Raw genomic sequence first — 230,686 nt, forward strand, 5'->3', positions numbered from 1 at the left:
GATGAGTGAGCAGCCGGAAGATATCCTGCGCAATCTGTTCCAGCGGGCTGTCGAGGTGGCCGATCCGATGAAAAGCCTTGCCGCCTTCCTGCCCGAAAAGCCGGAAGGGCGGGTCACCGTGATCGGTGCCGGCAAGGCATCGGCGCGCATGGCCGAGGCCGTCGAGGCGGCATGGGGTCCGTGCAGCGGTCTTGTCATCACACGCTACGGGTATGGACGTCCGTGCCAGGGGATCGAGATCGTCGAGGCGGCACATCCCGTGCCGGACGAAGCGGGTCTCACCGCAACGCGCCGCATGCTCGACCTCGTTCAAGGGCTCGGCGAAGACGACTTCGTGCTGGCGCTGATATCGGGCGGTGCCTCCGCCCTGCTGACTGCACCGGCAGGCGACATCAGCCTTTCCGAAAAGCAAGAGGTCAACCAGGCGCTGCTGAGTTCCGGCGCGCCGATCGGCCAGATGAACAAGGTGCGCAAGCACCTGAGCGCGGTCAAGGGTGGCCAACTCGCGGCTGCGGCCCATCCGGCGCGGATGCTGGCGCTGCTGCTGTCGGACGTTCCCGGCGACGATCCCGCCGAGATCGGCTCGGGGCCAACCGTCGGCGATGACAGTTCGTCCGCGGACGCAGCGGCGATCCTGGAGCGCTGGCAGATCGATGTGCCCTCTTCCGTCACAGCGGTTCTGTCCGAAACGTCGGGCGTTCTGCCGCCTGTCCATGACAGACTGTCCCTTGTGACCAACACGATCTTTGCCGCGCCGTCCCAGTCCCTTGAGGCCGCAAAGGACCTTGCAGAAGGGCTCGGATGTGACGTGGAAATCCTCGGGGACGCACTGGAAGGGGAGGCCAGAGAGGTCGCCCGTGCCCATGCGCAACTTGCCTTGGACCATCAAAAGCAGCGCCAGGGCTCCGGCCGGCCCTTGCTGCTTCTGTCGGGCGGCGAGCTGACGGTAACCCGCAACGGCGACGGTATCGGTGGACCGAATGCGGAATATGCGCTCGCCCTCGCTCTCGCGCTGCAAGGCGCATCCGGCATTCACGCCATCGCCTGCGATACGGATGGTGTTGACGGGGCCGCTGAGGTTGCCGGTGCCGTTGTCGGCCCGGAAACCCTTGCAAAGGCCGCTGCGTGCGGCGTTTCCGCTTCGGATGCACTGGCGGACAACGACGCTCACAGCTTCTTCGAAAAGATCGGCGACCAGGTCGTGACCGGGCCGACATTGACAAATGTGAACGATTTCCGTGCGATATGGATCGGGGAATGACCTGATCCGACTCTGAGGCCTGACGCAAAAATGCCCGAGGTGACCATCACGCGCGCCGTGCGCATGCCGGATCCGTTCCGTATCGAACGGTTTCTGTCCAACCCGAAGCTCGGGCCGCGTCTTCTGTTTTTCAGTGGCGGGTCCGCGCTGAACGGCGTGTCGCAGTGCTTGAAACGCTACACACACAATTCCATCCATCTGGTGACACCGTTCGACTCCGGCGGCAGTTCGCAAGGATTGCGCGTTGCCTTCGACATGCCGGCCATCGGCGATCTCAGAAGCCGGATGATGGCGCTTGCCGACGAGACCGTGCTCGGTCACCCGGACGTTTTCCGCCTGTTCACGCACCGGTTCGCCAAGTCGGCCAATGACGCCGATCTGCAGGGCGAACTGGACAGCATGATCGGTGGAACGCACACGCTGGTCGAGGCCATCGAGCAGCCGATGCGCACGCTGATCCAGAACCAGCTGGGCATGTTCCGCGCCGCCTGCCCGAAGACGTTCGACCTGCGCGGGGCAAGCATCGGCAATCTCATTCTGGCGGGCGGTTATCTCAACCAGAACCAGCATCTGGAGCCGATCATCTTTCTCGTGTCCAAGCTTGTGGGCGTGCAGGGGACGGTGCGCGCGGTCACCGACGACAATCTGCATCTCGGCGCTGACCTCGCCAACGGACACACCGTCATCGGGCAGCACCTGATGACGGGCAAGGAACACCCGGAACTGAAATCTCCGATCCGGGACCTGTTCCTGAACCACGGTCTTGCGGACAGGGTGCCGGCAGAAAGCCGTTTTCCGGACCGCAACCACACGCTCGTGCAGTCCGCGGATCTGATCTGCTTCGCGCCCGGGAGCTTTTACACCAGCCTTGTAGCCAATCTCCTGCCGAAGGGTGTCGGCAGGGCCGTGGCGTCACGAACGGTTCCGAAAGTTTATGTGCCAAGCCTTGGCAGGGACCCGGAAACGGCTGAACTGACCCTCGCCGACAAGGTTCACACGCTTCTAAGTTATCTTCACAGGGATGCCGGTGCGGACTGTCCTGCGCACAAGCTGCTCAATTTCGTGATCGTCGACAGCAGCGTGCCGGAAAGCGAAACGGCCGAAGTCCGCGCGCGGGGCATTTCAGTCCTGAGACTTGACCTTGTGAGCAAGACTTCGGCACCTTTTTACGACCCGGCGCCGCTCTGTGAGGCTTTGGTCTCCCTGGCGTGAGGACTGAAGGAGGATCGGGGATGGTTCAATCAGCGAAAGTCGACGGCATCGGAGGCGTCTTCTTCAAGAGCGAAGACCCGGACCGGCAGGCCGCGTTCTACAAGAAACACTTCGACATCAACATGGGGACCTGGCTGCACCAGAATGCAGGCCCCTCCGTGTTTGCGGCGTTCAAGGAGGACACGTCCTATTTCGGGCCTGCCGAGAACCGGTTCATGATCAATCTGCGGGTCAATGACATCGATGTCCTGATGACGAGCCTGCGTGCCGACGGCGTCACCGAACTCGGCTACGACGACGAGGAATACGGCCGCTTCTTCCGCTTTCTGGACCCGGAAGGCAATGCGGTCGAACTCTGGCAACCGCCGGAAGGTGACCTGCCTGAGGAGTAGGTCAGGGCCGTCTCAGGAAATTCTGCACAACCGGCAACTATCTGATTGTCGCAGATGACCTGAACAAAAGACCCGCTTGTGCTCTGACATGAAAACCTTCCTTTCCATAGCTGCTGTGTTTTTGTTTGCATGGACCATATGGAAACTGGCGCAATACGAAGAGCGATTGACCTTCGTGCCGAGAGCATTGGTTGGATGGTGGGTGCTCTATGTTTCTGAGGGAAGCTCGGGGATCGGCCCCGGCGCGCACCAGGCTGGCATCATTGTCTATGACATGCCCGACGACGCCAAGAAGCGATTGATGAGAGAGGGTGCGGAATGGCTGGGAGGGCTGCCGCCAAACAGATTTCGTGGCCGGAAGTATGAATTTCGAAACTGGCGATCGTCCCCCATTCCCGCCAGGCAAAGATGGACTGACCCTGAACGTTGTCGCGATAGCGCTGAATCAATGGGGTATCACTACAGGTGCCCCAGCATTACGCACTACTTCAATTTTCCAATTCACGTGGATCGCGAAGTTGTTGATATGGTCGATCAAGCTGTTTTCTCGTCAGGTGCCTATTACACATATAAGCGCCGGAGCATGGTCATTCTGATCCCGGGCCTGTCTCGTGTTGTGTATGTCTACGCCAGGTGAGTGAAACGGCTCTGCTTTGCTGATCTCTTTTTGTCTTTCTCTTCAAGTGTCATCAATTCATTTGAACACGGTTGAGCTCGTCGTCGGAATGAGCCCAGTTGGGCTGTCGTTGTCAGTCGTTATCCACTGCTGTTCAGCCCAGGACCTGACGGTGTTCGCATGCTGGGCGACGGTGCATTCCCCCGCCGTCATTCCGGACAAGTGCAGCGCAAGCTGCGCGCCGATCCGGAAACCAGACTTGTTTCGCGACGAAGGCGCGGCTTATTGAGGGTATCGAAAAGAGTGTTCGCTTTGCTCACGCTGATTTCTGGATTCCAGATCAGCGTTCGGCGTCGCCTCACTTGTCCGGAATGACGGTGGGGGAACGTCACTCTCTTCGTCGTCACCCCGGGCGAACAACGTGAGACCCGGGGCCGGGGAGCCAGCGTGTATCGGCGCTGCCAATCTCTTTCAGTGTCATCCCGGACGCAGCGGAGTGGAGGTCCGGAATCCACGCGTTTCCAGAGGCTTCCGTGCATATGCTCGCGGGTGTTGCACAAACCGAGCTTTTGCCGGTCCGTCGTTCGGCGCCGTGGATTGGATCCCGGATCAGGTCCGGGATGACACAGTGAAGACCGTCGATGCCCTGACACAACGCACCCGGTCTTCCCGGGATGGCGGGGTCCTGAAACAGACTTCCCGTGCGCCGTAACACCTGGTCACACAGGATGCGTGCGTGTCATGCCGCATCTTCTCCGAAACCAATTTGAGCGGTGTTTTGCTTTAACGCCAACGTGTTCCCGCATTGCGGAATAAATCTTTTCGGTTTCCGAAACCGATTTTGTTGACTTCCGAAACCGGTTTTGGAACACTTTCCGTCAATAAATCGCGCCATTCGCAAGTGGCAGCGAACAAGTCTGGGGCCGGGTGCCCCGTGGGAGGAATGATGTCGCGACTTCGTGGTTCCGTGACCATTGACGACGTGGCCCGCCACGTTGGCGTTGCCAAGGGAACCGTCTCGCGCGTCCTCAACAACTACACCGATATTTCCGCCGACACCCGCAAACGCATCCTGAAGGCGGTTCAGGATCTCGGCTATCAGCCCTCGGCAACGGCGCGGAACCTGAAGCGCGGGCGGCAGGACACGCTCGGGATCATCATTCCGGTCGGCCACGGCAATGGTGCGGACCCGTTCCTGGCGGAATTCATCGACGGCATCGCGCGCGCGCTCGACGAACTGGGGCTCGATCTTCTGGTGACCACCGCCCATTCCCGTGATCACGTCATTGCAACGCTCAAGCGGCTGATCGCACGGCGCAAGGTCGACGGCTTCATCGTCACGCGGACGGAGGTCGAAGACCCGCGCATCGCCTATCTTCAGGAACAGAACTTTCCCTTCGTGGCGCACGGGCGCACGCGCGATCCGTCCGGCTATGCCTGGTTCGACATCGACAACGAAGAGACTTTTGCAACGGGTGCACGGCACCTTTACAGCCTCGGTCACGAGCGGATCGGTTTCATCGGCGGGCCGCTTGAGCTGAATTTCGCGCGGCAGCGGCTGGAAGGATACCGGCAGGGCCTCGAGGCGCTGGGCGTTGCCCATGACAGCGAACTGGAAACCCTGCAGCCAGTCGGCGAAAAGGGCGGCATTGCGGGGGCCAGGGCTCTGCTGTCGGCAAAGGCACCGCCGACGGCCATCCTGTGCGCCACGGATGCGCTGGCGATCGGCGCCATTCAGTGCTGCAGAACGCTTGGGCTGAAGCCGGGCGCAGACGTGACGGTTATCGGATATGACGGCCTGCCCGCGGGCGAATATGTCGACCCGCCGCTGACGACTTTCACACAGAGTGCACAGGAAGCAGGCGGTCGCGTGGCCCGCATGCTGATCGATGTTCTCGACGGCAAGGCGCCGCATGAATTGCAGGCGCTGGCCAAGGCAAAACTCATCCGGCGCGCCTCGGACGGCGCGCCGACCATGACGTCGGAGGCGCTGGCAGGCGTGCTCCGTGACCGGCTGAACGAACAGCCACTTTCCGGCAGTAAGGGAGAATGAAATGCTTGGGAGGAGTAAATTCCTGGCCTCGACCATTGCGGGCGTACTCGCACTCGGTCTGACCACGGCACAGGCAGACACGCTGCGTTTCTGGACAACGGAAGAGCAGCCGGAGCGCCTGGCCAAACAAGAAGAAATGGCCGCCGCCTTCAAGGACAAGACCGGCATCGAGGTCGAAGTCATACCGGTGTCTGAATCGGATCTCGGCACGCGCGCAACCGCCGCATTTGCTGCCGGCGATCTGCCGGACGTGATCTATCACACGCTGCAGTACGCGCTGCCGTGGGCCGAAGCCGGTATCCTGGATACGGAAGCCGCCACGGAAGTGGTCGACAATCTCGGCAAGGACACGTTCGCGCCGGGTGCTGTCGCGATGGCTGCCGTTGACGGTGGTATCGCTTCCGTTCCGGTCGATGGCTGGACTCAGATGGTCGTCTACCGGAAAGACCTGTTCGACGCGAACGGGCTGGCCGCGCCGGACAGCTACGCGAATATCCTGGCCGCCGTTGAAAAGCTGCACAATCCGCCGGAAATGTTCGCATTCGTCGCTGCGACGAAGATCGACGAGAACTTCATGAGCCAGGTGCTTGAGCACGTGCTTCTGGCCAATGGCATCACGCCGGTCGACGGCGAAGGCTTCAAGGCGCTTGACGAAAAGAAAACCATCGAGGCCCTGGAGTTCTACAAGGCCATCGCCAAGGCATCTCCTCCGGGCGACCTCTTCTGGAAGCAGTCGCGCGAACTTTACTTTGCCGGCAAAGCAGCGATGATCATCTGGTCGCCGTTCATTCTGGACGAGCTTGCAGGTCTGCGTGACAGTGCGCCCCCGACGATCACCGACGATCCGACCTCGAAGGAACTGGCGTCCAAGACCGGTGTCGTGACCACCCTGAGCGGTCCGTCGAACCCGGACGGCGCTGCCTGGGGTGATGTGCGCTACTTCGGCATCACCAACGACGCCGATACGGAAGCGGCCATGCAGTTCGTGGAGTTCTCCATGGATGACGGCTACATGTCGACCCTGTCGATCGCGCCGGAAGGCAAGTTCCCGATCCGCCGCGGCAATGCCGACAACCCGACCGCCTTCGTTGACGGCTGGTCGAAACTGCCGGTCGGCGTCGATCGCAAGGCCCCGCTGACCGATCTCTATGACCCGGACACGATCAACACGATTGTTGCCGGTCTGGATACCGCCAGCCGCTGGGGCGTGACGGAAGGCCAGCTGTCGCTTGCCTCCAAGATCATCAACAGCCAGGTGATCAACCGTCTGGTGCGTGAATACATCGACGACGAGCGCGATGCGGCCGCGACGGTTGCAAAGCTCAACGAAGAACTGGCCAAAGTTCAGTAAAGACTGACGCACGTGGTTCCATCGGCTGACCGGTGGAACCCCACCCCTGCAGGACATCCGGACCGGACGCAGGCTCGCCGAGCGCCCGGTCCCCACCAACCGCTTCTTCCCGCACGTTCCGCGGGAGGGTAGGGACCGCTTGTCCTTTCGCACCTCGACAGAGACGCTGCCAAAGGGCCGAAACACAGAGCTGGAACCATGAGCGCACAGAACCAAAATTCGGAGTCCCTCGGCCCGCCCAAAGGGGTCGGACCCATGCAGCGCCGCGAGATGTGGCTCGCCTATCTCATGCTCGCGCCGACATTCGCCATCATCCTGATGATCGTCGCCGGGCCGCTCCTGGCCAACTTCTGGATCAGCGTGAAACCCGTGCAGCTTGCGGATCTGCGTCCGCCGACCGTGCTGGTCAACGAACGTGTGCGCGGAGGTCCCAAGGCGGCGGGTGACAGCGCCCAGCTGGAGTACCGCCTGCGCAACTCCTCGCAAGAAGAGGAAGTCCGCGATGTCGTCCTGACCGACGCTATCCCGGCAGGCTTCGACGTTACGGCGCTGCCGGACGTCTGCGCGCTGAACGGCAGTGCACTGACCTGCACCATTGGCACGGTGGAGCCCGGTTGGCGCGAGCGGCTCAGGATCGAGGGCACGGTCACCGACGCCTTTCTTTCGGCCAACAGGCCGGAACGCGCCAGCGAGCCGGTCATTACCGGCGACGCAAACAACATCCTGACGAGTTTCGATTTCACCCTGGAGAACTTTCAGAGGATCTTCAGCGCGGACGAGTTCTGGTCGGTTCTCAGGGTCACCTTCTACTATACGATCTTCGGAACGGGCGGGGCGCTGGTTCTCGGCCTCTTTGCCGCGCAATTGCTCAACACGGTCTTCAAGGGACGCGGCTTCGTGCGCGGGCTGTTCCTGTTCCCCTATGTCTCGCCGGTGATTGCGGTCGCCTTCACCTGGGTCGTGCTGTTCGATCCGTTTTCGGGGACGGTCAATGCGCTCCTGACGAAAATGGGGGTGGTGTCCGACCCGATCAACTTCTTCGGGCAGCGGGCCATCGAATACTCCCTGTTCGGGATACCGATGGAGTTTCCGTTGGCGCTGACGACCGTTATCGCGTTCGAGGCCTGGCGCTATTTCCCACTCTCGTTCCTGTTCATTCTGGCGCGTATGCAGTCCATCAATACGGACATGTATGAGGCCGCAGAAATGGACGGGGCGACACCGTTGCAGCAGTTCTGGTACCTGTCGCTGCCCCAGCTCATGGGCATCCTGTCGGTTCTGTTCCTGCTCAGGTTCATCTGGACGTTCAACAAGTTCGACGACATCTTCCTGCTGACCGGCGGCAATGCCGGGACACGGACGCTCACCGTCGACGTCTATGAACAGGGTTTTGCGCTTTCCAATCTCGGAGCCGGTGCCGCGGTCGCGGTGGTCGTCTTCGTCGTGCTGGTCACGTTCGCCACCCTGTTCATCCGCTTCTCACCGAAGGAGGAAGGGCTATGAGACCGGGAAGCATCCTGCTTGCAGCCGTCACGGGCCTTGTCTGGGGCGTGACCTCAATCGTCGTCGTCGCCGTAACACTGACGCTGATTACGGGCGAAGTGGCCCTGCCGCAGGCAACGGCTGCAGGCATTGCCGGGCTCGTCAGCGCGCTCGTCTTCGTGTGGCGGCAATCCTCCGGCGCCGAGGGCGGTCTGCCCGCCTGGGCGCTTGCCGCGATTACCATGTTCGTACTCCTGATGATCGGCTCGTTCGCGGCGCCCTTCAACCTGTCGCTCGGCACCGTGCCGGTCTGGCAGGGGCTGGCACTCATCGTGACCGTTCTGGGCGCCACCTGGGCAACCACCGTATGCCTCAACGGTGCCCGGCTCGGTGCCATGAGCCGCTACGAGCGCGAGGTGATCTACATCCGCATCGCCAAGGGCGTCGGCTTCGTGATCTTCACGATCATCGTGGCGCTGCCGTTCTACGTCATGGTCATGACGTCGCTGAAGAGCCAGCAGACCCTCCTGGCGAATCCGCTGGACCTGTCCATCGACCTGTCGCAAGGGTTGGACGGGCTGTTCCGCTCCTATGTCGAACTGTTCACCCAGTTCAACTTCGGGCGCTACCTGCTGGTTTCGGCCTATGTCAGTGTAGCGACCGTGGTGCTGACGCTGCTGTTCTCCGTGCCCGGGGCATATGCGGTCTCACGGCTGCGCTTTCCGGGGCAGGCGTTCCTGTCGCGATCGGTTCTCCTGATCTACATGGTGCCCGCGATCGTGCTGGTGATCCCGCTCTATGCCGTGTTCTCGCAGCTCGGACTGCGCAACACGCTGACGGGGCTTCTGATCGTCTATCCGGCAACAACGATACCGGTCGCACTCTACATGCTTCAGGGCTATTTCCGCGGCATCCCGTCCGAACTGGAAGAGGCCGGGCTGATGGACGGCCTGACGCGCATCGGCGTCATCCTGAAGATAACGCTGCCGCTGTCACTTCCGGCGCTCGCATCGGTGTCGCTCTATGTCTTCATGATCGCCTGGAACGAATTCCTGTTCGCCTTCATGTTCCTTGACAATCCGGACATCTTCACGCTGTCGCGCGGTGTCGTGTCCCTGAATTCCTCCGAGGTGCCTCGTCAGCATCTCATGGCGGGCGCGGTGATTGCGACCGTGCCCGTCCTCGTCATTTTCCTCTGGTTCGAACGCTTCCTTGTGCAGGGCCTGACGGCCGGCAGCGTCAAGGGCTAGGGCAACGCATGAAACGGCCACAACGGCCAAGGAGACTTCTGTGTCAAACGCAGACTTGGATAACACAGCCAGAACCATCCTGATCGAGAACGATCAGGGTGGGTACACGGTGCCGACAAAAGGACTCTATCCCTATCAGTGGAACTGGGATTCGGTGTTTGTCGCGCTCGGCTTCGCAACCTTCGACCAGGATCGTGCCTGGCGGGAGATCGAAATGCTGTTCGAGGGGCAGTGGTGGGACGGCATGGTGCCGCACATCCTCTTCAGAAAGGACGACCCGAGTTACTTTCCGGGTCCGAAGGTCTGGGGAACGGATGGCGGCCCGATCCCGAGTTCCGGCCATTCCCAGCCACCCGTGGCTGCGACGGTCATCCGGGATCTTGTCGACACCGACACGAGCGGCCGCGCGCTCGAACGGGCCGGTGCGCTGTTCCCGCAACTGATGAACTGGCACCGCTGGTATCTGGCCTACAGGGACCCGGACAATCTCGGCGTGCTGGCCATCATCCATCCCTGGGAATCGGGACGGGACAATCTGCCCGACTGGGATGACGCGCTCCGGGCCGTCGAGGTCAAGGATATCGAACCTTACGAGCGCAAGGACACCTCGCATGTCGACCCGGCGATGCGGCCGCACAAGGAAGACTACGACCGGTATCTCAGCATCATGGCAGCCTGCCGGGGTGTCGGATGGGATCCGGCGGAAGTCGCCAGGACCTGCCCGTTCTTCGTTGCCGATCCGGGGGTCACGTTCATATTCCTGCGGGCGTCGCGGGACCTTCTCGTTCTCGCAGACAAGCTCGGCAAGACAGCGGAAGCGGACGAGATCAGGGGCTGGATCGCGCTCATGGAAAAGGGTGCGAAAAATCTCTGGAGCGAAGACCTGAAGGCACATGTCGCGCTTGACCGCAGATCCGGAAAACACACGGACGGTATCTCGAGCATGTCGTTCCTGGCCCCCTATGCAGGACTGGCGGACGAGACGACGCTGACCTCGCTGCAAGGTCACTTCGACCGCATCGCTGCCAAGGTGCGCTACACGATGCCGTCCTATGATCCGGACCACCGCAGCTTCGAACCGCTGCGTTACTGGCGCGGACCCGTCTGGGCGATGGTCAATTACATGATCGCCCGGGGCTTTGCGGAGGCGGGCGACACCGTTCGCGCCGAGAAACTGAGAAGCGACACGGCGCAGCTGGTCGAGACCAGCGGTTTCGCCGAATATTTCAGCCCGGAGACCGCGGCAGGTGCAGGTGGCGGCACCTTCTCGTGGACCGCAGCCATCTGGCTGACCTGGGCATCCCCAACACATGTGAAACAAGCAGCGTAGAAAGCCGGAGGACTGAGGACATGGGAGCAATTCAGCTCAACAAAGTCGAGAAATGGTTCGGCGAACTCCAGGTGATCAAGGGCATCGATCTGGATATTCAGGACGGTGAATTCGTCATCTTTGTCGGACCTTCCGGCTGCGGAAAATCGACCCTGCTGCGATTGATTTCGGGGCTTGAGGAGACAAGCCGCGGCTCGATCGAGATCGATGCCAAGGACGTGACTGCGCTGCCGCCTTCCGGGCGTGGCCTGTCGATGGTGTTCCAGTCCTATGCGCTCTATCCGCACATGTCCGTGCGCGAGAATGTCGGGTTCGGACTGAAGACCGCAGGCGTTCCCAAGCCTGAAATCGAGAGCAAGGTGAACGCGGCGGCCGAAGTGCTGAAGCTGGACGACTACCTGGACCGCAGGCCGAAAGCCCTGTCGGGCGGCCAGCGCCAGCGCGTGGCCATCGGTCGTGCGATCGTGCGCGAACCGAGCGCGTTCCTGTTCGATGAACCGCTTTCGAACCTCGACGCGGCGCTCCGCGTGGAGATGCGTTTCGAAGTCGCGCGGCTGCACAAGAGCCTCGGGACCACCATGATCTACGTGACCCACGACCAGGTCGAGGCGATGACGCTTGCCGACAAGATCGTGGTGCTGCAGGCCGGACAGATCGAGCAGGTCGGATCCCCGCGCGAACTTTACGAACGCCCTGACAATCTCTTCGTCGCGCAGTTCATCGGTTCACCGAAAATGAACGTGCTGCCCTGTTCCGTCGAGGGGGACCAGTTCTCGCTCCAGGGGCATGGCGGCGGCCACTATCCGCATGCGGATCAGCCGCAGAAGCCGCACAAGCTCGGCATCCGGCCCGAACACATGACGATCGTGGGTGAAGGCGAAGGCCATTGCAGCGGAACGGTCGAGGTCGCCGAATATCTCGGCGCCGACATCTTCCTCTATGTGGCGCTGGACGGTCTTGAAACCATTCTCGTCCGGATCAGCGGCAGCGATTCAATCGAGGAAGGCGCGCGGATCGGCTTGACGTTCGACGAGACACGGATGCACTTTTTCGACGGCGAAGACAAGGCGATCCGCTAAGCGGTCTTGCCGCGCACGCGGCAAACCGGGAGGCTTTTGCCTTGGTCGAACGGGCTCTTTGGTCGCCGGCTGACGGTTACCTCTCCCGCCGGGAGAGGTCGGCGCGACTGCGCCGGGTGAGGGGACGAGCCCCGGTGAGACACGCAAGCGTTTCATCCCTCACCCTGGCCCTCTCCCGGCGGGAGAGGGAACTTTCGCTTCGGCTCGTGCGCTCCGGCTCTGCGCGCTCCTCAGGATGTGGTTTTTGCCTTTCGACCTTGTCCGTCATTGCCAGACCTGATCTGGCAATCCATGCCCTTGCTTCCTGGCGATTGACCATTCGCCTTCTATTGACCTTCGGCCACAGGGAATACGAGTTCCGATCGTGTGGCTTGGGCGGCAAACCAGGATGCCAAACCGGGAGAAAATTCCGGACCCTGGACTTTCGATCCGCTGACCGGTCTTACCTTGGAATGACGTCGACCTTGTGACCCGTGGTCTGGGTGCCGGCGGTGCGCAGGACGCCCTTAACGGGCGCCGTATCGCCGTAGTCCCGGCCGCGGGCCACGACAATGTGGTCCTGGCCGACACGCAGTGCGTTGGTCGGATCATACTCGATCCAGCCGCTCTCAATGCCGCACCAGGCGCGCACCCAGGCGTGCATGGCATCGGCGCCCTCCAGACGCTGCTGGCCTTCCGGCGGGATCGTCCTAAGGAAGCCGCTGACATATCCGGCAGGAATACCGATGCTTCTGAGGCAGGCGATCATGATATGCGAGAAGTCCTGGCAAACGCCGTGCCGGCGCTCGAATGCATCGAGCGCCGGCGTGTCGACCGTGGTGGCATCCGCATCGAAATCCATGTCCTGATTCAAGGCCCTGCCGATCGCCTCGACTGCGGCCACCGCGCTCATCTCCGGGCTGGTGTGCTCCTGCGCGTAGACCGCGAAGGCCGGCGCCAGCGGCAGGCGCGGCGACGCGGTCAGAAAATGAACCGGTTCGTCGGGCCCGAGGGACTGGATGCCGACGAGTTCCCTTTTCAGAAGGGACAGGGGAGGAGAGATGTCGAGCTCGTGCGGAACGGACGTGCGGTCGATCCGGGCCGTAAGCCTGAAGGCGAGTTCGCTGTGGGCACGGCGGAAGACCACATCGGTGACGGCATTGCCGAAAAAATCCGTTCTGTTGCGCCGTTCCGTCGGTCCGGGCGAGAGCCTGACGCTTGACGACACGAGTCGTTGTTCACCGGGGATCGATGCGGGAACGAGGCGCAGCGAATGCCGGCCCGAATTCGCGGGGCTGGCATAGTCATAGGTGATTTCGAGGTTCACGTCGTAAAGCACGGCAGCTCCTCCCGCATTTGATCCTGTCCGGTCCGGCGGACCCTAGCGGATATAGGCATCTGACAGCTCGACCGACAGGAATGCAATCTGGTCCCTGAGTTCTCCCAGGGTGTCCTGGGTCAGCGTCTCGGGGGTGGCGACGGCAAGGCTGGTGTGGATCTGCAGCACCGCGCGGGCCAGGTCGGACAGGTAGCCGTTTTCCGATGCACCCGGCAAGACATCGATGTGCTCTTTCATGTCGGTGAGCTGATACATTACCGAACGCGGGTTCTTCGGGTCCATGGCAAGCAGGTCAAGCACCGTTGCGTGGCTCAGCGACACCGCGTAGCGCCGGCTCATGGACATGGCGCTGTCCCCGACTTCCAAGAGAAGTTCCAGCGCGCCGTCGGGCGCATCCGGTCCGGTGAAGACGGAAAGCAGATCCGCCATTCTGTTGGCCCGCTCCAGCGCGCGGCCGATGCTGAGGAAACGCCAGCCGGTGAAGCGGTACATGTTTTCGTGAACCAGTCCCGAAAAGCCGGTGATCTTGCGGAGCAGAAGGCTCATCGCCTGGGGAACGTCCGCATCGTCCTTCATGACGCGCCGTGCCCCGTTCGCCGTCTGGGCAAGGTCATTGAGTGCCAGCCAGCCGTCGACGGAAAAACGGTCCCGAACCTTGCCGGCGCTGTTCACGGCCGATTGCAGCATGGAACAGAGGCCCTCGGGGATCGGACTTTCCGGAGCGACGCCGATGTCGTCGAGATATTCCGCGGTGCGTGCGACCAGCGGCGCTTCGGGGTCCGCTGTCTCCAGCAGCCGGGCGTGATAGGCACGCAGGAGACGCACCGCGCCCTCGGCGCGCTCGACATAACGGCCGAGCCAGAAGAGATTGTCCGCGGCGCGCGAGGGCAGGGCTCCCGATTGCGACTTGAAGAAGGGCGACTCGCTCTGATGTAGCAGGGTGTCCATTGCCAGCTTGCGCGTGCCCACGATCCAGACATCGGCGGCCGACCCGCCAGACTGCATGGCGATCGCGCTTGCGCTCGGCTCCTTGCCGATCCGGGCGAAGCCGCCGGACATGACTTCCCAGCCGTTGTGCGTGCGTGCGAGGAAGACGCGCAGGCTCATCGGGCGCGGCACGAGCGAACCTTCGTGATAGGCCGGCGTGGTCGACAGCGTCACGGCTTCCTGCGCGACGAGCCGGCCTTTTTCGGTGTCGATCCAGTTTTCCAGAATGCCCTTGTGGAACTTGTCGGAATCCTTGCCGATGAAATCGGTATGTCCGGACGTGAAGGGAAGCGCAGTCGACAGCGCCGGACTGAACATCATCGCCGCGGCGTTGTCCTTGACGTAGGCGCGGGTCGCCTCTTCGCCGCACCACCAGGTGGCCACGTTGGGCAGCTTCAGGGAGGTTCCGAGCAAATGCTCGCTAATGCGCGGCAGGAAAGCGAGCAGCGCCCGGGTTTCCAGGATGCCGGTGCCGAGCGCGTTGACCATTGTGACGGTCCCCTCGCGGACCGCTTCCACCATGCCGGGCGTTCCGATACGCGATTCCTCGTTCAGCTCCACCGGGTCGGTCCAGGCCGAGTCGAGCCGCCGCCACAGGACGCTGATCGGCTTCAGACCCGCCACCGTCCGCACCATCAAACGACCGTTTTCGACCGTCAGATCCTCTCCTTCGAGCAACATGAAACCCAGATAGCGGGCAATATAGGCATGCTCGAAATAGGTGTCGTTGAGGGGGCCCGGGGTCAGGATGGAGACGCGGCTATCCTGCTCACCGCGCAGATCCAGAAGATGGTCGCGAAACCGTCGGAAGAAGCCGGCGAGCCGGTGGACGTTGGCCCTGGCGAAGAACTCGTTGAAGATGCGTCCCGTCGCCACCCGGTTCTCCAGGGCGAAACCGGCACCGGACGGCGCCTGCGCCCTGTCGGACAGCACCCACCAGGTGCCGTCCGGTCCCCGGCCGATTTCAAAGGCGAGGAAATGCAGGAAGTAGCCCGATCGTGGTGTGACGCCGACCAGAGGCCGCTGCCATTCGGGGCTTTCGGCGATCAGGCTGGCGGGCAGATAGCCGTCGGACACGAGGCGGTTCTCGCCGTAGATGTCTCCCACCACCTTTTCCAGGAGCTCCGCCCGCTGCACCAGCCCGTCCGCGATCGCCTGCCAGTCCCCTTCGCCAATGACGACGGGAATGTGGCTGAGCGGCCATTCCCGCTCCATGGCACCGTCCTGGCCGTATTGGCGGAAATAGACACCGGCGTCGTTGAGATACTGGTTGCCGCGCGCGAAGCGGTCGTTGATGTCTTCGGTGCTGAGCGAGGACAGGTGGTCCAGAAACGGCCGCCACACCGGGCGGACGTTGCCGGCCGGATCAAGGAGTTCGTCCGAAACGCCCGGAAACGGCCGGTAGGATTTCAACAAACCGTATCCCTGACCGCCGCTTTCTGCCGTTTCGTCCAAACTCATTCCATGATTCCCGTGCCGGGCCTTTCAAAGCCGAAAGAGCCTTATACACCCACAGGGCGTCTGAGGTCCAAGGTCAAAGGAAACTCCGGGTGCGGGTGCTCGGTCTGCGGCGTGTAGAGCCCGGGCGTGTGCCCGTGCGGCTCGAAGCGCGAAAGCCGGCGGGCTTCGGCTTCGTTGCCGTTGACGGGGAAGGTGTCGTAGTTGCGCCCTCCCGGGTGCGCCACGTGATAGACGCAGCCGCCGATGGCCCGGCCGCTCCAGCGATCGAAAATATCGAATGTCAGCGGTGCATCCACCGGATGAACAGGATGGAGCGCCATGGACGGCTGCCAGGCCTTGTAGCGGACGCCGCCAACCGCAATGCCGTTGGTCTCTGTTTTCTTAAGCGGGATCAGCCGGCGATTGCAGGTCACGGCATAGCGTTCCTGATCGGCGGCCGACAGCTTGACCTGCAGGCGCTCGGTGGAACTGTCGGTGTAGCGGACAGTGCCACCGATTGCGCCGGTTTCGCCAAGCACGTGCCAGGGCTCCAGGGCCTGACGCAGTTCCAGTTGCACACCTTCAACCTCGATTTCCCCGCAGAAGGGAAAGCGGAATTCGCATTGGGCCTCGAACCATTCCGGACGCATCGCAAAGCCATGGTGCTCCAGATCGCGGAGTACGTCCATGAAATCCGCCCAGACGAAATGCGGCAGCATGAACCGGTCGTGTAGCGTTGTGCCCCAGCGTGTGAGATTGCCCGACAGAGGATGCTGCCAGAGCCGGGCGACAAGCGCGCGCAGAAGCAATTGTTGCGCAAGGCTCATGCGCGGGTCTGGCGGCATTTCGAACCCTCTGAACTCGACGAGACCGAGGCGGCCCGTCGGACCGTCCGGGGAGTAGAGCTTGTCGATGCAGATTTCGGCCCGGTGCGTGTTGCCGGTGACATCGACCAGAAGATTGCGCAGCAGCCTGTCGAGCAGCCACGGGAACGGCGCGGCACCCTCGCCGGGACGGTGGATCTGGGAAAGGGCGACTTCCAGTTCGTAAAGCCCGTCGTGGCGGGCTTCGTCCACGCGCGGGGCCTGGGATGTCGGGCCGATGAAGAGACCGGAGAAGAGATAGGACAGGCTCGGATGGCGCTGCCAGTGGAGCACGAGGCTTCTGAGCAGGTCCGGGCGCCTCAGGAACGGGCTGTCGAGCGGTGTTGCGCCCCCGATGACCACGTGGTTGCCGCCGCCGGTTCCGGTGTGCTTGCCGTCAATCATGAACTTGTCGGCGCCGAGACGGCTTTGCCTGGCTTCCTCGTAGACGCCTTCGGTGATGTCGACGCAATCTTTCCAGCTGCCGGCCGGATGGATGTTGACCTCGATGACACCGGGGTCCGGCGCGACACGAATAACGTTCATGCGCGGATCCGGCGGGGGCGGATAGCCCTCGATGTGCACGGGGAGGTTCAAATCCGCCGCAGCCGCTTCGGCAACGGCGATCAGCTCCAGATAGTCCTCGAGACGCTCGACCGGCGGCATGAACACGCAAAGCCGCCCGTCGCGGGGTTCGACGGACAGGGCCGTCCTGACGTCCGCGTCGCCGAGTTCACCTTCCCCCTGACCCTGCTCGCGCCTGTCCTGCGTCGGTCCGCCGGCGGTAAAACTGGCGACACCCTGGCGCCTTGCCGGACGCGGCTCGGCGGAAAATTCGGGAAGCGGTTCGCGGGGAACGGTCGGATCGGCGATATTGGTATAAGGGTACTGGGCCGGCGGGACATAAGGCAGGGATTCCAGAGGCAGGCGATAGCCGACGGGGCTGTCGCCGGGCACGAGGAACAGCGCATCGCGGCGCAGCTTCCAGTGCTCGGACCGCCACCTTTTTCCGGTCGATTTCGATTGCCAGCGCTGCACGGGCAAAATGTAGCCTGCCGGTTTCGTCAGGCCGCGATCAAAGACGCGCGCAATGCGATGCCTTGCCTCGGCGTCTTCCAGCTCCGAATTGTCAGGTGTCACATTCTCGGGGAGATTGGCTTCCTTGATCAGCCAGACCGACGGGTCCTCGTATGCCGGTACGACGTAGTCGGGTTCGAGTTCCAGGCGCTCGGCAATTTGCTGCAGCAGCGCTTCGGCCTGGCCGGCATCGGCTCCGGTTTCTGTACCCTCGGCGGCGATCAGCGCGGGATCGGACCAGATCGGTTTTTCATCCTGCCGCCAGTAGAGCGAAAACGTCCAGCGCGGCAGCGTTTCGCCCGGGTACCACTTGCCCTGGCCATAATGGAGAAAGCCGCCCGGCGCGAACCGCGAGCGGAGGCGGCGGATCAGCTTGTCGGCCAGGTCCCGCTTCGTCGGCCCCACTGCGTCGGTGTTCCACTCCGCGGCTTCGAAGTCGTCAATGGAGACAAATGTGGGTTCGCCGCCCATGGTCAGCCGGACGTCTTCCTGCTTCAGGATCCGGTCGACCTCCTCGCCGAGCCGGTTGAGATCTGTCCAGGCTTCTTCGGAAAACGGTTTGGTGATACGCGGGTGCTCGGCAATCCTGGAGACCTGCATGTCGAAGGAAAAGTCGACATCGGCCGCACTCGCCATGCCGACGATCGGTGCCGCGTTGCTGTAGTGCGGCGTCGCGGCCAGCGGAATATGGCTCTCACCGGTCAGGAGGCCCGAGGTTGGGTCGAGCCCGATCCAGCCCGCGCCGGGGAGATAGACTTCGGCCCAGGCATGCAGATCGGTGAAATCATGATCCGTACCCGATGGTCCGTCGAGGGCTTCCAGGTCCGGTTTCAGCTGGATCAGGTAACCGGACACGAAGCGCGCTGCGAAGCCGAGATGCCTGAGGGCCTGGACGAGCAGCCAGCTCGAGTCGCGGCAGGAACCGGTTCCCCTTTCGAAGGTTTCTTCCGGCGTCTGCACGCCCGGTTCCATGCGGATGACATAGCCGACTTCGCTGGAAACGCGCGCATTGAGGGCAACGATGAAATCGATGGTCTTCTGTTTTTCCCTCGGCACGGCGTCCAGGAACTGCTGGAGATGCGGTCCCGGGGTTTCGACGCGCCGGTAGATCAAGAGATCGTCGCGGAGCTCCTCCGGATATTCGAACGGCCAATATTCCGCGGTTTCTTCGACGAAGAAGTCGAAGGGATTGTAGACGGACATGTCCGCGGTGAGGTCGACTTCGATCTTGAATTCACGCACCGGCTCGGGAAAGACGAACCGGGCAAGCCAGTTGCCGTAGGGGTCTTGCTGATGATTGACGAAATGGCCGCCGGGCGAGACCTTGAGCGAGTGCGAAAGGACACGTGTCCGGCTGTGCGGAGCCGGTCTCAGCCTGATGATCTGCGGCCCGAGCGTAACCGGACGGTCGTAGCGGTAGTGCGTGAGATGATAGATACTTGCTTTTATGGACATTGGAGGGCCGTGATCACCGTGGGCTGGAAAAACGGGGTGTAGCGTTTCATACTTTGACGCACCGCACCACGTGTTTCTTTGCCAACACAGACATATGGTTGCGACGGCCTGCCTTCGGCCGGAAAACCGGTGCACCCTTTCGTGATGGCCCTCTTGCCGCTATGAGTTTTCCACCCGGCCGCGTTTGCGTTTGACCGAAACGGTCCGGCCGGCTGGCGCGAATCCCCGGCGCTGTCTTGAGTGAGATGTCCCGATGACCGACAAAAAAGAACCCGACACGGCCTACAACCCGGCAGATGATGGTGCGGAAATGGCCTTCGCCGACAAGATGTCGTATGGCGACTATCTCGGCCTTGCAAAAATTCTGACGGCGCAAAAGGCACTCTCCGATGCACCGGACGAACTACTTTTCATCATTCAGCACCAGACTTCGGAACTCTGGATGAAGCTCATGCTGCATGAACTTCATGCAGCGCGCGATGCGATCGACAATGACCGGATGCCGGAGGCGATGAAGCTGCTGGCCAGGGTCAGCCGGATCATGGAACAGCTCAACTCGGCCTGGGACGTGCTGCGAACCATGACGCCGAGCGACTACACCCGGTTCCGTGACGCGCTCGGCCAGTCTTCTGGCTTCCAGTCGCTCCAGTACAGGCTGATCGAATATGTCCTGGGCAACCGCAACATCGCAATGACCAAGCCGCATGCCCATGATCCGGACGGGACCGCTCTGCTGGAATGCGAACTTGAGAAACCGACCCTCTACCAGGTTGTTCTGAAGTTCGCCTGCCGCCAGGGCTTCACGCTGCCGGAGGACTGCCTCAGCGTGCCGTCGTCTGCACCGCACGCGGCCGTCGATGCGGTTAAAGAGCTTTGGCAAACCGTCTACCGGGATCCGTCCCGGTACTGGGCCCTTTATGAGGTCGGTGAAAAGCTGGTCGACCTGGAGGACTATTTCCGTCGCTGGCGCTTCAATCACGTAACCACCGTCGAACGGGTGATCGGCTTCAAGCGCGGAACCGGCGGAACGGGCGGCGTCTCCTATCTGAAACGCATGCTCGAGGTCGAACTCTTTCCCGAGCTCTGGCACGTCAGAACCGTGCTCTGACAGGTTCATCAATTCTCAGACCCGCCGTCCCGGGGACCGGTCTGCCGACCGCGCCGTCCGTGTCCATTGAAATGCGCCGCCGGTTTCGTAACGCGCCGATCTAAACGGCATGCCGCGTTGCGAAATCCGGTTCGCTTTTTTCGTTTGCACTGCAAAATGAAGCTTGAATGAAGCTATTTCGATGCTGAAGCGAAAGAAGCGAAAACGAAATTTGCGCTATGTGAAATGTCAAAATTGTGCCACACTGCGTTGATCGGAGGCTGAAAACAGCTGCTGAAACGCGTTTTATGGGCAAGACTACGTCAAAAATAAGTTATTATATTCAATATCTTAATTTTTTACGCTCCCGAAAAAAATACCTACTAAATATTTAGTTTGACATCGTGGCAACGGTGTGACCAAGTATGACGAGCCGGTTACAAACGGCTTTCATACTCACATGGGAGGAGATGAAGATGCGCAAGTATCTACTCTCCGCAGTTGCAGCCGGTGCTGTACTTGCGGGAGCAGGATCTGCTTATGCCGATGAAGCAGCGGCACAGAAGTGGATCGACCAGGAATTCCAGCCGTCCGTTCTAAACAAGGACGAGCAGCTTGCCGAGATGCAGTGGTTCATCAAGGCGGCCGAACCGTTCAACGGCATGGAAATCAACGTCCTGTCCGAAGGCATTCCGACACACTCTTACGAGTCGGAAGTTCTCGCAAAGGCATTCGAGGAAATCACCGGCATCAAGGTCAATCACCAGATCCTTGGTGAGGGCGAGGTCGTTCAGGCCGTTCAGACCCAGATGCAGACCGGCCGGAACCTCTATGACGCCTATGTCAACGATTCCGACCTGATCGGAACGCACTCCCGCCTGCAGCTCGCCTATAACCTGACCGACTGGATGGCCGGAGACGGCAAGGACGTGACCAACCCCGGGCTCGACCTCGAGGACTTCATGGGAACCCAGTTCACCACGGGTCCCGACGGCGATCTCTACCAGCTGCCCGACCAGCAGTTCGCGAACCTCTACTGGTTCCGCAAGGACTGGTTCGACCGCGAAGACCTCAAGACGGCCTTCAAGGACAAGTACGGCTACGATCTCGGTGTGCCGGTCAACTGGTCGGCCTATGAGGACATTGCGGAGTTCTTCTCCAAGGATGTCAAGGAAATCGACGGCGTCACAATCTATGGTCACATGGATTACGGCAAGCGTGCTCCGGACCTCGGCTGGCGCATGACCGATGCCTGGCTTTCCATGGCCGGCGCGGGCGACAAGGGTGAGCCGAACGGCATCCCGGTCGATGAATGGGGTATCCGCATGGAAGCGGGCACCTGTAATCCTGTCGGTGCGTCCGTGTCGCGCGGCGGTGCAGCCAACGGCCCTGCGGCCGTCTACGCGATCCGCAAGTGGGACGAGTGGCTGCGCAACTATGCGCCTCCTGGTGCTGCCAGCTTCGACTTCTACCAGTCCCTGCCGGCGCTCAGCCAGGGCAACGTCGCCCAGCAGATCTTCTGGTATACCGCGTTCACAGCCGACATGGTGAAGCCGAAGTCGGAAGGCAACAACACGGTTGACGATGAAGGCACGCCGCTGTGGCGCATGGCGCCGAGCCCGCATGGTCCCTACTGGGAAGAAGGCCAGAAGGTCGGTTACCAGGACGTGGGTTCCTGGACCATCCTGAAGTCCACCCCGGAAGACCGTGCCAAGGCAGCCTGGCTCTACGCACAGTTCGTCGTGTCCAAGACCGTCGACACCAAGAAGAGCCACGTGGGTCTGACGTTCATCCGCGACAGCACCATCAACCACGAATCCTTCACCGAGCGTGCACCTAAGCTGGGTGGTCTGGTTGAATTCTACCGTTCGCCCGACCGTGTGGCCTGGTCGCCGACCGGCGTCAACGTTCCGGATTATCCGAAACTGGCGCAGATCTGGTGGCAGCAGATCGGTGACGTGAACTCCGGCGCCTTCACGCCGCAGGAAGCGATGGATCGTCTCGCCGAGGAAATGGACATCGTCATGGCCCGCATGCAGCAGGCCGACGAGCGCGCCAACGTCTACGGCGGTTGCGGACCACGTCTCAACGAGCCGCAGGACCCGCAGGTCTGGCTGTCCAAGCCGGGTGCCCCGAAGGCCAAGCTCGATAACGAGAAGCCGCAGGGTGTCACCGTCAACTATGACGAGCTTGTTGCCCGCTGGGGTCAATAAGCAAAAGTGTAACACTTGACTCGTCTGGGCCGGGGCTCGTCCCCGGTCCATCACCGATCCGACTGTGACGGGCACGAAGCACAACGCTTCCATGGACTGCCCTGTCCGGACGCGGGCTAGAATACATGTCTCTTGAACTCAAAAACGTCACCAAGCAGGTCCAGGGTATCACCCATATCAAGGACACGAGCCTGACGCTTCAGCCCGGCCAATTCAACGTTCTCCTTGGTGAGACCGGCGCCGGCAAAACATCGCTCATCAAGCTCATGGCCGGACTGGATGGCCTTGCATCGGGACAGATCATTCTGAACGGCAAGGACGTGTCTAAGCTGTCGGCGCAAAAGCGCAATATCAGCCTTGTGCACCAGTTCTTCGTCAACTATCCGCACATGTCGGTCTATGACAACATCGCCTCGCCGCTGAAAGTGGCCGGTGTCGCCAAATCGGAGATCCAGGGCCGGGTGGAAGAAGCCGCGGATCTGCTCCGGCTGAAACCCTATCTGAACCGCAAGCCGCATGAGCTTTCCGGCGGTCAGCAGCAGCGCACGGCGCTCGCGCGCGCCATCGTCAAGACAAGCGACGCAGTGTTTCTCGACGAACCGCTTGCCAACCTCGACTACAAGCTGCGCGAGGAACTGCGCGATCAGCTGCCTGATCTGTTCGCAGGCCGCGGCGCGGTGGTGGTCTACGCGACGTCCGAACCGGAAGAGGCGCTTTTGCTGGGCGGCAAGACCGCCCTGATGACGGACGGAAACGTGGTCCAGTTCGGGCCGACCTCCGAGATCTACCGCAAGCCCAAGGATCTCGATGCCGCCAAGGTATTTTCAAACCCGCCGATCAACACCGCACCGGTCACCAAACAGGGCGACATGGTCGTGCTGACGGAAGACATCCGCTGGCAAGCTCCGGCGAATGTCGCTGCTCTCAAGGACGGACCCTACACGCTGGCGATCCGGCCGAACCATGTCATGCCAGTGGAAAGCCCCGCGCATTCGGTCCGCCTGGAAGGCCACGTCCAGGTCACGGAACTGAGCGGCTCGGAAAGCAGCGCCCACTTCGATCTCCAGGGGCAATCCTGGGTGTCGCTGTCGCCGGGCGTTCATCCCTATTTCGTTGGCGAGGTCCATGCGTTCTACCTGGACCCGAGCCACTGTTTCTTCTTTGCGCCCGACGGCGCACTGGTGGCCTGAGGAGAGAACGCCATGGCACAAATAAAGCTCTCCAACCTGCGGCACAGCTATCATCCGAATCCGTCGGGTGATGCGGACTATGCCCTGAAGAAAATCGACCTGACCTGGGATGACGGCGGTGCCTATGCCCTGCTCGGACCCTCCGGGTGCGGCAAGTCCACGCTCCTGAACATCATCTCCGGACTGCTGGTGCCGTCCGAAGGCAAGATCCTGTTCGACGATCAGGACGTGACGTCGCTGCCTCCGGCGAAGCGCAACATCGCGCAGGTGTTCCAGTTCCCGGTCATCTACGACACGATGACGGTCTACGACAATCTGGCATTCCCGCTGCGCAACCGCGGCCGGGACGAGGCAACCGTCAGGGAGCGTGTGACCGCGATCGCAGAGATGCTCGAGGTCACCGACATGCTGACCACGCGTGCCGCGAACCTCTCACCAGACAACAAGCAGAAGATCTCCATGGGCCGCGGCCTGGTGCGCCAGGACGTCAACGTGGTGATGTTCGATGAACCGCTCACGGTGATCGATCCGCATCTGAAGTGGAAGCTGCGGTCGAAGCTCAAGGAACTGCACCAGCGGGTCAAGGCGACCATGATCTACGTCACCCACGACCAGACCGAGGCCCTGACCTTTGCCGACCAGGTCGTCGTCATGCAGGACGGCGAGATCGTGCAGATCGGAACGCCGGTCGAACTGTTCGAGCGGCCCGCGCACACGTTTGTCGGCCATTTCATCGGTTCGCCGGGCATGAACGTGCTGCCGTGCAACGTGCGTGACGGAGGGGCGTTCTTCGGTGACGAACTGATCAACCTCGAGGGACCGCTGGAAGGAACCGCCAATGGTGCGGCCGAAATCGGCATTCGTCCGGAATTCGTCTCCGTGTCCGGCAACGGATCTGGCCTTGATGCCAAGGTGCGCAAGGTCGCCGATGTCGGCCGCCACAAGGTGGTCGAGGCCATGGCCGGCGACAGCCGTGTTCACGCGATCCTTGAAGGTGACGCGCCGAATGCCGGCGATTCCATCAAACTCGCGTTCAAGCAATCCCAGACCCGGCTTTACAAAGACGGATGGCTGGCAAGCACGCCTGGGGAGGGTGTCCAGTGAAAACCCAGAATCAACGCGCCTGGTGGTTCGTGACGCCAGTGCTCCTGCTGGTCGCGTTCAATGCGCTCATTCCGATGATGACGGTGGTCAACTACTCCGTCCAGGAGACCTTCGGCGACAACCTGTTCTTCTGGCAGGGACTGGACTGGTTCGAACAGGTGCTGACCTCGGAGCGTTTTCACAATGCGCTCGGGCGCCAGTTCCTGTTCACCTTCCTGATCCTGATCATCGAGGTGCCGCTCGGTATCGCGATCGCGCTTTCCATGCCGAAAAAGGGTCCATGGGTGCCGTTCTGTCTCGTGACCATGGCTCTGCCCATGCTGATCCCGTGGAACGTCGTCGGCGCAATGTGGAACATCTTCACGCTGCCCGATATCGGCCTGCTCGGCTACTTCATGAACCACACGCTCGGCCTGTCCTACGACATGACGCAGGATCCCTTTGCGGCCTGGGTCACCATCATCGTCATGGATGTCTGGCACTGGACGTCTCTCGTCGTGCTGCTCGCCTATGCGGGGCTGGTGTCGATCCCCAACGCCTATTACCAGGCCGCGGAAATCGACGGGGCGTCCAACTGGGCCGTGTTCCGGTTCATCCAGCTGCCAAAGATGAAGACGGTCCTGACCATCGCGATCCTGTTGCGGTTCATGGACAGCTTCAACATCTACACCGAGCCGTTCGTCCTGACCGGTGGCGGACCGGGCAATTCCACCACGTTGCTCTCCATCGACCTGGTGAAGATTGCTCTCGGTCAGTTCGACCTCGGACCGGCAGCTGCCATGTCGCTCATCTACTTTGCCATCACGCTGTTCGTCTCCTGGCTGTTCTACACGCTGATGACACTGAACGATAACAAGAACTGAGGAGACAGATCATGCGTCTGAAAAGCCTGGTTCCCGCGCTCTACATTCTCTTCCTGATGCTGCCGATCTACTGGCTCGTCGCGATGAGTTTCAAGACCACCAACGAAATCCTGGCCGGCTTCTCGCTGTTCCCGCAAACCTGGACGTTTGCCAACTACATCGAGATCCTGACCGACCCGACCTGGTACTGGGGCTACATCAACTCGATCATCTACGTGACCCTGAACACCGTGATCTCGGTGATGGTCGCGCTGCCGGCAGCCTATGCCTTTTCCAGGTATTCGTTCGTCGGCGACAAGCAGCTCTTCTTCTGGCTGCTGACAAACAGGATGGCACCTGCCGCCGTATTCGCGCTGCCGTTCTTCCAGCTGTACTCGGCGGTGGGACTGTTCGACACGCACCTGGCCGTTGCGCTCGCGCACTGCCTGTTCAACATCCCGCTCGCCGTCTGGATCCTCGAAGGTTTCATGAGCGGCGTGCCGAAGGAACTGGACGAGACCGCCTATGTGGACGGGTACTCGTTCCCGCGGTTCTTCGTGACCATCTTCCTGCCTGCCATCAAGTCGGGCGTCGGGGTGGCGGCTTTCTTCTGCTTCATGTTCTCATGGGTGGAGATGCTGCTGTCGAAGACGCTGACCGCCGTCGAGGCCAAACCCATTGCCGCCGTGATGACCCGGACCGCTTCCTCCGCGGGCTATGAACTCGGGCTGCTGGCGGCCGCCGGGACCCTGACTATCATTCCCGGCGCCATCGTCATCTACTTTGTTCGCAACTACATAGCCAAGGGCTTTGCCCTGGGGAGGGTCTGATGCTCGGCTGGATGGCGTGGACCTGGCCGACGGCGCTGCTGTTCGTCGGCATATTTTCCGCAATCGGTCTTCTGACCGTGCTCGAAATCAAGTACCCCGGCGGCGATGCCCGCCGCGGCGTCCTTGGCCTGACGACGACGCGGGGCGACCGTCTCTTCATCACCCTGCTCGGAACAGCCTACATCTTCCTGGCCTGGCTGGGGCTGATGGGTCATCCGCTGTGGTGGCCGCTCGCACTCAGCATCGGCTGGGGGGCGTTCTGTTTCTGGAAGGTGTGACGTGCAAGCGGAGGCGTGGCCTTTGCCAGCAGAAGAAAACGGGCGGAAATGGCCAAAGCGATAGTAATTTCGAAGCAATCGTGCATGAATAGGTTCCGGGGCATGCAATCAAATCATCGCAAAGATCTTTTGGGGCATGGCCTGAGCCACATCCAATCCTCAATCGGCACAGGGCTGTAATGAGAAAGCGTAAAAGCAACGAGTTTCTGACCGAAGTCGAACTGGAGTTCATGACCGAACTCTGGAAGCTCGGCGAAGGCTCCGTGCGGGATATCCTCGCATCGCTGCCGTCGGACAGACAGCTTGCCTACACGTCCTGTGCAACCATCATGCGGATCCTGGATGAGAAAGGCTTCGTGGACAGCCGGAAAGAAGGCAAAACATTCATCTATACCCCCCGGCTGACCAAGGACACCTACCAGTCCCGTTCCCTGAGAAATCTATCTGAAAAACTGTTCGACGGCACACCTGCGTCCCTCGTGGCGAGGCTCGTCGACGAATACGAACTCTCGAACGACGATCTGGAGGAAATGAGAGCGTTACTGGACAGGAGGAGGACAGATGACGCTACTTAACCAGGTATTCGACATTTACGTCGATCTGAACATTACGCTGGCCCTCACGGCCATCATCTGGCTCGCCGCGAAACTGGCGTTGAACCGGTTCGGAAGAAAACTGGCCTTCAACTATCAACTGGCCATCCTGAATGGCCTGTTCGCGGTCATGGTGCTGTCGCCGCTTGCGGTGGCGGTCTATCAATACATGCAGGTCGCAAAGGTCGTCCCGGTCGCGGGGGCGCTCAATCTTGCCGACTACGCCGTCTCGCAATATCTGCGCGGCGGCATCGCCATTCCTGCGGAGGACTTTCAATCGCTGCTCGGTCTTCGAAGCCGTGTGACGGAAGGCATTGTGTCCTTCGCACCCGGTTTTGGCATGGCAATCGGCGCGTTCCTGCTGGCGGGTTTCGCGTTTTTCGCTGCGCGGCTGGGCCTCAACGTCGTGCGTCTCAAACGGATGCTGTCCGGATGTCATTCATGGCGACGGTCCGGGCGTCTGCACCTGCTCTTGTCCGATCATGCACTTGTGCCGTTTTCCGCAAGAGGGCTGACACGCAACTACGTGGTGATCCCGTCGGAGCTTCTGGCAAAGCCGGATGACCTGAAATTCGTCCTGAAGCACGAATTTCAGCACCTGCGCCAAGGCGATGTCAGCTGGGAAATCGGTCTGGAACTTCTGCGGCCGTTCTTCTTCTGGAACCCGTTCTTCTACGTCTGGAAGTCCGAGGTCGAGCGCCTGCGCGAGCTTGCCTGCGACCAGAAGGTGACCGACGCGTCGGATGTCGATCTGAGATCCTATTGCATGTGCCTGCTGCGCGCGGCGCAGGCCGGCCTTAGGCGCCGGCAGCACCTTGCCGCCAAGGACAAGGTCGGCAATGTCGCGGCCGTTGCGCTGATCGAGGTGCAGGACCGGTTCCTGCGCCGGTCGCCTGCGCAAAAACTCCGCCGACGGGTCGAGGCCCTTCTGGAAAAAGACCGGATGCGGCCGCATTGGGGTTTTGTCTGGCTTGCCGTTCTGCCGATGGTTGCGATCATCTTCCTGTCCGCCCTGTCCATCCAGAAGCCGGCCGACTGGAGCCAGGACCGGATCATGCTGTCGACCATCATCAACCTGGACCGCATGGACAGATCGACACCGTCCTTCGGCCAGCGGCCCCTGAGGTAGGAAATGTCGGGCGGGTGAAACTACCCGCCCTTCACCTTCAGCTTGCCGACATCCTTGTTTTCCTGGCTGTCATTTGTCCAACTGATGCGCATGTCGAGCCGGGACTGTCCGTCCTCGTTGGTGGCGGTGACCCTGAGGTTCATCAATCCGTGTGGCTCCAGGGTGATGTCGCCGGTATCGTCGCCAAACTCGATCTCACCCTTTGAGATCCCGCGTTTCAGCGCGTCCAGCATTTTCAGAATGGACTTCTTGTCCTGCAGGGATTGATGCCGGAACCGGCCCTTGCGCTCCATCATCAGGTCAATCCGTGTTGCTTGAGGAACCGATGCGGATCGAACAGCTTGGCGTGCGGGTAGTCGCGGCTGATACCGATAATGTTGCCGTCCGGATGAATGATGGTTGCTCCCGTTCCGATACCGTCCAGACCTTCCGACCTTCTGGAATGCCGGTCAAGCGTAATGTCGGCTTCCAGGTGCAGCAGCCCGTGTTTGGTCTTGAGTTCCTGGCCCCGATGCCGGTTGACGTGTCCGTGAACCAGCATCTTGATCCCGGCCAGATGCAGGTCTTCAACACCCCGTTCCGTCAGCGGGTGATCGACATCCCGGTATTTGGTGCGCATCAGGTTGGCGACCGTTCCGGAATAGAAAACAAAGGGATCCTTTCTGCTTTCCTTGCGAAAGCGCCTGTTCACATGCGCGATGCCCCTTGCTGAGATCAGGGCAGCCATGCTGTCGTCCACACCGGCGTGAACGAAGAGCAGGGACCCGCTCTGGTGAACGGCTTTCATGCTCTTGAAGAACCACGCATAGCGACCGGCGGGTTCAACGAAGAGGTCGCGGCATGCCAGCGCTGCGGCATAGAGCTGACGGACCGACAGGCCGGTTTCCCTAGCGTGATCGGCAAACTTCTCGGTCTTTTTCTTCAGGCGGCGCATTTCCTTGCGGACCGCCGCTTCGTTCAGGTGCCGGGAGGCCATTTTCGGGAAGGTCCGTGTCCATTTCCTGCCCGGGATCATCAGGCGAAGACAGGTCTCCTCGTCCGGCATCTCCCGCTTTTCCCGATCCCAGTCGACATGCCTGTCGAAGACCTCGCGCAGAAGCGGCAGCACCTTCTTGCCCATGCGCACGAACATGTGTGCGTTGAGCGACCCCCGTTTGACGGTCAGAGATTGCAGGCCGAGATAAAGGCGGAGATCGTGATTGCCCGCAAGCAGAACGATGTCCGGTCCGGACTGCATCAGCGCCGCGAGACAGTCCAGCAAATCGAGATTGCTCGGACCCTTGTCGAGGCAGTCCCCGCCGATGATGATCTGACAGCTCTTGCCGAACGTGGTCAGCTTATAGTCGGTCAGGCCTTGACCTGTGCGCAGGATCACGCGCGCCGCGACGAGGGACCGAAGCAGGCTTTCCGCGTCGGCGTGCAGGTCCGAGATGAAGACGACCGGCCTGACCGGCCAGCCCCAGGGACCGAGCGCGTTCACTCGGGACAGGCTCGTGAAGAGATCCGGGGCCGGAGGTTCGGTAATCTTGGTGTCCGGCTCCGCGTCCAGAGGCCACGGGACGAAACTTTCCGGTATGCCGAGATCATTGGCAGCGGCGGGATCGATCGGCGGAAGAAGCGGTATCAATGGACTGTTGGTCATATTTGGGGTCCGTCAGTCGAGTGATGTTTCGAAAGGCCGGCGGTGTTTCCAGCTGCCGCAGTGGTGATGCCAGGTTCCGTCCCGTGTGCGTTTCAGCACCACGGGCCTGGCGTGATGCATGCTGAGGCGGCGGATGTCTTCAAGGTCAAGGACGCCAAGGTGATGTGCGGCATGCCGCAGCGATGCGCCATGGCCGACGAAGATCCGTGCATGCGGGCCCTCGGCGTCGGACAGCCTGTCCACGTGGGAGGACAGGCAATCGGCGACACGCGCGCCTGCTTCCATCAGGCTTTCCGCACACTGGGCCGGGAGCCTGTAATGGCTGTCGGACTTCCAGTTTTTCGGCGGTCTCGCATATCTGGGGTCCTGCGCAAGAATGTCCTCGATTTCGGCAGTTGTCAGGTTGGCAAACGCACCGACGCTGCGCTCGGCGAGCGCTTCGTCCTCGAGAACGTGCACTGGTTCGCCGCTTCGCGCGGTCAGTTCGGCTGCCAGCGTCGCCGCCGTCTGCCAGGCCCGCTGCTGTCGCGAGCAGACGATCTCCGGATCGATCTGCCAGCCACCGGTTTCAGCCAGCTCCGAGATTTCAACGGCGGCTGCCCTTGCCTGTTCCTGTCCGGACGCCGTCAGGCCATACGGCTGCAGGGCGCTCGGAGCGCCGGGCTTTTGATGATAGGCGCCGTGGCGCAGCAGGATGGCAAACCGGGCGCTCATCGCGTGTCACCCAGAAGGGCCGTGCCGGCGTCGAAAAGCACGTCGAAATCGATCTGCCCCGTTATTTCCCAGGTCTGGATCCCTTCCAGGGCGGTAAGATAAGCGCCTGCATCCAAGGGCGTTCTGTCCGTCCAGAACGGGCCTTCCTTCGTCTGGTAGAACGGTCCCGGACTTTTCATGATCGCGGGTAGAAGATCCGTTCGTTCCCGGAGTTCGACCTTTGTCACCGCGGTCGGCGCGCGGCTGTCACGCGCCCAGTTCAGGACCCAGAAATCTGTGAGCTGCGCTTCGTGGGAAATGCGTCCCGGACCATAGATGTCATCGATGAAGAGGTCGTACTTCTCTTCTAGATGCCAGAGTTCGTCCCGCTCCATGTTCCTGAGCTCTTCTTCCCGCTCCTCGTCGATCAGGCCGGCCAGGCGGGAATTGGTGACGATCGTTCCCGGATTGATGCGCGGCAGCTTCGGGATGCCGAGGGCTTGCGTGCCGGTGTCCGTCCTGCGCACAAGCAGCCGGTCGTTGGTTACGTACCGTGTGCCCGCGACTTCCATCAGGCGCAGCATTGCCGTCGACTTGCCGCCGCCTGAGAGACCGGAAATGGCTAGGCCCCTGGCTGCCGTCCGGACGGCTGCAGCGTGGCAGGCAACCCAGTCCTCGCGCTGAAACCTGTTGAGGATCTGCGTGTTGATGAAGTTGATGACCTGGTTGGGATGGTCCTCGGTCGGTCCGAAGGCGACGGCCCAGCCGGGCGACTGCAGAAACTGCAAACCGGTGCGGACTTTCAGGACCATCCGCCCGCCGGCAAGGTCGGCAATCGCGTCCTTTCGGCCGGTCTTTCCGGGCTCCCGAATCCAGTCGGCAAAGTCGATATCGAACGGGAGTTTCACCTCGCCGAGTACATGGACCGTCAGATCCGGCTCCGCCGGCGCGGAGATGACATGCTGAAAATACCGGAGCAGTTCGGCCAGCAGTGCAGGTGAGGTGCACCGGACTTCGATCACATAGCCGCCGACGCTGAGGCACACGGGATCGGACGACCTGGTCGCGCGCACCGGATCGAGCGCTCCAATGACGTCCTGGACCGAAGCTTCTCTCATCCGCGCACCTTTGCGATGACATGATCGGCATAGAGGCCCGCCGCATCGATCGATGCGCCTTCAAGTGCTCCCCTGAAGCCGCCGAATGCAGAGACTTCGAAGACGATCGGCCCCGTGTCCGTCAGGCCGATGTCGACGGTCGTGAAGTCGAGACCGAAAGGTGCCTGGGCCCGCCGGGCAAGGTCGATCAGGTCTTCGTCCGCGTCGAAGGGCTCGTATTTTCCGCCGTGATGGATGGTCGTGTTCCAGCTGTCCGTCTGGGCGACCCGGGCATAGGTGCCGAGGTATCGGCCGCCCAGGAACACCATGCCGAGGTCCCGCCCGGACAGGTTCACCTTCTGCTGGAGATACATGACCGGATTGTCGGCCTTGAAGGCGGCAATGCCTTGCTTGAGCGCAGGCGTTCCCGCTGCGGCGTCGAGCAGCATCATGCCGCGTGCCTTTGTCGAGAACAGCGGTTTGAACACGGCGCTGCCGTAGCGCTCTACCGCCGCGAGTGCTTCTGCTTCGTTTTCCGTCACGCAGGTGGCCGGCATCGGAATGCCTGCGTTCGACAGCGTGACCGTGCAGCTCAGGCGATTGACCAGCCCGAGGATCGCCGATGTCCTGGAGAAAATCCTGACGCCCGCGCTTTCGGCAACACGGAGCATTTCGAGCCGGTCAAGCGTCGCCTGGCTGTATTCCTCGCTGATCTTCTTGATCACCAGTCCATCAAGATCGCAGAGGTTCAGGTTTCCAGCTGTCAGGCTCCGCGTCTCAAGATCGAGCGCGACGTCCGCCATGCCGATCACGGCCCCGAAGCCGGTCCGTTGCTCAATTGCATCCGCGAGCACTTCAGTCGACCACTTGCCGGGGATTCCGATGACGCCGATTTTCAGGTCAGTCAATGAAGATCTCCTTCACGGGCAGCCGGAACCTGGCTTCCTCGCCGGGTGGGCATGCGATGGTGCGTTCGATCAGATACCTGGCTTTCAGCCACATGCGCCGCGCGAGCTGCTTGTCGAAAATGAAGCGGGTGGAGCTGGCAAAGGAGCGCGCCAGCCCGAGCGAAAGGCGAAACTCGAACGTGTCGTCACCCTGCTTGCGGGCGAAGGCCTTGGCCGCCTTGTAGAGGGTAAGCGATGCCAGCATGATGCGATGGCGGGTTTCGCGGTCGACGACCTGAAGCCGGTAATTCGACACCATGAAAACCGAGACGTCCTGAACGTAGTCCATATAGCGCGACCGGTGCAGGTCGATGAAGTGGACGCGATTCTCGTCCCGATCGTAGATGATGTTGTCGACATTGAAGTCGCCGTGGATATAGACCGAAAAGGGTGAGGAGACCGCTGCTTCCCGCCGGGTTGCTTCCCGGATAATGCTGTCCAGAGAGTTCAGTTTCTGGCCTGCAAAGCGAATGGACGTGTCCCTGAATTCCGGATGGACCCGACGAACCTCTTCCAGGCGTCTGGCCAGTTGCTGCATGCTGCCGAGTTCTGCGGGCTTTTTCGTCCTGGTCTGTTTCCAGACATCCTTCAGCGTCCTGGAAAGACAGGCCAGCGCCTTTTCACAATGATCGGCGGGTTCATTCAGGACGATGTGCTCGAAGGTCATGCCCGGAAGATGCTCGATCAACAGAGCAGCCGACTGGTCGCGTTTTTCATAGGACAGGATCTTGGGAGCAAGGCCGGGATAGATCGCGTGCCAGCTTTTCACGCCTTCGCGTTCTTCCTTGAGCTTGTTTTTTTCGCCGTCCTTGAAAACGGCGGCAACGGCTTCCGTTTTTCTGTCCTTGATCGCGGAAATGGAACTGCCCGACCGGGTTTCGGCTATCGTTTCGACTTTCAGCCCGGCACCGTTGGTGTCGAGATCCGACATGAGGCTTTGCAGCGCAAAATAACGTTCCAGATTGACGGCCTGCCCGATATTGGCGGAAATCACCGCCTCGCCGATCGTCTTGAGGGATTCGCCCATTCTCTGGAACTCGTTCGCCACCAGGAGGCTGTTTGCGATATCCGCGGGCCGCAGCTTCGGGTCGCGCATGCCGCGCGTGTAGATCTTGAACAGTTTCCTGTACTCGGTCTCGATCTTCTTCTGCAGTTCGCCGATCTCGATTGCCTGTTCGGTGTCGTTGCCCAAAAACGCCTCTTCGATCTTGCACACGCCTCTGCGGACGAGCCGGATCACTGCCGGATAGCGGGCGGGCTCGAGCGTTTCAAACGTGTCGATCCGTTCGACGTGACGAAGGGACAGCCGGGCAAGATTGGCAATTCTGAGGAGATCGGTCGCTATGAATTCCACGCTGCGCAGCGTCAGGTGCTTGCGGTTCCCCGTATTGGTGTTCGCCAGATGCTGGATGCAGGCGGCATGAATGCGCGACTTGAGATTATGGGCGTAGCCGGCGCGATCCAGAATGCGCCTGGCATGCGCAATCGTCGGCGTCTTGAAGAAGGCTTCGAGCTGAAGCAACTGGCCATCGATCTCCGAGCACAGAAAATGGAGATTTTCCCGGATGGTCTTTGGAATGTTAGTCATTGAATGATCCGAGATAGACTTCGGCGTCCCGCCTACAGCCAAGTGAAAACAGTTTTGTGACATAAAGCGGACGCAGATGCAGGGCGTCCTCAGTCGTAATCCAGCATGTGGCGACCTGGTGCGGGTCGGGTTCGGGACCGAGCCGGGGCGTGTAGGTGTCGGGGACACTGCATTCGAAGATGAAATCGAGTTGATGCTGGCATTCCGCTCCACCGGACTTTTCCCGATAGACTTCAGCGACATGCACCAGTTTCGAGACGGAGATGTCGACACCGATTTCTTCGCGGCATTCCCGTTTCAGGGCGGCAACGAGATCCTCGCCCGGTTCCTGCTTCCCACCGGGCAACGTGAAGTACCGGCCTTTCACAGGGTGCTGTTTTTCCTGAACCAATAAATTTCGCCCGCTCAGGATAAAGGCCCGGGGCGTCGACCGGATGCCCGGTCTGAAGACAGGGTGATTCGGAGGGTCACTCACAGAAATCGCTCCAGCCCCTTCCTGCCGCATCCAGATCCAGGGAGCGTCGAAGCGGCGGTTCGATGTCGCAGCCGGCGTCGATCGCCAAGCGCTTGCCAAGTATAGATGAGTCTCGCCTGAAAGGTCGCCGCAGCTTGTCGAATGTTGTGAAAAACCGATGCCGGACGAAGCGTTTTTCCGACTATGGCGTCCGCTCGGTGCGTCAGATATCCGGTCCCGACGACCGGCTTTCCGTTGTCGGATCGACCTCGTTTCTCAAGCTCTCCAATGCCCGCATGCGTTCCTGCGCGCGCTGCTGGTTCTCGCGGGTAACGCCGGCGATCAGGATTTCGGATATCGCCATGAGGGCAAGGGAGGAATCCCAGGGGGAGGGCACGGCAACCCGCGCGGGCAGCACGAAGCTGGCGATGCGGCCGACGGGCGACATCCAGCTGTCCGTCACCAGGGCAACGGTCGCTCCTTGCCTGGCGGCGGCCTCGGCAAACTGGATGATCTCGGTCTGGTAGCGGCGGATGTCGAAAATCAGGACCACGTCCCGAGGTCCCATACCCAGCAGCTGATCCAGCCAGTTGCCCTGCTGGCCGGCGATGTGATTGACGCCCGAGCGCACGATCCTCAGATGCGCCGCCGTGTAACGGGCGAGCCCGTCGGTAAACCGGCCGCCGATCAGGTGCAACGTGCGTTTCTCGTCCGACAGGAGACGGATCAGTCCGTCCATCTCGCCCCTGGGGAGATTCTCGAAGGTTTCCCTGACATTTTCCAGCAGCTGTGAGACGTGGGGGTCGCCGCCCTGTTCCGTCTCGAGCGTGGCGCTGCGGGCGAGCGGTGAATTCAGCTGGCTTTCCAACTCGCTTCTGAGCTTCTTCTGGAACTCCGAGAAACCCGGAAATCCGAGACGGCCGATGAAACGGAGGATGGTCGGCGAACTGACGCCGGCGGCTTCCGCGAACTGGGCAACGGTCCCCAGGCCCTGGACGGGATAGTTTGCCATCAGCGCGTGCGCGGCCTTTTTTTCCGTGGCCGTGAATTCGTCGAGACGGTCTCGAATGTCTTCCAGGAGTGGGCGTTCCATAGGTGTGGCCTGCTTTTGTCCGCGGATCGCTATTTTCATTTGACAGCGGCACCAATCTTCGTATCAAATATTACAGAATTTGGATCATGCGGCAATCCTGTAATAAACATTACAAAATCACGGTCGTGGATTTTCAAGGGGAACGGGGAATGGGTGAAAGCCCTGATAACGGCGTGACATCAGGGGCCGTGGCGATCGAGAACGCCGCCGGCGAAGGCGCGTTCGTTTTCGTCTGCGACCATGCCTCGAACTATTTTCCGCCGCCCTATGATCAATGCCTCGGCGTGTCCGAAACGGAAAAATCCGCCCATATTTCGTGGGATCCGGGCGCACTGGGTGTTGCGAAGGGGCTTTCGGACCGGCTCGACTCGCCGCTGGTGCACACCACGATTTCTCGGCTGATCATCGATTGCAACCGGGACGAGGACCGGGACGATCTCATTCCGAGCTTGAGCGAGACCACGGAGATCTCCGGAAACAGGGATCTGCCCGAAGCCGAGAAGTCCTTCCGGCTGGATCTTGTTCACCGCCCGTTCCACAAGGCGATCGACGAGGTCATCGAAGCGCGGCGGGAGCGCGGGCTCGCCACCGCCGTGGTCTCGGTTCATTCCTTCACGCCCGTCTACAAGGGCCGGAGCCGGCCCTGGGAGATCGGACTGATCTCGGACAAGGATCGCAGTCTTGCAGAGCCTGTTCTCGCCGGCCTCGAAACCCGCGGCGGCCTGACGGTGGGCGACAACGAGCCTTACGCGCCTTCCGACGGCGTCTATTACACGATCCACCGGCATGGCGAAGACCGGCAGCTGCCCTGCCTGATGATCGAGATCCGGAACGACGAGATCACGACACCGGACCAGGAAACGCACTGGGCGGAGCTTTTGGCACCCCTGCTGGCACAGGCGATGCATACGGGATTGCCCGCAGACGGTTCCGTTGCCGCGGGAGGTGCCGATGCTTAGGGCGGCTCGTGTCTATGTCCGCGTCGTCGACGGGTTCAATCGCGGCCTCGGCAAGGTGATCATGTGGGGCGTCTTCGCGATGGCCGCCATCCTGCTGTGGTCGTCGATCTCCAAGACATTCTTCAACCCGTCACTCTGGACGCTTGAAGTGGCGCAGTTCGCGATGGTCGCTTACTACGTTCTCGGCGGTCCCTACTCGATCCAGCTGGGATCAAACGTGCGGATGGACCTCTTCTATGCGGAATGGAGCCTGAAGAAGAAGGCTTGGTTCGACGCGTTTACGGTGCTGTTGCTCATCTTCTATCTGTGCGTGCTGCTCTATGGCGCGTTGAATTCCTTTGCCTATTCCCTCGGGTACTTCGGCAAGGAGCCGTTTGCGTTTTACGCCGACCTGATCGGAACCTTCCTGACGGGCGGGCCGGAAGCGGCCCGTGAAAAGCTCGGCTATATCGAACGCAGCCCGACCGCCTGGCGGCCCTATCTGTGGCCCGTCAAGCTGATCATGATCCTTGGTTTCTTTCTCATGCTCCTGCAGGTCGTTGCCGAATTGATCAAAGACATTGCCCGTATCAAGGGAGAGACGATCTGATGTCGTATGAGATGATCGCTCTTCTCATGTTCTCGTCGATGATGCTGATGCTTCTGACGGGTCAGCGGGTGTTCGGCGCGATCGGCGGAATTGCCTCGATTGCCGCGCTTCTCCTATGGGGAACGGGTGGCGGGGACATTCCCTTTTCCGCGGCCATGAAGCTCATGAAGTGGTATCCGCTGCTGACGCTGCCGATGTTTATCTTCATGGGCTACGTGCTGTCGGAAACCAAGATCGCCGACGATCTCTACAAGATGTTCCACGTCTGGATGGGGCCGGTGAACGGGGGGCTGGCGATCGGGACGATCCTGCTGATGGTGCTGATTTCGGCCATGAACGGCCTTTCTGTTGCCGGGATGGCCATCGGCGCGACCATCGCGCTGCCGGAACTGCTCAAACGGAAATACGACAAGCGCATGGTCACGGGGGTGATCCAGGCCGGGTCCTCGCTGGGGATTCTCGTGCCGCCATCCGTCGTCCTGGTGCTCTATGCCATGATCGCGCGGGCGCCCGTCGGGCAGCTCTGGCTTGCCGGCGCCGTGCCCGGACTGATGATGGCAGCGATGTTCGTGATCTATATCGCGGTCCGGTGCCGGCTTCAGCCGGAACTCGGACCGGCGCTGACGAAGGATGAACGGGCGGCTTCGCAGGACGAAAAGTACCGCCTGTTGCTGGCCGGCATTCTGCCGATCGTCATCTTCGCGTCGATGATGGTTCCGTTCGTGATGGGCAAGACCAGTCTGGTCGAAGCCTCGGCGATCGGAGCGCTGACGGCGCTGCTCGCCGCGATCGTGCGCCGCCGGATGACATGGGACATCCTGATCCTGTGCCTCAAGAACACGCTCGGCATTTCCTGCATGTTCATGTGGATCATCCTGGCGGCTCTCGGGTTCGGTGCGGTCTTCGACGGTCTGGGTGCCGTCAAGGCCATCGAGAACCTCTTTACCGATCAGCTCGGCCTGTCACCCTGGATGATCCTGATCCTGATGCAGCTGTCGTTCCTGGTCATGGGGACCTTTCTGGACGACACGGCGATGCTGGTGATCGTGGCGCCGCTCTACGTGCCGCTGGTCGGCACGCTGGATCTCGGCATGCCGCGGACGGACGTGCTGATCTGGTACGGTGTGCTCTACACGATCACGACGCAGATTGCCTACATGACGCCGCCGTTCGGCTACAATCTCTTCCTGATGCGGGCGATGGCGCCCAAGGACATCACCATGCGGGACATCTACGGTTCGATCACGCCGTTCGTGCTCGTGATGGTCCTCGCGCTGGCGCTCGTGATGGCATTCCCGCAGATCGCCCTTTGGCTGCCTGACCTTGTCTATGGAAGGTGACCGAACGATGCGGGACAATAAAAAGACTGTCCGGGGGAAACGGACTTTTACTGTGGCAACGAAAGAACCGGCAACGGTCAGGCCGCTTGGAACTTGATCAACAACCAGGGGAACTAGATATGACCAACAGACGTGATTTTCTGAAAAAAGCAGGTGTCGGCACAGTCGCCGCCGCCGGAGCAACGACACTGGCGGCACCTGCCGTCCACGGCCAGTCGCCGATCAAGTGGCGCCTGCAGACCTATGCCGGTCCGGCTCTGGCCGAGCATGTCATCAAGCCGCATATCGATGCCTTCAACAAGGCCGCCAACGGCGAGATGGAAATCGAGCTGTTCACCGCCGACCAGCTGGTGCCGACCGGCGAACTCTTCCGCGCGATGCAGCAGGGCACAATCGATGCGGTGCAGTCGGATGATGATTCCATGGCGTCGCCGACGGAAGTCACCGTGTTCGGCGGATATTTCCCGTTTGCGTCCCGCTACTCGCTCGACGTGCCGGTGCTGTTCAACCAGTACGGCCTGAAGGAGATCTGGGAAGAGGAATATTCCAAGGTCGGCGTCAAGCATATCTCCGCTGGCGCGTGGGATCCCTGCCATTTCGCAACCAAGGACCCGATCCGCTCCCTTGAAGACCTGCAGGGCAAGCGCGTCTTCACCTTCCCGACAGCGGGCCGCTTCATGAGCCAGTTCGGCGTGGTTCCGGTAACCCTTCCCTGGGAAGACATCGAGGTCGCGGTTCAGACCGGCGAACTCGACGGCATCGCCTGGTCCGGCATCACGGAAGACTACACCGTCGGCTGGGCGGACGTGACCAACTACTTCCTGACGAACAACATCTCCGGCGCATGGGCCGGATCGTTCTTCGCCAACATGGAGCGCTGGAACGAGCTTCCCGACCACCTGAAGACCATGCTTCAGCTGGCCATGGACGCATCGCACTACTATCGCCAGTGGTGGTACTGGGGCGGCGAAGCGGCCCTGCGCGTCAACGGCACCAAGATGGAACTCACGTCGATCCCCGATGCCCAGTGGGCAACGGTTGAAGAAGCCGCACTGGCCTTCTGGGACGAGATCGCGTCCGAGTCTCCCGTCAAGGCGAAGGTCGTCGACATCTTCAAGAAGTACAACGCCGACATGCAGAAGGCCGGACGGCCTTACCGTTACAGCTAAATTCGGCTAAGCAACCAACGCCCTGGTCCCGGCGCATTCGTTGGGACCAGGGCAACATCCGACACTCAATCCTGTCCTGAAACCGGAAACCCTAAAATGCCAGGCAACCTGACCTTTGACGCACTGAAGACGCTGGTCTCATCCGGCGAGATCGATACGGTGCTTGCGTGTATTGTCGATATGCAGGGGCGGTTGATGGGCAAGCGCTTCCATGCGCAGCATTTCGTTGACACGGCCTATGACGAGACCCATTGCTGCAATTACCTGCTGGCGACCGATATCGAGATGTACACGGTCGAGGGCTACGCGGCGACGAGCTGGTCCGGAGGCTATGGCGACTACGTGATGAAGCCGGACCTTTCCAGCATCCGCAGGGTTCCCTGGCTCGAGGCCACGGCCATGGTGATGTGCGACGTGCAGGATCATCACACCCACGCGGACGTTCCGCATTCACCGCGCGCGATGCTCAAGGCGCAGGTTGCCCGGCTCGCCGACATGGGGCTGACGCCGATCATGGCGACCGAACTGGAGTTCTTCCTGTTCGAGAAAAGTTTCGACGAGATCCGCAAGGAGGGCTTCCGCGATCTCGAGCCGATTTCCGGCTATAACGAGGACTATCATATCCTGCAGACGACCAAGGAAGAGGACGTCTTGCGTCCGGTCCGCAACGGTCTTTTCGGCGCAGGCATCCCGGTGGAGAACACCAAGGGCGAAGCGGAGACCGGGCAGGAAGAGCTCAATATCAAGTATGCACCGGCGCTTGATACGGCCGAGTATCACACGATTGCCAAACATGCGGTCAAGGAGATCGCCTGGGCGAAGGGACGGTCGGTGTCCTTCCTTGCCAAGTGGCGCAGCGACAAGGTCGGCTCGTCATCGCATGTGCACCATTCGCTGTTCGATCAGCAGGGCAACAACGTCTTCTGCGACGACAAGGCAGAACTCGGCATGTCGGACATGATGCGTCATTACCTTGCCGGCCTGATCAAATATGCGCCGGACTACACCTATTTCCTGGCGCCCTACATCAACAGCTACAAGCGGTTCCAGAAAGGCACGTTCGCGCCGACCAAGACGGTCTGGTCGGTGGACAACCGGACCGCCGGCTTCCGCCTGTGCGGGGAAGGCACCAAGGCACTGCGGGTGGAATGCCGGATCGGCGGATCGGACCTTAATCCCTATCTGGCTCTTGCCGCGCTGATTGCCGCCGGCATCAAGGGACTGGAAGAGAAGCTGCCGCTCGATCCGCCGACGACCGGCGATGTCTATGAAAACCGCAGGGCCAGGGAAATCCCGCACACCCTGCGCGATGCACGCGAAACGCTGCGCAAGTCGAAGTTCCTGCGCGAAGCTTTCTCCGACGCGGTGATCGATCATTATGCGCGTGCAGCAGAATGGGAAATCGAGGAATTCGACCGGGCGGTTACGGACTACGAAATCGCCCGGGGTTTCGAACGGGCCTAGGACGATGACACATTCATAGGGATGTTCCTGTCCGAGCCTCATCCTGAGGAGGGCCGAAGTGCCCGTCTCGAAGGATGGGTGGCAGGTGCCGGACAAGCGGCCCATCCTTCGAGACAGCGCCCGCGCGCTTCCTCAGGATGAGGAATACGGGAAGTCAGGGCAAAGAATACGAAAGCCAACCACTTTCAAAACACCGCACGGAAAGATGCGGCACGAGAGGTTTCAAATGTCAGATGTGATCAAACTGGTCTCGCCCGTTGACGGGTCGGTTTATGCGGAGCGTCCCGCACTGGACGAGGCTGCGGTCGAAAAGGTCGTGTCGGCTGCCAGGAGCGCGCAGGCTGGGTGGGCGGCCACCCCGATTGCCGAGCGCGTTGCCCTGTGCATGAAGGCGCTGGAAGCACTGAAGGCGATGAACGACGAGGTCGTGCCGGAACTTGCATGGCAAATGGGCCGTCCCGTGCGCTATGGCGGTGAGCTTGGCGGCACGATCGAACGCACCGAATATTGCGCCTCGATTGCCGCCGATGCGCTGGCCGATATAGAGCGCACCGACAAGCCGGGCTTCAAGCGCTACCTCCGGCGCGTGCCGCTCGGCATCGTCATGGTGATCGCACCCTGGAACTACCCGTTCATGACGGCGATCAACACGATCATGCCTGCCCTTATGGCGGGGAACGTCGTGGTGCTCAAGCATGCTGCACAGACCCTGCTTGTGGGTGAGCGTCTCGCACAGGCCTTTGAAACGGCGGGGCTGCCGAAGGGTGTATTCCAGAACATCGTGCTGACGCACTCGGGCACCGAGAAGCTGCTCGGCTCCGGCCTGATCGATCATGTCAATTTCACCGGGTCCGTCGCCGGGGGGCGGGCCATCGAGACGGCGCTGGCGGGCACGTTCGCAACGCTCGGTCTCGAACTCGGCGGCAAGGACCCGGCCTATGTGCGCGCCGATGCCGATCTGGATTATGCCATCGGCAATCTCGTCGACGGTGCCTTCTACAATGCTGGTCAGTGCTGTTGCGGCATCGAACGCGTTTACGTGCATGAGAGCCAGTTCGACAGGTTCGTGGACGGCTTTGTCGATCTGACAAAGCAGTATCAGCTGGGCAACCCGCTGGATGAGGCAACCACGCTTGGCCCGATGGCGCAGGCCCGGTTCGCGGCCTGGGTGCGCGAGCAGACCGAAGAGGCGCTGCGCAAGGGCGCGAAGGCCCATGTCGACATGTCGGCGTTTTCGGAGAACAAGGACGGCACGCCGTATCTGGCACCGCAGGTCCTGACCGACGTGAACCACCAGATGTCCGTGATGCGCGAAGAGAGTTTCGGACCGGTTGTCGGCATCATGAAGGTGAAGGACGACGAGGAAGCGCTGCAGTTCATGAACGACAGCCCGTACGGCCTGACCGCGTCGATCTGGACCGAAGATGTCGAAGCGGCGGCGCTGATCGGCGACAGGATCGAAACAGGCACGGTCTTCATGAACCGCTGCGATTATCTCGATCCGGCGCTGGTGTGGACCGGCGTCAAGGAAACCGGCAAGGGTGCCGCGCTTTCCGAGATCGGCTTCCACAACCTGACACGGCCGAAATCGTTCCACTTCCGCGTGGAACATTGAGCCAGGAGAAAAGGCACAAACACGCTGTCGACCCTCTGAATTGCCATCCCGGCCGCTCCACAGCGGGCAGCCGGGATCCAGTGGCCGGAAACGGCTCCTCAAGCGGTGATCGCTTGCACCGTGGCGCACTGGACCCCTGCTTGCGCAGGGATGACAAATCGGAGGATCGGGAACTGCCGCACGCAAGCGCGCGAACAACTGTTTTGATGAACGTCATTCAATTTGAACACACGAGATCGCCATGAGCACACTTCCCAACGTCAACTGGTCCTATCCAACGTCCGTCCGTTTCGGCGCCGGCCGCATCAAGGAGCTGCCGGATGCCGTGAAGGCGGTCGGTATGACCAATCCCCTCCTGGTAACCGACCCGGGCCTTGCCGGATTGCCGATGGTCGCCGATGCCATTGCAAGCCTCGAGTCGGCGGGGCTCTCGGCTGCAGTCTTCTCAGATGTCAAGCCGAACCCGGTTGACAGCAACATCTCAGCCGGTGTCGCGGCATTCACGGCCGGCGGGCATGACGGGGTCATTGCCTTCGGTGGCGGCTCGGGCCTCGATGCCGGAAAGCTGATTGCCTTCATGTCCGGCCAGACGCGGCCGATCTGGGATTTCGAGGATATCGGCGACTGGTGGACCCGGGCGGATGCCGACGGGATCGCTCCGATCATCGCGGTTCCGACAACGGCCGGAACCGGATCCGAAGTCGGACGGGCAGGCGTCGTCACCAACGAGGCAACCCATACGAAGAAGGTGATTTTCCATCCGAAGATGCTGCCGGAAATCGTGATCTGCGATCCGGAACTCACGGTCGGCATGCCGCGCTTCATCACGATCGGAACCGGCATGGATGCCCTCGCGCATTGCCTGGAAGCCTATTCGGCGCCGATGTACCATCCGATGTCGGAAGGCATTGCGCTTGAAGGCATGCGCCTGGTGTTCGAGAACCTGCCCAAGGTGGCTGCCGACGGAGCGGACCTGGAGGCGCGCGGCCATCTGATGAGTGCTGCCGCCATGGGGGCCGTCGCGTTCCAGAAGGGGCTCGGTGCGATCCATTCGCTGTCCCATCCGGTCGGTGCGCTCTACGACACCCACCACGGCATGACCAATGCCGTTTTCATGCCCTACGTGTTGCAGTTCAACAGGCCGGCGATCGAACAGAAATTCGAGCGGCTTGCCGGGTTCCTCGGGATCGCGGGCGGCTACCAGGGGGTGCTCGATGCCGTGCTCAAATTGCGCGATGACCTTGACGTGCCGCACACGCTGTCCGGTCTCAATGTCGATGACAGCAAGCGTGATCTGATCGCCGAGATGGCCATTGTCGATCCCACGGCGGGCGGCAACCCGGTCGCACTCACGAAAGACGGTGCGTTTGAGATCTTTGACAAGGCTCAGAGCGGTACCGTCTGACCGCTTGATGCGAGCAAGTGGAAAAGTCCTCTTCCTTGGCGCAATTGCGCACATAAGATCGCCGATCACTTATGCGGAACATTGCATTGAGCCGACGTCGCTGTAAGACTAACGTAACGAATACGCCCTTAGGGTAGCGCCGACGCCAGATTGAAGTGAGGGGACCTGATCATGACGGTTGCGCGGGTTGTTCTGTCATTCCTGTGTGTCGCCTGTCTTGTGTTCTCTTCGCAGACGGCGACAGCGCAGGGCAGCATTTTCGAACCGGGCTGGACATTGCAGCCGGACGCGTCGACCGTTCGCTTCCAGTCCGTGAAGAACCTGACGAAGGTCGAAAGCAGCGGCTTCGTCCAGTTCCAGGGAAAGATCGATCCGGACGGGGCTGCCGAAATTCGAATCTTCCTTGATTCCGTCGACACCAAGATCGATCTCAGAAATGTGCGCATGCGTTTCCTTTTCTTCGAAACCTTCGAGTTTCCGGAAGCCGTGATCTCCACGAAAATTGATCCGGCTGCGCTTGCCGATCTTTCCAAGCTGAGGCGGAAGATCATTCCGCTCACCTTCGACCTCAAGCTGCACGGTGTGACCAAGTCGCTTGAGACCGAAGTCGCGGTCACACTTGTCGGCGAGGATATCGTCGCGGTTTCATCCACGGCACCGATTTCAATCGCAACCAGCGACTTCAATTTGGACGGCGGCATCAAGAAGCTTGAAGAAGCTGCGAATGTCGCCATCGTTCCGTCCGCGACCGTGACTTTCGATTTCCTGTTCTCCAAGAACGCCGGCGAGCAGATCGTGGCGGAAGCGAAGCCCGAGGTGACCGAGGCCGCGGCCACGGCGATCGAGCCGGAAGGAAACCTGGACGAGGAAGCCTGCAAGGGACGTTTCGAAATCCTTTCCCGCACGGACAACATCTATTTTGCCAGCGGCAGCGCCCGGCTCGATGCCAGGAGCGCTCCGCTGCTCGACAGCCTGGTCGACATCATTCAGCGCTGCCCGGATCTCAGGATCGAGGTCGGCGGCCACACGGACAGCGACGGCAGTGCTGCCGGAAACCAACGTTTGTCCGAAAGGCGTGCCGCAGCGGTTGAAGATTATATCTCCGCGAAGAACGTGTCCGCGCTGCGCATCTCCAGCGTCGGATATGGCGAGACCAGACCGGTTGCCTCCAACGACACACCTGACGGCAAGCGCCGCAACCGCCGTATCGAGTTCACCGTTGTCGAATAAGACCAGATTTCACCGGGCCCTGCTGTTTCTTCTGCCTGTCCTGTTGCTGTTTTCGCAGGCTCAGCAGGCATGGGCAGACGACGATGATACCGAAGATCCGCGTCTGGCGCTGGTCGTCGGCAACTCGGCCTATACGCATGTGACGCCGCTCGACAACCCGAAGAACGATGCCGCACTGATGGCGGAGTCCCTGGAGGCGGTCGGTTTCGACGTCATGCTGGTAACGGATGCAACCCGTGACGAGCTGACCCGCGCGATTGCCGATTTCGGACGAAAACTGCGCGATGCGGACGATGACGCAACGGGCCTCTTCTACTATGCAGGGCACGGCGTTCAGTCCTTCGGCGCAAACTTTCTGCTCCCGGTTGATGTCAATCTGTCCGATGCCGCCGATCTCAGTCTGGTTGCCGTACCGGCACAGGCGCTGCTGCGGCAGATGTTCTCCGCAAGGAACCAGACGAACATCGTGATCCTCGATGCCTGCCGCGACAATCCCTTTGAATCCATTCCCGATCTCAACGAGAACGGCCTTGCGGAGATGAAGGCGCCGCGCGGCACGTTCCTGGCCTACTCGACGGGGCCGGGAGAAGTCGCTCTTGACGGCGTTGGCGCAAACAGCCCTTTCACCGGGTCGCTTGCACGCCGGATGTCGACCCCCGGTATTCCCATCGAAACGCTGTTCAAGAATGTGCGCCTCGATGTTCTGGAAGCAACCAACGGGGTTCAGACCCCCTGGGACACGTCCTCGATGACCGCGAACTTCCAGTTCGTGCCGGCCGTCATGCCATCACCTGCGGAGATCCAGGAGCGTCAGCTCTGGGAAACGGTGAAACTGAGCAAGGATCCGATCCAGGTCATGCTCTACCTGCGCGCCAATCCCGACAGCCGGTTCGCCGGCGAGGCACGTTCGCTGCTGCAGGACCTCGTTTCCAGCGAAATGAAGGAAACCGCGTCCACCAGCGAGCCCGAGGTGCCCGCACAGGCGCCGGTTTCCGTCGACCCCAGCGACGCGGAGCGTGAACTGATCGAGGCGGCACGGCAGGCCGGAACAGCCGAGGCCTACAAGAATTACCTGGATACCTTTCCGGACGGACATTTTTCCGAACTGGCGCGCCTTGAACTGCAGACGATCGAGCAGAACGAGCCGCGGACGGATCCGATTTCGGAGCCTGTCGTCCCGGTCGCGCCGGAACCCGAAGTGGCGGCGGGAGAGACCGATGGCGGGCTCCCGGATGTCGTCGCCTTCAACACGCCGCTTGGGGCCGGTGATCCGGAACTTGCGACGCGAAGCATTTCCGATCTGATTTCCGCGAGCCCGCGTTTTCCACCGATCGACGGGCTGCCCGAGGCGGCCTGGAAAGACAAGACATGTGCGTCCTGCCATCAGTGGGAACAGGCGAATCTTTGCACCCAGGCACAGACCTACATGAACGACCAGACCCGGGCCCTGACGAAGGAACATCCCTTCGGCGGCGTCTTCAAGCAATTGCTCCGGATCTGGGCCGAAGGCGGATGCCAATAGGGCATTGAGTTTGCTTCAGCTGCTGCGAATGTCCGCGAGCCTTCGTGGAGCGCTGATCTCGCCGGCGCGTCCGGTCTTTACGTCATAAAGCAAGGCGGAGACCGTGAGTCCGCCGGGGATCACCGGCGCGTCGCGCAGCCGGTCGATGTCACGTTTCAGGTCCGTCTCCTGATCCAGGATCGCGGACTGGGAGACGTCGATCCCCAATGCGCTGTGAAGCGCGTCTTGAAAGTCTGGGCTGGCAAAATTCTGGGCGCCGCATTGCGTGTGCTGCATCAGGACAACATTGAATTCAGGTGCCGGATTCCCGGTCATTTTGCCCACCATGAAGGCGAGGGTCGCGATTTCGTCGATGATTGCCGGCGTGACCCGTCCGCCATTGTTGCGCAGGACAACGGCATCCCCCAGGTCGAGACCGAGAACATGGGCGGGATCAACCCTGGCGTCGATGCAGGTGAGGATCAGCGTGCCGAGTTTCGGCAATACGGGAAGATCTGCGGCTGCGAACGTGTCCGCGAAGCGGCTGTTCCGTGTGAGCAAGGCCGTGTTGTCGGTCATGGTTCCGTATTCCTCCGGTTTCAGAAAATCAGGCGACTTTTGCGGGTGTTGAAAGCGGTGCCGCCGGCGCATGGGTTTCGGTCCACTCCGGTGCATCCTGGCTGTATCTCGGGGCTGCAATCCGGACATAGTCCCGCTGCGACTGGATGCGGTCGAGATCAAGGGCTGGTGTCAGCAGGATCTTCAGGAACCCGGCCAGTGCACGCGCCGAGGCCGGCAGGCTTTGCTTCAGGTCCGGCTGCACGGCGACCGTCCGGCGCACGATGGTCTCGAAGGGTTCTGGAGCCCGGCCTGTAAGACGCTGGACGTCGCCGGTCGGTGCGTTGACCGCAAAACTGCCGCGCCGGTATTCCTCCGCATAAATAGCGAGCTGAGAGACGGCGGCTTCCGAATAGTTCGACGGCGGCAGGGCGCGCAGGGCCTTGGTCATCATCTTTTCGGAGATGTCCATGTACCGGACGCGGCGACCGAGCGCGCGTCCCATGGCTGCGGCAATGTCGTTCGGCGACAGCAGTTCCGGTCCGGTCGGGCGGTAGCTCCCGCCCGCGTGCGTCTCTGGGTCGGTCAGCGCCTCAACGGCGACACGGGCGATATCCTCGTTGGATGGCGGCGCGTTTTTCTTTTCGTCCCCCGGTCCGAGCGGCATGGTGAAAAGTCCCAGATGCGCGGCCATGCCGATGACCATGAGATAGTTGTCGGCAAACCATCCCGGGTCGACCGAGGTCACGCTCATGGCTGGAGACAGCCGGATCATGGCGTCGGAGAGATAGACTTCCCTGGTGAACAGCGACGGGTGATCGGCAGAGCTGAGCCATTGCCCCAGCGTCACCACGTGTTCCAGTTTCGCCTCGTTCGCGGCAACCGTGAAGACCGCGTTGAAATGCAGACCGTTGGGGGCCGTCGGCGCACACTGATAGGCACGCTTCACACCGTCCATCGCGGCGCGCATGTCGGTCAATGCGTATTGATTGCCGACGAAGATATCCGCGCCGGCGCGTTCAAGCTGTGCCGAGCGGCTATCGCGCCGTCTGACAAACGCCCTCACCGGAAAGTCTTTTTCGCGCAGTTGCAGAACGGTTGGCAGGCCGGTCTTTCCGGCTGCGCTGGTCACGAGGATCTTGGGTTTCACGATCAGGCGTCCTTTATAGATGATGATTGTAATCTAAAAATATAGATGATAGATGAAATCTATAATGTCAAGCCCCGGGGAGAGCCGCGCCCATGCCGCGAATGTCGGAAGCCGAAAAACGGAAATCACACAACAGGATATTGGAGAAAGCCGGCGAGATTTTCCGCGAACGCGGTGTCGAGACGACCAGTGTCTCGGACGTCATGCAGGCTGCGGGCCTGACCCATGGCGGCTTTTACCGGCATTTCAAATCGAAGGACGAACTCGTTGCCGCCGCGTTCAGGACGGCCGTGGATGGGGTCCTTGCCGACATGGAGGCCGCCGACACTGGTGACGCGAAAGCGGCAGCGCGGCGTGACTACATCGACACCTACCTGTCGCTGTGCCATGTCGGCAGCCGGGGAGACGGATGTCCTTTGGCAGCGCTTGCCGGAGAGCTCAACAGAGGGGCACCTGATGCCCGCCGAGAAGGATATGACGCCCTTCAGAGGACTTCGGCGCAGCTCACGTCCGGGGACGACCCGGCCCAGGGACTTGCGACGCTCGCCCTGATGCTCGGCACCGTCACGCTGGCGCGCCTGGCCGACAACGACGCGGCGGCGGAGACCATGCTGGACGCCGGGCGCAAGGGTGTCGGTCTTATCCAGGACGACTGGCCGGTGTGAGTGGCGAGGTGACGATTGAGGACGGAGATACGCTTGCTCCTGGCGTTCCTCACCTGACCGGGCGCCAAGCCTCGCCTCGACCTCATCCTGAGAAAGCGCGCAAGCACCGCCCCGAAGGATGGGCGGCAATCGTTGAACGATCCCGGATCATGGCCCTGAACGAAAAAGCGCGCCACGAGGTGGCGCGTTCTTTTCAGGTGGGCGTAGGCCGCCCTTATAGTTGGACTTCCTCTTCTTGTTATTCAGGCGTTCTGCTGCTTTTCGATCACGTGCAGCATGGCGACCATGACGATGCCGTAGAGAACGTGGCCGATCAGGGCGACCCAGACGATTCCGGTGAAGTTCAGGAAGAAGGGCAGGCCTGCAAGGGAGGTGATGCCGCCGATGGCAAAGACCCAGAGCCCGAAGCCGTAGATCGCGGACGGGATGAACCAGTGGGTGTTGCCGACCACGCGCTGCCACAGCGGTGCGAAAATGAACATCCAGCCGATCGGGTAGCCGATCAGTCCGACGACGTAGAAGTGAACGAAGTATCCGGCGAATGCATTGTTGGGAAGTCCGAGGCTGCCGAGCAGGCTCTGGGCCAGGCCATGGGGGGAGAGCTTGGCGAAACCGAGCGCCGGGCTGATCACCTGGCCCCAGAGGTCGAAGGCGACCGTTGCGAAGAAGCCGGAGACGAACATCAGCCCGAGTGTTGCGAAGTTGATCGTGGGCAGTGCGCCGACCAACCTGTTTTCAGAAGTAAGTGTCATCATGTTCATTAGCCTTCCAGGTTACAGATCTTGTTGCGCCCTTGATTTAGGAAGGCCGTCGGTAACTTGCATTCAACTGGGTGTTCCCGGTTCTGACGTTTATTTCAACGCGTGCTCGCGGGTTTTCACGCGGACGCGATAGCGCTGTTATGAGTCCTGAAGGCATTGAAACGGGGAGGGGCAGCCGGTCGCTGCCTCAGCTCTCGTCTGCCGTGATGGCGGCCCAGTTCAGGCTGAACCGGTCGAGATATTTCTTGAGGCGGTCGGCGTCGTTGCGGCTTGTTCGTGTTGCGCGCGAGGCCGCAAACAGGGATCTGCCGGCAGCGCTCAGGGATGGGCTCTTGCGGCAGACACGGATGACATAGGCCAGTTGAACCCTGTCGAAGGCGTCGATTTCCGTGACCCTGTCGCCAAGGAGATCCTGCAGCAGAACGTCATCGGGGTTCACTTCCGCACTTGTCCACTGGCGTTCAAGCGCTTCGACTTCCTGCTGCACGAGCGACAGGGTGATGCGTCCGCGCGGTGCCAGCGTGCACAGGCGCTGAACCGATGCACCAAGGTCGCGAAAGTTGCCGGGCCATGGCGTTGCCGGGGAGGCGGCGAAATCCAGATACCGGGTGCGCGCATCCGCGTTGAAGCCGACCCGGTTGCCGAGCAGCTTTTCCGACCTGTCGAGTTCAAACTCGATATTGGGCTCGATGTCCTCGCGCCGTTCGGTGAGGGATGGTAACCGAAACGTCCAGAGATTCAGCCTTGCGTAAAGATCCGGCCGGAAGCGTCCTTCCGAGACGAGTTGCCCGAGATTGCGGTTGGTACCCGCGATCAGCTGGAAGCGGCTGGTGATCTCGTGATCGGAGCCGACCGGCAGGAAGCGGCCGGTTTCGACCGCGTGCAGGATCATCGCCTGTTCGTCGAGGCCGAGTTCGTTGATCTCATCCAAGAACAGGACGCCGCCATCGGCTTCCCGCAGCAAGCCGCGGCGGTCCGGGCTGCCGGTGCCCATCGATCCCCGGCGATGACCGAACAGGCTGGACATGGCGCGCTCGCCCTTAAGTGTCGCGCAGTTCACGTGAACCAGGCGGCCCTTGACCCGGCGCCGTTGGAGTTTCAGTTCGTAGATGCGTTCGGCCAGTTCGCTCTTGCCCGTGCCGGTATCGCCGAGCAGCAGGAGAGGGGCATCGGTGTTGGTGGCGACCAGTTCGATCCGTTCGATGAGGCTGTTGAAGGCCGCGTTGCGCGTTTCTATGCCCGCCTTCAAGAGCGCGTTGTATTCCTCGGCGACGAGATCGAACCGCTGCTGCAGGGCGTCGTAGCGCGACAAGTCGAGATCGACGATGTTGTACTGACCGGCGATGTCGCTGTCCTCGCCGCGCGGCGGGGAGGTCTGCACCAGCTTGGCCGGAACGTGGCGGGATTCGGTCAGCAGAAACCAGCAGATCTGGGCGACGTGCGTTCCCGTCGTCAGGTGGACGAAATAGTCCTCCCGATCCTCGTCGAAGCCGTAGTCCCGCGCGAAGTCGAAGAGGGCGCCATAGACTTCCTGAAAGTCCCAGGGATCGCGCAGATCGACCTGCTGCAGCCACACCTCGGTTGCAGGGCTGGCGTCCTCGATCTCGCGTTTCACGTTCTGGGCCAGGCGATGATGGGCCCTGTCGTAGAGCAGTTCCAGGCGGTGCACCGGAAAGAGGCCATGCTGGGTCACGGCAATCGATGGCCGCCACCGGCGCTTCTTGCCCGCGTCCAGTTGGGTGCCGAGAAAGCCGATGACAACGTTCTTTTTCACAGATGCATATCCAATTTTATAATTTGCTATATTTTTTTATAGGATTATATCCTTGCCGAAATGTCAATTTGGCAAAAAGAATATATATTTCATGCATTTATCCTGGTTCTGTTTTTTTGTTTTGCGTTGCGCCGGGTGCGGGCATTCTCCTTCTCAACACGGACATCAACCCCAACGCTTTCGGGGCGCGGATTTGAGGAGAGAGAAAATGGCGAACAAAACCCTGTTTGCATCCCAGCGCGGGCGCTTTTCCGGCAAAGCCGACGCCAGGAACCTGGCGGGTGGCAAGGCCTATGCCTACGAGGACCGTGACAAGCTGGCCCAGCTGGCGGCGACCGGGTCCATCGGCAACACGTTCTACCAGTCCGCAGAGCTGGAACTGGAGGCGGTTCTGAAGGCCGCCGACATGGTTCCGGATGCGTTTCTGGCAAAAACGGCGGTCTACGCCCGTCAGAAAGGCAGGATGAAGGATCTGCCTGCGCTGTTGCTGGCGGTTCTGGCATCGCGTGACGCGGGTCTGCTCGCCAGGGCGTTTCCGCATGTGATCACTGACGGCAGGATGCTGCGCAACTTCGTGCAGATCATGCGTTCCGGGCAGACGGGGCGCAAGTCGCTCGGCACCCGGCCGAAGGCGCTCGTTCGCGGTTGGCTGAACGCGGCAACGGAGTATCAGCTGCTGCAGGCTTCGATCGGCAACGATCCGTCGCTGGCAGACGTCATCAAGATGGTGCACCCGAAACCGCGCGATGCAGAGCGAGATGCCCTGTTCGCCTGGCTGATCGGCAAGCCCTGTGACGTTGAAAAGCTGCCGGAACAGGTCCGTGCCTATGTGGCGTTCAAGGAGAACCCGAAAGGCCGGGCACTGCCCGATGTCCCGTTCCAGATGCTGACGCATCTGCCGCTTTCGACGGAAGACTGGACGAAGCTGGCGGAGCGCGGGACCTGGAACATGGTGCGCATGAACCTGAACACCTTCCTGCGCCACGGCGTCTTTGAAGGTGCAAGGTTCGAAAAGACGCCGGCCGTGCGTCTGGTGGCGGATATCCTGAAGGATCCGAAGCGGATCAGGAAGGCGCGTGCCTTCCCGTATCAGCTGCTGACGGGTTTTCAGGCCCTGTCGGACGAGATGCCGGCGGAGATCCGCGAGGCGATGCATGAAGCCATGGAGATCTCGGTCGCCAATGTCCCGGCCCTCAAGGGCCAGGTGGTGGTGTGCCCGGATGTCTCCGGTTCCATGGCCTCGCCGGTGACCGGGTACCGAAAGGGGGCGACGACGGCAACGCGCTGCGTTGATGTTGCGGCCCTGGTCGCTGCAGCCGTTCTGCGCCGAAACCGCGGGGCCACGGTTCTGCCGTTCGAGGTCAAGGTGCGGCCGGTCAAGCTGACCGGGCGAGACACGGTGATGACCAATGCCCGCAAGCTCACCGAGCAGTGGGGCGGCGGAACGAACTGTGCGGCACCGCTGGCGTGGCTGAATGCCAAGCGGCGTGCTCCGGATCTGGTCATCCTGGTTTCGGATAACCAGTCCTGGGCCGGGATCCAGTCGGGTCACCAGACCGGTGTGATGCGTGAATGGGAAACGCTGAAAAGGCGCAACCCGGACGCAAAGATGGTGTGCATCGATATCGCGCCTTACGGGTCGACCCAGGCCAAGCCGCGGCCGGATATCCTCAACATCGGGGGCTTCTCCGATGCGGTGTTCGACCAGGTCGCGGCCTTCGCCAAGGGCACCATGACTGCCGACCAGTGGGTCGGCGAGGTCGAGGCAATCGATCTCGAATGACACTTGAAGGCGCGGCGGGTGATTGCCCGCCGTGCCGACAAAGAGATTTGGCGGATGCCGAAGGAACTACATTGCTCCAGGATCGGAACAGCCCGAGCGGGTTCGACTCCCCTCCGGATCAGCTTGTCTGCGCCCTTTTGAGCACAGGTTGATCGTGCACGCGCTCTCAGGCTTGAGCGGGGCTCTCCGGGTTTCTTCACTCTTGCCGCCGCATCTCAACAGGGAATTGAACCGGTCAGGGCGAATGCCTGCAGAACTACATCGACTGTGGATCGCCAGGTTGCGGGTTCGAATCCCGCCGCTGCAACCAACTGATGCAGCGTAGCTCAACGGATAGAGCAGGAGTGTTTTGCACCCACCTTGTCGCCCTGACCGGCCTGACCTTTAGGCCGGACACGGACCGGCCCGGACACGAAACGGAGACCAGACGATAAATCGCGGCGGATGCCGGCAGGACTACATTCTTGACCATGAGTGTCCTGTCATTCGTTGCCGCCGCACCCGAAAACACGGTCAGGGCGAATGCCCGCAGAACTACATCGACTCATAATCGCCAGGTTGCGGGTTCGAGTCCCGCCGCTGCAACCAAGTGAGGCAGCGTAGCTCAACCGGTAGAGCAGGAACGTTTTGCACCCATTTGTTGCCCTGACCGCAAATGAATTTGAATGAGGTATCTGAATGCGGCACTGCCGCGATATCGGGGATGCCGGCAGGATTACAGGCAGACGCCTCCCGGCAGGGCCGGGAGGGGAGGCGCGAAAGCGCTTCCCGTGCCAGTTCAAGTCTGACCCGGAGCAATCCGGTGGCGGAAAAGATCTTGCCCGACCTTGCCCCGCATAGCCTGGCGGATGCCGGCAGAAGTGTTGTTCAATGCAACGCGTCCTGCCGCCGCTTGCCGCCAGGCGGGTATGAAGGAAAAAGACGATGACGAATGAAACGGAAACGATGACGCTGACCAGCACGATGCTGGCTGCCTGGGGCCACGAAGAAGGCAAGGCCTTCGGTACCGCCCTCAGGGACGGCCAGGCCGCGCTTGATGAAGGCACACCGCTGGAGGCCGTGCGCCAGATGCTGGAAAGCTACAAGCCGGACCCGGTTCTGCCGCTGGCCGCCTCGGGAGCAAAGCCGTTTCACGTCAACCTGGACGCGGAAGGCGAAGACGAAGAGGTGAACCTGAAGGCGGTCAAGCATCACATGACGGAGCTGATGCGCACACCGACGGTCGAAGCCGGGGCCATCATGCCGGACGCCTGTCCGGCCGGTCCGCTCGGAACCATTCCTGTCGGCGGTGTGGTGGCGGCGCGCGGTGCGATCCATCCGGGGATGCACAGTGCCGATATCTGCTGCTCGGTGATGATGACCGAGTTCGAGGATGCCGACCCGAAGGGGGCTCTGGATGCGGCGCATTCGGTGACCCATTTCGGCGGCGGCGGGCGTGCCAACGGCAAGCGCTTCACCATGTCGATGGACCTTTACGACCAGTTCCGCGAGAACCGGTTCCTGAACAACCCGAAGATCCTGCGTTCGGCGCAGGAGCATCTGGGAACCCAGGGCGACGGCAACCATTTCCTGTTTGTCGGCGTCTCCAGGAAAACCGGCAAGACCGCGATGGTGACCCATCACGGATCGCGCGGACCGGGCGCACTGCTCTACAGGATCGGCATGAGCGTTGCGGAGAAATACCGCAGGAAGCTATCGCCAAAGACCTTGAAGCAGAATGCCTGGATCCCGTCCGAGAGCGAGGAAGGGAAAGCCTATTGGGACGCGTTGCAGCTGATCCGCAAGTGGACCAAGGCCAACCACAACGCTTTGCATCAGGCGACGGTCGAGGCGAGCGGTGCGAGCCACTCGAACCGTTTCTGGAACGAGCATAACTTCGTGTTCGAACGCGACGGGCTCTTCTACCACGGCAAGGGGGCAACGCCTGCCTGGGACGGCTATGCGTCGGACGCGACCGGCCTGACCCTGATCCCGCTGAATATGGCGGAGCCGGTTCTGGTCGTGCGCGGCAAGGACGCCGGTCATGCGCTCGGATTCTCACCGCATGGTGCGGGGCGCAACTTCTCGCGTTCCGAGCACAAGCGCCGTTCGCTCGGCAAGACACCGGAAGAGATGCTCCGCGCAGAAACGGAAGGGCTCGACATCCGCTTCTTCGAGGAGAAGATCGACGTCTCCGAACTGCCGTCCGGCTACAAGAAGGCGGACGCGGTCGTCGCCCAGATCAAGAAATACGGTCTGGCCGAGATCGAGGACTATATCGATCCGTTCGGCTGCATCATGGCCGGCGATATCGAGCCGTTCTGGAAAAAGAAGAAAGGGGCAAGGCGGTAATCCGCCTTGCTTCGCCATTCCTGACGAAACGCTCAAGGCGTGGCCAGCGGCCTTGCTCTGGCGCGCCGCTCGAGAAGCAGGGCGGCTAAGGCGGCCGCCAGTCCGATGGCGGAACTGGCGAGCATGAGCGCAAGCACGGTGACCGGCTGATCGCCTGATCCGATCGCGATACCGGTCAGGCTTGTCAGTGCCGCGCCGCCGGCAAGCGCCATCGAACCGGTCAGTCCCGCGGCGCTCCCGGCGAGATCGGGTCTCACCGACATTGCGCCGGTGTTGCTGCCCGGCATGGTGATGCCATTGCCGATGCCGACAAAGATCGTGCCGGCGAAAAAGGCGTAGGGCGACGCACCGCCCAGAAGAAACACCAGCAAGCCAACCGAAAGACCGATGCAGGCCGTGAGCCGCCCGACCAGCATCATTGCGGGCAGCGGCAGTCGTGACGACAGTTTGCCCGCCAGAAAGCCGCCGGCGGAAAACCCGACGGTGATGCTGCCGATCAGAAACCCGAGTTCCGCGGTGGTCACACCGAAAGAAATTGTCGCGATCAGCGGTGCGCCGGCGAGAAAGATGAAGAAGGCGCCCACCGTGAAGGTCGAGCAGAGTGCATAGGCGGCAAAGCGGGGATCCCTGACGAGTTCAACGATCGCGCGTGCCAGCGGCGGGGCGCCGTCCTGCCTCTCCGGTCTCGTTTCCCCCAGATCGAACCAGCAGAGCGCCAGGATCAGAAGTCCACAGGTCGTGTAGAGATAAAAGCTGGAACGCCAGCCGAACGCGGTGTCCAGAAGCCCACCCAGAACAGGACCAAGCATGGGAACGACGGCCATGCACATGCTGATGTAACCGATCAGTCCCGCGGCCTGTTGCGGCGGGTTCGTGTCACGCACGATGGCGAGCGACAACGTGTTCCCGGCGACGATGCTCCCCTGCAGCATCCGGAACAGCAGAAACACCCAGATATTCTCCGCCAGCGCGCAGACAAATGATGCAGCGCTGAAGAGCACCAGCGCGGCGAGGAGGACAGGACGCCGGCCGTAGCGGTCCGCCAGCGGGCCGACGATCAGTTGTATCACTGCTGTTGCGGCCAGATAGCCCGCAATCGCGATACTCACCAGGGCATAGTCCGTCTGAAGATCCACGGCGATCGTGCCGAGGGACGGCAGGAACATGTTCAGCGACAGCGGTGAAAACGCGGTCAGCAGAATGATCGTGATGAGATGTGGCGGTGTGCGGGCCAAGGGTTTCTCTAATCAGGTCAAGTCAAAAAAAATGCCCCCGTTCGAGGCCGGGGGCACATGGAAAACGGCACGGACCGCCGCTATCGCTCCATGTGCTCGTGTCTCACCACAGTCTGAAAATGACGTGTCATCGGTTGCCTCCGAAGCAAGAGACTAGTCGGCCTCTGCGCCGGCGGCAAGGCACTCGTTCAGGCCGGTCGGGAGTTCAGTCTTGGTTGTCGAGATTCATGGCGTTTATTGCATGTCCCCGTGCATCGCGACGAGATCCAGTTCCGCGGCGGGGGCCTCGATGGCGCTGTAGCTTTCCTTCACGCCTTCATCAGTGAGTTCACGGTGAACGGCAAGCAGCATGTTCTCGTCGTGCTCGGTGCAAAGCTCGGCCATGTAACGGAGTTCGTCCTCGGCGACGCCTCTGGCCGCATCGACCGATGGCGCGCCATAGACTTCGACGAAATGGCGGGCCAGATTGTCGACCAGGGCGGAGAACTCGTCCTCGCTGACCGGCGTGATCGCGACGAAGGTGACACGGCCGAACGTCTCCAGACCGAGCCAGCCGTTTGAAAACGCCTGCCGGGCCTTGCCCACAAGGTCGGCCTCCGTCCAGTCGGAAAACTCGAAGCCTCCCGACAGGCACCATTCACCGGTTCGCGCCGGCGAGAAATAGACATTGCGGTCGCTGTCATCCATGTGGATCGCACGGGCCAGTTTCATGAGTTCAGGTCTCCAGTCGGCTCGAAAGCGGGATCAGGGTCGTCTCGTCCCCGGTTCTGAGCAGCATTCCGAAATTCTCGTCCACCCCGACGAAGGTTCCGGACTTGCCATCGATGTCTATCGGCTCCCCGAGCGTGGGGACAAGGCCGCGCCAGTCGGCGTGAACGGGCCGCAGCCCCTCGTCGAGCCAGCGGTTGATCCAGTAAAGGCTATGGCGCACCCAGGCTTCAAGAAGGCCATCCGGCGTGATTTCGGCGCAGCCTTCCTCGGAGAGATAGGTCGTGTCGGCGTCGGTGCCCGGATTTTCCGTCGAACTGGTCATGTTGAGCTCCAGGCCGAGAACCAGCCAGTCCGGTGTTTCCGCCGGATCCGACGTTGACGCCTTGAGGCGCATCTTTCCGCAGACAGCGCCGTTCACGCGGATCGTGCCGTCCCATTCCAGATGGACGGCGACCTCCGGCGGGGCAAGAGCGCCGAGAGCGGCCTGAAACCCGAGGCCGCAGACGGGCAAGGTCGCCATGGCTTCTTCCAGCGGCACTTCCGGGGTGAAGATCAGGCTGGCTTTCAGGGTGTCGCCTGAGAAATTGTAGACGACCGTACCCGCGTCCGTGCCGGTGATTGCAAGCGCCAGGGCCCGATCGAACGGATCGGCGGGGCCGGTCAGGCCTTCTCCCTGGAACATCGGCGGGAACTGCAGATCGCTCACGCCTGTCCCTCCGCAACGAGTGTTTTCGCGAGTTTTCTGAACACGGCCGCCTCGGGCGCGTCCGGGTTCTCGACCGCGATCGGTGTACCACCGTCACCGGCCAGGCGGATGTTCAGATGCAGCGGGACTTCCGCGAGAAGCGGAACGCCCAGCTTTTCCGCTTCCGCGGCGACGCCGCCATGTCCGAAGACATGTTCCTCGTGACCGCATTTGGAACAGATATGCGTCGACATGTTTTCGATCATTCCGATAATCGGTACCTGCATCTGCTGGAACATGTCGATGCCCTTGCGGGCGTCCAGAAGCGCAACATCCTGCGGCGTCGACACGATGATCGCGCCGTCGACGATGAATTTCTGCGACAGCGTCATCTGGACGTCGCCGGTTCCAGGCGGCAGGTCGACGATGAGAATGTCGAGCGCGCCCCACTGCACCTGGCTCATCATCTGCTGCAGTGCGCCCATCAGCATCGGACCGCGCCAGACAACAGCCTGGTCCCCGGAGGTCATCAGTCCGATGGAGATCAGCGTGACGCCATGGTTGCGCAGCGGCAGGATCATCTGGCCGTCCGGCGATGTCGGGCGTCCGGAGATGCCGAGCATTTTCGGTTGCGACGGACCGTAGACATCCGCGTCGAGCAGACCGACCTTGCGGCCCTCTGCTGCCAGCGCGCAGGCAAGGTTGGCCGCGACCGTCGATTTGCCAACGCCGCCCTTGCCGGAGGCAACGGCAACGACCCTGTCGATCCCGGGGACCCGCTGCGGTCCGGAGGTTCCAGGAGGCGCGGGACGGGGTTTGATCGGCGTGGGTTCGCTCGGCTTGGCCGGTTTGGACGGCTCGGCCGCTTTTTCCGAATGGGCCGTCATGATGATCTGAACGTTTCCGGCCCCGTCGAGCTGCGACAGGCATGATTCGGCCTCGCTCTTCAGCGCTTCCATCTCGTTCATGCGGCTGGCGTCGATTTCCATCACGAAGCGGATGGTGCCTTCGCCGATCTGAAGCGCACGCACCATGCCCATGGCGACGATGTCGTCACCGGTTGCCGGATCCTTGACGGACTTGAGTGAATTTAGAACCGTTTCCCGCGTCAGTGACACGACGTGTTTACCCCTCGATCTCGCCGTTTACCTCATGTTCAAGGCCGATTTCCTCAATCGTCACGACTGCCTTGACCTTGTATTTCCTGCCCTCCGAGGCACCGGCCTTCCTGACCGCTTCCTCGATCGCCTGCTGGGATGTCACGCCGACCTGTTTCAGGAACTTGCGCATGGACATGTTGAATTCGTCGCTCATCTTAACCTCTCTATAAGCAGCGTGTGAATTGACGGCTGAATGATTTCCCCCCTAACCTAACGTGTTCTGTCAGCAACGTGAGGGAGGAGCGCGTGTGCTGCCGTTTTATATTTGCAGTCTTGATCGGACTGTTTTTTGTCGCAGGGCCGGGCGTGACGGGCGAGGCCTTCGCCAAGACATTCCGCCTGAGTGCGCCGGACGACCTTGTCGCGTCCGGCTTCCTGAAGCACCTGTTGCCGCGGTTCTCGCTCAAGACCGGTGTGCGGATTGAAATCGTGCCGGAGACCGGGACCGCCGAGGCGGTCTTTTCGACGTCGAATGCCGGGACTCCGGCCTTTTCGGGTATCGGCAAGGACTGGTATCTGGGCATTGCGGATGCAGGCAATGAACATGTCGCACGCTTCGAGGACTGGCTTGTCAGCGATGTCGGCAAGAACACCATCGCGTCGTTCAAGCCGGACAGCGGGCAGGTGTTCACGGCCGCGGTTGCCAAGCCGAAGGAAGCTGTTTCGGAGGCGATTGCCGGCGACGTCGTTTCCGGAGAGAAACTGGCCGTCGTCCATTGCGGACGCTGCCACATGGTGAACGAGGCGACCCGGCTGACGACAATCGGGTCGTCGCCGTCCTTTGCGGTGATGCGGAGTTTTTCCGACTGGCGCGCGCGCTTCGAAGCGTTCTTCGCCCTGAACCCGCACCCCTCGTTCACGCAGGTGGACGGGGTGACCGAACCCTTCGACATCAGCCGGCCGTCGCCGATCGCACCGGTCGAGATCACGCTGGACGAACTCGATGCCATCCTGGCCTTCGTTTCCAGGATACCGCCGGCCGATCTCGGAGCACCGATCCAGTACCAGTGAACACGTTCCGCCGTTATCAATGGTCGCGCCGTTTGCTGATGTAGTCGTCGGTGGTGCGTACCTTCGGACGTTCTCCCATGGCAAAGGGATTGTTTTCCGAATGGTAGACCGCGTTCACGCGGCAGTCGTCGCACATCTGGATGAGTGACGCGGCCTTGTTGTCCTTGAACATGCCGTGCTTGCCGGCGAGCTTCTCGGTCATGCGTTCCACCATCGAGCGCACGCCGAACGGCTTGCCGCATTCGATGCATTCAAAAGGCTCTTCTTCCTTGAGAACGATGGGTGTCAGGGCTTCGTCGGCAAGGTTCAGGCGCGGATCCAGCGACAGCGCGCTCTCCGGGCAGATGTTGGTGCAGATGCCGCATTGAAGACACGCATCCTCCTGAAAGCGGAGCTGCGGCTTGTCCGGGTTCTCTTTCAAGGCCCCCGAAGGACAAAGGGAAACGCAAGACAGGCAGAGCGTGCAACTGTCCAGCTTGATGTCGAGGGCGCCGTAGGGCGCGCCGGCGGGTAGCGTGATCGGTTCGTCGCCGGAATTCAGCGCCTTTGCGGCAAGCCGCGTAACCTGCCTGCGCGAGCCGACGGGCAGGATGGGCTGCACGGGAAGGGCGCCAGGCGTCTCAACGCGCAGCAGGTCGTCGAGCTGATCCGGATCCGCCGGCTCGATCAGGCTGATCCGGTCATCACCGGCGAGTGTCGCGGTCAGTTCGGCCTGGAAGGGAAGTCCGTCCTTTTCGGTACCCGGCGACAGGAGCAGGGTCACGGACATGAAACCACTCGCGAGGGCGGCCAGCATTTCGGCATGGCCAAAGCCCGCCAAGGCTGCAATCTCGAGCGGAATGACGTCGCTCGGTAGACCCTTGCCGTAACGCGCGCTCAGCCGGATCATGTCAAGCCCGTGGCTTGCGTCGTGAACCAGCAGGCGCGGGCTGCCCGTCCCGAGTTTCCGCCATGTCGATGCGAGTGTCTGAATGCGCTTGAACACATGGTCCACCGGCGGCGCGTCATAGGAGATCGCCCCGGAGGGGCAAACGGCCGAACAGCTGCCGCATCCGGCGCAGGTCATGGGGTCCACAGCGACATGATCGCCAGCAGGCGTGATCGCGCCCGTCGGGCACAGGTTCAGACAGCGGGAGCATCCAGGTTTTTGCGCGCGCGAATGCGCACAGAGCTCTTCGTTCAGCTTGATGTAGATCGGCTTTTCAAAGGTTCCGATCAGCTGCGAGGCATCCATGAGCACCTTGGTGCGCGCCGCCGCGTTGCCGGGATCCGTGCGCAGATAACCTTCGCGTTTTTCGGGAGCGGGGAACAGCGGCTGGGCTCCCCGGCGCAGATCGACGATGATGTCGCAGCCGGTCCGACCGCCATCGCGGGGCTCCGTCCAGTTGAAGGCACCGCGGCCTCCGGGAATGCGTTCCTGGAGGGCATCGAAGGAGAGCTTGAAGCCGCCAAGTGCGCCGGTCGCGCCCTTCAGGCGTCCGCGGACGATGTCGTAGCGCCGGTCGTCGGAGACAGGCAGTTCCGCGTCGGGAGCAAGCAGCACGGTGACGCTCAAGGTCTCGCACAAGAGGTCTGCCGCTTCGCTCGCATCCTCCGTATCGCCGAGAATGATGCATGTTCCGGCTGAAGAGACATCAACGACCTTCTCGCCCGGACGCGGCAGGAGCGCGTCGGCAATCAGCGCTGCCATCTTCGCGCCGGCATCGCCGCTGCCGTCGTTCCATCCGGCGCGGTCACGCAGATCGACGAACAGCGGTTCCTCGGCCTCGATGTCCGCGGCGATTTCCTGAAAGATGCTTTGTTCCTGCCCGCAGGCAATCATCGCATTGCCCGAGCGGATCGCGTCTTCGGCAATGCCGGCCTCGGCCCTGCAGAGTTCAGAGTAGACCCTTGAACAGGAGACGCCGCACGCCTCCTCCAACCGTTCTGCGTCGATCGCCTGGCTTTTGCGGCAATCGCACAGCAGAAGCTTCAAATCTGTCATTCTTGTTGCGTCCTCTCCCGGGACCGCCGGTTCCGGATTCTCCCCACCGGATTCGCGCATGTCCGGCTACCATATCAAGGGCGTATGTCGCATCAGGTCAAGTTCGACTTCCGCCGGACTTGAAATTTCTGCAACTTGCTACAGCATGTAGGGAAGAAAAAGCGGTTGATGATCCGCGGGTGGGAGGAAGTCCGCAGTGACAATTGAAAGAACGCGCTCGATGCCGGTCGGCGTCGTCGTCAGAAGATTGCCCGGCGTGACCAGGTGGCAGAAATGGAGCTGGCGGCCGGTCTCCCTGCTTCCGGGCGCGAAAGCCGCCGACTGGGAAGTGATGCGGCAGGAAGGCGATGCTGTCGAATATCACGCGGCAACGCTGAACCTGGAACTCTACCGGACGGATACCGAAGCCTATCTCACCGCGCTTTCGGACAAGGTCCCGTCCATTTACGTGATCATGCGCCCGGCCGACGAGGTGGATCGCGATGTGCCCATGGACGTCATGCTGCTCACGGCATCCGCCTATGAGGGGCAGGACTATGCCGACACGAGCGACGTCATGGTGGAAAAGGTGCCTATGCCTCCGGGGCTGATTGCCTGGATCCGCGATTTCGTCGAACTGCATCACGAGGACGAGATCTTCATCAAGCGCAAGCGTGACAAGAAGCGGATCGACCTGAAAGAGGACGGCATCGGGGACGCCCGCATCCGGCAGATCAGCGACGTCTACCGTGCGCCCGGCCGCAAGCCCAAGGACACCCTGCAATGAGCGGCGGCGGTCAGGACGAGACCGGCGGCGATTTCTGGTCGCGCCGGAAGGCGGCGGTCCGCAAGGCGGAAGAAGCCGAACAGGTAAAGGAGCAGGCCGCCCTGGCGGCGGAAGAACGGGCGGCGCTGGAAGAAAAGAGCGATGAGGACGTGCTGGAGGAACTCGGTCTGCCCGATCCGGAGACCCTGACGAAGGAAGACGACTTTTCCGGGTTCCTGTCTGCGGCCGTGCCGGAACGGATCCGGCGGCGCGCGCTCCGCAGGCTCTGGGGCCTCAATCCCGTGCTGGCGAATCTCGACGGGCTCGTCGACTATGCAGAAGACTATACCGACGCCGCGACGGTCGTGAACAATCTGCAGACCGTCTACAAGATCGGGAAAGGCATGCTGGAGCAATTCGCGGAGGCTGAAGACGCTGCCGAGGCAGTGCCCGATTTGAATCCGGATAAAACCGGAGAAGAAAACATTTCAAAAGAAAATGAAGCCGTCGAAGATGATGCTGCGGCGCACAATGATTATGTTGAAAATGAACAAGCATCTGTGCAATTGACGCAAGCAGACGATATCCTGCAATCTCAAGAAAAGCAGGAGAACCGGGCGGAGTCGCAAGAATCGGAAGCCGAAAAAGTTGAGTTCGACTTTCAGGTAACACGGCGGCGCTTGCGGTTCGACTACAGTTGATACTAAAGTTGAATGTAAGAGGCGCGCCAAAAAGGTGAAACTGGTCAGCGCACGAGGGAGGACGATCGCGGATGTCCGCAGCGGTCACGGAATATGTCATCGATCCTGAAGATCAGGCTCGATCAGAACTCTATGATTTTATTGGACTGTTGCTGGTCAAGCCGGCAGACGCCGCCCTGTTGAAGCAAGTCTCGGGACTTTCAGCTGACGACACAACGCTCGGAAACGCGCTGGGCGTGCTTGCCAAAGTCGCCTCGGTAACATCGGCCGAAACCGCAGAGCGCGAGTTCAATGCCCTGTTCGTCGGGCTGGGGCGCGGTGAACTTCTTCCCTATGCAAGTCACTATCTCACCGGGTTTCTGAATGAGAAGCCGTTAGCAAACCTGCGCGCCGACATGGCAAGACGCGGGATCGGACGCGCCGACGGCACCCATGAACCGGAAGACAACATCGCCTCGCTCATGGAAATGATGGCAGGCATGATCGTCGGCCGCTTCGGCACCGTTACGTCGGTGGCTGAACAGAAGCAGTTCTTCCAGGATCATGTCGAGCCTTGGGCAATACACTTTTTCTCGGATCTTGAAGCATCGAAAACCTCCGTCTTCTACGGGGCGGTCGGTGCTTTGGGGCGGCAGTTTATGGAGATTGAGGCCGAGGCCTTCGGTATGCTGCCGAATTGAAGTTCACGTTGGCAATTTAAGTGGCCGCGGGCCGCTGCAAGGAGAGGAGGATTGCAACGATGAAAAAGCCCGATCAAGCGGTGCCCCGTGAGGGTTCTGGCCGCCGGGATTTCCTGAAACTGGCGGCCCTGTCGGCCCCTGTAGCCGTGGCCGCGACAGCGGTTTCCGGCACCGCTCAAGCAGCGGAAGTGGATCTTACATCCGACAAGATGCAGGACACAGCGCACACCCGCGCCTACTTCGACAGCGCCCGGTTCTAACCGGACCCTGACTTCACACCCGGCCTATGGTTGCGTGACGCCCGCTGGCCGGTTCGCTGAAAACCAACCCAGCAGTATCGGACCCGATACAAGCAAGGTAGGGCAATATGCTTAGGAAAAAGACCAATGGGGTTGCGCGACGCCCCCAGGGTGCAAGTATCCTTAGAGACGCTGCACACAAATCGGTAGACCGCCGGACATTCCTGAAGGGATCCGGAGTTGCCGCAGGTGGCCTGGCCGCCATTACCGCAACAGGCGGTACCGTTACACAGGCACAGGCCCAGTCGTCCGACGAGGCCGTCAATCTCGTAAAATCCGTCTGCACACACTGCTCCGTCGGCTGCACCGTCATCGCCGAAGTGAAGAACGGCGTGTGGACCGGCCAGGAGCCGGGATGGGACAGCCCCTTCAACCTCGGTGCGCACTGCGCCAAGGGCGCTGCGGTCCGCGAGCACGCACATGGCGAGCGTCGGCTGAAGTACCCGATGAAAAAAGAAGGCGGCGAATGGAAACGTGTCAGCTGGGACGAGGCGATCAACGCCATCGGCGACCAGATGATGCAGATTCGCGAGGAAAGCGGACCGGACAGTGTTTATTGGCTCGGCTCGGCGAAGCACAACAACGAGCAGGCCTACCTGTTCCGCAAGTTCGCAGCCTACTGGGGCACGAACAACGTCGACCACCAGGCCCGTATCTGCCACTCGACGACGGTTGCCGGCGTAGCCAATACATGGGGCTACGGCGCCATGACCAACAGCTACAACGACATCCACAATTCCAAGGCCATCTTCATCATCGGCGGCAACCCGGCTGAAGCTCACCCGGTTTCCCTGCTGCACGTGCTGCGCGCCAAGGAACAGAACAACGCTCCGGTGATCGTGTGCGATCCGCGCTTCACGCGCACCGCCGCCCACGCCGACGAATATGTGCGCTTCCGTCCGGGTACGGACGTGGCCCTGATCTGGGGTATTCTCTGGCACATCTTCGACAATGGCTGGGAAGACAAGGAGTTCATCCGGACGCGTGTCTGGGGCATGGACCAGATCCGCGAAGAAGTCGCCAGGTGGTCACCTGACGAAGTCGAGCGTGTCACCGGTACCCCGGAAAGCCAGCTGAAGCGCGTCGCGCGGACGCTTGCCAACAACCGTCCGGGCACCGTGATCTGGTGCATGGGCGGCACCCAGCACACCAACGGCAACAACAACACGCGTGCCTACTGCGTGCTGCAGCTTGCCCTCGGCAACATGGGCACCACCGGTGGCGGAACCAACATCTTCCGCGGCCACGACAACGTTCAGGGCGCAACGGACCTTGGCGTTCTCAGCCACACGCTGCCGGGCTACTACGGCCTGAGCGCAGGTGCCTGGGGCCACTGGGCACGCGTCTGGGACGAGGATCCGGACTGGCTGAAAGCGCAGTTCGCGACCGTGAAAGGCTCTGACGGCAAGGAAAAGAGCCTTCAGAACCTCACCGGTATCCCGGTCAGCCGCTGGATCGACGGCGTCCTCGAGGACCCGGCAAACACCGACCAGCCGAATGCGGTTCGCGCGATGGTTCTCTGGGGCCACGCCCCGAACTCGCAGACCCGCATGACGGAAATGAAGACCGCCATGGAAAAGCTGGATATGCTGGTCGTGATCGACCCCTATCCGACGGTTTCCGCCGTGCTTCATGACCGCACCGACGGCGTCTACTTGCTGCCGGCCTGTACGCAGTTCGAGACCCGCGGGTCCGTGACCGCGTCGAACCGCTCGCTGCAGTGGCGCGACAAGGTGGTCGAGCCGCTCTTCGAGAGCCTTCCGGACGAAGTCATCATGGCCAAGTTCGCGAACAAGTTCGGCTGGGGAGACAGGCTGTTCCGCAACATCGAAATGGACGATCCGGAAACACCGAACGTGGAAAGCATCACCCGCGAGTTCAACAGCGGGCTGTGGACGATCGGTTATACCGGGCAGTCGCCGGAGCGCATCAAGTCGCACATGGCGAACCAGCATACGTTCGACCGCACCACGCTTCAGGCCGTGGGCGGACCGAATGACGGCGAATACTACGGTATGCCGTGGCCATGCTGGGGCACCGCCGACATGAAGCACCCGGGCACACCGAACCTTTACGACATGTCCAAGCCTGTCGCTGAAGGCGGTCTGTGTTTCCGCGCACGCTTCGGCGTCGAGCGGGACGGCGACAACCTGCTCGCCGACGGTGTTTCGAACCCCGGTTCGGAAATCCAGGACGGCTATCCCGAGTTCACGATGCAGATGCTCATGGACCTTGGATGGGATGGCGACCTGACCGACGAGGAACGTGCGTCGATCGAAGCGGTCGCAGGACCGAAGACGAACTGGAAGACCGACCTTTCCGGCGGCATCCAGCGCGTTGCGATCAAGCATGGCTGCGCACCCTTCGGTAACGCGAAGGCCCGCGCCGTCGTCTGGACGTTCCCGGATCCGGTGCCGCTGCACCGCGAGCCGCTCTACACCAACCGCCGCGACCTGGTGGCAGACTATCCGACCTATGAGGACCGGAAATTCTACCGCCTGCCAACGCTCTATGCCTCTATCCAGAAGCAGGACTTCTCGAAGGATTATCCAATCATCCTGACGTCCGGCCGCCTGGTGGAATACGAGGGCGGTGGTGACGAGACCCGGTCCAACCCGTGGCTTGCCGAACTTCAGCAGGACATGTTCGTTGAGATCAATCCTCGTGATGCCAACAACCTGGGTGTGCGCGACGGTGCGCAGGTCTGGGTCGAAGGCCCTGAGGGCGGCAAGGTGAAAGTCATGGCAATGGTGACCGAGCGGGTCGGGGAAGGCGTCGCCTTCATGCCGTTCCACTTCGGTGGTCATTACCAGGGCGAGGATCTCAGGTCGAAGTATCCGAAAGGTGCCGACCCCTATGTCCTCGGCGAAAGCTGTAACACCGCTCAGACGTATGGCTACGACTCAGTGACCCAGATGCAGGAGACGAAAGCGACTCTCTGCAAGATCTCGGCCGCGTAAGGAGGAGACGCAATGGCTGCAAGAGCAAAATTCCTTTGTGACGCTGAGCGATGCATTGAGTGCAATGCCTGTGTCACGGCTTGCAAAAACGAAAATGAAGTGCCGTGGGGGATCAATCGCCGCCGGGTCGTGACCATCAATGATGGCAGCCCGGGTGAACGGTCGATCTCCGTGGCCTGCATGCACTGTTCGGACGCGCCCTGCATGGCGGTGTGCCCGGTCGATTGTTTCTACCAGAACGAAGAAGGTGTGGTTCTTCACTCGAAGGACCTGTGCATTGGCTGCGGCTACTGCTTCTACGCCTGTCCGTTCGGCGCCCCGCAGTTCCCGCAGGCCGGGAACTTCGGATCGCGCGGCAAGATGGACAAGTGCACCTTCTGTGCAGGTGGTCCGGAAGAAAACAATTCGACCGCCGAACGCGCGAAATACGGTGCCAACCGTATCGCGGAAGGCAAGCTGCCGCTTTGTGCGGAAATGTGCTCCACCAAGGCCCTGCTTGCCGGTGATGGCGACGTCGTGTCGGCCATCTACCGTGAGCGTGTGGTTGCCCGCGGCTTCGGCTCCGGCGCTTGGGGCTGGGGCTCCGCCTACGGTCAAAGAGGCGGGTAAACCGGACTGCGTCCGGCGGTGGCAGAGGGGCTCTGCCGCCGGACCTTCCCGGTCCCTCTCTAAATCTGAACGGGGCGGCAAACTTGCCGCCCTCTTCATCTCTGGTAGGCTTTAAACGCTGCACAAGGAATGAGGATCCGGCTATGAAACGCTTGGTTTTGGCTGTTGTTGTTCTTCTGGCATTTCTGTCTCCGGCACTTGCCCAGGAGCAGCCCCAGGAGCCACCGCAGGCCGATCGGAGCGCGACCGGCGGTGCGCAGACGCTCGAAGACATCATGAAGCGCCAGCGCGGTGAAAAGGTCGATAACGATTTCAGGCGCAATGCCACCGGGGATCCCGACTCGGCAGCCGGAATGACAAATCAGCTGGGAACGCTCGGAGGGGTGTCCGATCCCGAATTGTGGCGCGCCCTGCGTTTCGGATCCGCCGATATTACGGTCTCGTCCGGCGGCAAGGAAGCCACTGTCCTGATGCAGGACGGCGGCATGCGCTGGCTTGAAATCCGAAACGGGCCGTTGAAAACCTACGGTGCCTATCTGCTCGCCGGCACGCTTGCCTTCCTTGCCCTGTTCTACCTGCTTCGCGGCCGGATCCGGATCGACGGCGAAAAGACCGGCCGGACCATCACGCGTTTCAAGATGATCGAAAGATTCGGGCACTGGCTGCTCGCCGGCAGTTTCATTTTGCTTGCCGTTACAGGTCTGATCGTTCTCTTCGGGCGGGTCGCCATCATCCCGCTGCTCGGAAAGGATGCCTATGCGCCCATCGCGCTGGCGTCCAAATGGGTCCACAACAACGTGTCCTGGGCCTTCATGCTCGGCCTTGTGATGATTTTCGTCATGTGGGTTGTGCACAACATCCCGAACAAGACGGATCTGAAATGGATCGCGGTCGGGGGCGGCCTCCTGAAAAAAGGCGTGCACCCTCCGGCGAAGAAATTCAACTTCGGGCAGAAGATGATTTTCTGGGGCGTGATCGTCCTTGGGGCCTCGATTTCCGCCTCGGGCATTTCACTGCTGTTTCCGTTCGATTTCCCGATGTTCGCCAAGACCTTCGAAATCCTGAACAATCTCGGTCTGCCGCAACTTGTCGGGCTCGGCACCCTGCCGACCGAACTCGCGCCGCACGAGGAAATGCAGTACGCCCAGCTCTGGCATACGATCGTTGCGTTCCTGATGATCGCCATGATCCTCGCTCACATCTACATCGGTTCCGTGGGCATGGAAGGTGCTTACGATGCCATGGGGTCCGGCGAGGTCGAGCTGCAGTGGGCGCGTGAGCACCACGGCCTGTGGGTCAAGGAAGTCGAAGAGGCGCAGCGCAAGTCCGAAGCGCCCGACAAGAACGCGGTTCCTGCTGAGTAGGGCAGAAACGGTGGTGTTGGGTTTGAAATCCGTCTCGGTGTCTTCCCGGCCAAGCGACAGGCAGAGCCGGGACCCATTCTCTTGGTTTGGCGTTGCGATTTCCAGGTGGATGCGCGGTCTTCATGGCTCATGCTCTCCGGGTCAGAGCAAGCGGGGCCCCCGGATCGCCCCGAGAGCGTCTGCGGTGACGGTATTGTTCCTGTCTTTGTCCGCCTTCGGCCCGTCATTTGCCGCCGATTTCGAGACACTGAAGGGGCATGGCGGTCCTGTCATGGACATCACCGTCTCCCGGGACAGCGGGCGTGTTGCGACGGCAAGCTTCGACAATGCGGTCGGGATCTGGTCCGGGCGCAAACCGGACTGGCTGGACGGGCACGAGGCCGCTGTCAAGGTGGTGCGCTTCGTCACTGATGATCTCGTTGTCTCGGCCGGTGATGACAACGCCCTGATCCTCTGGAACCTTGAGAACGGCTCCCAGGAAAAACGCGAAGGCCACACGGCCAAGGTCATGGGCCTGGCGGTGTCCCCTGACGGCAGGACGATCGCCAGCGCAAGCTGGGACGCGAAAATCGGCCTCTGGCCGGTGGATGGCGGCGCGCCGACATTCCTGAGCGGTCACAGCGCAGGCGTGAACAAGGTCGCGTTTTCGGCGGATGGGGCCTGGCTTTATTCAGCCTCCGTCGACGGGTCCATCATACTCTGGGATGTCGCGGCCAAGGCCGAAAAGCGCGTCATAGTCCGAAACGGCTTCGGCGTGAACGTGCTGGCGCTCGGCGGCCGCAACAGCAATGAGACCTGGGTGGCCTACGGATCGCAGGACGGTGTCACGCGGATCGTCGACATTGAAAGCGGCGAGCGGCTCCACGACTTCACGCTGGAACGGCGGCCCATTCTCGCCATGTCCTTGAGCGAAGACGGCAAGCGGCTCGCGACCGGTGACGGCCACGGCTACATCACCGTTTTCGATACCGAAACATGGACGATCGAATCCGATTTCAAGGCAGCATTGAAGGGACCGATCTGGGCGCTGGCCTTTTCGAAGGATGGCGAGGTTCTGCATGCGGGCGGGATCGAGGATATCGTCTATTCCTGGCCGGTTGCCGGCCTTGGAAAGTTCGATCCGATGGCGAAGGAAACGCCGCAATTCCTGCGCCAGCCGGAGCAGATGTCGAACGGCGAACGGCAGTTCGCGCGCAAGTGTTCCATCTGCCACGCCCTGACCGAGGGCAGTGCGCGCAAGGCAGGGCCGAGCCTTTACGAGGTCTTCGGACGACGCGCCGGTACGCTGCCGGACTACCCCTATTCGAAAACCCTGACCGGGTCTGATATCATCTGGACGGAAGAGACGATCGATCAGCTGTTTCTGGATGGCCCGGATCACTTCATCCCCGGCTCGAAAATGCCGATGCAGGTGATCGCCAAGCCCGAGGACCGGACCGACCTGGTCAACTATCTGAAAACGGCGGCTGGCTCGCAGAACAAGAACGGAGAAACACAATGAGAGCTATGTTCGCGGCCTTTGCCGCAATCGTGGTCATTTCGATCGGTGCGAGCCAGGTTCTCGATCGCGCGGGCTTCTCAAGCGCCGAGCAGGGCAGCAGTTCCTCTGTCAGGCTGGGAGAGTAAGCCTGTCCACCAAGGCCCCACTGCCTGGCCGTATCACGGTGCACTTTACATCATCGCGCCGAGCGACTTTTCAGTGAAGACCCGGATATAGTCGCCGGGCGATGACCCCGCCCAGAACACCCACAGGCGATTGGGGTTCCGGCTGTCGACCCAGACCCGGTCGCCCGGTTCCAGTCCGCGCAATTCGGTGCCGATGTAGTTCACATCATTGTTCGCGAGAAAGTCGGTTGCCGCCATCGTGTCCTGAAACGCGGCGATGCCGAGGACGGGGGCATCGAAGTCAACGTAGCCGTAGTGAACACCTGCAAAACTGTCGAAGAAGACATAGTGGCTTGCGATGGTTTCGCCCTGCCGGATGATGCCGTTGTCGCCTCCGAAATCGACCCGGATCGGCTCCGTCAGAACGATGTTCTGGTCCTCGTCAAATGCGTAAAGGTTGTCGGTGTTGAAGTTGTCGGCACCGACGCTGAAAGGCGTGCTCGTATCCAGCAGGACGAATTTGCCGTTGCCGCGCTGGTCGACAATCTCACCGCCAAGCACCACGGCCATCGCCGGGCTTGCGACGGCCAATGCCAGAACTGACGGGATGAGCCTTTTCAGCATGATGTCTCCAACCGCGTTGGCAGACACCATGCCGTATCAGCGCGGCCGCCAACAATCACAGACCGGTCACAGTCTCGTGTGCGGCACCTTCGCTGTCCGGGATGGTTCAATCGCGGTCAGCTGGAACCGTCATTGGCGTTTGGAAAAAACAGCTGCTGACCGTCGACCGTGTAGTCGGCGATCGCGGCCTGGCCTTCCTTGGACAGCAGCCAGTCGATGAACTCCTGGCCCATTTCGGCTTTCACATGCGGATGCACCTCGGGGTTTACCAGGATCACGCCGTACTGATTGAACATGCGCGGGTCACCTTCGACCATGATTTCGTGCGTGCCCTTGTTGCCGAAGGCGATCCATGTTGCCCGGTCCGTCATGGCATAGGCGTCCATGCCGATGGCCGTGTTCAAGGTGGAGCCCATGCCCGAACCTGTTTCCCGGTACCATGTCCCGGACGACGCGGCTGCATCGATGTCCGCGGCTTTCCAGAGGCGGCGTTCCGCCTTGTGCGTGCCGCTGTCGTCACCGCGCGAGGCGAAGGGTACCTCGGCTTCCGCGATCTTCGGCAGAGCGGCCACCACGTCGCGGCTGCCCTTGATCCCTGCAGGGTCGGAAGTGGGGCCGACGATCACGAAGTCATTGTACATGACGTCGGCGCGGGAGAGGCCGAACCCGTCGGCAACGAACTTTTCCTCGGACGGTTTCGAATGCACCAGGAGCACGTCGCCGTCGCCATTGACGGCGTTGCGGATCGCCTGACCCGTACCGACGGCGACAACGCGTACCTCGATCCCCGTCTTGTCCCGGAAGGTGGGAAGAATTTGGTCGAACAGGCCCGAATTCTGGGTTGAGGTGGTCGATTGCACGATGATGAATTTCTCGTCGTCGGCATGGGCAACAGAAACAGCCACCGCGCCTGCAACAAGCGTTGCAATCGCGAGCCTCAACAGGTGTCTGATCAAGGTGTCCTCCTGGATCGGTCCGCAATGGACCGGGTATCGGGGCCAAGGTAAAGCCTGCCGTCGTGCCACGCGCGGGCCGGTTCGCTTTGCGGCGCATTCAGGACCTGGTGCGCGGATCCTGTTTCGGCAACTACGCCATCCTGAAGGAAGATGACGTCCTCGCCGAGACGGTGGGCCTGACCGGAATCGTGGGTGACGAGGACGATCGTGACACCGCGGGCATTGGCTTCCAGCACGAGGTTCTCGATCGCGGCGGTAGAGGCGGGGTCGAGATTCGCCGTTGGTTCGTCCAGAAACAGGAGGTCGGGATCGCACGCAAGCGCCCGGACAACTGCCAGTCGCTGCTGTTCGCCGCCGGAGAGAACGCGCGCCGGCCGTTTGGCAAGATGATCGAGACCGGCGGAGGCGAGGGCGGCGTTGATCTTGCGCGCACGCTCCGAACCGCGAAGGCCGCGTACCGACAGGGCAAATTTGAGATTGGCGAGAACGGACCGCCGCAACAGGACCGGGCGCTGGAACACCATCGCCTGCGAGCGCAGATCCTGTTTCGTGAGCGTGTGACCCTGCCAGGAGATCGTGCCCTGCTGTGGCTTGATCAACCCGTGGAGCAACCGCAGCAGCAGGCTCTTGCCTGCGCCGTTGGGTCCCATGACAAGGGTCCGCGATCCTTTTCGGATCGCCACATCGACACCGTTCAGAAGCCGCTGGCCGCCTGCTTCGAAGACAAGGCCACGCGCTTCCAGAAGCGGCTCAGGTGCAAGCGACTCTCGTGAGGCGGATGCCGCGGCAGGCATATCGAAACCGGCGTCACGCATAGGCGGCCCTCACGGCAGAGGCTTTCAGGGCCATGACGCAGGCGGTCACCGAGAAGGCAATCGCCAGAAGAACGACACCGAGAGCGAGCGCGAGCTGGAGGTTTCCCTTCGAGGTTTCCAGTGCGATCGTCGTGGTCATCACGCGCGTCACGTGGTTGATGTTGCCACCGACGATCAGGACGGCACCGACCTCGGCAACCGCCCGTCCGAAACCGGCGAGCGCGACGGTGAGCAGGCTGTAGCGGGCGTCCCACAGCAGGGACAGCATCCGGTCCAACGCGCCGACGCCAAGGGAGGCAAACTGTTCGGCATATTCGCGGTTCAGGTCTTCGACCACCTGGCGTGTCAGCGCGGCTACGATGGGTGTGACGATGATCATCTGGGCGATGATCATCGCGCTCGGTGTATAGAGAAGGCGCAACGGGCCGAACGGACCGGATGCCGACAGCATCAGGTAGACAACGAGACCGACCACGACCGGCGGCAGTCCCATCAGGGCGTTCAGTGTAACGGAGAGGAACGTGCGTCCGGGAAAGCGGAAGACGCCGACGGCAGCCCCGAGCGGCAATCCGATCAGGCAGGCAAAAAAGACGGCCGTGAGCGTGACCCGCATCGACAGGCCGATGATCTCCAGAAGATCCGGATCAAGTGCAAAGACGAGGGCAAATGCCCCGCCCAGGACGCTCCAGAATCCGTCCATTTACGCGTTTCCTCCCAAGCTTCGGGAAAAAATAGCGTAAAATGCATAAAAATCCAACTCAAACCTTGTGCGAAGGCCATGTTCCCGCCGGATGCCCCGCACGCTGTGCAGCCGTGGTCCGATGGCGTTATGCGACGCCCTGTTCTTCAAGCACCTTCCGGGCAACCCGGAAGCACTCCAGCGCCTGTGGAACGCCGCAATAAATGCCGACCACATGGATGATGGCCTGGATTTCCTTCTTGGTAACGCCGTTGTTGATGGCGCCCCTGCAGTGGATTTCCCACTCGGTCATCTTTCCGAGCGCACCGATCATCGCCAGGTTCATCATGGACCGGGTCTTGGCATCGATGACCTCGTCGCCCCAGCCGAATCCCCAGCACCACGCCGTCATTGCTTCCTGAAACGGACGGGTGAAGTCATCCGCCTTGGCCAGATTGTTTTCGACATACTCGGCGCCAAGCGTCGCCTTGCGCTGTTCCAGTCCTTTTTCGAACAGATCCTGATCCATCTCTTACCTCAGTTTGATCGCGACATTCTTCGTTTGAACGTAGTTGAGCAGCGCTTCGCGGCCCTTTTCGCGACCGTAGCCGGATTTGCCGAAACCGCCAAAGGGGGTCTCGACACCGCCGGCATACCATTCGTTGACGAAGACCTGACCGGCTCTGAGACCCCTGGTCGCGCGCATGGCCCGGTCGATGTCGGGTGTGAACACGCCGGCGACCAGACCATAAGGCGTACCGTTGGCGATCCGGATCGCCTCTTCCTCGGTGCTGAATTTCAGGACGGACAGGACCGGTCCGAAGACCTCGTCATGGGCGATCGTCATGTCGGGTGTCACGCCCGTCATCACGGTCGGTTCAAGGAAGTAGCCGGGGCGGTTCATCCGCCGCCCTCCGGTGGGGGTGCGAGCTCCGTCGCGTTCGGCCTGCGAGACCATGCCGGCCGCGCGCTGACACTGGGTTTCGGAGATCATCGGACCCATGTTCGCCCCGAATTCGGGAAAGCCGAGCCCGTCGCCGACATCGAGATCCTCCGCCATGGCAACGATGCCGTCGACCAGCCTGTCGTGGATCTTTTCGTGGGCGACGACACGGGACATGGCGGAACAGACTTGCCCTGCATTGAAATAGATACCCCAGCGGACATCGGACAAAAACGCATCGAGATCGGCATCGTCATGGACGATGGCGGCGGACTTGCCGCCGAGTTCGAGGACGCAGGGCACGACATTGCGGGCCGCGGCAGTGGCGATAGCCGATCCCGTCTGTACCGAACCGGTGAAGACGATCTGGTTGACACCGGGATGGGCGGTCAGGGCCGCGCCGGTGTCCTTGCCGATCCCGCAAAGGATGTTGAGCGCTCCATCGGGCAGGCCGCAGGCAAGCGCCGCGTCGGCAAAATAGCGGTTGGTGAGCGGATCGAGCTCCGGTGTCTTCACGACAACGGAACAGCCCACGGCAAGTGCGGCCGACAACGAGCGGGCCGTCATTTCCATTGGGTAGTTCCACGGAATGATCTGGGCGGAGACACCGAAAGGTTCGTGGGTGGTAAAATCGAAATAGCCGCCGCCAAGGGGAATGGAGCGGCCTTCCATGGTCTCGGCCTGGTTACCGTAATATTCGAAGTAGCGTGCGGCGCCTTCCAGTTCGAGCCTTGCTTCCCAGAGCGGTTTGCCGGCTTCCCGGGTCAGGATCGGAGCGATTTCGTCGATCCGCTCGAGGATGTACTCTCCCATCTTCCGGACGATACGGCCGCGCTCCACGGGCCGCAGGCCCGACCAGTCACCGCTGGCACTCAACGCCCCGGCCGCCGAGACCGCGCGATCGACATCGCTTTCGTCCGCAATCGCCTGGTCGGCAACGCGTTCGCCGGTTGAAGGATCGAGAACCTCGATATGCCCGGCGCCCCCCTCGCAGTAGTCGCCGTCGATGAAATTATGCCAATAGGCGGGGAGATCCGTCATCAGGCCCTGATCCTGTAAGAATGAAGTCTGTCGTAGTGGGGTTTCATGCGCCGGTGGACGTGGCGCACGCGTTCGGGTGCGTCATCAAGTTCGACATAGCGCCGCTGTTGCGGCCGGAGCCCGGTCGAGTTCTTGAGATTGGCGTGGAACGAACCGCCGTCCCACCAGCTGTATTGTGCCGTGTCGGCCCCCGGCGCCCAGGTGAGCGCATCGGCAATGAAGGGTATCCCGACCGCCTCGCAAAACGCTGTCGCCATGCCTTCGGGGTTTTCCAGAAGGTCATCGCTGTCGATCACGGGCGGTGCCGTGCCGTGCAGGGCATGCAGGAGATCGAACAGGGCGCGCTGTTCCGGGAAACCGACTTCGGCGCTGTCGAAGTCGGGCCATTTGTCATAGATCGACGTGATCGTGAGCGCGGGATCGCGGATCAGGAATGCATGGGTGAAATGAGACAGAAAGTCCTGATCCCACATGTGGCTGATGTAATGCGGAAAGTCCTTGATGAAGACCGGCCCCGCTTCGGCCCGCGCCCGGATGTCCTCCCAGACGCTTTCCAGGGTCAGGCCGGGAGTCGTCCTGTCTCCGGGTTGCCACCTTGGCCAGAGGGGCTCAGCGCCCTGGTACCACGCCTCGCCGAAAGGTTCATGCAGGCAGTCCAGATCCCCGCGCTGGCGCATCATCCACTCAAACGCGGTGGACGTTGACCGGGGCACCGCCCAGAGCGCAACGATCTTATGCATGGAGCGTCTCCAGCAGTCGTCCGTGCCTGCCTTCCGGTGCCAATTTGAGCGAGCGGAAAATGCGCCAGTAGAGCGCGGTGTCGTGCGCGATCACCGGTTTGCCCAGCTGGTTTTCCAGCTGCGGGGTCAGGTGCAGCATGCGCTGCGGCTGGCCATTTTGTCCGCTGCGGAAATTGACCATGCCGTTGGCGAGGTAGGCATCGGCGTCTGGGGCTTTTTCAGCAACATACTCGAAGCTGCGCCGGGCCAGATCGCCGTCGAAGATCCATCTCTTCCGGTTCACATCGTCCTGGCTTTCGAACCAGCCCTGGTCGACAAAGTTTCCGGCCCACAGGACGTCGAACCCGGCTTCCTTCAGGAAACCGACTGTGCCCTGCCACCATTCAGGCCAGTGATAGACAGCGTTGAGGGCGACCTTTTCAACGTTCATCTCGCGCAATGCCTCGACCATCGTGTAACCGGCCATGTGAAAGGCAAGTCCGTGGGTGTTGCTGAGCCGCGCACAGAAATCGGCAATTCCCTGAACACCCATGCCCGAAGCGTGTACCCAGTTGGATCCGACCTGCGCGCAGACATCCGCGCCGTTGTCGGCCATGACAGACGCGAACTCTTCGAGCATGCCGAAATTCCGGGTCCGCTGGTCGAGACGATGGCGGTAATCTGGAACATGAAGCATCCAGCCGTGCACGCCTACGGTTTGAGGGGCAATGCGCAGAAAGTCGCTCGGCGCGGCGTCCCAGTCATGCGGCGGGCAGGTGAACCCGACCTGGTGCGGAAACAGTTTCTGGTCCGCAGTCCATTCCAGCGGCATGCCCTGTGCTTGGGACCCGGCCGTGGACATCAGGCTTCCCGCATCCAGTTCTGCAAGGCCTTGACCGAATGTTCCGAATTCACGCCGCAGGCGGGGTCGAGCACCAGGGGGCCGGGCTTGTAGCCGCGGCTGCGCAGTCCCTTCTGAACTGCCTCCACAAGGTAGATGTCCTCTTCGACGGTTGTCGAGCGGTCCTGGACTGCAAGGCGCCGGATGGTTTCGCTGTCGACGCCGTCCACGGTGTACCAGCCGCGCCAGACGACGACGTGATCAACGTCGACCGCGCGCCAGTGGTAGGTGTTCAGAATATTGCCCGGATAGACCTGGAAGGAGAACAGCGGCCAGAGGAACCAGGAGGAATAGTCGCCTGCATGCGCGTTGGCATCCAGGTCGATCTCGTAAGTCATCCTATCGAGGTTCTGGCATTCGGTCGTGTGACGGAGACAGTATCCTTGTGGCTGGATGTCATAGGTCTCCGGCTTGACCACACCGGTTGCGAATGTGGGGTGGTTGATGGGGCAGTGATAGCATTCCGAATAGTTTTCAACCGAGACCTTCCAATTGCAGTTCTCGGCAATTTCGACCCATTCGAGAGGCTTCAGACGATCGATCTGCGGAACGAATGCGCGCAGTTCCTCGCGCACATTCGGAAACCACGCGTCCATCGGTTTGGCATCCGGGTCGAGATTGACGAACAGGAATCCGCAGAAGTCTTCGATCCGCACGGAGGTGAGGCAGATCTTGCTACGGTCAAAACCGGGAACCGCGCGGACATTCGGACCGGACCGGAGGCCGCCGGTCAATTCATATGTCCAGCTGTGATAGGGGCAGACAAGAAGCTTGGTGTTGCCCTCGCCCTGCACCAGCTGGTGCGCCCGGTGCTGGCAGACATTGTAGTAGGCCCGGAGCACGCCGTCCCTGTCGCGCAGGCAGATGATGCTTTCGTCCGCGATATCGACCGTGAAATAGTCGCCGGGTTTCTCCAGCTGGGAAACGTGTCCCGCGAATTGCCACGTTCGTGCCAGCAGCCCGTCTTTTTCCCGTTTGAAATGATCCGGGTCCGTGTAGTAGCGGGCTTCAAGCGAATGGGTCAGCTGGCTGTGAACGTTCATGAGCGGTCCTTCCACTCTTCCTGATAGAGCCCCATCTTGTGGCGGCGTGTGTGAAAGCGCTCGATGCTGGAAATGACGTCCTCGGGCGCATCGGCGATGACGAAGGCCAGCAGTGTTTCCAGGAGCGCGATGGTCGAGACGGACGAGGGAAAGAACTGCGGCGTCTCCGCATCGACGACAAAGGCATGATCACTGCCAACGACGATGGGCGAGGCCGGGCTGTCCGAGATGGCGACGATCGTCAGTCCCTGCTCGCGCGCCGTTTCCACGGCCGCGATGACATCGGTTCGATAGGGTTTGCAGGTCATCGCGACGAGCACGTCCCGCTCATCCGCCCGCGCGAGATCATCCGTTGCAACAGACCCCATCCTCGGAATGGTCCAGATCGTGTCGACCGCCATGTCCGCGAGATAGGAGAAATTGCGTGCGTTGGAATTGTTGACGCCGACGCCGAGCACATAGGTGTGGCGCGCCATCACGATGGCATCGGCGGCCGCTTTCATCGCATTGGCATCGGTCGCGGCGAAGGTGTTCTCGATATTCGAGATCGCGCAGGCGGCCATTTCCGCGAACAGTGCGCCGAGCTGGCCGCCCTTGGCCAGCGACTGCAGCCAGCGTGCCCGGTCCGGAAAATCCGTCCCACGGCTTCGGATCGCTTCGCGGAACGGATGACGGAAATCCTCGTATCCATCGAAGCCGACCGAGCGTGCCATGCGCACGAACGTGTTCGGTTTGACGCCCGCCGCGTCGGCGATCTCACGGATCGAACTCACGCCGACATCGTTCGGATTTTCAAGCACATAGCTTGCGGCCTTGCGCAGCTCCGGCGTCAGGTCCTCGAGTTCGGATGCGAGGTCGTCCAGCACCGCCTGCGGGGCTTTCAATCCGGTTTTTGGTACATTCATATCATTCATGATTGACGAGAGTACATTTGTACAATTACGATGTCCATCGAAAAATCACCGGCCTGGGAGATCACACGTGTCGGAAACCGGAACCTCCAAACTGCCGTCCTCCGCCCGCGTCGTCATCGTCGGCGGCGGCATCATGGGCTGCGGCCTCGCCTATCATCTGGCCCACGAGGGCTGTTCGGATGTCGTTCTCCTGGAAAAGGCGGAACTCACCTCCGGGTCCACCTGGCATGCGGCCGGGCAGATCACACATTCCACGTCCAGTTTCGGGCTCGGAAAATGCGTCGGCTACAACATCGATCTCTATTCCGGGCTGCTGGAGGAAGAGACCGGCCAGTCTGTCACCTGGCACGGTTGCGGGTCATTCCGCCTGGCCTATACGGAAGACGAGATGGACTGGCTCCGCCACACGATGAGTGTCGGGCGTGCGCTGCAGTTTCCGATGGAACTGGTCGGGCCGGAGCGGATCCGCGAGTTGCACCCGTTCTACAATCTCGATGGCGTTCTTGGCGCGCTGCATACACCCGATGACGGCCACGCGGACCCGTCCGGCGTCACGCAGGCTCTGGCGATCGGTGCACGCAAGCTGGGCGTCAAGATCATCCGCCGCTGCCGCGCGACCGACATCAAGCAGCAGGCGAACGGCGAGTGGAAGGTCTCGACAGAACTGGGCGACATCACCTGCGAGCACGTGGTCAATGCCGGCGGGACCTACGCGCGGCAGATGGGCGAATGGAGCGGGCTGCAATTGCCGATGACGTCGATGACGCACCATTACATCGTTACCGACACGGTTCCCGAGTTCAAGGAACTGGATAAGGAACTGCCTGTCATCCGCGACGACAAGCTGGTCTCCGGCTACATCCGCATGGAGCAGAAGTCGGGGCTGATCGGGATCTACGAGAAAGAAAATCCGAACACGGTTTGGGAAGACTTCTGTCCCTGGGAAGCGGAAAACGAGCTGTTCGAAGCGGACTATGACCGGATCATGCCGTGGCTGGAAAACGCGATGGACCGCATGCCGATCTTCGCGGAACTCGGCATCAAGCGCGAAGTGCATGGTGCGATTTCGCATCCGCCGGACGGCAATCCGCTGATCGGTCCGGCGCCGGGCGTGAAGAATTACTGGTGCTGCTGCGGCACCCAGATCGGCATTGGCTGGGGACCGGGCCTGACGCGTGAACTCGCCCGCTGGATCGTGCACGGCTCGGCGGACATCTCGATGCGCGAATTCGACCCGCGCCGGTTCGGCGGTTATGCCGACCAGGAGTGGCAGGTCGTGAAGGCCAAGGAGGACTATTGCCTTCGCCACGAGATACCGTTCCCGCATTTCAACCGGCTGGAAGGGCGGCCGATCAAGCCGAGTCCGCTCTATGAGCGCCTGAAGGACAAGGGTGCCGTCTACGAAGAGGTCTACGGACACGAACGTCCGCGCTGGTTTACCACCGGCGATCTGGAGCAGCGGGACTACTACTCGTTCCGGCGCGCGGCCTGGCATGAGGCCGTTGCAAAGGAAATGCAGGCCGTCAGGACGACGGCGGGGATCATGGATATTTCGGCCTTCACCAAGATCGAACTGTCCGGCCCGGATGCGGAAAGCTATCTGGACCGGCTGGTGTCCAACCGGTTGCCGAAGAAGGTCGGCGGTATCGCCCTGACACACATGCTCAACCGGCGTGGACGGATCGAAATGGAACTCACGGTGGTCCGGCTTGCGGAAGACCGCTTCTACCTGGTCTGCGCCGCCTTTTTCGAACAACGGCTTCTGGATCACCTTGCGCAGAACCTTCAGGGTGAAGACGCGACGGTTACGAACCGTTCCAATGAATGGGGCGCAATGACGCTCAACGGTCCGCTGGCGCGCGATATTCTTGCCCCCAATACATCGGCGGCGCTGGACAATGCGTCGTTCCGCTGGCTGACGGCGCAGGAAATCGAAGTGGCCGGGTACAAGGTCTGGGCATTCCGGATGTCCTATGCCGGAGAACTCGGCTGGGAGTTCCACATTCCGCGCGCGCATATGCTTGAGGTCTATGACGCTCTCTGGAAGACCGGCCAGCCGCTCGGGCTTGCGGACTACGGCTCGTTCGCGATGAATGCGCTGCGCCTTGAAAAAGGCTTCAAGGGGGCCGGGGAACTGACCAACGAAGTCACGTTGCCGGAAGCGGACGTCATGCGGTTCGTGAAGCTCGACAAGGGAGACTTCCTCGGCAGGGAAGAGACCGCAGCGAGTGCCGCGTCTGCCAAACTGCCGTGGGTGTGCATCTACCTTCAGATCGAGCCGGACGGCGTCGAAGACGGACACGGCGGCGAAGCCGTGCTTCTCAACGGGGAGCCGGTGGGTGCGACCAGCTCGGTTGCCTATGCGCATACGGTGGGCAAGATCCTCGCCTTCGCCTATGTCAAACCGGAAGCGGCCGCACCGGGTCAGGAACTGGACGTCGTCATCATGAACGGGGTCCGAAAGGCCCGGGTGCTGGACGCTCCCGCCTACGATCCTGACAGCCTGCTGCCGAGAACGGACGCTCCGGTCGGAGTGGCGGCGGAATGACGATACCGGCAACCATGAAGGCCATCGTCCTGGAAGGCCATGGCGGGCTCGACAAGCTGGTCTGGCACGAGAACTGGCCGACACCGCGACCCGGTCCCGGAGAGGTCCTGATCAAGGTCGGCGCCTGCGGGCTGAACAACACGGACGTGAACACGAGATCCGGCTGGTACTCCAAGACCGTTTCCGATGCCACCACCGGCGGTGCCTATGAAGAGGTGGGCGAAGAAGATCCGACCTGGGGCGGCGCGCCAATCACGTTTCCACGCATCCAGGGCGCGGACGCGGTCGGCGAGGTTGTCGCGCTTGGCGACGGTGCGCCGGAAACGCTCCTGGGCAAGCGCGTGATGGTCGACGGCTGGCTCCGGGACTGGTCCGATCCGTTCAACAAGAACAAGGCCGGCTATTTCGGTTCCGAGTGCGACGGCGGCTATGCCGAGTACACGGTTGCCAATGCAAACAATGTCGGCGCGGTGCAGTCGGATCTGAGCGATGCGGAACTCGCGACGTTCTCGTGTTCCTATACGACGGCGGAAGGCATGCTCAGCCGTGCGCAGGTGGGCGAGCGCGACACGGTTCTTGTAACGGGCGCTTCGGGCGGTGTCGGTTCTGCAGTTGTGCAGCTTGCCAGGCGGCGCGGTGCGACCATCGTCGCGCTTGCCTCCGCCTCCAAGCATGAGGCCGTGAAAGCGCTCGGCGCTGACGTGCTGCTGGATCGTGCTCCGGAAGATCTGGCTGCAGCCCTGAAAGACGCGACCGGCCGGGAAACCGTGTCTGTTGTCGCCGATATTGTCGGCGGACCCTATTGGGGCAATCTCATCTCGGTTCTGGAGCGGGGTGGGCGATATACATGTTCCGGCGCCATCGCGGGCCCGATCGTCGAATTCGATCTCAGGACCTTTTATCTGAACGATCTGACCCTGATCGGGTCCACCGTCGTCGAGCCGCACATATTCAAGGATCTGGTCGGTTACATCGAGCGCGGCGAGGTCAAGCCGGCGCTCGCGGCAACCTACCCATTGAAGGAATTTCACGCGGCGCAGACGGCTTTCATCGAGAAGAAGCATACGGGAAACATCGTGGTGATCCCATGAAGATAACCCGTATCCGGATCTTCAAGACGGATCTGCCCTATGTCGACGGTGCCTATGGCTGGGGCGCGGGGAACGCGATCACCACGGCGCGCGCGTCCGTGGTGGTCATCGACACGGATGCGGGCCTATCGGGATGCGGGGAATTCACGCCTTGCGGCGAGAACTACATGGTGGCCCACTCCGAAGGTGTCGAGGCGCTGGCCCGTCTTGTTGCGCCCGCGCTTCTGGGAGAAGACCCGCGTCAGGTAGCGCGGATCGAGCAGCTTCTGGATCACCTCGTTCAGGGGCATGGCTATGCCAAGGCCCCCTTCGACGCGGCCTGCTGGGATATCGCCGGCAAGGCCCTTGGCGCGCCGGTCTGGATGCTGCTCGGCGGCAAACTGACCGACGGCGCGCCGATGTACCGGGTAGCCCCGCATCGCTCCACTGAGGAAACGGTTGCCGAACTGGAACGCCACCGCGCGAACGGCTACCGGCAATTCCAGATCAAGGTCGGAGCGGACTGGGTGCAGGATATCGACCGGATCCGCGCGACCGTGCCGCTGCTCAAACAGGGCGAAAAGGCAATGGCGGATGCCAACCAGGGCTGGCGCGTCGACAATGCGCTCCGCGTCGGGCGGGCAACACGGGACCTCGATTTCATCTTCGAGCAGCCCTGCCGCACCTATGAGGAATGCCTGCAGGTCCGCCAGCGGATCGATCTGCCGATGAAGCTGGACGAGTGCGTCACCGGCCTCGCAGCGGCGCAGCGGATCGTGGCCGACCGGGCGGCCGATCTCGTCTGCCTGAAAATCTCCAACCTCGGCGGTCTGTCCAAGGCGCGCCGGGTGCGGGACTTTTTCGTCGAAAACCGCATTCCCGTCGTCGCGGAAGATACCTGGGGCGGGGAGATCGCAACGGCGACACTCGCCCATTTTGCCGCCTCGACGCCGGAGGAGTTCCTTCAGAACACCACGGATCTCCATAATTACAACACGCGATCCACCGGGTCTCCGGCCCCAAGAACCGCAGGTGGCAAGCTCTATGCGTCCGATGCACCCGGCCTTGGGGTGGAGCCGGACCTCGACAGCCTTGGCGCACCGGCCGCCGTCTATGGAGAGGCGGCATGAGGATCTCGCGGATCAGCGTCTGGCAGATCGATCTTCCGCTTGCCAAACCCTACTGGCTGTCCGGCGGCCGGCTCAAGTTCGAAAAACTGGATTCGACCTTCGTGCGGATCGAGACTGATGAAGGCGTGTCCGGCTGGGGGGAGGGGTGCCCGTGGGGGCACACCTATCTGCCCGCACACGGGGTCGGACTGAGATCGGCGCTTGAGCTTCTCGCACCTGCTCTTCTCGGCCGTGACCCGCGTGCACACGACGAGATCAACCGGATCATGGACATCCGGCTCCCCGGGCATCCTTACGCCAAGTCGCCGCTCGACATCGCCTGCTGGGATCTGACGGGAAAAGCGACAGGTCAGCCGCTCTGGCGGATGCTGGGGGCGGAGGAACCCGCGCCGGTTGCCATCAATTCCTCGATCTCGACCGGAACCCCGGACGAGATGATCGCGCTGATCCGGGACGCGAGTTCAAAAGGGTATCGCACCCATTCCGCAAAGGTTGGCGGTCAGGACGCAGCCGCCGATATTGCGCGGATCGAAGCCATTTCGAACGCGCTGCCGAAGGGCGAGCAGGTGACCTTCGATGTCAACCGGGCGTGGACGCCAGGCGTTGCGCTCCAGGTGCTGAATGCGGTTTCGGCGCGAGACTGGATCGAGCAGCCCTGCGAGACCCTCGACCAGTGCGCGTTCGTTGCAGCAAAAGTGCAGCAGCCGATCATGCTGGATGAATGCCTTGCCACCTTTCAGGATCACCTGGACGCCTGGAAGCAGGGCGCTTGCCAGGGCGTAAAGGTGAAACCGAACCGCGTCGGCGGGCTGACCCGGGCACGGCAGATCCGCGATTTCGGCCTCGCCGTCGGCTGGCAGATGCATATCGAAGACACCGGCGGCAGCGCGTTTGCGGACACGGCCGCTCTTCATCTGGCCGCCTCGACCCCCGATGCCAACCGGCTCGCCAGCTGGCTGTGCCATGCGCACCTGTCCGTTGATCCGGTCTCCGGTCAGGGAGGCCGCAACCAGGCTGGATCCGTGCGGTTTGACGCCTCACCCGGCGTCGGTATCGCCCCCGACCCTGATGCGCTTGGAGAGCCGGTCGCGGTTTACGAGGACCCCCTATGAGCAATTATCCCGCTTACAAGATTACAGGCCTGACCCTCTGGAAAGTGCCGCTCACGAGCCACGAAACCTACTACATGGCGGAAGGCAAGACCTGTGCGACCGTCGACAGCATGGTGCTCCGGATCGATACCGATCAGGATGTCAGCGGCTGGGGCGAGGTTTGCCCGATCCCGCACTACCTGCCGTCCTATGCCAGGGGTGTCGCACCGGCGATCGAGGAGTTGGCGCCTGTCCTCATCGGGGCGGACCCGATCGGTGTTGATGCGATTGCCCGCAAGTGCCGGTCGTGGCTGCTGGGGCACCCTTATGTGCAATCGGTGATCGATATCGCGCTCTGGGACCTGACCGGCAAGGCCTGCGGGCTGCCGGTCTACACGCTGCTCGGCGGCCGCCAATCGGTCGATTTTCCGCTTTATCATTCCATCACCTGTATTGCGCCGGAAGACATGGCGGCTATCGCAACGGATGCGGTGGCCGGTGGCATGCGCCAGATCCAGGTGAAGCTGGGTGCCGACGCCAACTGGGAAGCCGATGTTGCGCGTCTAAGACTTGTCCGGGAAGCCGTCGGGCCGGGACCGGTTGTCTATGGCGACTGGAATTGCGGCGCCAGCCGGCTGGACGCGACGCGGGTCGGCCGGGCCGTTCGCGATCTCGACATCATGCTCGAACAGCCCTGCGCGACGCTCGAGGAATGTGCAGCCGTCCGCTCGGCGACCGGGTTGCCAATGAAACTGGATGAAACCGCGCATGATACGGCCAGCCTCATGAAAGCCTATGAACTCGGCTGCATGGATGCCGTCGCGCTGAAGCTGTCGAAATTCGGCGGCATTTCCGATCTGAGGCGCGCGCGCGACCTGTGCCTTCATTTCGGTGCCAAGATGTGCATCGAAGATACCTGGGGGTCGGATATTGCCACGGCGGCAGCCCTCCATGTTGCCGCGTCGACACCGCCGCAGGCGATCCTTAACGTGTGTGATCTGTCCGGCTATGTTTACCCGCGACTTGATCCGGACGCCCCGATCCGGGTCAACGGCCGGATACAGCCTCCCGAAGGACCGGGCCTCGGCGTTGCACCGGATCCGAACGTCCTGGGCGAGCCCGTCCTTTCTCTCGCTGCTTGAAGGAGCTTGCAGATGAAAACATCCATTTCACAAGGCGACTGGAAAGCACGCGCGGCCGCCGTGCTGCCGGCTGCCGGGTTCGGGAATTTCGATCCAGGCGTCGTGATCCGCAACGGCAAGGGATCGCGGGTCTGGGACGAGGACGGCAATGAGTTCATCGACTACCTGATCGGCTCCGGGCCGATGGTCCTCGGGCACGGCCACCCGGAAGTTCTGGAAGCCGTGCAGGAACAGCTTGCCGATGGCATGACATTCTTCGCCAACAATGCGCGCGGGATCGAACTTGCCGAAGTGCTGGTCGAGGCGGTGCCCTGCGCGGACCAGGTGCGCTACGTGTCGACCGGGGGCGAGGCGGATATGTACGCGATGCGCCTCGCCAGGGCCTTTACCGGGCGCGACAAGATCCTGAAATTCGAAGGCGGCTACCACGGCATGTCCGGCGAAGCGCTGATGAGCCTGTCGCCAACCAGGCTGATCAACTTTCCGCAGGCCGTTCCCGACTCGGCAGGCATACCGGAAAGCGTGCGCGACAACATGCTGATCGCGCCCTTCAACGATGCGGAGTTCGTCAGTTCGCTGATCGAAGAGCATGCAAATGAGATCGCTTGTGTGATCGTCGAACCGCTGCAGCGTCTGATCCCGCCGGAGCCGGGTTTCCTGCAGGCGCTCAGGGACCTGACCAGCAAGCACGGCATCGTGCTGATCTTCGACGAGGTCGTGACCGGCTTCCGCTTCGCCTATGGCGGCGCGCAGGAATATTACGGCGTCACGCCGGACCTGTGCACGCTCGGCAAGATCATCGGCGGCGGTTTCCCGCTGGCCGCGATCGCCGGCAAGAAAGAGATCATGGACCATTTCGACAAGTCCATTGCCGGTGCCGACGGCTTCACGTTCCAGATCGGTACCTTGAGCGGAAATCCGATTGCCAGTGTTGCCGGCCTCAAGACCCTGGAAATCCTCAGGCGTCCGGGTGCCTATGAAACCATCCGCAAGAATGGCGAACGCCTGATGGTGGCGTACCGGACCCATCTGGATGCTGCAGGCATTGCCCACCAGATCGTTGGCGAACCCTTCCTGTTCGACGTCGTTTTCACGGATCAGCCTGTGAAGAACTACCGCGATATGTTCAGGAACGATGCCGACAGGGCCAAGACACTCAATCGCAGCCTGCGCAAAAGCGGTATCCTGAAACCGGACAGCAAGCTTTATGCGCATCTGGCACTGACGGAAGCCGATCTGGCCCAGACCGAGGCGGCCCTGGAAGCGGGGGCAATGGAACTGGTGAGGTGAAGCCGGGAAATTTGACGTGAAAAGCTGGGTGAACGCCATATCTTAGGAGATACATTGTCGAAGGCCCGGAGACCGGCATGAGGGCACCCTACAGGAACGCAGCCGCCGCCGTTCTGGCGAGCCTGTCCATCCTAGCTGCGCAGCTCCCCGCGCGGTCCGAGATTGCGGTTGAAGCCCCAGAGCGGACCACCGCGACCGCCGAAGAGATCCCGATCAGGCAGAAGATCGGCCAGATGATCCTGGTCGGGTTCGTCGGAATGACGCCCTCCCGTGCCGGCGTCAGAACCGTCCTGGAGCAGTTGGAGGCCGGCGAAATCGGCGGCGTGCTCTATCTCGGCCGGAACCTGAAAAACAGGAAGACCGTCCAGCGCATGAATGCGGCTTTCCGCGCGGCCGCGCCGACCGCATTGCCGCCGCTGATCGCGATCGATCAGGAGGGTGGGCGGGTGCAACGGCTGAGAAGCCGGGACGGGTTTCCGGAGACGCCATCGGCAAAACGACTTGCACGCAAGGGCAGCTCGATCGATGCTGAGCGTATCTACCAGGTGCTTGCCGAAAATCTTGCCGACTGGGGGTTCACCCTCAATCTGGGGCCGGTCGTGGATGTCGATGCAAATCCGCGCAATCCGATCATCGGCAGGCTGGGCCGGTCCTACTCGTCCGATCCGGAACGGGTGGCCGCATACGGTGCAGCCTTTGTCGCCGCCCACAGGGCGCATGGCGTTCTGACCGCGCTGAAGCATTTTCCGGGTCACGGGTCGAGCCTGCGGGACAGCCACAAGGGCGCTGTCGACATCACGCGGACATGGTCGGACGGCGAACTGATCCCGTTCCGGCAACTCATCGCCGAGGGCATGGCCGACCTTGTCATGACGGCACATGTCATCAACCGGACCATCGGGGGAGCGGACAGGTCCGTCCCCATGTCTCTCTCGAAAGATGCGTTGACCGGCGTGCTGCGCGGAGACCTGGGTTTTACCGGCGTCATCATTTCAGACGACATACAGATGGACGCCATCCGGTGGAATTTCACCCTCAAGGAGGCCGTTCTGAAGGCGGTCACGGCGGGCACCGACATTCTGCTCTTTGCCAATGATAAGCGTCCGGATCCGGCGATCCCGGCAAAAGTCGCCGACATTCTCGAGGCGGCAGCGGCGACCGATCCGGACCTGGCGCGCAAGATCGATGCCGCCTATGACCGGATCGTGACTCTCAAGGGCCGTCTGCGGGGTGCCGGAGATGGCGCCGCGGACGCGTCGATGGCTCAATAAAGCGTGCGGGGCAGCCAGGTCGCGAGGATCGGGAACAGCCACAGGATGGCGACCGCAACCGCCTGCAGGGCGATGAAGGGCACGACGCCGCGATAGATCTGGCCGGTCGTGATTTCCTTCGGGGCGGCACCTCTCAAGTAGAACAGGGAGAAACCGAAGGGGGGCGTCAGGAACGATGTCTGCAGGTTGATCGCTATCAGGACGGTCAGCCAGATGGGATCGATGCCCATCAGGATGAGCGGCGGGATCAGAACCGGCAGCAGAATGACGGAAATTTCCACGAAGTCGAGAAAGAAGCCGAGCACGAACACGAACAGCATCGCGAAAATCAGCGCTCCGGCCGGGCCACCGGGCATCTCGTTGAGGATCTCATGCACCCTGTCCTCGCCGCCGAGGCCGACAAAAACCAGGGAGAAGAAACTGGCCATCAGGATCGTTGCAAAGATCATCGAGGTGACGGTCAGGGTCGACAGCAGCGAGGCTTTGAGAAGCCCGTCGCGGAAGGCGGCCCAGAGGATGCGGAAGACGACAGCGAGCGCGAAGATGGCGAGCCCTGCATAGACTGCGGCGAGCAGATAACCGGCGGCAGTGACATCGGAGCGCTGCAGGCGCACCGGCAACAGGGTGGCGGCGACCGCGAGGATCAGAAGGGCCAGGGTCGCGGCCACGATCAGCCTTGTCGAAACACCCAGGCGGCGGCCGGCGAGAAGGATTGCCCCGACCGCGCCGACGGCAGCTGCTTCGTTCGGCGAGGCGATGCCGCCGAGGATCGAGCCGAGAACCGCAAAGATCAGGAGAATGGGCGGAACGATTGCAGCGAGGATTTCCCCGGCCGAGGGTTGGTCGACCTCTTCGTGCATCGCCGGAGCGTCGCTCGGAAACACCCTGGCGCGGGCCAGAATGTAGACGCAGTAAACCACGACCAGCAGCAAACCGGGGACCATGGCAGCGGCAAATGTCTGACCGACGGAAATGGTTTCGATCGTGAACTTGCCCTGCGCATATTGCGCCTGCTGGAAAGCGTTCGACATGACGTCGGCCAGGATGATCAGCAGCGTCGAGGGCGGTATGATCTGGCCGAGCGTTCCGGCCGTGCAGACCATGCCGGAGGCGAGCTTGGGGTCGTAGCCGTTGCGCAGCATGGTCGGCAGCGCGATGAGACCCATCGCAACCACCGTCGCGCCGACAATGCCTGTTGAGGCCGCCAGCAGCGCACCGACAAGCACCACCGAGACGCCGAGCCCTCCGTTCATGCGGCCGAACAGACGTCCCATGGTCTCCAGGAGCTCTTCGGCGATTCGGCTTTTCTCCAGGATGACACCCATCAGGACAAACAGCGGGATCGCCGTCAGGACCGGGTTGATCAGAACTCCGAAAAACCGCTGCCCCATCGCTCCCATGAGCTGAATGTTGAAGTCGCCCAGCATCCAGCCGAGAAGCGCAAAACCCGTCGCGACCCCGGCAATGGTGAAAGCAACCGGGTAACCGAGCAGGATGAAGCCGATCAGCGCGCCGAACATGATGAGGTCGAGCGGCAGGCTCATGCGCCGGCTCCCTTCAGTCTGACGACATCGCGGATGAACGCCGCGATGCCCTGAATGAGCAGCAACACACAGTAGGCCGGGATCAGTGTTTTCAGGAGATAGGACGCCGGAATGCCGCCGACCGAAATCGGGCCTTCCATGATCGCCCAACTGCCGCGCACATAGGGCCAGGAAAACCAGATCAGCAGGATGAGGGCCGGTGTCAGCAGGAACAGGTGCCCGAAGAGATCAATCCACGCCTGTGTCCGTTCGGTGCACTTGGCGTAGAAGATGTCGACACGCACATGGGCGTTGACAAGGAAGGTGTATCCCGCACCCAGCATGAACAGGCTGGCATGCAGATAGAGCACGCCCTCGTCCAGAAAGATGTAGCTGTAACCGAAGACATAGCGCAAGAGAACGATCACGAACTGCAGAAGCAGCATGGCAAGCGCCGCCCAGCACAAGATGTTGCCTATCAATGAATTGACGCGCTCCAGCGCGCCCGCCAGTCGTTCCATTGCGGATGATCCTGCCTTCTTTGCCTGATCTACTTTTGTTTTGTCATTGCAGGGCCCGAGCCTGCGATCCACGTCGCCACCATGCCGCGATTCTGAAGCGGTGTGAAAGCGGAATGGGTCCCATGGTCAGGCCACGCGATAACCGCGTGAGAGGGCTGTTTCCGACCCTGACTTCGCACGGCGTGTCGTGCCAGCTCTACGGCCAAACCAACATCCGAAACCGTTTCTTCCGAGTGTCATCCCGGACAGAGCGCAGCGATGATCCGGGATCGAGTATTCCGCAGAACTCGTTGCGCTTGTGCCGCCCGCGTCTACTGGATCCCTGCCTGCGCAGGGATGACAAAAGATGAAGCGAGGGGCCCTTCGGGTCCCTCGTCGCTCTGAAAACGCATCGTTTGAACAGCAACCTAGTCGTACTTGTAATCGAGCAGACGTGCGTTCATCTGGCCATTGTCGGCGTAGGGCATGTATTCATGCATGAGCTTGCGATAAGCGAGGAAGCTCTCGGTGATGCGCTTGATCAACTCGTCATCGCTGGCGCGCAGGTCGGCAATGACTTCGCCGGCCGCGTTGCCCATTGCGACGATGACTTCGTCCGGCAATTTGCGCACCATCACGTCATGCTCGTTGACGAGCTGGGTAAGCGCCTGCGCATGCTTGGTGTTGTACTCGGTGAGGACGTCGTTGTAGAGGCTCGCACACGCTTGGGCGACCGCTGCCTTGAGATCGTCCGGCAGGTCGTTATAGGCGTCCAGATTGACGGCGCATTCTTCTGCAGAAGACGGTTCGCCGACACCCGGCCAGTAATAGTTCTTGGCGATCTGGTAGTAGCCGAGCGCACTGTCCGTCCAGGGACCGATGAACTCACCTGCGTCGAGCGCGCCGGACTGCAGTGCCTGGAACATCGCCGGACCGCTCATCGCCTGAACCGCCATGCCGAGCTTGGAGCACATTTCCGATGCAAGGCCGGTCGAGCGGAACTTCAGGCCTTTCAGGTCATCGACGCTGTTGATCTCGGTGCGGAACCAGCCTGCCCATTGCGGGCCGGAGTTGCCGCAAAGGAACGGCTTGAGATTGAAACCGCCGTAGATCTCGTCGTACAGCGCCTGGCCGCCGCCATGGATCAGCCAGCCGGCCTGTTCCGGTGCAGTCAGGCCGAATGGCTGCGAGCCGAACAAGAGGATGCCCTTGGACTTCGATCCCCAATAGGCCGGGACCGCATGATAAAGCTCCGCGGTTCCCTGACCGACCGCGTCGAAAACACCGTTGCCCGGAACGATTTCGCCCGCCGCAAACAGCTTGACCTCGATCCGTCCACCGGAAAGCGCCGTGATGCGGTCGGCAAGCATCTGTGCGGCGACGCCCGGTCCCGGCAGGTTTTTCGGCCAGGCGGTGACCATGCGCCACTGGCGGATGTCCTGCGCGATGGCAGGTGCTGCCAGGGTCGTGGCCGCGACGGCGGCGGTGCCGGTTGCACCGGCTTTCAGAAAGTCACGTCTTTTCATCGTTCTACCCCTCGATTCGAATTTGGGTTCGGAGTGTCCTGCCGTGGTTTTTATTCCTCCAAGATTCCCGGCAGGTTAAGCCCCTGTTCTTTCGCGCAGTCGAGCGCGATCTCGTATCCGGCATCGGCGTGACGCATCACACCGGTGGCCGGGTCGTTCCAAAGCACGCGTTCAATCCGCCGTGCCGCATCTTCACTGCCGTCACAGCAGATGACCATGCCTGAATGTTGCGAAAAACCCATGCCGACACCGCCGCCATGATGCAGCGACACCCAGGTCGCGCCCGAGGCGGTGTTGAGCAGCGCATTCAGAAGCGGCCAGTCGGAAACGGCGTCCGAACCGTCCTTCATTGCTTCCGTCTCGCGGTTGGGTGAAGCGACAGAACCTGAGTCGAGATGGTCGCGGCCAATCACGACGGGCGCTTTCAGTTCCCCTGTCCTGACCATCTCGTTGAACGCGAGGCCGAGCCGGTGGCGCTGGCCGAGACCAACCCAGCAGATACGTGCGGGCAGGCCCTGAAAGGCAATGCGGTCCCTGGCCATGTCCAGCCAGTTGTGCAGATGCGGATCGTCGGGGATGAGTTCCTTGACCTTGGCATCCGTGCGGTAGATGTCCTCCGGGTCGCCGGACAGGGCACACCAGCGGAAGGGGCCGATGCCTCGGCAGAACAGCGGGCGGATATAGGCCGGCACGAAGCCGGGGAAGGCAAAGGCGTTTTCAAGGCCTTCCTCCAGCGCGACCTGGCGGATGTTGTTGCCGTAATCCAGCGTCGGCACGCCCTGGTTCCAGAACTCGACCATGGCGGCAACATGAACCTTCATTGAGGCCCGTGCAGCTTTTTCCACGGCTTTGGGATCCGTTTCCGCCCTTGCACGCCATTCGGCCACGGTCCAGCCCTGCGGCAGGTAACCGTTGACCGGGTCATGTGCGGAGGTCTGGTCGGTCACGATATCCGGCTTGACGCCGCGCCTGACCAATTCCGGAAAGACGTCCGCCGCATTGCCGATCAGGGCGACGGACTTGGCCTCTCCGGCCTTCGTCCATTTCTCGATCAGCGCCAGGGCCTCGTCGAGGGAATGGGTCTTTTCATCGACGTAGCGTGTGCGCAGGCGGAAATCCGCGCTCTTTTCGTCGCATTCGACGGCGAGGCAGCAGGCGCCTGCCATGACCGCGGCCAGAGGCTGTGCGCCGCCCATGCCGCCGAGCCCTCCGGTCAGGATCCAGCGGCCTTTGAGATCACCGTCATAGTGCTGACGGCCTGCCTCCATGAAGGTTTCATAAGTGCCCTGAACGATGCCCTGCGTGCCGATATAGATCCAGGACCCGGCCGTCATCTGGCCGTACATCGCGAGTCCCTTCTTGTCGAGCTCGTGGAAGTGGTCCCAGTTGGCCCAGTTCGGCACCAGGTTCGAATTGGCGATCAGCACACGCGGGGCGTCCTTGTGGGTCCGGAACACGCCGACCGGCTTGCCGGACTGGACCAGAAGGGTTTCGTCCTCGTCGAGCTGCTTGAGGCTCGCGACGATCCGGTCGAAATCGTCCCATGTCCGGGCCGCGCGGCCGATGCCGCCATAGACCACCAGCTCGTGCGGATTTTCCGCGACATCGGGATGGAGGTTGTTCATCAGCATGCGGAGCGGGGCTTCCGTCAGCCAGGATCTGGCGTTCAACTCCGTCCCCGTCGGCGGATAGACGTCGCGGGCATTGTGTCGGCGATCGGTCATGATGCGCTCCCTGGATCTTGTCTGGCTTTTCGGGCAAGCGTCGGCGCAAGGGCTGCAAGCGCTTCGAGGATGTCCCTGAGATGGGATCGAAGCCTATGCGCCTTGTTTGCGTCGTAGTCGAACGGCGTGTCTTCGCTTGCCAGATGTGTCTTTTGGGCAAGTTCCATCTGAATGGCGTGAAACCCCTCTTCAGGCCTGCCGTAGTGGCGGGTGGTCCAGCCGCCCTTGAAGCGTCCGTTCAACACTGCGGTTAAGCCGCTTGCGCTTTCGGTCCGCTCAAAAACAGCGCGTTCGATCTCCGGAGCGCAGGTGGTCCCGCCATTGGTTCCGGTGTTGAAATCGGGCAGCGTTCCTTCGAAGAGATACGGCACAGCTGAACGGATGGAATGGCAGTCGTAGAGGATTGCGACGCCATGGCGCTCTCTAGCCCGTTCGAGCTCGGACCGCAGCGCGGCATGGTAGGGCGCGTGCCAGGCAAGCCGCCGGGCCTCGATTTCCCCGTCGTCGGGAGCTTCGCCTTCGAGGTAGATCGGCCTGCCGTCGAAATCCGTTGTCGGGCAGAGCGTCGTCGTGTTCTGGCCGGGGTAGAGACTGACGCCCTCGGGATCGCGGTTGGCGTCAATGACATAGCGATGGAAATTGGCGCGCACCATTGTCACGCCCGAAAGCAGGCCCGTGTAGAGCCGGTCCACGTGCCAGTCGGTGTCGGCCAGCTTTCGTCCGATGGGTGTGAGGCGCTTCCAGATGTCTTCGGGCACGAAGGTGCCTGAATGCGGCACACCCAGCACGACCGGCCCGTCGCCCCTTGTTACCTCAAACGGGGTCATTAGCCGCCCCCAGTCTGATGATGTGATCGTCTGAAACGGCGGCGACCAGGCTGCGTGTGCGCACAAGGTCGGCTGCCGTTTCCAGATCGGGCGCAAGATAGCGGTCCTCATCGAGACGCGGAACCTCGGCGCGCAGTTTGCCGATGATGGACTGCAGGGCGGGGCTGGTTTTCAGCGGTGCCCGGTGTTCGATCCCCTCGACCGCGCACAGGAGTTCCACGCCCAGAATATGCGCCAGGTTCGCGTTCATGCGGCCGAGCCGGCGTGCGCCGTGGGCAGCCATGGAGACGTGGTCCTCCTGGTTCGCGCTTGTGGGGGTGGAGTCGGTCGAACAGGGATTGGCGAGATGCTTGTTTTCGCTCATCAGCGCCGCCGTCGTCACCTCCGCGATCATCAGGCCGGAATTGAGGCCCGGATCCTTTGCGAGGAACGGCGGCAGGTCGAACGACAGCGTCGGATCAACCATCAGGGCAACCCTGCGCTGGGCAATTGCCCCCAGTTCTGCTACGGCGAGCGCGATCTGGTCGGCGGCAAAGGCGACCGGTTCCGCATGGAAATTGCCGCCCGACACGATCCGGTCGGCGTCGATCAGGACCAGCGGGTTGTCCGTTGCCGCGTTGGCCTCGATTTCCAGGGTCGAGGCTGCCATGCGCAACAGGTCGACGCAGGCGCCCGCGACCTGTGGCTGGCACCTTATGCAGTAAGGGTCCTGCACGCGGGTATCGCCGTCACGGTGGCTCTCCCTGATTTCCGACCCTGTCATGATCTGCCGCATCGCTTGAGCCACTTCGATCTGGCCGCGATGACCGCGCAGCGCATGGATTTCCGGCAGCAAGGGTGCTGTCGATCCCATGATGGCGTCGGTGGAGAGGCTTGCGGTGATCAGCGTCGCTTCCGCAAGACGCCAGCTGTCGAAGAGGGCGACAAGTGCGCAGGCAGTGGAAAACTGGGTGCCGTTGATCAGGCCGAGGCCTTCCTTGGGGCCAAGGACGACGGGTGCAAGCTCCGCCCTTTCAAGCGCATCCCGGCCCGGCAACCGTTCGCCCGCAAACGTGGCTTCGCCTTCACCGATGAGAACGGCGGTCATGTGCGCGAGCGGGGCAAGGTCACCCGAGGCTCCGACCGACCCTTGAGACGGTACGACGGGCGTGACGCCCCTTGCGAGGCAATTCTCGATCAGCTCCAGGACTTCGAAGCGGACACCCGAAGCCCCGCGCCCGAGGGACAGCAGCTTGAGCGCCATCATCAGGCGGGTGGTGGTCTCGTCCAGCGGCTCACCGACGCCACAGCAGTGGGACAGGATCAGGTTGCGCTGGAGTGTTGCCGTGTCGCCTGCCGCGATCTTGACACTGGCCAGTTTTCCGAAGCCGGTGTTGACGCCATAGACGGCCGCATCACCACGGGCTGCCTGCGCAACCCGCTCCGATGCCTTGCGAATGGCGGCTTCCGAAGCCCGGCTGATACGGACCGGAAGACGGTCTCTATAGACACGCTCAAGTTCTGCGAGCGTGACACGGCCGGGATCAAGTGTGAGGCCGGTCATTGTGAGCCTCCGAAAACGCGTTCTTTCAACGGGTTGAAGCCGATGCGGTAACTGAGTTCCGCCGGATGAGCGACGTTCCAGATGGCCAGGTCAGCGCGCTTTCCGGCTGAGAGCGTGCCACGATCGGACAGGCCGAGAGCCCTGGCGGCCTCTCTGGTTACCCCGGCCAGGGCTTCTTCCGGGGTCATGCGGAACAGCGTGCAGCCCATGTTGAGTGTCAGAAGCAGCGAGGCGAGCGGCGAGGAGCCGGGATTGCAATCCGTCGCGAGCGCGATCGGAACCTTGTGCGCACGCAGCAGATCGACCGGCGGCAGTTGCGTTTCCCGCAGCGTATAGAACGCGCCGGGCAGAAGCACGGCCACGCTGCCGCTTTTTGCGAGCGCTTCGACGCCCTTTTCGGACAGGTATTCCAGATGATCCGCCGAGAGCGCGCCATAGGACGCCGCCAGTTCGGTGCCACCGAGATCCGAAAGCTGCTCGGCATGGAGTTTGACAGGCAGGTTCAGGTCCCGCGCCCTGTCAAAGACGCGGGCAATCTGATCGGGCGCGAACGCGATGCCTTCACAGAACCCGTCGACGGCGTCCACAAGTCCGGCATCATGCGCTGCCTCCAGCGCCGGCAGGCAGATCTCGTCAAGATAGGCGTCCGCGCGGCCCCTGTATTCCGCTGGCACCGCGTGGGCGCCCAGGAAAGTCGTGCGTATGTCGACAGGTCTGACCTTGCCGATTTCCCGGGCGACGCGCAGCATGCGCAGTTCGGTGTCCAGATCGAGCCCGTATCCCGACTTGATTTCGAGCGTTGTGGTGCCCTCGGCAAGAAGCGCGTCGACGCGCGGAAGGGCCTGTTCCAGAAGGGCCTCTTCACTCGCAGCACGTGTAGACCTGACCGTCGACACGATCCCGCCGCCGGCGCGCGCAACCTCTTCATAGGTCGCGCCTTCGAGCCTCATCTCGAACTCGCGGGCGCGGTTGCCGCCGAAGACGACATGCGTGTGGCAGTCGATCAGGCCGGGCGTCACAAGGCAGCCACCAAGGTCTTCCCTCGGCCAGTCCGCAAATTCCGGCAGAAGGTCCGCTTCCGGTCCCGCCCAGGCGATCATGCCGTCTTCAAGCGCCAGCGCACCGTCCTCGACCAGGCCGTAGGGCGCTGCAATGTCGGCAAATGTTGCCAGGCCGGCATTGGTCAGGAGGCGTCGGGACAAGAATGATCTCCGGCTTGATTAGATTGCGTTATAAGATAATATGCATGCACATATTAACGTGTCAACGAGGGAAACGCGGTATGTCGACACGCTCCGGTGCCACTGTTTTTGCGGAGAAGGCTCTCCTGCCCGACGGATGGGCGCAGAATGTCCTCGTTTCGATCTCCGAAAACGGGTCGATCTCTGCGGTCGAGCAAGGACAGGCTCCTGCAGGTGTGCGCACCGGCATTCTTCTCCCGGCGCCTGTCAACCTGCACAGCCATGCCTTTCAGCGGGCCATGGCAGGCATGAGCGAGCGGCGCGGGGAGGGCGGGCGCGACAGTTTCTGGACCTGGCGCCAGATCATGTTCCGCTTTCTGGATGCGCTCGGCCCGGACGATGTCGAGGCAATAGCGGCCTTCGTGCAGATGGAGATGCTCGAGGCCGGTTATGCAGCGGTCGGCGAGTTCCACTACCTGCACCACCAGCCAGGCGGCGTGCCTTACGACAATCTTGCCGAACTGTCCGTGCGGATCATCGCCGCGGCTTCGGAAACCGGGATCGGCCTGACCCATCTCCCGGTTCTTTATCAATATGGCGGCGTTGACAAGCGGGCGCTTGCTCCAGGCCAGATCCGGTTCGGGAATGATCCCGACCGGTTCGCGCAGCTTCATGAGCAGGCAGGGACTGCCCTGAAGGCGCTGGCGGCCGATGCGGTTCTCGGTGTTGCACCCCATTCGCTTCGGGCCGTGTGCGAGCAGGGACTTGCCGATGCAGTCGCCTTGGCAGGCGAACGCCCTGTCCACATGCATCTGGCCGAACAGGTCGGTGAAGTGGAGGAACTGCTCGATGCAAGAGGAAGCCGTCCGGTCGCGTGGTTGCTGGACAATCACCGGGTGTCTTCAAACTGGTGTCTGATCCACTGTACCCAGATGGTACCGGAAGAGACGCTCGGCCTTGCACAATCCGGAGCGGTTGCTGGGCTTTGCCCGATCACGGAATCGAGCCTGGGCGACGGTATCTTTGACGGCGTCCGCTATCTGCAGGCGGGTGGCCGGTTCGGCGTGGGGTCGGACTCGAACATCCGTATTTCGCTCTCAGAAGAACTGAGAACACTGGAATATTCGCAGCGGCTCCGGGACAAAAGCCGCGCCACCATCGCGACATCTCGAAAATCGACGGGACGTGTGCTCTTCGACGGAGCTGTATCGGGCGGTGCGCAGGCTGCGGGACGCAATGCCGGCGGGATCGCAAAGGGATGTTTCGCGGATCTGCTTGCACTGGATGCAACGGCGATCGATCTGGAAGGGCGCGAAGGGGACGAAATCCTCGACGCCTACATCTTTGCAGGCGATGACCGGATGGTGCGTGATGTCTGGTCCGCGGGCAGGCATGTTGTTCGCGGTGGAAAACATGTAAAAGGCGACGCGATCCGTGCGGCGTACCGCGCGACCATGAATAGGCTTCGAAACAGACTTTAGGACCGTGACTTGACGCTGACCGACACCAATTCCTGGACAGGTATCCGAGCGGTGCTCTTGCGCCGGATACACGACCGGATCTGGCAACCGGGGGAACAGATTCCCCACGAGGCCGATCTGGCGGAGGAATTCGGCTGTGCCCGCACCACCGTCAACCGTGCGCTTCGCGATCTCGCCGAAAGCGGCCTCGTGGTGCGCAAACGCCGGGCAGGGACACGCGTTGCCGTCAATCCCCCGCAAAGGGCCACGCTGACCATCCCTATCCTGCGCGAGGAGGTGGAGTCGCTCGGACAGCCCTATCGCCACCTGATCCTGGAGCGGGACCTGAGGCCGTTGCCGCCCAGGCTGCATGGCGCGTTTCAGGTGTCGCTGGGCGATAATGTCCTCTTTCTGAAGACGCTCCACTTCGCGAATGAACGCCCCTATGCGTTCGAGGAGCGCTACATCAATCTGGAGGCGGCTCCCGAGGCCCGCGACATGTCATTCAACGACATCAGCGCCAATGAATGGCTGGTCCACAACGCACCCTACAGCCACGGCGATCTGTCGTTTTTCGCGGTCAGTGCCGATCAAACCCTCTCCGGCAAGCTGGATACAGAGGCTGGCACGGCCCTCTTTGCGATGGAACGGATCACCTGGGCCGGAGAGCAGCCGATCACCCATGTCCGTCTGATCTTCGCACCCGGATACCGGATGCGGACGGAAATCTAAAACGGTTGATTGCGCGGATGACCAACGCCGCGCTCAAGAGGCCAGGTCGACCGATCTGATCCCAGCAATCATTTCAGGCGAATCCCAGACGCGCTCGCCGATGGCGCCGAGGGCGACCTTGCCGTTCGCGTCGACAATATAGGTCACCGGCAATCCGCGCAGGAACCATTTCGACGGCATGTCCTTCTTGTTGTCCAGAAGGATCGCCATGCCTTCATGGTCGATCTGATCCAGGAAGGCCTCAATCTTGTCCTGCCTGTCGCCGACATTGACGGCAAGCACCGCGTAGTCGTCGGTGCCGAGTTGGCGCCCGAGGCGCGCCAGTGTCGGCATTTCCTTGCGGCAGGGCGGGCACCAGGTCGCCCAGAACGAGACCACGACCGTCTTGCCGCGATAATCCTCGAGTTGATGGATCGCCCCCGTCAGGTCCGGAATATTGAGTTCCGCGTCCACGTTGAAAGCAGGTTCGGCGAGGCCGAGCGCTCCCAGGTCCACGTCCTGGGCAAAAGACGGTGTGCCCGAGACCGCGAGGGCGGCGCTCCCAGCCAGAATTTCACGACGGCTCAACCTGATCATCTTTGTACCCTGCTTCAAATCTGCATGAATGCCGGGCAGCGCGCCCGCCGGACAACAGGTAATGCGTCGCCGCGCAGACGTCGCTACACGGTTCTTCAACTTCCGGCGATCAGGTACAGGAGCTTACCGAGGCGGCCAAGTCAGGCAGAAAGCGGATGCGAACCGGATGCCGTTTCATTCGACGGAGCTACATAGTCCGACAGGGTTCCGGCAACCCCCAGGGTACGAAGCCGTTCGGCTGCGGTGTTGAACTCGGCAAGAAAGACCGGGTCGTCGCCGAGCGGTCCGAAAAGATCGGGCATTTTTGCCGACGTGGCTCCGGAAAATACATCCTGTGCCCAGGCCTGCAAGACGTCGGCATGTTCGTCTTCGATCGCGATGCTTTTTCCGGCCTCGTTGTATCCAAGACAGTAGCGGCACCAAAGCGCCGTCTCCAGCGCCAGTCCCCTGACCGGCCTGTTTTGCCGAAGCCTGTCCTGGATCGACGGCAGGATGAATTTCGGCTGGCGGTTCGATCCGTCCAGGCATAGCCGCGGGATGGTGTCGCCGACGGCCGAATTCGAGAAGCGCTCCATCACCGTGTCGAGATAGGCATGAAAGCTGACGCCTGGGATCTCCGGTACGGTCGGGACAATCTCCTCGATTTCCAGTTTCTTGAGATAGCTGCGGATGAGCGGATCGGCCATGGCGTCATGGACGAAATGATGCCCCAGCAACGCACCGGGGTAGGCGATTGCCGCGTGGCCGCCATTCAGGATGCGTAGTTTCATGAGTTCGTAAGGCGCAACGTCGGCGACGAACTCGACACCAACCTTCTCGAGCGCGGGCCGGCCCGAGGGGAACTTGTCCTCCAGAACCCACTGCCGGAAGGGTTCGCAGACGACCGGGGCGGCGTCTTCCACATCGAACGTCTCGCGGATGAGCGTGCGTTCGCGGTCCCCGGTCGCGGGGGTTATGCAGTCGACCATGCCATTCGGGAAGGCGACGTTCTGTTCGATCCAGCCGGCGACCTCCGACGACATGGCCCGGGCATAGCCGACGACGGTCTGCTTGGCCATGTGGCCGTTCTCCGGCAGGTTGTCACAGGACATGACGGTGAAGGGCGCAACGCCTGCCGCTCTTCTTTTCATGAGTGCGGCGACCAGCACGCCGAAGACGGTTGATGGAGCCTCGGGGTTCTCCAGGTCTGCCAGGATCTCCGGGTGCGAGACGTCGAAGCCGCCTGAATTGGGATCGACGAAATAGCCTCCCTCCGTGATGGTGAGGGAAACGATCCTGATATCCTGTTGGCACAGCCGGTTGATCAGTACAGTGGGATCTACATCGATGAAGTCGATCATCGAGGCACATACATGTGCGCTCAATCCGTCCGGATCGAGTTCAACGATCGTGGTGAGCCAGTCCTGTGTCTGCAGGCGATCCCGCATTGCCTTGTCGTAGGGCATGAGGCCTGCCCCCACGATCGCCCAATCATGACCTTCGCCCTGTTCGAACAGCCTGTTCAGATAGACCGCCTGGTGCGCCCGGTGGAAGTTGCCGACGCCGATGTGAAGGATCCCGGCGGAAAGTGAAGACCTGTCGAAAGCCGGTTTCGCGATGGCGTCCGGAAGCAAGGAAAGCGCAGTCATGTTCAGCTTTGTTGTCATGGGTCAACTCATCCAGTTGCCACCGTCCACGTTGTAGGTCTGGGCCACGATGTATTCGGCATCCGCGGATGCGAGAAAAACGGCCATGCCGGTCAGATCCTCCGCCGTACCCATCCGGCCGAAGGGCACGGAGTTGCCGACGGCGGCCTTTTTCTCGCCGGGCGCGAGGCCTTCGTGTTTTGCAAAGAGCGCGTCGACACCGTCCCAGTGTTCCCCGTCGACGACACCCGGGGCGATGGCGTTAACGTTGATGCCGTGGCTGATCAGGTTCAGGCCCGCCGACTGGGTGAGGCTGATGACAGCGGCCTTGGTTGCGCAGTAGACGCCGACAAGGGGCTCTCCCCTGCGTCCGGCCTGGCTTGCCATGTTGATGATCTTGCCGCCCTTGCCACGCCGGATCATGGACCTTGCGGCCGCCTGCATGGTGAAGAGCGTGCCGGCGACATTGATATTGAAAAGCCGGTTGTAGCTGTCCCGTGTGATCTCGACGATGGGGGCAAGATCGAACAGGGCGGCATTGTTGACGAGAATATCGAGCCCGCCCGATTTCTCCTCGACAGCGGCAACCGCCTTTTCGATGGAATTCTGGTCCGTGACATCGAGGTAGACGGCATAGGCGGCAGGACCGATTTCAGCGGCGCTTTCCTGCGCCCGGTCCATGTCGATGTCCCCGATCGCGACCGTTGCGCCCTCGCGGACATAGCGCTCCGCGAAGGCCTTGCCGATGCCGCGTGCGGCACCGGTGATCAGGGCCGATTTGCCTTCAAGTCGCATCACGCGATCCTCAGCCCCTGATTGTCGAAGCGATGGATCTTGTCGGCATCGGGCGTCAGGTGAACCGTATCGCCGTGACGGAAGGCGATTTCGCCGGTGGAGCGGACGGTGACCGGATCGTCCAGGCCGTCCACATCGACGTAGAGGAACGTGTCGGAGCCCAGATGTTCCGAAACGCCGACCTTGCCCGACCATTTGCCTTCGGTATGGGAGACGGAGATGTGTTCGGGACGGATGCCGATCGTTGCCGCGTCGTATTCGGCGGAAAAACTTCCCATCATGAAGTTCATCTTCGGAGAGCCGATGAAGCCGGCAACAAATCGGTTGCGCGGTGTGTGATAGAGCTCGAGGGGGGATCCCACCTGCTCGATCACGCCGGCCTGAAGCACTACGATCTTGTCGGCCATGGTCATGGCCTCGACCTGGTCGTGGGTGACGTAGATCATCGTCGTCTTCAGGGTCTGGTGAAGTTCGGAGATTTCCAGACGCATGTTGACGCGCAGGGCCGCATCGAGGTTCGAGAGCGGTTCATCGAACAGGAAGGCGGCGGGTTCGCGCACGATCGCCCTGCCGATGGCAACGCGCTGACGCTGACCGCCCGACAGCTGTCCCGGACGCCTTTCCAGATAGTCCGTCAGGTTCAGCACCTTGGCGGCCGCATTCACCTTCTTGTCCTGTTCGGCCTTGTCTAGGCCTGCCATCCTGAGCGGAAAGGCGATGTTCTTGCGCACCGACATATGCGGATAGAGCGCATAGGACTGGAACACCATGGCAAGGCCGCGCTTGGCCGGGGGGACCTCGGTGGCATCCTGGCCGTCGATGTCGATGACACCGCTGGTGATGTCCTCAAGGCCGGCGATCAGGCGCAGCAAGGTGGACTTGCCGCATCCCGAAGGTCCGACGAAGACAACGAACTCGCCATCATCGATACGCAGGTCCAGCGGCGGGATCACCTGTACGTCGCCGAAGCTCTTGGTGATCTGATTGAGAGTGATCTGACCCATGTCGGGAACTCCTATTTGACCGCGCCGAATGTCAGGCCGCGTACGAGTTGTTTCTGGCTGAACCAACCAAGGATGAGGATGGGGGCGATCGCCATTGTCGAGGCGGCGCTCAGTTTTGCGTAGAACAGGCCTTCCGGACTGGAGTAGCTGGCGATGAAGGCCGTGAGCGGTGCTGCCTTTGCCGCCGTCAGGTTCAACGTCCAGAAGGCTTCGTTCCATGCCAGGATGACGTTGAGCAGCAGCGTGGAGGCGATGCCGGGAATGGCCATCGGCGTCAGGATGTAGAGAATCTCTTCCTTCAGCGTTGCGCCATCCATGCGGGCCGCTTCGAGGATCTCACCGGGGATCTCCTTGAAGTAGGTGTAGAGCATCCAGACGATGATCGGCAGATTGATCAGCATGAGCACGATCGTCAGGCCGATGCGCGTGTCCAGCAGACCCAGCTCGATGAAGAGCAGGTAAATCGGATAGAGCACGCCGACTGCCGGCAGCATCTTCGTGGACAGCATCCACATCAGGATGTCCTTGGTGCGCTTGGAGGGCACGAAGGCCATGGACCATGCGGCGGGAACGGCAATGATGAGGCCGAGGATCGTGGATCCGCCGGCGATGATCACCGAGTTCCACAGGAACCGCATGTAGTCGGAGCGCTCCTGCACGACCGCGTAGTTTTCCAGTGTCCAGTCGAAGAACAGGAACAGGGGCGGGTCGTTGATCGCCTGGGCCTCGGTCTTGAAGCTCGTCAGGATGGTCCAGAGGATCGGGAAGAAGATCAGCAAACCGATTGCCCATGCGGCGACCGTGTTTATCGTCTTCCGGCGGGTGGTTACAGCACGTGCCATGTCGTTCCCTCCTCAGGTGTCCAGGTTCTTGCCGACGATGCGCATCAGGAAGATGGCAACGATGTTGGCCAGGATGATTGCGTAGACGCCGCCAGCGGATCCGAGACCGACATTCTGGCTTTCCAGAACGCGCTGGTAGATCAGGTATGTCAGCGTTCGCGTACCGAACGCGCCACTGGTGGTCACGAAGATTTCCGCAAAGATCGCGAGCAGAAAGATCGTCTGGATGAGAAGCACGATCGTGATGGCGCGTGAGAGATGCGGGAGGGTGATATAGGCGAAGCGGGAGAGCGGCGGTGCACCGTCCATTTCGGCCGCCTCAAGCTGTTCGCTGTCGAGTGACTGGATTGCCGTCAGCAGGATCAGCGTCGCAAAGGGCAGCCACTGCCACGAGACGATCAGGATGATCGAGAAGAGCGAGGCATCGCTCAGCCATTCAATCGGCTGCGCCCCGAAAGCTTTCCAGAGATGCGCGAACAGCCCGTTCACCGGATCCATGAACATGTTCTTCCAGACGAGGGCGGAAACCGTCGGCATGACGAAGAACGGTGCGATCACGAGTATCCGGACGACACCCTGGCCCCACATCGGCTGGTCCAGAAGAATGGACAGCAGAATTCCGAAAACGATGGTGATCGCGAGGACGCCGCCCACAATGATCAAAGTGGTCTGCACGCTCGGCCAGAAGGCACTCGACGAAACGAAGCGTACATAGTTTTCGAAACCGACCCATCCGAGATCGCCACCACGGAGCGGCAGGTATCTCTTGAATGAAAAGACCAGGGTCATGGTGAGGGGGATGAGCATCCAGCCGAGCAATAGGATGACCGCGGGAGCCATCATAATGCGAGCGGCGGAGCGTGAATGCTGCGTAGCCATGGACACACCTTCTCTGTTGACGGCAGCAGTGTACCGTTGCGAGCGGAGCGAGGGGATGTAGGGGCTTAATAAAAAAGGGAGGGCGGAATGGTCTTCCGCCCTCCCAAGTGGGGAGGAAAGACTTAGTAGCCGGCGGCTTCCATTTCCTCGGCGGTGTTCGCCTGAGCTTTCGACAGGGCTTCCTCGACGGTCTGCTGACCAGCGACCATTGCGGAGAATTCCTGTCCGGCAGCCGTGCCGATACCTGCCCATTCCGGGATCGCCACATACTGGATGCCGACATAGGGGACCGGCTGGACGGTCGGGCTGTCAGGGTTGGCGGCGTTGATGCTTTCCAGCGTCATCGCGGCAAACGGAACCTTCTGGTACTCAGGATTCTGGTAGAGAGAGGTCCGGGCGCCCGGAGGCACGTTTGCCCAGCCTTCCTTGGAAGCCACCAGTTCGATGTACTCCTTGGAGGTTGCCCATTCGATGAACTGCTTGGCAGCCGCTTCCTTCTGGGTACCGGCCGGAATTGCGAGCGCCCAGGCCCAGAGCCAGTTTGCGCGCTTGTCGACACCTTCCTTGTTCGGCGCCAGCGCGAAACCGACGCTGTCGGCAACGGTGGAGTCGTTGGGGTTGGTCACGAAGGATGCCGCGACCGTTGCGTCGATCCACATGCCGCACTTGCCCTGCTGGAACAGTGCGAGGTTTTCATTGAAGCCGTTGGTCGATGCGCCCGGAGGGCCATAGTTGTTCAGAAGGTCGTTGTAGAACGTGACCGCAGCCTTCCACTCCGGCGTGTCGAGCTGGGGCTTCCAGTTTTCATCGAACCAGCGTGCGCCGAAGGAGTTGGCAACGGTGGTGATGAACGCCATGTTCTCACCCCAGCCGGCCTTGCCGCGCAGACAAACGCCGTAGATCTCGTTGTCCTTGTCGGTCATTGCCTTGGCTGCGGCTTCAACGTCGCTCCAGGTCGGTGCGTCCGGCATCGTCAGGCCGGCTTTTTCCATCAGGTCCGTGCGATACATGATCATCGAGGACTCGCCGTAGAACGGAGCCGCATAGAGCGTACCGTCATGGCTCAGACCGGCGCGCATGGCCGGCAGGATGTCATCGGCGTCGTAGCTTGCCGGCAGATCGGCGAGAGACACGAGCCACTCGTTGGCAGCCCAGATCGGCGTTTCGTACATGCCGATGGTCATGATGTCGAACTGACCGCCCTTGGCGGCAACGTCCTGGGTGACGCGCTGGCGCAGCACGTTCTCTTCGAGTGTAACCCACTCGACCTCATGTCCGGTTTTCTTGGTGAAATCGTCCGTCAGGCCCTGCATGCGGATCATGTCACCGTTGTTCACGGTGGCAATGGTGATCGTGTCAGCAAAGGCGCTGGTGGCAGTAATCAAAGTAAGTGCGGTGACCGCACGTAATGCGTTCTTCAACGACATCCTATGTCCTCCCTGGCTTGGATGTTGAAGAGAGCCTGAGGCATAAATTGGCTGGCGTCAAGAAAAAATTTGCGCGCGTAAAATTTTAGGCGGACGCGCGTAGTATAAGTCTTGCTGCGAAAAGGGTTTCCTGGCGATCGCTGAATGTCCCGCCGGCCTCGATCAGCTCCATCAGAGTGCTGAATGCATGGTTCGCGACCGAGTCATAATCATGTGCGGCTGTGGTCAAAGAAGGGCAGGTGAAACGGGAAAACGGATGGTCGTCATGCGAGGCAACGCGCAGGGCGCAGCCTTCACCACGGCCGACCCGGAGCCCCTTTTCGTAACACGCCGACAAAAGCCCGATCGCCAGGCGGTCGTTGCTGCACAGGACGGTGTCGGTCGGGAAGCCGTGGACTTCCAGAATGCGCATGGCGCCCTCATGGCCGATTTCCTCAAACGCCCAGCCTTCGCCCTCAACCCGCACGACATGGGGTTCAAGACCCAGCCGTTCCATGACCTCGATGTAGGCTATGCGGCGTTTGTTGGCGTTCGGGTTGGCCGGTGTCTTCATCTCGAAAAAGCACGGCGGCTCGCCGGACCGCGTCAGGTATTCCACCGTCTGCGACACAAAACTGAAGTTATCCGAGCCGACAAAGGCCTCGCCGATGCCATCGAGATTACTGTCGAACAGGACGGTCGGAACATCCCTGCAGAACTTTTCGATGGAACTTCGGTCCGAGGCGCGGCCAAGCGGCGCCAGCAGCACGCCGGCCGGCTTCAGGGAGCGCAGGCTGTTCAGGATGTCGTTTTCCAGCGTCTGCTGACCGTGGGCGCTGAACAGAATGGGCCAGTAGCCGGCGTCCAGGCAGCGGTGTTCGATGTTCCGCGCGATTTCCGCGAAGAACGGATCGGCCAGGTAGGGCACGACGATACCGACGTTCTTGGTCAGGCGGCGATTCTGGTTGATTGCGAATATGTTGGGGCGGAAGTCGTAGCGCTCGAGGGCCTGCTCGATCCGTTCTCTGGTCGACTGCCTCACACTTTCCGGGTCGTTGAAATATTTCGAAACCGTCGGCCTTGAGATGCCGCTGACGGAAGCAAATTCTTCCATATTCCTGATTTTGCGTTCCGTCATGTGTTTGCCCTGACACTCCGCCCTAGATATCCGGTTCCAGGTTGCTGCCGATTGCAGGTTCAGCGACTGAAACTTTCCGCGTGTAAAATTTTTTATTAACAGTGAAACTTTCCACCGGATTGGTCAAGTCACATCACCCGGAAGCAGCGAATTCGCCCCGGTTGCCCACGTGAAACGGTGCCTTGTTCGGGTCAGGTGCATTGGTTGGGAGCGCCACAGTCCGGGTTTGTCCGACATGGATCTTGTGAGGCGATGCCCTTGTATGAGTTTCTCATCAACTCATTCGCGCACAATTGAGCACGTTGTCGGATTGAGCCCAAATGGCGCGTCTTTGTCAGGCGTGATCCACAGCTGTTTAGCTCATTTTCTTACGATGTTCGTACGGTGCGGCAACGGAGGGTGTGACGTTCCCCGACCGTCATTCCAGACAAGTGAGGCAATGCCGAACGCTGATCTGGAATCCAGAAATCTGCGTGAGCGAAGCGAACACTCTTGTTGATACGGCCAGAATAAGCCGCGCCTTCGGCGCGAAATACATCTGGTTTCCGGATCGGCGCGCAACTGGTGCTGCGCTTGTCCGGAATGACGGTTTCTTCCAGCTTTTTGCCATCACGGTCTTGCCGCTGCGCAGCAAACCGGGAAGACAAGTCCGGGAAACGTTTCCGTATTCCGAATTTGCACCGGACCGACTTGTGCTGGCTTCTCAGCAGCATCTTTTTGGCAGTGTATTCCAGAAAGGACTGCGATGGACTGCGCCAGAAAACGCGCACTCGGCAGACGGCGCGAAAGGCGGTCAGCCGAACCAGCGTTTGAACCAGCGGCGGAAGCCTGATGTGGCCGCCGTCGCGTGTTTTTCCGCCTTGGCGCGTGCCTGTTCCGCGTTTTCGCCGACATCATCCATGAAGCCGTCGATGTTTTCGACAACCGGGTCGATACGCCTGCGCTTGAAGGCCTGGACAACGCGGAAGACCATGTAGGCGATGGCCGCCAGGACAAGGAAGAAGATGATGTTGAACCAGGGGATCAGGAACGCGTTCGGTCCCGACACTTCCTGAATGCTGATGATGTTCGGAAAGATCGTGAACAGCTGGATCCGCCAGCCGTAGTGGGTGACCGCGACCCAGACTTCGCCGTCCTTCTTCGCAAGATCCTGTGCCTGAGCGGTGACGTTGGAACTGTTGAACTTCAGGTAGGGCGGCCAGCGCCATTCGGTGTCCTCGTTGCGATAGACCCTGGGCTCACCGTTCGGCCAGACGGCGTTTATGAACCGGACGTCGCGGGTCCAGTTCGGATTTGTTCCCGCATCCGGCGCGGCCCAGAAGAGCGACGACGACCCGATATCCATGCGCTTGACGTCCGTGCCGACAATGCGCACGACGTCCCGTCCCGGAAGCGTGTAATGCGCGAACAGGACAATAACGAGCACCAGGGGAATGCCGACGATCCATTTAACGTATTTCATCAGTCGTCGTCGTCCTCGTCGTCATCATCATCGTCGTCGTCATCGTCGCGATACCGCGGGATGGCACCCCAGGGGCCCATGTTCTTGCCGAAGCCGTAATCCTCGGGATCGGTGTCCTCGTTCATGCCGGGTTCCGGGCCGAACAGTTCGGTTCGCGTTCCGACCTTGTCGACGACATATTCCTCGGCAAGGAACTGTGCCGCGTAGGTTTTCTTTGCATCGCTCCAGCCCTGGTAGTGAGCATAGAACGCATCCTTGTGGCAGATAAAGAGCTGGCGGAAGTCGAGCGGCGTGAGCTGCGCCAGCAGCATGTTGACCAGTTGCTTGTCGCGATGGTTCGCGGACCGCAGCAAGTAGAAATAGGCAGGATCGTCATAGCTGAGGCGCGGTGGCCTGCCGCCTTTCGACAGGGCGCGGACGTAGCGCTCAAGCGCGTGATAGGCGTCGGGCAGGTCCCTGTGATAGCGGCGTTTGAGGGCGCGCAGGTCGCGCCGCGACACGTCGGACAGGTCCTCGTTGTTGTTGGCCGCCGTATCGATGACGATAAAATCGAGCTTTTGCCTCAGGATGCTTTCGGCATGCGCCTTGCCCGCACCGGCGATGGGTTCGGCAAGCTTGTTCCGGGACAGGAAAGAGGCGATCTCGCGCCTGTCTTCGAGGGTCAGAACGTGCTTTACCGGCAGGTCGGCAACGATGTCGAGTTGTCTTGCCGAGATGCATGCCGTTCGCTTGACGGAGCGGAAAATGTAGAGCCCGCCATAGTGCGACGTGTAGAAGTTGCCTTGCTCGAAGCTTTGCGGTTCGAGCGCAATCGGTGTCCGGATGATATCGCCCGTGTGCCTGGAAAGCTCCACCATCTCGGCGATCAGGACATCATCCCACCATCCGTCCGGTTCGCTCATGAACCGGTCGATCTTCTCCGTGAGTTCGTCGCCAGCCTCGACATGTCCGCCAACCGTGTCCGCTTCCACGTCGATCGAGCGGATGTCGAACAGATCGAGCGGAGAGCTGATCGAGAACACCGTGTTGACGAGTTCGCCGACGACCGCATCGCGAATGGACAGCGCGAACAGCTGCTCTTCATTCTCGTCGATGAACCGTCTGAGGATCGACCGGGATGTCGAGAAATGGGCATTGAGAAGCGGGGCGGTCTTCTGGGCGACATTCAGGAGAATGAACTGGCGATTGCATCCGTTCGGATTGAGATACAGATTGTCGCCGAGTTCTTCGCCGATCTCCGGCGAAAAGCCCGATATGTCGACATGGAATTCCTGCAAGGCCGTTCGCTTGCCGGTCAGATGCTCCAGCGCGCGATTGTAGCGGTTCACCATGGAGGGGGACGTCACCTCCACGAGATTGCCGTACATCAGCCCGTGTTTGACCAGCCTCATCATGTGCGTGACTGTTCCATGTAACGGCGCTTGGCTTCTTCCATGCGCTGCATGTCGCGGACCGCATTGTCGATGGCGACCTCGTCCGACTTGTCGGCGTAACGGAACTCGCTGTCGGCGTAGCGGTTGATTTCCTGGATCACCATGTCGACCGTGATCGGCTGCGCCAGGTCGGCGATCATGTTCTTCTTTGTCTCGTAGTTCTTCAAGAGGAACAGGTCGGGGTTTTCCATCCATTCGTCGGGCAGTTCGAAATCCATGGCCCGCACCTTGACGGCGTCGGTGATGTTCTTGATTGCTCGTCCGGTGAAGCGTTCGTCGGCTTCCTGGATCGCCTTCAGGTAGGCACCGATCTTCGCGATCGTGTCGAGGTCTCCGATGCCGCCGCTGACCCGTTCGAAGACCTTGATCAGCGCATCTTCCTTCGGCCTCGCGTGGCTTTCGTAGGAGGCGGCGACGGCCTTCTGGATCACCTGCGCCTCGAAGAGATCGTGATCACCAACGGGAATGGAGTGGTTCTTGCCCATCAGCAGGTAAAGTATGTCGATATAGTCCTCGCGGGTCTGCGGACCATCGACGAGGAAACGGGCGCCTGCCCGCTGGCGCAGGGCATCGTCGACATTCTCCGGGTAATTGGAAAACATGCCGAAGGTGCAGTTGCCGCGCACCACGGTGTTGGCGCCTGCAAAACTCTCCATCAGGACCGCGGTGATCTCCAGTTGCCCCGCCGAGGACTGCCGGTCACCGCGCTTGCCCGCGAGCTGATCGATATCGTCGATCGTGCCGAAGCCGATGACATTGGGATCCGTCACGTTCCTGATGAAGGATTTCGCGTTCTGCGCGGACTTGCCCTGATAGCTGTCGATGCTGTCCGTCGACAGATTCTGATAGCGGAAGACATAACCGGCATTGGCGCAGTAGTCGTTGATCAGGCCCGCCATCATCTGGATGAGCGTGGTCTTGCCGGTTCCGGGTTTGCCGTCGCCCATGAAGGTGAAGATGAACCCGCCGAGCTCTGCGAACGGGTTGAGCTTGCGGTCGAAGTCGTAGGCCATCAGCATCTTGGCGAGCTTCATGGCCTGGTACTTGGCAATGTGGTTGCCGACGACTTCTTCCGGCCTCTTGAAGGCCATCGCCAGTGTTGTCGAGCGGGCACGGGCGGCGGGTGTGAACCCGGTGATTTCGAAATTGTCGGCCTCGACCCGGTAGCGGGCGTCGGAAAACGATTGCAGCAGCTCCACACCTTCGGCCCGGAGTGTGACCTTTTCCATCAGCTGTTCACAGTAGGACATGATCAGGCTGACCAGCTGCGCGTCGGTGTCGATGGAGGCAGACGCGATCTCCTGGTCGAGTTCCCAGAGCGCGCCGTGCAGCGCGAGTTGGTCGTTGTCGAGCAGAATTTCCTCGACCTCGCCGCACTGGATTTCACTCTCTTCCGTGTCGGCGGCGATGCCGGACAGCAGGAAGTCCATCATGTTGGCAAAGACGTGCAGTGAAATCAGGGCCGACGCCGAAAGCAGCTGCTGGAACCTGTCTTTCTGGGACGCGTCCAGCGTGCCGGCCAGATTGGCCCGCTTCAGATCGGAGAGCCCGGTCTGTTCCCCGTACTGATCCGACATCACCTGGGCGACGGACAGGGACCGGCGCAGGGCCCGCAGGACGCTTGCCTGCAAGGGTGTGGTCAGCGCGTCGTCGTCACTTTCCAGGACACGTTCGGCCAGTTGCACACCTTCAGGCCGGGCCGTGGATCGGGTGACGAGGCCGGGCGTGGTCGACCGGAAACGCCGCCGTGTGCCGAGACCCGGCGAGCGCTCCCTGACGACATCCGGTTCGCGCTTCGCGGCAATGCGCGGCGTGTGGTCGAAACCCGAGATCAGCGCTTCTGCAGCGGCATATTTCTCGAGGATCTTGTCTTCCTTCAGTTCCATAAGGTCGTTGGAAACGGTCACGATGGAAACCTATTTGTAGCTGAGAATCTTGCCGCTTGGACTGACGGCATATTTGCGAATCTGGCTGAAACCCGGCGGGTTCAGTTCCTCCAGTACCTGATAGGGGCGCTGGGGGAGAATGAGTGAGCGGCGTCTGCTGGTGTGTCCGGCCGCATCCTGGGCGCCATCTCCAGTGGCCGAAAACGGATCCAGGTCGTAGACCTGCCGTTCAACGGAAGAAAAGAACCCCGTGGATTCCATCTCGGTGCCGGAGGCGATCAGCGTTTCGGTGGTCCAGGCCAGCGCCCAGTCCTCGCCCGGTGTCTGTCCCGCCTGTGCCAGAACGTCCCGGAGCGGGCCGGACTGCTGCGTGAACGTGTGGCTGTACATCGGTCCGACGTAGAAGCGGCGCAGTCTTTTGGGATGCAGATCATCGAAGTCGTGATCGAAGCCACGCGCGATCGTCAGGAGTTTCAGGCCGGCCGACGATTGCGACGTCAGATGCCCCTGAACGCGCGGCCACCGCCGTTCGTCCTTGGCCAGCGGACGCCTGCCACTGTCTTCCAGGTCCATGACGTAGATCAGCGGTATGTTCTGCTGACTGTCGTAAACCCCCCAGTGCACGCGGTACCTCCGGCGCTTCTCACTGACATTCCCTGTCCAGGTGATCCGCGGGTCGTTGCGCGCCCAGAACAGCGGAGCACCGGTCAGCTGCTCGTAGTACTGGCGTTCCGAGGCGGCGAACTGCAGATTAACGGGCGACGACTGCTCGCGCAGAATATGGTTCACCATCGCGATCTTGATATCGCGCATCGCGGGCAGGGACCTGAGATGGTTGTCCGCCTGCATGGCGTCGTTGGCCATCTCCAGCAGTTCCTGGTAGATCGGAAAGCCGCTGTCCTGGCGGTCGATGCTCAGCAGATTGGGCATCTTGTCCGAAACGCGCCCTGCGAGAAGGTACTTGTAGGACAGCGCCGTGAAGGTGCCCGCAAGCGCCTGCAGATACTCCTGCAGGATCGGGATTTCGGTGTAGAGCGCCGTGTCTTCCGACACGATGCTGTCCGCGACGCCCTGCACGTGCGAGATGATGCGCTCGAACTTGGCGAAGTAGCGCCGTGTTTCATGCGCTTCTTCCAGGGTTCTGTGATCGAGGGTCAGATCCAACGTTCAGCCCTCAGGCTCCGTAGGCGTTCTTGTCGTGCTTGTCGACGATCTGCTGGAAGCGGCGGGCGAAGCGCTCATCCGATTTCGCCTTCTCTTCCAGAACCTTGCGCGCGAAGACCATGTGATCCTCGTGGGCTTCCATCATGTCGGCCATCCGCTGGTTCGTCGCCGAACCGATGGCAGCCATCGCGGACTGCGCTTCCTTGTCCGTGGCAACGCCGATCTCGTTGATCTTGTGCGCGACGTCCTGCTGCTGCGCGGTCTTCAGCGATTTCACCAGGGCGTCATACAGCACGACGCGCTGCTTGGTGTCCGTCTGAAGCTTGTTGATCAGCACCATCTGGGTTGCCGCCTGGTTCTGGAGGCTGTCGACCCAGGTCTTGCCTTTTTCGATATAGCGCTCGAGGGTCTGGCTTTCGGCAAGCTTGACCTGCTCTTCCTGTGCGAGCCGGTTGTATTCCGAATTCAGCTCCGCAAGTTCCGATTCCAGCTTGGTACGCGTTGCAGCATCCGTTTCGACCGAAATCTTGTTCTCAAGGGCGATGATCTTCGGATCCATCGCCACGAGTTCCTTCTTGATGCTTTCCAGTCCGGCGACGGTCTGTTCGCGCTGACCGAGCGTTTCGCTGAGATTGCCTTCAACGCGTTTGCTGTGCTCGTTCAGCGTGTTGAGCTGATCCTGCAGAAGCTGGCCGATGACATTCGACTTGGAAATCAGATCCTGCAGCTTGTCGTCGATGCTGGCGCTGCGCATGCGTTCCTGGCGAATGCTGTCGGAGCGCGCCTTGGAGAAGATACCGATGAAACTCTCCCAGCCGGTCTTCGAGCGCATGGCGTCGAAATCCTTGGAAAAGTTCGCTGTCACATCGTCAAGACCCATGATGAGTTCGGCGATATTGGCACCCATGAGCTCGGTATGAGAGTGCACGTCGTCCAGCGTCGCGTTTTCGATGTCGATTGAAATATCCTCGCCGGATTCCAGCTTGGATCTCGCCGTCTCGATCTTCGATGTCAGTTCGCTGATCTTTGCCTGTGCCGCAGCGACTTCCTGTTTGGATTTTTCAATTTGCGCGCTGAAATCCGCCATGTGCCCCTTCCCGAATATCAATCAATGTAGCGATACTTATGTAGCGATTGTTTATAGAAATACAATTACAAAGCACGGTGTAAAGGCAAGTACACGCGGAAGATATCGTTTACCAAATCTGCCGTTTTCCGGCAGAAATCCGCGGCAACCGGGCCGACCGGCCCTTTTCGGCGTCTCTCGCGAAAAATAACAGGTGCCAATGGGCCGGATCACCGGTTACGGCCAATATGGGGTATTGACCCCATACCGCATGAAATCGGCTTCCGTCATCTTTGCCGCGTCGAACGCCCGGCGCAAACCTGCGGGCAATACGAAGCACTGGAAAGAAAGGTCCGACACAAAGCCTGATCAAGACGCATCTCGCTCATCCGGGGCCCCGTCGGCGCCGGTAAGCGGCTTGCAGTGAGCAACGGCACATGAGCTGTGCCGGTATCGCCAAATCCATGGTGTTCATGGGCTGGGGGGCGGTGCATCCGTCAATTTCGTTTTCTCTCTTCAACCGGCGGCAGGACTGCGCGTTTCGCAGCCTCTTCGGCCGCCCGAGGAACTGCTCCCATGACACGTAACAGACATCTCCCCAAGGCCGTCCTGATCGGTTCGGCATCGATCGTGACGCTGGCTCTCGTCGCGCTGGCCGCACAATCCGTCAATGTGACCGAGTTTTTCGCCGAGCGCACCAAACCGGTCGTGACCGGGCTGAACCCGGCTGAAACGGTTGAGCCGGGCCGCGAACGGTCCGAAGCACCGGCGCACTTGACCGACGGCGAAAACAGGTTACCCGAACCCGCGCTCGCACCGGCGCCCAAGCCTGCCGAAATCAGGACGCTCACCGCTCAATCAAACGGGCAGCTGTCGACCCAGGGCTACTCCAGTCAGGGCAAGCGCCGCTTGAGCCAACAGGCCGACGTGGCGCATGAAGCTCTCGGTCAACAGGCCCTCATGTCCCATGACAGATCCCGCCCCGTCCTTCAGCAGCCTGACCGGGAACGGTTTGCAAGCGCGGAAACGAACCCGTTGAAACAGGTTGCCGATGACCCGGTTTCGACGTTTTCGATCGACGTGGACACGGCGTCCTATTCCTTCGTCAGAGCCAGTCTGAACGGTGGCCGCCTGCCGGTCCAGGATGCGGTTCGTGTCGAGGAAATGATCAACTACTTCAGTTACGACTACGCGGTGCCGGAAAGCCGGGAGGTTCCCTTCCGGACGAGCGTCTCCGTCGTTGAGACGCCGTGGAACGAACATACCAGGCTGATGCAGATCGGCATCCAGGGATACAAGGTTCCGCTGACCGATCTGCCTCCGCAGAACCTGGTTTTTCTGATCGACACATCCGGGTCGATGGCCGATGCCAACAAGCTGCCGCTGCTGCAACAGTCCTTCCGTCTGCTGCTGTCGTCCCTGCGGGATGAGGACGAGGTTGCGATCGTGACCTATGCGGGAAGCGCCGGCGTGCTGCTGGAGCCCACCAAGGCCTCGAACAAGTCGCTGATCCTGCGAAAGATCAACGCGTTGACCTCGCGCGGCTCGACCGCCGGTCATGAGGGCTTGAAGGGTGCCTATGCGCTTGCGGAACAGATGAGCGGGGAGGGGGAGCAGACACGCGTCATTCTTGTCACTGATGGCGATTTCAATGTCGGGCTTGCCGATACGCAGAGCCTGAAGCGCTACATTTCCAAGCAGCGCAAGAAGGGAACGGCGCTCTCGGTGCTCGGCTTCGGCCGCGGCAACTACAATGACGAGCTGATGCAGGCCCTTGCGCAGAACGGCCAGGGCGTTGCCGCCTATATCGACACGCTGTCGGAAGCCCGCAAGGTGCTCGTGGACCAGGTGGTCAGTTCCATCTCGATGATTGCGCAGGACGTGAAGATCCAGGTCGAGTTCAATCCGGCGACCGTGAGCGAATACCGGCTGATCGGATATGAAACCCGCGCTTTGCGGACCGAGGATTTCAGGAACGACAAGGTGGATGCCGGCGATATCGGAGCCGGGCATCGTGTCACCGCGCTTTACGAGGTCACGCCGGTCGGTTCGCCCGCGCGCAAGTTTGCAGACCGGCGCTATGGCAACGAGGTGCCGTCCGCGAAGCCCATTTCCCAGTCCTTCGAAGGTGAGCTCGCTTTCGTGAAGCTGCGCTACAAGGCTCCTGGAGCAGAGAAAAGCAAGCTGGTGACAACCCCCGTAACGGTCAGCACGAAAGACATCCCGGAAGCGGAGACGCTTTTTGCCGCCTCTGTTGCCGGCTTCGGCCAGTTGCTCAAGGGCAGCGACTATCTGGAAGACTGGAGCTTCAAGGACGTCGAAGCGCTCGCCCGGGCCAATCGCGGAGCCGACCCGTTCGGCTACCGGTCTGAATTCCTGAGCCTTGTCCGGCTTGCGGAGGTAGCGCAACGCTGACCCCTGATATCAACCCCTTCGTCCGGCGGATCACCAGGTCCGCCGGTTTTCTTTTTGGGGACTTACTGGTCCCGCAGCCAGTCCAGGGTCACCTGGGTGCCGTCTTCGCCGTTCAGGTCCAGTCTGTTCGAGACGATCAGCGACAAAGCGCCGATGTCGTTCGTCTTCCACAGATACAGCGTGTGCCGTGTCGGTTCGAACCGTGCGCAGGTGGACGCGCCGACATCGGCCACGTAGCGTGGAGGCCCCTCCCGACGGATATCGAAGGCCTTGGCTCCATTGGCATCATCCGGGTTGTTCAGGCATATGGTGACGAGGCGCGCATTGACCGCATCGGACAGCACCGGTTGCGGTTCGGCAACTTCCTGAGGTGCCGCGCGGACCGTGTTCGCAAAGGCCCGGCTCTCCGCTTCCCGGTCGCTCGCAGGTGCCAGCCCCGAACCATCCGGTGCAGCACTGTCGAACAGGGTGGCGGACGATCCCACCTCGACGGAGTTCTGCCGGGTCCGGGCGGGCGCGGGACGCGGCTTTGATTTCGGCGCGGCCGGCTGGCCTGCTTCAACAGGCGCGGCTGAAAGACGGGTGGGTGGCGCCGGAACCAGGGTCCTTACCGGTTCTGCGGATGCCCTGTCTGCGCGTTTGGCCAATTCGGCGCGTCGCTGCACCAGGGCAGCACTTTCCATTTCGGCAACGCCCTCCTCTTTCAGGGCCTCCGGCGCGGTCGCCGGGCTGATCACCGGGACGGCTTCGCTGACGCTATTGACGCTGCCGGACAGCGCGCGCGCTCCGGCGACCGGTCCTGTCGGCACGCCGCCCATCTGGAACCGGATGAGATCATTGTCGCCGCTTTCCAGGAATGTCGGTTTGGGCGCGTCTTGCGCGAAGGCCAGACATGCGGAAACGAACACCACAAGGCTTCCGGCCAGAAGACCTGGAGAAAAGAAACCGGTCGATTGGAAGCCTCGTTCGGACATCGGGCAGACTGTCGTTTCCGTCACGTAGAATTCAGATAAGGTTCGGCGTCACCATAAACTAGTCAGCAGCGCCAAGATAACGGGTATTTGTCCAGCCGGACACCTGGCCCCACCGCACCTGGCACCAGCTGCCCTCGCAGATGTCGAAAAGCTCAACCCGGCAGTTGCCGCTTGCAAGCGCGCCGACGACGCGGTGGCGGGTTCCGGGTCCGGCCCGCAGATTGAGCGTGTCATCGCTGGCAACGTTCACGCACATTTTTGGTCCGACCGGGGCGACGTCGGGCGCCAGGATGCGTTCATTGGCGGGCGTGCTGCCGCAATATCCGTCAATGATCTGGCCGCGGGCGCAAAGCGGCTTCACGGATATGCCCGCAAGTTCCCAACGGTCATCCGGGAGCGGGATGATGAACCCGCGATAATGTTCGCCATAGAGGCTGTCATCTAGATAACCCGTCAGCACGATATTGACGAGATAACCGCCGTCCTCCTTGCGGATGCCGAGTTGCATGCCACCGTTGCCCTCGTCCCGTTCCGGATGTCCTTTTAGAAAAGGCAGGACAACATCGATCATGTCGTCGGCAACGGCAACGCCGGGCGCGACACGGATGTCGCGAAAGCCGTCGCCCTCATCTGCCAAAGCCTCTCCCGTCAAATCGAAAGCAAGGAAATGCGCGATGAGCGCTGCACATCCTGCAATCGACAGGGTCTTCAGGGTTCTGCGCGTCATGGCGATTGTCCTTCGTGCGGTTGTTTCGGCAATGATCCCGCTTTCCAGGTTCCGGAACCATGGGGTCGATGCCCCAGTCTCCAGCGCGGGATTACAGTTCCCTTGAGGGGTCAATCAGCCCTTCCTTGAGCGCACGGGCAATGAGCTGCGGAACGGAGTGGACCTTCAGTTTCTGCATCAGGCTCGTGCGGTGCTTGTCGACGGTCTTGATGCTGATGCCGAAACCTTCGGCGATTTCCTTGTTGGACCTGCCGGCAAGGATCATGTTCAGCGTCTGGCGCTCCCGGTCCGTCAGGACCGGCGGCTTGGGTGTTTCCTGGAGCACTTGCAGGAAATATTCCGAGATGTGCCGTTGACCGCGCAAGATGCCCGGGAGTTTCTCGTAAAACTCCGTGTTGTCGGAGGCCTTGGAAAACAGGCCGTCGACACCGGCTTCCACAAGATCGGAGACCAGCCCGACAGCCGAGATGCCGGTCAGCACGACGACCCGTGTTTCTTTCGACCAGCGCCGTGCTTCCACCAGGACCTCCACGCCCCCGGCCATGGGCATGGATACGTCCAGCAGCAGCAGGTCGGGCCTGTGCTTGCGGACTTCCGCAATCGCGCTGAGTCCGTCCCCAGCTTCTGCGACGACATGAATTCCGTCCGGTTCGATCAATCCCGGTTTTTCAAGAGCATCTTTAAGTCCAGCCCGAACAATTGCATGATCATCGGCAATGATGGCGTTATATTTTTGTTCGTTCACGGCCCAAGATCCTTTTAGAAACACGGATAACCCTGACATGCCTTTCGGGAAATGACCAGTTCGCTCCGCATTGTTTTGTCTTTGTTTTTTGCTCTTGCCGCCCTGGGTCTTGCGCGGGCGGAGACCGTTTTTCTCGCGCCGGGGCAAGGTGTTGCGGATCTCAAGAGCCAACTCACCTACCACAGCGATCCGTCCAAATCGCTCGGCGATGTCCTGAAGCTGTACCGCGCGGGGGCGTTCGGCCCTGATCTGCAGACAACCATGCTGGAATGGAATTATGCGCCGGAGGCATGGGCCGGGACGGAGATTTTCAACGATACGATCGACGATGGCCGCGGGGCAGACCCGTTCGTGCTCGTGGTCGATCTTCCGCTCGTCAGCGAAGTGGATGTCTACCTGATCCGGGAGAGCGGATTTACCGAAGCGCTGATCGACTATTCCATCTTCGAACCGTTCAGGGCCGATGATCACTCCGTGACACGGTTGCGAACGCCGGTCTTCGAAATCGCGCCACAGGAGCAGGTGACCCTGCTGGTGAACTTCAAGTTCGGCCCGTTCCAGTCGTTCCGGATGGCACTTGAAACCCCGTCGGAGCTGGAAGCGTCCGCCTTTGCCTCCGGGATCACGCATACGGCGTTTTATGCCTTCTGCATTTCCAGCCTGGTTTTCTTTTTCGGCTTTCACCTGGCGATGAAGAACGGGATCGGCATGCTCTACGCCATCCAGTTCACCGTCGGCCTTGCCCTGATCGCCTATATCGACGGGCTGTGGTTCCGTTTCTTCTATCCCGATCGGCCCGATCTCCAGTCCGCGATCGGCTTCTTCCTGCTGTTCGCGCTCTCGGGAACGGGTTTCCTGATTTCGGGACGGTCCGTTAGGGGAGAAGACGGCGAGACCCGCTTGTCGGTGGCACTGTCCGCCCTGAGCCTCCTGTCGGTGGCGGGCTTCATCATTTCGCTCTATTCGCCGGGCCCCTATTCGGCGCTGTTCAGCTATGTGCTTCTGGTCCTGATGTTCGTCGCGATGGTCGTTTCCAGCGGTGTCTGGCGAAGAAAGCAGGGAGAGATCCATCTGGCCGGTACTCTTATCGCCCTTACCGGGTTTGTGCTGGGCGCCGGGCTTGTCGCTTTGCTGGTGGCCGGCAGCCGGGCGGAGATCATTCCGGTCTCCACGGCCGTGAAGGGGGTTTTCTCCGTTCTGCTGGTCGCGACCATGACCGGTCTCACCGCGCATATCATCAATCTTCGCAGGCAGCATTCCACGGCGGTGCAGGCGGAGCTCTCCGCGCTGGAAGCAGAAGCCCGGCGCAGCCAGGAACTGCTGGTCGCCGAGCGCAACTACACGCGGGCGCGCGAGCTGGCCAGCCTGCGGCAAAGACAGCTCGCCACCGCGTCCCATGATCTGAAACAGCCGATCATGTCCCTGCGGATGAATGTCGACAGTCTGGCCGCCGACCTGGAGCCCGAGATCCGGAGCCGCCTGAAGGAGGCCTTCGACTATATCGAGGCGCTCTCCAACGATTATCTCCGCCAGACGACCCCGGTTGAGGTGTCAGAGCCGTCGGGGGATGATCCGGAGAACGTCCCGGATACCGAAGAGGGAAGGGGCGATCCGGTCGCCGAAAGCGAGGCGGAAATCTACGAATTGTCGCTTGTGCTCGACACGGTTTATCAGATGTTCCGCGAAGAGGCGGTGTCCAAGGGCATCGAACTCAGGCGGGTCCTGTCGAGCAAATGCGTTTCCGTTCCGCCTCTGATCATCATGCGCATCGTCAGCAATCTTGTTTCCAACGCGGTGAAGTACACCGACGAAGGCAAGGTGCTCTTCGGCGTCCTGTCACGCGGGGACGAATTGAAACTGTGTGTGCTTGACACGGGAGCGGGCATGAGCGCGGAGGAAATCGGCGACTTTGCCGAAGCCTATCGCAAAGGTGCGCAATCCGATGGTCACGGTCTCGGACTGTCCGTCTGTTACGAGCTTGCCCGGGAGAACGGCTTGGAGCTTTCCTGCGCGTCGGAAAGGGGGGAGGGTACGGTGTTCATCCTGACCATCCCTGTCCAGGAACACCAAAAAGCTGCGTGAAATCTGTCCTATCAGCGTGGACGCCGGATGCGCGCTTGCTTCGGGCAGCGCGCATCCGGGAGGGTTTGCTAGACGGTTCCTCCGAGGGATCCTTCGAGTTGTGCCATTTCCTGTCCGCCGGCCATGAGATCCTGGAGCTGTTCGGGTGTGATCTCGCCGCGTTTTGCGGTTCCGAGTGTCTTGCCGCGGTTGAGGACGGTGAAGCGGTCGCCGACGGCGAGGGCGTGGCGGACGTTGTGGCTGATGAAGACGACGCCGACGCCCTGCTTGCGGACCTTGTCGATGGTGGCCAGCACGTTGGAGGTCTGGCGCACACCGAGGGCGGAGGTGGGCTCGTCGAGGATGAGGACCCTTGCGCCGAAATAGACCGCGCGGGCAATGGCGACCGTCTGGCGTTCACCGCCCGACAGGGTGCCGACCGCCTGGTCCGGACCGCGCAGGTTGATGCCCATCTTGCGCATCTCCTCCATGGTGATCTCGTTGGCGCGGGTCACGTCGAAGCGCTTGGCCAGGCCGCGCCCCTTGGTGGGCTCGCGGCCCATGAAGAAGTTGCGGGTCACGCTCATCAGCGGGATCATGGCCAGATCCTGGAACACGGTGGCAATGCCGGCCTCCATGGCATCGCGCGGGGTGGCGAAGCTGAGCGGCTTGCCTTCGAAGAAGATCTCACCTTTCGTGGGCCTGTGCACGCCGGACATGGTCTTGATGAAGGTCGACTTGCCGGCGCCGTTGTCGCCGAGCAGGCAGTGGCACTCGCCGGGCCTGACGTCGAAACTGACGCCGGCCAGGGCAATGATGTTGCCGAAGTGCTTCTCGATGTCGACCATGTGGATGATGGGTTCGAACTCCGGCGCATCGCCGTGATGGAACTTGCTGTCCTGGGTCATGTCAGCGCTCCCCCGTGACGCGCTTGCGGATCGCGTTGTTGAACAGAACGGCGATGAGCAGCATGGAGCCGAGGAAGACCTGGAACCAGTCCTGGTCGAAGTTGGTGTAGGTCAGGCCGATGACGACCATGCCGAAAATGATGGAGCCGAAGAAGGCGCCGATGGCCGAGCCATAGCCGCCGGTCAGCAGACAGCCGCCGATGACGGCCGCGATGATGGCCTCGAACTCCTTCTGGAAGCCGCGGCGGGCATCGGTGGAGCCGGCGTCCATGACGGTGATGATGGCCACCATGGCGGCGCAGCAGGCGGTCAGCATGAACAGGGAGATCTTGACCCGGTTGACCGGAACACCGGAATTGGAGGCGGCGGTCTTGTCGCCGCCGGCGGCGAAGATCCAGTTGCCGACGGGCGTGCGCAAGAGGATGTAGGTCGCGATCAGGGCAATGAGAATGAACCAGAGGATCTCGACCGGAATGCCGGGAACCTTGGGCGCGCCGCTCTTGAAGGTGTCGACGAAGCCGTTGGTGGCCAGCCAGTTGAAGAGACCGCCGAAGGCATCGCCGGAAAAGAACGGGGCGAGCCAGTCGCCCTCGACCGCATCGCGGACACCGCGCAGCTGGGTGGCACCGCCGGTGGCCCACTTCAGGCCGACGAGGGACAGCCCGCGCAGGATGAACAGGAAGGCGAGGGTGACGATGAAGGAGGGCAGGCCCGAGCGGATCACGATGGTGCCGTTGATGGCGCCGACACAGGCGGAAAAGACGAAGGTGAGGGGAATGGCCAGCACCAGGGGCAGGCCCCAGGTGACGACGCAGGCGGCGAAGAACAGGCCGGCAAAGGCGACCATGGAACCGATCGACAGGTCGAACTCGCCGCCGATCATCAGCATGGCGGCGCCGATGGCCAGAATGCCGAGCTGGGCCGCAGGGGTCATGAAGTTCATGATGCCGGACAGGCTGAACATGGCCTCGTCGGCGGTTGCCAGGAAAAACAGGGTGACAAGGATCACGCCCGCAATCGCGCCGAGTTCCGGCTTCTTCATGAGTTTGGAGAAGAACGATTCCTTCTTGACCCGTTCGTCTGCATCTGTCGGAGCGGCGTCGCTCATTGTTGCCTCCCTTTTATGGAAGGACGGCGCGCGGGCGCGCCGCCCCCTTGTTCCGTTTGTTAGTGCGCGTGCGGCACGCGCTTAGCGGATGCCCTTGGCGGACAGATCGATCACCTGGGCCGCCTTGTCCTTGGTGACGAGGTTCGGACCGGAGGGAACGTTGCCGCCCGGCATCAGGCCGTAGGCTGCGTTGTTGGCCAGGAACACGACCGGGAGATAGCCTTGCAGGAACTGCTGCTGGTCGATCGCGAAGGCGGCATCGCCGTCAACGATGGACTGCAGGAAGTTCGCGGACAGGTCGAAGGACGCCACGTTGAGATCCCGGCCGGAGGCCTTGGCAGCGGCAACGGTCGGCTCACCGGCGGTGCTGGCACCCAGCGCCATGACCGTGTCGACGTCTTCATCGGACGACAGGGCCGCAGCCACCTTGGCTTCGATCTCGGCCGGATCGTTGGAGGTCGGCAGAACCGTCACCTCACCGCCGAAGCCCTTGGTGAAGCCTTCGCAGCGCAGGTCAAGCGCAACGTTGCCCACCTCGTGGTTCACACACACGGCCTTCTTGCCGCCCATCTCGGCGAGCTTCTTGCCGGCAGCCTCGCCCGCGTCATACTCGGACTGGCCGACGTGAAGCGTCACGCCGAGACCCGGGGCAACATCAGAGCCGGAGTTCATCGAGATCACCGGAATGCCGGCCTCGACCGCACGCTGGATCGACGGCCCGAGCGCATCCCCATCGGGAATGGACACGACAAGCCCGTCCGGCTCCTGGTTCACGGCCGCGTCGATCAGCTGGCTCATGGCCACCATGTCGAACGTCTCCGGAGCCCGGTAGTCCACATTCGCACCCGTGTGCTCGGCCGCAAGCGATACACCGTTCTTCACAACAGACCAGAACGCATCATTCGCCTGACCATGCGACACAACAATGATGTCCGTCGCAAATGCGGGCGAAGACACGGCAAGGGCACCTGCCACGAGGACACTTTTCACGATATTCTTCATGTATTTCCTCCCAAGTTCACGGCTCGACGCCGCACTTTGTGCAAAGTGAGACGTGCCTGATCTCAAACAATCACAATCTCAAAAACTTTGCAACCGGTTGCAAAAAAATTGACGCGTCAGGACATTCGTGTAGGTTCGATGCCCAGATGAACGATCTGGTTGGACAAAGGGCTTGGCGGTAACACTCAAGGAAGTCGCGGAACTGGCGGGTGTTTCCCGTTCGGCCGTATCCCGAACCTTTACCGATGGCGCCAGCGTGTCGGCGCGAACGCGGGAAAAGGTGGAGAAGGCGGCCAAGACGCTCGGTTACAAACCGTCCCTGATTGCCCGCAGCCTTGCGACCAACAGAACCAAACTGATCGGTCTTGTTGCGAACAATTTCCAGAACCCCGCGTTTCTCGACGTGTTCGACCTGTTCACCAGCGAATTGCAGAAGCGCGAGCTCAGGCCGCTCCTCGTCAACCTGTCCGCGGAGACCTCGCCTAAGAAGGTCGTCGAACTGTTGCGTCAATACAGCGTTGACGGTGTCATCGTGGCAACGTCCACCCTGCCGACGAGCTTTGCGATCGCCTTCCAGATGGCCGGTATTCCGGTCATCCATACCTTCGGCAAGTTCCAGGCGAACGCCAATGTCCATGTCGTCGGCATCGATAACGACTATTGCGGCGCCATGGCGGCGCGGACATTTTCAGAGCGCGGGTATCGAACCGTCGCCCTGCTCGGCGGGCCGGAGACGGCAACGTCGACGCAGGACCGGGCCGCCGGGTTTCAACGCACGGCGGGTGAACTCGGCCTGAAGGTCGCCAAGGTCTGCTTTGCGGAAAACTATACCTACAAGGCGGGCCGGGACGCGATGCGGAACGTTCTTGAAGATCCGGATATCGAGGCGGTCTTCTGCGGCGACGATCTCATCTGCATGGGCGCCATGGATGCCGCCCGCGATGCCGGCAGATCCATCCCGGACGATATCGGTTTCCTGGGGTTCAACGATATCGGCATGGCGAGTTGGGACGCCTACGCGCTCACCACCATCAGACAGCCCATCCGGGACATCATCATGAGCTCTGTCGAGCTGGTCGTCGGCATGGTGGAGAATCCGGACCGGAGCCCGGAGATCCGCCTGTTTCCCTGCTCGGTCGTCGAGCGCGGCTCGCTGCGTCCCATTCCTGAAACCAGCTAACCGCACCTCGAACGGACCTTCAGAGCCCGACCCAGGCTCCTCTGGACCTGGCTGAGTGCGCTGCGGCTTCGATCGCGCGCATCGACCACAATCCGTCCGTTGCCGATGGGAAATCCATTGCAAGCGGATCGGGCTGCTCGCCGCGTTTTTCCGCCCGCAGCACATCGGCGAGATCGTGATAGATATTGGCGAATGCCACCGGCATGCCCTCCGCATGCCCGATCGGAATCCGGGAGGCACGGACGGCCTGGGGCGAAAGGGAGGCGTCTCCGCGTTCCAGAACCTGTGTCCGTCCGTTGAGCGGGGTCCAGTGCAACTGCTCGGGATGTTGCTGTTGCCAGGAAAGCCCGCCCTTTTCGCCAAACACCTGAAGGGTCAGGCCGTGCATTCGGCCGACCGCAATGGCGCTTGTCCAGAGCCGGCAAAGGGCGCCGCCGGACAGGCGGATGTTGATCATGGCGTCGTCTTCCAGCTGTCTGTCGCCGACCATGGACGCAAAATCCGCCGACAGCTCGGCCGGCGTCTGTCCGGAGACGAAGCAGGCCATGTGGAAAGCATGAATGCCGGCGTCGGCGAACACGGCCGACGTCCCGGCCTGCTCAGGATCGTAACGCCAGCGGATCCTCGGATTGTCGGCCTCGTCCGCATCCGCATGAAAGCCGTGGGCGAATTCCGCCTTGATGAGACGAATGCTTCCAAGTTCGCCAGCGGCAATCATCGCCTTCATCTGGCGCACCAGCGGATAGCCGCTATAGCCGTAATTGACCGCGCAGATCCTGCCGGTATCTTTTGCAACGGCAACGATATGTTCCGCCTCTTCGGCTGTCATCGTGAGCGGTTTTTCACACAATACGTGAAATCCGGCTTCCAGAAAGGCCCGCGAGATTTCGTAGTGCGTGGCATTGGGCGTGGCGACCGTGACCAGATCGAGCCGATCCGGCCGTGCGCGCTCGGCTTCGAGCATTTCCTGCCAGTTGCCGTAGGCACGATCTTCGGCGATGCCCAGCTCTGCGGCAAAGGCCCTGCCGCGTGCCGGATCGATGTCCAGAGCACCGGCCGTCAGGTGAAAATGGCCATCGAGTGCTGCGCTGATGCGGTGTGCCGGGCCGATTTGCGAGCCCTGGCCGCCGCCGATCATGCCCCATCTGAGTTTGCTCATGCTGCGACCTCAAATCCAATGGAATGCAGAAATGACCGGTTTTCACGGGCGTCGTCCAGCGGCGACTGCGCCTTTTCCGGGTCGCAGTCCTGCTCCACCGTACACCAGCCTTCGAACCCGGCTGCCTCCAACTTCGCCTTGACGGCTGGAAAATCGACCGAGCCCTTGCCGAGATTGCAGAAGATCCCGTCGCCGCATGCCTCGTAGAAATCCGTGCGGTTGGCGACGGTCCGGGCGCGGACTTCAGGATCTATATCCTTGAAATGCATATAGGAAATCCGCTCCATGTGGCGCTCCATGAAGGCCAGCGGATCGAAGTCGGCATACAGGCTGTGGCCGGTGTCGAGGCAGATCTTCAAGAGGCTCTCATCGATTTCGTTCAACAGGCGCTCGACCTCGTCCTCGAAGTCCATGAAGCCGCCGGCATGCGGGTGGATCGCCGTGATCAGGCCATATTCCTCCGTGCCCATCTTCGCAATGTCACGGATCTTGGCGCAGTAGCCGCTCCATTCGGAAGCGGACATCTGTTCGGCTTCGGCCGGACGGCCCGCGGTCGGTGCGCGGCGCGGCGAAATGCTGTCGATCAGCACCAGGTGCCTGGCGCCATGGGCTTTCAGCGCCGCGCAGGTGCGGACAGATCCGTCCTTCACATCGTCCCACGCGGCGGGGTCGTGGAACGGACGGAAAACCACGCCGCCGATCAATTCCAGATCCCGCTCGGCGAGCGCGTCTCCCAGCTCGGCAGGGTCTTCCGGCATGAAGCCGACCGGGCCGAGCTCGATGCCCTTGTATCCCGCGTCCCGGCACTGATCGAGCACCGTCAGCCAGGACGGATTGCGTGGATCGTCTGCGAATTCAACACCCCAGGAACAGGGCGCGTTTCCGATCTTGATTGTCATGTGATGCATCCAGAATAGACAGCCTGGCTTTTAGGGTATGGGGTCAAAAATGACTCCGTACCCTAGACCTAGACGTCGTCGAGTTTGATCCAGCTTTTGGATTCGTGCGATTGCCAGGCCGCTTCCACGACCTGGTTTACATAAAGGCCGTCTTCGAAGGCGGGCCAGATGTTCTGTCCTGTTTCAATGGCCGTCAGAAAGTCCTTGGCCTCGATGATGATCTGGTCCTGATAACCAGTTCCGTGTCCCGCACCCAGACAGAAATTGACATAGTCGGGATGATGCGGACCGGTCAGGATCTTGCGGAACCCTTCCCGCGACGGCTTCTGGCCGCCTTCATAGAGCCAGAGCGCATTCTGATCTTCCTGGTCGAAACGGATTGCGCCACTTGTTCCGAAGATCTCGTAGGCATAGCCCATCTTCCGTCCCCAGGCGGTGCGGCTGATGTAAAGGGAGCCAAGCGCTCCGGACGCGAAGCGGCACATGAGTTGCGCCTGATCGTCATTGGTGACCGGCACCATGCCACCTTCGGAGGGGCGCTCCTTCACGACAGTGTCGATCTCGGCGAGCACACGATCAATCGGACCGGCAAGCGCCTGGGAGCCGTTGATGATGTGGGGTGCGAGGTCGCCCATGTTGCCGTTGGCGCGTCCCTGCGCGCGCCAGGTTCCCGGGAGGTTCGGATCGGCGAAGAAGTCTTCCGTGTGTTCGCCGCGAAGATAGGTGACGTCGCCGATCTCGCCGGCTTCGATGATCTCGCGCGCAAGCTGGGAGGCCGGTGTTCTGATGTAGTTGAAGCCGACCATGTTGATGCAGCCGGAGACTCGCGCGGCCGCCGTCATGTCGCGGCTCTGCTGCAGGTTCTCGCCGAGCGGCTTTTCGCAGAAGACCGGCTTGCCGAGTTCGAACGCGGCGGTTGCGATTTCCAGGTGGGTTTTCTGCGGGGAGGCAATCACGATCGCCTCGACCTTCGGGTCGCGCACCAGCGCGCGCCAGTCTGCGGTCGAGCGTTTGAAGCCGAGTTCGCGCGCCTTCTTTGCAGCGCCGTCCGGCGTGGTCGTGCAGACCATTTCAAGGACGGGACGCAGCCGCGTGTCGAACACGGCGCCGACGGCATGCATGGCAACGGCATGGGCTTTCCCCATGTAACCGCCCCCGATGATGCCGATGCCAATCTCGCGCGTTTCCATTCGTTTTTGATCCATTTTTGCAACCGCTTGCAAAACAGCTAAACACCCATTAGCTTTCACAGTCAAGAGCCCCTCGGGGCGCAGACAAAAAATCCGTTTCGGGAGGTTAAAGAGGCCCATGGTCCAGAAAACGGTGCGCCTGACAATGGCGCAGGCTCTTGTTCGCTATCTGGCAGCCCAATATGTCGAAATCGATGGGCAAAGGCAGCGGTTCTGTGCCGGTGGATTCGGCATTTTCGGGCACGGCAACGTGACCTGCCTCGGCGAAGCGCTTTACGAACACAGGCAAGAGCTGCCGCTGTGGCGCGGCCAGAACGAGCAGTCCATGGCGATGGCTGCGGTCGGCTATGCCAAGCAGCAGCTGCGCCGCCGGTTCATGTTCGCAACCTCCTCGGCCGGACCTGGAACCACCAACCTTCTGACCTCGGCCGGGATCGCGCACACCAATCGCCTGCCGCTCTTGATGCTGGCCGGCGATGCATTTGTCACTCGCCTGCCGGACCCGGTGCTGCAGCAGGTGGAGCACCCGTCCAATCCGGGCCTTTCGGTCAACGATGCCTTCAAGAGCGTGACCCGCTTCTGGGACCGGATCACACATCCGGCGCAGCTGTTGCAGTCGCTGCCTGCCGCGATCAACACGCTCATCGATCCGGCGGATTGCGGTCCGGTTTTCCTCGGGCTGCCGCAGGACGTGCAGGGATGGGCGTATGACTATCCGGAAAAGTTCTTCGAGGAAAAGACACACCATCTCAGGCGGCAACTGCCCGACACGCGCGAACTGACCGCCGCAGCGGAGGTACTCAAGACTGCCGAGCGTCCGCTGATCATCGCCGGTGGCGGCGTGCAATATTCACTGGCAACCGCCGAAATGCAGGACTTTGCGCGCAAGCACAACATCCCGGTGGTGGAGACCATTGCCGGACGGGCCAACTTCGTTCATGACGATGCCCTGAACTGCGGCCCGGTCGGGGTCACGGGATCGAATTCCGCCAACAATCTGGCCAAGGAGGCCGACGTCATTCTTGCCGTCGGCACGCGCCTTCAGGATTTCACCACCGGTTCGTGGACGGCGTTCGCGGCAGATGCCCGGATCATAGCGGTCAATGTTGGACGGCACGACGCGGCCAAACACATGTCGCTGCCTGTCGTGGGTGACGCGAAACTGTCGCTTCCGGTCCTCTCCGAGGCGCTCGGTTCCTTTGCAGCGCCGGGCGCATGGGTCGAGCAGGCCGCTAGGGAGCGGGCTGACTGGGCGGCCTATGTCGACGAGAATACCTCGCCGGTGACGAAGGACGGCAGCAATCGTCCGATGTCCTATGCCCAGGTGATCGGCGCGGTCAATGACGTCTGTGACCCGGACGACCGCGTCGTTGCGGCGGCCGGCGGGCTGCCGGCGGAAGTGACCGCCAACTGGCGCACGAAATCCATCGGCAGCGTCGACGTCGAATTCGGCTTTTCCTGCATGGGCTACGAGATTTCCGGAGGCTGGGGTGCACGGCTCGGCCACATGGAAGACCACCCGGACAAGGACACGATCATCTTTGTCGGCGACGGCTCCTACATGCTGCTGAACTCCGACATTTATTCTTCGGTTCTGTCCGGTGCGAAGATGATCGTTGTCGTGTGTGACAACGGCGGCTTCGCGGTAATCAACAAGCTGCAGAACAACACCGGCAACGAATCCTACAACAATCTCATTGCCGACTGCAGACTGGCCGTCGACCCATTTGCCGTCGACTTCGAGGCGCATGCGCGCTCCATGGGAGCGAATGCGGAAACGGTCCACTCGATCGGCGAGCTCAAAGAGGCATACGCACGTGCCAAGCAGTCTGACCGGACCTATGTCATTTCGCTGAAGGTCGATGCCTTCGATGGCTGGACGCAGGAAGGCCATACGTGGTGGGAAGTCGGCACGCCCGAAGTCTCCAACAGTGAACGGGTCCGGCAGGCACATGCGGACTGGGAAGCGGGACGCGCGCCGCAGAGAAAAGGCGTCTGACCGTGTCCGCCTACCTGAATTCGAAATCAAGGTTTCTGGTGGTCGGGCGCGCGGGCATGGATTTTTATGCCGATCCGCCGGGCACGGAAGCCGAGCATGCCGCGCAATTCACCACTGCGCTTGGCGGGTCATCCGGCAACATTGCCGCCGGGATCGCGCGGCATGGTCTTTCGGTCGATCTTCTGACCTGTGTGTCCGATGATTCCATCGGCCGGTTCGTTCTGAACCAGCTGGCGCATTACGGTATCGGAACCGATCACGTGCGCGTCCTGGGTGGCGAGTCGCGGACCTCGCTTGCGGTCACCGAAACCCGGATCGAAAACACCCAGAACACGCTTTACCGCAACAATGCTTCCGACCTTCTGATGAGTGTCGATCAGGTGCTTGCGGTCCCCTTCGCCGATTATGAAGCGCTGATCGTGACAGGTACGGCACTTGCCGGAAATCCGTCGCGCGAGGCGACCTTGCGGGCGATGGAACATGCGCGCAGAGCCGGCGCGCTTGTCGTGATCGACCTGGACTACAGGCCCTATTCCTGGCCGAGCGCGCTCGAGGCCGCCGAAATCTATCGCGCCGCGATCGAAACCGCGGATTTCGTCGTCGGAAACGATGACGAGTTCGCGGTCGTCGCCAACGGTACCCATGCAGACGGTCAGAAGCTCGCGCGCGAACTCGGATCAGGCGACAAGGTGATCATCTACAAACTCGGCGAGCGCGGCTCCGTCGTCTACTCAGCCGAAGGGAGCTTCGAAACGGGCATTTTCGCCGTGGAGGCCCTCAAGCCGATGGGCGCGGGCGATGCCTTCATGGCGTCGCTCATGGCTTCGCTTGCCAACAGGCATTCGCTGCAGGACGCCGTCCTGAGAGGTTCGGCCGCTGCGGCAATGGTGGTGTCGAAATTCGGCTGTGCACCTGCCATGCCGACCCCGCCGGAACTCGAAACCTTTCTTTCCAATCACTCAGCCCCACAGTCCTGAGGAGATAACTCCATGCACTTTCCTCCCTATGACAATGAGAACAAGGCCATTATCGATGTCGAGGACAGCCGGGTTCCGCTCAATTATTTCAACATCGTCAAACTGAGCCGGGGGCAGGCCTTCGAATATGCCGTGCCCGGCTACGAGACGGCGATCGTGCCGGCAACCGGCAGTGTCGATGTGGATGTCGAGGGGGTGGCGTTTGCCGCACTCGGAAACCGTGGCGAAGACGTCTGGGACGGAGAGCCGGAAGGTGCCTATGTGCCGAGCGGTGCAAAGGCACGCATGGTGTGCGTGAGCGATGCCGCGGAGGTGTTCATCGCCGGTGCGAAATACGACAAGGTGCTCGATCCGTTCGATGTGCGCGCAAATGATATCGATCTGGTCCAGTACGGATCGGACGACACCAAGACACACCGCAAGATCAAGCATATCCTCGGTACCAAATATCACGACAAGGTCGGACGCCTGCTCGTATCGGAACTGTTCACGGTCGGGCAGGGCGGATGGTCCGGCTTTCCGCCGCACAAGCACGACACGGACCGGATCCCGGAAGAGAGCCGGCATGACGAGACCTACAATTTCCGCTTTCGGCCGAAAAAAGGCTTCGGCATGCAACTCGTCCAGCGCGAGGACGGCGAGGTGGGCGACGCCTACCACATCGTCGACGGCTCGACGATCGTGCTGGACAAGGGCTACCACCCTTGCGTGGTCGCGCCGGGCTACGAGATGTACTACTTTACCATTCTGGGTGGGCTTTCGCAGCGTTCGCTTGTGCAGTTTTTCCAGCCCGACCACGCCTGGCAGATCGAGACCATTCCCGGCATCAAGGACATGATCGCGAAGTTCAAATGACAGCCGCAACGCTTGCCCGGGTCCTCGAACCTGCGCTCAGCGACGGCTATGCGCTGGCCGGGCTCGTGGTGCTTGGATGGGAAGATGCGGTCGCGTTCGTCGAAGCCGCCGAAGAGGCCGGCTGCCCGGTTATTCTGCAGGCCGGTCCCGGATGCCGCGCGCATACGCCGGTTCCGGTGATCGGCAAGATGATGCGCCACCTTGCCGACCAGGCGAATGTGCCGGTGGTCTGCCATCTCGATCACGGCTACACCGTGGACGAATGCCGGGCGGGGATCGACCACGGGTTTACCTCCGTGATGTTCGACGGGTCCAAGCTGCCGATTTCAGAGAATATCGAGCTGACGGCAGGGCTCGTGCGCGAAGCCCATGCGGCCGATGTCTCGGTCGAAGGCGAGGTCGGCTATGTGGGGTATGCGCAAGGTGCAGCGTCGGCTTTCACCGATCCGGAGGAAGCGGCACGGTTCGATCGTGAAAGCGGCGCCGATGCGATCGCGGTGTCGGTCGGCAACGTGCATTTGCAAACAGAGAAGACCGACGGGATCGACTTCGATGCCCTGAGGGCGATCGAGGCGGTGACGTCGAAGCCGCTCGTCCTGCACGGCGGCAGCGGGATCCCGGCAGAGGTCCGCCAGCGGCTGGCGCGCGAGACACGGGTGTGCAAGTTCAATCTGGGAACCGAGTTGCGGCAAACCTTCGGTCGGACACTCCGGCAAACGCTTGCAGAGCAACCCGAGGTGTTCGACCGGCTGGCGATCCTGAAATCGACCATGCCGGCAATGCGCGAGAGTGTTTCCGACATCCTGAAAACGATCACGCTCAGGGATTGAGCGTCGGTCCTGTTCAGTCGAGCTGGGCGGTCGCCTCAATCTCGATCAGGGCCTCATCCTCGATCAAACCGGCGACCACCACGACGGACATAGCCGGAAAGTGCCGGCCGAAGACGCGCCTGTAGGCCTGGCCGACCTCCTTCTGGCGCGCCAGGTATTCGCGCTTGTCCGTGATGAACCAGGTCAGCCGCACGATGTCCGTCACCTCGCCGCCGGCCTCGGCGACGATCTCGGCAATGTTCTGGAGCGTCTGTTCCATCTGGCCGATGAAATCATGCGATTCGAACACCTGGTTCCTGTTCCAGCCGATCTGACCGCCGATATGCAACGTCCGGCCCTTGGTCAGCATACCATTTGCGTATCCCTTTGCAGGTGCCCAACCCTCTGGCTGAATGTGTTTCGATGGCATGGCTTCAGACTTTCCTTGGATGTTTCAGACGCCGATATAGGTGGTTGTTATGTCGTCGGTGAGTTCGCTGATCGTGCCGGCCCAGACGGACTTGCCCCGTTCCAGGATGGTGGCGCTGTCGCAGACCTCGCGGAGCTCGCGGATCGACTTGTCGATGACGAGGATCGACAGACCGGTTTCCGCCTTCAACTTGCGGATCACGGACCAGATTTCCTGCCGGATGATCGGGGCCAGGCCCTCCGTGGCCTCGTCAAGTATCAAAAGGCGCGGATTGGTCATCAGCGCCCGGCCGATCGCTAGCATCTGCTGTTCGCCGCCCGACAGCGAAGACGCATTCTGGTTGCGCCGCTCACCGAGCCTCGGGAACATCTCCACGACCCGCTCAAAGGTCCAGTCGCCCGGCCGGGCCGCCGCGATCAGGTTTTCATGAACCGTCAGATTGCCGAAACAGCGGCGCCCTTCGGGAACAAGACCGAGACCCAGGCGCGCCGCACGATGGCTCGGCAGCCGTGTCAGATCCGTGCCGTTGAAGGTGAGCGTGCCGCCTGAGGCAAGCATGCGGCAAATGCACTTCACCGTGGTGCTCTTGCCCATGCCGTTCCGGCCGAGAAGGGCACGCACTTCGCCTTCGCCGATGGTGAGGTCGACGCCGAACAGGGCCTGGCTGGCGCCATAGGAGGCAGTGACGTTGGAGGCTGTCAAAAGGCTCATGCGTCTTCTCCGAGATAGGCTTCCCGAACGGCGGCATCCGCGCGGATCTCGTCGACGGTCCCCGTTGCGATAACCTCGCCATAGACGAGAACGCTGATCCTGTCGGCAAGGGCAAAGACCGCATCCATGTCGTGTTCGACCAGCAGGATCGGCGCTTCGGCCCGCAGTTCGTCGAGAAAGCCGGTCAGGCGCTTGGAGCCTTCCGAGCCCATGCCCGCCATCGGTTCGTCCATGACGAAGGCGCGGGGCTGTTTCGTCAACGCGACGGCGACTTCGAGCTGCCTGCGCTGGCCGTGACTGAGCTCGGCGGTTCGGGTGAGGGCGTGATCCTGCAGGCCGACGCGTTCAAGCGCCTCCTCGGCCCTGGTGCGAAGGTTCTGGTCCTTCAGGACATCGCCGAAGAACCGCCACGGATTTCCGGTTGCGCCAAGCGCGCCGAGAACCGCGTTCTGGAGGACCGTGTCTTCCATGGCCAGCGAGGAAATCTGGAACGTCCGGCCGAGACCTTTTTGCGCGCGTTCCCGGGTTGCCAGCCCGGTGACATCCTCGCCCAGCAGACGAACCGCGCCGGAATCCGGTTTCAGTGTTCCGCAGATCTGACCGATCAGCGTGGTCTTGCCGGCGCCGTTCGGTCCGATAATGGCGTGGATTTCCCCCGCCTTCAGGTCGAGCGAGATGTTGCGGCTTGCGCGCAGGGCGCCGAAGCTCTTGGAGATGTCGCGTGTTTCAAGAACGAGATCAGTCATGAACGGCCTCCTTGCCGGAGGCGAGCCCGATCAGACCACCCCTGCCGAAGAGCACAATGAGCAGAAGCAGGATGCCGAGATAGATGTGCCAGTAGTCGCTGAGGCCGCCAAGCCAATGTTCGAGCGCCACGAAGGCAAGCGCCCCGACGACAGGCCCGTAGAGACGGCCGACACCGCCCAGGATCAGGAAGATCATGATCTCGCCGCTGGTCTGCCAGCTGAACATGGTCGGGCTGACAAACCGGTTGAGATCGGCGAACAGGGCACCGGCCAGGCCGGTGATGGCACCTGAAATCACGAAGGCGACGAGCTTCAGCCGGGTCGGATCGAGACCGACCGTTTCGACGCGGACGGGGGCTTGCCGTGCAGCATTGAGCGCGAGCCCGAACGGAGATTTCGACAGTCTCCAGGTAAACAGCAGGACGAGGCACAGGATGACGAAGCAAAGGCCGTAGAACTGGATCGGCGCGAGTGTGTTCAGGCCGGGGAATCCGTTGCGCACATAGATGGACAAGCCGTCCTCACCGCCATATTCCGCCCAGGAAATCGTGAAGAAAAAGAACATCTGCCCGAAGGCCAGCGTTATCATGATGAAATAGACGCCGGCCGTCCGCAGCGACAGGGCGCCGATCACCAGGGCCGCAAGCGAGGACACGAGAACGGCGACCAGCCAGATGATCGGCATCGACTTCGTGCCGTCGATCAGGAACGGCCATTCGCTCAAGGGCGTATAGGTCTGCGCGTGGTAGGCGAGAATGCCCATCGCGTAGCCGCCAATGCCGAAGAAAACAGCATGGCCCAGACTGACGAGGCCACCGATGCCGAGGGCGATGTTGAGTCCGATCGCCGCGATAGCGAAAATCGCGGCGCGGGTCATCAACGTTATGGTGAAAGGTTCGTCCGCAAAAAGTGCCCAGGCCGGAATGAGAACGAAGAGCCCGAGCGTCAGGGCGTTCAGATAGGTTTCCCGGATCATGCGCGCGCTCCGAACAGGCCTGCGGGGCGCAGGATCAGGACCGCCGCCATGAGAATGTAGATCGCCATGGAGGCAAGCGACGATCCGACCGATGTCGCCGTCGACGGATCGAGAAAAAGTTTCAGCGCTTCGGGCAGGAAGATGCCGCCGAGCGTATCGGTCAGCCCGACAAGGATTGCCCCGACAAGCGCACCCTTGATCGAGCCGATGCCGCCGATGACGATGACGACGAAGGCCAGGATGAGCACCGGTTCGCCCATGCCGACCTGGACCGACTGAATGGCCCCGACCAGGGCACCGGCGAGACCTGCCAGTGCTGCGCCGAGCGCGAAGACGATGGTGTAGAGCTTTGCAATGTCGATGCCGAGCGCGGCGATCATTTCCCGGTCGTTTTCCCCGGCCCGGATCTGGATGCCAAGGCGTGTCCGGGAAATGAGCATGTAGAGACCGAGAGCAACGAGCAGGCCGATGACAATCAGGGTCAGCCGGTAGAGCGGATATTCAATGCCGCCCGGCAGCGTCACGGGGCCGGAGAGAAAATCCGGAACATCGAGGAACAGGGGGAACGATCCGAAGATCCATCTCGTGCCTTCGGAGAAGATGAGGATCAGGGCGAAGGTTGCCAGCACCTGGTCGAGATGGTCCTTGTCGTAAAGTCTGCGAATGACGACAAGCTCCACCAGCGCACCGGCGGCCGCAGCGCCAGCCAGGGCGGCGACAAGGCCCAGCAGAAACGATCCGGTCGCGGCGGCGACGGCGGCGGCGCAGAAAGCCCCGATCATGTAGAGCGAGCCGTGCGCAAGGTTGATCAGCCCCATGACGCCGAAGATCAGCGTCAGGCCGGCGGCCATCAAAAAGAGCATGATGCCGAATTGCAGGCCGTTCAGAACCTGCTCTATGAGCAACAGAAATGACATGAAAATTCAGCCCCCATACCGCCCCGGCGCACGGCCGGGACGGCATTGTTGGAGATCACTTACATGCTGCAGTCGCCGGCATAGGCGTCGGCATGATCGGTGAGTGCGGCTGCAAGGATCTTGTTGGTGAAGACGTCACCTTCCTTGATCACCTCGCGGACATAGATGTCCTGGACCGGGTGGTGGTTCGGACCGAACTTGAAGTCGCCGCGGGTTGAATCGAAGTCGGCTTCCTTCAAGGCCGCACGGAAAGCATCGGCGTCCTTCACGTCAGCCTTGGCCATGGCAGAGAGCAGGAGGTTTGCCGTGTCGAACCCTTGCGACGCATAGAGGGACGGCAGGCGGCCGTACTCTGCCTGGAACGCTTCGACGAACGCCTTGTTGGTCGGGTTGTCGATGTCCTTGTTCCACTGGCTGGTGTTCTTCACGCCAAGCGCCGCGTCACCAACGGCCTGCAGGATGCCCTGGTCGAACGAGAACGCCGGGCCGACAACCGGCAGGTCAATGCCGCTGTCCGCATATTGTTTCAGGAAGGAGATCCCCATGCCGCCGGGCAGGAAGAAGAACACGCTGTCTGCGCCGGACGCCCGGATCTGCGCCAGCTCCGCGGCGTAATCCGTCTGGCCGAGCTTGGTGTAGAGCTCACCGGCAAGGTCGCCGCCATAGAAGCGCTTGTAACCGGTCAGCGCATCCTTGCCCGCCGGATAGTTGGGTGCGAGGATGAAGCTGTTCTTGTAGCCGGTGTCCTTGGCGTAGGCGCCGGCGGCCTCATGCAGGTTGTCGTTCTGCCAGGCGACGTTGAAATAGTTCGGATGACATCCCTTGCCCGCGAGCGCCGACGGACCGGCATTCGGCGACAGGTAGAATTTCCCCTGTGCAGTCACGGACGGGACAACGGCCATGGCAAGGTTCGACCAGATGATGCCGGTAAGCACGTCGACCTTTTCCGACTGGACCATCTTGTCGGCGAGCTGGACGGCAATGTCGGGCTTGCGCTGATCGTCTTCCACGATGACTTCAAGGTCCGGATTGCCGGCCTGTTTGACGGCGAGCAGAAAGCCGTCACGGACATCGATTCCAAGACCGGCTCCGCCCCCCGACAGGGTCGTGATCATGCCGACCTTCACCGGCTCGGCCTGAGCCCCCGTGATGCCGATGGCGAGAGCGGCGGCTGCCGCCAAAGTAACCATTTTCATTGCTTGCTCCTGTTGGTCTTTCGACTTCTGTTACCCTAAGCATTTGGTTTTCTGGCACTTTCTTACCAAGTGCCGAAGATTGGGGTGTTGTTGTTTTTGTTTCGTCCGCGCACCCCATTGGCGGATGAACTTTCGCAGCTACGAGTCCTGCCGCAACCGGAAGCGCTGTATCTTTCCCGTCTCCGTTTTCGGCAATGTTTCGGCGAAGACGACCGAGCGCGGGTATTTGTACGGCGCGATCGTTGCCTTGACATGGTCCTGGAGGGATTTCTTCGTTGGTTCGCCGGGATCCGTTCCCGCGGTCAAAACGACATGGGCCTCGACAATGGCACCGCGCTCTGGATCCGGGACACCGATGACGGCGCATTCCTGGACCTGCGGATGTGCCAGCAGGGCGGCCTCCACTTCCGGACCGGCAATGTTGTAACCGGAGGATATGATCATGTCGTCGTTGCGGGCGGCGAAATGCAGGTGGCCGTCCTTGCTCATGGTGAAGCTGTCGCCTGTGATGTTCCAGCCGTTCTGGACATAGTCACGCTGACGGTCGTCGGCGAGGTAGCGGCAGCCGGTCGGGCCGCGCACCGCAAGGCGGCCGACATCGCCGGGTGCTACGGGCTCGCCATCCGCGCCGATCACCTTGACCTCATACCCCGTCACAGGTTTGCCCGTGCAGGCGGGCATGTGATCGTCGAAGCGGTTGGACACGAAAATATGCAGCATTTCCGTTGCGCCGATGCCGTCCAGCATCGGCTTGCCGGTCTTCTGAATCCAGGCCTCATAGACGGGGGCGGGGAGCGTTTCGCCTGCGGAAACGGCTGCGCGAAGCGAAGACAGGTCCGCGCCTTCCTCCATTGCCTGAAGCATGACGCGATAGGCCGTCGGCGCGGTGAAGCAGACGGTGGCTTTGTATTTCTGGATGATCTCGATCATGTTCGGCGGCGTTGCGCTTTCCAGCAGCGTTGCCGCCGCGCCGAACCTGAGCGGGAAGACCGCCAGGCCGCCAAGGCCGAAGGTGAAGGCGAGCGGCGGCGAGCCCACGAAGACATCGTCGGGCGTTACTCCGAGCACTTCGCTGGCATAGCCATCGGCGATGATCAGCAGATCGCGGTGGAAATGCATCGTTGCTTTCGGCGTCCCCGTGGAGCCGGAGGTGAAGCCGAGCAGGGCGACGTCGTCACGGCCGGTTTGAACCGCATCGTAAAGGACGGGTTTTTCCAGGGCGAGCCTATCAAGCTCCGCATCGTGGTTGGAGGTGCCGTCGAAGCCGATCACCTTCTTCAGGAAGGGGGAAGTCTTTGCGCAGGCGACAAGCTCGTCCATCAGCCGCGTATCACAAAGCGCGAACTCGACCCCGGCCTTGTCGACGATCTTGGACAGCTCACCCGCGCGCAGCATCGGCATTGTGTTCACGACAACGGCACCGGCCTTGGTCGCGGCCAGCCAGCAGGCGACCATGGCCGGGTTGTTGGCGGAGCGGATCAGGACACGATTGCCGGGCTTCACGCCAAGGTCGGCCGTCAAGGCATGGGCAAGACGATTGGTCCAGTCGGCGAGTTCCTTGTAGGTCCGGCGGCGGCCGTTTCCGATCAGGGCGGTGTGATCTCCAAAGCCCTTTTCCACCATCCTGTCGGTCAGTTCGACGGCGGCGTTCAGGGTCTCGGGATAGTCGAACCCGTCCAGCAGGAAGTCCGGCCACTGATCTTCCGGGGGAAGATTGTCGCGTGCAAAGGTGTCCACATGCGCGGAGGGCGAGAGTGTACCGGCCATGATCGACATCTTCCCCTTTCGTTAAACGGACCGCAGAGCATTCCGTCGTCTGCCCGTTGCAGTCAAGATGCTCTAACGCTCTTGAAAAAAATAGTTATTTGGCGTCCGGGCTACTCATTGGCTTCCGGTGGCAGGAAGTCGACATCGTGTTCCGCCGAAACGCGCACAACCGCTTCCACGTCCGTCATCTCGTGCAGTTCGTCGAACAGTTCCTTCAGTTTGCCGGCCGGTGACACCCAGAAGAGCGCACGGCAGGGGCTGTCGGACTTGTTGAAGTATCCATGGGGGACGCCCATCGGCATGCGCACAAGGTCACCGGCCCGCGCCTTGACCCATTCTCCGTCGAGCTTGAGGTCGAGTTCGCCTTCCTGCACCAGAATGAATTCGTCCTGGGTCGGGTGAACATGAACCGGAACAAATTGACCCGGTTCGGAATTGGTCTCGAATGCGAATGTCGACTCGCACCAGGCCTTGGGATAGTAGGTTTGTCCCAGAATATTGAGCGCCACGCCGTCGAAGCCTTCGCCGTTCCGGGTGATGCCGCCGTCAAGTTCCTTGGTCATGCTCAGTCCTTCCCTTCTGGTTGGCCGTCAGAGGCTTTGCAGCGTCTGGCGTGCGATGATGATCTTCTGAACGTCGGAAGCCCCTTCATAGATCCGAAGCGCCCGGATTTCGCGGTAGAGTTTTTCAACCGTCGTGCCGCTGCGTACGCCGTCGCCGCCGTGCAGCTGAACGGCCTTGTCGATCACCTGTTGCGCCTGATCCGTTGAAAACAGCTTGGCCATGGCCGCTTCGCGCGTGACACGGGGCGCACCGCTGTCCTTTGCCCACGCGGCGCGGTAGATGAGAAGCGCGGCGGCGTCGATGTCTAGGGCCATGTCCGCGATGTGCCCCTGGACCAGTTGCAGGTCAAACAGGGGTGCGCCCTGGATTTTCCGCGTCGTGACCCGCCCCAGGGCCTCGTCGAGCGCGCGCCTTGCAAACCCGAGCGCGGCTGCGGCGACCGTCGAGCGAAAGATATCGAGGACCGACATGGCGACCTTGAACCCCGCTCCTGGCGCGCCGATCATGCTTGTCTTCGGAACCCGGCAATCGGTGAAGCGGAGCGTTGCCAGCGGATGCGGGGCAATTGTTTCGAGACGCTCGACAACTTCGAAGCCGCCCGCGTCCGGGGTCACGATGAAGGCGGAAAGCCCCTTGGCACCGGGCGCCTCGCCGGTCCGGGCAAAGAGCGTGTAGACGTCGGCGATGCCGCCGTTGGAGATCCAGGTCTTTTCCCCGTTGAGGACATAATCGTTGCCGTCGGGGGTCGCCGTCATTGTCGAATTGGCGACGTCCGAGCCCGATTGCGGTTCGGTCAGTGCGAAGGCGGCAATCGCGCCGCCGCTGCGCGATTGCGGCAGCCAGTGATCCTTTTGCGCGTCGGTGCCGAAGAGCGAAATCGCACCGGTACCAAGCCCCTGCATCGCAAACGCGAAATCGGCCAACCCGTCATGGCGCGCAAGCGTTTCGCGGATGAGGCAAAGGCTGCGGACGTCAAGCTGGCCGTCGGGCGAACCGGTAAGTCTCAGGAAGCCCGCCTCGCCGAGATCGGCGACCAGCTTGCGGCAGACCGCATCCGTGTCGTGGTGGTCTAGACCACCGAGATTGGCAATGGCCCAGGCCTCAAGCTCGTCGGCCAGTGCACGGTGACGATCGTCGAAGAAGGGCCAGCTGAGGAAGGTCCGGTCTGCCATCAGTCGCCCTCAAACACCGGTTTTTCCCTGGCCGCGAAAGCTTCGTAAGCCCTGCGGAAATCGTTGCCCTGCATGCAGATGGCCTGCGCCTGGGCCTCGGCTTCGATCGCCTGTTCCAGGCTCATCGACCATTCCTGCGCCAGCATGGTCTTGGTCATGGAATTGGCAAAGGTCGGGCCGGCAGCGATGCGCGCGGCAAGGTCGATGGCCGCGCCTTCAAGCTCTGCGGCCGCGACGACCGAATTGAAGAACCCCCAGGCGTGGCCCTCATCGGCCTTCATGGAACGTCCGAGATAAAGCAGTTCCGCCGCGCGTCCCTGGCCGATGATCCTGGGCAGCATCGCGCAGGCGCCCATGTCGCAGCCGGCAAGGCCGACGCGATTGAACAGGAAAGCCACCTTGGCCTCCGGTGTGGCAATGCGCAGGTCGGACGCCATGGCCATGATCGCGCCCGCGCCGGCACAGATCCCGTCAACCGCCGCGATCACCGGCTTGCCGCATCCGAGCATGGCCTTGACCAGGTCGCCGGTCATGCGCGTGAAGGCCAGCAGTTCCTTCATGTTCATGCGTGTCAGCGGTCCGATGATGTCGTGGACGTCGCCGCCGGAGCTGAAATTGCCGCCATTCGGGAGAATGACCACAGCGTGGACATCGTCGGCATAGTGCAGATCCCGGAACCAGTCGCGCAGTTCGGCATAGCTTTCGAACGTGAGCGGGTTCTTGCGCTCCGGCCGGTCGAGCGCGATCCGCGCGATGCCGTCCGAAATCCCGCATCGGAAATGTTGCACGTCGCTACGCATCCGCCCGCTCCTGTTCACTGCTCTGGGCCAGCACTCTTTCCAGTTTGTCGGAGAGCGTTTCCAGGTCTTCGTCCGTCAATCCCTCGAGAAGCGCATTTATCCAGCTTTCATGGCGGCTGGCGAGGTTTTCGAATTCCGCTTCCCCCTTCCGGGTCAAACGCGCGACCTGGGCGCGCTTGTCTCCGGGCACCGCGACACGATGCGCCAGGCCTTCCTCGGTCAGCTTGTCGACGATGCCGGTCACGTTGCCGTTGGACACACGGAGGAACGTGGACAGGTCACTCATTTTCAGGCCTTCGGGAAACCTGGCCAGCGCCGACATGACGTCAAAGCGCGGCAAGGTCGTGTTGTGACCGTCGCGGAGCCGGCGCCGGATCTCGGCCTCGATGCCGTTCGAGGCCTTCAGAAGTTTCAGCCAGACGCGCAGACGGGCCTTGGAGAGTGTTTCCGTCTGGCCTGTCATAACTCGCCTCCCGACAGGCTCAGGGCCTGACCATTGACCGACCGGGCACTGTGCGAACAAAGCCAGCAGGCCATCTCGGCGATTTCGTCCGTCTGGATGAACCGGCCCTGCGGGTTGTCTGCCTTCAGCGTGTTTTCGGCCTCTTCACGGCCAAGGCCGGTCTTTTCCATGATGTTGTCGATCGAGCGTTCCAGCATGGGTGTCTCGACGAAGCCGGGGCAGATGGCGTTGACCGTGATCCCGGTCCTGGCGAGTTCCTTCGCAAGAGACCGTGTCAGGCCGACAACGGCGTGTTTGGCGGCACAGTATGCACTCACATAGGGATAGCCCCTGAGCCCGGCCGTGGACGCAATCGCGATCATCCGTCCCCATCCGGAGACTTTCATGTCGGCAAGCGCCGCCTGCCAGACATTGGCGACCCCGATCAGGTTGACGGAGAGCATGTCTTGCAGAAGATCCGGCGTGGTTTTCGAAAACGGCACGCTCTCGGCGGCACCGGCATTTGCAACGACGACGTCCACCGGGCCGGCATTTTTCCGCGCGGCTTCGAAGGCGGATTTGACGGTGCCCACATCGGTGACATCGCACAGCTGGTAGGGCAGGGATTGCGCGGCCAGCGTTGCTTCGGTCCGGCCGAATATGGTGACGGTCGCACCCTTTTGCGCCAGGAGCGCAGCACAGGCCGCTCCAACGCCGCTGCCGCCACCGGTGACGATGACATGTTTCCCGGACACACTCATGCGCGCAGGATCTCCGCGTCCCGATCCGCAAGCCTCCAGGCCTGATCCCGGCCGGCGAGATAGGGCAGGGGCCAGTCGGTTGCGTTCCTGTCGCCGATGCGGCTGGCCTCGTGAAGGGTCCAGTACGGGTTGGCGAGATGCGGACGGCCCACGGCGACAAGGTCCGCGCGTCCCGCCATCAGGATGGAATTGGCGTGGTCCGCCTCGTAGATGTTGCCGACCGCCATGGTCTGGAGCCCGCCCTCGTTCCTGATCTGGTCGGAAAACGGTGTCTGGAACATACGGCCGTAGACCGGCTTGGCATCCGGTGTCGTCTGGCCGGCCGAAACATCGATGAGATCGGCTCCGGCAGCCCGGAACATCCTGGCGATTTCAACGGCGTCCTCGGGCGTCACGCCTTCGCTGCCGACCCAGTCATTTGCGGAAATGCGCACCGACATGGGTTTTTCCTGTGGCCACACCTCGCGCATCGCCCTGAACACTTCCAGAGGCCAGCGCATGCGGTTTTCAAGAGTGCCGCCATACTCATCGGTGCGGACGTTCGAGACCGGCGAGATGAAGGAGGAGAGAAGATATCCGTGCGCCGCGTGGAGTTCGATCATGTCGAACCCCGCGCGCTCCGCCATCTCGGCCGAGCGGACGAACTGGGCCTTGATTTCCTCCATTTCGGTCCGGTTGATCTCGCGCGGCGTCGCGTTGTTCGCCGACCAGGGGATCGCGGATGCGGACACCAGTTCCCAGTTGCCCTCAGCGAGAGGGGCGTCCATCTCCTGCCAGCCGATCTGCGTCGATCCCTTGCGTCCGGAATGACCGATCTGGCAGCAGATTTTCGCATCCGTTTCGCCGTGCACGAAATCGGTGAGGCGCTTCCAGGCGCTCTCGTGTTCGGGCGCATAGAGCCCGGGGCATCCCGGCGTGATGCGGCCCTCGGCGCTGACGCAGGTCATTTCGACATAGACCAGGCCCGCGCCGCCCTTCGCCCGTTCGCCGTAGTGGATCAGGTGCCAGTCGGTCGGAGCACCGTCGACGGCCTTGTACTGCGCCATCGGCGACACGACGATCCGGTTCTTCAGCGGCATCTCGCGCAGCTTGAACGGGGCGAACATGGGCGCACGCACCGGCGCGTTCGGCGAAGCGCCGGACCGGTCCATGAACCACCTTTCCGCGGATTCAAGCCATTTCGGATCGCGCAGGCGCAGGTTCTCGTGACTGATCCGTTGCGAGCGGGTGAGCAGGTTGTAGTTGAACTGGACGGGATCCTGATCGAGGTAGCGTTCCACGTTCTCGAACCATTCCAGCGAATTTCTCGCTGCGGACTGCAGCCTGAGAACCTCGAGCCGCCGCTCTTCCTGATAGCGCTCGAAGGCCGTTTCCATATCGGCTTCGCTGTGCAGATAGTCGGCAAGCGCGATTGCGCTGTCGAAGGCGAGGCGGGACCCGGAGCCGATCGAAAAGTGTCCGGTCGCGGCGGCGTCGCCCATCAGTACGATGTTCTTGTGATACCACTTTTCGCAGATCACGCGCGGGAAGTTCATCCAGACCGCGGAGCCGCGCAGATGGGCGGCGTTTGACATGAGGTCATGGCCGCCGAGGTATTTCTCGAAGATTTTGCGGCAGGTTTCGACGGTCTCTTCCTTTGACATGTCGGCAAAGCCCCAGCCGTCCCATGTGGGCTGAAGACACTCGACGATGAACGTCGCGGTGTTGTCGTCGAACTGGTAGACATGCGCCCAGATCCAGCCGTGTTCGGTCTTCTCGAAGATGAAGGTGAAGGCGTCGTCGAATTTCTGATGCGTGCCCAGCCAGATGAACTTGCACAGGCGGGTGTCGATGTCCGGCTTGAAGACATCTTCGTATTCGGTGCGGACCTTCGAGTTGATCCCGTCGCAGGCGACAACGAGGTCGTAGTCCTGACGAAAGGTTTCCGCGTCTTCGAATTCGGTTTCGAAACGCATCTCCACGCCGAGTTCGCGCGCGCGCTCCTGAAGAAGAACAAGCATCTGCTTGCGGCCAATCCCGGCAAAGCCGTGGCCGCCGGACACCGTGCGGACGCCGTTGTGCTCCACGGCGATGTCGTCCCAGTAGGCGAAGTGATCGCGGATCGCCCGGGTGCTGACAGGGTCATTGCCCTCCATGCGGCTGAGCGCATCGTCCGACAGCACAACGCCCCACCCGAAGGTGTCGTTGGCGCGGTTGCGTTCCAATACGACGACGTCGTGCGACGGGTCGCGCAGTTTCATGGAAATCGCGAAATAGAGACCCGCCGGCCCACCGCCCAAACACGCAATCTTCATCAGATCCTCCACATGACGCGAGCCCCATCATCACGCTCAGCGAACCACGTTTCAGAATTTACTTCAAGTCTAAAATTTCAAACTTAAAATAAATATGCCAATGCATATATGCGTGTCGAGGAGCCCGGCTTGCAGATGACCTTCAGACGGGTTTGACCCTGCGGCTCACCTGACCACGGATCCAGGTCAGGAATTCGGCAGCGGGAGGGCTGATCCTGCCCGGAGGCGTTGCCAGGTAGTAATTGTGTTCGGAATTGTCGGTTACCGATGCCAGGTTAACGAGCGCGCCCGAGGCAAGCTCGGTCTCGATCAGATAGGTCGGCAGGATCGCGGCTCCCATGCCGCTGCTGGCGGCGGCAATCACCAGCGAGAACCTGTCGAAGTAACTGCCGACCTGAACATGGGCGAAGGTTCCGGGCACCGATTTCTGGAACACTTTCCAGAGGTGCGAGCGCGCCGTCATGTGAAGCAGCGGCAGCTTCAATATGTCGGACGTCTGCTCAACGGGACTGCTCGCCAGCAGCGATGGTGCGGCAACCACGATCAGATCTTCCGGACATAGGGGGCTGAGTTTGGCGCCGGGCCAGTCGTTTGCGCCGAAGTGGATTGCAACGTCGATGCCTTCCTCGACAAGGTCGAAAGGCTCGGAACGGCTGTGGACCATCAGGTCCAGGTTCGGGCGCAGTTCCTTGAAGTGCTTCAGCCGGGGAACGAGCCAGCGCGTTGCGAAGGAGGGCAGTGCCGCGATGGTCAGGAGTTCCTGGGTGCCGCCCGCGGCGACCGCCTGGCTGATTGTCCGCCGCAGCCGCGAAAGATCGGAGAAAACACCCTCGGCGAGCGATTTGCCGGCCTGCGTCAGCCGGATGCCGCGACCTTCCCGCCGGAACAGCGGCGCGCCGATCTGCTCCTCCAGTTCCTTGACCTGACGGCTGACACCGCTTTGCGTCAGGCCGAGCTCTTCGGCGGCGGCGGTGAAGCTCTGGTGTTTCGCGGCGGCTTCGAAGCAGCGCAGGACCGAAATCGTGGGGATCGGAAAGTCACGTTCCATGGCACCGCCAACCTATGAGTTATAATCATGAATATAACTATTTTTCAGGTGTTATTGTTCGGGTCAAGGAGGGTTATCCTGTGACACGTCATTCTCGGGGGATGTTGCAGATGGACAAGATAGCGGTTCTGGGCCTTGGCAAGGTTGGCACGCTGGCGGGTGAGCTTCTCCACGACAGCGGTTTTGACGTGACCGGCTTCGATACGCATGCAAGTGCCGACCTGCCGTTCGAAACCCGCCATGTTGACGTCAGCAACCTGGACGCCCTGCGGGACGCTCTTTCCGGTTCGCATGCCGTGCTTTCCTGCCTGCCCTATTTCCTGAATGTCGGTGTGGCCAGCACGGCGCATGAGCTGGGTCTTCATTATTTCGACCTGACCGAAGACGTTCCGACGACCAAGGCGATCATGGAACTTGCCAAATCCTCGAAGGGGCTGATGGCGCCGCAATGCGGGCTGGCACCCGGCTTTGTCGGGATCGTTGGCGCCAGCCTGATCGAGGAGTTCGAGAGCTGCCGGTCCTGCCGCATGCGGGTCGGTGCCCTGCCGCAGAACCCCACCGGGCTGATGGGCTATTCCTTCAACTGGTCGCCGGAAGGCGTGGTCAACGAGTATCTCAACGATTGTGAGGTTCTTGAGGACGGCGAGATCAAATGGGTCTCGCCGATGGAATGGATCGAGAAGATCGTCATCGGCGGCATCGAACTGGAAGCCTTCACGACATCCGGCGGCCTTGGCACCATGTGCGAGACCTACAGGTCGCGCGTACCGAACATGGACTACAAGACCATGCGCTATCCGGGTCACGTCCAGCTGATGAACTTCTTCTTCCACGAACTTCTGATGCGCGACCGGCGCAAGGAAGCCGGTGAGATCCTTGTGAACGCGAAGCCGCCGGTGAGCGACGACATCGTCTATATCCACGTGGCGGCAGAAGGCGAACGGGACGGGCGCACCCTGCGCAAGGAGTTTGTCAGAGGCCTGAAACCGATCGAGATTGCGGGCCGCGAACGGACGGCCATTGCCTGGACGACCGCGTCTTCGGTCGTCGCCATCATCGAAATGGTGCGAGACGGTGCGCTGCCCGCAAAGGGTTTTCTCAAGCAGGAAGACGTGCCGCTTGAAGCCTTCCTGAAAACAAAGAACGGCGCGCGCTACAGCAGCTAAAGTCAAATAGGAGAAACAGTCATGGAGCACGCAGAGGTTCTGCGCGCGCTCGGCTTTGCCGAGTGCGATCTCGCAGGCGGCAGCCTGGCGGTCACCTCACCGATTGATGGGGTGAGCGTTGCCGCGATTGCGGAAACGCCGATTGGAGACATGGACGCCGTGATCGCACGCGCGCAGTCGGCTTTCCGGAGCTGGCGTGTCCTGCCTGCGCCGCGCCGCGGCGAGCTGGTCCGGCTTCTGGGTGAGGAGCTTCGCGCCGCCAAGGAAGATCTTGGCGCGCTGGTTACCCTGGAAGCAGGCAAGATTACCTCGGAGGGTCTCGGTGAAGTCCAGGAGATGATCGATATCTGTGATTTTGCCGTCGGTCTGTCGCGCCAGCTCTACGGTCTCACCATTGCCTCGGAACGGCCAGGCCACAAGATGTCGGAAACCTGGCATCCGATGGGGCCCTGCGGCGTGATCACGGCGTTCAATTTTCCAGTCGCCGTCTGGTCCTGGAACACCGCGCTCGCGCTCATTTGCGGCAATCCGGTGATCTGGAAGCCGTCCGAAAAGACGCCTCTGACCGCACTCGCATGTAAGCGCATCTTCGACAGGGCGGTTGCCCGGTTCGGTGACGATACGCCCGAAGACCTGATGCAGGTCGTCATCGGCGGTTCCGAAATCGGCGAAGCGCTGGTGAGCTCGAAGGACGTGCCGATCCTGTCCGCGACCGGGTCCACGCGCATGGGCTCCATTGTCGGACCGAAGGTTGCCGCGCGCTGGGGACGACCGATCCTGGAGCTTGGCGGCAACAATGCCATGATCGTTGCACCGTCCGCCGATCTTGAAATGGCTGTGCGTGCCATCGTCTTTTCCGCAGTCGGCACCGCCGGTCAACGCTGCACATCGCTGCGCCGCCTCATCGTGCACAGATCAATCAAGGACGATCTGGTACAGAAGCTGGTCAAAGCGTATGGCAGCCTGCCGATCGGCGACCCTCGCGCCGAGGGAACGCTCATCGGCCCGCTGATCGACAATGCCTCGCTTGAGGCGATGCAGACGGCCCTGGAAAATGCCCGTGCCGAAGGCGGCACGGTGCATGGCGGCGCACCTGTTTCAAATGGTGTGCCGGGTGGCGCCTATGTCGCGCCCGCGCTGGTCGAAATGCCGGGCCAAACCGCGACCGTCAAAACGGAAACCTTCGCACCGATCCTCTACGTGATGGAATACGAGCATCTGGAGGAGGCAATCGCATTGCAGAATGACGTGCCGCAGGGACTGTCATCCTGCATCTTCACGCTCAACATGCGCGAAGCCGAAACCTTCCTGTCGGCTACTGGTTCCGATTGCGGGATCGCCAATGTCAATATTGGCCCGTCCGGTGCAGAGATCGGCGGTGCGTTCGGCGGCGAAAAGGAAACGGGGGGCGGGCGCGAATCCGGTTCGGATGCATGGAAGGGCTACATGCGCCGCCAGACATCGACGGTGAACTATTCTGCCGAGCTGCCGCTTGCCCAGGGCGTCAGGTTCGACTTCTAGAAACAGCAAGGCCCGCCGCCAGGCGGGCCTATTCTCTCCGTGAGCACGACAGGCTCTAGCTGGGTTCTTCGTGGTCGTAGAAAAAGAGAACTCTCAGAAAACCGCCATCGACGCCCTCCCTGTCCGCCTCCAGCGTCACCGCCATCTCGAAATCCCGCTGGACCCGAAAAGGTTCCCGTACGGCGACCCGTGCCTCGTAGTTTCCATCCTGGAAATCGAGCAGGAGATCGGTGACCGGCGCCGGGGTGCCGGCCAGGTTGTCCTCGAGGCTGAATTTCTTGATCACCACATGCTTGCTGCCTTCAGCGTGGGTTTGCGGAATGTAGACGAACCCCACGCCGACAACACTCATGATGCCGGGCACCAGCGCCGGCGCCTTTGTTTCGGCGGCCTTGATGTCGTCGATCACAAATTCCCCGGGTTCATAAGGGGCGCATTGATCGAGATTTACGGACTGGTCTTCTGCCATCTGCTTATCCTTGATTGGTTTGGCCGTTGAGAGCGTCACCGGTCCGTTGTCACGGTGCCGGCGGGTCTGCCAAGGCGCGTTGTCAGGAATTCAGGCGTCCGGACCTGTGCGCCATCTGCATGTTGGCGGCATAGGAATTCGGTGACCTCCGGCCAGGCAGATTGGCCTCCAGGATCAGGTTCTCGAGAAGTCCGTCCTCGATCGTGATTTCCGCGGTTCGGGTCAGCTTGTTCATGCGCCAGAACTTGAGGGGCCGGTCCTTCGGCACATAGTTGCCCGGGAGGTCCTCGCCTTCACCGGAGACGATCATGATTTTCGGCTTGGGCAGGTCATACTGACGGCCTTCGTAGATATAGGCCTTGACCAGCGCGATCTGGCTGCCGGGAGCAGACAGGAGCTGGATCGAGATGCGGCTCGCCGCGTTCGCGCCGGTGTCGATCTTCACGTCGGCGGCCTTCTCGTTCTTGATCCAGGATATGTTCATGCCGACCAGGATGATCTCGGCGGGATCGTAGTACGGGTCCGGTTGGATTGTCGGGAATTGCCCGTTGGAAGTCTCGTCAGTCATCTCTAAGTCCCCCTTCTCGTTTTCATGCCGCGTGTTTTCAGGTGCGAACGACGATTTCCCGCCATTCCAGGTTTTCCATCAGGATGTCTCCGGCGTCCGGTTCGCCCATCTCGTCGAACTGGTCCGCGATTGCCGCGCCCGCGACCGCATAGTTGAGCGTGTCCGGATCCAGGGTGCTCCACGAACGGGCGATTGCCGAACCCAGCAGGTCGCGCGCGTTTTCAAGGGTCGATTTCAACAGGAAGGAGCGGGCGGCGAACGCCTCGGCGAACCGGGTGCCGATCAACTCAATTTCGTGGTGGTCGAGTTCAAACAGGCGGTCGTGACTGACTTCCTTGGGAAGATCGACAAGACCCTGGTCCACCGCGTCGCGGTGATAGAGCTCCACAAGCGTATCGAAGATGGCGCCGGTGAATGGCTTGGAAAGATCATGAACCGCGTCGCTCACCGTGCTCATCTTGCGGTCGTTGCTGGCCGTGCGGATCTGCTTGTCTCCCGCCAGTTCCGCGATCCGGTTGAGTTCGTTCATTGTCAGCAGGTTGCCGTTGGTCGACCTGAGCAGGCGATCGAGCACGCTGTCGAAATGCAGCAGCGAGATCAGGGCGATCAGATCGGAGACGCTTTCGTGATAGCCGAAATACTGCCGGCCGGCGCTTCCGGTCGGCGTGCCCATCTCGGCGAAGATCAGCGCATGGCCGAATTCGTGCGCAATCACGTCGAAGTTCAGCGCATAGGGCAGGGCGCTTTCCCGGTCACCGCGCTCAATGCCGAATTCCATGTAGCCGTAGCCGGACTGGGCGTTGTGCCAGTTGACCTGCGGAATGATTTCAAGGCGCTCATAGGTCTGGGCGAAATGCCAGATGATCTCGTGCCCGAGATAACTTTCCCAGATGTCGAGCACGCGCCTGAGCGTGGCGAATACATGCGCACAGACGAATTCCCGGCTCTGCGGGTCGAGATGATCGAAGTGGCCGTCGGGTCCTGCCTCGGCGGGTGGGAAACGGTCGCCGATGAAGGGCGGCTGGTAGGGATATTCGTAGACCGGTTTTTCAAAAAGAGGATCGACGACATACATGCGCCGGTCGGCAGGGCCGGCTTTTATCTCGGCCGGCGGCGTGCTTATCCAGACCGTCTCCGGTTTTTCGTAGCCGGTCAGGTGCGGCACCTGAGGATAGATGAGGAACCGCGTTCCCAGACTTCCCGTCTTGGGCGAGACTGACTGCTGGTCCACATAGATACTCAAATCGGCCTCGAAAAGACGGTTGTAACACCATCCGGTTGGAGCGGTGAAATCAGGTTCGAATTTCGTGCGGTGCTGCTTTTATTTCCTTGGAACGACAGGACTATTTTCGATTCATCGCCAGCGCAGACTTTTTACTCTAGGTAATTTTTAAAAGCTGTCAATGAACGTCAAGCGTGTGTATCGGGAAACCGCCGTCAGCCAGGTCATGCAGGAATGCATCCGTGTAGACAAATTCGGCGCCGGACAGGGGGGCAGGCCAGTTGTCGTCCAGCTGGCGTTGCCGCAGCTCCCGGAGCAGGGTCAGCGCATCCCGCCTCTTTTGCGACCAGCCGGGACGGCAGATGCGCGCCACGACATCGGTGCTCTGTTGCTGCGGGAGATCCCTGGTGATGTTCGCGAATGTCCGATCGGTATAGTGAAGCTCCCGCGCGTTCTGCAGCAGCATCTGCGCAAGGCTGCGTGAAACCAGGCCGTTCCGGCAGGCGCGCTTGATGCCCAGCCTGAGATCGACAAGCGCCTCGGTGAGTGCTCCTGCACCCAGTTCGGGCGGCGCGTGAAGGACGGCAACCGCGTCGTCCGGAAGAAGCGGAAAACGGCGGAGCCACCGGTAGATTACCCCGCGGCCGTGCATGCCGCAGCGCCAGAGCTCGGCAGCCCGCAAGGCGCCCATGCTCGAGGCGCCGAAAACGATCGCGCCCCGGGACAGGGCCCAGAGGATCTCCTTGTGCCTGACCGCGGGTACGCCTTGAAACAGGCCGTCGATCAGCGCGATGACGCAGGGCCCGTGTTCCTCAACCGCCGCGACGATATCGCCTTGTGCGGCGGGGCCCGACCAATGCGCCCTGAGGCCTTCGGGAAACTCCGTTTCGTCGACACTGGGACCGGCAAAGACGATCACGGGGGGTGTGCGGCGGTTCATGTCACGGGCTCCCCATGTGCGAGCGTGACGACACGCACGATGTGAAGCGGGATTGCTTCTTCGGCCATCAGGGAAACCGCAATCGCCCGGAACCCCTCCTTGTGCAGTGCCTGCGCGAGCGCCTGCGGGCTTGCCTCTGGCAGAGGATCGATTGCCGGCGCGGCGCTGCCGGTTCCACCACGCATTTGCGCGCGCTCGAAATCGACAAGCGCCTGGTCGATCCGTTTCGGATAGAACTGGCGGGTGATGTCTTCCCGGCTTCCCGCGATCACGGATGCCCGAGTCTGGACCGCCTCCAGAAATGCCGCGGTGGCCGCCTCGGCATAAGACGTGCGGCAGGCGAAGCCGTCGGCGTGAAACGGCAGCGACGTCGGTGCGTTCCTGTCGTCCAGCACGCGCGCCCAGACAACAGGCAGGCCGCCCGCGTGCGGACAATCGTAAAGGGCGCAGAGCAGACCGGAGTTCTGCAGCTGCGCGACGAGGCTGTCCAGCGTCTCGTCCGCCAGCGTCTCGACCGCGAGCCGTTGCTTTTCGAAGAACCCGTGTATCCTCATGGCCCGGGCCGTGCCCAGTCGCTCAAACGTCTCGAAGAGAGCCTGCACGAGCGCTTCTTCCGGGGTTGCGCCACCGCCGAGCCCGGTGGTCGTTCTGATGAAGGGCGAGCCTGCATGCGGCGAGCCGGGCGTGAAGTCTGTGCTGACAAGGGCAACGGGGAGGCGCACCGTCTCGCCGGAGACAAGATCGGTTCCGGATACGAAGGGCAGAGGCGTTCGGGTCCACCCAACAGGCAAGTCCGGCAAGAGATGGTGGGCGAGCCTGCTGCCCGCGTCGGGCCCGTAGACGATGTCCGGAGAGACGGGAGCTGCGGCATCCGAGGTTATTGTTTCGGCAGCTGCCGTTTCGAGCGCTTCCACGATGGCCGAAACAGCGGCTTGCTCCAACTGCAGCCCCTTGCCCTGATTGACGGCATTCGATCTCGCCAGAGGCCGCACGGCCTGAACGACAGGAATACCAATCCTGTCCAGCCCGGTAATGTCGGCCAGCCGGGTGATGCCGAATGACCCCAGGTGTTCCTTCAAGCGGTTCAGGTAAATGTCAGCGCCGTAGAGACGGCCCGTTTCCCGGGAGTGGGACCCGGCGGCAGTCGTCACTTCAGCAATCCTGCCAGCAGGCTGAGAGCACGGTCCCGCTCCAGACCGCTTTCCAGATCGGCCAGGAGATCGCCCAGCCGGTCGCCCAATTCCGGCCCCTTGCCATGATCGGGAAGCAGAACCGCCCGGTCCGTCAGGGTTCGTAACAGGAGCACGGTCGCGTTCTGCTGGCCGGCGATCTCTTCCGCCCTGGCCAGATCCATCTCGATCTGCTGTTCCTTGAAGTCGGATGCACTGCGCAGCCTTGCCCGGCGCCGATAGAGTTCGGCCAGCCAGAAGGCGTGTCCGGCTGTTTCAGCGCGCTCGATCGCCGAGCTGACCAGGGCGATGCCGTCGGCATGACGCCCGAGCTGCCCATCGAGTTCGGCGGCCATTTCCAAGTAGACCGGAAAATCCTCCTCCGTGCCGATTTCCTGCTGGATCGAAAGGCCTTGCGCCAGGATTTCCCTGCCCTTGCCGGGATCGCCCGCCATGCCGTTTGCCCAGCCGCCGAAAATCAGGCTTTTCGCTTCCAGCGACTTGAGATCGTGCTCGGTGGCCGTGTCGCGCATCTTCCGCGCGAACCGTGCGACCTGGTCGATGTCGCCCCTGTAGCGATGCAGCATGATGCCGATATCAAGCGCGTGACAGTTGCTGCCGACATGATCGATGTGCCGCGCCCAGTCTTCCGCCGCGTCCATGTGCTGAAGCGCGGTTTCGGTCTTGCCCATAAACCAGGACGACAAGGCCTTTTCGCCGAGCCCGCACACCTTTGCGTCGTGTCCGCCGTAGCGTGTGCGGTGGTCGAGCGCCTCGTCTTCGCTGTAAAGCTCGAGACCTTTTGAAATTGCGTTCAGGCAGTCTGCATGCTGACCCGTGTTGAAGGCCGTTGCCCACCGGCAGTGAAGGGCCTGCAGTTCGACTTCCTTGTTGTTGGACCCCGCGAGGTCCGCAAGAAGCATTTCGGCCCGTTCCCGCTGTGCCTGAAAGTTCGGAGCCGTGAACCACCAGCCCCAGTAGAGGGGAAAGCCGGTGGACCGATCCGTATCCGGATTGTCATGCAGAAGCTCCACGCCGCGCTGGTAAAGCTTGGAGGCTTCAGGCGAACCAGCGCCGTCCAGCATGGCAACGACCGGCCCCAGCAGTTTCACGATCTCGAGTTCGAGCGTGTTTGCCGCCGGCTTGTCCTTGACCTTGGCCGTGAGTTCACTGGCCCGCGTGAGCAGCGTGCGTGCTTCCTGCAAGGCCGATTGGGAAGACGCGGACCGCGCTGCGTCGATATAGTGGCCGACAGCCTCGGTCCGCAGTTGCGCCTGTTCAGCGTGCGCTGCAAGTTCCGCACTCGTGAAGGCTTCGCCGAGTTCGGTGTCCTCGGTGACGATCTTGTAGAGTGCGGAGTGAAGTGTGCGCTTGTTCGATCGCAGCAGGCCGGAATAGGCGGCCTGTTGAACCAACACATGGCGGAATCGGTAGGACGTCTCGAATTCGCTTGCCTGCTGTTCGATGAAGCCGCCGGCGACAAGTTCGTTCAGGCTTTCCTCGGCACTGGCCGGGTTGCCCGTTGTCGACAGAAGCGCGACGAGCGTCAGGACGTTGAAACTGCGGCCGATCACGCTGGCGGCCTGGGCGACGAATTTCGAAGGCCCGAGAGCGGCAAGACGGGCGGCCAGAAGGTCCTGGAGGCTGGCAGTTTCGTCGGATTCGAACAGTTTCTCCCACATGCCTTCGTCCAGCGCGTCATCCGCGTTCCTGTCCAGGACGAAACGGGTCAGCTCTTCGGCAAAAAGCGGAACGCCGTCACAGCGGGCGACGATGGCATCGATGAGTTTTTCCGGCAGATGTGTTGCGCCGGCAAGATTTTCGATCAGTTCCACGAGGCTGTCGGAGCCGAGACGGGTCAGTCCGAGGGTGCAAAAGTTGTCCGCCTCCTTCCAGTCATCGTCAGGCGGATTTCTCGACGTGACGATAACGAAGACGGAGGCGTCCTGGATCCGCCCGGCCAGTTGTGCGACGACCTCAAGCGTCTGGCTGTCTGCCCAGTGCAGATCCTCGATTTTCATCACGCAGGGTTTTGCACTGGCAATTGCCATGACCGCGTCGACGAGCGTTCCGACCGCGGAATGGGCGTCGCCCGGGCCGTCTGCCTCCTGGTCCTGCTGGTCCGGCGAAAACGGCGCGATCAGGAATGCAAGCGATTCAAAGAATTCGACCGGATGATCGCCGGGCAGCGACAGGGCGCTTCGGATCGCGTCGGCGGACGGCGCATCGAAATCGAAGGTCGCGTCGTGTTTTTGCAGAACGGCGCGCAAGCTGCGCACGATCGGGTAATACGGCGTTTCCTGGCTTGTCGGCTCGCATTGAAAATCAAGCACGTGGGCATCGTCCGTCCGTCCGGCTTCCACCACCTGGTGGCAGAGACGGGATTTCCCGATGCCCGGTTCGCCGTGGATAAAGAGAAACTGGCCGTTTCCTTCCAACGCCTGTTGCCATTGCGACTTGGCCCCGGCGAGTTCGGTTTGCCGCGCCACGAACGGCTGTTCGTTGTTGCGCAGGGTCTCGAACCGGTCGACCGTCTTGCGGCGGCCAAGCGGCTGCCACAGCGCATGCGGTTCGTTGAACCCCTTGAGGTCCCGGGCGCCGAGGCTCTCATAGTGGAACAGCCTGCGCGTGGCCTTGTAGGTCGCGTTGGAGACGGCGACCGTGCCGACATTCGCCTCGCCCTGGATCCTGGCGGCCAACGTCGGTGCAATTCCGATGATTTCGTCGCGTGTCGCCAGCGCGCCGCTGCCGGCCTGACCGGCGACCGCCGAGCCGGTGGCAATTCCGACCCTGATCCTGACGGGTACGTCAAAATCGTCCTGTGCCTTCGCACATTCATTCAGGATTGCCAGGCCGGCCAGAACGGCCTGAAGCGGGGCGTCCTCGCTGGCCACCGGATATCCGAAATAGGCGGAGCCGCCGTCCCCCATGAGGAGGTCAAGATGGCCGCCATTTGCGGCAATCGCGCGGTGTGCCGCCTGGTGGACGGCTTGCTGGATCTCGCGGAAATCCTCGACATCCATATTGTTGACCATGGTTGTCGAGCCGACCATGTCGTAAAAAAGCGCCGTGATCTGACGGCGTTCACCTTTCTCGATATCGAGGTCTATCGACATATTCCGTGTCATTCCCAATTTCGAACAGGGTCACCGTTCCAGCGCGGTTCGGCCCGTATTTTCACTACTTCACACACCAGCGCAGGCTGAGCCAAGCCCAACTCCGGTCGTAAAGTATAAAAAGATGCCCTAAGGGAGAGTTTAGCAGACGCAAGCGAAAGCAAAACATAACACTTTGTTAGATATGCGATTATCGTTGATTTGTGGCCAGTTCCGCTGCGGCGCGTCCAGGATTCCGCACATGCTGCCGCATTTCCCGTCGAAAGGGCTTCGCAAAAATGTCAGGTCGGAATTGGGCGTGCGGCCGGGCGGTGGTGGGTTCTCGATGTGCGGTTTCCGGCGCGGAGGCGCGTTGTACCTTCCGTCGACGGACTTCCGCTTTGCACCCCCGTTTCGGTCTTACGGCGGATTTCCGATCGATCTGCAAAGCTGCCGCTGATTGTTCAAAACAATTGGCAATCCAATAACCTAATCGGCGTATTCTGAGAAAGTCACTCTCGTACCTTCTTCACTTTTTGGGTTGTGCTTATGCCGCCAACGAGTGTCTCATCGGCTTGTGATTCTTTCATCGGATCTTAGCCGTGTTCGAAGCGCCGACATACCTAGCCATAACATCGATTGCAGTTATCGGGACTGTTCACGTCTTCTGCGTGTCTTTTTTTCGGAGGTTCCCGACTCAGGCAAACTGGCTGTCTGATTTTTCATCAGGGATCGGACTTGGCTATGCTTTCCTTTTCCTGCTGCCAAAAATCGGTGAATTGGCGGCCAGTTCAGCTGCAAGCAGGACATGGGAACACTGGCTGTACGGTTGCTCCCTGCTTGGATTTCTCATTTACTACTTGCTGGAAACCAGTCGTGATACGGGGGGCGATAACAGGTTGTCGCTTGGCTTGGACACAGTTGCACTGGGAACCTACAACTGCTTGCTTGCCATTGCAGTCATGCAAGTGACCGCAACATCGCCTGAGCTTTACGTCATTGGAGCGTTGGCCTATTCGTTCCACTTGTTTGGGGTGAATATCTATCTCTATAAAACCCACCCCGGGCATATGTCTGGGTGGCTACGCGCCTACTTTGTCGCGTCACTTGCCGTCGGCATACTGATCGGTCTCAACGCGGACAAAAGTAGCGTGATCTATTCAATTGCGACTGCGTTGACAGGCGGCGTAATTATAGCTCTGTCTCTTCGGGTTAAACTGCCCAACCGTTCGTCAATGGATACAAAGGCTCTTTTGATTGGTGTGGTGTTTGCTGCGGTCGCGGTCGTCGTCACCCGATACTGACCAAAGGACACTCAATGGTTTGAGCCTGTCCGCCAGCGCACTTCAACGCAAACGTCACTCATCTGACGTCAGATGGCGCTATCGACTTCGTCACGACCGGTCTTGACGAGTTCTTCCGAAACGGCATTTCTCCAGGTCGGTCTTTACGGGCAGGGCTGTTCCATCCCTGGGTTCAGAGTCTTATGCGCAGGCTCCAGCAGGGAGAGCCGCACGACGATGTTCAACCTGCTGTCCAGCAGTTCGGCGCGAACGGAACCCCCGCAGCTGGTGCACAACTGTTTCACGATGGACAATCCCAGCCCGCTGGAGTGGGTGTTGCGTCCCCGGGTCCGGCTGTTGGAGACACGGAAAAACCGATCGAAAAGAAAGGGAACATCCCGGGCGGGCAGATCCCTTGCGCCGTTCGCAAAGATCATTTCCACGCCCCGTGACCCATGCCTTGAAAAGATAACGCGGCAGTCCGCGTCCGGATCAGCGTATCGCAGCATGTTGGACATCAGGTTGTCGATGATGTGCCGCAGGGATGTCCCGGACAGGGCAATCGATGTGCCGGCCAGCGCATCGGCGACCTGCACATTCAGCCGGAGGTCCTTTGCCTGAAACTGGGTTTGCCACCGGCGCTGAACATCTTCCAGAACGAACTGCACACTGATGCCCTGGCACGATGTGTCTTCATCTTCGGGCGAGAGTTCCAGGGCCTCAATGGAATGGGTCAGGGTCGTCAGATGATTGAGTTCGTCCGACATCAGCGAAAAGAACTTTTCGTCGGCCTGAAACACGCCGTCCTCCAGGCCTTCTGTGTAACCGCGAAGACTTGTTATGGGTGTTCTCAATTCATGGCCGAGATCCGCGAGATAGCGCGCGCGGCGCTCTTCTTCCTGCTGCAGTGCCGCGGCGAGCGCATTGACCGTGTCGGCCAGTCTTCCAACTTCTCCCGATTGGGTTTTTGCGCGCACGCCGTAGTCGCCCTGCCTCAGCCGTTCCGTGGTCCGGGCAAGCACGCCCAGCGGACGGACGATCAGCAACGTCACACCGATGGAGGCCCCGACAGCGAACACCAGTCCGATCGAGATGCTTGTCCAGAGCTGGCGCTCGACCTCGTCGACGAACATGGCATGCACCTGGCCGGGTTCGATGTTGAATGTCGTCATCAGGCGGTCGGAATATGTCGTGCTTTGACCCAGAAAAAGCCAGTACCAGGCGACACCGAGCATGAGAACGATCGCGGTGTTTGCCGCTATCATCTGCAGCGTCAGCCAGGGCAGCCGGTCCAGACGATGTTTCACTGTACCCTGCGCTCCAGGTCGCCCGCGGCCGCGAACCGGTAGCCGAAGCCACGCACCGTTTCGATCATCGAGCCGGTTTCGTCTCCAAGCTTGGTGCGCAGATTGTGGACGTGCACGTCGATCGCCTTGGGCCCGACGGCGGCGTCGTTTCCATAAAGAAGCGCGATCAGTTGGCCCCGGGAAAGGACCCGGCTGGGCTGTTCCAGAAGACGTCTCAGGATCTTGTGCTCATAGGGCGTCAGCGCGATGTTCTCACCACACAGATTGCAGGTCGGCTGGTCTAGGTCCAGCTTCAGCGGGCCGACTTCGACCACATCGTCGCGGCACGCGGCCGTCATCTGACTGCGGCGCAGGATCGCCTGGATGCGAACAATCAGCTCGCGTGGGGAAAAGGGTTTGACGACATAGTCATCCACCCCGGCGGCAAACCCCTGGAGCACATTGGTTTCCGCGCCGAGCGCCGTCAGAAACAGGACGGGTGTCGAGATGCCCTGCGCGCGCATGGCCTCGACGATCTCTGTCCCCGATCTGTGCGGCAGCATCACATCGAAAATACAGAAGTCGAACGTATCGGTGAGAGCCGCCTTGTATCCCGTCGAACCGTCCTGATGCTCGACGACGTCGTGGCCTGCACTTTCAAGATAGGCGCTCAGAAGATTGAGAATGTTCTCATCGTCTTCGACAACCAGAATTTTTGCCTTGGCAACGATGACGCCCACCTTTCCGGACATGTTCCTGGACGGCAGGAAGGGTGCATTCCTTCGCATGATGCGTCCAATAACGTTCCGGATATCGGAAGTTGATTGGCGGTGCGCCGGCATCAGCGGGACGCCGGCGCACGGAGCAAAAGCCTATTGTGCCAGAAGGGCTTCGCGGGAGGTGGCGAAGATCACTTTCCAGTTGGACTCGCCTTTCGAGATCACGGTCTCGGTGTCGGCGAGGAAGAGCTTGTTGTGGGCTGCCGGGCTGCTGTTGAGGTAGAGCTGGCCGTCAACGATGGCCCAGAGATCGGGCTGTGTCGGCACTTTCTTGCCCTTGCTCGCGCCAGCCGAGCACCAACCGCCATAGGCCGGTGCATATTTCGCGGGGTCGGCATCGAACAGCGCCTTGTTCTCAGCGGACGCAAAATGCCAGGTCGCGCCCTGGTACTCGGACGCAAATTCCGCAGACCCGGGCGTCGGTGCTCCAACAGTGTGATAGGCAACGACATCGGTCCCGCCGACGACCGCGCCGCCATCGACGTAATGCTCGTCAACGGCGAGAGCCTGATTTGCCATAAAGCTCATGGCCATTGCCATGGAAACCGCCGCGATGTTCTTTCCGTAGGTCTTCATTGGTTACGTCCTTGGGTCCGTGTTTCGACAAACTTCGAACGGGAAGCGCATCCGTGCGCCTTCCCAGGACACCGGGTATAATTCAGCGGAGTTTTGAGCCGGTTTGTGCTGCGTTAGGTTTCGGTTAGGATCCGCCGGCAGTGGCGTAAGGCAGGCTCGGGTGATCCGGATTTTTGTTGCGGCTGAGCGGTGAGGGGGGCTCAATGTTCCGTTCTAGACCCGAAGCGGACTTTGAACCTTCCGTCGAGAGATTTCCGGTTTGCAGCGCCATTTCGGCCATTGAACCCGGCTGTCATTGTGGATTTGCTGAAATCAGCTCAAATTCTAGTCTGACAGACTTGCGTTCTTGAAGCCTTCACGCATCTTCGCCACGGTTGCTTTATCGCTGATTTGATGAAGTTGCTCGAACAGACTTACTTCAAATCCAGGGTTGGCAATCTGTGCACGACGGATCGCATGTGATGCTTCGTCTTCTCGGCCTAGATGCCCCAAAGCGCATATTTCACCGAAAAACAGATAGGGTGAACCTGTAGATGACGCCTGAGCATCGCGGGAAAAACGGACAGCATCTTCATGTCGATCGAGCGCAATGAGGGCACAAGATTTCAGTGCCATCGACAGTGAATAGAAAACACTGGATGGTCCGAGAGCGATGCATCTGTCACAAGCGTGAATTGCCTCCTCCGCTTGGCCGTCCGCCAAAAGGCACTCTGCCAAAACGAATAGCGCCACCGGTTGATAGGGGTTTAGTTCGATCGCTTTTTGAACAACGCGGAGCCCGTCCTCGGGATTACCCAATGCAATGTGTTTTCTGGCCAGAGCGACCCACGCATAAGGATAGCGGTCGTCAATTTCGAGAGATAGCAGCGCTTCTTTCTCAGCCCGTTCGAGATCTGCTTGTCGCTGCAATGGATTGACGGCAAGACGGCCACCTTCTGTGTGGACGAGCGTCGGGATCGTCAATGCGTATGACAGGACGGCTCGCGCGAGCGCAAAGTTCGCGTTCTGCGCAATTGCCCGCTCGAAGAATGCAATCGCTTCACCGCGCTTGCTTAGCTTGTGCGTGTTCTTGGTGGAAATCCCGCGATAGTAACACTGCCACGCGCTCAGAAACTGGTCCGCCACTTGTCGCGAAAGCTGGGCTTCATAACGCGTAATCTGGTCAATCAGTTGACCGGTTATAACTCCAGTCGTCTCAAATTGCTGTTGAGACGTGGCATTGTTTGGCCAATCAAACTGTCCTGACCAAACATGTTCATCGACGGCAGCGTCAATAAGCTGAAGTGTGATGCGGACGATATCATCCACGGCTCGCAAACTGCCCTCGACGATATAGTCCACGTCAAGCGTACCTGCGATGTCCCTCAAGGCTAATCTCTGATGGCTCACCGCGAAAGACGACGTCCGGGAAACCACAGACAGTTGAGAAAACTTCGACAATGCGGTGATGAGGTCCTCCGCGAGGATCTCTCCCAACTGGTCAAGCTCCGTGTCCTTGGAAAGGTTATCAAGTGCCAGCACCGCCAGTCCGACGGTCAACTTGGCGTTCGGATCGGTTGTCGTTAATTGTGTCGTCGTCTCTTTCGGCGCGGCTCCTGCACGGGCCTTCGGGTCAACACTTAACTGCGCGTCCAGACTACCAACAAAGCGCAATCCTTGTCCGTAATAGGTGCGTATGATGCGGTGGTCTTTGCCTGTGTCGCCAAGCGCGCGCCGTAACTCGTTGACTGCGGTGGACAGTGCACCTTCCGTTACATAACGCCCCTGCCATAGCGTTTCGAAAAGCTCGTCCTTGCTCACAACGCGGTCGCGGTTGTTGAACAGAACCTCAAGCAACTGAAAAGACCTTGGCTTGACCTGGACGACAACACCATCACGCCGCAATTCCAGTGCGTGCCAGTCAACCTCGATGCCGGAAAACCGGCTTACCGACACTTCACTCATCCCACATCCGTCTCTCGATACGCGGCCCAATCAGACCATGCACAGGTTCGCTGAGATTTGCTGAGATTTCCAGACAAATTGCTGATCTCGTGCTGATACGTGCGTCAGGAGTTGGCCCCGATTCATGCGCTACGCTCGGCGAAGGCTGTTTCAAACCCGACAGGTCGACAACGACGGAGTTCGCTCGGTTCTAGATGGCGACATGCGCCTGATCCCGTTGTCGCGCTTGAAATACACGCACCAGGTCTTGGCTGCGAAACTCCCCGCACTGTAGCTTCAAATGACCGAAGGGGTCCCAAATGCTTAGAATATGGATACTTTTGGCAGCTTTATACTCGATGCCTGTGCTCGCCGAAACCGCACCAGGCGATAGTCCTTATGTTCTCTATGCACCCTTGAATTCAGAAAAAACCTACCTCCTGAATGGTGAAAACAAGGTGGTCAAAGAATGGTCGAGTGAGCATCGACCGGGAATGGTCGCCTATCTCCTCGAGGACGGCAGCCTGTTGAGATCGGGAATGGTCGCCGACGAAACGAACATCTTTTACCAAGGCTTCCAGCAAAAGGGACCGAACGTTCCCACGTTCAATGTCGGCGGCATCATTGAGCGCATAGAGCCAGACAACTCAGTCAGTTGGAAATACACGCGCTACAGCGACACCTTCATGCCGCATCACGATATTCAGCTTATGCCGAACGGAAACATTCTGCTCATTGGTTGGGAACGAAAAACGCGAGACGAGGCCATCGCCGCTGGTCGGGATCCCAAGACCGTTACCGAAAAATGGGGCCTTTGGGTGGATTCAATCCTGGAGATCAAGCCAACCGGGCCGGAAAGCGGCGAAGTTGTGTGGGAATGGCATGCGTGGGATCATCTGATCCAAAACTTTGACAGCAGCAAAGCAAACTATGGAATACCGGAGGAGAATCCCGGCAAGCTGGATATCAACTATTGGAAGTTCAGGACCGGGCCAGCCGACATGATGCATACCAATGCTGTCGACTATAATGCGGAGCTCGACCAGATCCTGATCTCAAGCTACGCCTACAGTGAGATTTATGTGATCGACCATTCGACCACGACCGAAGAAGCCGCATCAGATGCCGGCGGGAGACAAGGTAAAGGTGGTCAGTTCCTTTATCGCTGGGGCAACCCCGAAGCCTACGGTCATGTTCGCACCGGCATCACAACAACCGCAGCACAGCATGATGCAAACTGGGGGGCTTCAAATCGTTCCATCTGGCTTTACGACAACAATCGTGATGGGCGAAGCACGTATGTATTCAATATTTCAGCGCCTGTTCAGCCCGACGGATCTTATCCTGTTCTTGCCGGTGGAGCTCACGGTCCTGTCTTTCCAGATTTCCAGTCGGAACTCGGATTTGACGACACCGCGCTTGGAACCGCAAGAAAATTGCCCTCCGGAAATGTCTTTTCATGCGATTGCATCAATGGTCTCGCGATTTTCATTGAAGAAGATGGGACGATTTCCAAGGAGCTTAAGCTGACGGATAACATAAGCGACAGCGCTTTGGCTTCCGCACCGAGTGCATTCCGCATTCTGGCCTATGAGCATGATAACCCGGGAATACGCAAGCTTCTGAACCCGTGATTGTTCACTCGTCTCAGATTGCACAGAAATTCTCCGTCAGCGGCAAGCCACTGGAAGAGACCGCGCAACAACGGATAACCCAAGTTGAAAATCTGGAGCTCCAAAATGTATGAACGTCCGTGGAACCGTATCAGTCTCGCTTCAGTTGCTCTCCTGACTTTGTCAATGACACCAGCATTTGGCCATGAAGATGGTCATGGGAACATTCCGGCTGATGCGTCACCGGCCATGCAAGCTTTTTTGGCGCATGTCAGCGATGACGCAATGATGCAAGAGGCTGAAATCGTCGACTGCACCCTTTCAGGTGGGACGAAAACCAAGTGCATAAAGCTGGTGCTCAAGCAGACTCCGGATTACGAACCGGGCCCATGGTGCCCAAGCAGCGTGACCGATGGTCCGGAGGCGGCGGGTATCTGGATCAAGGACGGCAAGGTCTATGATGCGGATGGTGCGTTCGTTGAAAACCTGTCCAAGTTTTACGATGATCCGAAGTGGAAGATGTACAATTCAGAAACTGGCGAGGTTCTTGTAACCAAGTCATTTGACGCTTGTTTTGGAGCCGCACGCGTCGATGTCTGGAAAGAATACTACTACTATTGTGCTCAGTGCGAGACCGACCAGACGGTCGCCTCACCGATCAACACCTACTTTATTCCGCTGAACCCGGTCAAAGCAGAGAAGTCAGTGCCATTGGCTGATCAACCAGGCGCGGGCCTTGCCATGAACGGCGTCAGGTTTGAAGGGCCGGCTCCGCTTTCGGCTATTCTCAAAGCCTACAACATCGCCCCTTTTGATGACTGCGGCGGTCACGTCAATCCTTTCGCAGGCTACCACTACCATTTCGTGACGGGCTGTGTTGAAGGGATCGCCGATCCGGATGGCCACGCCGCTCAGGTCGGAATATCAATTGATGGCTACGGCCTGTATCGTCAATTGAATGTAGATGGAAGAGAACCTCAGGATCTTGATCAATGCCGCGGGCACTCGTCGGAGGAACTGGGTTACCACTACCACGTCTCAGCCTTGGGCGTGAACAGCATCATCGGCTGCATCACTGGTGAGCTTGGCTGTGTATCCCCTCCGGGCACGCAGTCCTGTGATGCCACGAAAAGGCATGCACCGCCGAAAAACTGAAATCGCATCGCGGAACCAATTTGATTTCGTTCCACTTGGGACTTCGTCGAGTGACGTCACCCGAAAAAGCTGCAAGGCACGGGTTTGACAGAGTTCCGGCGTCATTGATCACGAGTGAATTTGCTAAGGAGAAACCAGTGACAGACAAAGAAGGTGTTCGAGAGGCCTCTCGCGCGTTTTATTCGGCACTCAACAGCGTTTTTAACAAGAATGCGGAACCAATGCGTGATGTTTGGCTTCATAGCCCTGAGGTCACGGCAATGAGGCCGAACGGTGGTCGAGAAATCGGATGGGAACAACTCTGGGAGGCGTGGCAATATGTGGCACGTGTCTTTTCGGGCGGGCAAGTCGAGCTAACTGAACAATACATCGTCACAAGCGGCGATCTTGCCTATGAGATTGGCTTGGAGATTGGCAGATTTTCACCAGGTGGTGAAGAAGTCGAAGTTGCCCACAGGGCGACCAATGTCTATCGCAGATCGAACGGTGCATGGAAAATTGTTCACCATCACACCGACAAGTCTGACGGGGCGATCGCAGTATTCAGCCGCTTGGAGCCGTAGGTGTGCAATCCGCCAGGGCCGGCCTTGCCACGACAAGGCCCGCCTGATCCTCTCCGACAGGCGGGGCCATTTTCGTCGCCGGTGGAGCCGTCTTTCGCGTAAGCGCCAACGCCTTGCGACCCGCGGCACGCAGGTTTCAGATGCCGAGCCTGTCCCTCAGCCGGTAGACCAGCACCGAGGGGGCCAGGAACCAGGGGTTGCCGGAATAAAGCGGGCGGGTCGGGTAGGAGATGCGTTCGAATGCGGAGGGGGCCGTCTCAAGCCCGGCGGCCTTTCGGCCCATGCGCATGCCGAGATAGCTGGCCATGCCGACGCCCGACCCGCAATATCCGGCTGCGAAATAAAGGCCGTTGTCTTCTCCGCAATGGGCGAGCGTGTCGAATGTATAGCCGACAAAACCCATCCAGGCGTGGCTGATACGGACCGGTGCCAGGTCCGGAAAAAGGGCGGTCATGTCCGCGTGCAGCTTCGCGGCACTCTTCAGCGGATCGGTTTCGCTCAGGGAAACCCGTCCGCCGAAGAGGACACGTTTGCGGTCTGGTGACAGGCGGTAGTAATAGACGAGCTTGCGCGTGTCGGAGAGAATGCGGTCCGTCGGAAACAGCCGGTCGACCAAGTCGACCGGGATTTCCTCCGTCGCGATGACATAGGATCCGATCGGGATCACCCTGCGCTGATGCCAGGGAGACAGCGGACCCGAGTAGCCGTTTGTTGCCAGAAGGACCTTGCCTGCCTTGCACGTGCCCTGGGTGGTCGTGACCCGGAAACCGTTGCCGTCACGCTCCAGCGACACCGCACGGCAGCCGCCTTTGACCGTCGCGCCTGCAGCGACAACCTTGCGCAAGAGCGATGGCAGATAGGTCGAGACGTCGATGCTGCAATGGCGCGGCAGCACCATGCCGCCGTGATAGGCATCCGTTCCGAGCTCGGACGCCAATTCGGTCTTCGGCACCATGAAGGCATCGGTCTTCCAGACCGGATGGCCCTTGTCGCAATCGCGGGCAAGCGCTTCGTAGAGATGGGGCTTGTGGGCGCCGTGAAAACGGCCGACTTCGCTCAAGCCGAGGTCGAGATCAGGATCCGCCGACAGTCCGTGCATGTAGTCGAGCGAGGCCTGTCCTTCGCGGCAGAGGTCCGTTGCAAGGTCGGGTCCGTACTTTTTCGACAGCGCAGAGAAAGATGGTTTGAGGCTCGTCGAAAGCTGGCCGCCATTGCGCATGGAGCAGCCCCAGCCGGGCTGTTCGGCATCGACGACGAGGGTGCCCAGCCCTTCCCGGGCGGTTTGAAGCGCGGCGTTGAGGCCCGTGTAACCGGCACCGACCACGAGCACGTCGACTTCCTCGGGCAACCGGATTTCTCCAAGGTCGACCCGCGGTGCGATGTCCTGCCAATAGGGGGTCGTCTTGTAGCCGTCGGTGAAGAGGTCCGATTGCATCGCGCCCGCTATGCCGCCCGTGTGTCTTCCAGGATCATGTCCGATCCCTTCTCACCGACCATGATCGCGGGCGCATTGGTGTTGCCGGAGGTGACGGTTGGAAAGATCGAGGCATCGACGATGCGCAAGCCCTCTAGGCCGTGAACCTTGAGCCTGTGATCGACCACGTTTTCCATGTCGTCAGGCCCCATGCGGCAGGTGCTCACCGGATGGAAAACAGTCGAACAGCGGTTGCGGACATCCTCCAGTATCTCCTCATCGGACTGAACCGCGGGACCCGGACTGATTTCCTCTTCGATGATCTCCTGCAGGGCTGGGCTTTCGGCGATTTGCCGCAACAACCGGCACCCCTCGATCATTTCGGTGAGATCGTGGTTGGTGCTGAGCGAATTCGGATGAATTTCCGGTGTGTCGAAGGGATCGCCGGAGCGAAGCGCGATGTGGCCGCGGCTTGTCGGCCGCGTCGGCTGCATGCCGAGCAGGAAACCGGGAAACGGGTCCGGGTTCATGAGCGGGCGCTTGCCCTTCGGAGCCTTGGTGTAACTGACCGGCGAGAAGTAGAGCTGCATGTTCGGCCGGTTGGTGTCCGGATTGCTTTTCACGAAGCCGCCCGCCTGGTTGACACTGAGCGAGAGCGGACCCTTCCGGGTCAGCACGTAGCGCATGCCTTGCAGCAGCTTGCCCCACCAGGGATAGAGCTGCTGGTTGAGGGTCGGCACCCTTGAGCGGTAGAGATAGTCGTGTCCGAGATGATCCTGAAGGTTTCTGCCGACAGCGGGCCGGTGCAGCACGGTGTCGATGCCTTTCGCCTGCAGCCCGGTTCCGTCCCCGATCCCGGACAGCATCAGGATCTGCGGTGAATTGACCGCGCCCGCGCTGAGGATGACCTCGCGCCGCGCCTTCACGGTAAATTCCGTGCCATTGCGGCTGTAGACCGCGCCTGTCACGCGGCCCTCCTCGACGATCAGACGCGTCGTGTGGGCCCTGGTGATCACGTCCACATTGCGGCGCTTCCGGGCCGGGGCGAGGAACGCCCGCGCGGCCGACATGCGAAACCCGTCCTTTGCCGTGATCTGGTAAAGCCCGACGCCTTCCTGGTCGGCACCGTTGAAATCGGGATTGCGCTTGAAACCGGCGTCCTCGGCGGCGTCAAGAAAGTTCGAGCACAGGGGATGGACATCCCGGGTCATGCTGGAAACGTGGAGCGGGCCGTCGCCGCCGCGAACGTCACTTGCTCCGGCGTCATTGCATTCAGACCGCCGGAAGATGGGCAGAACATCCTCCCAGCCCCAACCGGGATTTCCCATGGCCTTCCAGTCGTCGAAATCGGTCTGCTGCCCGCGGATGTAGACCATCGCGTTGATCGAGCTTGATCCGCCGAGAACCTTACCCCTCGGCCAGTAGCCGGAGCGGTCGTTCAAACCCGGATCGGGCTCCGTCCGGTACATCCAGTTGATGTGCCGGTTATAGAACGCCTTGCCGTAGCCGATCGGCATCCAGATCCAGACGTTCAGGTCGGAGCCGCCTGCCTCAAGGACACAGACGGAGTATTTGCCGTTGGCCGAGAGGCGGTTGGCAACGACCGACCCTGCAGACCCTGCTCCGACGATGACAAAGTCGAATTCGCTCATATACGTGCCCAAACCAGTTCGGATTCCTACCGGGCCGACTTGTCGCGCTGAACCACGATCGACAAGAGGGCCAGCAATCCGGATCCCACCATCAGAAAGAAGGAAACCGCATTCAGCACCGGCGTCGAACCGACCTTCGCCATCCGGTCATACATGGTGATGGTCAGCGGTGCTTCGGAGCCGACGAGAAACAGCGTGGTGTTGAAGTTTTCGAAGGAGACCAGGAAGGCGACGATCCCGGCTGCGATCATGGCCGGACGCAGGAACGGCAGCGTGATCGTGCGCAGGACGCGGGCGCGGGACGCGCCGAGATTGAAAGCCGCTTCCTCCATTGTGTCGTCGAATTTCTTCAAGCGCGCGGTGATGACCAGGGAAGTGATCGTGGCGATGAAGGAAAACTGCCCGAGGACGACGAGGAGAAGTCCGGGGCGCAGGAATTCCAGTTCCAGATCGAAGCGGTCTTCGAAAAGGTTGGCGGTGTCGCTGGCCAGAACGAGGATGGAGATACCGAGGATCACGCCGGGGATCACCAGGGGTACGACCATCATGATGTAGAAGAAGTTCTTGCCCGGAAACTCTCCCCTGACAAACAGGAAGGCATTCGTTGTGCCGACGAAAACGGAGAGCGCAGCAACAAAGATCGCGATCACGAAGGAATAGTAGAGCCCCTGCAGCAGGCGCCGGTCGTGGAACATGCCGAGTTTCGGCTCCGTGTCGCCGAAGAACCAGTCGAGCGTGAACCCCTGCCAGGGCAGGGCCGGGAACAGGCTGTCATTGAAGGCGAACGCGCCGGCGGAAATCAGCGGCGCCGCGAGAAAGATGAAGAAGGCAACAACGTAAAGCCGGTAGCCGAGCAGGAAGGGCGTGGTCTTGTTCTGCGCGAGCATGATCGTCCTCCTCAGCTCTTGGCAACGGTGTTGGCGAGCGTCTGTCCGCTCAGTTTCAGACCGAGCCAGATGACGAACGAGGTGAACAGCAGCAGCAGCATGCCGAACGCGGCGCCGCCTTCCCAGTTGAAGCGGGTGATGAACTGGTTGTAGATCTGCTCGGTGAACCAGCTCGAATTCTTGCCGCCGAGCAGGATCGGCGTCAGATAGGACCCGGCGGTGAGCATGAAGGTCACGATACAGCCTGCGACGATCCCCGGCATGGCATAGGGAATGATGATCCGGCGCAACACCGTGAAGCCGTTGCCGCCCAGATTGTAACCCGCCTCGATCATCGAATTGTCCATGCCGTCCAGCGTGGAGACCAGCGGCACGATCATGAACAGGATCACCGTGTAGGTGAGGCCGATAATCACGGCGACGTCGTTGTAGAGAAATTCGACGGGAGCGCCGACAAGGCCGGTCCAGAGAAGGAAGTTCGAAATGACACCCGTTTCGCGCAGGAGCAGGATCCAGCCGAAGGCGCGGATCAGGTCGCTGACCCAGAGCGGTATGAGGCACAGCAGGAACAGGCCGCCGCGGGATCGCGGCCCGGCGATCTTGGCGATGTAATAGGCAATCGGGAATCCGATGATCAGCGCAAGAGCGGTCACCAGCAACGACATCGACCCGGTGCGCAGTAGCGTGTTCCAGTAAATGGGTTCGTTGATGAATTCCAGGTAGTTGGCGAAGCTGTACTGATAGACTCGCGGGGCGACCTTCTCCTTCAAGGACAGGATCACCATGCCGATATGCGGCAGGAGGATCAAAAGGATGATCCACAGTGCGAAGGGTGCGAACAGCAGGATGAGCGAGAGCCGCTTGATGTCCTTGTTCTGCATCATGCGGTCCCCTGCTCGGCGAAGCACATGGCCTGTTTTGCGGACCAGACGAGGTGGACATCTTCTCCGGGTTTCAGGTCGTTGTCGCCGGTCAGGGTCACGTCCGCCTCAACCAGTTCACCGCTGCCGGTGCGCACCAGGATGCGGCTGTTCGCGCCGTTGAAGAGCAGGCTGTCGACAATGCCGTCCATCCTGTTGTCGCCGCTCCCACCCTGCAGATCGGCCTCGCCGGCGCGCACCGTCTTGATGAATTCGGGGCGCACGAAGATATTGACTTTCGAGCCTTCCTGGATGGCTGTCTGGCCAGCGGAGGAAAAGCTCATTGGCAGACCCTGCTCGGTTTCCACCTTGCCACCCGTCCCGTCGCTCGCCCTGACCACGCCGGACCAGCGGTTGCTGTCGCCGACAAAGCCGGCGACGAACGCGGTCTTCGGATGGTGATAAAGCTCCTGCGGCGTACCGATCTGCTCGAATTCGCCCTGGTTCATGATGGCGACGTTGTCCGACATCACCAGGGCTTCGGACTGGTCGTGCGTGATGTAGACGAAGGTGGTGTTGAACTGGTGCTGCAGCAGTTTCAGTTCGATCTTCATGGCCTCGCGCAGCTTCAGGTCGAGCGCGCCGAGCGGTTCATCGAGCAACAGAACATCCGGGTCCAGAACCATGCAGCGGGCAATGGCGATGCGCTGCTTCTGTCCGCCGGACAACTGGTGTATTTCCCGCTCGCCGACATCGGGCAGCGCGATACGTTCCAGCACGTCGTGCACCTTGCGCTTGATTTCGGCGCTGCTCGCTCCGTTGCACCTGAGGCCATAGGCGATGTTTTCGTAGACATTCATCATCGGGAACAGGGCGAGGTGCTGAAACACCATCTTGACGTTGCGCCTGTTGGGTGGCGTTCCCAGAACCGATTTGCCCTTGATCCTGATATCGCCGCCGCTGGGCTCCTCGAAACCGGCAATCATGCGCATGAGCGTTGTCTTGCCGCAGCCGGACGGCCCCAGGATGGAGAAGAACGTGCCGCTCGGAATGTCGAACGAGACCTCCTTGACCGCGCTGAAGGAGCCGAAATTCTTGGAAACGCCGAGGGCTGCGAGATCGTAGGGGGAAGTGTCTGTCATCAGGGCACGCCAGCTGCAAAGTCAGAAAGCAGGGGGATACCGGTTTCGCGCGATATCCCCCTTTTGTGTTGAGCCTTTAGGGTCTGGACCCTAGGGTCAGGACTCATCAATTTGGTTGAATTGGCGCAGCAAACGGCGATGAGCTGCAAGGAAAAGCGCGACAAGCGGGCTTCCTGCCCGGTTGAGCGGTTTGACGAAGCAGATCGAAGCCGTTTTTGCGTCCCGCAGGGATAGGGTGAATTTGCCCGGCAACATCGTTGCAAATCGTTGGAAACCGGACGGTTTCCTGCAGCTTTGCGCCTCGTATCCGAACAAATTCATCCCTACCAATTCATCCAAATTAATGGGTCCTGACCCTAGCTCTTTTCAATGAAGGGCGGACGGGGCCGCCCCCCGATCATCAGCCGCCTGTCGCCGCCTTGATCTTTTCGAGCGTCTTGCCTTCCATGTCTTCCACTCCGGGAGGAATGTTGGCGAAGAATTTCAGGTTGTCGATGTCCTCTTTGGTGAAGGCCGCGTTGACCGCTGCCTTCTTGTCTTCCGGCAGCAGGTCCTGACCACCCTGGACGGCGGCGATGGCACCGGTGCTGGCGGACATCAGCGTCACGTTTTCCGGCCGAAGCACGAAATTGATCCACTTGTAGGCGGCGTCGTCCGCCTTGGCCTTGCGCGGCAGCGCGAAGGTGTCGATCCAGGCCAGCGCGCCTTCCGCAGGCGGTACGAAGACGATGTTTTCGTTCTGGTCGAACAGTTTGTAGGCGGTGGAATCCCAGGTTTCCGACCCGACGATTTCACCTGACAGCATCATGGCGGAAAGGTCGTCGCCGCCCTTCCAGTAGGCCTTGATGTTGTCCTTGCACTCGATCAGCTTGTCCGCGACCTTGTCGAGGATGCCCTGGTATTTCTCCAGGTCGGAATAGGCCGCAAACGGGTCTTCGCCCATGGAGAAGGCCGTACCGAGCAGGATCGTGCGCTTCAGACGCATGGAGGTCTTGCCCTTGTAGGCCGGGTCGCACAGATCCGCCCAGCTCTTCAGGTCGGGCGCCTTGGTCTTGTCGGCCATGAGGCCCGATGTGCCCCACTGGTGCGGAACGGCATAGACCTCACCTTCGATCGTGGTGTTGGCCTTCACGCCGTCCAGGAGCTTCGCCTCCATCACGGATGTGTCGATCTTCGACAGGTCGAGCGGCTTGTAGATGTCGTATTCCAGCTGCGCCGCGTAGATGCGGTCATGGCTCGGCTGGGCGAGGTCGAAACCGGCACCGCCGGTGGCGCGCAGTTTTGCGATCATTTCTTCGTTGTTGGAAAAGGTCACCTCGACGTCGATATCCGGATATTCCGCCTCGAACTTTTCAATAAGCTCGTCCGGCGCATAGGAACCCCAGGTCAAAAGGCGAAGCGTCTCGGCCTGTGCCGATCCGGCACCGGCAAGCATGGTTGCCGCCAAAAGGCCTGCGAGAGTAGATTTGAAATGCATGACTTCCTCCATGACTGCGCACAGCAAAAAAAGCGGAAACAAACGTTAGAAGTGGATTGGCCTGTTAAATATAGCCATTGCGGATAATTTAGCAGTCCAATTGATTATGCCGACAGCCTTTCACAATGACCGGTCGTGACAATTTTCTCAAGTATGTCGATGCCTTTTCGGATTTCCTCGGGACTGGTGCTGCCGAAGCCGAGCACAAGGCCACGTTGCGAAATCGGGGCGAGAGCGTAGCGCGACAGCGGGACCGTGGTGATGCCCTCTTCGGCGGCTTTCGCGACGATCAGGTTTTCGTCAAGCGACGGGTTCACCAGCCCGACCGCATGGAAACCGCTTCTTGTCGGCTGAAGGTCGATCTGTCCCGCAAGTCTCCGCGCCTCTTCCATAAGGGCATCGTGACGCTCCCTGTAAAGCTGGCGCATGGTGCGGATATGCGTGGCGAACATGCCCTCGTCCATGAAGTCGGCAACGATCGCCTGGGTGACGGTCGGCACGCCGGCGAGCCAGGTCTGGCAGACGCGCTCGAAGCTTTCCACGAGAGGCTCGGGCACGAGCACGAAGCCGAGCCTCAATGCCGGGAACAGCGACTTGGAGAACGTGCCGACATAGATGACGCGCCCGTGCGTATCGATGCTCTTGAGCGTCGGTGGCGGCTGATCGCCGTAATAGAATTCGCCGTCATAGTCGTCTTCCACGATCATCGCATCGGCATCGTTCGCCGCCTTCAGAAGCGCCAGCCGGCGGGACAGGCTCATGACGTGACCGAGCGGCTGCTGGTGTGAGGGGGTGACGAAGGCGAGGCGGAAATGCGGCGCTTTCGACAAACCGTCCTCAATGCAAAGGCCGTCCTCGTCGACCCTGACCGGAACGGGGGAGGCGCCAATCGCCACGAAGGCATTGCGCGCACCGATCGCGCCGGGATTCTCGAACCAGATCGGTTCACCCGGATTGACCAGCATGCCGCCGACGAGTGAAAAGGCGCGCTGGGCTCCGTTGGTGATGAAGATCTGTTCGGGGGAGCACTTGATACCACGCGAGGCGTTGAGCTGCCGTGCAATGGCATTCCTGAGGCCCGGATATCCGGACGGTTCGCCATAGCCGGTGACGTGATCGCGATCCTTGCGCCAGTGGCGTGCCGACAGTTTTGCCCATTGGGCCATGGGAAAGGCATCGAGCGCCGGGAGCGCTGTCACGAAGGCTTCGGACCTGTGCGGAAGGCGCGCGCGGGGGGCAAAGTCCGGGATCGCATGGCGGGATGCATGCGACAGGCGCGGCACGACCGGAACGATGTTGTCGGCGGTCGCGGTCGGTCTGGGCGCCAGCCGGGCGTTCAGGGCTTCGCTGACAAATGTGCCGGAGCCGACCCGCGCTTCCAGAAGACCTTCCGATATCAGCCTGTCGATGGCGTCAATCACGGTCGTGCGCGAGACGCCGATTTCCCGCGCCAGGGTCCGGGTGGCCGGCAATCGTTCGCCGGGTGTCAACGCGCCTGCCAGGAGCAGGTCGCGCAATGACATGTAGAGCTGGATCGAGATTTTCTTTTCCGCGGACTTGTCGATCTTGATGGATGACAGGACCGCGCCTGCGTGCCGCTTCATGCATTTCTCCCAATTGGTATGAGACTTTCAGCAAAACGGACCTTAAATCAAGTCCAATTATGCGTAGGTTAGCTTGAAGAGACCCATGTTTTTCCCGCGGAGACCTCTGCCGCAAGAGCCTGATGTACCTATGAAAATTCAATCGATAGAAACGTTTACAGACGAATTCGTCTGCTTTGTCCGGGTAACGGCGGACACCGGCGTCACTGGGTGGGGGCAGGTTGCGCCGTACTATGCCGATATCACCGCCGAAGTGGTGCATCGACAGGTCGCTCCTTACGCGCTGGGCGAAGACGCGGTCGACATCGCGCACCTGATGGACATCATTCCGGACAGGGAGCACAAGTTTCCGGGCTCCTATCTGCGCCGCGCCATGGGCGGGCTGGATACCGCGCTGTTCGATCTGAGGGGCAAGCTGGAAGGCAAACCGGTGTGTGAGCTTCTCGGCGGTACGCCAGGCCGCGTGCGGGCCTATGGCTCGTCGATGAAACGGGACATCACACCGCAGGACGAGGCCGACCGGCTGAAAAAACAGCAGGACGATTTCGGCTTCACGGCCTTCAAGTTCCGGATCGGCGCAGAATGCGGCCGGGATCAGGATGAGTGGCCCGGCCGGACGGAAGAGATTGTTCCGACCATGCGCCGAGCCTTTTCCGACGACACGGCGCTGCTGGTGGATGCGAATTCCTGCTACTCGCCGCAAAAAGCGATCGAGATCGGGCATTTCCTGCAGGACAACGGCATCTCGCATTACGAGGAGCCGTGTCCCTACTGGCATTACGATCAGACGAAAAAGGTCACCGAGGCGCTTGATATCGATGTGACCGGCGGGGAGCAGGACTGTTCGCTGGTCGACTGGAAGCGCATGATCGACCAGCGGGTCGTCGACATCATCCAGCCGGATGTCTGCTATCTCGGTGGAATGCTGCGCACCATGCAGGTGGCCGAAATGGCAGATCAGGCGGGTATCCCGTGCACGCCGCACGCAGCCAACCTGTCGCTGGTGACGCTGTTCACCATGCACCTGCTGAGAGCGATCCCGAACGCCGGTAAGTATCTCGAGTTCTCGATCGAGCAGGAAGACTACTACCCGTGGCAGACCGACCTTTACGTATCGTCGCCGTATACGATCAACGACGGCCACGCGACTGTGACGGACGCGCCGGGATGGGGCGTTGAGATCAACCCGGAGTGGCTTGCGAAATCCACCTACAAGATCAGTTCCCGGGAGCACTGAGATGACCCATGCAGACGATCTGATCGCGGAATACAAGAACACCGGGACGCTTAGTGCGCTGCCGGCCGGCCACTTCATCGACGGCGCTTTCTCGCAGCCGGCGCATAACCGGACCATGGAGAGTTTCGATCCGGGCGCGGGTGTGCCTTTCGCTCGCTTCACGGCCGGCACGAAAGAGGATGTGGATCAAGCCGTCGCCTCGTCCCGACGGGCATTCGACACGGTCTGGCGCGACATAGCGCCTGTTGAACGCTCAAGGATCCTGCAGCGGACATCCGCGCTGATCCTTGAGAACCTGGATCTGCTCGCGGTGGTGGAAACGCTGGACAGCGGCAAGGCCCTGCAGGAAGCGATGGGCGATGTCAGGGGGGCGGCGCGCGCCTTCGAGTATTACGCCGGGGCCTGCGACAAGCTGCAGGGCGACAGCTTTCCGCTCGGTCCGGATTATGTCGGCTACACGATCCACGAACCGGTCGGTGTGACGGCCCACATCATTCCCTGGAACTTTCCGATTTCAACGGCTGCACGCGGGTTTGCGCCCGCGCTTGCGGCCGGATGCACCGTTGTCGCCAAACCGGCGGAGCAGACGCCGTTTACCGCGCTTCTGCTCGCGGATCTTCTTTTCAAAGCCGGATTGCCTGAAGGGGTCTGCAACGTCGTCACCGGCACGGGAGCGGAGACCGGCGCGCCGCTCACTGCGCATCCCGATGTCGATCACATCACCTTTACAGGTTCGGTTCAGACCGGCCGGGCGGTCATGAAGGCGGCGGCGGAAGACATTACCCGCGTCGTTCTGGAACTCGGCGGCAAGTCTCCCGTGGTCGTCCTCGGCGACTGCGACCGCGAGCAGGCGCTTTCCGGTGTGCTCGGGGCGATCTACGAGAATGCCGGCCAGATCTGTTCCGCCGGGTCGCGTCTGGTGATCGAAAAGAGCATTCACGACGACTTCGTGGCGGAGCTTGTGGCGCGGACGAAGGCGCTGAAGCTCGGGCACGGCCTTGGCAACCCGGATGTCGGGCCGGTGAATTCCTCCGAACACCTTGGCAAGATCGCCGGTTTTCTCGACCGGGCGAGGGCCGGCGGCGCGGACATTGTCACCGGCGGTTCGGTCACCGAAGATCCGGCTACGGGGCGCGGCTGGTTTTTTGAACCGACCATCGTCGATGCCGTTTCGGCAGACAACGAGCTGGCCCGCGAGGAGATCTTCGGGCCGGTGCTGACGGTGCAGGTCGCAGAGGACGCGGACCACGCTCTCGCGCTTGCCAATGACTGCCAATACGGTCTCGTCGCCGGCATCTACACCTCGGATTTCGGCAGGGCGCATCAACTCGCCCGCAAGATCGACGCCGGACAAATCTACATAAACGAATATTTTGCCGGCGGGATCGAAGTGCCGTTCGGCGGAAACAAGAAGTCCGGCTTCGGCCGCGAGAAGGGCCTGGAAGGCCTGACCAGCTATTGCAAGACCAAGAGCATCGCAGCCAGGATCAGCTGATTTCCCACGTCAGCCCGTCCTGCTTGCCCTGGCCGGCTTCAGGTTCCCCGGAAGCCGGCCCTTTTTCTCATGTCGTTTCCAGCGCCACTCTGCCGGACACCGGCGTGCGTGACGAGTGCGCCGAATTTCGGTGCTCGTGGCCCATCCTTCGAGGCTTCGCACCTCAGGATGAGGTAAACAACGGTGGCAATCCTGATTGGATGCAGAAACCGGAAAAAAACGCATCGCATTTCCATTCGTCACCCCGGGCGAACTGCGTGAGACCCGGGGCCGGAGAGCCCCGATCTGCCGGTTGGTGCACCGGACCAACCGACCGGCCGTTGCCTCCCCGGTCCCGGCTCGCGCTACGCTTGGCCGGGATGACTTAAACGCACGAAGATCTTCATCCTGAGGAAGCGCGACGCGCTGACTCGAAGGGTGGGCTGCCAGCTTCAAGCATCTCTCATGCCTGTTTGCATCTCCGACCGGATTTACGCGTACGGGGTCTCTTCTAGGGTGTCCGCGCCACGCCCGATTTCACCCGGCGCAACGGGATCGAGCTTTCGATATTGGCGACGCCCGGTACCTTTGTGAGTTTCCCGGTCAGAAAGGTCTCGAACGCGGCGAGGCCGGTCGTTGCAACACGCAGGAGATAGTCGCGGTTGCCGGTCATCAGCCAGCAATCGACGACTTCGGGAAAGGTCTGGATCGCGGTTTCGAACTGGTCCAGCGACACATCAACCTGCTTGTCCAGTTGAACCGAGACGAAGACGGAGACCTCGTAGCCCAGGGCAACCTCGTCAATGAGGGCGCAATAGCCGGTCACGATGCCGCGTTCCTCCAACTGGCGCAGCCGGCGCGCAACCGGTGTCGGACTGAGACCGACGCGCTCCGACAGATCTTGAAGGGAGATTCTGCCGTTTTGCCGGAGTTCGCGCAGGATCTGGATATCGAATGCGTCCAGGTTGGAGGGTTTCACCACGATTAATCTCTTTTCTGCTGAATAAAACCAATTTCTATCCAATAGGCGTACGAAATAGCAAGAAACCTGCCTCACGCCGACGATAAATTGACGCAAACGCCATACTCATCGGGGATCGGGCAATGCATATCGAGCATCTCAAAACCATCGAAAAGCGGCTGCTGTGGCTGTCACACTGGATGATCCATCATGCCAACCACGTCAGGCCGAAGGTCGACGGGATCAAGGTCGGTGGCCACCAGGCGAGTTCGGCCTCGATGGTGTCGATCATGACGGCGCTCTATTTCTCTGCGCTCAGGCCCGAGGACCGTGTTGCGGTGAAACCGCATGCATCGCCTGTCTTTCACGCGATCCAGTATCTGATGGGCAACCAGAGCCGGGAGAAGATGGAAAATTTCCGCGGTTTCGGAGGTGTGCAGTCCTACCCGTCGCGCACCAAGGACAGCGACGACGTGGACTTTTCAACTGGCTCGGTCGGCCTCGGCGTTGCGATCACATCCTTCGCCTCGCTGGTTCAGGATTACATCACTGCCAAGCCGTGGGCGGCGGAGCGCCCGCTCGGACGGATGATCGCGCTTGTCGGCGATGCGGAACTCGATGAAGGCAATGTCTACGAAGCCCTCCAGGAAGGCTGGAAAAACGATCTCAGAAACTGCTGGTGGATCATCGATTATAACCGGCAGTCGCTCGATGGCATCGTTCGCGAAGGCCTGTTCGACCGGGTGGAGAAAACATTCGATGCCTTCGGATGGGATGTCGTGCGCGTGAAATACGGCGCTTTGCAGCGGGCCGCTTTCGCAGAACCCGGCGGTGCGCGGCTGCGTGAGTGGATCGATGCCTGTTCCAATCAGGACTACTCCGCCCTGACCTTCATGGGCGGTGCGGTCTGGCGGCAGAGACTGATGGACGATCTTGGCGATCAGGGCGACGTTACCGCGCTGATCGACCGGCGCAACGACGCGGAGCTTGCCGACCTGATGGAAAATCTGGGCGGCAACTGCACACGGACCATGGCCGAGGCGTTCGCTGCAATTAATCACGACCGTCCGACCTGCTTTCTGGCCTACACGGTCAAGGGGTGGGGGACACCGATCGCCGGTCACAAGGACAATCACGGCGGCCTGATGAACAAGGCCCAGATGCGCGACTGGCAGGCACATATGGGTGTGCCGGAGGGACAGGAATGGGAGCCGTTCGCGACGGTGGAAGACGTTCCGGCCCTGAAGGCGTTTCTCGATGCGGTTCCGTTTTTTGCTAAGGGAACGCGGCGCTATTCCGACGCCCGGATCGAGGTGCCCGGTATTGCCCTGCAGCCGGGAGGAGAGATCTCCACGCAGATGGCCTTCGGCAAGGTGCTCGATGATCTTTCCAAGGGGGACAGCAAGCTTGCCGAGCGGATCGTCACGACGTCGCCCGATGTAACGGGGACAACAAATCTCGGTCCCTGGGTCAACCGCCGGAAACTCTTTGCCCGCCATGCCAAGGCCGATGCCTTCATCGAACATCGCATTCCATCAACCGCCAAGTGGGAATTCACGCCGGACGGTCAGCATATCGAACTCGGCATTGCGGAAATGAACCTGTTCCTGCTGCTCGGGGCCGCGGGGCTGTCGCACTCGCTGTTCGGTGATCGCCTCATTCCGATCGGGACCGTTTACGATCCCTTTGTCTGTCGCGGCCTCGATGCCCTCAACTATGCCTGCTACCAGGATGCGAGGTTCATGATCGTTGGGACGCCGTCAGGGGCGACGCTGGCGCCGGAAGGCGGGGCGCATCAGTCAATCGGCACGCCGCTGATCGGCATGAGCCAGGACGGGCTTGCGGCTTTCGAACCCGCCTTCGCGGACGAGCTTGCCGTGATCATGGAATGGGCTTTCGACTATCTGCAGCGGGAAGGGGAAGGCGATCCGGACGAGCGGACCTGGTTGCGTGACGAGACCGGTGGCTCGGTCTATCTGCGCCTGTCGACCAACCCGATCGAGCAGCCCGTCAAGCGGGCCGACGAGGCCTTTCGCCAGGGGGCAATCGACGGGGCCTACTGGCTGCGCAAACCGGGCCCGAACTGCGACGTCGTCATCGCCTATCAGGGCGTCGTCGCGCCGGAAGCGATAAAAGCCGCGGGTCAGCTTGCCGGCAACCGGCGGGACGTCGGCGTTCTGGCGGTCACATCCGCCGACAGGCTGAATGCCGGCTGGACGGCGGCGCAGCGGGCAAGATCGCGCGGCAACGCAGCCGCGGTCTCGCATATCGAACGGCTGACGGAGACGCTGCCGCAACACTGCAAACTGATCACCGTCATCGACGGTCATCCGGCAACGCTTGCCTGGCTCGGCAGCGTCGCGGGCCACCAGACGATCCCGCTCGGCGTCGAGCATTTCGGCCAGACCGGCACGATCGGCGAGCTCTACCGGCATTTCGGGATCGACGCGGAGTCCATCATCGAGAAGGTCAACGGGCTCACGGCGGGAAGACGCATTTGACTGTCACTCGGCAATCAAATGGCTGAGACCACGTCCTGGAGGCGGGTCACGGTCCAATAGGCCGCGATAGATCCGCATCCGAAGGCGATGGACGCGCGCGCAACGCTTGCCAAGCGCGCGTGTTCACGGGTCAGCAGCCAGAGAGCCGGCCATACGGCCAGAACGATTGCCAGCTGTCCGATCTCGACACCAACATTGAACGCCAAAAGACTTTGCCAGATGTCCGGTGACGTGACCTGCAGGATGTTTTTCAGCACGAAGGAAAAACCCAATCCGTGCAGCAGGCCGATACCGCCGGTGATCAGCAGAACAGCCCACTCGCTGCGATCTTCCCGGGCACTCGGCCATACAGCCAGTGCCGCCGCGAAAACAATGGAAACCGCTATGGAGGTTTCGACCAAGGGTATGAACCAGGCGCCTTGCGGCACGAGACCAAAAAAACCGGCGCTGAGCGTGATGCTATGGCCAACCGTGAACCCGGTTACCCGCCAGGCCAGGGACGAAAGCGTCCGTGCGCCGAGCACAAGACAGAGTACAAAGAGTACGTGATCCGGACCTTCAAGAATGTGCCGGGCGCCTTCGACAACGAACGTCCAAATGGCCGCGAGTGAAGACCGTGACACCGTTACCGGTTCCGTCATCAGTCCCTGGGACCGGAACACCTTGGTTCCACCGGGGCCATAGTCCAGAATGAGATTGGCCGTCTGGTCCTGGTCGGGCAATCCAGGGTCAAGGCTGCTCGATAGCTGGTAGGCTGAAAGGCGGCTTGGACTCGCTGCCCTCAACTTCGCATCAATCACCGCGTCACCTACATAGAGCTCCGCGGATTTATCGGTTTGGCTGGAGGGGATTGCAAACGAGGCTTTTGCTTCCTCGAGCGTTGCAAATGGAGGCTGTGTCCCCACGCGCCGGATCCGCGTCTCCTGAACGCTGAGCGGGATATCACTGTCGCCAAAGGTGAGCATGAAACCCTTAGCAACGAGGTTCCCCAGCCCGTTTGCGTCCTTCGGCAAGGCGTCAAAATCGACCAGATGGACGAGCCGACCTTGCTCCATTCGATTGAACGTGAAGGGTGCAGGAACGGGAAGACCATCTTTCTCCGACTTCCCGACGAGCCCGGCGACGAGGTAGGGCATGGGAATACGGACATAAAGATCGGCGCCTTCGTCGGTGTGCTCGACGTGGATTACCCTCACGTTCAAGTTCAACAGGAAATGCGAGGAAGCCGGAACCGAAAGCCCGAATAACAGTGAGAGTGCCAAGAGCAAACACATGAACAGACCTGGTGTGCTTCGTGAGTGGGTCTGCCTTGCTTCTTGAGCCTGTTGATCGGTCATTGAGTGATGTCCATTTCAAGAACAGTCAGACCGCTCAACCACCACATTCCGTCCTGTTCAATCAGGTCTGCGCGGGCCCGGTACGCGATGTCGCGCAAATGGGTGTGTCCCCAATGCTGCCCGCGTGCCCGGGCTGTCCACTCCACAAGCCCGGAAAACCCGCTTCCATTCGCGAGCGGGAGGATTTCGGAGACGGAGAGGTCTTTAATGGTTTCAACACGCGCGGTTGTTCCGCCGGCAATCTTGATCTTGATGGCGCGCTCAAGTTCTGCTGCAACGCTTCCGGTGGCGTCCGGATGCACGAATTTTGAGAGTTCAGCTGTCAGCTGCAAGTCATCGACTTCCAAAAAGGCGGCATTCGCATTTGCAAGGACGGCCAGCATCGGGTCTGAGGCTTCGGTCTGGTTCGGCAATCCGGAGACCGGATTTGCAAGAGTTAGCTGTCCCTCGTCTTTCGACAGTGCCGCACCGAAAATCGCAACAACGGCGATAATTCCTGCCGTTTTCCGCCTGCGGCCTTGCGTACGCACGGCGAACAAACCCGCGCCAAAAGCCAACACGCCGAGACCGAGCGAAAGCATGGGGAGCCTCAGTGTCCGGTCACCACTCACCGGAACCGCGGCGACCCTGGGATCCTCGTATCTGAGCAGGTGGTTGGTCCAGGTATGGACCGGGTCCGTTATGCTGACTTCGGAGGGGAATGGCCCGGCGGGATCGATCGATGTGGCGGGAAGGCGCTGAATGCGATCGCTGAAAAGATCCCATTTCGTGCTTGCCGTCCGGGGCAGATGATCCACGGGATAGGACAGACTTATGCCCAGTACGGCTGTCGTCGGATCAATCTCGCGTTCGTCGTCGATGACCTGAACACCCGTCATCGAGAGGTCAAGAAATTCCGACTTCACTGAGCGCGGAACAACCTCGACGCCATCAATTTCGACCTGGTTCCTGGATCTGAAAAAGTGGTTCGCTTTCTGTTTGATCTCTTCCCTTCCATCCGGTTCGACGGACCGGCGCGCACCCCGGTCCAGGTTGACCCAGTCTTCGAGATCCCTCAGGCGAACCACGATCTCGTGCCGGACCTCACGCGGCTCGATGTAGAGGAATGACAACATCGGCCAGCGGTGGTGACGCTTCAGATTGGGATTGTCGAAGACCGAGTACCACGGATCATCCCAGTCAAGCTTCAGGGTCACCGGTCCTGTCAGATACCTGAAGTCGATGACCGGAACGCTCTTGTGATAGGCGATGAAGCCGATCGCAAGGAGCCCCCTGTCGTCTGCATCGGTTGGCGGGATCACCGATATCGTTTCTGGTTTGCCGTCAAACAGATAATCAAGTTCGACATAGAGCACGCGTTTGTCGCCTGGCGGCTCGGGCGTTTTCTGTCGGGTCACAGGATTGATCATCCCGGCAAATGGCGAGGCCCGGTCCTTGCGCAGGCGGGGCTCCGACAGACGTAACTCCGCAGTCAGACGCTCCGACCCGTCGGCGACAACCTGAAATTTCTCCTCCGAGAATGTCCGCATCCTGGCGTGCAGCGGTTCCGGCGCGGTTGCGTTCTCTTCCAGCCAGTCCTGGGGAAGCAGTTCCGGCACTTTGGAGATGTCATCGACGTAGACTTCCAAGGCAATTCTGACCCGGTCGTCAAGCACGGTAATTTCGGCGATGTTCGGAGAGGTTTCAGCCCCGGAAAGGTTGATCCAGTCGGCATGGCCTGGCGCAGGGGCAAAGACAACGAGACCGACGATCCATCCGAAACTGAGCACCCAGCGCATGAGGCGCGGCATAGTGTTGAACGCCTGCCCAAACTGGTTCCCGCCGAAACGCAATAGACTCTTCCCGTTCAAAATCTTCTGCTGATGCCCAGGAACGGTCCATGCTCCGTCGCGTCGAATGCAAACTCGTTGGCACCGGTGCCGGACGAATAGTCCATGTCGTAGATGCGGTAGCCAAGCCTCAACGTGGTGTTGTCCCAGGCCTCCCACGCGGCAACGCCCGTTACCGACCAGGTTAGATCGTCTCCGCCTACGCCAAAGCCGGCGAGATCCCCACGCAGGACGAAGTCCCATTTGGGCGTGGCATGAAAGATGGCGCGCGCGCCTACAACCGGTTCGAGCCAGTGCTTGTCGCCACCGAGATTCGCAGTGAAAGGCGCTGGAAGGCCGGGTGTGACATCAATTTTCTGACGCAGGAAGTTGTAGCGGGCACCTGCTGTTACGTCGAAGGAGAGGCTGCCATGCGTGCCCGAGCGGCCAATCGTCGGAAAGCGGTAACCGATCAGCATGTCAACAATGCCCTGCTGAACGTCGACATCGACTTCACCATTGCCCCGCGGTCCCACATTCTTCGGGTTGAGACCGAGATTGACATATTGTCCGTCAAGGACAAAACCGAAGGCGCTGCCGTTGTTCCGGCCCATATCCCGCCAGCCTTCGAACCGTCCCGAAAGCGCGAACTGGAACAGGTCGAATATTTCCTGTGGTCCCAGGTCCAGATCGACCGTACCACCGTCGACAGTCGATGATCCTTGTACGGACAGCGGGACAAACGCATAAGCACCAAGTTCGAATTCCCAGGGCGAGACAGTTTCGATCGTATCAGGCAAAGGGGCGGGCGTTTGCCCGAGATCGGCGGCCTGGCCTGAAAGAGCAGAGGCGAAGAAAGCACCCGCGGCAAAAACCAGATGCAACCGTTTTTTTGACGTCGCGGCGTCTTCTTTTTTGAAGCGGGACTTCGTGCATGCAGAATTCGAGAGCATTTTTTCGGTTTCCTTCACCCTCATGGTCGACGAAGGTCATTGGTGATCCATCATTCATCGAATGAAGATACGGTCCCACTGCAGAATGTTCACCGCCAGACCCAGTGCTTGCTCACAAGCCGCGTCAGCCAGACCGTTTGCTTTCAGGATCTGTCTCCGACGCGGTGCGCCGTGCAGCGCTACTGATCCGGCATGGGTGGCGGCGTGTAACCCTTCCACTTTCCGGCAAGCGTTTCCTCCGATGGAGACTTTTCTTCAGAGCGCGGAGCGTTGAGATAAGAGTCAGTGACGTCAGGTGGCAGGACGTACTCGTCGACCGTTGCCATGCGCGTGACGATATTGTCCTTGGTCACGTTGATCACCATCAGGTCGCGAGAGAGCGCAAGCGGACCATCGTAGGTTTCCCGGACGCCGTCCATGATGGCCGCGTTGTTTTCAGGTGATTGAACCGAATGATACCCGACCGCCAGCCGCGGTTTTACCTCGGACATGATCTTGCCGAATGCGGCGGGTTCCGTGTGAACGCGCGTAGAGACATAGGTCGCCTGCCTGAGGCTCCAGCCGAAATACTCCGCGAGCGCTTCTGGAGGCAAAAAGCATTCGTGAGACGCAACGTCCGCACCCTTGGCGAACTCGATATACCACTTGTTGGGATAGGTATCGCCGCCGAACACGTATTTCAGACCGTTCCATTCGAGACTGTAGCTGACCGATCCATCCAGACTGTGAATGGCCGGCCAAGAGCGGACAACGACCCCGTTCTGGTCGTAAACGACTTCGTTCTCCTGTCGGAAATCGAATTCGTGGACCTCGATCTTGGCACCGGCATCCGGCAGTGCACCCGTACGTGTTTGAAGGTCCCAGGCATAAGCATCCTGCATACCCTTCACAAAGGCGGCGGTGCCAAGCTCGGGGGTGGATCCTGTCGGCCCGAAGATGTGGATTGGCGAGTAGCGGCCGGAAAGCCAGCCAGCAACGTGCAATCCCATGAAGTCACCTACATGGTCGATATGAAGGTGACTGACAAACACCTTGTCGAGTTTCGAGAAGTCAGGGCGCAACGAAAACAGGTTGGCCATCATTCCGGAGCCCGCATCAAAGATGAACTTGTCACCGTTTCCCAGTTCGACGAGGTACGAAATCGAGACCGCGGCGCGTGTCTGGTTCGGCATGCCGGTTCCCAGTGCCGTTATGCGCATTTCTCCGTCGCCAAGAATTTCCGTGTTCGGAAAGTAACTCGCCGGATAGGTCCCATCCGTTATCGGAGAAACGGTCCGGCCCTTTGGTAACGCATCCGCCCTTGAGGCTTCCTGCGCGAACGCAACCGTTCCTACGGCGTCATCGATGAGTGATGACATAATATACGTTCCAGCCGGCGCGGCACAGACACATGCCGCAGCCAACGCAACGACTGCTATTGTTTTCGACACACTCGCCATCACACTCTCCTCCCGTGCTTCTGGCCTTTTCGCGATCCCTTTACAGAACCATAGACAACTCTATGTTACGTCCAAAGGACGCGAGCTTCAATAGAGGACTCTATGGTAAAAACACGTACGCCCCGCTTGAACCGGTCCGACTGGATTGCCGCAGCCCTGTCGGCGCTTCAGAGCCGTGGGGTCGAGAACATCAAGATCGTCAATCTTGCCAAGGACCTTGGCGTCACGTCGGGTAGTTTTTACTGGCATTTCAAGGATCTGGGCGAATTGCTGAGAAGCACGCTTGAATTCTGGGAAATCGAACTGACTGACCGCATCTCCGAGCGTTATCGATCCTTCGATGGGAACGCGACCGACCGGCTTTTCAATCTCATGGTCGACGTCATTCGCTATGACGCCGCAGCGCCCGACCATGCTATTTCCGTCTGGGCGAAAAACGACGATCACGCATGCCAGGTTTACGAACGCACGCTGCAGAAACGCTTCGATTTTGCGCGCTGGATGTTTGAGCAAAATGGATTTGAGGCGCATGAGGCACAGCTTCGCGGTCGTCTTTTCGTGGCGTACCTGATGGGTGAATCCTCGACCAATTTGAAGGCACAAGCTGACTGGGAGCACGTGCTGAAACGACAGCTTGATATTCTGACGGCCAGACCGGAAATCTGAGCCTGTCCGCCCGTTCGATGGGTGCCCGTTGCTCATTCCATGTCATGTTCCTGCTTGAACGCGTCGACCATGGGTTTCAGAACATCCGAAATGTCCCAGGCACCGGCCTTCATTTCGTCGCTGAGCGGATCTGTCAGACCCGTGGGATCAGGTTTCGGCGGAGCCTTGGCTCCCGGCACTGACCAGGCTTCCTCGGTGATCACTGCCATGCGCTCAGACACGCCGTCTTTCGTAATGTTCCAGACCATGTTGTCCTGGGCCATCGAGAGAGGCCCGTCGTAGACGCTGCGCACCTGGTCGTAGATCTCGTAGCGCACGCCCTCCTCGTTGAAGAAGTGATAGGCAACAGCCTGGCGCGGTTTGATTTCCGCCATCACCTTCCCGAAGGCGGCAGGCGCCGTATGAACCTGAGTGCCGACTCCCAAAGCTTGCTCAGGTGACTGTCCGTACCATTTCACGAGCTGTTCGGGCGTCATGAAGGTTTCGTGTATCGCCAGGTCCGCATCCTTCGCGTAGTCGATGTACCACTTGTTGGGAAGGGTATCTCCCCCGATGACGATCTTGTAACCGTTCCACTCGAGCGCGTAGCTGACGGGCCCGTCTCCGGCGTGGATCGCTGGCCAAGAGCGCACAGTTACACCGTTGTCCTCGTAAACAATGCCGTTTTCCTGGGTGTAGTCGAACTCGGTAACCTCAATTTTGCCGGGCTCCTGGCTGAGCGCGAAATTCCGGGTCTGGAGGTCCCAGTTGTAGGCCTTCAGGAAATGGTCGATGGCGTATTTCGTGCCCATGTCCTCCGTTGCACCGCTCGGACCCCAGATACGAAGCGGGCCGGTGCGCCCCGCCGTCCAGCCTCCGGCCCAGAGCGACGTCAGATCTCCCCAGTGATCGGTGTGCAGATGCGTGATGAAAACCTTGTCGAGCATGTCATACGGGATCATGTAGGCGGCAACATTGGCCATCGAGCCGGTGCCTATGTCGAACAGAAACTTGTCCCCGTTGCCCAGTTCGACCAGAAAACAGGTCGCGGCCTGTTTGTGGCGCGCGGAGGGCATGCCGGTACCGCATGCCGTCATCCTGATTTCGTCTTCGCCAAGTGCTTCGGTGCCGGGATAAAAGACGTAGCGGTCCGGTGCCGTGCCTGTAGGGTCCGTGACTTTGCCACCGGCTGCCTGGACATGGTCGCCTTCCGGTATCACCAAAGCCGCGCTGCCCAGCAAAATCGCCAAGGTTGCAATGGACCGTTTTCCGAAACGCATGTGTTGCCCTCCCAGCTTCATCATGTTCACGACTGCTCGGGCGCGTTTGCAGGCTTGCTTTTGGTCAGGATCGTTCCCGCAAAATCACCGATCAATCGCTTGTAACTCGATGACGTCAATCACGATTTTTGGTTTTTCTAGAGGGTATCATACCATTCTCAGCGGTAGGTTCTATCGACACTATTGCGTAGGTCGCGGCACCTGAGGAAAGGCATTCGCGAACTGTTCGGCCCGAAATGGCGAGGACAAGGCGAGTGTGCTTTCAATCCGCAGCATCCGCGTGGATGACCCAGGACGAGCTGTCCATCCACAGTCCGGCATCATCCCTGGGAACGGCCTCGAAGAGACGATGGAGATCGCTTTCGATGACGGCCCTCTTTGCTTGCGCCACGGCTCCCGCAAGTCTGAAGATTTCTCCGGCCGGTCCAAGGGCGAGCTGGAAGGCGATCGCCTCCTCCACGGTTCGGCCCACCAGCACTTTCGCGTCGACCCTTTCAAAGCGAATGTTCCGAAAACCGGCGGCCTCCATGATGGCGCGTGTCGCGGTTTCGTCAGCCATGGAGAACGGGCCGGGACCACAGGAGGGCGCGTTTGCGTCGGGCTGGGGCAGATGCGTCAGAAGGACCTCGCGGGCGGCGGAGAGCCAGGGGTTCGCGTCGCGGTCGCGCCATACGATGTGCGTCATGCGGCCGCCGGGCCTCAAGGCCTTGCGCATGTTGCGCAGGCCCGCCACGGGACTGGAAAAGAACATCGTGCCGAAGCGCGCGAACACGTAGTCGAATTCGCCCCGGGGCAGGGACCTTTCGGCATCGCGGCAGGCGAAGCTGACATTGCCGACCAGCATCTGTTCGGCGGCATGCCATGACTGGGCGACAAAGGCGGGGACGCAATCAATGCCGAGGACATGCCCGTCGTCACCTGTTCGTCCGGCGAGCGCGATGGCCGTGTCGCCGAAGCCGCAGCCGACATCCAGCACCCGATCTCCCCTGCGGATCGGCAGTCCGGGAATGATCGCCGCGCTGTGATGACGCAAACCACCTACAAGGACATGCCGGTACTTCAGAAACTTTGGCGCCATCACCTCGATCCAGAAATCGACGATTGGCGTTGTTTCGGGACCGGATGACAGGTGAGGGGCCTGGAAGGCGTGTTTTGTCATGACTTTTTCCTCGGAGTGTGCATGCGCGTTACCCCGGTTCAGGGCTTCGGCGCTGATGACTTGAGAAGGGTTGATCTTGAAGGTCACGCGGGTCGTACGCGGCGTTGCAGCAACCGGAAGGGGTTGGGCACCAGCATCGGCACGCGGGTCTGGTAATCCCGGTAGGTCGCGCCGAATTCGCGGACCAGGGAGCGTTCTTCGAAATGAAGACCGATGAGGACATAGACGCTCATCGTGACGGCGAAAAACAGATGGCCTGCGGTCATGACGGGTGTTGCGAAGAAAACCAGTATGACGCCCAGTTGCATCGGATGACGCACGAGCCTGTAGAGCATCGGTGTCTTGAAAACGGGCCGCGGCGCCGGTGCGCCGATGGCGCTCGCCCGGATCTGGCGCAAGCCGAAGAGTTCCCAGTGATCGATCAGGAAGGTGGACAGGAGCACCGTGACCAGGCCGATGCCGAACACGGCGTAAACCAGCAGAGCCCAAATGCCGTCTACCGACCAGATCGCGAAAGGCATCGGTTGCCAGAACAGCATGAGAAGGGACAGGAAGGCCGCTGCCTGCAGCACATAGGTGCTGCGTTCCGCTTCAACGGGGATCAGTTTCGTCCACCGGTCCTTGAACCACTGACGGGCCATCAGGCTGTGAAAGAAGCCGAAAAGGAAGACGAGCAAAGCATTGATTGCAAGTGACGCCGGCAGATCGGACGGAACGCCGTCGTTGATCGCCTTCGGGACCGCGACGCCGAGCAGGAACCCGGCCATGTAAAGGAACGCGATGTTGAAGAAAAAATAGCAAAGGATGCCGTAGAGCATCAGTCCGGGGCGTCTCATCCAAGGTCTCCATCTGCAAGGCGCCGCAGCCGCGGCAACCGCTATGTTGATGTGACTTCAGATACGGTTTGGCCGTGTTCCCCGATACTTCTGCAGATGTAGCAATGAACTACGTATTGCGTAGTTAGGTGTCGCGTTCTAGGGTGGGAACCCATAAATGAAGCCTTTCGCGACGCGGCAGATGGCCAAAACGGCCAAATCCGAAGGACGGCAAAATGGCTTTATTTATGGGTCCGTACCCTAGGGAGTATCCAGGAGGTCCGGCATGAAAAAATACGGCCAGTTCTGTCCCGTGGCAAAGGCGACCGAGATCCTGGGCGATCCCTGGTCGATGCTGATCGTGCGCGAACTCCTGCTCGGATCCAGCCGGTTTTCCAGCCTGCAGCGCGGGTTGCCGCGCATTTCACCGACCATCCTGAACAAGCGTCTGAAAGAGCTGGAAGCCTCCGGCGTCATCGTCAAACGACCCATAAGCGGCCAGCGCGGACATGACTATCGGCTGACGCCCGCCGGCAAGGAGCTGTCCGCCGTTGTCCAGGCGCTGGCCGTGTGGGGGATGCGCTGGGCCCGGGACGAAATGGACGACGATGATCTGGATGTCACTTTCCTGATGTTCGATATCCAGCGCAATCTCGCGCTCGACCAGCTGCCAGACGGGGAAACTGTGATCTGTTTCCAGTTTCCCGATCTGCAGGAGTTCGGAACCTGGTGGCTGATCTGCTCCGGCGGCGAAGTCGATCTCTGCTACCAGGATCCGGGTAAGGACGTGAACGCTTTCATCACGTCGCGGTCCCGCACGATGATGGAGGTCTGGATGGGAGACCGTCCGCTCTCGAGCGCATTGAAAACCGACCAGATAAGCCTCGTTGGCGAAAGCGCCGTCTGCGCGCGGTTCGCCAAGTGGTTTCCGCTTTCAGAAGCCGCCGCGATCCCCCGTCCAACCGAGAGCGAACGCGTTTAGCCGGCGTACAGCCTGATCAGGGCTCCGATGGTATCGGAGCGTCAGGATGGATAAGCGCTTCACCCTTGAGATCCGACCACAGGCTTGCGGGCACCGGTGTCTCCAGAACCTCGACATTGGCCTTGACCTCGGCGGCGCTCACGGCTCCGGGGATGACCGTCTTGACGCAGGGATGTCCGAGGACGAATTGAAGCGCGGCGGCGATCAGCGGCGTGCCGTGCGATTTGCAGACGGCCTCTATCCTGCGCGCGCGTTCGAGGATCTCCGGCGGCGCATCCGCATAATTGTACTTGGCACCCTCGACGGGACCGGTGGCCAGGATGCCGGAATTGTAGGGGCCGCCCAGGATGATGCCGACATCGCGTTTTTCGCAGAGCGGCAGAAAACTCTCCAGAGCCTCCTGTTCCAGGAGCGTATACCGGCCGGCCAGCAGGAACCCGTCGAAATCCCCGAGGCCGAGCAGCTTCTCGCAGACCTGCCATTCGTTCACGCCCGCGCCGATGGCCGCGACGTCTCCGGCGTCCTTCAATTCGCACAAGGCCCTGTAGCCGCCGCCGTCGAACAGCTCCCGAACCTTGGAGTCGCTCTGTTCCTGCGAACCTTGCGAAAAGACGCAGACATCATGCACCAGCAGAATGTCGGCATTGCCGATTTTCATGCGCTCGCGGCTGGCTTCATAGCTGCGCATGACACCGTCATAGGTGTAGTCGAACACGATCCGCTTCTGCGGCACGTTGACGAAGGCTTCCGGGGTGACTTCATGCGGCTCGCAATCAAGAAGAAGACGGCCGATTTTCGTCGAGAGCTGGACATTGTCCCTGCCGAACCTGGCTAGCGCCTCGCCGAACCTTCGTTCCGAAATCCCGAGCCCGTATTGAGGCGCCGTGTCGAAGTAGCGGATTCCGGCGTCAAACGCGGCCTGCAGGGCCGCCTGGGCATCCGTTTCGGACACTTCACGGTAGAGATTGCCGAGAGGGGCTCCACCGAAGCCCATTTTCGTAAGCGGGACCGGCCTTTTCGTGCGGCCGTTCAACAAGGTGGTGTCGGTTACCTTCATGCGGGGTTCCTGTATCAGCGGGACTGGAAAAGTTCCGGACGGGTTTCGGCGAGCGCCTCGATGCGCGGCATCAATTGTCCGAGATGGTGACGCAGTGCAGCTTGCGCCGCGTCCGGGTCGCGGTTCTGAATGGCGTCGAAAACGGCCCGGTGTTCTTCCAGGGTTTCGACAGCGCGGCCGGGCGTGGGGAGCAGGAGCATGCGTGCCCGCGTCACCTGCAGCGACACCAGCCGCGCGACCGCCTTCAGCCGCGGGTATCCCGTGAACAGCATCAGCAGTTCGTGAAACTCCTCGTCCGCCTGGTAGAAGCCCAGGATGTCGCCATCTTCAATGAGAAGTGTCTGAAGCCGCATGTTCCTGTTGATCTGCGCAAACTGGTCTTCCGTCCGGTCCGAGGCGACCTTTGCGACGCTCGCCAGTTCCAGAGCCTGCCTCAGAAAGGAGCCTTCGCGGATATCATCCATAGAGAAATAGGCGACGCGGGTTCCCGATTGCGGGATGACGTCGACGAGGCCTTCGTTGGCAAGCCTTGCGATCGCTTCTGAAACGGGAGACCGCGACACGCCGAGTTTCTCGCAAATCGGTGCCTTGCGCAGCACTTCTCCCGGTCTGAACTGCAGGGACAGGATCGCTTCCTGGAGCGCCAGATAGACTTTCTGGGCAAGCGAGCCCTCGAACGCATTGATGTCCTGTAGCCGCGCCGCATCGATGTCGGTGTTTGTCATAATCGCCTCTTGCTGACTAACATGTTAGTTGACAAGATCGGCAAGTCAAGATAGGTCGTGGGGAGAATAATGACCCACAATCTTGAAGACCATTGGTGCGGGAGAGGCGCGGTATGATCGGAAGCGGATTCATCAAGCTCAGGCCGGACGACAATGTCGTCATCGCCTTGCGACCGCTTCCCGCAGGCACGGAACTTGACGGAGTGTCTCGGGCGTTGAGCGGTCAGATTCAGCCGGGCCACAAGATCGCGTCTTCGGCAATCTCAAAGGGAGACAACGTCTATCGCTACGGTCAGGTGATCGGACAGGCGAAGACGGACATCCAGCCCGGAGAGCATGTGCATTCGCATAATCTGGGCATGCAGGACCACAGTCTGCAGGAGCATGAGTTCGCCTCGCACAATGCGCCGTTGCCGGAGATCGACCATTCGAGAAAGTTTCTTGGATACAGGCGCGCCGACGGACGCACCGGCACGCGCAATTATCTCGGCATTCTCACCTCGGTGAACTGTTCGGGATCCGTCGCCCAGTTCATCGCGGAAGCGGCCGAGAAAAACGGGCTGCTCGACCGGTTCCCTAACGTGGACGGCATCGTGCCGATCGTGCACGGGACAGGCTGCGGCATGTCGGGTGAAAACGAAGGATACGCGGCGCTCTTCCGGACCTTGTCTGGCTATGCCCAGCACCCGAATTTCGGCGGCATTCTCCTGATCGGCCTCGGCTGCGAGGTCATGCAGATTTCCGACCTTGTCGGCGGACGCCCGATCCGGGCGGACGGCGCCCTGCGCTACATGACCATTCAGCACGAGGGCGGCACACGCAGGACCATCGAGAAGGGGCTTGAAGAACTCGAGGGGATCGCCGGAATTGCCAACAAGGTGGCGCGGAGCCCCGCGCCGATCAGCGATATCACCGTGGGCATGCAATGCGGTGGCTCCGACGGCTATTCCGGCATTACGGCCAACCCCGCGCTCGGGTTTGCCTCGGACCTGATCGTGCGTCATGGCGGCACGACAATCCTGTCCGAGACGCCCGAGATCTACGGCGCGGAGCACCTGTTGACCCGCCGGGCACAATCGCGGGATGTCGGTGAAAAGCTGCTGGAGCGCATCCGCTGGTGGGAGGACTACACCACCCGGCATGGCGGCGAAATGGACAACAATCCAAGCCCGGGGAACAAGCGCGGCGGCCTGACGACGATCCTTGAAAAGTCCCTGGGGGCTGTTGCCAAGGGCGGGACCGCGCCGCTCGCCGGCGTTTACGAATTCGCCGAACAGGTCGACCGGAAGGGCTTCGTTTTCATGGACAGCCCCGGTTTCGACCCGTGTTCGGTGACAGGACAATTTGCTTCGGGATCAAACCTGGTCGTGTTCACCACCGGACGGGGATCCGTCTCCGGCTACAAGCCGACGCCGTGCATCAAGCTGGCGACGAACTCGGACATGTACGGGCGCATGTCCGAGGACATGGATCTCAATTGCGGCGACATCGTCACGGACGGTGTGACCATCGAGCAAAAGGGCGAGGAACTGTTCGAACTGCTGCTTCGCGTCGCATCGGGCGAACACACGAAAAGCGAGGAACTTGGCTTTGGCGGTGTCGAGTTCGTGCCCTGGCAAATTGGAGCGGTCATGTGAGGCGTCTTGAAGGCAAAAACATCCTGATCACCGCAGCAGGTCAGGGCATGGGAAGAGCGAGCGCAATCGCCTGTGCGGCGGAAGGTGCGAAGGTCATCGCAACGGACAAGAACGTGGCGCTGCTGGACGGCCTTGACGGGATCGAGACCCACGGGCTCGACGTGACCGACGGAACCGCGATCGGTCAATTCGTTGCGTCCCTTCCCGACCTCGACGGCCTGTTCAACGTCGCGGGCATGGTGCATCACGGCACCCTGCTGGACGTGACCGACGAGGACTGGGAGCGCGGCTTCGATCTGAATGTGACATCCATGATGAAGCTGACGCGCGCCTGCCTGCCAGGCATGCTGCGGCAGGCGGAAAAGACCGGCTCTGCCTCGATCGTCAACATGTCGTCCATGGCCAGTTCCATAAAGGGATTTCCGGTCAGGACGCTTTACGGGGCCTCCAAGGCCGCCGTCATCGGTCTGACCAAGGGCATCGCCGCCGATTTCGTCACCAAGGGCATCCGTTGCAATGCGCTTTGTCCGGGAACGGTCGACACGCCGTCCCTTCGCGGACGCATTGCCTCTGCTCCGGACCCGGTACAGGCTGAAAAGGACTTCATCGCGCGACAGCCGATGCGGCGCCTGGCACAGGTCGCGGACATCACGCCCATGGCGATCTACCTGCTTTCGGACGAAAGCCAGTTCGTGACAGGACAGGCACTGGCGGTCGATGGCGGCGTCACGATCTGAAAAAACGACGGTGCGTGATGCACGCCCCTGTGCTTTCGAATACGTACCGGAATCCGGTGATGCGGGCTTCTTCCGGCAAGGCGCATCCCATATGAATGACCCGGCGCTTGCAGCCGTCCGTTGCGGTTGACCGGCAGACCACTGGCGAAACGAGAGAACTGACACATGAAATTGCTGCGTTACGGCCCGGCAGGGCAAGAAAAACCCGGATTGCTCGACGACGATGGACATGTGCGCGATCTTTCCGCACACGTGACCGATATTTCCGGAGACAGCCTGCTGCCGGAGAAGGTGGCGCAGCTGAAAGGCCTCGATCCAAGCAGCCTTCCCCTCGTTCCGGGGCAGCCCCAGGAAGATCTCAGGCTGGGACCGTGTGTCGGCAGCGTCGGCAAGTTCATTTGCATCGGCCTGAATTATGCCGACCATGCTGCCGAGTCGGGACTGGACGTGCCGCCCGAACCCGTGGTTTTCGGAAAGTGGACCTCCGCAATCGTCGGCCCCGACGATGATGTCCAGATTCCGCGCGGCTCGGAAAAGACGGATTGGGAAGTCGAACTCGGTGTCGTGATCGGCAAGGGCGGCAAATACATCGAGGAAGCAGACGCCTTGCAGCATGTTGCCGGTTTCTGCGTCATCAACGATGTGTCGGAACGCGATTTCCAGCTGAACCGGGCAGGGACCTGGGACAAGGGCAAGGGCAGCGACACCTTCGGACCGCTCGGGCCCTGGCTGGTGACGCCGGACGAAGTCGGGGATTTCGATCAGCTTGCCATGTGGCTCGAGGTTGACGGCCATCGCTATCAGAACGGCTCGACGTCGACCATGGTGTACAAGGTTCCGCACCTGATCAGTTACTGCAGCCGCTTCATGAGCCTGCAGCCGGGCGACGTGATCTCGACCGGAACCCCTCCGGGTGTCGGCATGGGTCAGAAGCCTCCGGTCTATCTCAAGGGCGGCGAAGTCATGCGCCTCGGTATCGAAAAACTCGGCACCCAGACCCAGAACGTCAAGACCGCCTGATACCAGGGACCGGCGTCACTTGGTCTCGGCGACATAGACGCCGTCCCAGTTTGCAGGGGGCGGTGTCTTCTTGAAATTCTCGATCCTTGCCCGGAACGTTGCGGCGAGCCTTGCCAATTCGCCGTCCCCGGCCTCCGAGATTTCCCGGCAACGGGCCAGTGCCGCGTCCCAATCCTGACTGCGGTAGTGGCGCAGCATGTCTTCAAAGCTTGCCTTGCCGGCTGCAAACGTTCGGCTCAATGCCATATCGACGTCTCCCAGAAGGCAGAAAATGCGTTCCGGTTCCTGCTTGCCCTTGACCCGGATGAGATCGGCCTCAACGAGCGCGAACAGATCGCTGACCCTCTCCGCAGTGCTATTTCCGATCAGGATGGTGACACCATATGTCTTCGTCTGTCCTTCGAGCCTCGACGCGAGATTGACGGAATCGCCCAGCACCGAGTAGTCGAAGCGGAACTCGGAGCCCATGTTCCCGACAACACAGTCGCCGGTGTTGATCCCGACCCCGATATTGAGCGGGAAGAACTCCTGCCCGTCCGCCCGGGCTTCCCGCATCCGTTCCTCGTTGAGCGCGCGCATGCGATTGACCATGACCAGGGCTGCCTCGCAGGCGTGGATTTCCTGACTGTCGTCGTCCAGCGGCGCGTTCCAGAAGGCCATGATCGCGTCGCCCATGTATTTGTCGATGGTTCCGCGTTTTTCCATGATGCCGTTGGACAGCGGCGTCAGAAACCGGTTCATCAGGCTGGTCAGCCCCTGAGGGTTTTTCGCGAAGCTTTCCGAGATGTTGGTGAAGTTGCGGACATCGGAAAACAGCACGGTGGTCCGCCGCCTCGCGCCACCAAGCGTCAGGTTCTCCGGATTCCTTGCGATCTGTTCGACATAGTCCGGCGCAAGGTACTGTGAGAAGGCCGACCTGATTTCCTGTCTCTGGATCTCTTCCCTGCGATAGTTGATGAAGACGAGCAGAATATAGACGCTCAGGCTTGCAAACAGCGGATAGCCTGCGTCCAGGAGCAGCTGTTCACTGGAAAAGAAGTACCAGCTGCCCGCGGCCCAGCTCGCTGCCAGCACAAAGCCGAATACGAGCACCGGAAGGGCGCCGAGAATTGGCACGAGCAGAAGTGTCAGGAGCGACAGGACCGTTGTCGCGACAAGTTCTGCGCCCAGTGCGTAGTTCGGCCGCGTCAGAAAGGACTGGCTGAGAATGTTCTCCAGTATCTGCGCATGCACTTCGACGCCAGGCATTGCCGGGTTGACCGGTGTCGCCTTCAGATCCAGCAGACCGGTCGCCGATGTGCCGAAGAGGATCAGGTGATTCCGGATCCTGGATGTGTCGAATGTGCCGTTGGCAACATCGGCCGCAGATACGTAACGTTGCGGATTAGACGGCGTGTAGTGAACCCAGATCCGTCCGTTCCTGTCGGTCGGCACCTCAACGCCGCCGACCACCACCGCACTGATGCCGGCTTCGTTGCTTTTCACCGCGAAGGCATTTTGCCCGGTTGCGACGCGTAGCAACTCCACGCTGAGAGCGGGGTGAACCTTGCCTTCGACAACCACTGTCAGGGCCGCGCGCCGCACGATGCCGTCGGGATCGGGATAGATGGAAAACAATCCCTTGCCGATCGCGGCATCTTCCAGGAGCGGAATGTTTCTCAGCAGCTTCGGATATTCGAACATGAACGCCGTGGGATCCGGTCCGAGGAGAGCGACCGGTGTTTGCGGCTGTTCCGGCCGGTCCGCCGTTATGAAGTCAACGCCGCCGGCCTGACCGACAACCACGCGCATCCGGCGCATGGCGTCGCTCATTGCCTTGTCCGTGGACGGCAGGGCAGCCAGTTCCCCGAGCGCCGCGTCGCTCAGGCCGCGAATGGTCTTGCCATATTGATCGGGCGAGAGCCGATCGGGTTCCGCGAAGACAACGTCGAAGGCGACGGCGATACCGCCTGCCTGGGCGATGTTGTTCAGAATGTCGGCCATGGTCGTGCGCGCCCAGGGCCATTGTCCGAGTTGCGCGAGACTTTTCTCGTCAATGTCAACGATCGTGACGGGAACGTCCTCATACACACGCGGCTTGAGCACCTGATAGAAATCGAAAGTCTTGAGGCGCACGAGTTCCACGACGAACGGGTCGAGAAGACGCACCCCGAGCAGGACGATCAGCAACACAAACGCTGAAAGGCGCGCAACGCCGAAAACGGAATTCAGTTTTCGGATCAGCTGTTTCATCGGATGTCAAAAAGCATCGGCAAGAGCGCCCGGCTGGCGTCCGAGGCAGGTTCAGGAAACAATCGTGTCCGGTGTCTGGGCACCGTCATCGGAAAAGACAAAATCAATAATTCCTCCCGCATCGACTGATTGCAGCACGGCCACGTCCCGGAAATCCGACGGGCCGCCGGAGCCGTCGTGATCGACGCTGACGACCGCGTCCGCGCCTTCCTGTTCAACCTTCACATAGTCGCCGATAGTCCCGGAGCTGAAGTTCGCGTCCAGCAGGCCCGACAGATCGAGCCTGTCCTCGCCGCTTTCGAAATCGACTATGACATCTGCAAAATCATCGTTTGAGAGGATAAAGGTGTCTGCGCCGCCGCCGCCAATCAGGGTATCAAGCCCGGCGCCGCCATCCAGTTCTTCTGCCAGCTCGCTGCCGATCAAAAGATCATCGCCGCTACCACCGATCGCCTTTTCGATCACGGTTCCATGTGCGATGCCGATGTTGTTCGTCATGCCGTTTGCAGAAGAGAGGGTACCCGGGTTCAGGTTCAAGATTGCAGGCGTGTCCCAGCCGGAAAAGTCGAGGATATCCGAACCGTCCGCGTCGTAGATTGCAAGCACCGGGCTGTCATTGGCCGTGAAGTCGTAGATCGATCCCGGTTCGGAACTGTTGAAGCCGTATGTCGTGTCGCCATCGCGGGTTTGCGTGCCGGCGCCATATGCAAGCTGGATCGCGGAAATATCCTCCACCATCGGCGTTTGCGCATAGGTCCAGTCGCCCTGTTCGTTCCACCAGTCCGAGCCGACGCGGTCTGCCGTTACCGATGACATGATGCTTTGAAGCTGGGAGACCGTCTCGGGGGCATGTTCGAGCCCGAGCGCATGCCCTACCTCGTGCATCAGCACCTGGAATGCGAACGTGCCGGGTTCGAAACCGTCCCCACCGATTGCCTCCGCGTTGGTGACGATCGTACTGCCTGTCCGTGTTTCGTATGTCTCGGCGAAAGAAATTTCCGACGAGTGCAAAAAGCGGACTGTAGCCGGCTCACCATCTGCAGCCCGGGCAATTGTCAAACCCGAAGCATCTGCCCAAACGGACAAAGCGGCGACCGCCGCCATCTGCTGTGCGGGCGTATAGGCCGATAATCCGGATCCGGTCTGGTTCGACGTCGGAAACGCATAGGTTACGGTCGGCACGGTGAGCGTGTTTCCAAGCGTGACTGCATTCCCGATCGGACCCGTGAGGGTTTGCTGGACTTCAGAACCCTGACCCGTCTGATCCGCGACGGGAACGAAATTCAAACCCGCACTATTGGCACCTATGCCGGTACCGGTCACGACAACGGACGCAACAGCCGTTGCGAAACCGCCATTGCCGTCAGCGACCGTGTACTGAAAGTTGTCCGTGATCGTCTGCCCGTCTGCAAGGAAATCAAAAGCATTGCCGGTGTCATAGATGACCATGCCGTTTTCAATTTTTACGCTGGCGTCGAACAGACTGTGCTCGGAGACGCTTGCCAGAGAAATCGTGTCGCCATCCGGATCCGAGGCGTTTTCCAGGAAGCGCTCGGCGTCGTAACTGGTTGTTCCGCCCGCAAGCACTTGTGAACCGACGATGCCGGCCGTGCCGATTGCAAGCCGCGCGCCGATGATGCCGTTGTCCGTTTCATCGAAGCTGCCGACGTTGAAGCGTATCGAGTAATCGCCAGGCGCCTCAATCGCGATGCTCACGTTCTGGGTCTCTGCCGCTTCCCGAAAAAGAAGCAAATCGGAAATCACGGGATAGATTTCGTCTGTGTTCTGGTCGATCAGTTCCGCCGTTATCACCGCAGCGTCGTCAGTGCTGTTGGACTGTCCTGCAAACAAGCGATAGGAGAACTCCAAAATGTCATCTGCAAACGCAAAGAACACATTGCTTTCCAGCGATGGCCCGAATGCCGTTCCGCTGTCCGGTCCGTCCCCGAAAGTGGCGAGCACGCCAGAGAACCGGATATCGGCAACGTGCGGGTCGCCAGGGATCAGCGCACCGGACTGGTCAATGTCAAACGAGATTGTGTAGCCGGACGAAATGATCTCGCCGTTGGGGCCTTGCTGCGGGCCGCTGATCCGCTGCCAACCCGCGTAGCCGTCTTCGAAACCACTGTTTAGCGTGGTGTTCGACACGAGTTCAAAATTTTCCGCGACAGGGGGATCGTTGACACCCTGAACCGTTATTGTGACCGTCGCCGGGCTTTCCGATATGAGCCCGGTGCTGTCCACGGCGGTGTACTCGAACGAGATCTCCTGCGTTGCGTTAGCGCTGAGGTCGTCGAAAGATCCGTTCGTGTCGAATGTGAATGTCCCGTCTTCAGACACATCAAGCAGAGCGATCGATGGTTCGGACAAGGTGAACAAGGAAATCGTATCACCTTCATCCGGGTCGTAGCCGAGGAATGGCACCGTGATGTTGCCGTTCGCCGCAACAGTCAGGTCGATGTCAAAGACGAGTGGCGCATCCGCGACCGGCTCGATGAAGATCGGCAGTTCGGCTTCAACGGATTGCTGGCCGACAGAAACGGTCAGATCGAGCCCGCCGGTCTCGCTGTTCGGCGTTGGCGTGTAGGTTATGGTTGCAAGGGCCGCATTGATATCCGCCTCGAGGCCGGTGAACGTAACCAGCTCGTCGTCGATACCGTCTCCCTCGAGGAAGGTCAGCCCGCTTATCTGAGCCAGGGTGACGGTCGATTTCGCCACGATCGTGACGGTGGCGGAATTGTCTCCGGGGATTTCAATGTTCAGTCCACTGAAGACAAAAGGCTGGTCTTCTTGTGTCGTCAGATTGGGGGGAACGATCACCGCAAGTTCGTCGTCTTCAATTGGAGGTGCCGAGCTGTCGTCGAACGGTTGCTGCAGATTGTTTGGAGGGGGCGCCGAATCCCGAAGCGCCGGGCCGGAGCGGTCACGGTCGCCGATGCCGGAAGGCCCGTCATTGCTCAGGCCGCTGCTGCCGTCACCTAGCGGAGAAAGATCCGGGTCGGACAGTTCCGGCACCGGACCGCCGTTCAGCTCGTTGGCACCTGAATCGGTGCTGCCGGGACCGCCGGGTGCCTGAGAGCCGTCAGGGCCTGTGTCATTGGGGTTCTGCTGACCGAGGCCAGCGGCGCCGTAGGCACCATAGGCCTGCTGCAGTTGTCCTTCGGCGGCGGCGAATTCGGACGGCGTCCTGGGTGTTATAATCGGCGCAGTGCCGGGCGCGGTGACGAGAAATGTTGAATCGGTCGTGTTCACGGTTCCGATCAGCTGGCCGGTCACCTTGTCGAACAGCTGATAGAACCCGAGTTGCCCACCCGGATCTAGCGCCAGCGCAAATCGCGTCGCGCCATCCAGCGTGCTGATGTCGACGATGGGCGTCGTTCCTCGAATGCCCATCGTTGCCGTGGGCGTTTCGATGCGCATGTCGCCGCTGGGAGCGACCTGGCCGGTGACGAAAACGAAACTGCCCTGGACCAGGTTCATGACCATGGAGTTCCCCGACCCGCCCGGCGCGTAGACAAGCTCGTCCAGGACCATGCGGGCGTCCGCCGACAGGGTGAAGAGTGTTTCGTCGAGGAACACGATGACGAGAGAGGAATTTCCGGCTGTCTGGACCACATCGCCCTGGAAGACGGCGTCGCCCGAGGAAAGCGTGACAGTCGTTCCGTCCGTCCGCAGCGCGGTTGCCGACCCTTCCGCAGCCTGAACGTTCCCAATCGGAGTGCCCGCGCCTCCGGCGCCGGCCTGCGCATATTGGCCAGGTGCCTGCGCCCCTGCCAGCCGTCCGACGGTGTCCCCTCTCAACACCGCCCCTTCAACGGTTTCAAGATCCGGCAAATGCGGTTGTTCGAAGTAATTGAGGATCGTCAGGGTTCCGTGATCACCATGCTCGATCACAAGATCAGGGCCTTGCCTTACGTAATTTCCTCGAAACAGCAGAGATGAATCTTGAATTCGAGGCAAGCCATCTGCCGCGTTGACAACCGCACTATTTTCACTTTCCGTAAATGTAATTCCGGAACTCGGAATGCTAGTCACGACACATGCTCATCAGCAGGATTAACAAAAGCGCGAAAACGGACGACAATAGATTTAATTTTGGTTTAACACTTTTTTAACAAAAAGTCTTTGCCGTGTCCAAATAAACTGCGCTATGGTTATTGAGTGGGCAGGATAAACTACGGATGAAGAGGAGTGTCGGTCTTAATAATTCCGCAGAGTAATTCGTTCGGGGTGGGGAAAGTGCCTGGTTAAAATTGTCAGTGCATTTTTGGTTTGGTAGTATGCTAGCTTTTTTACAATCTAAAATTGCATATGTTGTAAACAGTGTCGATTTTATTCTTCGGCCCGCCAGGTTCCTTGAAGGCTGCGTTCTGGTCTTGCCGCTGGTCCTCGCAAGCTCCGTTTTCCCGCATGCGCATGCGCTGACACTGGATGAAGCTATCGCACGCGCGGTGACAACGAATCCGCAGGTCCTTGCTGCTGCCGCCAACCGCCGCTCGGTCGCTTCCGAATATGATCAGGCACTGGGGGCCTATCTGCCGACGGTCGACCTCGAGGCGTCCTTTGGCGCGCAGTACATCGACCGTCCCAATTCGCTTGAAGTGACCGACAATAGGGAGTGGCGCAATGCACGTGAGGCGACGCTGGTCGCCAGACAGGTCTTTTTCGACGGCTTTGCGCGTGCGAACGAAATCTATCGGCAATCGGCACGTATCGACGGTTCCGCGGCCCGGGTGATGGAGCGTGCGGAGCTGACCGGGCTCGATGCGGCCGAGGCCTTTCTCGACGTGTTTCGGCACCACCGGATCCTGCGCGCCGCCGATGACAATATCCGGGAGCACGTGCGGCTGCTCGGCATCGTGCGCACCAAGGTCCAGGGCGGTTCCGCGACAGAGAGTGAATTGCGGCAGGCGGAAGAGCGGGTTGCCGCCGTCCATGCGGTGCGAGCAGACGTCCTGCGGGAGTTGGGTGCTGCGAATGCGCGGTTCCAAAGTGTCATCGGCATTGCACCGCCAGCTCTCAAGGCACCACGTCATCCGAGATCTGTGCCGAAGTCGCAGGCCAGCGCGATCGCAACCGCGCGCAACAATCATCCGTCGCTCAAAGCCGGCTCCGCTGACGTGGATGCTGCAACGGCGGACTATGACAAGTCCCAAGCGCCGTTCCTGCCGAGCCTGGGCGTGGAGGGACTGGCCTCGGTCGGCGAGGATCTGGACGGGACGCCGGGCCGGAACAACGAGTTCGCTGTTCGCATGACCATGTCGTGGAACCTGTTCAACGGAACGATCGACACCAATCGGCGGCGGCAGCTGAGCGAAAAGGTGACGGAAAGCAAGATGCAGCTCGATCAGCTGCGGCGCACGGTCGACGAGACCGTCCGAAGGTCGTGGAGCGACATCGTTGCCAATGACATCCGTCTGAAGGCCTTGCGCGATCAGACGGTTGCGGCCGAAGCGGTGATCGAGAGCTATGAAAAGGAATACGAGGCAGGCCTCCGCGATCTTCTGGATTTGCTGATCGCACAGAATTCGGCCTTCACCGCGCGTGTTCAACTGATCAGTTCCGAAACCATATCCGTGTTTTCCCGCTATCGACTGCTGGCATCCACGGGCAGTCTGCTGGCGTCCGTTGGCGTATCTGCGCCACCGGAAGGCGCACCCGGCTCGGACGAGGTGCCCTGGTTCGTCGGATCCAGGGGACTGATCGAACCACTGCGCAAGTGGTGAGGCGGACGCGGTGGACGGGGTTGACAAAACGATCCACTTCGATGCGTCCGACACCTCGGACGACACACATGACCTCGGGCCTGCAGCCAAGGCCGGTTCGCAAGAGACGTCGAACGGACTTGTGGACGCGCTTATCCGTATCGCACGTTTCCACGGCATCGTAGCGAACAGGGCTGAATTGTTGCGCGGGCTTCCAGCCTCGCCGGCGGGTCTGTCCGTAAAACATCTTGAAGCCGCTGCGCAGCGCCTCGGCCTGTCGGTGCGGGTCGATCAAATGGACGCAAAGTCCATCCCTGCCGTCACGCTTCCCGTCATTGTCCTAACGGAAGATATGCCCGCCCTTGTGGTCGAAAAGATCGACCAGCGCGAGGGAACTGCCCGGGCCTGGTCGGCAGCGTTTTCCGAAGGAGAACGGTCGCTGCGGCTTGCCGATCTTTCCGGGGCCAAGCATCCGGTCGTCGTGTTCGTCAGTGTCATGGCGCGCAGCCACTCGCCGGAAGACCGGACCGAGACGCCGAAGGACTGGTTCTGGTCTGCCGTGCGCCGGTTCTGGCCGAGTTACACGCAAGTGGTGATCGCTGCGCTGATCGGCAATCTGCTCGGGCTTGCCAGTCCGCTCTTCATCATGAATGTCTACGACCGGGTGATCCCCAATCTGGCCATTCCGACGCTCTGGGTGCTGACGCTGGGCGTGCTCATCGCGTTTCTGTTCGATTTCATCTTCAAGATGCTGCGCATGAAGATCGTCGATGAGACCGGACGGCGTGTCGACATGGCCGTCGCCGGACGCATGTTCGACCATTTCCTACGATTGAAGATGATCGCGCGACCACCTTCAACCGGCGGGGTTGCCAACCAGGTTCGCGATCTCGATTCCGTGCGCGATGCCCTGACATCTTCCACGGTCATCGCGGCGACCGACTTCCTGTTTATCGGCATATTCGTCTGGGTCATGTGGCTTCTGGTCGGACCGCTCGCCCTTGTGCCCGCGATTGCGGTACCGGTTGTCATCGCGGTAACGGGCCTTGTCCAGTTTCCCCTGTCGCGGGCACTTGCAGAGAGCCAGCAGGACGCGGCGCGCCGGCAATCCATTCTGGTGGAGACGGTTTCCTCGCTCGAGACGATCAAGGTCAGCGGCGGAGAGAGCTGGTTCCGGCGTTTATGGGACCGTGCCGTTGCCGCCGCCAGCCGGTCGACCACGACCGCCCGCTACTGGGCCAATGTGGCCTCCTCGTTCACGGGCGTCGTGTTCCAGCTCGTGTCGATTACCATCGTCGTCTGGGGCGTGTTCCTTGTCCTCGACGGCCTGATCACGATCGGTGCGCTGATCGCTGCGAACATCCTTGCAGGCCGGGTGCTCGCTCCCCTGAACAACATTGCGCAGACGCTGGCCCGCCTGCTGCACGCACGTAGCGCCTTGAGAAGCCTTGACGGGCTCATGAAATCCGAAACCGAAGGTGGCTACACCGCGCGGGATATTTCCGGGTTCGAGAACACCGGGATCGCCTTCCAGAGCGTGTCGCTGCACTATCCCGGGAACTCGGTTCCGGCGCTTGAGAACATTAGCTTCGCCACCGAACCGGGTGAGAAGATCGGCGTGATCGGACGGGTCGGATCCGGAAAGAGCTCGCTTGTGCGCATCCTGGCCGGTCTTTATGAGCCGGATGCGGGAACCTATCTCCTCGGCGGCATCGACACGCGGCAATTCTCGGCAGCCGATCTCAGGTCGATGGTCGGGCTGTGCCTGCAGGACGCGGATCTGTTTACCGGCACGCTCCGGGAGAACATCTTGATCGGCGCTCCCTATGCATCGGCAGCCGCGCTTGAGCGAGCGGTCGATCTCGCCGGGGTCAATTTCTTCGCCGCGCGCCACCCGGACGGTCTCGACATGCATATCGAGGAACGGGGGCGCAGCCTGTCGGGCGGGCAAAGGCAGGCGGTCGCCCTTGCGCGGTGTCTTGTCAGATCGCCGCGGATCATCTGCCTTGATGAGCCCACGGCCTATCTCGACATCATGTCGGAACGACAGCTTTGCGACCGGCTGCGGCAGATCGCGGATGACGGCATCACGCTCTTCGTGGCTACCCATCGCGATGGGCCGTTGGATCTCGTCGACCGCATTCTTTTGCTGGACAAGGGCAAGCTGTTGATGGACGGCGCGAAGGATGTGGTCGTTGCCAGGCTGAAGGCAGGTGCGAAGGCAGGCTACCAGTCACAGGCATCCGGCACGGGGGGCGGCCATGTCCCGGGTTGAGGAAACCTTTGCCAACGACGTGCGCGAGGCTCTGGCCCGCCGGACCAACACCGGCGTCTGGGCGCTTCTGTTCGCGGTGCTTCTGCTGCTCTGTGCCTTCATTGCCTGGGCCTATCTTGCAGAAATAGAAGAAGTCACGACAGGCGACGGCCGTGTCATCCCGTCCAGCCAGATCCAGGTGGTGGAATCTCTTGAAGGCGGACTGGTCGCGGAAATCTTCGTCAAGGAGGGCGATGTCGTCGACGCAGGCGAACCGCTTGTCCGGATCGACGATACCGATTTTGCCGCTGATCTCGGTGAATTGCAAAAGCAGCGCAGCGCGCTGTTCATCCGCGCCCGCAGGCTGGACGCCGAAGCGCAGGGAACGGGCCTTGATCTGACGGTTGGCGGTTTCGATCAATTGGCAGCCGCCCGCGAGATGGCGCTCTTCAACGCACGCGCCACCGCGCTGAAGCAGGAACTTTCAGTCATCGAGCAGCAGCTTTCCCAGCGCCGGCTTGAAAAGGTGGAACTGGAAACGCGGCTCAAGAGCCTCCGGCTGTCCGCGGAACTCCTGAACGAGGAACTTGCAAGTGCGCGGAACCTGTCGGCCGCAGGCGCCTATCCGAAGATGGACCTGCTTCGCCTGGAACGCGAAGCACAGGGCGGCACGCTGGAGGTCGAGCTTGTGAACGCTTCCATTCCGAGGTCGGAGGCAGCCATCACCGAGGCGGCCGCGCGCCTCGAAAGCGCCGTGCTCGGGTTCCGGGCACGGGCCCACGAGGACCTGACCCGGACGCTCAACGAGCTGACGATCCTGGACGAAACCATCAAGTCCGCGCAAGACAAGGTCCGCCGCACGGTGCTCCGGGCACCGGTGCGCGGGATCATCAACAAGTTCTCCGTTGCAACCATCGGGGCGGTCGTTTCGCCAGGGGAGAGCCTTTCGGAAATCGTGCCACTGGACGACAGCCTTCTGATCGAGGCGCAGATCCGTCCGCAGGACGTTGCCTTCCTGTTTCCCGGGCAGCCGGCACGGGTCCGGGTGACCGCCTATGACTTCACCGTCTACGGCGACCTGCCCGGCGTTGTCGAACGCATCGGCGCAGACACGATCACCAACGAAGAAGGCACCACGTTCTACAGGGTGATCCTGCGGACCGAGCGCAACTGGCTCGGCTCGGAAAGCAAACGTTTACCAATAATCCCGGGAATGGTGGTGAGCGCATCGATCTTAACCGGGAATAAAACCGTTCTCGACTACCTGTTGAAGCCGATCATCAAGGCGCGTTCGGAAGCTTTGCGGGAACGATAACGGAGCATCGGCGTGCCTGAACGGGGCAGACGTCGATGCGGTATGGTTCCGGGTTCCGGAGAGGGCTCGCAGGCTGGTTTTTCTTCTGTTTGGTGTTTACGGCCGGAGCACAGGCGTCCGAGCGGACGCGTCTGGCCGACATTTCCCGGACCATCTCGCACAATGGACAGGGCGTGCGCGCGCATGTGCAACCGGTGCCCTTGGCGGCAAGCCATGCCGGGCTCGATTTCAATCGCCGGTCCGATACGACGCTTGCGCGGCGCTGGAGCTTGTCAAAACCGAGACTGGAAGCCGAAGCGGACTGGCTTGCCTCCTGTTCACGCGGGGCCTGCCGGGACACGCGGGTCGAACCGTGGATGACGGCCGTTGCCCTCATCAGAGCCGTTCCCCGGATATCCCGTCCGGCACGTGTCCAGGCATTCCTGTCCCGCCGTATCCACTATGTCAGCGACCGGGTCATCGACGACCACTGGGCCAATCCGCTTGCAACGCTGCTCAGCCGGGCAGGCGATTGCGAAGACCACGCGCTTTTGAAACGCGCCATGCTGATGGCCGCCGGGTTCAGCGACGCTGAGGTGCCGCTCCTCGTCCTGGAGACCGCGGAGGGTCAGGGCCACATGACGCTGCTGGTTGCCCAAGCAGATCACGCCCTGGTTCTCGACAACCGCTTCCGAAGGCCGGTGCGGCTCGCTTCCCTGGGCAAGGACAGGATTGTCGCGGTTGCATCAGGTGCAGGCTATTTCGTCGCCAGATAGGCCTACTGTTTCACATGAGGTTTCCGAGGCAGGTCTCCCGGCGCGCCGGAGGAAACGCGAACCTCCTGTGACCGATCTGCGCTCCGGAAACAGTATCGAAGGCATGAGGGTGTTGCACCGGTTGTGCGGCAGCCAAAGCATGGGGGTCTGCAAGGACGTCAGTCGAACATCGCGTTCGGGATCATAAGAGCCAGGTCCGGAAAGGCGACGACCAGGGCGAGCGTTGCGATCATGGCGAGCCAGAACGGCATGATGCCCGCGAATATGGTCTCGATCGGAACGTCCGGCACGACGCTTTTGACAATGAAGACATTCACGCCGACCGGCGGGGAAATCAGCCCCATCTCCAGAACGATCACCATGACGACACCCAGCCAGATGGGATCGAAACCTAGGCCGGTCACGAGGGGAAAGACGATGGGCAAGGTGATGACCAGCAAGGAGAGACCTTCGATGAACATCCCCAGAATGACGTAGCCAAGCAGGATCAGGAACAGGGTCCCGTAAGTGCCGAGCGCAAGCCCCGTCATGCCGTCGGCGATCGTCGCCGGCAGATGGGACAGCGCGACGAAGGGCGCAAACACATTCGCTCCGATGAGAATGAAAAAGGCCATTCCCGTCGTCTTCAGCGTCTCGGCACTGATCTGATAGAGCGCCGGGAAGGTGCATTTGCGCCTCAGGATCAGCATGATGAAGGCGAAGAAGGCGCCGGCACCGGCCGCTTCGACCGGCGTGAAGAAACCGGTGTAGATGCCGCCGATCGTGATCAGGATGATCACGCCGATCCCGGTCGCGCGGAACAGGCTGGCCAGTTTCTCGCGCAGGCCGAAACGAGGCCCGCGGGGACCTTCCTCCGGCCGTATCAGCGTCACGACTGCGATTGCCAGCAGGAACATGGAGGTCAGCAGGAGACCGGGCAGAACCCCCGCCATGAAAAGACGGCCGATAGACTGTTCCGTCAGGATCGCGTAGATCACAAACCCGGTCGATGGTGGAATGAGTATCCCGAGCGTGCCGCCGGCCGCGATCGAGCCTGTCGCGAGCCTCGCCCCGTAGTTGAACCGGCGCATTTCCGGATAAGCCACCTTGCCCATCGTGACGGCCGAGGCGATGGACGAGCCGGACAGGGCGGCAAAGCCGGCGCAGCCCATGATCGTAGCCGCCGCGAGCCCGCCTTTCAGATGTCCGATGGTCTTGTGGGCGGCCTCGAACAGGTCGCGGCTCAAACCGGCCGTGGACGCGAGATTTCCCATCAGGATGAAGAGTGGAATGATGGTCAGCTCGTAAACTGTCACCGTTGCGAACACCTGTCCGCTCAAGGTGAAGGCCGCAGGGGTGAAACCCGACAACACGACGGTTCCGGAAAATCCGACCACGAGCAGGGCAATGGCGACCGGCGTGCCGAGAGCCAGCAACACGAAAAGGGCCAGGAAACCGAGTGCGCCACAGACTTCGGGGCTCATTTCGCCCATCTTTCCAGGAGGAGTACCACCGCGGAAAGACCGCAGCCCAGGGCAACGGCATAGTAGGACGGGGCGAACGGGAGCTGCAGCAGCAAGGTTGTTTCACCGAAGGACGCCGCCTCAAGCGCATTGAAGAAGGCGCGCCAGGCGAGATAGGTGAGCATGGCGATGCCAAGCAGCGACGATGCCCAGTCGAGGAAGACCTGCAGCCTGGCCGGGAAGAACCGCAACAGCGTGTCGATGGCGATCAGGCGGCCGGACAGGACGCACAGGGGAAAGCTGACCGCAACGACGAAAGACAGGATGATCTGGGCATAGTCGTTCGCCCCGAAGATCGGGCTGTTGATCACCGAACGCAGGAAGGCATCGGCGACGGAAAGACCCATCAGCCCGAACACGAGCAGCGCACCAGCGACCACAAAAGGGGCCTCGAACCGCCTGCGCCAGCCCGTCAAGCGCGGGCCGGTGTCCTCGGGGGCTGGTGACGGCACGGTCTAGCGGCCACCGAGCGCTTTGACGATAGCATGCGCGTCACTTCCGGACTGCTTGCCCTTTTCATCGATGACCTTTGCCAGTGATGGCGCCATCTTTTCCCGGAACTCGGCTTCGGCCTCCGGTGTGATTTCAATCAGTTCAAGACCGCTGTCGGAGGCCAGCTTGAGACCGGCCTGACCGGCCTCGAAAAAGGCCTTCGCACCGCGCAGGCTGAGCCCGCGGCCCGTCAAACCGGTGAGCTTCTCCTTGTTCTCTTCGGAAAGGCCGTCCCAACTCGACTTGTTCATCAGGAGATAGAAACTGTCGACGGCGGAGGGGATGTTGGTGGTGACGAATTTGCCGGTTTCGTTGAGCTTGTAGGACCGGATACCGGACGGGCCGATCATGACCGCGTCGATGACACCTGTGTTCATGGCGTTGTAGACATCGGGAACCGGCATCGACACCGGAATGCCGCCCCAACCTTCAACCAGTGCCGCCATGACGGGATTTGGCGTCCTGATTTTCATGCCTTTCATGTCCGCGACGGTGCGAACCGGCGTTTCGCGCGTGATCAGCACAGACGGGTTGTTGGCCCACAGCCCGAGGAGTTTCGCCTTCGCGAATTCATCCTCGATCAACCCGATATTGTCCCACAGGGCGTTGGTCGCGTCGGTGCCGTTTGCGAACAGTCCGGGAATGTGCACCAGCCCGGTCTTGGTGAACTGCGCGGGCGTATATTCCGGGATGCCGAAGACGATATCGGCAACGCCGGTGACGACCCGCTTGTATTGCTGGACCGGACCCTTGCCGAGTTCGCCGGAAGGGTAGATCCGCATGGTGACCTCGCCGTTGGTCGCCTCGGCCATTTCCTCAGCCAGCGGTGTCATGACGCCCCGGTCCATCGGATGCATGGACGGCATGAAATGCGCGATCTTCAGCTCGTCCGCCATCACCGGCTGCATGGCGAGCGCAACGGCGGCGCACGCCATCACGGCCGACAGTTTCGTCCACAGACCTTGAATTTTCATTTTCATTGTCTCTCCCTCCCGAAACTGATACCTCAGTAATTAACTTGATTAATTATCATTGTTAATTGCATAAGAAAATATGGTGGATAGCAAGTCAACCGCTTTGTCGGCGAGGATTGAAATGGCAGAGGGCTACCGGCTGCACAACCGGATCGGGTTCAAGGTGACACGGCTTGCCCGGATCATGGAGGCGCGCCTGGAAAAGAGGCTTTCCAGGCATGGCATCACCCGGCTGATGTGGTGTGTCTTGTGCGGTGTCGGACTGGAGAACGTCAAGACACCGTCGACCCTTGCGGAGTATATAGGCATCGCCCGCCCGGCGATTTCCCGTCTTCTGAAAACCATGGAAGAGAGGGGCCTTGTCGAGCGTACCTCTCCCGACGACGACAAGCGTTACACGGAACTGGCTCTCACCGCGCTGGGCCGCGAAAAGCTGAAAACCTGCCACGTGCTCGTGCGTGAACTGAACGATCATTTTGCCGGCAAAATAGACCAGGGACTCTATGAAAATTTCATGGAAACGATCGACGCGCTGACAGAAGGCGAAGAGGTTCAACTGATGCGCCTTTGAGTGCGCGGGAAAGGGGGCGTGCCATGAAGCTGTTTTCCGACAAGTCGCGCCCCGCGCATCTGGGGCCGTTTCCGCTGGAGCGTCTTGCACGTGCCGGGAATCAGCCGGATCCGGAGGCCGTTCCGGCTTTCCGGCAGATGTCCTTTGAAAGTTCCGATCCGGAGAACATCATCAATGCGATGAGCGAGTCACAGGCGATGCTCGACGCGATCCGGGACGGCATCGTCAATCCGGCGCAAGCCGATGTTCCGGCAGACCCGCAAGAGCGGGCGAACCACCTGAAAGGGTTCGGCTATTTCTCCGATGCGTCCATGATCGGAACCTGTGCGCTTTCGTCCGAACTGATGCTGGCGGAGTCCTTCCGCAACCCGGATATCGACCGGCTTGCGGAAAAGCTGCGCACGACCCAGACCAAGACGCTGGCCTCGGGTATCGACATGATCATGGCGGATCTGCGCGATGCCATGAACGCGCCGCCCAAGGGCATAGACGGTCACCGGCATGCGCTGGTTTTCGCCGTGCAGACCCCGCGCGCCGTCCGGCCCGGGGAGCCAGGGGAGGACTGGCTGGCGGGTGCAGGTGCACATCGCTCTGCTCTCAGGGCGATGGAAATCGCCGTTGTCATCGCGCAATACATTCGTTTGCTCGGGTTCGACGCCCGCGCCCACGGGCATTCCTCGTCCGATGTCGACCTCAACCGGCTGGCGGTTGCCGCGGGGCTTGCAACAATCGAGGAGGAGGGACTGGCAAATCCCTATGTCGGGACCGGCTTTTCTCTTGCCGCCGTCACGACGGAGTTCGACATTGCCCATGACAGGCCGCTTGTGCCTCTTGCCGAACAGCCGCGCTCCGTCACCCAGGGCCTTGCCTGGCGTTTCGGCTATAGGACGGCCAAGAGCGCGCGGACGCTCGACCCTTATCAAACCCGCCGTTTCGTTGATGGGCCGCATCCGTTCGAAAACCTGAAGCGGGTCGATGTGCCGACCACCTATTTCGACGAGGAGCGGATCGCGAGGGTGCCCAAGCGCACGGACATGTTTGCCCGTTCGCAATTCGGCGACATGGGCAAGAAGAACCAGCAGGCCGCCACCAACGGCTACTACGCGCGCAAGTCCGCCCCATCGATGGCGCAGCGGCGGGCGCTCGGGGCCTTCGTTCTTTTGCAGGACGGCGAACCGGAACCTGCGATTGCTGTCACGACCTCCGATCCGCAGCGCAATGCGGACAATCTCAAGGCCATGTCCTATTTCCTCGGCATCGACGCGGCCGGCATGTCGCGCTGCCCGGACTGGGCCTGGTATTCACACGACGCCACCGGCGCGCCGCTCGACCCGCCGCACGACCAGGCGATTTCGATGGTGGTCGACCAGGGCTTCGAGACGATGGAAGGCGCGTCGGGCGATGACTGGATCGCCGTCTCCCAGTCGATGCGGGCCTATCTGCGTTTTGCCATCCTGGGCAGCATCGTCGCCAAGCAGATCCGCAATCTCGGTTACAGGGCCAAGGCGCATACGGTGCTGGACGGCGAGGTGCTGCAGCCGCCGCTCCTGCTGCTGTCCGGTCTCGGAGAGGTCAGCCGCATCGGTGAGGTCATCCTCAACCCGTTCCTCGGTCCGCGGCTGAAATCCGGCGCGGTGACGACGACGATGCCGCTTGCTCATGACAAGCCGATTTCCTTCGGCCTTCAGGCTTTCTGCGAGGCCTGCAACAAATGCGCGCGCGAGTGCCCGGCCGGGGCCATCACCGCCGGGCCGAAGCTGATGTTCAACGGCTACGAGATCTGGAAGTCGGACAGCCAGAAATGCACGACTTACCGCATCACCAACGAGGGCGGTGCCATGTGCGGCCGCTGCATGAAGACCTGTCCGTGGAACCTGGAAGGGATTTTCGCCGAAGCGCCGTTCCGATGGGCGGCGATGCATGTGCCCAAGGCGGCGCCCCTTCTGGCGAAACTCGACGACATGGCAGGCCACGGCGAGCGCAACCCGGTGAAGAAATGGTGGTGGGACATCGAGCTTTACGAAGACGGTTCCTACAAGGCGGCGAAACAGCCGGTCAACGCGCGCGGTCTGCAGAAGGACCTTGATCTGAAATACGAGGATCAGACGCTGGCTGTTTATCCGGCGAACCTTGCCCCGCATCCCTGGCCGTTCCCCTTTCCCATGGACCGGGAAAAGGGCATCGAGGCCTATCAGGCGCTGATCACGGCGCAGGAATACAAGGCGCGGCTGGAGCGCGGCGAGACGGAGGGGCTCGCGCACGAATACACCATCTCCGGCGATGCCCCGGTCATCCGGGTGGAGATCGTCAAGACCGAGCAGATGACGGGCGGCGTCACCAAATACGAGTTTGCCGCGCTGGACGGAGAACCGCTGCCCGAGTGGCAGGCGGGTGCCCATCTCGACATCGTGGTCGCACCGGAATTCCTGCGCCAGTATTCACTCTCCGGAGACCCGGCCGACCGCAGCCGTTACCAGATCGCGGTGTTGCGCGAAGACGAGGGCCGGGGCGGCTCGAAGCTGCTGCACCGGATTTTCACGCAAGGCCGCAAGATCTTCGTTTCAAAACCGATCAACCATTTCCCGCTTGCCGAAGGGGTGACAAAAACCTTCCTGATGGGCGGCGGTATCGGCGTCACGCCGATGATCGCGATGGCGCATGAGCTTCACAGGAAAGGCGCTGATTTCGAGCTGCATTATTCCTGCAGCCGCAAGGCCGATGCGGGGTTCCTGGAAGACCTGGCGGCGTTCGCGTGGGCCGACCGTGTGCAACTCTATTTCAGTGATCAGGGCACCCGTGCGGACCTCGATGATGTTCTGGGCGGGTACAAAAAAGGCAGCCATGTCTATGCCTGCGGCCCGGACCGCTACATGACTTCCGTGATGGAGGCGGCGGAGCGCGCCGGTTTCACCGAGGACGAGCGCCATGTCGAATATTTCAACGTGCCGGACGTGCCGGACTACGTGAACCACCCCTTCACGCTGAAGCTGGCCCGCTCGGGCCGGGAACTGGAGATACCGGCGGAGAAATCCGCCACCGACGTCCTCACCGAAAACGGCATTGCCATCGACATCAAATGCTCCGACGGCATCTGCGGGGTGTGCAAATGCGGCCTTGTCTCCGGCGCGGTGGAACACCGGGATTTCGTGCTGTCGAAGAAGCAGCGCGAAGACGCGGTCATCCTGTGCCAGTCCCGCGCTGCGGAAGAGGGCGGTGTGGTGGTGGTGGATTTGTGAAGAGGGGATCGTCAAAATTCGGGGGCTTCCGTTGTCAGTGAAACCGCGCTTCACTGAGCCCTGACTTGGGAGGGTGACGATGCGCTGTTCAAACTGCTTTCGGATTTTTCAGGTTTTTTTGACCGCCTTCCTGCTGCCAGGTTTGCCGGGTTGGGCGCAAGACGAAACGCTCACGGTCTATATCGCCGAAAAGATCATCACCATGGACCCGGGGCTACCGGAAGCGACCGCTGTTGCCGTGAAGGACGGACGGATCGCTGCCGTCGGCGAGCTTGAAGACCTGCAGGGGCTGATCGATCGGTTTCCTCATGTCGTTGACCGGACTTTTGAGAACAAGATTCTGGTACCGGGGCTGATCGCCTCTCACGAACATCCCATCCTTGCCGCAAACACGATCACCAATCGGCCCCTTGTCGCTTACTATTCAACACCGAACCCCTTCGGGACCGAGATTGCGGGTGTCGCGTCCAAGGAAGAAGCGCTGGACCGGTTGCGCGACGCGGTGGCGGACGATCCTGGCTCGACGGAGACAATCTTTACCTGGGGTTACGATTCAATCGCGATGGGCGGACATCTTGACAAGTCCGACCTCGATGCGATCTCGACCACACGCCCGATCATCATCTGGGACGCTTCGGTCCATTTTGCCTATGCCAACACGCCCTACCTGGAGCAGATCGGGGTGACCGCTGCGGACGCCGAAAGAATACCGGGTATCGAACTTGGTCCGGACGGGCAACCGAACGGACAGTTCCTTGCCGTGGACGCAGCGGTTTTTGCGCTGGTCCCGGAGATTGAAAAGGCCACCGCCGACATGGCCCCGGCCATCGAGCAGGTGATTGCGTTGAACCGGCAGGCAGGGATCACCACGACGACTGAACTGGCATATGGAACGGTAAATCCCGAATTCGAGCAGCAATTCTTCAACTCCTATTTCAATGCTCCTGAAACACCCCTTCGGATCGTGATTGTGGCAGATGCCTCAACGTTCACGCGCCTGCACGGCGAGGGCGCTGTTGAAGCCGTATCCAAGCTTGCGGACGACAATACCGACAAGGTCATCTTCTCGGGCATCAAGTTCTTCGCCGATGATGCCTTTCTCGGCCTCGCCATGGCCCTTCGCGAGCCGGGCTATTTCGATCCTGCACTGAGGGCCATCTGGAACACCCAACCGGTCGACATGGCTGATGCCATGCGACCCTGGTGGGAGGCCGGTTATCGAATTCACATACACTCGAACGGGGACGCGTCGCAGGATGCCGTTATTGATGCCTTGGCAGAGCTGCAGGAGATCAAGCCGCGTTTTGACCATCGTTTCGTGTTCGAGCATTTCGGCCTGTCGTCGCTTGACCAGATCAGGAAGATGAAGGCACTGGGCGCTGTCGCCAGTGTCAATCCCAGCTATGTCTATCTGCGCGGCGAATTGAACGCGGAGTATATCGGCACGAACCGGGCGGCACAGGCTGCGCGGCTCGGCACGCTTGTCGCCAATGGCGTGCCAGCGACAATTCACTCGGATCTCCCCGTCGCGCCGGCAGAACCGCTCTCTCTGATGTGGATGGCCGTCAACCGTTTCGGTCAATCCGGTGAGGTACTGGCCCCTGCGGAACGGGTGAGCGCCGAGCAGGCACTGCGGATGGTGACCATCGACGCCGCCTATGTTCTGGAAATGGACGACCGGATCGGCAGTATCGAGCCGGGCAAGCATGCCGACTTTGCGGTGCTGGAAGAAAACCCGCTCGAAGTGGCACCGGAAACCATCCGCGACATCGAGATTTGGGGGACGGTTTTCGCAGGGGTGAAATACCCGGCACCGCCGAAAGACCGGTAACCCGAGCGAACTGCGTGGCCGCATAGCTTTGACGGCCTGGCCACGTTTTTTTGTGTTGATCACCGGCCAGCGGAACAGCCGCAGACGTGCCCGAGCCGGCGGCCAAAAGCGGCTCGGGACTCTTCCTGCAATTTCAAACGACTAAGCTTCGAACGGCCACCGATGTCCTCGCCGAAACCGGCATTGCCATCGACACAAAGTGCTCCGGCGGCATCTGCGGCGTCTGCAAATGCGGCCTTGTCTCGGGAAAGGTCGAACACCAGGAATTCGTGCTGTCGAAAAAACAGCGCGAAGACGCGGTCATCCTGTGCCAGTCCCGCGCGGCGGAAGAAAGCGGTGTGGTGGTGGATCTTTAGGCTACGGTTTCACGAGGATCCCGTTCGTCAAATCAGTCTGACAATCGCCGTGGCAATTTTTCTTCGACCGGCTTGCCCGGTAACTGCAGTGCGTGAAAGGCGGCGCTTCCTGCCAGCAACTGCTGCGGTCTCCCTTTGCTTTTCACGGGTCCAGTGCGCCTAACCGGCTACGCACTCGATCTTGAAATCCAGCCCTTTCGCCTCCTAACAAAAATTAGGTAATTTTCTCAATAATTTGGACAAAATTTGTTGCATTTTCCGTGGGGTGGTGCTGATAATCTCCGATATAACAAGGTAATTATAATTGATGTCCAACATTGCCGAACTTGTCATTCCGCAGACAGCTGCGCTTCCGTTGCGTTGGAATTCCGGTAAACCCCGCGTCCTGATGATCACATCGCGCGAGACACGGCGGTGGGTCATTCCAAAAGGCTGGCTGATGAAAGGCAAAAAGCCTTGGGAGACCGCAAGCATCGAGGCCTGCGAGGAGGCAGGGGCTCTCGGCAGAATTCATGCGAAACCAATCGGAACCTACCACTACGTAAAGATGTTGCCGCGCGGCGAGAGTTGCCGGTGCGAGGTGCATGTTTATCCGCTGGTTGTCGAGAAACTGAAAAAGAACTGGAGGGAACGCGGCGAACGAACGCGCCGATGGTTCTCGGCCAAGAAGGCCGCAAAACTGGTTTCGGAACCAGAACTCAGCACCTTGCTGCTCGACATAGCGGGCAGTCGCGGTGCGAACCTGATCCCCGGGAAGCTTCGCCAGATTTCCTAGGGGTCCAACAAAAGACAGGCCGAAACGGCCAGACATCATTGTTCAGGGAGGAACAGATATGAAAAGAACCGTTACCGCTCTCGCGGGGTCCCTTGTCGCACTCGCGGCCAGTGTTTCGATGGCTCAGGCAGACAAGCTCACGCTCTATTGCAGCGCGCAGGAAGACTGGTGCCAGTTGATGGCCCGCAGTTTCGAAGATGCGACCGGCATTGACGTCAACATGACCCGCAAATCGTCGGGTGAAACCTTCGCGCAAATTCGTGCCGAGTCCTCCAATCCGAAGGGAGACGTCTGGTGGGGCGGCACCGGCGATCCGCATCTTCAGGCCGCAGAAGAAGGCCTTACGGCCGAGTATGTTTCGCCCATGCGCGACCAGTTGCACGACTGGGCAATCAGCCAGGCTGAAAGTGCCGGAAATCGCACGATCGGCATTTATTCCGGTGCGCTCGGTTATGGCTATAACAGCGACCTTCTGGCCGCAAACAGCCTGCCCGAGCCGGCTTGCTGGAAGGATCTCCTGAAGCCCGAATACAAGGGGCATGTCCAGATGGCGAACCCGAATTCCTCGGGCACGGCCTACACCACGCTGGCGTCAATGGTGCAGATCTTCGGCGAAGACGAAGGCTTCGATTTCATGAAGGGCCTGCACGCGAACATCAACCAGTACACCAAGTCGGGATCCGCGCCGATCAAGGCCGCCGGCCGGGGGGAAAACACGATCGGCATCGTCTTCATGCATGATGCGGTCAAGCAGGCGGTGTCCGGGTTCCCGGTCAAGGTGGTCGCGCCTTGCGAAGGCACCGGCTACGAAATCGGCTCCATGTCGATCATCGACGGCGCCCGCAACATGGACGAAGCCAAGAAATTCTACGATTGGGCGCTCAGTGCCGATGCCCAGAACCTTGCGCTGGAAGTCAATGCATTCCAGGTGCCGTCCAACAAGGGGGCACAGACCTCCGAGAGCGCGCCGGACATGAGCCAGATCAAGCTGATCGACTATGACTTCAAGAAGTACGGGTCGTCCGACGAGCGCAAGCGCCTGCTGCAGAAGTGGGACGAAGAGGTCTCGACGCTGCCGCAGTAAGTGACCTTGTCCGCGAAAAGCACCACCCCCCCGGTCCTGATCTTCTGGATCATTGCCGGGTGGGCCGGGTTCGGCCTTCTGCCCTGGTACGGCATCGAGGACGGCTTCTGGTCGTTCGAGTGGCTGGTCGACGGTTATCCTTTCGATGAAGACTACGCGCCCGCCGCTTTCCTGATCGCCCAGGGGGAAAAGCTCTGGCTTGCGCCATTGCTGCTGCCGCTGGCACTGCCGCTTCTTGCCTTGAGACATTCCAAGTCGGACCCCGCCTATGCGCGGTTGCTGGTCATTGCCGGTGCGCTCGGGTTCGCGTGGATGATCGTGCAGGGTTTTTCCATCGGCATTCGCGGGTACAATTTCGACTGGATGAATACGGTATTCGGCCCGCTGGATGACCGCCAGTTCGGCATGGGTTACGGCGCCATGATCTGTGCGTCCGCCTTCCTGTTCCTGCTGACGCAGGGCATCGCGGCACGCGGGGCGGTCAATGGCGATGTGTTTGTCGTCAGTGCGATCGGCGGCGTGATCGTGATCGTCACGGCCTTCGTTTTCTTTCCCATCGCCAAGATGCTGTTCGCGGCTTTCGTCACCGATGATGGCAGCTATTCGATCCTTGTCTTTTTCGACAAGTTCTTCGACGACCGGATCTGGGGATTGGGCTGCCTGGCCGGTGCGCGCTGCGGCGCTGCGTGGAACTCGCTGTTCCTGGCTGTTCTTGTCGGGCTGATCACCACACTGCTGGGACTGGCTTTCGCGCTTGTCGTCACGCGCTCGGGGTTCCGTTACAAGCGCCTGATCCGCGCGATGACGGTGTTGCCGATCATCACGCCGCCCTTCGTGATCGGTCTTGCGCTCATTCTGCTGTTCGGTCTGTCCGGCACGGTGACGGTGTTCATCGCGGATCTGTTCGGTGTGCAGCCGACACGCTGGCTCTATGGGCTGCCGGGCGTCCTGATCGCGCAGACACTCGCCTTCACCCCGATCGCCTTCCTGGTGCTCATCGGTGTCGTCGAGGGTGTCTCGCCGTCGATGGAGGAAGCCGCCCAGACGCTTCGCGCCAGCCGCTGGCAAACGTTCAAAACCGTCTCCCTGCCATTGATGCGGCCGGGGCTTGCCAATGCGTTTCTGCTCGGCTTCATCGAGAGCATGGCCGATTTCGGTAATCCGCTGGTTCTGGGCGGGAACTTCGACGTGCTGTCGACCGAGATTTTCTTCGCGATTGTCGGAGCGCAATACGATCAGGGCCGGGCCGCCGTCCTGGCGATGGTGCTGCTCTTCTTCACCCTTTCGGCCTTTTACGCGCAGCGTGCGTGGCTTGGAAAGAAAAGCTACACGACGGTGTCCGGCAAGGGGGACGCCGGTGTTCATCCGCTGATGCCGCAAGGCCTTGCCCTCCCGGTTCTGGCCATCGCCCTGGTCTGGGCCTTCTTCACCGCCGTCGTTTACGTGATGATCATCTACGGCAGCATTGTCGAACTCTGGGGTGTCAACAACAGCCTGACCTTCAAGCACTACGTGACCGCCTTTTCCGTTCGGTTCGAGGCAGAAGGCATCCGCTGGACAGGCGCGGCATGGGACAGTTTCTGGACGACGATCACGATCGCGGCCATCGCGGCGCCGCTGACCGCCGCCGTCGGTCTGGTGACCGCCTACCTGCTGACCCGGCAGAGCTTTGCCGGCAAGAACGCGTTCGAATTCGGAACGATGCTGTCCTTTGCCATTCCCGGCACGGTGATCGGGGTCAGCTACATTCTGGCCTTCAACGTGCCGCCGATCGAAATCACCGGCACGGGCATCATCCTTGTCGTCAGTTTCATCTTCAGAAACATGCCCGTGGGGGTGCGCGCGGGCATCGCCAGCATGTCGCAGATCGACAAATCGCTCGATGAAAGCTCGCTGACCCTCGGTGCCAACTCCTGGCAAACCTTCAGACGGGTGATCCTGCCGCTGTTGCGCCCCGCGATCCTGGCAGCCCTGGTCTACAGTTTCGTGCGGGCGATGACGGCGATATCAGCGGTCATATTCCTGGTGTCCGCGGAATATGACATGGCGACCAGCTACATTATCGGCCGGGTCGAAAACAACGACTACGGCCTTGCCATTGCCTATTCCACGACCCTGATCTTCGTCATGCTGGCGGCTGTCGGACTGCTGCAGCTTCTCGTCGGACGAGTGCAGATCGGCCGCCGCAAACACATCGAAATGAAGGAAGCGTCATGAGCGATGCACACATTCGCAGCAAAGCCGCGCCGGTCCGGTTCGATGGGGTCTCGAAGCTTTTCGGGAAGGATGTGACGGCGGTCGACAATATCGACCTGAACATCGAGGCGGGCAAGCTCGTCACGCTGCTCGGGCCATCCGGCTGCGGCAAGACGACGACGCTGCGCATGATCGCCGGACTGGAGATGGCCAGTTCCGGGCGCATCCTGATCGGGGATACGGATGTCACGAAGCTACCGGCAACCGATCGCGACGTGTCCATGGTGTTCCAGTCCTACGCGCTGTTTCCGCATATGAGCGTTCTGGAGAACGTCATGTACGGATTGACCTTTTCCGGTTTCGACAAAACGGCTGCGCGCGCGCGGGCACATGAGGGGCTGGATCTTGTGGGGCTCAAGGGATTCGGAGCCCGCCTGCCGAGCGAACTGTCCGGCGGCCAGCAGCAGCGCGTCGCGGTGGCAAGAGCCCTGGTGCTTGAGCCGCAGGTGCTGTTGTTCGATGAGCCCCTGTCCAATCTGGATGCCAAGCTGCGCCGGCAGGTGCGCGAGGACATCCGCGCAATCCAGCAGGATCTGGGGTTGACGGTCGTCTACGTCACCCATGATCAGGAAGAAGCGCTTGCGGTCTCCGATCAGATCGTCGTCATGCGCAATGCGTCGATCGCGCAGATCGGCACGCCGCGCGAGCTCTACGATCAGCCGGTCGATGCCTTCGTTGCGGATTTCATCGGCGAGGCGAACCTGATCCCGTGCGACATCGTGGATGTCGCGGCAGACACGGCGACGGTCGACATCAGCGGTTATCGCTACACGCTGGCATCGCGCGGCCTCGCCAAAGGGAACGCCACCATTGCCGTGCGTCCGTCCCGGCTCGTGCTCGGTGAGAAAGAGGGAATGCCGGCCCGGGTTGCCAAGGCGACCTATGTCGGTGTGCGGATGGAGTATACGCTCGAAGGGGCGTTCGGACAGGTGTTCGCCGTTCAGGACAATGTCGATGACACGCTTGTGGTCGGGACGGAACTGAACCTGTCCTTTGCCAGATCCGGCCCGGTGCTTCTGCCCCCGGACGCGAGCTGAAGCGATCCGTTTGGACAGGGTCACGTCTGTTGCGCCGAGATTTGGTGCGCGGCGTGAGCCGCCTGTCAGAGACCCATGAAACACGCCGCAACGGCCATCGTCTTGCAGAGGAAAGCTTATGCCGATCTATTTCGTGCGACATGGCCAGTCGGAATTCAACGCCGTCTTCAAAACAGGTGACAGCGATCCGATGATCTTCGACGCGCCGCTCACGGATCTCGGCCGTCAACAGGCCCTGAAAGCCCGCGAGGAGATCATCGATCTCGGGATCCGGCACGTCATCACCTCTCCGCTGACACGGGCGATCCAGACAGCGCAGTTGCTGTTCCCGGACGGGATTTCGATGGACGTGAGGGACGGCCACCACGAATTGTTGCTGCATAGCTGTGATGTCGGCAGGCCGCCGAAGGCGCTGAGCAACGACTTTCCCGAACTGGAGTTCGGACATCTCGCCGATGAATGGTGGCACAGCGACGGAACCGGCGGCATCAGCGTGGAGCCGGACCATGTCTTCAAGGCACGGATCGCGCAGTTCGTTCGCGATCTGGACGCCATTTCGGAAAGACCGCTGCTGATCGTCGGCCACGGCAACGCGTTCCACGAAATCATCGGCCGCAAGCTCGCAAATTGCGAGGTGCACCGGTATCGTTGACGGGATCAGGAGCGCGCTGTGACCGTTCAGGGGCAGGCGCGTGTTGCTGCCGTCCTAAAGCCGCATCCGCGCAAAAACAGGCCGACCATGAAACGCAGAACCTTCCTGAAAACCGCAGTCTCGGCCATGGCTGCCGGCTTCGTCCCGCTGTCCGTTTCGGCGGAGGGCAGACGGGCGCCGACGGGATATCTCAGCACGAACTGGAGCCGCGATCCCTACAGTTTCGGATCCTATTCCTATGTCGCCAAGGGCGCGCGGCGGCGCGACCATGCGGTCCTCGGAAAACCTGTCGGTGACCGGCTCTTCTTTGCAGGCGAGGCGGCACATCCGGATTACAACAGCACGGTTCACGCGGCCTACGAGTCCGGGCTGATGGCTGCCGAGGCCATCTCTGACAACGTGGAGGCCGAGGCGGTGGCGGTGGTCGGTGCCGGCGTCAGCGGTCTTGCGGCGGCGAACCGGCTGACCGGGGAAGGCTATGAGGTCACCGTTCTGGAGGCGCGCCGCCGCACCGGCGGACGGATCCTGACGGATCGCAGCCTGGGGATGCCGCTTGATCTCGGGGCCAGCTGGATCCACGGCACCGACGGCAATCCGCTCACGGACCTTGCCGGCACGAAGGACCTCGACATGCGCGCCACCGACGAAACCTATGTCATTCGTGGCGACGACGGCCGGGAGATCTCCGATGCGGATGCACCGGCCTGGCTGGAAAATGTCCTGGAGGTGCAACACTCCCTGGCCGCAGATGCTGAAGACGTGAACGGCGCGGCCTACCGGGTGGATGCGGATTATGATGGCGAAGAGGTGATCCTGCCCGGAGGGTATGACCAGCTTCTGGGCGGGCTCACCGCCGGCCTGGACATAAGATTCGGGCATGTCGTGACACGTGTCGATGTCGACCAAGACGGTGTCCGTCTGCGCGACAGTGCAGGCCGGGAGGCCACGTTCGATGCGGTCATCCTGACGGTGCCGCTGGGTGTTCTGAAACAGGGGGGCATCACCTTTTCGCCTCCCTTGCCGCGCTGGAAACAGGCGGCGATTGCAAGGCTTGGAATGGGCACGCTCGACAAGGTTTACCTGCGCTATGACGACGTCTTCTGGGATGCCGATGTCACATGGATCGCGACACCGGAAAACGGCCTGCCCGAAGGCCAGTTCAATCAGTGGTTGAACCTGTATTTCTATACCGGCGAGCCGGTGATCGTCGCCTTCAACGGCGCTGGGCCTGCCCGGGACCTCGCCGCCCTGCCGGATGCCGAAATCGTTCGGAGGGCGCGTCAGACCCTGGAGCGCGCCTATCCGTGATCCTGCCGCTTGTGTTGTTGGGCTCGCGGCTCACCTTCGTTGCGGCGATCTTGAGCGGCGGCCCTGGCGGGGTATCCTGACCTTACGCGCGCAACAGCATCTGCCGGGTTGTCTGCAGCCACCTGGACACTTCCATGCCGAGGCTTGCCTCTATCGCGACCTGCAAATCGGAACTGCGCGAAAACGCGGAGGTCAGCTCCGTAAAGCTCCAGGTGAGCAGGGTCGTGGGGGCCGCGGTACGAACCGTGACAGGCGCATGGAATCCACTCTTCTGGCTGAGGAGCGCGATTGCGCCGACAAAACTGCCTTCGCCGAGGCTGTCGACCTGCCTGGTGTCTTCCTCGACCGAGACCTCACCATCGACAATGAGGGACAGTTCGCTGACCGGATCACCCTGGCTCACCAGAACGGTGCCCGCAGGAATGGTCTTTCGCTCTGCCATGCGCAGGAAGTTGAAGGCGTCGCGCTCGGACAGGTTCGGCAACGCGATCGCGTAGAGACGCCGTTCTTCCTCGGTAAAGGGAGCCGGACGCCTCTCTGCCAAAAGGCGTGCAATCCAGTAAAGGTTGATACAGAGAAAAAACGTATTCCATCCAATGGGCGTCCAGAGCGGTGAGCTTTGAAAATAGTAGTAGGGCATCAGGCATGAAATCCCGAGCACAGTCAGAATTCGCAGCCAGAAGATGTCCCGGACCGAGTAGGACAAGAGATAAATCACATTCGCGACATTCACCAAAACAACAAGGCTGACCATCACCTGGTCCTTTTTTCAACGAGCAATCCCGGTTTAATCTAGTGACCTGACCCTAATCGACAGGCCGGGTCGGCGATAGACGGGGAAGCGCGATGTCCGAAACACCCAACAAGCAGTTGGCGCAGGCTCTCGACGCGGCCGCGCGGACCGAAGACAGGGTCCATGCCTACAGGCACCTGTTGCCTCAACAGGCACGATCTGACGCCGACAATGTCGGTTTGAACGCGCCCGCTTCACCGATTTCCGGCTGGCCCTTCGCGGTGAAGGAGGTGTTTGACGTTGCGGGCGTGGCGACTGCGGGAGGCTCGCACGCCTACGAAGACCGCGTCCCGGCGCAGGACGCCACTGTGGTGGCCAGGCTTCGCGCTGCCGGTAGCACGCTTGTCGGTACGCAGATCGCGCATGAGCTGACCTGCGGTCTGGATCAGCCGCCGACGCGCAATCCGTGGAACCTTGAGTGCTATCCCGGCGGATCGAGTGCCGGTGCCGGCGTCTCGGTCGCCGTGGGGTCGGCGCGCTTTGCCCTAGGCACGGATGCGGCCGGGTCCGTGCGCATTCCGGCGGCCATGACCGGAACAACCGGTCTCAAGCCGACCTGGGCGCTTGTCAGTTCAAGGGGCGTGATGCGCGAGGCGTCGGCCCCGTCGATCGATCACGTCGGGATCATTGCAAGATCGGCTGCGGAGATCGCCCGGATCCTTCCGATCCTGGCGCGTCCCGATCCCTGGGACAAGGCAACGCTGCAAGCGTGCGCTGATCGCGAAGACGCACAGCAGACCACGGGCCGCCTCGCGGTTCTCGGCAAGGAAACACGTGCCGCCCTCACTGATGTCACACCACTTGATCCGGACATCGAAACCGCTTTCGCACAGTCCTGCGATGTCTTTCGCCAGGCTGGTGCCGATATTGTCGAGATCGAGCTGCCGACGCTGCCGATGGCGGTTGACGCGATCGTCACGCTCTTTGCCGCCGAACTGTCATGCGCCAATGCGCGAGCCGTCGCGCAACGCCGGGGCAGGTTCACACCCGCTGTCGCCGACATGATTGAAACGGGACTGGCCATCCCCGAAGACCAGGTGTGGGGCGCTGTCAGGATACGCACGAACCTGAGGAAAGAGCTGTCTGCAGCCTTCAGCGCGGCCGGTGCTTCGTTTCTGCTCACGCCGACCACGCCGCGTCCGGCGATGCCGCTCAACGCGTTCGATCCGACCGAGGAACTGGGAACGCTGATCCCGTTCACCTGCGGCTTCAATCTCACCGGAAACCCCGCGATCAGCCTGCCGTGCGGACAGACCCGCGACGGTCTGCCGATCGGGCTCCAGATTGTCGCCGGTCACTTTGAAGAAGCCGCCCTGCTTGACCTTGCCATGGATTTTCAGCGCCGGACGCACTGGCATGAGCTGCGTCCGCCGCTTTGAAGCGGAGCGCCGCGCGCTTGCCGGAACGGCTTTGCGGGTGGGCAAAACGCAGCTGACGACTCTTCCTTCAATTTCAATCGATTAAGCTCCGAACGTCTACTGGACATCGGCTTTCAACAGGCGTTAGACAGCGGGCGCGGGCCGGGGATCTGACCCTTGAGGCCTGCCGAACACTTGCTGGATTTGCGCTGAGGAACACATTCGACATGGCGACGACGGATCATCACTTCGACAACTGGAAAGAACAACAATATGCCGCCGAGCAGATGATCCCGCTGGTTGGTCACCTCTATCGCGACTACGGCATCAACATCCGGATTTTCGGGCGCCGGCTCTTGAACAACTCCGCCATCGAGATCATCAAGGCGCACCGCTACGCGCTGCAGATCACCGGGCAGGAGCTGGAGGTCTCCAGGAGCCTTGAGATCGTGAAAGCCATGCTGGAGATGGACCTTGCCGCGTCCCGCGTCGACCTCGGCAAGCTGTGCCACCGTTTCATGGAAGAGGGCGGCGATGCCGCGGCCTTCGTCGAGAAACAGCTGGCCAGCATCAATACGGGAAGAACCACCATCCTGCAGGAGCCGCAGGACGTTGTCCTCTACGGCTTCGGGCGGATCGGCCGTCTGCTGGCGCGCATGCTGATCGAGCGTGTCGGCGCGGGCAACAAGATGCGTCTTCGTGCGATCGTCGTGCGCGGCGGCAAGGGCGAGGATCTGAAGAAACGCTCCAGCCTGCTGCGGCGGGACTCCGTCCACGGC

The 230,686-nt window shown here is 61.0% G+C and carries 196 protein-coding genes (2 of these 196 running past the window's edge); 88 read left to right on the forward strand and 108 right to left on the reverse strand.

All coding sequences use genetic code 11. The features are described 5' to 3' along the window. The 11 genes from ACO08A_RS15445 to ACO08A_RS15495 form a co-directional block, all read left to right on the forward strand. Positions 1 to 9 carry the end of a hypothetical protein gene (locus tag ACO08A_RS15445; RefSeq protein ID WP_422036895.1) on the forward strand. Its footprint begins 279 nt before the window's first position, so only the last 9 of its 288 coding nucleotides appear in the window; its start codon lies off the left edge, out of view; its stop codon occupies positions 7 to 9. Next, positions 2 to 1,261, forward strand: coding sequence for a glycerate kinase type-2 family protein (locus tag ACO08A_RS15450; RefSeq protein ID WP_422036896.1), 1,260 nt, complete (start codon positions 2 to 4; stop codon positions 1,259 to 1,261). Before ACO08A_RS15445 ends, ACO08A_RS15450 begins: the two co-directional genes overlap by 8 nt. A 30-nt stretch (positions 1,262 to 1,291) precedes the next feature. Then, complete coding sequence (locus ACO08A_RS15455) at positions 1,292 to 2,473, forward strand: GAK system CofD-like protein (RefSeq protein ID WP_422036897.1); 1,182 nt, start codon at positions 1,292 to 1,294, stop codon at positions 2,471 to 2,473. 20 nt (positions 2,474 to 2,493) lie between these two features. Continuing rightward, positions 2,494 to 2,865 carry a VOC family protein gene (locus tag ACO08A_RS15460; RefSeq protein WP_422036898.1) on the forward strand — a complete coding sequence of 124 codons (372 nt, stop codon included), beginning with the start codon at positions 2,494 to 2,496 and terminating at the stop codon, positions 2,863 to 2,865. Between the two features lie 88 nt (positions 2,866 to 2,953). Continuing rightward, the gene (locus ACO08A_RS15465; RefSeq protein WP_422036899.1) at positions 2,954 to 3,502 is read left to right on the forward strand and encodes a hypothetical protein; all 549 of its coding nucleotides are present in this window, start codon (positions 2,954 to 2,956) and stop codon (positions 3,500 to 3,502) included. Positions 3,503 to 4,427: 925 nt separating this feature from the next. Next, a complete protein-coding gene (locus ACO08A_RS15470; protein WP_422036900.1) occupies positions 4,428 to 5,534 on the forward strand; it encodes a LacI family DNA-binding transcriptional regulator in 1,107 nt (368 codons plus the stop codon). 1 nt (position 5,535) lies between these two features. Further along, the gene (locus ACO08A_RS15475) at positions 5,536 to 6,885 is read left to right on the forward strand and encodes an ABC transporter substrate-binding protein (RefSeq protein WP_422036901.1); all 1,350 of its coding nucleotides are present in this window, start codon (positions 5,536 to 5,538) and stop codon (positions 6,883 to 6,885) included. Positions 6,886 to 7,083: 198 nt separating this feature from the next. Continuing rightward, complete coding sequence (locus ACO08A_RS15480; RefSeq protein WP_422036902.1) at positions 7,084 to 8,388, forward strand: ABC transporter permease subunit; 1,305 nt, start codon at positions 7,084 to 7,086, stop codon at positions 8,386 to 8,388. Continuing rightward, a complete protein-coding gene (locus ACO08A_RS15485; protein ID WP_422036903.1) occupies positions 8,385 to 9,617 on the forward strand; it encodes a carbohydrate ABC transporter permease in 1,233 nt (410 codons plus the stop codon). Before ACO08A_RS15480 ends, ACO08A_RS15485 begins: the two co-directional genes overlap by 4 nt. A gap of 40 nt (positions 9,618 to 9,657) precedes the next feature. Next, positions 9,658 to 10,947 (forward strand): MGH1-like glycoside hydrolase domain-containing protein, encoded by a 1,290-nt coding sequence (locus tag ACO08A_RS15490; RefSeq protein ID WP_422036904.1) that lies wholly within the window; start codon positions 9,658 to 9,660, stop codon positions 10,945 to 10,947. Between the two features lie 20 nt (positions 10,948 to 10,967). Next, positions 10,968 to 12,026, forward strand: coding sequence for an ABC transporter ATP-binding protein (locus ACO08A_RS15495; RefSeq protein WP_422036905.1), 1,059 nt, complete (start codon positions 10,968 to 10,970; stop codon positions 12,024 to 12,026). 442 nt (positions 12,027 to 12,468) lie between these two features. Here ACO08A_RS15495 and ACO08A_RS15500 read toward each other — a convergent pair whose 3' ends face one another. From ACO08A_RS15500 to ACO08A_RS15510, 3 genes are read right to left on the reverse strand one after another with little or no spacing between them, the layout of a single operon-like run. After that, on the reverse strand, positions 12,469 to 13,344 hold the full coding sequence (locus ACO08A_RS15500) for a transglutaminase family protein (RefSeq protein WP_422036906.1): 876 nt from the start codon (positions 13,342 to 13,344) through the stop codon (positions 12,469 to 12,471). 42 nt (positions 13,345 to 13,386) lie between these two features. Beyond that, a complete protein-coding gene (locus tag ACO08A_RS15505) occupies positions 13,387 to 15,792 on the reverse strand; it encodes a circularly permuted type 2 ATP-grasp protein (protein ID WP_422036907.1) in 2,406 nt (801 codons plus the stop codon). Positions 15,793 to 15,833: 41 nt separating this feature from the next. Continuing rightward, entirely contained in the window at positions 15,834 to 19,166 is a 3,333-nt protein-coding gene (locus tag ACO08A_RS15510) for a DUF2126 domain-containing protein (protein ID WP_422036908.1), read from the reverse strand. 253 nt (positions 19,167 to 19,419) lie between these two features. Here ACO08A_RS15510 and kynA point away from each other — a divergent pair, with 253 nt between their 5' ends. The 9 genes from kynA (at position 19,420) to ACO08A_RS15555 (ending at position 28,432) form a co-directional block, all read left to right on the forward strand. Beyond that, positions 19,420 to 20,274, forward strand: coding sequence for a tryptophan 2,3-dioxygenase (gene kynA / locus ACO08A_RS15515; protein WP_422036909.1), 855 nt, complete (start codon positions 19,420 to 19,422; stop codon positions 20,272 to 20,274). A 455-nt stretch (positions 20,275 to 20,729) separates the two neighbouring features. Further along, positions 20,730 to 22,466 carry an ABC transporter substrate-binding protein gene (locus ACO08A_RS15520; protein WP_422036910.1) on the forward strand — a complete coding sequence of 579 codons (1,737 nt, stop codon included), beginning with the start codon at positions 20,730 to 20,732 and terminating at the stop codon, positions 22,464 to 22,466. Between the two features lie 125 nt (positions 22,467 to 22,591). Next, entirely contained in the window at positions 22,592 to 23,656 is a 1,065-nt protein-coding gene (locus ACO08A_RS15525) for an ABC transporter ATP-binding protein (protein WP_422036911.1), read from the forward strand. Positions 23,657 to 23,668: 12 nt separating this feature from the next. Beyond that, on the forward strand, positions 23,669 to 24,760 hold the full coding sequence (locus ACO08A_RS15530; RefSeq protein WP_422036912.1) for an ABC transporter ATP-binding protein: 1,092 nt from the start codon (positions 23,669 to 23,671) through the stop codon (positions 24,758 to 24,760). Then, entirely contained in the window at positions 24,724 to 25,623 is a 900-nt protein-coding gene (locus ACO08A_RS15535) for a carbohydrate ABC transporter permease (RefSeq protein ID WP_422036913.1), read from the forward strand. Before ACO08A_RS15530 ends, ACO08A_RS15535 begins: the two co-directional genes overlap by 37 nt. 11 nt (positions 25,624 to 25,634) lie before the next feature. Further along, a complete protein-coding gene (locus ACO08A_RS15540; RefSeq protein ID WP_353993269.1) occupies positions 25,635 to 26,432 on the forward strand; it encodes a carbohydrate ABC transporter permease in 798 nt (265 codons plus the stop codon). Then, a complete protein-coding gene (locus ACO08A_RS15545; protein ID WP_319383954.1) occupies positions 26,432 to 26,710 on the forward strand; it encodes a DUF2160 domain-containing protein in 279 nt (92 codons plus the stop codon). Before ACO08A_RS15540 ends, ACO08A_RS15545 begins: the two co-directional genes overlap by 1 nt. 179 nt (positions 26,711 to 26,889) lie before the next feature. Continuing rightward, positions 26,890 to 27,285: a BlaI/MecI/CopY family transcriptional regulator gene (locus ACO08A_RS15550; protein ID WP_306144869.1), complete on the forward strand. Its 396-nt coding sequence runs from the start codon at positions 26,890 to 26,892 to the stop codon at positions 27,283 to 27,285. Continuing rightward, entirely contained in the window at positions 27,272 to 28,432 is a 1,161-nt protein-coding gene (locus tag ACO08A_RS15555; protein ID WP_422036914.1) for a M56 family metallopeptidase, read from the forward strand. The genes ACO08A_RS15550 and ACO08A_RS15555 overlap by 14 nt, the downstream gene beginning before the upstream one ends. A gap of 20 nt (positions 28,433 to 28,452) precedes the next feature. On the opposite strand, the gene ACO08A_RS15560 is transcribed toward ACO08A_RS15555, so the two are convergent. From ACO08A_RS15560 to ACO08A_RS15595, 8 genes are all read right to left on the reverse strand, one after another. After that, positions 28,453 to 28,728, reverse strand: a complete 276-nt coding sequence (locus ACO08A_RS15560) for an amphi-Trp domain-containing protein (RefSeq protein WP_421979621.1) — start codon at positions 28,726 to 28,728, stop codon at positions 28,453 to 28,455. After that, entirely contained in the window at positions 28,728 to 30,074 is a 1,347-nt protein-coding gene (locus tag ACO08A_RS15565; protein ID WP_422036915.1) for a metallophosphoesterase, read from the reverse strand. The genes ACO08A_RS15560 and ACO08A_RS15565 overlap by 1 nt, the downstream gene beginning before the upstream one ends. A 12-nt stretch (positions 30,075 to 30,086) precedes the next feature. Then, complete coding sequence (locus tag ACO08A_RS15570; RefSeq protein ID WP_422036916.1) at positions 30,087 to 30,788, reverse strand: histidine phosphatase family protein; 702 nt, start codon at positions 30,786 to 30,788, stop codon at positions 30,087 to 30,089. After that, on the reverse strand, positions 30,785 to 31,885 hold the full coding sequence (locus tag ACO08A_RS15575) for an HprK-related kinase B (protein WP_422036917.1): 1,101 nt from the start codon (positions 31,883 to 31,885) through the stop codon (positions 30,785 to 30,787). Before ACO08A_RS15575 ends, ACO08A_RS15570 begins: the two co-directional genes overlap by 4 nt. Beyond that, on the reverse strand, positions 31,882 to 32,772 hold the full coding sequence (locus ACO08A_RS15580; protein ID WP_422036918.1) for a GAK system ATP-grasp enzyme: 891 nt from the start codon (positions 32,770 to 32,772) through the stop codon (positions 31,882 to 31,884). The genes ACO08A_RS15575 and ACO08A_RS15580 overlap by 4 nt, the downstream gene beginning before the upstream one ends. Continuing rightward, positions 32,765 to 34,399 carry a phosphotransferase gene (locus tag ACO08A_RS15585; protein WP_422036919.1) on the reverse strand — a complete coding sequence of 545 codons (1,635 nt, stop codon included), beginning with the start codon at positions 34,397 to 34,399 and terminating at the stop codon, positions 32,765 to 32,767. The genes ACO08A_RS15580 and ACO08A_RS15585 overlap by 8 nt, the downstream gene beginning before the upstream one ends. Next, the gene (locus ACO08A_RS15590) at positions 34,392 to 34,766 is read right to left on the reverse strand and encodes an NUDIX domain-containing protein (RefSeq protein ID WP_422036920.1); all 375 of its coding nucleotides are present in this window, start codon (positions 34,764 to 34,766) and stop codon (positions 34,392 to 34,394) included. The genes ACO08A_RS15585 and ACO08A_RS15590 overlap by 8 nt, the downstream gene beginning before the upstream one ends. Positions 34,767 to 35,076: 310 nt before the next feature. Continuing rightward, positions 35,077 to 35,946, reverse strand: coding sequence for a MurR/RpiR family transcriptional regulator (locus tag ACO08A_RS15595; protein ID WP_422036921.1), 870 nt, complete (start codon positions 35,944 to 35,946; stop codon positions 35,077 to 35,079). A 149-nt stretch (positions 35,947 to 36,095) separates the two neighbouring features. Here ACO08A_RS15595 and ACO08A_RS15600 point away from each other — a divergent pair, with 149 nt between their 5' ends. The 9 genes from ACO08A_RS15600 to ACO08A_RS15640 all read left to right on the forward strand — a co-directional run bounded on the left by ACO08A_RS15600 (position 36,096) and on the right by ACO08A_RS15640 (position 47,239). After that, positions 36,096 to 36,905, forward strand: coding sequence for an N-formylglutamate amidohydrolase (locus ACO08A_RS15600; protein ID WP_422036922.1), 810 nt, complete (start codon positions 36,096 to 36,098; stop codon positions 36,903 to 36,905). Continuing rightward, entirely contained in the window at positions 36,898 to 37,494 is a 597-nt protein-coding gene (locus tag ACO08A_RS15605) for a TRAP transporter small permease subunit (RefSeq protein ID WP_422036923.1), read from the forward strand. The genes ACO08A_RS15600 and ACO08A_RS15605 overlap by 8 nt, the downstream gene beginning before the upstream one ends. Further along, entirely contained in the window at positions 37,494 to 38,834 is a 1,341-nt protein-coding gene (locus ACO08A_RS15610) for a TRAP transporter large permease (protein ID WP_422036924.1), read from the forward strand. The genes ACO08A_RS15605 and ACO08A_RS15610 overlap by 1 nt, the downstream gene beginning before the upstream one ends. A gap of 119 nt (positions 38,835 to 38,953) precedes the next feature. Next, positions 38,954 to 40,003 (forward strand): TRAP transporter substrate-binding protein, encoded by a 1,050-nt coding sequence (locus ACO08A_RS15615; RefSeq protein WP_422036925.1) that lies wholly within the window; start codon positions 38,954 to 38,956, stop codon positions 40,001 to 40,003. A gap of 96 nt (positions 40,004 to 40,099) precedes the next feature. Beyond that, on the forward strand, positions 40,100 to 41,467 hold the full coding sequence (locus tag ACO08A_RS15620) for a glutamine synthetase family protein (RefSeq protein WP_422036926.1): 1,368 nt from the start codon (positions 40,100 to 40,102) through the stop codon (positions 41,465 to 41,467). Positions 41,468 to 41,693: 226 nt separating this feature from the next. Then, complete coding sequence (locus ACO08A_RS15625) at positions 41,694 to 43,082, forward strand: aldehyde dehydrogenase family protein (RefSeq protein WP_422036927.1); 1,389 nt, start codon at positions 41,694 to 41,696, stop codon at positions 43,080 to 43,082. 241 nt (positions 43,083 to 43,323) lie between these two features. After that, positions 43,324 to 44,487 carry an iron-containing alcohol dehydrogenase gene (locus tag ACO08A_RS15630; RefSeq protein ID WP_422036928.1) on the forward strand — a complete coding sequence of 388 codons (1,164 nt, stop codon included), beginning with the start codon at positions 43,324 to 43,326 and terminating at the stop codon, positions 44,485 to 44,487. Between the two features lie 171 nt (positions 44,488 to 44,658). Next, positions 44,659 to 45,717: an OmpA family protein gene (locus tag ACO08A_RS15635; protein WP_422036929.1), complete on the forward strand. Its 1,059-nt coding sequence runs from the start codon at positions 44,659 to 44,661 to the stop codon at positions 45,715 to 45,717. Next, positions 45,707 to 47,239 (forward strand): caspase family protein, encoded by a 1,533-nt coding sequence (locus ACO08A_RS15640; RefSeq protein ID WP_422036930.1) that lies wholly within the window; start codon positions 45,707 to 45,709, stop codon positions 47,237 to 47,239. Before ACO08A_RS15635 ends, ACO08A_RS15640 begins: the two co-directional genes overlap by 11 nt. 15 nt (positions 47,240 to 47,254) lie before the next feature. Here ACO08A_RS15640 and ACO08A_RS15645 read toward each other — a convergent pair whose 3' ends face one another. Further along, positions 47,255 to 47,797 carry a carbonic anhydrase gene (locus ACO08A_RS15645; RefSeq protein ID WP_422036931.1) on the reverse strand — a complete coding sequence of 181 codons (543 nt, stop codon included), beginning with the start codon at positions 47,795 to 47,797 and terminating at the stop codon, positions 47,255 to 47,257. A gap of 28 nt (positions 47,798 to 47,825) precedes the next feature. Then, positions 47,826 to 48,926 (reverse strand): NmrA family NAD(P)-binding protein, encoded by a 1,101-nt coding sequence (locus tag ACO08A_RS15650; RefSeq protein WP_422036932.1) that lies wholly within the window; start codon positions 48,924 to 48,926, stop codon positions 47,826 to 47,828. 92 nt (positions 48,927 to 49,018) lie between these two features. On the opposite strand from ACO08A_RS15650, the gene ACO08A_RS15655 reads away from it, so the two are divergent. Then, positions 49,019 to 49,591: a TetR/AcrR family transcriptional regulator gene (locus ACO08A_RS15655; protein ID WP_422036933.1), complete on the forward strand. Its 573-nt coding sequence runs from the start codon at positions 49,019 to 49,021 to the stop codon at positions 49,589 to 49,591. A 242-nt stretch (positions 49,592 to 49,833) separates the two neighbouring features. Here ACO08A_RS15655 and ACO08A_RS15660 read toward each other — a convergent pair whose 3' ends face one another. After that, positions 49,834 to 50,346, reverse strand: a complete 513-nt coding sequence (locus ACO08A_RS15660) for a hypothetical protein (protein WP_422036934.1) — start codon at positions 50,344 to 50,346, stop codon at positions 49,834 to 49,836. Between the two features lie 193 nt (positions 50,347 to 50,539). Then, positions 50,540 to 52,126, reverse strand: coding sequence for an RNA repair transcriptional activator RtcR (gene rtcR / locus ACO08A_RS15665; RefSeq protein ID WP_422036935.1), 1,587 nt, complete (start codon positions 52,124 to 52,126; stop codon positions 50,540 to 50,542). Positions 52,127 to 52,334: 208 nt separating this feature from the next. Here rtcR and ACO08A_RS15670 point away from each other — a divergent pair, with 208 nt between their 5' ends. Both ACO08A_RS15670 and ACO08A_RS15675 read left to right on the forward strand, forming a co-directional pair. Continuing rightward, on the forward strand, positions 52,335 to 53,909 hold the full coding sequence (locus tag ACO08A_RS15670) for an RNA-binding protein (protein ID WP_422036936.1): 1,575 nt from the start codon (positions 52,335 to 52,337) through the stop codon (positions 53,907 to 53,909). Between the two features lie 924 nt (positions 53,910 to 54,833). Further along, on the forward strand, positions 54,834 to 56,240 hold the full coding sequence (locus ACO08A_RS15675; RefSeq protein ID WP_422036937.1) for an RtcB family protein: 1,407 nt from the start codon (positions 54,834 to 54,836) through the stop codon (positions 56,238 to 56,240). Positions 56,241 to 56,272: 32 nt separating this feature from the next. Here the strand turns inward: ACO08A_RS15675 and ACO08A_RS15680 are convergent, their stop codons facing one another. From ACO08A_RS15680 to ACO08A_RS15700, 5 genes are all read right to left on the reverse strand, one after another. After that, on the reverse strand, positions 56,273 to 57,475 hold the full coding sequence (locus ACO08A_RS15680; RefSeq protein ID WP_422036938.1) for a multidrug effflux MFS transporter: 1,203 nt from the start codon (positions 57,473 to 57,475) through the stop codon (positions 56,273 to 56,275). A gap of 234 nt (positions 57,476 to 57,709) precedes the next feature. Continuing rightward, on the reverse strand, positions 57,710 to 58,186 hold the full coding sequence (locus ACO08A_RS15685; RefSeq protein WP_422036939.1) for a DUF6505 family protein: 477 nt from the start codon (positions 58,184 to 58,186) through the stop codon (positions 57,710 to 57,712). A 4-nt stretch (positions 58,187 to 58,190) separates the two neighbouring features. Continuing rightward, on the reverse strand, positions 58,191 to 58,892 hold the full coding sequence (locus tag ACO08A_RS15690; protein ID WP_422036940.1) for a DUF4444 domain-containing protein: 702 nt from the start codon (positions 58,890 to 58,892) through the stop codon (positions 58,191 to 58,193). Beyond that, a complete protein-coding gene (locus tag ACO08A_RS15695; protein WP_422036941.1) occupies positions 58,889 to 59,989 on the reverse strand; it encodes an Mrp/NBP35 family ATP-binding protein in 1,101 nt (366 codons plus the stop codon). Before ACO08A_RS15695 ends, ACO08A_RS15690 begins: the two co-directional genes overlap by 4 nt. A 7-nt stretch (positions 59,990 to 59,996) precedes the next feature. Further along, entirely contained in the window at positions 59,997 to 60,185 is a 189-nt protein-coding gene (locus ACO08A_RS15700) for a DUF6494 family protein (protein WP_421979593.1), read from the reverse strand. A 119-nt stretch (positions 60,186 to 60,304) separates the two neighbouring features. On the opposite strand from ACO08A_RS15700, the gene ACO08A_RS15705 reads away from it, so the two are divergent. Then, positions 60,305 to 61,042, forward strand: coding sequence for a hypothetical protein (locus ACO08A_RS15705; protein WP_422036942.1), 738 nt, complete (start codon positions 60,305 to 60,307; stop codon positions 61,040 to 61,042). Positions 61,043 to 61,058: 16 nt separating this feature from the next. Here ACO08A_RS15705 and ACO08A_RS15710 read toward each other — a convergent pair whose 3' ends face one another. Further along, on the reverse strand, positions 61,059 to 63,026 hold the full coding sequence (locus ACO08A_RS15710) for a 4Fe-4S binding protein (protein WP_422036943.1): 1,968 nt from the start codon (positions 63,024 to 63,026) through the stop codon (positions 61,059 to 61,061). Between the two features lie 196 nt (positions 63,027 to 63,222). Here ACO08A_RS15710 and ACO08A_RS15715 point away from each other — a divergent pair, with 196 nt between their 5' ends. From ACO08A_RS15715 to ACO08A_RS15755, 9 genes are all read left to right on the forward strand, one after another. Further along, positions 63,223 to 63,792, forward strand: a complete 570-nt coding sequence (locus ACO08A_RS15715) for a DUF3305 domain-containing protein (protein ID WP_421979590.1) — start codon at positions 63,223 to 63,225, stop codon at positions 63,790 to 63,792. After that, positions 63,789 to 64,472, forward strand: coding sequence for a DUF3306 domain-containing protein (locus ACO08A_RS15720; protein ID WP_422036944.1), 684 nt, complete (start codon positions 63,789 to 63,791; stop codon positions 64,470 to 64,472). Before ACO08A_RS15715 ends, ACO08A_RS15720 begins: the two co-directional genes overlap by 4 nt. Before the next feature lie 71 nt (positions 64,473 to 64,543). Then, complete coding sequence (locus ACO08A_RS15725) at positions 64,544 to 65,152, forward strand: TorD/DmsD family molecular chaperone (RefSeq protein WP_422036945.1); 609 nt, start codon at positions 64,544 to 64,546, stop codon at positions 65,150 to 65,152. 59 nt (positions 65,153 to 65,211) lie between these two features. Beyond that, complete coding sequence (locus tag ACO08A_RS15730) at positions 65,212 to 65,412, forward strand: twin-arginine translocation pathway signal protein (protein ID WP_421979587.1); 201 nt, start codon at positions 65,212 to 65,214, stop codon at positions 65,410 to 65,412. Between the two features lie 107 nt (positions 65,413 to 65,519). Then, on the forward strand, positions 65,520 to 68,411 hold the full coding sequence (locus ACO08A_RS15735; protein WP_422036946.1) for a formate dehydrogenase subunit alpha: 2,892 nt from the start codon (positions 65,520 to 65,522) through the stop codon (positions 68,409 to 68,411). Between the two features lie 12 nt (positions 68,412 to 68,423). Further along, complete coding sequence (fdh3B, locus tag ACO08A_RS15740) at positions 68,424 to 69,020, forward strand: formate dehydrogenase FDH3 subunit beta (protein ID WP_306144908.1); 597 nt, start codon at positions 68,424 to 68,426, stop codon at positions 69,018 to 69,020. 143 nt (positions 69,021 to 69,163) lie between these two features. Further along, positions 69,164 to 70,384 (forward strand): formate dehydrogenase subunit gamma, encoded by a 1,221-nt coding sequence (locus tag ACO08A_RS15745; protein WP_422036947.1) that lies wholly within the window; start codon positions 69,164 to 69,166, stop codon positions 70,382 to 70,384. A 184-nt stretch (positions 70,385 to 70,568) separates the two neighbouring features. Then, a complete protein-coding gene (locus tag ACO08A_RS15750) occupies positions 70,569 to 71,885 on the forward strand; it encodes a c-type cytochrome (RefSeq protein WP_422036948.1) in 1,317 nt (438 codons plus the stop codon). Beyond that, positions 71,882 to 72,010 (forward strand): hypothetical protein, encoded by a 129-nt coding sequence (locus ACO08A_RS15755; protein WP_319383915.1) that lies wholly within the window; start codon positions 71,882 to 71,884, stop codon positions 72,008 to 72,010. The genes ACO08A_RS15750 and ACO08A_RS15755 overlap by 4 nt, the downstream gene beginning before the upstream one ends. Positions 72,011 to 72,055: 45 nt before the next feature. Here ACO08A_RS15755 and ACO08A_RS15760 read toward each other — a convergent pair whose 3' ends face one another. The 10 genes from ACO08A_RS15760 to ACO08A_RS15805 form a co-directional block, all read right to left on the reverse strand. Beyond that, positions 72,056 to 72,613: a hypothetical protein gene (locus tag ACO08A_RS15760; protein WP_422036949.1), complete on the reverse strand. Its 558-nt coding sequence runs from the start codon at positions 72,611 to 72,613 to the stop codon at positions 72,056 to 72,058. 116 nt (positions 72,614 to 72,729) lie between these two features. Further along, entirely contained in the window at positions 72,730 to 73,569 is an 840-nt protein-coding gene (locus tag ACO08A_RS15765) for a substrate-binding domain-containing protein (protein WP_422036950.1), read from the reverse strand. Continuing rightward, positions 73,566 to 74,384, reverse strand: a complete 819-nt coding sequence (locus ACO08A_RS15770; protein ID WP_422036951.1) for an ATP-binding cassette domain-containing protein — start codon at positions 74,382 to 74,384, stop codon at positions 73,566 to 73,568. Before ACO08A_RS15770 ends, ACO08A_RS15765 begins: the two co-directional genes overlap by 4 nt. Next, a complete protein-coding gene (locus tag ACO08A_RS15775) occupies positions 74,377 to 75,084 on the reverse strand; it encodes an ABC transporter permease (RefSeq protein ID WP_422036952.1) in 708 nt (235 codons plus the stop codon). Before ACO08A_RS15775 ends, ACO08A_RS15770 begins: the two co-directional genes overlap by 8 nt. 127 nt (positions 75,085 to 75,211) lie before the next feature. Next, positions 75,212 to 75,592, reverse strand: coding sequence for a carboxymuconolactone decarboxylase family protein (locus tag ACO08A_RS15780; RefSeq protein WP_421979578.1), 381 nt, complete (start codon positions 75,590 to 75,592; stop codon positions 75,212 to 75,214). A gap of 3 nt (positions 75,593 to 75,595) precedes the next feature. Further along, the gene (locus tag ACO08A_RS15785; protein WP_422036953.1) at positions 75,596 to 77,047 is read right to left on the reverse strand and encodes an aldehyde dehydrogenase family protein; all 1,452 of its coding nucleotides are present in this window, start codon (positions 77,045 to 77,047) and stop codon (positions 75,596 to 75,598) included. Then, positions 77,047 to 77,787: a hypothetical protein gene (locus ACO08A_RS15790; RefSeq protein ID WP_422036954.1), complete on the reverse strand. Its 741-nt coding sequence runs from the start codon at positions 77,785 to 77,787 to the stop codon at positions 77,047 to 77,049. The genes ACO08A_RS15785 and ACO08A_RS15790 overlap by 1 nt, the downstream gene beginning before the upstream one ends. Further along, positions 77,780 to 78,628: a hypothetical protein gene (locus tag ACO08A_RS15795; protein WP_422036955.1), complete on the reverse strand. Its 849-nt coding sequence runs from the start codon at positions 78,626 to 78,628 to the stop codon at positions 77,780 to 77,782. The genes ACO08A_RS15790 and ACO08A_RS15795 overlap by 8 nt, the downstream gene beginning before the upstream one ends. Then, positions 78,628 to 79,710 carry an aromatic ring-hydroxylating oxygenase subunit alpha gene (locus tag ACO08A_RS15800; protein ID WP_422036956.1) on the reverse strand — a complete coding sequence of 361 codons (1,083 nt, stop codon included), beginning with the start codon at positions 79,708 to 79,710 and terminating at the stop codon, positions 78,628 to 78,630. The genes ACO08A_RS15795 and ACO08A_RS15800 overlap by 1 nt, the downstream gene beginning before the upstream one ends. Continuing rightward, positions 79,707 to 80,615 carry a MurR/RpiR family transcriptional regulator gene (locus tag ACO08A_RS15805; RefSeq protein ID WP_422036957.1) on the reverse strand — a complete coding sequence of 303 codons (909 nt, stop codon included), beginning with the start codon at positions 80,613 to 80,615 and terminating at the stop codon, positions 79,707 to 79,709. The genes ACO08A_RS15800 and ACO08A_RS15805 overlap by 4 nt, the downstream gene beginning before the upstream one ends. Positions 80,616 to 80,691: 76 nt before the next feature. On the opposite strand from ACO08A_RS15805, the gene ACO08A_RS15810 reads away from it, so the two are divergent. From ACO08A_RS15810 to ACO08A_RS15840, 7 genes are all read left to right on the forward strand, one after another. After that, positions 80,692 to 83,172, forward strand: a complete 2,481-nt coding sequence (locus ACO08A_RS15810) for an FAD-dependent oxidoreductase (protein ID WP_422036958.1) — start codon at positions 80,692 to 80,694, stop codon at positions 83,170 to 83,172. Beyond that, complete coding sequence (locus tag ACO08A_RS15815; protein WP_422036959.1) at positions 83,169 to 84,263, forward strand: alcohol dehydrogenase family protein; 1,095 nt, start codon at positions 83,169 to 83,171, stop codon at positions 84,261 to 84,263. Before ACO08A_RS15810 ends, ACO08A_RS15815 begins: the two co-directional genes overlap by 4 nt. Beyond that, positions 84,260 to 85,372 carry a mandelate racemase/muconate lactonizing enzyme family protein gene (locus tag ACO08A_RS15820; protein ID WP_422036960.1) on the forward strand — a complete coding sequence of 371 codons (1,113 nt, stop codon included), beginning with the start codon at positions 84,260 to 84,262 and terminating at the stop codon, positions 85,370 to 85,372. Before ACO08A_RS15815 ends, ACO08A_RS15820 begins: the two co-directional genes overlap by 4 nt. Continuing rightward, positions 85,369 to 86,484: a mandelate racemase/muconate lactonizing enzyme family protein gene (locus ACO08A_RS15825; RefSeq protein WP_422036961.1), complete on the forward strand. Its 1,116-nt coding sequence runs from the start codon at positions 85,369 to 85,371 to the stop codon at positions 86,482 to 86,484. Before ACO08A_RS15820 ends, ACO08A_RS15825 begins: the two co-directional genes overlap by 4 nt. Continuing rightward, entirely contained in the window at positions 86,481 to 87,605 is a 1,125-nt protein-coding gene (locus tag ACO08A_RS15830; protein WP_422036962.1) for a mandelate racemase/muconate lactonizing enzyme family protein, read from the forward strand. Before ACO08A_RS15825 ends, ACO08A_RS15830 begins: the two co-directional genes overlap by 4 nt. A gap of 12 nt (positions 87,606 to 87,617) precedes the next feature. Next, entirely contained in the window at positions 87,618 to 88,895 is a 1,278-nt protein-coding gene (locus ACO08A_RS15835) for an aspartate aminotransferase family protein (RefSeq protein WP_422036963.1), read from the forward strand. A gap of 77 nt (positions 88,896 to 88,972) precedes the next feature. Next, entirely contained in the window at positions 88,973 to 90,166 is a 1,194-nt protein-coding gene (locus ACO08A_RS15840; RefSeq protein ID WP_422036964.1) for a glycoside hydrolase family 3 N-terminal domain-containing protein, read from the forward strand. On the opposite strand, the gene ACO08A_RS15845 is transcribed toward ACO08A_RS15840, so the two are convergent. The 7 genes from ACO08A_RS15845 to hutI form a co-directional block, all read right to left on the reverse strand. Beyond that, a complete protein-coding gene (locus tag ACO08A_RS15845) occupies positions 90,160 to 91,710 on the reverse strand; it encodes a TRAP transporter large permease (RefSeq protein ID WP_422036965.1) in 1,551 nt (516 codons plus the stop codon). The two genes, ACO08A_RS15840 and ACO08A_RS15845, sit on opposite strands and share 7 nt — an antisense overlap. Then, positions 91,707 to 92,210, reverse strand: a complete 504-nt coding sequence (locus ACO08A_RS15850) for a TRAP transporter small permease subunit (RefSeq protein ID WP_422036966.1) — start codon at positions 92,208 to 92,210, stop codon at positions 91,707 to 91,709. The genes ACO08A_RS15845 and ACO08A_RS15850 overlap by 4 nt, the downstream gene beginning before the upstream one ends. 407 nt (positions 92,211 to 92,617) lie before the next feature. Next, on the reverse strand, positions 92,618 to 93,715 hold the full coding sequence (locus tag ACO08A_RS15855) for a TRAP transporter substrate-binding protein (protein ID WP_422036967.1): 1,098 nt from the start codon (positions 93,713 to 93,715) through the stop codon (positions 92,618 to 92,620). A 50-nt stretch (positions 93,716 to 93,765) separates the two neighbouring features. After that, positions 93,766 to 95,439: a urocanate hydratase gene (gene hutU / locus ACO08A_RS15860; RefSeq protein WP_422036968.1), complete on the reverse strand. Its 1,674-nt coding sequence runs from the start codon at positions 95,437 to 95,439 to the stop codon at positions 93,766 to 93,768. Further along, positions 95,436 to 96,266, reverse strand: a complete 831-nt coding sequence (hutG, locus tag ACO08A_RS15865; RefSeq protein WP_422036969.1) for an N-formylglutamate deformylase — start codon at positions 96,264 to 96,266, stop codon at positions 95,436 to 95,438. The genes hutU and hutG overlap by 4 nt, the downstream gene beginning before the upstream one ends. Then, complete coding sequence (gene hutH / locus ACO08A_RS15870; protein WP_422036970.1) at positions 96,253 to 97,809, reverse strand: histidine ammonia-lyase; 1,557 nt, start codon at positions 97,807 to 97,809, stop codon at positions 96,253 to 96,255. The genes hutG and hutH overlap by 14 nt, the downstream gene beginning before the upstream one ends. Further along, a complete protein-coding gene (hutI, locus tag ACO08A_RS15875) occupies positions 97,806 to 99,011 on the reverse strand; it encodes an imidazolonepropionase (RefSeq protein WP_422036971.1) in 1,206 nt (401 codons plus the stop codon). The genes hutH and hutI overlap by 4 nt, the downstream gene beginning before the upstream one ends. 80 nt (positions 99,012 to 99,091) lie before the next feature. On the opposite strand from hutI, the gene ACO08A_RS15880 reads away from it, so the two are divergent. Then, positions 99,092 to 100,471, forward strand: coding sequence for a formimidoylglutamate deiminase (locus tag ACO08A_RS15880; protein ID WP_422036972.1), 1,380 nt, complete (start codon positions 99,092 to 99,094; stop codon positions 100,469 to 100,471). 9 nt (positions 100,472 to 100,480) lie between these two features. Beyond that, positions 100,481 to 101,182, forward strand: coding sequence for a GntR family transcriptional regulator (locus ACO08A_RS15885; protein ID WP_422036973.1), 702 nt, complete (start codon positions 100,481 to 100,483; stop codon positions 101,180 to 101,182). Between the two features lie 33 nt (positions 101,183 to 101,215). On the opposite strand, the gene ACO08A_RS15890 is transcribed toward ACO08A_RS15885, so the two are convergent. The 13 genes from ACO08A_RS15890 to ACO08A_RS15950 form a co-directional block, all read right to left on the reverse strand. Beyond that, complete coding sequence (locus tag ACO08A_RS15890) at positions 101,216 to 101,758, reverse strand: TlpA family protein disulfide reductase (RefSeq protein ID WP_422036974.1); 543 nt, start codon at positions 101,756 to 101,758, stop codon at positions 101,216 to 101,218. Between the two features lie 140 nt (positions 101,759 to 101,898). Further along, positions 101,899 to 103,404 (reverse strand): mannitol dehydrogenase family protein, encoded by a 1,506-nt coding sequence (locus ACO08A_RS15895; RefSeq protein ID WP_422036975.1) that lies wholly within the window; start codon positions 103,402 to 103,404, stop codon positions 101,899 to 101,901. 3 nt (positions 103,405 to 103,407) lie between these two features. Next, positions 103,408 to 104,181, reverse strand: a complete 774-nt coding sequence (locus ACO08A_RS15900; RefSeq protein WP_422036976.1) for an L-iditol 2-dehydrogenase — start codon at positions 104,179 to 104,181, stop codon at positions 103,408 to 103,410. After that, a complete protein-coding gene (locus ACO08A_RS15905) occupies positions 104,178 to 105,182 on the reverse strand; it encodes an ABC transporter ATP-binding protein (protein ID WP_422036977.1) in 1,005 nt (334 codons plus the stop codon). Before ACO08A_RS15905 ends, ACO08A_RS15900 begins: the two co-directional genes overlap by 4 nt. 11 nt (positions 105,183 to 105,193) lie before the next feature. Beyond that, the gene (locus tag ACO08A_RS15910; protein ID WP_306144942.1) at positions 105,194 to 106,024 is read right to left on the reverse strand and encodes a carbohydrate ABC transporter permease; all 831 of its coding nucleotides are present in this window, start codon (positions 106,022 to 106,024) and stop codon (positions 105,194 to 105,196) included. Between the two features lie 12 nt (positions 106,025 to 106,036). Beyond that, entirely contained in the window at positions 106,037 to 106,903 is an 867-nt protein-coding gene (locus tag ACO08A_RS15915) for a carbohydrate ABC transporter permease (RefSeq protein ID WP_422036978.1), read from the reverse strand. A 122-nt stretch (positions 106,904 to 107,025) separates the two neighbouring features. Further along, positions 107,026 to 108,330 carry an ABC transporter substrate-binding protein gene (locus tag ACO08A_RS15920; RefSeq protein WP_422036979.1) on the reverse strand — a complete coding sequence of 435 codons (1,305 nt, stop codon included), beginning with the start codon at positions 108,328 to 108,330 and terminating at the stop codon, positions 107,026 to 107,028. Positions 108,331 to 108,415: 85 nt separating this feature from the next. Further along, positions 108,416 to 109,447, reverse strand: a complete 1,032-nt coding sequence (locus tag ACO08A_RS15925; protein WP_422036980.1) for a LacI family DNA-binding transcriptional regulator — start codon at positions 109,445 to 109,447, stop codon at positions 108,416 to 108,418. Positions 109,448 to 110,240: 793 nt separating this feature from the next. Next, positions 110,241 to 110,909: a DUF1523 family protein gene (locus tag ACO08A_RS15930; protein WP_422036981.1), complete on the reverse strand. Its 669-nt coding sequence runs from the start codon at positions 110,907 to 110,909 to the stop codon at positions 110,241 to 110,243. Continuing rightward, a complete protein-coding gene (locus tag ACO08A_RS15935) occupies positions 110,909 to 112,303 on the reverse strand; it encodes a DUF6638 family protein (RefSeq protein ID WP_421979548.1) in 1,395 nt (464 codons plus the stop codon). Before ACO08A_RS15935 ends, ACO08A_RS15930 begins: the two co-directional genes overlap by 1 nt. Beyond that, on the reverse strand, positions 112,300 to 114,249 hold the full coding sequence (locus tag ACO08A_RS15940; protein ID WP_422036982.1) for an ATP-binding protein: 1,950 nt from the start codon (positions 114,247 to 114,249) through the stop codon (positions 112,300 to 112,302). Before ACO08A_RS15940 ends, ACO08A_RS15935 begins: the two co-directional genes overlap by 4 nt. 9 nt (positions 114,250 to 114,258) lie before the next feature. After that, positions 114,259 to 115,392, reverse strand: coding sequence for a hypothetical protein (locus tag ACO08A_RS15945; protein WP_422036983.1), 1,134 nt, complete (start codon positions 115,390 to 115,392; stop codon positions 114,259 to 114,261). A gap of 10 nt (positions 115,393 to 115,402) precedes the next feature. Beyond that, positions 115,403 to 116,479 carry a hypothetical protein gene (locus ACO08A_RS15950; protein ID WP_421979545.1) on the reverse strand — a complete coding sequence of 359 codons (1,077 nt, stop codon included), beginning with the start codon at positions 116,477 to 116,479 and terminating at the stop codon, positions 115,403 to 115,405. Positions 116,480 to 117,034: 555 nt separating this feature from the next. On the opposite strand from ACO08A_RS15950, the gene ACO08A_RS15955 reads away from it, so the two are divergent. Next, on the forward strand, positions 117,035 to 118,873 hold the full coding sequence (locus ACO08A_RS15955; RefSeq protein WP_422036984.1) for a vWA domain-containing protein: 1,839 nt from the start codon (positions 117,035 to 117,037) through the stop codon (positions 118,871 to 118,873). Between the two features lie 62 nt (positions 118,874 to 118,935). On the opposite strand, the gene ACO08A_RS15960 is transcribed toward ACO08A_RS15955, so the two are convergent. The 3 genes from ACO08A_RS15960 to ACO08A_RS15970 all read right to left on the reverse strand — a co-directional run bounded on the left by ACO08A_RS15960 (position 118,936) and on the right by ACO08A_RS15970 (position 121,319). Next, positions 118,936 to 119,847, reverse strand: a complete 912-nt coding sequence (locus ACO08A_RS15960) for a hypothetical protein (RefSeq protein ID WP_422036985.1) — start codon at positions 119,845 to 119,847, stop codon at positions 118,936 to 118,938. 58 nt (positions 119,848 to 119,905) lie between these two features. Continuing rightward, positions 119,906 to 120,574, reverse strand: a complete 669-nt coding sequence (locus tag ACO08A_RS15965; RefSeq protein ID WP_422036986.1) for an SH3 domain-containing protein — start codon at positions 120,572 to 120,574, stop codon at positions 119,906 to 119,908. A 91-nt stretch (positions 120,575 to 120,665) separates the two neighbouring features. After that, positions 120,666 to 121,319 carry a response regulator transcription factor gene (locus tag ACO08A_RS15970; protein WP_319383878.1) on the reverse strand — a complete coding sequence of 218 codons (654 nt, stop codon included), beginning with the start codon at positions 121,317 to 121,319 and terminating at the stop codon, positions 120,666 to 120,668. Between the two features lie 75 nt (positions 121,320 to 121,394). Here ACO08A_RS15970 and ACO08A_RS15975 point away from each other — a divergent pair, with 75 nt between their 5' ends. Then, entirely contained in the window at positions 121,395 to 123,401 is a 2,007-nt protein-coding gene (locus ACO08A_RS15975; RefSeq protein WP_422036987.1) for an ATP-binding protein, read from the forward strand. 68 nt (positions 123,402 to 123,469) lie between these two features. On the opposite strand, the gene ACO08A_RS15980 is transcribed toward ACO08A_RS15975, so the two are convergent. The 3 genes from ACO08A_RS15980 to ACO08A_RS15990 form a co-directional block, all read right to left on the reverse strand. Continuing rightward, positions 123,470 to 124,228, reverse strand: a complete 759-nt coding sequence (locus ACO08A_RS15980) for an ATP-binding cassette domain-containing protein (protein WP_421984370.1) — start codon at positions 124,226 to 124,228, stop codon at positions 123,470 to 123,472. 61 nt (positions 124,229 to 124,289) lie between these two features. Further along, positions 124,290 to 125,396, reverse strand: coding sequence for an ABC transporter permease (locus ACO08A_RS15985; protein WP_422036857.1), 1,107 nt, complete (start codon positions 125,394 to 125,396; stop codon positions 124,290 to 124,292). Between the two features lie 81 nt (positions 125,397 to 125,477). After that, positions 125,478 to 126,398, reverse strand: coding sequence for a sugar ABC transporter substrate-binding protein (locus ACO08A_RS15990; RefSeq protein WP_421979539.1), 921 nt, complete (start codon positions 126,396 to 126,398; stop codon positions 125,478 to 125,480). Between the two features lie 172 nt (positions 126,399 to 126,570). Between ACO08A_RS15990 and ACO08A_RS15995 the strand changes: the two genes are divergently transcribed. Further along, the gene (locus tag ACO08A_RS15995; protein ID WP_422036988.1) at positions 126,571 to 127,578 is read left to right on the forward strand and encodes a LacI family DNA-binding transcriptional regulator; all 1,008 of its coding nucleotides are present in this window, start codon (positions 126,571 to 126,573) and stop codon (positions 127,576 to 127,578) included. Between the two features lie 19 nt (positions 127,579 to 127,597). Here ACO08A_RS15995 and ACO08A_RS16000 read toward each other — a convergent pair whose 3' ends face one another. The 3 genes from ACO08A_RS16000 to ACO08A_RS16010 all read right to left on the reverse strand — a co-directional run bounded on the left by ACO08A_RS16000 (position 127,598) and on the right by ACO08A_RS16010 (position 130,841). Continuing rightward, positions 127,598 to 128,737 (reverse strand): Gfo/Idh/MocA family protein, encoded by a 1,140-nt coding sequence (locus tag ACO08A_RS16000; RefSeq protein WP_422036989.1) that lies wholly within the window; start codon positions 128,735 to 128,737, stop codon positions 127,598 to 127,600. Further along, positions 128,734 to 129,636, reverse strand: a complete 903-nt coding sequence (locus ACO08A_RS16005) for a TIM barrel protein (RefSeq protein WP_422036990.1) — start codon at positions 129,634 to 129,636, stop codon at positions 128,734 to 128,736. Before ACO08A_RS16005 ends, ACO08A_RS16000 begins: the two co-directional genes overlap by 4 nt. Positions 129,637 to 129,704: 68 nt before the next feature. After that, complete coding sequence (locus ACO08A_RS16010; protein ID WP_422036991.1) at positions 129,705 to 130,841, reverse strand: Gfo/Idh/MocA family protein; 1,137 nt, start codon at positions 130,839 to 130,841, stop codon at positions 129,705 to 129,707. A 103-nt stretch (positions 130,842 to 130,944) separates the two neighbouring features. Between ACO08A_RS16010 and iolD the strand changes: the two genes are divergently transcribed. The 4 genes from iolD to ACO08A_RS16030 are packed head-to-tail and all read left to right on the forward strand — an operon-like array spanning position 130,945 to position 135,487. Next, complete coding sequence (gene iolD, locus ACO08A_RS16015) at positions 130,945 to 132,825, forward strand: 3D-(3,5/4)-trihydroxycyclohexane-1,2-dione acylhydrolase (decyclizing) (RefSeq protein WP_422036992.1); 1,881 nt, start codon at positions 130,945 to 130,947, stop codon at positions 132,823 to 132,825. A 2-nt stretch (positions 132,826 to 132,827) separates the two neighbouring features. Continuing rightward, positions 132,828 to 133,802 (forward strand): 5-dehydro-2-deoxygluconokinase, encoded by a 975-nt coding sequence (gene iolC, locus ACO08A_RS16020; protein ID WP_422036993.1) that lies wholly within the window; start codon positions 132,828 to 132,830, stop codon positions 133,800 to 133,802. Between the two features lie 12 nt (positions 133,803 to 133,814). Further along, complete coding sequence (locus ACO08A_RS16025) at positions 133,815 to 134,657, forward strand: 5-deoxy-glucuronate isomerase (protein ID WP_422036994.1); 843 nt, start codon at positions 133,815 to 133,817, stop codon at positions 134,655 to 134,657. Then, complete coding sequence (locus ACO08A_RS16030) at positions 134,654 to 135,487, forward strand: class II fructose-bisphosphate aldolase (protein WP_422036995.1); 834 nt, start codon at positions 134,654 to 134,656, stop codon at positions 135,485 to 135,487. The genes ACO08A_RS16025 and ACO08A_RS16030 overlap by 4 nt, the downstream gene beginning before the upstream one ends. 13 nt (positions 135,488 to 135,500) lie before the next feature. Here the strand turns inward: ACO08A_RS16030 and ACO08A_RS16035 are convergent, their stop codons facing one another. The 14 genes from ACO08A_RS16035 to ACO08A_RS16100 all read right to left on the reverse strand — a co-directional run bounded on the left by ACO08A_RS16035 (position 135,501) and on the right by ACO08A_RS16100 (position 149,290). Beyond that, on the reverse strand, positions 135,501 to 135,896 hold the full coding sequence (locus ACO08A_RS16035; protein ID WP_422036996.1) for a RidA family protein: 396 nt from the start codon (positions 135,894 to 135,896) through the stop codon (positions 135,501 to 135,503). 24 nt (positions 135,897 to 135,920) lie between these two features. After that, positions 135,921 to 136,607, reverse strand: coding sequence for an ABC transporter ATP-binding protein (locus tag ACO08A_RS16040; RefSeq protein WP_422036997.1), 687 nt, complete (start codon positions 136,605 to 136,607; stop codon positions 135,921 to 135,923). After that, entirely contained in the window at positions 136,604 to 137,353 is a 750-nt protein-coding gene (locus ACO08A_RS16045; protein ID WP_422036998.1) for an ABC transporter ATP-binding protein, read from the reverse strand. Before ACO08A_RS16045 ends, ACO08A_RS16040 begins: the two co-directional genes overlap by 4 nt. Then, positions 137,346 to 138,329 (reverse strand): branched-chain amino acid ABC transporter permease, encoded by a 984-nt coding sequence (locus ACO08A_RS16050; protein ID WP_422036999.1) that lies wholly within the window; start codon positions 138,327 to 138,329, stop codon positions 137,346 to 137,348. The genes ACO08A_RS16045 and ACO08A_RS16050 overlap by 8 nt, the downstream gene beginning before the upstream one ends. Further along, positions 138,326 to 139,246 carry a branched-chain amino acid ABC transporter permease gene (locus tag ACO08A_RS16055; RefSeq protein ID WP_422037000.1) on the reverse strand — a complete coding sequence of 307 codons (921 nt, stop codon included), beginning with the start codon at positions 139,244 to 139,246 and terminating at the stop codon, positions 138,326 to 138,328. The genes ACO08A_RS16050 and ACO08A_RS16055 overlap by 4 nt, the downstream gene beginning before the upstream one ends. A gap of 59 nt (positions 139,247 to 139,305) precedes the next feature. Then, a complete protein-coding gene (locus ACO08A_RS16060) occupies positions 139,306 to 140,442 on the reverse strand; it encodes an ABC transporter substrate-binding protein (protein ID WP_319383860.1) in 1,137 nt (378 codons plus the stop codon). 138 nt (positions 140,443 to 140,580) lie between these two features. After that, positions 140,581 to 142,209: an AMP-binding protein gene (locus tag ACO08A_RS16065; protein ID WP_422037001.1), complete on the reverse strand. Its 1,629-nt coding sequence runs from the start codon at positions 142,207 to 142,209 to the stop codon at positions 140,581 to 140,583. Between the two features lie 110 nt (positions 142,210 to 142,319). Further along, positions 142,320 to 142,772 carry a cupin domain-containing protein gene (locus ACO08A_RS16070; protein ID WP_421984369.1) on the reverse strand — a complete coding sequence of 151 codons (453 nt, stop codon included), beginning with the start codon at positions 142,770 to 142,772 and terminating at the stop codon, positions 142,320 to 142,322. Between the two features lie 27 nt (positions 142,773 to 142,799). Next, positions 142,800 to 143,945: an acyl-CoA dehydrogenase family protein gene (locus tag ACO08A_RS16075; RefSeq protein WP_422037002.1), complete on the reverse strand. Its 1,146-nt coding sequence runs from the start codon at positions 143,943 to 143,945 to the stop codon at positions 142,800 to 142,802. After that, complete coding sequence (locus tag ACO08A_RS16080) at positions 143,945 to 144,745, reverse strand: enoyl-CoA hydratase family protein (protein WP_422037003.1); 801 nt, start codon at positions 144,743 to 144,745, stop codon at positions 143,945 to 143,947. Before ACO08A_RS16080 ends, ACO08A_RS16075 begins: the two co-directional genes overlap by 1 nt. Next, positions 144,738 to 145,208 (reverse strand): MarR family winged helix-turn-helix transcriptional regulator, encoded by a 471-nt coding sequence (locus ACO08A_RS16085; protein ID WP_422037004.1) that lies wholly within the window; start codon positions 145,206 to 145,208, stop codon positions 144,738 to 144,740. The genes ACO08A_RS16080 and ACO08A_RS16085 overlap by 8 nt, the downstream gene beginning before the upstream one ends. Then, entirely contained in the window at positions 145,205 to 145,948 is a 744-nt protein-coding gene (locus tag ACO08A_RS16090; protein ID WP_422037005.1) for an SDR family NAD(P)-dependent oxidoreductase, read from the reverse strand. The genes ACO08A_RS16085 and ACO08A_RS16090 overlap by 4 nt, the downstream gene beginning before the upstream one ends. Further along, the gene (locus ACO08A_RS16095) at positions 145,945 to 148,242 is read right to left on the reverse strand and encodes a bifunctional salicylyl-CoA 5-hydroxylase/oxidoreductase (RefSeq protein ID WP_422037006.1); all 2,298 of its coding nucleotides are present in this window, start codon (positions 148,240 to 148,242) and stop codon (positions 145,945 to 145,947) included. The genes ACO08A_RS16090 and ACO08A_RS16095 overlap by 4 nt, the downstream gene beginning before the upstream one ends. 142 nt (positions 148,243 to 148,384) lie before the next feature. Continuing rightward, positions 148,385 to 149,290 (reverse strand): LysR substrate-binding domain-containing protein, encoded by a 906-nt coding sequence (locus ACO08A_RS16100; protein ID WP_422037007.1) that lies wholly within the window; start codon positions 149,288 to 149,290, stop codon positions 148,385 to 148,387. A gap of 104 nt (positions 149,291 to 149,394) precedes the next feature. On the opposite strand from ACO08A_RS16100, the gene ACO08A_RS16105 reads away from it, so the two are divergent. After that, positions 149,395 to 150,456, forward strand: a complete 1,062-nt coding sequence (locus ACO08A_RS16105) for a saccharopine dehydrogenase C-terminal domain-containing protein (RefSeq protein WP_422041765.1) — start codon at positions 149,395 to 149,397, stop codon at positions 150,454 to 150,456. 21 nt (positions 150,457 to 150,477) lie between these two features. Beyond that, a complete protein-coding gene (locus ACO08A_RS16110; protein ID WP_422037008.1) occupies positions 150,478 to 151,977 on the forward strand; it encodes an aldehyde dehydrogenase family protein in 1,500 nt (499 codons plus the stop codon). A gap of 55 nt (positions 151,978 to 152,032) precedes the next feature. On the opposite strand, the gene ACO08A_RS16115 is transcribed toward ACO08A_RS16110, so the two are convergent. From ACO08A_RS16115 to ACO08A_RS16140, 6 genes are all read right to left on the reverse strand, one after another. Continuing rightward, entirely contained in the window at positions 152,033 to 152,446 is a 414-nt protein-coding gene (locus ACO08A_RS16115) for a hypothetical protein (protein ID WP_422037009.1), read from the reverse strand. An 82-nt stretch (positions 152,447 to 152,528) separates the two neighbouring features. After that, a complete protein-coding gene (locus ACO08A_RS16120; protein ID WP_421979513.1) occupies positions 152,529 to 153,014 on the reverse strand; it encodes a hypothetical protein in 486 nt (161 codons plus the stop codon). Between the two features lie 37 nt (positions 153,015 to 153,051). Next, on the reverse strand, positions 153,052 to 154,257 hold the full coding sequence (locus ACO08A_RS16125) for a hypothetical protein (RefSeq protein ID WP_422037010.1): 1,206 nt from the start codon (positions 154,255 to 154,257) through the stop codon (positions 153,052 to 153,054). A 157-nt stretch (positions 154,258 to 154,414) separates the two neighbouring features. Further along, on the reverse strand, positions 154,415 to 155,176 hold the full coding sequence (locus tag ACO08A_RS16130) for a TfuA-like protein (protein WP_422037011.1): 762 nt from the start codon (positions 155,174 to 155,176) through the stop codon (positions 154,415 to 154,417). Continuing rightward, positions 155,173 to 156,327 (reverse strand): YcaO-like family protein, encoded by a 1,155-nt coding sequence (locus tag ACO08A_RS16135; RefSeq protein WP_422037012.1) that lies wholly within the window; start codon positions 156,325 to 156,327, stop codon positions 155,173 to 155,175. Before ACO08A_RS16135 ends, ACO08A_RS16130 begins: the two co-directional genes overlap by 4 nt. Further along, positions 156,324 to 159,473 carry an AAA family ATPase gene (locus tag ACO08A_RS16140; protein ID WP_422037013.1) on the reverse strand — a complete coding sequence of 1,050 codons (3,150 nt, stop codon included), beginning with the start codon at positions 159,471 to 159,473 and terminating at the stop codon, positions 156,324 to 156,326. The genes ACO08A_RS16135 and ACO08A_RS16140 overlap by 4 nt, the downstream gene beginning before the upstream one ends. Positions 159,474 to 160,042: 569 nt before the next feature. Here ACO08A_RS16140 and ACO08A_RS16145 point away from each other — a divergent pair. Next, positions 160,043 to 160,744 (forward strand): hypothetical protein, encoded by a 702-nt coding sequence (locus ACO08A_RS16145; protein WP_422037014.1) that lies wholly within the window; start codon positions 160,043 to 160,045, stop codon positions 160,742 to 160,744. A 143-nt stretch (positions 160,745 to 160,887) separates the two neighbouring features. Here ACO08A_RS16145 and ACO08A_RS16150 read toward each other — a convergent pair whose 3' ends face one another. From ACO08A_RS16150 to ACO08A_RS16165, 4 genes are all read right to left on the reverse strand, one after another. Then, a complete protein-coding gene (locus tag ACO08A_RS16150; RefSeq protein WP_422037015.1) occupies positions 160,888 to 162,030 on the reverse strand; it encodes a sensor histidine kinase in 1,143 nt (380 codons plus the stop codon). Then, the gene (locus tag ACO08A_RS16155) at positions 162,027 to 162,797 is read right to left on the reverse strand and encodes a response regulator transcription factor (RefSeq protein ID WP_422037016.1); all 771 of its coding nucleotides are present in this window, start codon (positions 162,795 to 162,797) and stop codon (positions 162,027 to 162,029) included. The genes ACO08A_RS16150 and ACO08A_RS16155 overlap by 4 nt, the downstream gene beginning before the upstream one ends. A gap of 84 nt (positions 162,798 to 162,881) precedes the next feature. Continuing rightward, on the reverse strand, positions 162,882 to 163,364 hold the full coding sequence (locus tag ACO08A_RS16160) for a YHS domain-containing (seleno)protein (protein ID WP_421979504.1): 483 nt from the start codon (positions 163,362 to 163,364) through the stop codon (positions 162,882 to 162,884). Positions 163,365 to 163,688: 324 nt separating this feature from the next. Further along, a complete protein-coding gene (locus ACO08A_RS16165) occupies positions 163,689 to 165,308 on the reverse strand; it encodes a winged helix-turn-helix domain-containing protein (protein ID WP_422037017.1) in 1,620 nt (539 codons plus the stop codon). A gap of 299 nt (positions 165,309 to 165,607) precedes the next feature. Here ACO08A_RS16165 and ACO08A_RS16170 point away from each other — a divergent pair, with 299 nt between their 5' ends. The 3 genes from ACO08A_RS16170 (at position 165,608) to ACO08A_RS16180 (ending at position 168,618) form a co-directional block, all read left to right on the forward strand. Beyond that, positions 165,608 to 166,921 carry an aryl-sulfate sulfotransferase gene (locus tag ACO08A_RS16170; protein ID WP_422037018.1) on the forward strand — a complete coding sequence of 438 codons (1,314 nt, stop codon included), beginning with the start codon at positions 165,608 to 165,610 and terminating at the stop codon, positions 166,919 to 166,921. Between the two features lie 105 nt (positions 166,922 to 167,026). Continuing rightward, positions 167,027 to 168,055 carry a YHYH protein gene (locus tag ACO08A_RS16175; RefSeq protein ID WP_422037019.1) on the forward strand — a complete coding sequence of 343 codons (1,029 nt, stop codon included), beginning with the start codon at positions 167,027 to 167,029 and terminating at the stop codon, positions 168,053 to 168,055. A gap of 137 nt (positions 168,056 to 168,192) precedes the next feature. Continuing rightward, positions 168,193 to 168,618, forward strand: a complete 426-nt coding sequence (locus ACO08A_RS16180; protein ID WP_422037020.1) for a YybH family protein — start codon at positions 168,193 to 168,195, stop codon at positions 168,616 to 168,618. Positions 168,619 to 168,754: 136 nt separating this feature from the next. Here the strand turns inward: ACO08A_RS16180 and ACO08A_RS16185 are convergent, their stop codons facing one another. The 8 genes from ACO08A_RS16185 to ACO08A_RS16220 all read right to left on the reverse strand — a co-directional run bounded on the left by ACO08A_RS16185 (position 168,755) and on the right by ACO08A_RS16220 (position 177,654). After that, a complete protein-coding gene (locus tag ACO08A_RS16185) occupies positions 168,755 to 170,053 on the reverse strand; it encodes an FAD-dependent oxidoreductase (RefSeq protein WP_422037021.1) in 1,299 nt (432 codons plus the stop codon). 8 nt (positions 170,054 to 170,061) lie between these two features. After that, on the reverse strand, positions 170,062 to 171,684 hold the full coding sequence (locus ACO08A_RS16190; protein WP_422037022.1) for a GMC family oxidoreductase: 1,623 nt from the start codon (positions 171,682 to 171,684) through the stop codon (positions 170,062 to 170,064). Positions 171,685 to 171,710: 26 nt separating this feature from the next. Further along, positions 171,711 to 172,571 (reverse strand): ABC transporter permease, encoded by an 861-nt coding sequence (locus ACO08A_RS16195; RefSeq protein WP_422037023.1) that lies wholly within the window; start codon positions 172,569 to 172,571, stop codon positions 171,711 to 171,713. 11 nt (positions 172,572 to 172,582) lie between these two features. Next, positions 172,583 to 173,455: an ABC transporter permease gene (locus ACO08A_RS16200; RefSeq protein WP_422037024.1), complete on the reverse strand. Its 873-nt coding sequence runs from the start codon at positions 173,453 to 173,455 to the stop codon at positions 172,583 to 172,585. Then, entirely contained in the window at positions 173,452 to 174,573 is a 1,122-nt protein-coding gene (locus tag ACO08A_RS16205) for an ABC transporter ATP-binding protein (RefSeq protein WP_422037025.1), read from the reverse strand. Before ACO08A_RS16205 ends, ACO08A_RS16200 begins: the two co-directional genes overlap by 4 nt. A gap of 96 nt (positions 174,574 to 174,669) precedes the next feature. Continuing rightward, a complete protein-coding gene (locus ACO08A_RS16210) occupies positions 174,670 to 174,912 on the reverse strand; it encodes a hypothetical protein (RefSeq protein WP_422037026.1) in 243 nt (80 codons plus the stop codon). A gap of 61 nt (positions 174,913 to 174,973) precedes the next feature. Next, positions 174,974 to 176,050 carry an extracellular solute-binding protein gene (locus ACO08A_RS16215; RefSeq protein WP_421979492.1) on the reverse strand — a complete coding sequence of 359 codons (1,077 nt, stop codon included), beginning with the start codon at positions 176,048 to 176,050 and terminating at the stop codon, positions 174,974 to 174,976. A 104-nt stretch (positions 176,051 to 176,154) separates the two neighbouring features. Further along, the gene (locus tag ACO08A_RS16220) at positions 176,155 to 177,654 is read right to left on the reverse strand and encodes a PLP-dependent aminotransferase family protein (RefSeq protein WP_422037027.1); all 1,500 of its coding nucleotides are present in this window, start codon (positions 177,652 to 177,654) and stop codon (positions 176,155 to 176,157) included. Between the two features lie 130 nt (positions 177,655 to 177,784). Between ACO08A_RS16220 and ACO08A_RS16225 the strand changes: the two genes are divergently transcribed. Together ACO08A_RS16225 and ACO08A_RS16230 are read left to right on the forward strand one after the other, a co-directional pair. Beyond that, positions 177,785 to 178,891 carry a mandelate racemase/muconate lactonizing enzyme family protein gene (locus ACO08A_RS16225; protein WP_422037028.1) on the forward strand — a complete coding sequence of 369 codons (1,107 nt, stop codon included), beginning with the start codon at positions 177,785 to 177,787 and terminating at the stop codon, positions 178,889 to 178,891. Between the two features lies 1 nt (position 178,892). Then, positions 178,893 to 180,386 (forward strand): aldehyde dehydrogenase family protein, encoded by a 1,494-nt coding sequence (locus ACO08A_RS16230; protein ID WP_422037029.1) that lies wholly within the window; start codon positions 178,893 to 178,895, stop codon positions 180,384 to 180,386. Between the two features lie 490 nt (positions 180,387 to 180,876). Here the strand turns inward: ACO08A_RS16230 and ACO08A_RS16235 are convergent, their stop codons facing one another. Next, the gene (locus ACO08A_RS16235; RefSeq protein ID WP_422037030.1) at positions 180,877 to 181,347 is read right to left on the reverse strand and encodes an Lrp/AsnC family transcriptional regulator; all 471 of its coding nucleotides are present in this window, start codon (positions 181,345 to 181,347) and stop codon (positions 180,877 to 180,879) included. A 122-nt stretch (positions 181,348 to 181,469) separates the two neighbouring features. Between ACO08A_RS16235 and ACO08A_RS16240 the strand changes: the two genes are divergently transcribed. Then, positions 181,470 to 183,827: a transketolase-like TK C-terminal-containing protein gene (locus ACO08A_RS16240; RefSeq protein ID WP_422037031.1), complete on the forward strand. Its 2,358-nt coding sequence runs from the start codon at positions 181,470 to 181,472 to the stop codon at positions 183,825 to 183,827. A 14-nt stretch (positions 183,828 to 183,841) separates the two neighbouring features. Here the strand turns inward: ACO08A_RS16240 and ACO08A_RS16245 are convergent, their stop codons facing one another. The 4 genes from ACO08A_RS16245 to gntH (ACO08A_RS16260) all read right to left on the reverse strand — a co-directional run bounded on the left by ACO08A_RS16245 (position 183,842) and on the right by gntH (ACO08A_RS16260) (position 189,283). Continuing rightward, on the reverse strand, positions 183,842 to 185,023 hold the full coding sequence (locus ACO08A_RS16245; protein ID WP_422037032.1) for a HupE/UreJ family protein: 1,182 nt from the start codon (positions 185,021 to 185,023) through the stop codon (positions 183,842 to 183,844). A 137-nt stretch (positions 185,024 to 185,160) separates the two neighbouring features. Beyond that, positions 185,161 to 186,954, reverse strand: a complete 1,794-nt coding sequence (locus ACO08A_RS16250) for a hypothetical protein (RefSeq protein WP_422037033.1) — start codon at positions 186,952 to 186,954, stop codon at positions 185,161 to 185,163. Between the two features lie 56 nt (positions 186,955 to 187,010). Continuing rightward, positions 187,011 to 187,925, reverse strand: a complete 915-nt coding sequence (locus ACO08A_RS16255; protein ID WP_422037034.1) for a hypothetical protein — start codon at positions 187,923 to 187,925, stop codon at positions 187,011 to 187,013. Positions 187,926 to 188,104: 179 nt separating this feature from the next. After that, positions 188,105 to 189,283 carry a guanitoxin biosynthesis MBL fold metallo-hydrolase GntH gene (gene gntH / locus ACO08A_RS16260; RefSeq protein ID WP_422037035.1) on the reverse strand — a complete coding sequence of 393 codons (1,179 nt, stop codon included), beginning with the start codon at positions 189,281 to 189,283 and terminating at the stop codon, positions 188,105 to 188,107. Between the two features lie 183 nt (positions 189,284 to 189,466). On the opposite strand from gntH (ACO08A_RS16260), the gene ACO08A_RS16265 reads away from it, so the two are divergent. Further along, positions 189,467 to 190,030 carry a TetR/AcrR family transcriptional regulator gene (locus tag ACO08A_RS16265; protein ID WP_422037036.1) on the forward strand — a complete coding sequence of 188 codons (564 nt, stop codon included), beginning with the start codon at positions 189,467 to 189,469 and terminating at the stop codon, positions 190,028 to 190,030. Positions 190,031 to 190,062: 32 nt separating this feature from the next. Here ACO08A_RS16265 and gntH (ACO08A_RS16270) read toward each other — a convergent pair whose 3' ends face one another. The 3 genes from gntH (ACO08A_RS16270) to mddA all read right to left on the reverse strand — a co-directional run bounded on the left by gntH (ACO08A_RS16270) (position 190,063) and on the right by mddA (position 193,284). Beyond that, on the reverse strand, positions 190,063 to 191,289 hold the full coding sequence (gene gntH / locus ACO08A_RS16270; RefSeq protein ID WP_422037037.1) for a guanitoxin biosynthesis MBL fold metallo-hydrolase GntH: 1,227 nt from the start codon (positions 191,287 to 191,289) through the stop codon (positions 190,063 to 190,065). A gap of 262 nt (positions 191,290 to 191,551) precedes the next feature. After that, complete coding sequence (locus ACO08A_RS16275; RefSeq protein ID WP_422037038.1) at positions 191,552 to 192,448, reverse strand: class I SAM-dependent methyltransferase; 897 nt, start codon at positions 192,446 to 192,448, stop codon at positions 191,552 to 191,554. A gap of 83 nt (positions 192,449 to 192,531) precedes the next feature. Further along, positions 192,532 to 193,284 carry a methanethiol S-methyltransferase gene (mddA, locus tag ACO08A_RS16280; RefSeq protein ID WP_422037039.1) on the reverse strand — a complete coding sequence of 251 codons (753 nt, stop codon included), beginning with the start codon at positions 193,282 to 193,284 and terminating at the stop codon, positions 192,532 to 192,534. A gap of 265 nt (positions 193,285 to 193,549) precedes the next feature. Between mddA and ACO08A_RS16285 the strand changes: the two genes are divergently transcribed. Beyond that, on the forward strand, positions 193,550 to 194,245 hold the full coding sequence (locus tag ACO08A_RS16285) for a winged helix-turn-helix transcriptional regulator (protein WP_422037040.1): 696 nt from the start codon (positions 193,550 to 193,552) through the stop codon (positions 194,243 to 194,245). A 16-nt stretch (positions 194,246 to 194,261) separates the two neighbouring features. Here ACO08A_RS16285 and ACO08A_RS16290 read toward each other — a convergent pair whose 3' ends face one another. Then, on the reverse strand, positions 194,262 to 195,302 hold the full coding sequence (locus ACO08A_RS16290) for an aldo/keto reductase (protein WP_422037041.1): 1,041 nt from the start codon (positions 195,300 to 195,302) through the stop codon (positions 194,262 to 194,264). A 14-nt stretch (positions 195,303 to 195,316) separates the two neighbouring features. Beyond that, positions 195,317 to 196,027 (reverse strand): GntR family transcriptional regulator, encoded by a 711-nt coding sequence (locus ACO08A_RS16295; RefSeq protein ID WP_422037042.1) that lies wholly within the window; start codon positions 196,025 to 196,027, stop codon positions 195,317 to 195,319. A gap of 113 nt (positions 196,028 to 196,140) precedes the next feature. Here ACO08A_RS16295 and ACO08A_RS16300 point away from each other — a divergent pair, with 113 nt between their 5' ends. The 3 genes from ACO08A_RS16300 to ACO08A_RS16310 all read left to right on the forward strand — a co-directional run bounded on the left by ACO08A_RS16300 (position 196,141) and on the right by ACO08A_RS16310 (position 199,421). Further along, positions 196,141 to 197,664 carry a UxaA family hydrolase gene (locus ACO08A_RS16300; RefSeq protein ID WP_422037043.1) on the forward strand — a complete coding sequence of 508 codons (1,524 nt, stop codon included), beginning with the start codon at positions 196,141 to 196,143 and terminating at the stop codon, positions 197,662 to 197,664. Positions 197,665 to 197,711: 47 nt separating this feature from the next. Beyond that, a complete protein-coding gene (locus ACO08A_RS16305; RefSeq protein ID WP_422041766.1) occupies positions 197,712 to 198,401 on the forward strand; it encodes an SDR family oxidoreductase in 690 nt (229 codons plus the stop codon). A gap of 165 nt (positions 198,402 to 198,566) precedes the next feature. Then, entirely contained in the window at positions 198,567 to 199,421 is an 855-nt protein-coding gene (locus ACO08A_RS16310) for a fumarylacetoacetate hydrolase family protein (protein WP_422037044.1), read from the forward strand. A 15-nt stretch (positions 199,422 to 199,436) separates the two neighbouring features. On the opposite strand, the gene ACO08A_RS16315 is transcribed toward ACO08A_RS16310, so the two are convergent. Both ACO08A_RS16315 and ACO08A_RS16320 read right to left on the reverse strand, forming a co-directional pair. Further along, positions 199,437 to 201,653, reverse strand: a complete 2,217-nt coding sequence (locus ACO08A_RS16315; protein ID WP_422037045.1) for a CHASE2 domain-containing protein — start codon at positions 201,651 to 201,653, stop codon at positions 199,437 to 199,439. Between the two features lie 51 nt (positions 201,654 to 201,704). Beyond that, complete coding sequence (locus ACO08A_RS16320; protein WP_422037046.1) at positions 201,705 to 205,547, reverse strand: M10 family metallopeptidase C-terminal domain-containing protein; 3,843 nt, start codon at positions 205,545 to 205,547, stop codon at positions 201,705 to 201,707. Between the two features lie 482 nt (positions 205,548 to 206,029). On the opposite strand from ACO08A_RS16320, the gene ACO08A_RS16325 reads away from it, so the two are divergent. The 4 genes from ACO08A_RS16325 to ACO08A_RS16340 are packed head-to-tail and all read left to right on the forward strand — an operon-like array spanning position 206,030 to position 211,682. Next, entirely contained in the window at positions 206,030 to 207,379 is a 1,350-nt protein-coding gene (locus ACO08A_RS16325) for a TolC family outer membrane protein (protein WP_422037047.1), read from the forward strand. A gap of 10 nt (positions 207,380 to 207,389) precedes the next feature. Continuing rightward, entirely contained in the window at positions 207,390 to 209,633 is a 2,244-nt protein-coding gene (locus tag ACO08A_RS16330; protein WP_422037048.1) for a type I secretion system permease/ATPase, read from the forward strand. Continuing rightward, entirely contained in the window at positions 209,620 to 210,927 is a 1,308-nt protein-coding gene (locus tag ACO08A_RS16335; RefSeq protein ID WP_422037049.1) for an HlyD family type I secretion periplasmic adaptor subunit, read from the forward strand. Before ACO08A_RS16330 ends, ACO08A_RS16335 begins: the two co-directional genes overlap by 14 nt. 35 nt (positions 210,928 to 210,962) lie before the next feature. Continuing rightward, entirely contained in the window at positions 210,963 to 211,682 is a 720-nt protein-coding gene (locus ACO08A_RS16340) for a transglutaminase-like cysteine peptidase (protein WP_422037050.1), read from the forward strand. Between the two features lie 158 nt (positions 211,683 to 211,840). Here the strand turns inward: ACO08A_RS16340 and ACO08A_RS16345 are convergent, their stop codons facing one another. The 3 genes from ACO08A_RS16345 to ACO08A_RS16355 are packed head-to-tail and all read right to left on the reverse strand — an operon-like array spanning position 211,841 to position 214,650. Then, positions 211,841 to 213,145, reverse strand: coding sequence for a TRAP transporter large permease (locus tag ACO08A_RS16345; RefSeq protein WP_422037051.1), 1,305 nt, complete (start codon positions 213,143 to 213,145; stop codon positions 211,841 to 211,843). Beyond that, positions 213,142 to 213,636, reverse strand: coding sequence for a TRAP transporter small permease (locus ACO08A_RS16350; RefSeq protein WP_422037052.1), 495 nt, complete (start codon positions 213,634 to 213,636; stop codon positions 213,142 to 213,144). Before ACO08A_RS16350 ends, ACO08A_RS16345 begins: the two co-directional genes overlap by 4 nt. Positions 213,637 to 213,639: 3 nt before the next feature. Then, positions 213,640 to 214,650, reverse strand: coding sequence for a TRAP transporter substrate-binding protein (locus ACO08A_RS16355; RefSeq protein WP_422037053.1), 1,011 nt, complete (start codon positions 214,648 to 214,650; stop codon positions 213,640 to 213,642). Between the two features lie 121 nt (positions 214,651 to 214,771). Between ACO08A_RS16355 and ACO08A_RS16360 the strand changes: the two genes are divergently transcribed. The 10 genes from ACO08A_RS16360 (at position 214,772) to ACO08A_RS16405 (ending at position 227,756) form a co-directional block, all read left to right on the forward strand. Then, the gene (locus tag ACO08A_RS16360; RefSeq protein WP_422037054.1) at positions 214,772 to 215,221 is read left to right on the forward strand and encodes a MarR family winged helix-turn-helix transcriptional regulator; all 450 of its coding nucleotides are present in this window, start codon (positions 214,772 to 214,774) and stop codon (positions 215,219 to 215,221) included. Positions 215,222 to 215,244: 23 nt separating this feature from the next. Beyond that, the gene (locus ACO08A_RS16365) at positions 215,245 to 218,457 is read left to right on the forward strand and encodes a 2Fe-2S iron-sulfur cluster-binding protein (protein WP_422037055.1); all 3,213 of its coding nucleotides are present in this window, start codon (positions 215,245 to 215,247) and stop codon (positions 218,455 to 218,457) included. 118 nt (positions 218,458 to 218,575) lie between these two features. Further along, entirely contained in the window at positions 218,576 to 220,288 is a 1,713-nt protein-coding gene (locus ACO08A_RS16370; protein WP_422037056.1) for an amidohydrolase, read from the forward strand. Positions 220,289 to 220,374: 86 nt separating this feature from the next. Beyond that, positions 220,375 to 220,644: a 2Fe-2S iron-sulfur cluster-binding protein gene (locus ACO08A_RS16375; RefSeq protein ID WP_422037057.1), complete on the forward strand. Its 270-nt coding sequence runs from the start codon at positions 220,375 to 220,377 to the stop codon at positions 220,642 to 220,644. Positions 220,645 to 220,951: 307 nt separating this feature from the next. Beyond that, entirely contained in the window at positions 220,952 to 221,419 is a 468-nt protein-coding gene (locus tag ACO08A_RS16380) for an NUDIX hydrolase (RefSeq protein WP_422037058.1), read from the forward strand. Between the two features lie 58 nt (positions 221,420 to 221,477). Continuing rightward, positions 221,478 to 222,503 (forward strand): ABC transporter substrate-binding protein, encoded by a 1,026-nt coding sequence (locus ACO08A_RS16385; protein WP_422037059.1) that lies wholly within the window; start codon positions 221,478 to 221,480, stop codon positions 222,501 to 222,503. Between the two features lie 6 nt (positions 222,504 to 222,509). Next, positions 222,510 to 224,720 (forward strand): ABC transporter permease, encoded by a 2,211-nt coding sequence (locus tag ACO08A_RS16390; protein ID WP_422037060.1) that lies wholly within the window; start codon positions 222,510 to 222,512, stop codon positions 224,718 to 224,720. Further along, positions 224,717 to 225,796, forward strand: a complete 1,080-nt coding sequence (locus ACO08A_RS16395; protein ID WP_422037061.1) for an ABC transporter ATP-binding protein — start codon at positions 224,717 to 224,719, stop codon at positions 225,794 to 225,796. The genes ACO08A_RS16390 and ACO08A_RS16395 overlap by 4 nt, the downstream gene beginning before the upstream one ends. A gap of 118 nt (positions 225,797 to 225,914) precedes the next feature. Then, a complete protein-coding gene (locus ACO08A_RS16400) occupies positions 225,915 to 226,448 on the forward strand; it encodes a histidine phosphatase family protein (protein ID WP_422037062.1) in 534 nt (177 codons plus the stop codon). Positions 226,449 to 226,535: 87 nt separating this feature from the next. After that, on the forward strand, positions 226,536 to 227,756 hold the full coding sequence (locus ACO08A_RS16405; protein WP_422037063.1) for an FAD-dependent oxidoreductase: 1,221 nt from the start codon (positions 226,536 to 226,538) through the stop codon (positions 227,754 to 227,756). A gap of 82 nt (positions 227,757 to 227,838) precedes the next feature. Here ACO08A_RS16405 and ACO08A_RS16410 read toward each other — a convergent pair whose 3' ends face one another. Then, positions 227,839 to 228,510 (reverse strand): Crp/Fnr family transcriptional regulator, encoded by a 672-nt coding sequence (locus ACO08A_RS16410; RefSeq protein WP_422037064.1) that lies wholly within the window; start codon positions 228,508 to 228,510, stop codon positions 227,839 to 227,841. 92 nt (positions 228,511 to 228,602) lie between these two features. Between ACO08A_RS16410 and ACO08A_RS16415 the strand changes: the two genes are divergently transcribed. Both ACO08A_RS16415 and ACO08A_RS16420 read left to right on the forward strand, forming a co-directional pair. Beyond that, complete coding sequence (locus ACO08A_RS16415; RefSeq protein ID WP_422037065.1) at positions 228,603 to 229,928, forward strand: amidase; 1,326 nt, start codon at positions 228,603 to 228,605, stop codon at positions 229,926 to 229,928. Positions 229,929 to 230,134: 206 nt separating this feature from the next. After that, positions 230,135 to 230,686, forward strand: the 5' portion of a protein-coding gene (locus ACO08A_RS16420; protein WP_422037066.1) for a glyceraldehyde-3-phosphate dehydrogenase. Its footprint extends 882 nt past the window's final position; the window shows 552 of its 1,434 coding nt (coding positions 1-552); it begins with the start codon at positions 230,135 to 230,137; the stop codon falls past the right edge of the window.

Origin of the sequence: Roseibium sp. (assembly GCF_965232425.1) — a bacterium.
GTDB lineage: Bacteria > Pseudomonadota > Alphaproteobacteria > Rhizobiales > Stappiaceae > Roseibium.

Coding starts and splice junctions, on each gene's coding strand:
- ACO08A_RS15830 (WP_422036962.1), top strand. CDS start 86,481: ATGAGCAATTATCCCGCTTACAAGATTACAGGCCTGACCCTCTGGAAA.
- ACO08A_RS15625 (WP_422036927.1), top strand. CDS start 41,694: ATGTCAGATGTGATCAAACTGGTCTCGCCCGTTGACGGGTCGGTTTAT.
- ACO08A_RS15895 (WP_422036975.1), bottom strand. CDS start 103,404: ATGACAACAAAGCTGAACATGACTGCGCTTTCCTTGCTTCCGGACGCC.
- ACO08A_RS15525 (WP_422036911.1), top strand. CDS start 22,592: ATGTCTCTTGAACTCAAAAACGTCACCAAGCAGGTCCAGGGTATCACC.
- ACO08A_RS15700 (WP_421979593.1), bottom strand. CDS start 60,185: ATGAGCGACGAATTCAACATGTCCATGCGCAAGTTCCTGAAACAGGTC.
- ACO08A_RS16410 (WP_422037064.1), bottom strand. CDS start 228,510: ATGGTCAGCCTTGTTGTTTTGGTGAATGTCGCGAATGTGATTTATCTC.
- ACO08A_RS16265 (WP_422037036.1), top strand. CDS start 189,467: ATGGTAAAAACACGTACGCCCCGCTTGAACCGGTCCGACTGGATTGCC.
- ACO08A_RS15820 (WP_422036960.1), top strand. CDS start 84,260: ATGAAGATAACCCGTATCCGGATCTTCAAGACGGATCTGCCCTATGTC.
- ACO08A_RS15855 (WP_422036967.1), bottom strand. CDS start 93,715: ATGAAAAGACGTGACTTTCTGAAAGCCGGTGCAACCGGCACCGCCGCC.
- ACO08A_RS15470 (WP_422036900.1), top strand. CDS start 4,428: ATGTCGCGACTTCGTGGTTCCGTGACCATTGACGACGTGGCCCGCCAC.
- ACO08A_RS15660 (WP_422036934.1), bottom strand. CDS start 50,346: ATGATGACACTTACTTCTGAAAACAGGTTGGTCGGCGCACTGCCCACG.
- ACO08A_RS15910 (WP_306144942.1), bottom strand. CDS start 106,024: ATGGCACGTGCTGTAACCACCCGCCGGAAGACGATAAACACGGTCGCC.
- ACO08A_RS15770 (WP_422036951.1), bottom strand. CDS start 74,384: ATGCGTGACGCCGGTTTCGATATGCCTGCCGCGGCATCCGCCTCACGA.
- ACO08A_RS15915 (WP_422036978.1), bottom strand. CDS start 106,903: ATGGCTACGCAGCATTCACGCTCCGCCGCTCGCATTATGATGGCTCCC.
- ACO08A_RS16140 (WP_422037013.1), bottom strand. CDS start 159,473: ATGACACGGAATATGTCGATAGACCTCGATATCGAGAAAGGTGAACGC.
- gntH (WP_422037037.1), bottom strand. CDS start 191,289: ATGCGTTTCGGAAAACGGTCCATTGCAACCTTGGCGATTTTGCTGGGC.
- ACO08A_RS15710 (WP_422036943.1), bottom strand. CDS start 63,026: ATGACAGATTTGAAGCTTCTGCTGTGCGATTGCCGCAAAAGCCAGGCG.
- ACO08A_RS15505 (WP_422036907.1), bottom strand. CDS start 15,792: ATGAGTTTGGACGAAACGGCAGAAAGCGGCGGTCAGGGATACGGTTTG.
- ACO08A_RS15670 (WP_422036936.1), top strand. CDS start 52,335: ATGGCGAACAAAACCCTGTTTGCATCCCAGCGCGGGCGCTTTTCCGGC.
- ACO08A_RS15925 (WP_422036980.1), bottom strand. CDS start 109,447: ATGACGGAACGCAAAATCAGGAATATGGAAGAATTTGCTTCCGTCAGC.
- ACO08A_RS16255 (WP_422037034.1), bottom strand. CDS start 187,925: ATGCTCTCGAATTCTGCATGCACGAAGTCCCGCTTCAAAAAAGAAGAC.
- ACO08A_RS15540 (WP_353993269.1), top strand. CDS start 25,635: ATGCGTCTGAAAAGCCTGGTTCCCGCGCTCTACATTCTCTTCCTGATG.
- ACO08A_RS15950 (WP_421979545.1), bottom strand. CDS start 116,479: ATGGCGGATTTCAGCGCGCAAATTGAAAAATCCAAACAGGAAGTCGCT.
- ACO08A_RS16045 (WP_422036998.1), bottom strand. CDS start 137,353: ATGACTGATCTCGTTCTTGAAACACGCGACATCTCCAAGAGCTTCGGC.
- ACO08A_RS16380 (WP_422037058.1), top strand. CDS start 220,952: ATGTCCAACATTGCCGAACTTGTCATTCCGCAGACAGCTGCGCTTCCG.
- ACO08A_RS16290 (WP_422037041.1), bottom strand. CDS start 195,302: ATGAAGGTAACCGACACCACCTTGTTGAACGGCCGCACGAAAAGGCCG.
- ACO08A_RS15460 (WP_422036898.1), top strand. CDS start 2,494: ATGGTTCAATCAGCGAAAGTCGACGGCATCGGAGGCGTCTTCTTCAAG.
- ACO08A_RS16305 (WP_422041766.1), top strand. CDS start 197,712: ATGGGAAGAGCGAGCGCAATCGCCTGTGCGGCGGAAGGTGCGAAGGTC.
- ACO08A_RS15935 (WP_421979548.1), bottom strand. CDS start 112,303: ATGATGAGGCTGGTCAAACACGGGCTGATGTACGGCAATCTCGTGGAG.
- ACO08A_RS16085 (WP_422037004.1), bottom strand. CDS start 145,208: ATGACAGGCCAGACGGAAACACTCTCCAAGGCCCGTCTGCGCGTCTGG.
- ACO08A_RS15645 (WP_422036931.1), bottom strand. CDS start 47,797: ATGACCGACAACACGGCCTTGCTCACACGGAACAGCCGCTTCGCGGAC.
- ACO08A_RS16065 (WP_422037001.1), bottom strand. CDS start 142,209: ATGGCCGGTACACTCTCGCCCTCCGCGCATGTGGACACCTTTGCACGC.
- ACO08A_RS16090 (WP_422037005.1), bottom strand. CDS start 145,948: ATGAGTGTGTCCGGGAAACATGTCATCGTCACCGGTGGCGGCAGCGGC.
- ACO08A_RS15905 (WP_422036977.1), bottom strand. CDS start 105,182: ATGGGTCAGATCACTCTCAATCAGATCACCAAGAGCTTCGGCGACGTA.
- ACO08A_RS16040 (WP_422036997.1), bottom strand. CDS start 136,607: ATGAGCCTTTTGACAGCCTCCAACGTCACTGCCTCCTATGGCGCCAGC.
- ACO08A_RS16335 (WP_422037049.1), top strand. CDS start 209,620: ATGTCCCGGGTTGAGGAAACCTTTGCCAACGACGTGCGCGAGGCTCTG.
- hutU (WP_422036968.1), bottom strand. CDS start 95,439: ATGACCGATCGCCGACACAATGCCCGCGACGTCTATCCGCCGACGGGG.
- ACO08A_RS16080 (WP_422037003.1), bottom strand. CDS start 144,745: ATGCGTAGCGACGTGCAACATTTCCGATGCGGGATTTCGGACGGCATC.
- ACO08A_RS15555 (WP_422036914.1), top strand. CDS start 27,272: ATGACGCTACTTAACCAGGTATTCGACATTTACGTCGATCTGAACATT.
- ACO08A_RS15605 (WP_422036923.1), top strand. CDS start 36,898: ATGCTTAGGGCGGCTCGTGTCTATGTCCGCGTCGTCGACGGGTTCAAT.
- ACO08A_RS15450 (WP_422036896.1), top strand. CDS start 2: ATGAGTGAGCAGCCGGAAGATATCCTGCGCAATCTGTTCCAGCGGGCT.
- ACO08A_RS15815 (WP_422036959.1), top strand. CDS start 83,169: ATGACGATACCGGCAACCATGAAGGCCATCGTCCTGGAAGGCCATGGC.
- ACO08A_RS16130 (WP_422037011.1), bottom strand. CDS start 155,176: ATGAACCGCCGCACACCCCCCGTGATCGTCTTTGCCGGTCCCAGTGTC.
- ACO08A_RS16230 (WP_422037029.1), top strand. CDS start 178,893: ATGACCCATGCAGACGATCTGATCGCGGAATACAAGAACACCGGGACG.
- ACO08A_RS15600 (WP_422036922.1), top strand. CDS start 36,096: ATGGGTGAAAGCCCTGATAACGGCGTGACATCAGGGGCCGTGGCGATC.
- ACO08A_RS16415 (WP_422037065.1), top strand. CDS start 228,603: ATGTCCGAAACACCCAACAAGCAGTTGGCGCAGGCTCTCGACGCGGCC.
- ACO08A_RS16185 (WP_422037021.1), bottom strand. CDS start 170,053: ATGCAATCGGACCTCTTCACCGACGGCTACAAGACGACCCCCTATTGG.
- ACO08A_RS15920 (WP_422036979.1), bottom strand. CDS start 108,330: ATGTCGTTGAAGAACGCATTACGTGCGGTCACCGCACTTACTTTGATT.
- ACO08A_RS16165 (WP_422037017.1), bottom strand. CDS start 165,308: ATGAGTGAAGTGTCGGTAAGCCGGTTTTCCGGCATCGAGGTTGACTGG.
- ACO08A_RS15890 (WP_422036974.1), bottom strand. CDS start 101,758: ATGATCAGGTTGAGCCGTCGTGAAATTCTGGCTGGGAGCGCCGCCCTC.
- ACO08A_RS16060 (WP_319383860.1), bottom strand. CDS start 140,442: ATGAAAATGGTTACTTTGGCGGCAGCCGCCGCTCTCGCCATCGGCATC.
- gntH (WP_422037035.1), bottom strand. CDS start 189,283: ATGTCATCACTCATCGATGACGCCGTAGGAACGGTTGCGTTCGCGCAG.
- ACO08A_RS15510 (WP_422036908.1), bottom strand. CDS start 19,166: ATGTCCATAAAAGCAAGTATCTATCATCTCACGCACTACCGCTACGAC.
- ACO08A_RS16285 (WP_422037040.1), top strand. CDS start 193,550: ATGAAAAAATACGGCCAGTTCTGTCCCGTGGCAAAGGCGACCGAGATC.
- ACO08A_RS16120 (WP_421979513.1), bottom strand. CDS start 153,014: ATGACTGACGAGACTTCCAACGGGCAATTCCCGACAATCCAACCGGAC.
- hutG (WP_422036969.1), bottom strand. CDS start 96,266: ATGACCCCGTTTGAGGTAACAAGGGGCGACGGGCCGGTCGTGCTGGGT.
- ACO08A_RS16405 (WP_422037063.1), top strand. CDS start 226,536: ATGAAACGCAGAACCTTCCTGAAAACCGCAGTCTCGGCCATGGCTGCC.
- ACO08A_RS16360 (WP_422037054.1), top strand. CDS start 214,772: ATGGCAGAGGGCTACCGGCTGCACAACCGGATCGGGTTCAAGGTGACA.
- ACO08A_RS16365 (WP_422037055.1), top strand. CDS start 215,245: ATGAAGCTGTTTTCCGACAAGTCGCGCCCCGCGCATCTGGGGCCGTTT.
- ACO08A_RS15780 (WP_421979578.1), bottom strand. CDS start 75,592: ATGGATCAGGATCTGTTCGAAAAAGGACTGGAACAGCGCAAGGCGACG.
- ACO08A_RS15685 (WP_422036939.1), bottom strand. CDS start 58,186: ATGAAACTGGCCCGTGCGATCCACATGGATGACAGCGACCGCAATGTC.
- ACO08A_RS15620 (WP_422036926.1), top strand. CDS start 40,100: ATGCCAGGCAACCTGACCTTTGACGCACTGAAGACGCTGGTCTCATCC.
- ACO08A_RS15985 (WP_422036857.1), bottom strand. CDS start 125,396: ATGAGCGACGCCGCTCCGACAGATGCAGACGAACGGGTCAAGAAGGAA.
- ACO08A_RS15455 (WP_422036897.1), top strand. CDS start 1,292: ATGCCCGAGGTGACCATCACGCGCGCCGTGCGCATGCCGGATCCGTTC.
- ACO08A_RS15610 (WP_422036924.1), top strand. CDS start 37,494: ATGTCGTATGAGATGATCGCTCTTCTCATGTTCTCGTCGATGATGCTG.
- ACO08A_RS16395 (WP_422037061.1), top strand. CDS start 224,717: ATGAGCGATGCACACATTCGCAGCAAAGCCGCGCCGGTCCGGTTCGAT.
- ACO08A_RS16200 (WP_422037024.1), bottom strand. CDS start 173,455: ATGATGCAGAACAAGGACATCAAGCGGCTCTCGCTCATCCTGCTGTTC.
- ACO08A_RS15615 (WP_422036925.1), top strand. CDS start 38,954: ATGACCAACAGACGTGATTTTCTGAAAAAAGCAGGTGTCGGCACAGTC.
- ACO08A_RS16100 (WP_422037007.1), bottom strand. CDS start 149,290: ATGGAACGTGACTTTCCGATCCCCACGATTTCGGTCCTGCGCTGCTTC.
- ACO08A_RS15840 (WP_422036964.1), top strand. CDS start 88,973: ATGAGGGCACCCTACAGGAACGCAGCCGCCGCCGTTCTGGCGAGCCTG.
- ACO08A_RS15845 (WP_422036965.1), bottom strand. CDS start 91,710: ATGAGCCTGCCGCTCGACCTCATCATGTTCGGCGCGCTGATCGGCTTC.
- ACO08A_RS15485 (WP_422036903.1), top strand. CDS start 8,385: ATGAGACCGGGAAGCATCCTGCTTGCAGCCGTCACGGGCCTTGTCTGG.
- ACO08A_RS16225 (WP_422037028.1), top strand. CDS start 177,785: ATGAAAATTCAATCGATAGAAACGTTTACAGACGAATTCGTCTGCTTT.
- ACO08A_RS16170 (WP_422037018.1), top strand. CDS start 165,608: ATGCTTAGAATATGGATACTTTTGGCAGCTTTATACTCGATGCCTGTG.
- ACO08A_RS15530 (WP_422036912.1), top strand. CDS start 23,669: ATGGCACAAATAAAGCTCTCCAACCTGCGGCACAGCTATCATCCGAAT.
- kynA (WP_422036909.1), top strand. CDS start 19,420: ATGACCGACAAAAAAGAACCCGACACGGCCTACAACCCGGCAGATGAT.
- ACO08A_RS15655 (WP_422036933.1), top strand. CDS start 49,019: ATGCCGCGAATGTCGGAAGCCGAAAAACGGAAATCACACAACAGGATA.
- ACO08A_RS15825 (WP_422036961.1), top strand. CDS start 85,369: ATGAGGATCTCGCGGATCAGCGTCTGGCAGATCGATCTTCCGCTTGCC.
- ACO08A_RS16195 (WP_422037023.1), bottom strand. CDS start 172,571: ATGCTCGCGCAGAACAAGACCACGCCCTTCCTGCTCGGCTACCGGCTT.
- ACO08A_RS16275 (WP_422037038.1), bottom strand. CDS start 192,448: ATGACAAAACACGCCTTCCAGGCCCCTCACCTGTCATCCGGTCCCGAA.
- hutH (WP_422036970.1), bottom strand. CDS start 97,809: ATGACCGGCCTCACACTTGATCCCGGCCGTGTCACGCTCGCAGAACTT.
- ACO08A_RS15790 (WP_422036954.1), bottom strand. CDS start 77,787: ATGCATAAGATCGTTGCGCTCTGGGCGGTGCCCCGGTCAACGTCCACC.
- ACO08A_RS16005 (WP_422036990.1), bottom strand. CDS start 129,636: ATGACAATCAAGATCGGAAACGCGCCCTGTTCCTGGGGTGTTGAATTC.
- ACO08A_RS15980 (WP_421984370.1), bottom strand. CDS start 124,228: ATGGTCGACATCGAGAAGCACTTCGGCAACATCATTGCCCTGGCCGGC.
- ACO08A_RS16250 (WP_422037033.1), bottom strand. CDS start 186,954: ATGCCGCGCCTCATGCGCTGGGTGCTCAGTTTCGGATGGATCGTCGGT.
- ACO08A_RS16400 (WP_422037062.1), top strand. CDS start 225,915: ATGCCGATCTATTTCGTGCGACATGGCCAGTCGGAATTCAACGCCGTC.
- ACO08A_RS16115 (WP_422037009.1), bottom strand. CDS start 152,446: ATGGCAGAAGACCAGTCCGTAAATCTCGATCAATGCGCCCCTTATGAA.
- ACO08A_RS15535 (WP_422036913.1), top strand. CDS start 24,724: ATGGCTGGCAAGCACGCCTGGGGAGGGTGTCCAGTGAAAACCCAGAAT.
- ACO08A_RS15755 (WP_319383915.1), top strand. CDS start 71,882: ATGAGAGCTATGTTCGCGGCCTTTGCCGCAATCGTGGTCATTTCGATC.
- ACO08A_RS15595 (WP_422036921.1), bottom strand. CDS start 35,946: ATGGAACGCCCACTCCTGGAAGACATTCGAGACCGTCTCGACGAATTC.
- ACO08A_RS16055 (WP_422037000.1), bottom strand. CDS start 139,246: ATGTCATTTCTGTTGCTCATAGAGCAGGTTCTGAACGGCCTGCAATTC.
- ACO08A_RS15575 (WP_422036917.1), bottom strand. CDS start 31,885: ATGAGAGAAGCTTCGGTCCAGGACGTCATTGGAGCGCTCGATCCGGTG.
- ACO08A_RS16340 (WP_422037050.1), top strand. CDS start 210,963: ATGCGGTATGGTTCCGGGTTCCGGAGAGGGCTCGCAGGCTGGTTTTTC.
- ACO08A_RS15585 (WP_422036919.1), bottom strand. CDS start 34,399: ATGACTAACATTCCAAAGACCATCCGGGAAAATCTCCATTTTCTGTGC.
- ACO08A_RS16220 (WP_422037027.1), bottom strand. CDS start 177,654: ATGAAGCGGCACGCAGGCGCGGTCCTGTCATCCATCAAGATCGACAAG.
- ACO08A_RS15565 (WP_422036915.1), bottom strand. CDS start 30,074: ATGACCAACAGTCCATTGATACCGCTTCTTCCGCCGATCGATCCCGCC.
- ACO08A_RS16315 (WP_422037045.1), bottom strand. CDS start 201,653: ATGAAACAGCTGATCCGAAAACTGAATTCCGTTTTCGGCGTTGCGCGC.
- ACO08A_RS16075 (WP_422037002.1), bottom strand. CDS start 143,945: ATGGCAGACCGGACCTTCCTCAGCTGGCCCTTCTTCGACGATCGTCAC.
- ACO08A_RS16110 (WP_422037008.1), top strand. CDS start 150,478: ATGGAGCACGCAGAGGTTCTGCGCGCGCTCGGCTTTGCCGAGTGCGAT.
- ACO08A_RS15930 (WP_422036981.1), bottom strand. CDS start 110,909: ATGAAATACGTTAAATGGATCGTCGGCATTCCCCTGGTGCTCGTTATT.
- ACO08A_RS15635 (WP_422036929.1), top strand. CDS start 44,659: ATGACGGTTGCGCGGGTTGTTCTGTCATTCCTGTGTGTCGCCTGTCTT.
- ACO08A_RS16300 (WP_422037043.1), top strand. CDS start 196,141: ATGATCGGAAGCGGATTCATCAAGCTCAGGCCGGACGACAATGTCGTC.
- ACO08A_RS16310 (WP_422037044.1), top strand. CDS start 198,567: ATGAAATTGCTGCGTTACGGCCCGGCAGGGCAAGAAAAACCCGGATTG.
- ACO08A_RS15835 (WP_422036963.1), top strand. CDS start 87,618: ATGAAAACATCCATTTCACAAGGCGACTGGAAAGCACGCGCGGCCGCC.
- ACO08A_RS16160 (WP_421979504.1), bottom strand. CDS start 163,364: ATGAAGACCTACGGAAAGAACATCGCGGCGGTTTCCATGGCAATGGCC.
- ACO08A_RS15720 (WP_422036944.1), top strand. CDS start 63,789: ATGAGCGGCGGCGGTCAGGACGAGACCGGCGGCGATTTCTGGTCGCGC.
- ACO08A_RS15775 (WP_422036952.1), bottom strand. CDS start 75,084: ATGGACGGATTCTGGAGCGTCCTGGGCGGGGCATTTGCCCTCGTCTTT.
- ACO08A_RS16385 (WP_422037059.1), top strand. CDS start 221,478: ATGAAAAGAACCGTTACCGCTCTCGCGGGGTCCCTTGTCGCACTCGCG.
- ACO08A_RS16175 (WP_422037019.1), top strand. CDS start 167,027: ATGTATGAACGTCCGTGGAACCGTATCAGTCTCGCTTCAGTTGCTCTC.
- ACO08A_RS15495 (WP_422036905.1), top strand. CDS start 10,968: ATGGGAGCAATTCAGCTCAACAAAGTCGAGAAATGGTTCGGCGAACTC.
- ACO08A_RS15880 (WP_422036972.1), top strand. CDS start 99,092: ATGTCGACACGCTCCGGTGCCACTGTTTTTGCGGAGAAGGCTCTCCTG.
- ACO08A_RS16050 (WP_422036999.1), bottom strand. CDS start 138,329: ATGATCCGGGAAACCTATCTGAACGCCCTGACGCTCGGGCTCTTCGTT.
- ACO08A_RS15545 (WP_319383954.1), top strand. CDS start 26,432: ATGCTCGGCTGGATGGCGTGGACCTGGCCGACGGCGCTGCTGTTCGTC.
- ACO08A_RS15725 (WP_422036945.1), top strand. CDS start 64,544: ATGTCCGCAGCGGTCACGGAATATGTCATCGATCCTGAAGATCAGGCT.
- ACO08A_RS16025 (WP_422036994.1), top strand. CDS start 133,815: ATGCACTTTCCTCCCTATGACAATGAGAACAAGGCCATTATCGATGTC.
- ACO08A_RS16035 (WP_422036996.1), bottom strand. CDS start 135,896: ATGCCATCGAAACACATTCAGCCAGAGGGTTGGGCACCTGCAAAGGGA.
- ACO08A_RS16030 (WP_422036995.1), top strand. CDS start 134,654: ATGACAGCCGCAACGCTTGCCCGGGTCCTCGAACCTGCGCTCAGCGAC.
- ACO08A_RS16000 (WP_422036989.1), bottom strand. CDS start 128,737: ATGAGCAAACTCAGATGGGGCATGATCGGCGGCGGCCAGGGCTCGCAA.
- ACO08A_RS15560 (WP_421979621.1), bottom strand. CDS start 28,728: ATGATGGAGCGCAAGGGCCGGTTCCGGCATCAATCCCTGCAGGACAAG.
- iolD (WP_422036992.1), top strand. CDS start 130,945: ATGGTCCAGAAAACGGTGCGCCTGACAATGGCGCAGGCTCTTGTTCGC.
- ACO08A_RS15550 (WP_306144869.1), top strand. CDS start 26,890: ATGAGAAAGCGTAAAAGCAACGAGTTTCTGACCGAAGTCGAACTGGAG.
- ACO08A_RS15475 (WP_422036901.1), top strand. CDS start 5,536: ATGCTTGGGAGGAGTAAATTCCTGGCCTCGACCATTGCGGGCGTACTC.
- ACO08A_RS16295 (WP_422037042.1), bottom strand. CDS start 196,027: ATGACAAACACCGACATCGATGCGGCGCGGCTACAGGACATCAATGCG.
- ACO08A_RS15785 (WP_422036953.1), bottom strand. CDS start 77,047: ATGACGGATCTCCCCGCCTATTGGCATAATTTCATCGACGGCGACTAC.
- ACO08A_RS16070 (WP_421984369.1), bottom strand. CDS start 142,772: ATGACCAAGGAACTTGACGGCGGCATCACCCGGAACGGCGAAGGCTTC.
- fdh3B (WP_306144908.1), top strand. CDS start 68,424: ATGGCTGCAAGAGCAAAATTCCTTTGTGACGCTGAGCGATGCATTGAG.
- ACO08A_RS15520 (WP_422036910.1), top strand. CDS start 20,730: ATGCGCAAGTATCTACTCTCCGCAGTTGCAGCCGGTGCTGTACTTGCG.
- ACO08A_RS16155 (WP_422037016.1), bottom strand. CDS start 162,797: ATGCGAAGGAATGCACCCTTCCTGCCGTCCAGGAACATGTCCGGAAAG.
- ACO08A_RS16240 (WP_422037031.1), top strand. CDS start 181,470: ATGCATATCGAGCATCTCAAAACCATCGAAAAGCGGCTGCTGTGGCTG.
- ACO08A_RS15465 (WP_422036899.1), top strand. CDS start 2,954: ATGAAAACCTTCCTTTCCATAGCTGCTGTGTTTTTGTTTGCATGGACC.
- ACO08A_RS15960 (WP_422036985.1), bottom strand. CDS start 119,847: ATGTCCGAACGAGGCTTCCAATCGACCGGTTTCTTTTCTCCAGGTCTT.
- ACO08A_RS15630 (WP_422036928.1), top strand. CDS start 43,324: ATGAGCACACTTCCCAACGTCAACTGGTCCTATCCAACGTCCGTCCGT.
- ACO08A_RS16010 (WP_422036991.1), bottom strand. CDS start 130,841: ATGGATCAAAAACGAATGGAAACGCGCGAGATTGGCATCGGCATCATC.
- mddA (WP_422037039.1), bottom strand. CDS start 193,284: ATGAGACGCCCCGGACTGATGCTCTACGGCATCCTTTGCTATTTTTTC.
- ACO08A_RS15745 (WP_422036947.1), top strand. CDS start 69,164: ATGAAACGCTTGGTTTTGGCTGTTGTTGTTCTTCTGGCATTTCTGTCT.
- ACO08A_RS15800 (WP_422036956.1), bottom strand. CDS start 79,710: ATGAACGTTCACAGCCAGCTGACCCATTCGCTTGAAGCCCGCTACTAC.
- ACO08A_RS16215 (WP_421979492.1), bottom strand. CDS start 176,050: ATGCATTTCAAATCTACTCTCGCAGGCCTTTTGGCGGCAACCATGCTT.
- ACO08A_RS15480 (WP_422036902.1), top strand. CDS start 7,084: ATGAGCGCACAGAACCAAAATTCGGAGTCCCTCGGCCCGCCCAAAGGG.
- ACO08A_RS15805 (WP_422036957.1), bottom strand. CDS start 80,615: ATGAATGTACCAAAAACCGGATTGAAAGCCCCGCAGGCGGTGCTGGAC.
- ACO08A_RS15730 (WP_421979587.1), top strand. CDS start 65,212: ATGAAAAAGCCCGATCAAGCGGTGCCCCGTGAGGGTTCTGGCCGCCGG.
- ACO08A_RS16190 (WP_422037022.1), bottom strand. CDS start 171,684: ATGAGCGAATTCGACTTTGTCATCGTCGGAGCAGGGTCTGCAGGGTCG.
- ACO08A_RS15795 (WP_422036955.1), bottom strand. CDS start 78,628: ATGTCCACGGCCGGGTCCCAAGCACAGGGCATGCCGCTGGAATGGACT.
- ACO08A_RS15735 (WP_422036946.1), top strand. CDS start 65,520: ATGCTTAGGAAAAAGACCAATGGGGTTGCGCGACGCCCCCAGGGTGCA.
- ACO08A_RS15955 (WP_422036984.1), top strand. CDS start 117,035: ATGACACGTAACAGACATCTCCCCAAGGCCGTCCTGATCGGTTCGGCA.
- ACO08A_RS15570 (WP_422036916.1), bottom strand. CDS start 30,788: ATGAGCGCCCGGTTTGCCATCCTGCTGCGCCACGGCGCCTATCATCAA.
- ACO08A_RS15990 (WP_421979539.1), bottom strand. CDS start 126,398: ATGAAGAATATCGTGAAAAGTGTCCTCGTGGCAGGTGCCCTTGCCGTG.
- ACO08A_RS16345 (WP_422037051.1), bottom strand. CDS start 213,145: ATGAGCCCCGAAGTCTGTGGCGCACTCGGTTTCCTGGCCCTTTTCGTG.
- ACO08A_RS16355 (WP_422037053.1), bottom strand. CDS start 214,650: ATGAAAATTCAAGGTCTGTGGACGAAACTGTCGGCCGTGATGGCGTGC.
- ACO08A_RS15675 (WP_422036937.1), top strand. CDS start 54,834: ATGACGAATGAAACGGAAACGATGACGCTGACCAGCACGATGCTGGCT.
- ACO08A_RS16205 (WP_422037025.1), bottom strand. CDS start 174,573: ATGACAGACACTTCCCCCTACGATCTCGCAGCCCTCGGCGTTTCCAAG.
- ACO08A_RS16095 (WP_422037006.1), bottom strand. CDS start 148,242: ATGAAGATTGCGTGTTTGGGCGGTGGGCCGGCGGGTCTCTATTTCGCG.
- ACO08A_RS15760 (WP_422036949.1), bottom strand. CDS start 72,613: ATGCTGAAAAGGCTCATCCCGTCAGTTCTGGCATTGGCCGTCGCAAGC.
- ACO08A_RS15965 (WP_422036986.1), bottom strand. CDS start 120,574: ATGACGCGCAGAACCCTGAAGACCCTGTCGATTGCAGGATGTGCAGCG.
- ACO08A_RS15850 (WP_422036966.1), bottom strand. CDS start 92,210: ATGGAACGACTGGCGGGCGCGCTGGAGCGCGTCAATTCATTGATAGGC.